At 34.5% G+C, this 230686-nt stretch carries 209 protein-coding genes, 4 tRNA genes and 1 other RNA gene (2 of these 214 only partly in view); 138 read left to right on the forward strand and 76 right to left on the reverse strand.

Annotated features, from left to right (window positions below):
- Nucleotides 1–929, reverse strand: the 5' portion of a protein-coding gene (tilS, locus tag ACMDB5_RS12750; RefSeq protein ID WP_413998641.1) for a tRNA lysidine(34) synthetase TilS. 382 nt of this gene lie to the left of the window's left edge; 929 of the gene's 1311 nt are visible here — the first part of the coding sequence; it begins with the start codon at nucleotides 927–929; the stop codon falls past the left edge of the window.
- Between the two features lie 41 nt (nucleotides 930–970).
- Complete coding sequence (pabB, locus tag ACMDB5_RS12755; RefSeq protein ID WP_413998642.1) at nucleotides 971–2257, reverse strand: aminodeoxychorismate synthase component I; 1287 nt, start codon at nucleotides 2255–2257, stop codon at nucleotides 971–973.
- A 360-nt stretch (nucleotides 2258–2617) separates the two neighbouring features.
- Here pabB and ACMDB5_RS12760 point away from each other — a divergent pair, with 360 nt between their 5' ends.
- Nucleotides 2618–2998 (forward strand): DoxX family membrane protein, encoded by a 381-nt coding sequence (locus tag ACMDB5_RS12760; protein WP_413998643.1) that lies wholly within the window; start codon nucleotides 2618–2620, stop codon nucleotides 2996–2998.
- Nucleotides 2999–3099: 101 nt separating this feature from the next.
- Here the strand turns inward: ACMDB5_RS12760 and lpdA are convergent, their stop codons facing one another.
- Together lpdA and ACMDB5_RS12770 are read right to left on the reverse strand one after the other, a co-directional pair.
- On the reverse strand, nucleotides 3100–4503 hold the full coding sequence (lpdA, locus tag ACMDB5_RS12765; protein WP_413998644.1) for a dihydrolipoyl dehydrogenase: 1404 nt from the start codon (nucleotides 4501–4503) through the stop codon (nucleotides 3100–3102).
- Between the two features lie 134 nt (nucleotides 4504–4637).
- Nucleotides 4638–5096, reverse strand: a complete 459-nt coding sequence (locus tag ACMDB5_RS12770) for an Lrp/AsnC family transcriptional regulator (RefSeq protein ID WP_413998645.1) — start codon at nucleotides 5094–5096, stop codon at nucleotides 4638–4640.
- A gap of 196 nt (nucleotides 5097–5292) precedes the next feature.
- Here ACMDB5_RS12770 and ACMDB5_RS12775 point away from each other — a divergent pair, with 196 nt between their 5' ends.
- On the forward strand, nucleotides 5293–6492 hold the full coding sequence (locus ACMDB5_RS12775; RefSeq protein ID WP_413998646.1) for an aminotransferase class I/II-fold pyridoxal phosphate-dependent enzyme: 1200 nt from the start codon (nucleotides 5293–5295) through the stop codon (nucleotides 6490–6492).
- Between the two features lie 68 nt (nucleotides 6493–6560).
- On the opposite strand, the gene ACMDB5_RS12780 is transcribed toward ACMDB5_RS12775, so the two are convergent.
- The 8 genes from ACMDB5_RS12780 to ACMDB5_RS12815 all read right to left on the reverse strand — a co-directional run bounded on the left by ACMDB5_RS12780 (nucleotide 6561) and on the right by ACMDB5_RS12815 (nucleotide 14516).
- A complete protein-coding gene (locus ACMDB5_RS12780; RefSeq protein WP_413998647.1) occupies nucleotides 6561–6989 on the reverse strand; it encodes a protease complex subunit PrcB family protein in 429 nt (142 codons plus the stop codon).
- A gap of 30 nt (nucleotides 6990–7019) precedes the next feature.
- Nucleotides 7020–8183, reverse strand: coding sequence for an N-acetyl-alpha-D-glucosaminyl L-malate synthase BshA (gene bshA / locus ACMDB5_RS12785; protein ID WP_413998648.1), 1164 nt, complete (start codon nucleotides 8181–8183; stop codon nucleotides 7020–7022).
- 156 nt (nucleotides 8184–8339) lie between these two features.
- Nucleotides 8340–8822 (reverse strand): ABC transporter ATPase, encoded by a 483-nt coding sequence (locus tag ACMDB5_RS12790; protein ID WP_413998649.1) that lies wholly within the window; start codon nucleotides 8820–8822, stop codon nucleotides 8340–8342.
- A gap of 59 nt (nucleotides 8823–8881) precedes the next feature.
- Entirely contained in the window at nucleotides 8882–9673 is a 792-nt protein-coding gene (locus ACMDB5_RS12795) for a (Fe-S)-binding protein (RefSeq protein ID WP_413998650.1), read from the reverse strand.
- 106 nt (nucleotides 9674–9779) lie between these two features.
- Complete coding sequence (locus tag ACMDB5_RS12800) at nucleotides 9780–11114, reverse strand: 4Fe-4S dicluster domain-containing protein (protein ID WP_413998651.1); 1335 nt, start codon at nucleotides 11112–11114, stop codon at nucleotides 9780–9782.
- A gap of 5 nt (nucleotides 11115–11119) precedes the next feature.
- Nucleotides 11120–12085 carry an MlaD family protein gene (locus ACMDB5_RS12805; protein ID WP_413998652.1) on the reverse strand — a complete coding sequence of 322 codons (966 nt, stop codon included), beginning with the start codon at nucleotides 12083–12085 and terminating at the stop codon, nucleotides 11120–11122.
- Nucleotides 12086–12129: 44 nt separating this feature from the next.
- Nucleotides 12130–13299: an N-acetylmuramoyl-L-alanine amidase family protein gene (locus ACMDB5_RS12810; RefSeq protein WP_413998653.1), complete on the reverse strand. Its 1170-nt coding sequence runs from the start codon at nucleotides 13297–13299 to the stop codon at nucleotides 12130–12132.
- Between the two features lie 47 nt (nucleotides 13300–13346).
- On the reverse strand, nucleotides 13347–14516 hold the full coding sequence (locus ACMDB5_RS12815) for an N-acetylmuramoyl-L-alanine amidase family protein (protein WP_413998654.1): 1170 nt from the start codon (nucleotides 14514–14516) through the stop codon (nucleotides 13347–13349).
- Nucleotides 14517–14594: 78 nt separating this feature from the next.
- Here ACMDB5_RS12815 and ACMDB5_RS12820 point away from each other — a divergent pair, with 78 nt between their 5' ends.
- Both ACMDB5_RS12820 and ACMDB5_RS12825 read left to right on the forward strand, forming a co-directional pair.
- The gene (locus ACMDB5_RS12820; RefSeq protein WP_413998655.1) at nucleotides 14595–17342 is read left to right on the forward strand and encodes a putative LPS assembly protein LptD; all 2748 of its coding nucleotides are present in this window, start codon (nucleotides 14595–14597) and stop codon (nucleotides 17340–17342) included.
- 77 nt (nucleotides 17343–17419) lie between these two features.
- Nucleotides 17420–17800 carry a RidA family protein gene (locus ACMDB5_RS12825; protein ID WP_413998656.1) on the forward strand — a complete coding sequence of 127 codons (381 nt, stop codon included), beginning with the start codon at nucleotides 17420–17422 and terminating at the stop codon, nucleotides 17798–17800.
- Here the strand turns inward: ACMDB5_RS12825 and ACMDB5_RS12830 are convergent.
- The 5 genes from ACMDB5_RS12830 to ACMDB5_RS12850 all read right to left on the reverse strand — a co-directional run bounded on the left by ACMDB5_RS12830 (nucleotide 17781) and on the right by ACMDB5_RS12850 (nucleotide 26070).
- On the reverse strand, nucleotides 17781–18155 hold the full coding sequence (locus ACMDB5_RS12830) for a methylglyoxal synthase (protein WP_413998657.1): 375 nt from the start codon (nucleotides 18153–18155) through the stop codon (nucleotides 17781–17783). The two genes, ACMDB5_RS12825 and ACMDB5_RS12830, sit on opposite strands and share 20 nt — an antisense overlap.
- A 3-nt stretch (nucleotides 18156–18158) precedes the next feature.
- A complete protein-coding gene (locus ACMDB5_RS12835; RefSeq protein WP_413998658.1) occupies nucleotides 18159–19010 on the reverse strand; it encodes a BadF/BadG/BcrA/BcrD ATPase family protein in 852 nt (283 codons plus the stop codon).
- Nucleotides 19011–19123: 113 nt separating this feature from the next.
- A complete protein-coding gene (gene gap, locus ACMDB5_RS12840) occupies nucleotides 19124–20128 on the reverse strand; it encodes a type I glyceraldehyde-3-phosphate dehydrogenase (RefSeq protein ID WP_413998659.1) in 1005 nt (334 codons plus the stop codon).
- Between the two features lie 82 nt (nucleotides 20129–20210).
- Complete coding sequence (pfkA, locus tag ACMDB5_RS12845; protein WP_230062558.1) at nucleotides 20211–21197, reverse strand: 6-phosphofructokinase; 987 nt, start codon at nucleotides 21195–21197, stop codon at nucleotides 20211–20213.
- Between the two features lie 442 nt (nucleotides 21198–21639).
- Nucleotides 21640–26070, reverse strand: a complete 4431-nt coding sequence (locus tag ACMDB5_RS12850; RefSeq protein ID WP_413998660.1) for a translocation/assembly module TamB domain-containing protein — start codon at nucleotides 26068–26070, stop codon at nucleotides 21640–21642.
- Nucleotides 26071–26282: 212 nt separating this feature from the next.
- Between ACMDB5_RS12850 and tsaD the strand changes: the two genes are divergently transcribed.
- The 7 genes from tsaD to ACMDB5_RS12885 all read left to right on the forward strand — a co-directional run bounded on the left by tsaD (nucleotide 26283) and on the right by ACMDB5_RS12885 (nucleotide 33026).
- A complete protein-coding gene (tsaD, locus tag ACMDB5_RS12855) occupies nucleotides 26283–27305 on the forward strand; it encodes a tRNA (adenosine(37)-N6)-threonylcarbamoyltransferase complex transferase subunit TsaD (protein ID WP_414000390.1) in 1023 nt (340 codons plus the stop codon).
- 3 nt (nucleotides 27306–27308) lie between these two features.
- Nucleotides 27309–28016 carry a 16S rRNA (uracil(1498)-N(3))-methyltransferase gene (locus ACMDB5_RS12860; RefSeq protein ID WP_413998661.1) on the forward strand — a complete coding sequence of 236 codons (708 nt, stop codon included), beginning with the start codon at nucleotides 27309–27311 and terminating at the stop codon, nucleotides 28014–28016.
- A 14-nt stretch (nucleotides 28017–28030) separates the two neighbouring features.
- Nucleotides 28031–28669 (forward strand): DUF4159 domain-containing protein, encoded by a 639-nt coding sequence (locus ACMDB5_RS12865; RefSeq protein ID WP_413998662.1) that lies wholly within the window; start codon nucleotides 28031–28033, stop codon nucleotides 28667–28669.
- Nucleotides 28670–29093: 424 nt separating this feature from the next.
- Nucleotides 29094–30044, forward strand: a complete 951-nt coding sequence (locus ACMDB5_RS12870; protein ID WP_413998663.1) for a zinc metalloprotease — start codon at nucleotides 29094–29096, stop codon at nucleotides 30042–30044.
- 77 nt (nucleotides 30045–30121) lie between these two features.
- On the forward strand, nucleotides 30122–31213 hold the full coding sequence (locus tag ACMDB5_RS12875) for an AI-2E family transporter (protein WP_413998664.1): 1092 nt from the start codon (nucleotides 30122–30124) through the stop codon (nucleotides 31211–31213).
- A gap of 2 nt (nucleotides 31214–31215) precedes the next feature.
- Nucleotides 31216–32397 carry a THUMP-like domain-containing protein gene (locus ACMDB5_RS12880; RefSeq protein ID WP_413998665.1) on the forward strand — a complete coding sequence of 394 codons (1182 nt, stop codon included), beginning with the start codon at nucleotides 31216–31218 and terminating at the stop codon, nucleotides 32395–32397.
- 62 nt (nucleotides 32398–32459) lie between these two features.
- On the forward strand, nucleotides 32460–33026 hold the full coding sequence (locus ACMDB5_RS12885; RefSeq protein WP_413998666.1) for a hypothetical protein: 567 nt from the start codon (nucleotides 32460–32462) through the stop codon (nucleotides 33024–33026).
- A 203-nt stretch (nucleotides 33027–33229) separates the two neighbouring features.
- On the opposite strand, the gene ACMDB5_RS12890 is transcribed toward ACMDB5_RS12885, so the two are convergent.
- Nucleotides 33230–33300 (reverse strand) — tRNA-Arg (locus tag ACMDB5_RS12890).
- 119 nt (nucleotides 33301–33419) lie between these two features.
- On the opposite strand from ACMDB5_RS12890, the gene ACMDB5_RS12895 reads away from it, so the two are divergent.
- The gene (locus tag ACMDB5_RS12895) at nucleotides 33420–34664 is read left to right on the forward strand and encodes a site-specific integrase (RefSeq protein WP_413998667.1); all 1245 of its coding nucleotides are present in this window, start codon (nucleotides 33420–33422) and stop codon (nucleotides 34662–34664) included.
- A gap of 229 nt (nucleotides 34665–34893) precedes the next feature.
- Here ACMDB5_RS12895 and ACMDB5_RS12900 read toward each other — a convergent pair whose 3' ends face one another.
- The 14 genes from ACMDB5_RS12900 to ACMDB5_RS12965 form a co-directional block, all read right to left on the reverse strand.
- On the reverse strand, nucleotides 34894–35994 hold the full coding sequence (locus ACMDB5_RS12900) for a Fic family protein (RefSeq protein WP_413998668.1): 1101 nt from the start codon (nucleotides 35992–35994) through the stop codon (nucleotides 34894–34896).
- A gap of 103 nt (nucleotides 35995–36097) precedes the next feature.
- Nucleotides 36098–38698, reverse strand: a complete 2601-nt coding sequence (locus ACMDB5_RS12905) for an AAA-like domain-containing protein (protein WP_413998669.1) — start codon at nucleotides 38696–38698, stop codon at nucleotides 36098–36100.
- Nucleotides 38698–40332, reverse strand: coding sequence for a hypothetical protein (locus ACMDB5_RS12910; RefSeq protein WP_413998670.1), 1635 nt, complete (start codon nucleotides 40330–40332; stop codon nucleotides 38698–38700). Before ACMDB5_RS12910 ends, ACMDB5_RS12905 begins: the two co-directional genes overlap by 1 nt.
- A 70-nt stretch (nucleotides 40333–40402) precedes the next feature.
- Nucleotides 40403–43276, reverse strand: a complete 2874-nt coding sequence (locus tag ACMDB5_RS12915) for a type I restriction endonuclease subunit R (RefSeq protein ID WP_413998671.1) — start codon at nucleotides 43274–43276, stop codon at nucleotides 40403–40405.
- A 2-nt stretch (nucleotides 43277–43278) separates the two neighbouring features.
- Nucleotides 43279–43851: a hypothetical protein gene (locus ACMDB5_RS12920; RefSeq protein WP_413998672.1), complete on the reverse strand. Its 573-nt coding sequence runs from the start codon at nucleotides 43849–43851 to the stop codon at nucleotides 43279–43281.
- 11 nt (nucleotides 43852–43862) lie between these two features.
- A complete protein-coding gene (locus ACMDB5_RS12925) occupies nucleotides 43863–45056 on the reverse strand; it encodes a restriction endonuclease subunit S (protein ID WP_413998673.1) in 1194 nt (397 codons plus the stop codon).
- A gap of 2 nt (nucleotides 45057–45058) precedes the next feature.
- On the reverse strand, nucleotides 45059–46621 hold the full coding sequence (locus ACMDB5_RS12930) for a type I restriction-modification system subunit M (protein ID WP_414000391.1): 1563 nt from the start codon (nucleotides 46619–46621) through the stop codon (nucleotides 45059–45061).
- A 599-nt stretch (nucleotides 46622–47220) separates the two neighbouring features.
- The gene (locus ACMDB5_RS12935; RefSeq protein WP_413998674.1) at nucleotides 47221–47418 is read right to left on the reverse strand and encodes a hypothetical protein; all 198 of its coding nucleotides are present in this window, start codon (nucleotides 47416–47418) and stop codon (nucleotides 47221–47223) included.
- A 302-nt stretch (nucleotides 47419–47720) separates the two neighbouring features.
- Nucleotides 47721–48119: a plasmid mobilization protein gene (locus tag ACMDB5_RS12940; protein WP_413998675.1), complete on the reverse strand. Its 399-nt coding sequence runs from the start codon at nucleotides 48117–48119 to the stop codon at nucleotides 47721–47723.
- Between the two features lie 227 nt (nucleotides 48120–48346).
- Nucleotides 48347–49213 carry a toprim domain-containing protein gene (locus ACMDB5_RS12945; protein ID WP_413998676.1) on the reverse strand — a complete coding sequence of 289 codons (867 nt, stop codon included), beginning with the start codon at nucleotides 49211–49213 and terminating at the stop codon, nucleotides 48347–48349.
- 292 nt (nucleotides 49214–49505) lie between these two features.
- Nucleotides 49506–51374 (reverse strand): hypothetical protein, encoded by a 1869-nt coding sequence (locus ACMDB5_RS12950; protein WP_413998677.1) that lies wholly within the window; start codon nucleotides 51372–51374, stop codon nucleotides 49506–49508.
- A 96-nt stretch (nucleotides 51375–51470) separates the two neighbouring features.
- A complete protein-coding gene (locus tag ACMDB5_RS12955) occupies nucleotides 51471–51755 on the reverse strand; it encodes a helix-turn-helix domain-containing protein (protein WP_413998678.1) in 285 nt (94 codons plus the stop codon).
- Between the two features lie 160 nt (nucleotides 51756–51915).
- On the reverse strand, nucleotides 51916–52854 hold the full coding sequence (locus ACMDB5_RS12960) for a hypothetical protein (RefSeq protein WP_413998679.1): 939 nt from the start codon (nucleotides 52852–52854) through the stop codon (nucleotides 51916–51918).
- 194 nt (nucleotides 52855–53048) lie between these two features.
- A complete protein-coding gene (locus ACMDB5_RS12965; protein ID WP_413998680.1) occupies nucleotides 53049–53387 on the reverse strand; it encodes a helix-turn-helix domain-containing protein in 339 nt (112 codons plus the stop codon).
- Between the two features lie 102 nt (nucleotides 53388–53489).
- On the opposite strand from ACMDB5_RS12965, the gene ACMDB5_RS12970 reads away from it, so the two are divergent.
- From ACMDB5_RS12970 to ACMDB5_RS13155, 38 genes are all read left to right on the forward strand, one after another.
- Nucleotides 53490–53753, forward strand: coding sequence for a hypothetical protein (locus ACMDB5_RS12970; protein ID WP_413998681.1), 264 nt, complete (start codon nucleotides 53490–53492; stop codon nucleotides 53751–53753).
- An 11-nt stretch (nucleotides 53754–53764) separates the two neighbouring features.
- Nucleotides 53765–54343, forward strand: coding sequence for a hypothetical protein (locus tag ACMDB5_RS12975; protein WP_413998682.1), 579 nt, complete (start codon nucleotides 53765–53767; stop codon nucleotides 54341–54343).
- Nucleotides 54344–54442: 99 nt separating this feature from the next.
- Nucleotides 54443–54811 carry a hypothetical protein gene (locus ACMDB5_RS12980; protein ID WP_413998683.1) on the forward strand — a complete coding sequence of 123 codons (369 nt, stop codon included), beginning with the start codon at nucleotides 54443–54445 and terminating at the stop codon, nucleotides 54809–54811.
- Between the two features lie 3 nt (nucleotides 54812–54814).
- Nucleotides 54815–57700, forward strand: coding sequence for a hypothetical protein (locus tag ACMDB5_RS12985; RefSeq protein WP_413998684.1), 2886 nt, complete (start codon nucleotides 54815–54817; stop codon nucleotides 57698–57700).
- A 26-nt stretch (nucleotides 57701–57726) separates the two neighbouring features.
- On the forward strand, nucleotides 57727–58014 hold the full coding sequence (locus tag ACMDB5_RS12990) for a DUF3127 domain-containing protein (RefSeq protein WP_413998685.1): 288 nt from the start codon (nucleotides 57727–57729) through the stop codon (nucleotides 58012–58014).
- Nucleotides 58014–58187 (forward strand): hypothetical protein, encoded by a 174-nt coding sequence (locus ACMDB5_RS12995; RefSeq protein ID WP_413998686.1) that lies wholly within the window; start codon nucleotides 58014–58016, stop codon nucleotides 58185–58187. Before ACMDB5_RS12990 ends, ACMDB5_RS12995 begins: the two co-directional genes overlap by 1 nt.
- Nucleotides 58188–58191: 4 nt before the next feature.
- On the forward strand, nucleotides 58192–58683 hold the full coding sequence (locus ACMDB5_RS13000; protein WP_413998687.1) for a hypothetical protein: 492 nt from the start codon (nucleotides 58192–58194) through the stop codon (nucleotides 58681–58683).
- Between the two features lie 157 nt (nucleotides 58684–58840).
- Complete coding sequence (locus ACMDB5_RS13005; RefSeq protein WP_413998688.1) at nucleotides 58841–59461, forward strand: hypothetical protein; 621 nt, start codon at nucleotides 58841–58843, stop codon at nucleotides 59459–59461.
- Nucleotides 59458–59724 carry a hypothetical protein gene (locus tag ACMDB5_RS13010; protein WP_413998689.1) on the forward strand — a complete coding sequence of 89 codons (267 nt, stop codon included), beginning with the start codon at nucleotides 59458–59460 and terminating at the stop codon, nucleotides 59722–59724. The genes ACMDB5_RS13005 and ACMDB5_RS13010 overlap by 4 nt, the downstream gene beginning before the upstream one ends.
- Nucleotides 59721–60497: a DNA adenine methylase gene (locus ACMDB5_RS13015; RefSeq protein ID WP_413998690.1), complete on the forward strand. Its 777-nt coding sequence runs from the start codon at nucleotides 59721–59723 to the stop codon at nucleotides 60495–60497. The genes ACMDB5_RS13010 and ACMDB5_RS13015 overlap by 4 nt, the downstream gene beginning before the upstream one ends.
- 5 nt (nucleotides 60498–60502) lie before the next feature.
- Nucleotides 60503–62113: a DNA cytosine methyltransferase gene (locus ACMDB5_RS13020; RefSeq protein WP_413998691.1), complete on the forward strand. Its 1611-nt coding sequence runs from the start codon at nucleotides 60503–60505 to the stop codon at nucleotides 62111–62113.
- 25 nt (nucleotides 62114–62138) lie between these two features.
- Nucleotides 62139–62261 (forward strand): hypothetical protein, encoded by a 123-nt coding sequence (locus ACMDB5_RS13025; protein ID WP_413998692.1) that lies wholly within the window; start codon nucleotides 62139–62141, stop codon nucleotides 62259–62261.
- A 241-nt stretch (nucleotides 62262–62502) separates the two neighbouring features.
- Nucleotides 62503–62829 carry a hypothetical protein gene (locus ACMDB5_RS13030; RefSeq protein ID WP_413998693.1) on the forward strand — a complete coding sequence of 109 codons (327 nt, stop codon included), beginning with the start codon at nucleotides 62503–62505 and terminating at the stop codon, nucleotides 62827–62829.
- Between the two features lie 772 nt (nucleotides 62830–63601).
- Nucleotides 63602–64096, forward strand: a complete 495-nt coding sequence (locus ACMDB5_RS13035; RefSeq protein WP_413998694.1) for a hypothetical protein — start codon at nucleotides 63602–63604, stop codon at nucleotides 64094–64096.
- 1 nt (nucleotide 64097) lies between these two features.
- Complete coding sequence (locus tag ACMDB5_RS13040) at nucleotides 64098–64430, forward strand: hypothetical protein (RefSeq protein WP_413998695.1); 333 nt, start codon at nucleotides 64098–64100, stop codon at nucleotides 64428–64430.
- Between the two features lies 1 nt (nucleotide 64431).
- Nucleotides 64432–66981 (forward strand): pyocin knob domain-containing S74 family peptidase, encoded by a 2550-nt coding sequence (locus tag ACMDB5_RS13045; RefSeq protein ID WP_413998696.1) that lies wholly within the window; start codon nucleotides 64432–64434, stop codon nucleotides 66979–66981.
- 64 nt (nucleotides 66982–67045) lie between these two features.
- Entirely contained in the window at nucleotides 67046–67717 is a 672-nt protein-coding gene (locus tag ACMDB5_RS13050) for a hypothetical protein (RefSeq protein WP_413998697.1), read from the forward strand.
- 26 nt (nucleotides 67718–67743) lie between these two features.
- On the forward strand, nucleotides 67744–68085 hold the full coding sequence (locus ACMDB5_RS13055; RefSeq protein ID WP_413998698.1) for a hypothetical protein: 342 nt from the start codon (nucleotides 67744–67746) through the stop codon (nucleotides 68083–68085).
- A gap of 21 nt (nucleotides 68086–68106) precedes the next feature.
- Nucleotides 68107–68667 (forward strand): hypothetical protein, encoded by a 561-nt coding sequence (locus tag ACMDB5_RS13060; RefSeq protein WP_413998699.1) that lies wholly within the window; start codon nucleotides 68107–68109, stop codon nucleotides 68665–68667.
- A 101-nt stretch (nucleotides 68668–68768) separates the two neighbouring features.
- Complete coding sequence (locus ACMDB5_RS13065) at nucleotides 68769–69329, forward strand: phage holin family protein (protein WP_413998700.1); 561 nt, start codon at nucleotides 68769–68771, stop codon at nucleotides 69327–69329.
- The gene (locus tag ACMDB5_RS13070) at nucleotides 69322–69852 is read left to right on the forward strand and encodes a hypothetical protein (protein WP_413998701.1); all 531 of its coding nucleotides are present in this window, start codon (nucleotides 69322–69324) and stop codon (nucleotides 69850–69852) included. Before ACMDB5_RS13065 ends, ACMDB5_RS13070 begins: the two co-directional genes overlap by 8 nt.
- Before the next feature lies 1 nt (nucleotide 69853).
- The gene (locus ACMDB5_RS13075) at nucleotides 69854–70441 is read left to right on the forward strand and encodes a hypothetical protein (protein ID WP_413998702.1); all 588 of its coding nucleotides are present in this window, start codon (nucleotides 69854–69856) and stop codon (nucleotides 70439–70441) included.
- Between the two features lie 23 nt (nucleotides 70442–70464).
- Nucleotides 70465–71334 carry a S49 family peptidase gene (locus ACMDB5_RS13080; RefSeq protein ID WP_413998703.1) on the forward strand — a complete coding sequence of 290 codons (870 nt, stop codon included), beginning with the start codon at nucleotides 70465–70467 and terminating at the stop codon, nucleotides 71332–71334.
- Between the two features lie 32 nt (nucleotides 71335–71366).
- Nucleotides 71367–73529, forward strand: a complete 2163-nt coding sequence (locus ACMDB5_RS13085) for a hypothetical protein (RefSeq protein ID WP_413998704.1) — start codon at nucleotides 71367–71369, stop codon at nucleotides 73527–73529.
- Nucleotides 73530–73556: 27 nt separating this feature from the next.
- Nucleotides 73557–74366: a hypothetical protein gene (locus ACMDB5_RS13090; protein WP_413998705.1), complete on the forward strand. Its 810-nt coding sequence runs from the start codon at nucleotides 73557–73559 to the stop codon at nucleotides 74364–74366.
- Between the two features lie 128 nt (nucleotides 74367–74494).
- Complete coding sequence (locus tag ACMDB5_RS13095; protein ID WP_413998706.1) at nucleotides 74495–75652, forward strand: hypothetical protein; 1158 nt, start codon at nucleotides 74495–74497, stop codon at nucleotides 75650–75652.
- A 1-nt stretch (nucleotide 75653) separates the two neighbouring features.
- A complete protein-coding gene (locus ACMDB5_RS13100; RefSeq protein WP_413998707.1) occupies nucleotides 75654–76259 on the forward strand; it encodes a hypothetical protein in 606 nt (201 codons plus the stop codon).
- A 1-nt stretch (nucleotide 76260) separates the two neighbouring features.
- Nucleotides 76261–76473, forward strand: a complete 213-nt coding sequence (locus ACMDB5_RS13105; protein WP_413998708.1) for a hypothetical protein — start codon at nucleotides 76261–76263, stop codon at nucleotides 76471–76473.
- Nucleotides 76470–76658 (forward strand): hypothetical protein, encoded by a 189-nt coding sequence (locus ACMDB5_RS13110; protein ID WP_413998709.1) that lies wholly within the window; start codon nucleotides 76470–76472, stop codon nucleotides 76656–76658. The genes ACMDB5_RS13105 and ACMDB5_RS13110 overlap by 4 nt, the downstream gene beginning before the upstream one ends.
- Nucleotides 76659–76661: 3 nt before the next feature.
- Nucleotides 76662–76814, forward strand: a complete 153-nt coding sequence (locus ACMDB5_RS13115) for a hypothetical protein (RefSeq protein ID WP_413998710.1) — start codon at nucleotides 76662–76664, stop codon at nucleotides 76812–76814.
- On the forward strand, nucleotides 76814–77014 hold the full coding sequence (locus tag ACMDB5_RS13120; RefSeq protein ID WP_413998711.1) for a hypothetical protein: 201 nt from the start codon (nucleotides 76814–76816) through the stop codon (nucleotides 77012–77014). The genes ACMDB5_RS13115 and ACMDB5_RS13120 overlap by 1 nt, the downstream gene beginning before the upstream one ends.
- A gap of 7 nt (nucleotides 77015–77021) precedes the next feature.
- Nucleotides 77022–77264, forward strand: a complete 243-nt coding sequence (locus ACMDB5_RS13125; RefSeq protein WP_413998712.1) for a hypothetical protein — start codon at nucleotides 77022–77024, stop codon at nucleotides 77262–77264.
- Complete coding sequence (locus ACMDB5_RS13130) at nucleotides 77264–77587, forward strand: hypothetical protein (protein ID WP_413998713.1); 324 nt, start codon at nucleotides 77264–77266, stop codon at nucleotides 77585–77587. Before ACMDB5_RS13125 ends, ACMDB5_RS13130 begins: the two co-directional genes overlap by 1 nt.
- On the forward strand, nucleotides 77577–78215 hold the full coding sequence (locus ACMDB5_RS13135) for a hypothetical protein (protein WP_413998714.1): 639 nt from the start codon (nucleotides 77577–77579) through the stop codon (nucleotides 78213–78215). Before ACMDB5_RS13130 ends, ACMDB5_RS13135 begins: the two co-directional genes overlap by 11 nt.
- Nucleotides 78187–79890 (forward strand): hypothetical protein, encoded by a 1704-nt coding sequence (locus tag ACMDB5_RS13140; protein ID WP_413998715.1) that lies wholly within the window; start codon nucleotides 78187–78189, stop codon nucleotides 79888–79890. The genes ACMDB5_RS13135 and ACMDB5_RS13140 overlap by 29 nt, the downstream gene beginning before the upstream one ends.
- A gap of 33 nt (nucleotides 79891–79923) precedes the next feature.
- Nucleotides 79924–80181, forward strand: a complete 258-nt coding sequence (locus ACMDB5_RS13145; RefSeq protein WP_413998716.1) for a hypothetical protein — start codon at nucleotides 79924–79926, stop codon at nucleotides 80179–80181.
- A 17-nt stretch (nucleotides 80182–80198) separates the two neighbouring features.
- Complete coding sequence (locus ACMDB5_RS13150; protein WP_413998717.1) at nucleotides 80199–80390, forward strand: hypothetical protein; 192 nt, start codon at nucleotides 80199–80201, stop codon at nucleotides 80388–80390.
- Nucleotides 80391–80479: 89 nt separating this feature from the next.
- Complete coding sequence (locus ACMDB5_RS13155; protein WP_413998718.1) at nucleotides 80480–81418, forward strand: helix-turn-helix domain-containing protein; 939 nt, start codon at nucleotides 80480–80482, stop codon at nucleotides 81416–81418.
- A gap of 87 nt (nucleotides 81419–81505) precedes the next feature.
- Here the strand turns inward: ACMDB5_RS13155 and ACMDB5_RS13160 are convergent, their stop codons facing one another.
- From ACMDB5_RS13160 to ACMDB5_RS13180, 5 genes are all read right to left on the reverse strand, one after another.
- Nucleotides 81506–81697 carry a hypothetical protein gene (locus tag ACMDB5_RS13160; protein ID WP_413998719.1) on the reverse strand — a complete coding sequence of 64 codons (192 nt, stop codon included), beginning with the start codon at nucleotides 81695–81697 and terminating at the stop codon, nucleotides 81506–81508.
- A complete protein-coding gene (locus ACMDB5_RS13165; protein ID WP_413998720.1) occupies nucleotides 81672–82103 on the reverse strand; it encodes a DUF6943 family protein in 432 nt (143 codons plus the stop codon). The genes ACMDB5_RS13160 and ACMDB5_RS13165 overlap by 26 nt, the downstream gene beginning before the upstream one ends.
- Nucleotides 82100–82552, reverse strand: a complete 453-nt coding sequence (locus ACMDB5_RS13170; RefSeq protein ID WP_413998721.1) for a JAB domain-containing protein — start codon at nucleotides 82550–82552, stop codon at nucleotides 82100–82102. The genes ACMDB5_RS13165 and ACMDB5_RS13170 overlap by 4 nt, the downstream gene beginning before the upstream one ends.
- 11 nt (nucleotides 82553–82563) lie before the next feature.
- The gene (locus ACMDB5_RS13175) at nucleotides 82564–82791 is read right to left on the reverse strand and encodes a hypothetical protein (RefSeq protein WP_413998722.1); all 228 of its coding nucleotides are present in this window, start codon (nucleotides 82789–82791) and stop codon (nucleotides 82564–82566) included.
- Nucleotides 82792–82858: 67 nt separating this feature from the next.
- The gene (locus ACMDB5_RS13180; protein WP_413998723.1) at nucleotides 82859–83275 is read right to left on the reverse strand and encodes a hypothetical protein; all 417 of its coding nucleotides are present in this window, start codon (nucleotides 83273–83275) and stop codon (nucleotides 82859–82861) included.
- 435 nt (nucleotides 83276–83710) lie between these two features.
- On the opposite strand from ACMDB5_RS13180, the gene ACMDB5_RS13185 reads away from it, so the two are divergent.
- The 16 genes from ACMDB5_RS13185 (at nucleotide 83711) to ACMDB5_RS13260 (ending at nucleotide 99522) form a co-directional block, all read left to right on the forward strand.
- Nucleotides 83711–83989: a hypothetical protein gene (locus tag ACMDB5_RS13185; protein ID WP_413998724.1), complete on the forward strand. Its 279-nt coding sequence runs from the start codon at nucleotides 83711–83713 to the stop codon at nucleotides 83987–83989.
- Nucleotides 83990–83991: 2 nt separating this feature from the next.
- Nucleotides 83992–85365: a hypothetical protein gene (locus ACMDB5_RS13190; protein WP_413998725.1), complete on the forward strand. Its 1374-nt coding sequence runs from the start codon at nucleotides 83992–83994 to the stop codon at nucleotides 85363–85365.
- 1 nt (nucleotide 85366) lies between these two features.
- Nucleotides 85367–86359, forward strand: a complete 993-nt coding sequence (locus ACMDB5_RS13195; RefSeq protein ID WP_413998726.1) for a DUF6712 family protein — start codon at nucleotides 85367–85369, stop codon at nucleotides 86357–86359.
- 16 nt (nucleotides 86360–86375) lie between these two features.
- Nucleotides 86376–86684: a hypothetical protein gene (locus ACMDB5_RS13200; RefSeq protein WP_413998727.1), complete on the forward strand. Its 309-nt coding sequence runs from the start codon at nucleotides 86376–86378 to the stop codon at nucleotides 86682–86684.
- 1 nt (nucleotide 86685) lies between these two features.
- The gene (locus ACMDB5_RS13205) at nucleotides 86686–87618 is read left to right on the forward strand and encodes a hypothetical protein (RefSeq protein WP_413998728.1); all 933 of its coding nucleotides are present in this window, start codon (nucleotides 86686–86688) and stop codon (nucleotides 87616–87618) included.
- Nucleotides 87602–88081: a hypothetical protein gene (locus tag ACMDB5_RS13210; RefSeq protein ID WP_413998729.1), complete on the forward strand. Its 480-nt coding sequence runs from the start codon at nucleotides 87602–87604 to the stop codon at nucleotides 88079–88081. Before ACMDB5_RS13205 ends, ACMDB5_RS13210 begins: the two co-directional genes overlap by 17 nt.
- 29 nt (nucleotides 88082–88110) lie before the next feature.
- On the forward strand, nucleotides 88111–88344 hold the full coding sequence (locus tag ACMDB5_RS13215; protein WP_413998730.1) for a hypothetical protein: 234 nt from the start codon (nucleotides 88111–88113) through the stop codon (nucleotides 88342–88344).
- 6 nt (nucleotides 88345–88350) lie between these two features.
- On the forward strand, nucleotides 88351–88728 hold the full coding sequence (locus ACMDB5_RS13220) for a hypothetical protein (protein ID WP_413998731.1): 378 nt from the start codon (nucleotides 88351–88353) through the stop codon (nucleotides 88726–88728).
- 120 nt (nucleotides 88729–88848) lie between these two features.
- On the forward strand, nucleotides 88849–89241 hold the full coding sequence (locus ACMDB5_RS13225; protein WP_413998732.1) for a hypothetical protein: 393 nt from the start codon (nucleotides 88849–88851) through the stop codon (nucleotides 89239–89241).
- 327 nt (nucleotides 89242–89568) lie between these two features.
- Nucleotides 89569–89865 carry a hypothetical protein gene (locus tag ACMDB5_RS13230; RefSeq protein WP_413998733.1) on the forward strand — a complete coding sequence of 99 codons (297 nt, stop codon included), beginning with the start codon at nucleotides 89569–89571 and terminating at the stop codon, nucleotides 89863–89865.
- A 70-nt stretch (nucleotides 89866–89935) separates the two neighbouring features.
- Nucleotides 89936–90301 carry a hypothetical protein gene (locus ACMDB5_RS13235; protein ID WP_413998734.1) on the forward strand — a complete coding sequence of 122 codons (366 nt, stop codon included), beginning with the start codon at nucleotides 89936–89938 and terminating at the stop codon, nucleotides 90299–90301.
- Nucleotides 90302–90303: 2 nt separating this feature from the next.
- The gene (locus tag ACMDB5_RS13240) at nucleotides 90304–90717 is read left to right on the forward strand and encodes an HIRAN domain-containing protein (protein WP_413998735.1); all 414 of its coding nucleotides are present in this window, start codon (nucleotides 90304–90306) and stop codon (nucleotides 90715–90717) included.
- Nucleotides 90718–90956: 239 nt separating this feature from the next.
- A complete protein-coding gene (locus ACMDB5_RS13245) occupies nucleotides 90957–91385 on the forward strand; it encodes a hypothetical protein (RefSeq protein ID WP_413998736.1) in 429 nt (142 codons plus the stop codon).
- Between the two features lie 101 nt (nucleotides 91386–91486).
- Entirely contained in the window at nucleotides 91487–95713 is a 4227-nt protein-coding gene (locus ACMDB5_RS13250) for a phage tail tape measure protein (RefSeq protein ID WP_413998737.1), read from the forward strand.
- A 4-nt stretch (nucleotides 95714–95717) separates the two neighbouring features.
- The gene (locus ACMDB5_RS13255) at nucleotides 95718–97721 is read left to right on the forward strand and encodes a hypothetical protein (RefSeq protein ID WP_413998738.1); all 2004 of its coding nucleotides are present in this window, start codon (nucleotides 95718–95720) and stop codon (nucleotides 97719–97721) included.
- Nucleotides 97699–99522 (forward strand): hypothetical protein, encoded by a 1824-nt coding sequence (locus ACMDB5_RS13260; protein ID WP_413998739.1) that lies wholly within the window; start codon nucleotides 97699–97701, stop codon nucleotides 99520–99522. Before ACMDB5_RS13255 ends, ACMDB5_RS13260 begins: the two co-directional genes overlap by 23 nt.
- Here the strand turns inward: ACMDB5_RS13260 and ACMDB5_RS13265 are convergent.
- From ACMDB5_RS13265 to ACMDB5_RS13280, 4 genes are all read right to left on the reverse strand, one after another.
- On the reverse strand, nucleotides 99514–100638 hold the full coding sequence (locus tag ACMDB5_RS13265) for a tyrosine-type recombinase/integrase (RefSeq protein WP_413998740.1): 1125 nt from the start codon (nucleotides 100636–100638) through the stop codon (nucleotides 99514–99516). The two genes, ACMDB5_RS13260 and ACMDB5_RS13265, sit on opposite strands and share 9 nt — an antisense overlap.
- A 163-nt stretch (nucleotides 100639–100801) precedes the next feature.
- Nucleotides 100802–100875 (reverse strand) — tRNA-Arg (locus ACMDB5_RS13270).
- Nucleotides 100876–100898: 23 nt separating this feature from the next.
- Nucleotides 100899–100973 (reverse strand) — tRNA-Pro (locus tag ACMDB5_RS13275).
- Between the two features lie 18 nt (nucleotides 100974–100991).
- Nucleotides 100992–101075: transfer RNA gene (locus ACMDB5_RS13280), tRNA-Ser, on the reverse strand.
- A 243-nt stretch (nucleotides 101076–101318) separates the two neighbouring features.
- On the opposite strand from ACMDB5_RS13280, the gene ACMDB5_RS13285 reads away from it, so the two are divergent.
- Both ACMDB5_RS13285 and ACMDB5_RS13290 read left to right on the forward strand, forming a co-directional pair.
- Nucleotides 101319–102497 carry an acetyl-CoA C-acyltransferase gene (locus ACMDB5_RS13285; RefSeq protein ID WP_413998741.1) on the forward strand — a complete coding sequence of 393 codons (1179 nt, stop codon included), beginning with the start codon at nucleotides 101319–101321 and terminating at the stop codon, nucleotides 102495–102497.
- Between the two features lie 71 nt (nucleotides 102498–102568).
- A complete protein-coding gene (locus ACMDB5_RS13290) occupies nucleotides 102569–103330 on the forward strand; it encodes an NlpC/P60 family protein (RefSeq protein ID WP_413998742.1) in 762 nt (253 codons plus the stop codon).
- A gap of 58 nt (nucleotides 103331–103388) precedes the next feature.
- Here the strand turns inward: ACMDB5_RS13290 and ACMDB5_RS13295 are convergent, their stop codons facing one another.
- A complete protein-coding gene (locus ACMDB5_RS13295) occupies nucleotides 103389–104657 on the reverse strand; it encodes a tetratricopeptide repeat protein (RefSeq protein WP_413998743.1) in 1269 nt (422 codons plus the stop codon).
- Between the two features lie 50 nt (nucleotides 104658–104707).
- The gene (gene gyrA, locus ACMDB5_RS13300) at nucleotides 104708–107353 is read right to left on the reverse strand and encodes a DNA gyrase subunit A (RefSeq protein WP_413998744.1); all 2646 of its coding nucleotides are present in this window, start codon (nucleotides 107351–107353) and stop codon (nucleotides 104708–104710) included.
- 254 nt (nucleotides 107354–107607) lie between these two features.
- Here gyrA and ACMDB5_RS13305 point away from each other — a divergent pair, with 254 nt between their 5' ends.
- The 3 genes from ACMDB5_RS13305 (at nucleotide 107608) to ACMDB5_RS13315 (ending at nucleotide 112194) form a co-directional block, all read left to right on the forward strand.
- A complete protein-coding gene (locus tag ACMDB5_RS13305; protein WP_413998745.1) occupies nucleotides 107608–110157 on the forward strand; it encodes an ATP-dependent Clp protease ATP-binding subunit in 2550 nt (849 codons plus the stop codon).
- Nucleotides 110158–110297: 140 nt separating this feature from the next.
- Nucleotides 110298–111668, forward strand: coding sequence for a 30S ribosomal protein S6--L-glutamate ligase (gene rimK / locus ACMDB5_RS13310; protein ID WP_413998746.1), 1371 nt, complete (start codon nucleotides 110298–110300; stop codon nucleotides 111666–111668).
- A 16-nt stretch (nucleotides 111669–111684) separates the two neighbouring features.
- The gene (locus ACMDB5_RS13315; RefSeq protein WP_413998747.1) at nucleotides 111685–112194 is read left to right on the forward strand and encodes a DUF421 domain-containing protein; all 510 of its coding nucleotides are present in this window, start codon (nucleotides 111685–111687) and stop codon (nucleotides 112192–112194) included.
- Nucleotides 112195–112352: 158 nt separating this feature from the next.
- Here ACMDB5_RS13315 and ACMDB5_RS13320 read toward each other — a convergent pair whose 3' ends face one another.
- Genes ACMDB5_RS13320 through hutH form a run of 3 tightly spaced genes read right to left on the reverse strand, consistent with a single transcriptional unit; the run spans nucleotide 112353 to nucleotide 115937 of the window.
- Entirely contained in the window at nucleotides 112353–113699 is a 1347-nt protein-coding gene (locus ACMDB5_RS13320) for an inorganic phosphate transporter (RefSeq protein ID WP_413998748.1), read from the reverse strand.
- 30 nt (nucleotides 113700–113729) lie between these two features.
- Complete coding sequence (locus ACMDB5_RS13325; protein WP_072937988.1) at nucleotides 113730–114374, reverse strand: DUF47 domain-containing protein; 645 nt, start codon at nucleotides 114372–114374, stop codon at nucleotides 113730–113732.
- 48 nt (nucleotides 114375–114422) lie between these two features.
- Nucleotides 114423–115937 carry a histidine ammonia-lyase gene (hutH, locus tag ACMDB5_RS13330; RefSeq protein ID WP_413998749.1) on the reverse strand — a complete coding sequence of 505 codons (1515 nt, stop codon included), beginning with the start codon at nucleotides 115935–115937 and terminating at the stop codon, nucleotides 114423–114425.
- Between the two features lie 678 nt (nucleotides 115938–116615).
- On the opposite strand from hutH, the gene thrA reads away from it, so the two are divergent.
- The 4 genes from thrA (at nucleotide 116616) to ACMDB5_RS13350 (ending at nucleotide 123329) form a co-directional block, all read left to right on the forward strand.
- On the forward strand, nucleotides 116616–119063 hold the full coding sequence (thrA, locus tag ACMDB5_RS13335) for a bifunctional aspartate kinase/homoserine dehydrogenase I (protein ID WP_413998750.1): 2448 nt from the start codon (nucleotides 116616–116618) through the stop codon (nucleotides 119061–119063).
- Between the two features lie 95 nt (nucleotides 119064–119158).
- The gene (locus tag ACMDB5_RS13340) at nucleotides 119159–120079 is read left to right on the forward strand and encodes a homoserine kinase (protein WP_413998751.1); all 921 of its coding nucleotides are present in this window, start codon (nucleotides 119159–119161) and stop codon (nucleotides 120077–120079) included.
- 53 nt (nucleotides 120080–120132) lie between these two features.
- Nucleotides 120133–121422 (forward strand): threonine synthase, encoded by a 1290-nt coding sequence (thrC, locus tag ACMDB5_RS13345; protein ID WP_413998752.1) that lies wholly within the window; start codon nucleotides 120133–120135, stop codon nucleotides 121420–121422.
- 482 nt (nucleotides 121423–121904) lie between these two features.
- On the forward strand, nucleotides 121905–123329 hold the full coding sequence (locus ACMDB5_RS13350; protein WP_413998753.1) for a hypothetical protein: 1425 nt from the start codon (nucleotides 121905–121907) through the stop codon (nucleotides 123327–123329).
- 84 nt (nucleotides 123330–123413) lie between these two features.
- Here the strand turns inward: ACMDB5_RS13350 and ACMDB5_RS13355 are convergent, their stop codons facing one another.
- From ACMDB5_RS13355 to ACMDB5_RS13365, 3 genes are all read right to left on the reverse strand, one after another.
- The gene (locus ACMDB5_RS13355) at nucleotides 123414–124322 is read right to left on the reverse strand and encodes an SH3 domain-containing protein (protein WP_413998754.1); all 909 of its coding nucleotides are present in this window, start codon (nucleotides 124320–124322) and stop codon (nucleotides 123414–123416) included.
- Nucleotides 124323–124532: 210 nt separating this feature from the next.
- Nucleotides 124533–124916 (reverse strand): DUF3037 domain-containing protein, encoded by a 384-nt coding sequence (locus ACMDB5_RS13360; protein WP_413998755.1) that lies wholly within the window; start codon nucleotides 124914–124916, stop codon nucleotides 124533–124535.
- Complete coding sequence (locus ACMDB5_RS13365; RefSeq protein ID WP_413998756.1) at nucleotides 124894–125688, reverse strand: HipA family kinase; 795 nt, start codon at nucleotides 125686–125688, stop codon at nucleotides 124894–124896. Before ACMDB5_RS13365 ends, ACMDB5_RS13360 begins: the two co-directional genes overlap by 23 nt.
- A gap of 288 nt (nucleotides 125689–125976) precedes the next feature.
- Between ACMDB5_RS13365 and ACMDB5_RS13370 the strand changes: the two genes are divergently transcribed.
- Nucleotides 125977–127329 carry a TlpA family protein disulfide reductase gene (locus ACMDB5_RS13370; protein ID WP_413998757.1) on the forward strand — a complete coding sequence of 451 codons (1353 nt, stop codon included), beginning with the start codon at nucleotides 125977–125979 and terminating at the stop codon, nucleotides 127327–127329.
- Between the two features lie 29 nt (nucleotides 127330–127358).
- Here ACMDB5_RS13370 and ACMDB5_RS13375 read toward each other — a convergent pair whose 3' ends face one another.
- Nucleotides 127359–128207 carry an NAD(P)H-hydrate dehydratase gene (locus tag ACMDB5_RS13375; RefSeq protein ID WP_413998758.1) on the reverse strand — a complete coding sequence of 283 codons (849 nt, stop codon included), beginning with the start codon at nucleotides 128205–128207 and terminating at the stop codon, nucleotides 127359–127361.
- Nucleotides 128208–128421: 214 nt separating this feature from the next.
- On the opposite strand from ACMDB5_RS13375, the gene ACMDB5_RS13380 reads away from it, so the two are divergent.
- The 5 genes from ACMDB5_RS13380 to ACMDB5_RS13400 all read left to right on the forward strand — a co-directional run bounded on the left by ACMDB5_RS13380 (nucleotide 128422) and on the right by ACMDB5_RS13400 (nucleotide 135256).
- Entirely contained in the window at nucleotides 128422–129957 is a 1536-nt protein-coding gene (locus tag ACMDB5_RS13380; protein WP_413998759.1) for a S10 family peptidase, read from the forward strand.
- A 333-nt stretch (nucleotides 129958–130290) separates the two neighbouring features.
- Nucleotides 130291–131373 (forward strand): glycine cleavage system aminomethyltransferase GcvT, encoded by a 1083-nt coding sequence (gene gcvT, locus ACMDB5_RS13385; RefSeq protein ID WP_413998760.1) that lies wholly within the window; start codon nucleotides 130291–130293, stop codon nucleotides 131371–131373.
- A gap of 93 nt (nucleotides 131374–131466) precedes the next feature.
- Nucleotides 131467–133500: a S41 family peptidase gene (locus ACMDB5_RS13390; RefSeq protein WP_413998761.1), complete on the forward strand. Its 2034-nt coding sequence runs from the start codon at nucleotides 131467–131469 to the stop codon at nucleotides 133498–133500.
- 104 nt (nucleotides 133501–133604) lie between these two features.
- On the forward strand, nucleotides 133605–134318 hold the full coding sequence (locus ACMDB5_RS13395; RefSeq protein WP_413998762.1) for a YebC/PmpR family DNA-binding transcriptional regulator: 714 nt from the start codon (nucleotides 133605–133607) through the stop codon (nucleotides 134316–134318).
- A gap of 80 nt (nucleotides 134319–134398) precedes the next feature.
- Nucleotides 134399–135256 carry an EamA family transporter gene (locus ACMDB5_RS13400; protein ID WP_413998763.1) on the forward strand — a complete coding sequence of 286 codons (858 nt, stop codon included), beginning with the start codon at nucleotides 134399–134401 and terminating at the stop codon, nucleotides 135254–135256.
- 116 nt (nucleotides 135257–135372) lie between these two features.
- Here ACMDB5_RS13400 and ACMDB5_RS13405 read toward each other — a convergent pair whose 3' ends face one another.
- Both ACMDB5_RS13405 and ACMDB5_RS13410 read right to left on the reverse strand, forming a co-directional pair.
- A complete protein-coding gene (locus ACMDB5_RS13405; RefSeq protein WP_413998764.1) occupies nucleotides 135373–136413 on the reverse strand; it encodes a PLP-dependent cysteine synthase family protein in 1041 nt (346 codons plus the stop codon).
- Between the two features lie 70 nt (nucleotides 136414–136483).
- Nucleotides 136484–138559 carry a S9 family peptidase gene (locus ACMDB5_RS13410; RefSeq protein ID WP_413998765.1) on the reverse strand — a complete coding sequence of 692 codons (2076 nt, stop codon included), beginning with the start codon at nucleotides 138557–138559 and terminating at the stop codon, nucleotides 136484–136486.
- A 126-nt stretch (nucleotides 138560–138685) separates the two neighbouring features.
- Here ACMDB5_RS13410 and ACMDB5_RS13415 point away from each other — a divergent pair, with 126 nt between their 5' ends.
- On the forward strand, nucleotides 138686–139006 hold the full coding sequence (locus ACMDB5_RS13415) for a YbaB/EbfC family nucleoid-associated protein (RefSeq protein ID WP_413998766.1): 321 nt from the start codon (nucleotides 138686–138688) through the stop codon (nucleotides 139004–139006).
- A gap of 6 nt (nucleotides 139007–139012) precedes the next feature.
- Nucleotides 139013–139441 (forward strand): DUF1003 domain-containing protein, encoded by a 429-nt coding sequence (locus tag ACMDB5_RS13420; RefSeq protein ID WP_413998767.1) that lies wholly within the window; start codon nucleotides 139013–139015, stop codon nucleotides 139439–139441.
- Between the two features lie 71 nt (nucleotides 139442–139512).
- Here ACMDB5_RS13420 and ACMDB5_RS13425 read toward each other — a convergent pair whose 3' ends face one another.
- Nucleotides 139513–140538: a threonine aldolase family protein gene (locus ACMDB5_RS13425; RefSeq protein ID WP_413998768.1), complete on the reverse strand. Its 1026-nt coding sequence runs from the start codon at nucleotides 140536–140538 to the stop codon at nucleotides 139513–139515.
- Between the two features lie 88 nt (nucleotides 140539–140626).
- Between ACMDB5_RS13425 and prfB the strand changes: the two genes are divergently transcribed.
- From prfB to ACMDB5_RS13455, 6 genes are all read left to right on the forward strand, one after another.
- Nucleotides 140627–141728 (forward strand): peptide chain release factor 2 gene (gene prfB / locus ACMDB5_RS13430; protein WP_413998769.1). Its coding sequence is split into 2 segments (ribosomal slippage): nucleotides 140627–140689 and nucleotides 140691–141728, totalling 1101 coding nucleotides; the frame shifts between segments, so codons are not numbered across the junction.
- A 353-nt stretch (nucleotides 141729–142081) separates the two neighbouring features.
- Entirely contained in the window at nucleotides 142082–143080 is a 999-nt protein-coding gene (lpxD, locus tag ACMDB5_RS13435; protein WP_413998770.1) for a UDP-3-O-(3-hydroxymyristoyl)glucosamine N-acyltransferase, read from the forward strand.
- Nucleotides 143081–143247: 167 nt separating this feature from the next.
- Complete coding sequence (locus ACMDB5_RS13440) at nucleotides 143248–144876, forward strand: acyl-CoA carboxylase subunit beta (RefSeq protein ID WP_413998771.1); 1629 nt, start codon at nucleotides 143248–143250, stop codon at nucleotides 144874–144876.
- Nucleotides 144877–145067: 191 nt separating this feature from the next.
- Nucleotides 145068–145586: an N-acetyltransferase family protein gene (locus tag ACMDB5_RS13445; protein WP_413998772.1), complete on the forward strand. Its 519-nt coding sequence runs from the start codon at nucleotides 145068–145070 to the stop codon at nucleotides 145584–145586.
- A gap of 404 nt (nucleotides 145587–145990) precedes the next feature.
- Nucleotides 145991–146614, forward strand: a complete 624-nt coding sequence (locus ACMDB5_RS13450; RefSeq protein WP_413998773.1) for a hypothetical protein — start codon at nucleotides 145991–145993, stop codon at nucleotides 146612–146614.
- Nucleotides 146615–146782: 168 nt separating this feature from the next.
- A complete protein-coding gene (locus ACMDB5_RS13455) occupies nucleotides 146783–147205 on the forward strand; it encodes a DoxX family protein (RefSeq protein WP_413998774.1) in 423 nt (140 codons plus the stop codon).
- Nucleotides 147206–147246: 41 nt separating this feature from the next.
- Here the strand turns inward: ACMDB5_RS13455 and ACMDB5_RS13460 are convergent, their stop codons facing one another.
- Both ACMDB5_RS13460 and ACMDB5_RS13465 read right to left on the reverse strand, forming a co-directional pair.
- Nucleotides 147247–148302: an AMP-binding protein gene (locus tag ACMDB5_RS13460; protein WP_413998775.1), complete on the reverse strand. Its 1056-nt coding sequence runs from the start codon at nucleotides 148300–148302 to the stop codon at nucleotides 147247–147249.
- Between the two features lie 32 nt (nucleotides 148303–148334).
- Nucleotides 148335–149255, reverse strand: a complete 921-nt coding sequence (locus ACMDB5_RS13465; RefSeq protein WP_413998776.1) for a CPBP family intramembrane glutamic endopeptidase — start codon at nucleotides 149253–149255, stop codon at nucleotides 148335–148337.
- Between the two features lie 112 nt (nucleotides 149256–149367).
- On the opposite strand from ACMDB5_RS13465, the gene arsC reads away from it, so the two are divergent.
- Complete coding sequence (gene arsC, locus ACMDB5_RS13470; protein WP_413998777.1) at nucleotides 149368–149709, forward strand: arsenate reductase (glutaredoxin); 342 nt, start codon at nucleotides 149368–149370, stop codon at nucleotides 149707–149709.
- Between the two features lie 96 nt (nucleotides 149710–149805).
- On the forward strand, nucleotides 149806–152280 hold the full coding sequence (locus tag ACMDB5_RS13475) for a TonB-dependent receptor domain-containing protein (RefSeq protein WP_413998778.1): 2475 nt from the start codon (nucleotides 149806–149808) through the stop codon (nucleotides 152278–152280).
- A 153-nt stretch (nucleotides 152281–152433) separates the two neighbouring features.
- Here the strand turns inward: ACMDB5_RS13475 and ACMDB5_RS13480 are convergent, their stop codons facing one another.
- Complete coding sequence (locus ACMDB5_RS13480; RefSeq protein WP_413998779.1) at nucleotides 152434–152598, reverse strand: hypothetical protein; 165 nt, start codon at nucleotides 152596–152598, stop codon at nucleotides 152434–152436.
- A 251-nt stretch (nucleotides 152599–152849) separates the two neighbouring features.
- Between ACMDB5_RS13480 and fumC the strand changes: the two genes are divergently transcribed.
- Nucleotides 152850–154235 carry a class II fumarate hydratase gene (gene fumC / locus ACMDB5_RS13485; RefSeq protein ID WP_413998780.1) on the forward strand — a complete coding sequence of 462 codons (1386 nt, stop codon included), beginning with the start codon at nucleotides 152850–152852 and terminating at the stop codon, nucleotides 154233–154235.
- A gap of 122 nt (nucleotides 154236–154357) precedes the next feature.
- On the opposite strand, the gene ACMDB5_RS13490 is transcribed toward fumC, so the two are convergent.
- Nucleotides 154358–155560, reverse strand: coding sequence for an NAD(P)-dependent oxidoreductase (locus ACMDB5_RS13490; protein ID WP_413998781.1), 1203 nt, complete (start codon nucleotides 155558–155560; stop codon nucleotides 154358–154360).
- A 242-nt stretch (nucleotides 155561–155802) separates the two neighbouring features.
- Between ACMDB5_RS13490 and ACMDB5_RS13495 the strand changes: the two genes are divergently transcribed.
- Together ACMDB5_RS13495 and ssrA are read left to right on the forward strand one after the other, a co-directional pair.
- The gene (locus ACMDB5_RS13495) at nucleotides 155803–157011 is read left to right on the forward strand and encodes a serine hydrolase domain-containing protein (protein ID WP_413998782.1); all 1209 of its coding nucleotides are present in this window, start codon (nucleotides 155803–155805) and stop codon (nucleotides 157009–157011) included.
- An 89-nt stretch (nucleotides 157012–157100) separates the two neighbouring features.
- Nucleotides 157101–157497, forward strand: a transfer-messenger RNA (tmRNA) gene (ssrA, locus tag ACMDB5_RS13500).
- Between the two features lie 58 nt (nucleotides 157498–157555).
- Here the strand turns inward: ssrA and ACMDB5_RS13505 are convergent.
- Complete coding sequence (locus ACMDB5_RS13505; RefSeq protein WP_413998783.1) at nucleotides 157556–159526, reverse strand: family 20 glycosylhydrolase; 1971 nt, start codon at nucleotides 159524–159526, stop codon at nucleotides 157556–157558.
- A 561-nt stretch (nucleotides 159527–160087) separates the two neighbouring features.
- Between ACMDB5_RS13505 and ACMDB5_RS13510 the strand changes: the two genes are divergently transcribed.
- From ACMDB5_RS13510 to ACMDB5_RS13545, 8 genes are all read left to right on the forward strand, one after another.
- Entirely contained in the window at nucleotides 160088–160621 is a 534-nt protein-coding gene (locus ACMDB5_RS13510) for a murein L,D-transpeptidase catalytic domain-containing protein (RefSeq protein WP_413998784.1), read from the forward strand.
- A 501-nt stretch (nucleotides 160622–161122) separates the two neighbouring features.
- Nucleotides 161123–163525 carry a phosphoenolpyruvate synthase gene (gene ppsA / locus ACMDB5_RS13515; protein ID WP_413998785.1) on the forward strand — a complete coding sequence of 801 codons (2403 nt, stop codon included), beginning with the start codon at nucleotides 161123–161125 and terminating at the stop codon, nucleotides 163523–163525.
- Between the two features lie 13 nt (nucleotides 163526–163538).
- Nucleotides 163539–165035: a trypsin-like peptidase domain-containing protein gene (locus tag ACMDB5_RS13520; RefSeq protein ID WP_413998786.1), complete on the forward strand. Its 1497-nt coding sequence runs from the start codon at nucleotides 163539–163541 to the stop codon at nucleotides 165033–165035.
- A 73-nt stretch (nucleotides 165036–165108) separates the two neighbouring features.
- Nucleotides 165109–166098, forward strand: coding sequence for a 2-hydroxyacid dehydrogenase (locus ACMDB5_RS13525; protein WP_413998787.1), 990 nt, complete (start codon nucleotides 165109–165111; stop codon nucleotides 166096–166098).
- Nucleotides 166099–166248: 150 nt separating this feature from the next.
- On the forward strand, nucleotides 166249–168825 hold the full coding sequence (locus tag ACMDB5_RS13530) for a cation-translocating P-type ATPase (RefSeq protein WP_413998788.1): 2577 nt from the start codon (nucleotides 166249–166251) through the stop codon (nucleotides 168823–168825).
- Between the two features lie 224 nt (nucleotides 168826–169049).
- The gene (locus tag ACMDB5_RS13535; protein ID WP_413998789.1) at nucleotides 169050–170153 is read left to right on the forward strand and encodes a site-2 protease family protein; all 1104 of its coding nucleotides are present in this window, start codon (nucleotides 169050–169052) and stop codon (nucleotides 170151–170153) included.
- Nucleotides 170140–171303, forward strand: a complete 1164-nt coding sequence (locus tag ACMDB5_RS13540; protein WP_413998790.1) for a phospholipase D-like domain-containing protein — start codon at nucleotides 170140–170142, stop codon at nucleotides 171301–171303. Before ACMDB5_RS13535 ends, ACMDB5_RS13540 begins: the two co-directional genes overlap by 14 nt.
- A 471-nt stretch (nucleotides 171304–171774) precedes the next feature.
- The gene (locus ACMDB5_RS13545) at nucleotides 171775–172836 is read left to right on the forward strand and encodes a reverse transcriptase family protein (protein WP_413998791.1); all 1062 of its coding nucleotides are present in this window, start codon (nucleotides 171775–171777) and stop codon (nucleotides 172834–172836) included.
- 34 nt (nucleotides 172837–172870) lie between these two features.
- On the opposite strand, the gene ACMDB5_RS13550 is transcribed toward ACMDB5_RS13545, so the two are convergent.
- From ACMDB5_RS13550 to ACMDB5_RS13560, 3 genes are read right to left on the reverse strand one after another with little or no spacing between them, the layout of a single operon-like run.
- Nucleotides 172871–174463 (reverse strand): MFS transporter, encoded by a 1593-nt coding sequence (locus tag ACMDB5_RS13550; protein WP_413998792.1) that lies wholly within the window; start codon nucleotides 174461–174463, stop codon nucleotides 172871–172873.
- A gap of 7 nt (nucleotides 174464–174470) precedes the next feature.
- Nucleotides 174471–175532: an HlyD family secretion protein gene (locus ACMDB5_RS13555; protein WP_413998793.1), complete on the reverse strand. Its 1062-nt coding sequence runs from the start codon at nucleotides 175530–175532 to the stop codon at nucleotides 174471–174473.
- Between the two features lie 2 nt (nucleotides 175533–175534).
- Complete coding sequence (locus ACMDB5_RS13560) at nucleotides 175535–176869, reverse strand: TolC family protein (RefSeq protein WP_413998794.1); 1335 nt, start codon at nucleotides 176867–176869, stop codon at nucleotides 175535–175537.
- A 104-nt stretch (nucleotides 176870–176973) separates the two neighbouring features.
- Between ACMDB5_RS13560 and ACMDB5_RS13565 the strand changes: the two genes are divergently transcribed.
- The 9 genes from ACMDB5_RS13565 (at nucleotide 176974) to ACMDB5_RS13605 (ending at nucleotide 184899) form a co-directional block, all read left to right on the forward strand.
- Nucleotides 176974–177786: a helix-turn-helix domain-containing protein gene (locus ACMDB5_RS13565; protein WP_413998795.1), complete on the forward strand. Its 813-nt coding sequence runs from the start codon at nucleotides 176974–176976 to the stop codon at nucleotides 177784–177786.
- Between the two features lie 260 nt (nucleotides 177787–178046).
- Nucleotides 178047–178481, forward strand: coding sequence for a universal stress protein (locus tag ACMDB5_RS13570; protein ID WP_413998796.1), 435 nt, complete (start codon nucleotides 178047–178049; stop codon nucleotides 178479–178481).
- Between the two features lie 237 nt (nucleotides 178482–178718).
- Nucleotides 178719–179615: a DnaJ C-terminal domain-containing protein gene (locus tag ACMDB5_RS13575; RefSeq protein WP_413998797.1), complete on the forward strand. Its 897-nt coding sequence runs from the start codon at nucleotides 178719–178721 to the stop codon at nucleotides 179613–179615.
- Nucleotides 179612–179905, forward strand: coding sequence for a chaperone modulator CbpM (locus ACMDB5_RS13580; RefSeq protein WP_413998798.1), 294 nt, complete (start codon nucleotides 179612–179614; stop codon nucleotides 179903–179905). The genes ACMDB5_RS13575 and ACMDB5_RS13580 overlap by 4 nt, the downstream gene beginning before the upstream one ends.
- 7 nt (nucleotides 179906–179912) lie before the next feature.
- Nucleotides 179913–181415 (forward strand): thymidine phosphorylase family protein, encoded by a 1503-nt coding sequence (locus ACMDB5_RS13585; RefSeq protein ID WP_413998799.1) that lies wholly within the window; start codon nucleotides 179913–179915, stop codon nucleotides 181413–181415.
- A gap of 6 nt (nucleotides 181416–181421) precedes the next feature.
- Complete coding sequence (locus tag ACMDB5_RS13590; protein ID WP_413998800.1) at nucleotides 181422–182288, forward strand: ribose-phosphate pyrophosphokinase; 867 nt, start codon at nucleotides 181422–181424, stop codon at nucleotides 182286–182288.
- Nucleotides 182289–182381: 93 nt separating this feature from the next.
- Nucleotides 182382–183164 (forward strand): MlaE family ABC transporter permease, encoded by a 783-nt coding sequence (locus ACMDB5_RS13595; protein ID WP_413998801.1) that lies wholly within the window; start codon nucleotides 182382–182384, stop codon nucleotides 183162–183164.
- Nucleotides 183161–183913, forward strand: a complete 753-nt coding sequence (locus ACMDB5_RS13600) for an ABC transporter ATP-binding protein (protein ID WP_413998802.1) — start codon at nucleotides 183161–183163, stop codon at nucleotides 183911–183913. The genes ACMDB5_RS13595 and ACMDB5_RS13600 overlap by 4 nt, the downstream gene beginning before the upstream one ends.
- Before the next feature lie 8 nt (nucleotides 183914–183921).
- Entirely contained in the window at nucleotides 183922–184899 is a 978-nt protein-coding gene (locus ACMDB5_RS13605; RefSeq protein WP_413998803.1) for an MlaD family protein, read from the forward strand.
- A 63-nt stretch (nucleotides 184900–184962) separates the two neighbouring features.
- Here the strand turns inward: ACMDB5_RS13605 and ACMDB5_RS13610 are convergent, their stop codons facing one another.
- The gene (locus ACMDB5_RS13610) at nucleotides 184963–186090 is read right to left on the reverse strand and encodes a cysteine desulfurase family protein (RefSeq protein ID WP_413998804.1); all 1128 of its coding nucleotides are present in this window, start codon (nucleotides 186088–186090) and stop codon (nucleotides 184963–184965) included.
- Nucleotides 186091–186107: 17 nt separating this feature from the next.
- A complete protein-coding gene (locus tag ACMDB5_RS13615; RefSeq protein WP_413998805.1) occupies nucleotides 186108–187028 on the reverse strand; it encodes an EamA family transporter in 921 nt (306 codons plus the stop codon).
- A gap of 204 nt (nucleotides 187029–187232) precedes the next feature.
- Here ACMDB5_RS13615 and ACMDB5_RS13620 point away from each other — a divergent pair, with 204 nt between their 5' ends.
- Nucleotides 187233–188192: a hypothetical protein gene (locus ACMDB5_RS13620; RefSeq protein WP_413998806.1), complete on the forward strand. Its 960-nt coding sequence runs from the start codon at nucleotides 187233–187235 to the stop codon at nucleotides 188190–188192.
- 489 nt (nucleotides 188193–188681) lie between these two features.
- On the opposite strand, the gene ACMDB5_RS13625 is transcribed toward ACMDB5_RS13620, so the two are convergent.
- Together ACMDB5_RS13625 and ACMDB5_RS13630 are read right to left on the reverse strand one after the other, a co-directional pair.
- The gene (locus ACMDB5_RS13625; RefSeq protein ID WP_413998807.1) at nucleotides 188682–189233 is read right to left on the reverse strand and encodes a Smr/MutS family protein; all 552 of its coding nucleotides are present in this window, start codon (nucleotides 189231–189233) and stop codon (nucleotides 188682–188684) included.
- A complete protein-coding gene (locus ACMDB5_RS13630) occupies nucleotides 189226–189384 on the reverse strand; it encodes a hypothetical protein (protein ID WP_413998808.1) in 159 nt (52 codons plus the stop codon). Before ACMDB5_RS13630 ends, ACMDB5_RS13625 begins: the two co-directional genes overlap by 8 nt.
- 127 nt (nucleotides 189385–189511) lie before the next feature.
- Between ACMDB5_RS13630 and ACMDB5_RS13635 the strand changes: the two genes are divergently transcribed.
- The 3 genes from ACMDB5_RS13635 to cysM all read left to right on the forward strand — a co-directional run bounded on the left by ACMDB5_RS13635 (nucleotide 189512) and on the right by cysM (nucleotide 192108).
- A complete protein-coding gene (locus ACMDB5_RS13635; protein WP_413998809.1) occupies nucleotides 189512–189790 on the forward strand; it encodes a DUF2752 domain-containing protein in 279 nt (92 codons plus the stop codon).
- 637 nt (nucleotides 189791–190427) lie between these two features.
- Nucleotides 190428–191219: a serine O-acetyltransferase gene (locus ACMDB5_RS13640; RefSeq protein WP_413998810.1), complete on the forward strand. Its 792-nt coding sequence runs from the start codon at nucleotides 190428–190430 to the stop codon at nucleotides 191217–191219.
- 1 nt (nucleotide 191220) lies between these two features.
- Nucleotides 191221–192108: a cysteine synthase CysM gene (gene cysM / locus ACMDB5_RS13645; RefSeq protein WP_413998811.1), complete on the forward strand. Its 888-nt coding sequence runs from the start codon at nucleotides 191221–191223 to the stop codon at nucleotides 192106–192108.
- A 59-nt stretch (nucleotides 192109–192167) separates the two neighbouring features.
- Here the strand turns inward: cysM and ACMDB5_RS13650 are convergent, their stop codons facing one another.
- Both ACMDB5_RS13650 and ACMDB5_RS13655 read right to left on the reverse strand, forming a co-directional pair.
- Nucleotides 192168–192578: an OsmC family protein gene (locus ACMDB5_RS13650; RefSeq protein ID WP_413998812.1), complete on the reverse strand. Its 411-nt coding sequence runs from the start codon at nucleotides 192576–192578 to the stop codon at nucleotides 192168–192170.
- Between the two features lie 166 nt (nucleotides 192579–192744).
- Nucleotides 192745–199785 carry an MBG domain-containing protein gene (locus ACMDB5_RS13655; RefSeq protein WP_413998813.1) on the reverse strand — a complete coding sequence of 2347 codons (7041 nt, stop codon included), beginning with the start codon at nucleotides 199783–199785 and terminating at the stop codon, nucleotides 192745–192747.
- Nucleotides 199786–200164: 379 nt separating this feature from the next.
- On the opposite strand from ACMDB5_RS13655, the gene ACMDB5_RS13660 reads away from it, so the two are divergent.
- The 4 genes from ACMDB5_RS13660 to ACMDB5_RS13675 all read left to right on the forward strand — a co-directional run bounded on the left by ACMDB5_RS13660 (nucleotide 200165) and on the right by ACMDB5_RS13675 (nucleotide 203823).
- A complete protein-coding gene (locus ACMDB5_RS13660) occupies nucleotides 200165–200860 on the forward strand; it encodes an SGNH/GDSL hydrolase family protein (protein ID WP_413998814.1) in 696 nt (231 codons plus the stop codon).
- A gap of 163 nt (nucleotides 200861–201023) precedes the next feature.
- Nucleotides 201024–202439 (forward strand): 23S rRNA (uracil(1939)-C(5))-methyltransferase RlmD, encoded by a 1416-nt coding sequence (gene rlmD, locus ACMDB5_RS13665; protein WP_413998815.1) that lies wholly within the window; start codon nucleotides 201024–201026, stop codon nucleotides 202437–202439.
- Nucleotides 202440–202475: 36 nt separating this feature from the next.
- Nucleotides 202476–202997: a DUF6452 family protein gene (locus ACMDB5_RS13670; protein ID WP_413998816.1), complete on the forward strand. Its 522-nt coding sequence runs from the start codon at nucleotides 202476–202478 to the stop codon at nucleotides 202995–202997.
- Nucleotides 202969–203823: a DUF6048 family protein gene (locus ACMDB5_RS13675; protein ID WP_413998817.1), complete on the forward strand. Its 855-nt coding sequence runs from the start codon at nucleotides 202969–202971 to the stop codon at nucleotides 203821–203823. Before ACMDB5_RS13670 ends, ACMDB5_RS13675 begins: the two co-directional genes overlap by 29 nt.
- A 98-nt stretch (nucleotides 203824–203921) precedes the next feature.
- Here the strand turns inward: ACMDB5_RS13675 and ACMDB5_RS13680 are convergent, their stop codons facing one another.
- Both ACMDB5_RS13680 and ACMDB5_RS13685 read right to left on the reverse strand, forming a co-directional pair.
- The gene (locus ACMDB5_RS13680) at nucleotides 203922–204158 is read right to left on the reverse strand and encodes a hypothetical protein (protein WP_413998818.1); all 237 of its coding nucleotides are present in this window, start codon (nucleotides 204156–204158) and stop codon (nucleotides 203922–203924) included.
- Between the two features lie 49 nt (nucleotides 204159–204207).
- Entirely contained in the window at nucleotides 204208–205383 is a 1176-nt protein-coding gene (locus ACMDB5_RS13685) for a THUMP domain-containing class I SAM-dependent RNA methyltransferase (protein ID WP_413998819.1), read from the reverse strand.
- Nucleotides 205384–205543: 160 nt separating this feature from the next.
- Here ACMDB5_RS13685 and ACMDB5_RS13690 point away from each other — a divergent pair, with 160 nt between their 5' ends.
- The 10 genes from ACMDB5_RS13690 (at nucleotide 205544) to ACMDB5_RS13735 (ending at nucleotide 213386) form a co-directional block, all read left to right on the forward strand.
- Nucleotides 205544–206308 carry a class I SAM-dependent methyltransferase gene (locus ACMDB5_RS13690; protein ID WP_413998820.1) on the forward strand — a complete coding sequence of 255 codons (765 nt, stop codon included), beginning with the start codon at nucleotides 205544–205546 and terminating at the stop codon, nucleotides 206306–206308.
- Nucleotides 206309–206385: 77 nt separating this feature from the next.
- Entirely contained in the window at nucleotides 206386–207054 is a 669-nt protein-coding gene (locus tag ACMDB5_RS13695; RefSeq protein ID WP_413998821.1) for a ZIP family metal transporter, read from the forward strand.
- A gap of 68 nt (nucleotides 207055–207122) precedes the next feature.
- Nucleotides 207123–207938 (forward strand): N-acetylmuramic acid 6-phosphate etherase, encoded by an 816-nt coding sequence (murQ, locus tag ACMDB5_RS13700; protein ID WP_413998822.1) that lies wholly within the window; start codon nucleotides 207123–207125, stop codon nucleotides 207936–207938.
- Between the two features lie 66 nt (nucleotides 207939–208004).
- Entirely contained in the window at nucleotides 208005–208226 is a 222-nt protein-coding gene (locus ACMDB5_RS13705; protein ID WP_413998823.1) for a DUF6095 family protein, read from the forward strand.
- Entirely contained in the window at nucleotides 208226–208798 is a 573-nt protein-coding gene (locus tag ACMDB5_RS13710; protein WP_413998824.1) for a pentapeptide repeat-containing protein, read from the forward strand. The genes ACMDB5_RS13705 and ACMDB5_RS13710 overlap by 1 nt, the downstream gene beginning before the upstream one ends.
- Before the next feature lie 2 nt (nucleotides 208799–208800).
- Nucleotides 208801–209382, forward strand: a complete 582-nt coding sequence (locus ACMDB5_RS13715; RefSeq protein ID WP_413998825.1) for a DUF1572 family protein — start codon at nucleotides 208801–208803, stop codon at nucleotides 209380–209382.
- A gap of 53 nt (nucleotides 209383–209435) precedes the next feature.
- Nucleotides 209436–209813 carry a DNA topoisomerase IV gene (locus ACMDB5_RS13720; protein WP_413998826.1) on the forward strand — a complete coding sequence of 126 codons (378 nt, stop codon included), beginning with the start codon at nucleotides 209436–209438 and terminating at the stop codon, nucleotides 209811–209813.
- A gap of 52 nt (nucleotides 209814–209865) precedes the next feature.
- Nucleotides 209866–210636: a TerC family protein gene (locus tag ACMDB5_RS13725; RefSeq protein ID WP_413998827.1), complete on the forward strand. Its 771-nt coding sequence runs from the start codon at nucleotides 209866–209868 to the stop codon at nucleotides 210634–210636.
- Nucleotides 210637–210807: 171 nt separating this feature from the next.
- Entirely contained in the window at nucleotides 210808–212730 is a 1923-nt protein-coding gene (locus ACMDB5_RS13730) for a DUF294 nucleotidyltransferase-like domain-containing protein (protein ID WP_413998828.1), read from the forward strand.
- Complete coding sequence (locus ACMDB5_RS13735) at nucleotides 212727–213386, forward strand: PolC-type DNA polymerase III (RefSeq protein WP_413998829.1); 660 nt, start codon at nucleotides 212727–212729, stop codon at nucleotides 213384–213386. The genes ACMDB5_RS13730 and ACMDB5_RS13735 overlap by 4 nt, the downstream gene beginning before the upstream one ends.
- Nucleotides 213387–213456: 70 nt before the next feature.
- Here ACMDB5_RS13735 and ACMDB5_RS13740 read toward each other — a convergent pair whose 3' ends face one another.
- The 4 genes from ACMDB5_RS13740 to ychF all read right to left on the reverse strand — a co-directional run bounded on the left by ACMDB5_RS13740 (nucleotide 213457) and on the right by ychF (nucleotide 219972).
- The gene (locus tag ACMDB5_RS13740; protein ID WP_413998830.1) at nucleotides 213457–216171 is read right to left on the reverse strand and encodes a DNA gyrase/topoisomerase IV subunit A; all 2715 of its coding nucleotides are present in this window, start codon (nucleotides 216169–216171) and stop codon (nucleotides 213457–213459) included.
- A 32-nt stretch (nucleotides 216172–216203) separates the two neighbouring features.
- Nucleotides 216204–218072: a DNA topoisomerase IV subunit B gene (locus ACMDB5_RS13745; RefSeq protein ID WP_413998831.1), complete on the reverse strand. Its 1869-nt coding sequence runs from the start codon at nucleotides 218070–218072 to the stop codon at nucleotides 216204–216206.
- Between the two features lie 138 nt (nucleotides 218073–218210).
- Nucleotides 218211–218738, reverse strand: a complete 528-nt coding sequence (locus tag ACMDB5_RS13750) for an NADPH-dependent FMN reductase (protein ID WP_413998832.1) — start codon at nucleotides 218736–218738, stop codon at nucleotides 218211–218213.
- A gap of 139 nt (nucleotides 218739–218877) precedes the next feature.
- Nucleotides 218878–219972: a redox-regulated ATPase YchF gene (gene ychF, locus ACMDB5_RS13755; RefSeq protein ID WP_413998833.1), complete on the reverse strand. Its 1095-nt coding sequence runs from the start codon at nucleotides 219970–219972 to the stop codon at nucleotides 218878–218880.
- 288 nt (nucleotides 219973–220260) lie between these two features.
- Between ychF and ACMDB5_RS13760 the strand changes: the two genes are divergently transcribed.
- Complete coding sequence (locus tag ACMDB5_RS13760; RefSeq protein ID WP_413998834.1) at nucleotides 220261–223005, forward strand: TonB-dependent receptor; 2745 nt, start codon at nucleotides 220261–220263, stop codon at nucleotides 223003–223005.
- A gap of 210 nt (nucleotides 223006–223215) precedes the next feature.
- Nucleotides 223216–223752, forward strand: a complete 537-nt coding sequence (locus ACMDB5_RS13765) for a hypothetical protein (protein WP_413998835.1) — start codon at nucleotides 223216–223218, stop codon at nucleotides 223750–223752.
- A gap of 75 nt (nucleotides 223753–223827) precedes the next feature.
- On the opposite strand, the gene ACMDB5_RS13770 is transcribed toward ACMDB5_RS13765, so the two are convergent.
- A complete protein-coding gene (locus ACMDB5_RS13770) occupies nucleotides 223828–224178 on the reverse strand; it encodes a 4Fe-4S dicluster domain-containing protein (RefSeq protein ID WP_413998836.1) in 351 nt (116 codons plus the stop codon).
- 138 nt (nucleotides 224179–224316) lie between these two features.
- On the opposite strand from ACMDB5_RS13770, the gene ACMDB5_RS13775 reads away from it, so the two are divergent.
- From ACMDB5_RS13775 to ACMDB5_RS13800, 6 genes are all read left to right on the forward strand, one after another.
- Nucleotides 224317–225375 carry an acyl-CoA reductase gene (locus ACMDB5_RS13775; RefSeq protein ID WP_413998837.1) on the forward strand — a complete coding sequence of 353 codons (1059 nt, stop codon included), beginning with the start codon at nucleotides 224317–224319 and terminating at the stop codon, nucleotides 225373–225375.
- Between the two features lie 93 nt (nucleotides 225376–225468).
- Nucleotides 225469–226539 (forward strand): 3-phosphoserine/phosphohydroxythreonine transaminase, encoded by a 1071-nt coding sequence (gene serC / locus ACMDB5_RS13780; RefSeq protein WP_413998838.1) that lies wholly within the window; start codon nucleotides 225469–225471, stop codon nucleotides 226537–226539.
- 124 nt (nucleotides 226540–226663) lie between these two features.
- Entirely contained in the window at nucleotides 226664–227614 is a 951-nt protein-coding gene (locus ACMDB5_RS13785) for a D-2-hydroxyacid dehydrogenase (RefSeq protein ID WP_413998839.1), read from the forward strand.
- 91 nt (nucleotides 227615–227705) lie between these two features.
- Nucleotides 227706–228269: a DUF937 domain-containing protein gene (locus ACMDB5_RS13790; RefSeq protein ID WP_413998840.1), complete on the forward strand. Its 564-nt coding sequence runs from the start codon at nucleotides 227706–227708 to the stop codon at nucleotides 228267–228269.
- Nucleotides 228270–228393: 124 nt separating this feature from the next.
- Nucleotides 228394–228828: a DUF6146 family protein gene (locus ACMDB5_RS13795; protein WP_413998841.1), complete on the forward strand. Its 435-nt coding sequence runs from the start codon at nucleotides 228394–228396 to the stop codon at nucleotides 228826–228828.
- A gap of 32 nt (nucleotides 228829–228860) precedes the next feature.
- On the forward strand, nucleotides 228861–229163 hold the full coding sequence (locus tag ACMDB5_RS13800) for a DUF6787 family protein (RefSeq protein ID WP_413998842.1): 303 nt from the start codon (nucleotides 228861–228863) through the stop codon (nucleotides 229161–229163).
- 11 nt (nucleotides 229164–229174) lie between these two features.
- Here the strand turns inward: ACMDB5_RS13800 and ACMDB5_RS13805 are convergent, their stop codons facing one another.
- Nucleotides 229175–229474: a hypothetical protein gene (locus tag ACMDB5_RS13805; RefSeq protein WP_413998843.1), complete on the reverse strand. Its 300-nt coding sequence runs from the start codon at nucleotides 229472–229474 to the stop codon at nucleotides 229175–229177.
- A gap of 9 nt (nucleotides 229475–229483) precedes the next feature.
- Nucleotides 229484–230029 carry a peptide-methionine (S)-S-oxide reductase MsrA gene (msrA, locus tag ACMDB5_RS13810; RefSeq protein ID WP_413998844.1) on the reverse strand — a complete coding sequence of 182 codons (546 nt, stop codon included), beginning with the start codon at nucleotides 230027–230029 and terminating at the stop codon, nucleotides 229484–229486.
- A gap of 222 nt (nucleotides 230030–230251) precedes the next feature.
- Here msrA and ACMDB5_RS13815 point away from each other — a divergent pair, with 222 nt between their 5' ends.
- On the forward strand, nucleotides 230252–230686 hold the 5' portion of the coding sequence (locus ACMDB5_RS13815) for an ABC transporter ATP-binding protein (protein WP_413998845.1). The gene runs 231 nt beyond the window's last position; only the first 435 of its 666 coding nucleotides appear in the window; it begins with the start codon at nucleotides 230252–230254; the stop codon falls past the right edge of the window.

A 230686-nucleotide genomic window follows, 5' to 3' on the forward strand; every position in this document is an offset into this window, starting at 1 on the left:
TTTATCGGACTGAGTATTAAAGAATCCCTGTCTTTCAACAATCGAAAATCCGCCGAAAAAACTTGCTTTCCGGATTGGCTTTCAACCAAATCGTAAACATCGTCCCAAGCCGAAAACCGAAATTCATGCAACCATTGGTACAAATACGATTTGTAATTGGGTAATCTTTTTAATTGATTTAAATCAAAATGGATTTCGTCCCCCTCTTTCTTGGCCACCTGCTGGTAAACAATAATCGAAGCGTCTTCAAGCATGGCTTGCGCATCTTGCAAATAAGACTGTGTTTTTTGAAAGGAAGTAATAAATTGCGGATTTAACTCCTTAAACAATGGAACCAAATCATGGCGAATTTTGTTTCGCAAATATTTATCGGACGCATTACTACTATCCTCTCTCCATTCAATATTGTTTCCCTTAGCATAATTAGCAATTTCCTCACGGGAAAACAGCAAAAGTGGGCGGATTATTTTGTCATTTTGTTCGGGAATTCCAACCAATCCTTCCAAACCAGTTCCTCTGCTTAGATTGATCAAAAAAGTTTCTAAGTTGTCATCTGCATGGTGAGCTGTGAGGATATAATCATAATTTTCCGTTTCCAAAAGCTCGTAAAACCAATTGTAACGCAAATCGCGTGCGGCTACTTGAGTGGAAAGTTTATAATCTTTGGCAAAAGCCACAGTATCAAATTGGGTAACAAAAAGCGGAATTTCATTTGTTGCTGCATATTCCTGAACAAAATTCTGATCTCCGAAACTCTCCAGTCCGCGAAGCTGAAAATTGCAATGAGCAAGCGCAAAATCAAAATCTAATTTCTGAAATAAATCAGTCATGACCATACTGTCTAAGCCACCGCTGGTAGCTAAAAGGAGCTTTTTATTTTCAAGAAACTGGAAATTTTGAGCGATCTGTTTTTTAAGTTTGGCTAACATCTTTCAAAAATTAAAGATTAAAATCTAATAACGAATACTAATTATTGCAAAACTTCTCGCATTGCTTTTGCCTTAAGCAAACACTCTTCATATTCCTTTTCGGGTATGGATTGCGAAGTAATGGCACTTCCAACAGAAAAAGAAACGTACTTCTTTTCTTGATTGTATAAAATACTGCGAATAACCACATTGAAATCAAAATCACCATTTGGCGTAAAATAGCCTACTGTTCCGCTGTACAAGCCGCGTTTTGTTTCTTCTAAATCTTCTATAATTTTCATTGCCGAAATTTTTGGCGCTCCAGTCATACTTCCCATAGGAAAAGTGGCTTTAATGGCATCAATGACATTGCATTGGGGATCCAATTTTGCAGTAATGGTCGAAATCATTTGGTGTACTTGCATAAACGAATAAATACCGCATAATTCAGCCACTTCAACTGATCCTTTTTGCGCTATTCGGGATAAATCATTGCGAACCAAATCAGTAATCATAATGTTTTCGGCGCGTTCTTTTGGGTCTAATGCTAATTGATCGCTCGATTTTCTATCTTCAACAGGATCCAAAAAACGCTTAGAAGTTCCTTTAATGGGTTGTGAAATAAGTATTTCTCCATCTTTTTTCAAATAGCGTTCCGGCGTAGCTGAAAGTAAAAAATGCTTATTATTTTTCAAAAAAACAGCAAACGGAGGCTCCGAAATTTCGTTTAGCTTATAAAACTTCTCGAAAGGATCAATATTTGTATTTTCTATAAAAAATTCCATACAAAAATTAGCTTCATAAATATCTCCCTGATGAATATGGGCAAGCATTTTTGAAACTTTTTCAAGATAACTTTCTTCAGAAATCCGTTGTTGGATTGTCAAACTTTTATCAGCTTTAACTTTCAACTTCGTGCTATTTCTTATTTCTTCAAAATCTTCCTCCAATTCATCATCACACATCAAAAGATATTGAATTTCGAGTTGATTTCCTTTTAACAAAAATATTTTTTTGGGTTGAAAGAAAAATAGATCCGGAAAATTCAATCCATCAAAATTATTGGATTTCAATTCTTCGACATCATTTTTTAAATCATAGGATAAATAACCAAAAAGCCAATCTTTAGTCGTTTGTTGGTATTGTTTCAAGTCCTCAAAGGCATTGTAATAATCCGTTTGTATAGCTGTAAAAGCATCTACAGCCAGAATACAATCGTAACTGGAATACTCTTGCGGATAATCATTGCTATCCAAAAAAACAACTTCCCGGAATTGTTGTGACCAAAATAAAAGTTGTTGTTTAAACAATTTTGAATCGGGAATAGACTTATAAATTGAAGTTCTCAAAAAATATGTTTTTTAAAATTCAAAATTACGATAAAAAAATTCCAGAAATATTCGATTATCAGAAAATCAGTTTGTTTATTTTGTAAATTTACATCAATATGTTGATTTTAAAAACCTTAAATAATCACATATCAGGGCTTTTAAAGTTTTCGTGAATTTGACCGCTAAAAAACTCTAGAAGTCAAAACAAATTACAGGAAAGCCTATGGATTGATTTTTACCACTCTACAAGATTGAAACTAAAATATGCAGGCATAATTTTACTGATTAAGACGAACCACAGTGGAAGTATTTTATAAAGAGAAATACAATATTCCACAATAGTAGATTTTACTCATTCAACCGCTAAACCTAAATATTATGAAAATCGCAGCAATCATTATTCGAACCATACTTGGACTTTTATTTCTCTATACTTCTATTAGCTATTTTTTTAACCTTTCTCCTGAACCAGCCTCCGAGGGAGAATTCAAAGCATTTCAAGTCGGTCTAGTAGCATCAACTTACTTAATGCCATTAGCAAAAACTGTTGAATTATTATGCGGATTGTCATTTGTTACCGGTAAATATATGACATTAGCCAATTTGGTAATTTTTCCGGTTACTATAAACATTTTATTAATTAATTATTTCTTGACACCGGACAATTTACCTATTGCTATTTTTGTTTTTGTAGGTAACATTTTTCTAATTTTCACTCATTGGAAAAACTATAGAGGCCTTTTCATTGCGGATAATTGATAAGCACACAAGCATCGAAATAGTATAAAATATATTGATACAACAAAGAAACCCGCTCATTTGAACGGGTTTCTTTGTTATAAATACGAATGTCTTATTGACTATACGTGTAATGCTCTATTGTCAGTAGCTGCTAATGCCGCTTCTTTTATCGCTTCTGCAAATGTTGGGTGTGCATGACTCATTCTTGAAATGTCTTCAGCAGATGCTTTAAATTCCATTGCAGTCACCGCTTCGGCGATCAAATCAGCAGTTCTAGCTCCAATCATATGAACTCCAAGAACTTCATCTGTTTTTGCATCGGCAAGAATTTTAACAAATCCATCTAAATCACCACTAGCTCTAGCACGACCTAATGCTTTGAAAGGGAAACTTCCTGATTTAAATTCAACTCCAGAAGCTTTTAACTGCTCTTCTGTTTGTCCTACTGCAGCCACTTCTGGCCAAGTATAAACAACACCAGGAATCAAGTTGTAATCAATATGTGGTTTTTGTCCCGCTAAGATTTCAGCAACCATAGTTCCTTCTTCTTCCGCTTTGTGCGCTAACATTGCTCCACGAACCACATCTCCAATAGCATAAATATTAGAAGCCGAAGTTTGTAAATGATCGTTTACTTCTACTTGTCCTCTGTCAGAAATTTTAACTCCCGCTTTATCTGCATTCAATCCATCCGTATATGGACGACGACCTACAGAAACCAAAGCGTAATCTCCTTCTAGAGTAATTGTTTGTCCTTTTGCATTTTCAGCCTGAACTGTAACTGCTTCTCCATTTCTTTCAACAGACTGTACCTTATGTGAAACATAAAATTTCATTCCTTGTTTCTTCAATACTTTAGTCAATTCTTTAGACAATGAACTGTCCATTCCTGGAATAATTCGGTCCATGAATTCCACTACAGATACTTGTGCGCCTAAACGCAGGTATACTTGTCCTAACTCGATACCGATAACTCCTCCACCGATGATAACAAGGTGTTTTGGAACTTCTTTTAAAGCTAAAGCTTCTGTAGAAGTAATAATTCTTTCTTTATCAATTTTGATAAATGGCAAAGAAGATGGTTTAGAACCTGTTGCAATGATGATGTTTTTACCCTCAATTGTTTCGGTTGTTCCGTCTTCTTTTGCGATAGCCACATGAGTCGCATCTACAAAAGAACCCAAACCATTAAAAACAGTTATTTTATTTTTATCCATCAAGTAGTTGATTCCACCAGAAGTTTGGTCTACAACTGCTTTTTTACGGGCAATCATTTTCTCCAAGTTTACTTTTACTTCTCCTGAAACCTCGATTCCATGATCTGCAAAATGTTTAATTTCTGCATAATGATGAGAAGATGACAATAATGCTTTAGATGGGATACATCCTACATTAAGGCAAGTTCCTCCAAGAGTTGAATATTTTTCTATAATTGCTGTTTTGAAACCTAGTTGTGCACAACGAATCGCTGATACATATCCTCCAGGGCCAGAACCAATAATGACTACGTCAAATGAACTCATAGTATATTTTTTATGTGACTATTTTTTTTGAAATACAAAATTAAGGAATTAAGTTTTGTTTAATGTTTAAAACAAGAGGTTTTTTGTCACGAGTTATTAAGAAGCCCATAAAGATTTTTTAAAAGCTTTCCTTTTCACACATCAACCACCGTAGTACTTTTTACTTCGCTAATCATAAAGGTACTGTGTGTACTACCTATATGTTGCAAGGTCGTGAGTTTAGTTACTAAAAACTCCCTGTAAGCTTCCATATCTTTTACCACGATTTTCAGAATATAATCATAATCCCCGCTTACATGATAGCATTCTAAAATTTCGTTTAATTTGACTACTTCGCTTTCAAATTTGGTGAGAAACTCTTTAGTATGCTGAATAAGTTTCAGATGACAAAAAACAACAAAGCCTTTCTCAACCTTCGATTTATTTAATAATGCTACATATTTGCCAATAATCCCTTCTCTTTCCAGTTTTTTGATACGCTCATAAACTGCGGTCACCGAAAGATTAAGATTTAAAGACAGCTCTTTAGTGGTCTTTTTACTGTCGGTTTGCAGCAATTTGAGCAATTTTTTGTCAATAGGATCTAAAGTCATCTTGTGTTTTTTTTCGTTAAAGGAATATAATTTAAATAAAAATAGAAAATAAATCTACATTATCAGATATTTTAAGATTAAAAAACCAAGTTTAAGGGGAATTATTGACAATAAAAACCACATAAACGTACTTTACATTAAAATAAATTACATCAATTTAATTCAAAAATAAAATAACTAATCAAAATAAACCAAAATGAAATTCAATCCAGCAGACAACATTCAGGACTTACAGTATTTTGGAGAATTTGGTGGTGTCAATCCATCTATTTCAGATTCTTCTACTTATACTTTCCTTTCAGCAAAAACCATGTTTGACACCTTCGAGGGTAATATGGAGGGTTGCTATTTATATTCCCGACATTCATCACCAAGTAATTTGTATTTAGACAAGGCCTTAGCTGCTATGGAAGGAACAGAAACTGCCAATGTTTCCGCTTCAGGAATGGGAGCAATTACCCCTACTCTACTGCAATTATGCGGAGCCGAGGATCACATCGTTTCCAGCCGAACAATTTACGGAGGAACTTATGCATTTCTTAAAAATTTCGCTCCAAGATTAGGCATAAAAACCACCTTTGTCGATATAACAAAACTAGAAGCTGTTGAGTCGGCTATTACCGCTAAAACCAAAGTTTTATATTGTGAAACTGTAAGCAATCCATTATTAGAAGTAGCCGATATAGCCAGTTTATCAAAAATTGCTAAAAAATACAACTTAAAATTAGTAGTTGACAATACTTTCTCTCCTTTATCAGTAACTCCAATTAAATTAGGAGCCGATGTTGTGATTCACAGTTTGACCAAATACATCAACGGAAGCAGCGATACTGTAGGCGGCGTTACTTGTGCTTCGCAAGAATTCATCAATTCCTTAAAAAATGTGAACAACGGTGCCAGCATGCTTCTTGGTCCTACCATGGACAGCATGCGTTCAGCCAGTGTCATGAAAAACCTGCGTACCTTACACTTAAGAATAAAACAACATAGCCATAATGCCGCATATCTTGCTGAACGTTTTGAGAAAGATGGTTTAAAAACTGTTTACCCTGGTTTGAAAAGTCACCCGAGTCATGAGTTATACTCTTCAATGATAAATCCGGAATATGGTTTTGGAGGAATGATGACATTAGACGTAGGAACTTTGGCGAAAGCCAATGCCTTAATGGAATTGATGCAAGCCCGAAACCTAGGCTATCTTGCAGTAAGTTTGGGTTTTTACAAAACCTTATTTAGCGCTCCCGGAACTTCTACATCAAGTGAAATTCCTTTGGAAGAGCAAGCCGAAATGGGATTAACAGATGGCTTAATTCGTTTTTCAATAGGCTTAGATAATGACATCAAAAGGACCTATGAAATGATGAAAGCTTGCATGATTGAACTTGAAATACTATAAGTATATCAGATTAATTATTGAACGACATAACAAAAAAGATCCAGCTCTATATTCTGAGCTGGATTTTTTTATTTAATAATAATTTCTTTTTTCGAATTTATTTTAACAACAGAAAACGGGTAAGAAATGCTCTGAGCAACCATCGCATCGGGATCTGGGCTAGTTTCCTTTACTGTAATTACAATATTTCTGTCCGTTTCTACTACGCTTTCAACCCCAATAGTATATCCTGATGTCATTTTCTCGCCAAGATTCAAAATAACAAAATTGGATTGTTGAATGTCCGCTGAACTAATTTTGCTTTTTAAATGAGAATCGTTTTGCAACATCATGATTTCATTTGGTTCCGTAAGAATCTCAAAAAAATGAATACTCGCTCCTCCGTCAGATTGTTGTGTCAAAACTTCATACAAAACATTTTCCTTCGAAGTTATTGTTTTACTCGCTCCGCAAGAAACCAAAACTAAAACGACTATTATTGCTGTAAATTTTTTCATATGTTGTTTTTAGATGAATTCAAAAACCGTCTATTTTGGTTTATTCAAAGACTTTCCTTTTTTCGAATATTTTTTGATTGCCTTTTGATATAAATCTACATACTCAGGCAAAATATTTTTAATATCAAATTTCTTAGCAACAGTCAAAGCGTTTTCTTTAAACTTAGAAAGAACAGCATCTTCTTTTAAAATTTTCAAAGCATTTTCGGCCATTTCGTCAATATTTCCAACATCGCTCAAAAATCCTGAAATTCCATCAAAATTCACTTCCGGCAATCCACCAGAATTGCTCGAAATTACAGGAACTCCCCAAGCCATTGCCTCTAAGGCTGCAAGCCCAAAACTTTCAGTTTCCGAAGGCAACAAAAACAAATCGGTATAACTTAAAATCTTATCAATCTCATTACTGTTTCCAAAAAAGATTACTTTGTCCAGAATACCCAATTCCTGACATAAAATTTCGGCTTTTTCTTTTTCAGGTCCATCACCAACCATCATTAATTTGGCAGGGATTTGTTGTTGGATTTTATGGAAAATTTTAATGACATCCGGAATTCGTTTTACAGCCCTAAAATTACTGATATGGGTGATGATTTTCTCATCTTCCTTAGCCATAACGGATCTACGACATGGTATATTAGGATCCAAAATATTTTTATCTAATTCAATAAAATTCGGGATTACGTGAATGTCTCTTTTTATGTTAAACAATTTATAGGTATCGTCTTTCAAACTTTGCGAAACCGAAGTCACCACATCCGATTTATTGATACTGAAACTCACCGCCGGTTTATAAAAAGGATGATTTCCTACCAAAGTGATATCGGTTCCGTGAAGCGTTGTTACCATAGGAATCTCAATTCCTTCATCTTTCAGCATTTGCTTGGCCATATAACCCGCATAAGCGTGAGGAATGGCGTAATGTACATGGAGTATTTCAATTTTATAAAGTTTCACCATATCGACCAATTTACTGGACAAAGCCAATTCATATGGTTGATAATGAAACAATGGGTATTCAGGAACGTTTACTTCATGATAATATACATTTGGACTTAAAAGTGCCAATCGCACGGGTTGGCTATAGGTAATAAAATGAATTTCGTGCCCAAGTCGGGCCAATTCAAGACCTAATTCTGTAGCGACAACGCCACTTCCTCCAAACGTAGGATAACAAACTATTGCAATTTTCATGTGCTTATTTTAGATAGACGAATTTAAGGATTCTCTGTTTATTTATAATGCTTTTTTGAAACTTATATTTTTCAAGAAAAGTACCGAATTATTTAGTTCAAAAAAAAAAGCATAAGAATATGATTTCCTATGCTTTTTATATATTAGAAAGTTTTTTTAGAAAAAACGACTGTGCCAGCTATCGATAGCCGGAACTTCCCAAGATTCATTATATTCCTGGATGTTATTGATCAAATTATTGAAAACGATTGTGTTTTCAGTAACTGCTTTGTCTTTCACCATTTTTTTAAAATCTAGCAATGGTTTATGGGCAATATGTTCCCCTAATTTGAATGTCACATTCATTTTATCCAATAAATCAACCCCATATTTTTGCTCCAGACTTTGTATGAACTCTACAGAAGAATCTATAGAACAACCCGTAGCTGCTTGAACTTCTTGATTTACGGCAATTATGATGAATCGGTTGTACTTTAACTGGAAAGAAGATTCCAAACTTGTACCGTGTGCTGCCCAACCTTCAAGAAAGGATTGCAAAGCGGTTTCGATTTCGGAAAATTCGGCATCCGAAAACTTTCTATTCGATTGATAAATCCAGATTCTGGATTCTTCGGGCAAATTTTCAAATGGAACGTACATAGTATTAAATTGTGAATTGTTAATTATAAATTTTTAAGCAAAGAAGCTATCAGAATCGCTTACAAATCTTGTGCGTTAGCAATCAATTCGGCGATATCCATTACCTTAACTTCGGCTTCTTTTTCTTTGAATTTGATTCCATCAGTCATCATGGTATTACAAAAAGGGCAACCCGCGGCAATTATTTCCGGTTTTGTTTCTAAGGCGTCTTCGGTTCTTAAAACATTGACTTCCTTGTTTCCTGGTTCAGCATCTTTAAACATCTGGGCACCACCGGCACCACAGCAAAGCCCATTGGCTTTAGAACGCTTCATCTCCACTAATTCGGCATCCAATTTAAGAATTAAATCTCTTGGTGCTTCATATACATTATTGGCTCTTCCTAAATAGCAAGGGTCGTGAAAAGTGATTCGTTTGCCTTTGAATTGTCCGCCTTCAATTGTCAGTCTTCCATCATCTAAAAGTGATTTCAAAAATTCAGTATGATGAATTACCTCATATTTCCCACCCAATTCCGGATATTCATTTTTCAAAGTATTGAAACAATGCGGACAAGCGGTAACTATTTTTTTTGCCTCATAAGCATTCAGAACTTCAATATTCATCATGGCTTGCATTTGAAACAAAAACTCATTTCCGGCTCTTTTTGCGGGATCACCAGTACAACTTTCTTCAGCACCAAGTACTGCGAAAGAAACATTAGAACGATTTAGAATTCGCACAAATGCCTTTGTTATTCTTTTTGCTCTATCATCAAAACTTCCAGCACAACCTACCCAAAACAATACTTCAGGCTGTTTTCCTTGAGCTAGCATTTCTGCCATTGTTGGCACTATTAAATTTTCTGACATCTTTTATTTTTTTGTATTTTAAAAGTATTCGATTTTACGAAATACCTAAGAAATATTTTTACTATTATCCTGAAAAATTAAATTCATTAGTTTTCTATTCCAAAAACTAATTCTCGTTTTTCCAATTCAATCGATCTTGTTGATTGTATTGCCATGGTGCACCATTGTTTTCAACATTAGTCATCATCGTATTTAAAGGCATTGGCGCTGCGCTTTGTTCCATAACCAAATAACGACGCATATCCATAATAATCGATAGCGGGCTGATATTAACAGGACATTCCTCTACGCAGGCGTTACATGAAGTACAAGCCCATAATTCTTCTGGTGTAATATAATCATTCAATAATGTCTTATTATCCGGAATAAAAACGCCTTTATTCGCGTCAATATTCTTCCCAACTTCCTCAAGCCTATCTCTGGTATCCATCATAATCTTACGAGGCGATAATTTTTTACCGGTAAGATTTGCAGGACAAGAAGAAGTACATCTTCCACATTCTGTACAAGTATAAGCATTTAAGAGCTGCACCCAATTTAAGTCCTGAACGTCGCTTGCACCAAATTTAGTTGGCACTTCTCCTTCATTTGCGGGAGCTGCAGCAAATGGATCAGCATTAGGATCCATCATCATTTTAACTTCTTTAGTAACTGCTTCTAAATTATCGAACTGACCCAAAGGGTTAAGATTGGCAAAATAGGTATTTGGGAAAGCCAATAGTATGTGCAAGTGTTTTGAGAAATACAAATAATTCATAAAAACAAAAATCCCAACAATATGCAACCACCAAAACGCTTCTGTGAATAACAACACCGATTCATTTGACATCCCATTGAATAAAGGCGCAATAAATTGGCTTACAGGAAAGGAACCCGCTTTTACAAAATGAGAAAAACCTCCCGGAACATTCTGCAAATGCAAGTCGGAAGCATTCATTAATAAAAACAAAGCCATCAAAACCATTTCAAAATAAAGGATGTAATTGGCATCGCTTTTAGGAAATCCGTTTAAATCCGGATTTATAAAACGCTTTAATCGGATTACATTTCGTCTGATCCAAAAAACAGATACAGCAACCAAAACTAATAATGCTAATATTTCAAATGAACCAATCAAGATATCATATCCCAATCCTAAAAAAGAAAATATTCGATGCGTATCAAACAAACCATCAATGATGATTTCTAATAATTCGATATTAATAATAATAAAACCTAAATAGACAATTATATGCAAGACACCAGCAACAGGTCTTTTTACCATTTTTGATTGCCCAAGAGCAATCATGGCCATATTTTTCCATCTCAAACCTGGATTGTCTTTTCTGTCAACGGCAATCCCAAGATTTATGTTTCGGTGTATTTTTTTTATATTACTAAAAAAATAACCAAATCCAATAACTAATAAAATGGCAAATAATATGTTGTCTAAATAGCTCATGAAAATTATTTTTTATCGCTTAAAATAGTATCGTTAACAGCTGCTTTATAAGGTTTGTTTTTCTTTCCAAAAAGAGAAACATTCACATATCGCGTAGGATAAAGTCTCACGTCTTGCAGTAATAACTCCAATTCTTTTGAAGTTTTAGCTAAATTAGTGTACAAAGCATCATCATTCAACATTTTCCCCATTGTACCTTTTCCGGATTCTAAACCACTCATAATACCATTAACTTTGGCTAATGTTTGGTTTAAATCTTTAACCGTTTTTCCTAAATCGGCTTTATTTAAAGAGTCCGATATTTTAGAAAAATTAGAAGATATCTTATTAAAGTTAGAAACGGCTCCTTTAATTTGACCTTTGTTGTCGTCTAAGATCGTGTTCATACTTAATGAAGCCTTGTGGAATTGCTCCATTGTTTTGCTTAACTCAGCCAAACTAATCCTTAAATCCTGTTGTGCTTTCTTATCTAATACATTGTTAAGCCCCGTTAGTAAACTATCGGCATTAACCATTATTTTTTCGAGTTTCTCTTGAATAGGAACTAATTTATCTCCTACGTTTTGAGTAAGTCCCGATTTAACACTTCCTTTTAATCGATCACCATTTACTGCGATTGACTTGTCAGCAAAATTAGGAATAATCGCAATTTGCTTTCCTCCTATAAAACCAGGCTCATAAATAGATGCAATACTGGTTTTTGAAATAGGAAAATCACTCTTAATTTGTAATTCTACCAATAACTTCCCTGTATTTTCATTTATCGTAATACTAGTTACCTTTCCTATTGCCAATCCATTTAGGGTAATAGGAGCCGATGCGGCTAGACCTTCCACTGTTTCGTATTCAACATACAATGTTTTATAACTACTAAAAAGGTCCTTTCCTTTTAAGAAACTGTATCCCCAAATAAATAATAGTATCGACGCAATTACTAAAATTGCTGTTTTAATCTCTCTTGTTAATTTCAAAATCTAAGTATTTTGGACAAATTTAATATAATAATTTGAACTTGTTATAATTTAATCGCTTCTTGAACGCTGATTTTTAATCCGTTTTTAAAGGCTATCAGATAGGCCGACGAGAAACCTTTGGATTTTGCAACCTCTAAATTCTGTTTGGCCTCTTTGTAATCTGAAGTAGAACCGTATACATATTTATAAAAACCATTATCTTCATTTAACAAGGAAACATTCGTTAATCCTTTAAAATTAGCTGGCTTTAATTCTAGCATTCTTTTTCCCGATGCAATTTGAACCTTAAAGACTACCTCCGAGTTTGCGGCATTTATTTCTTCTTTTTGTGCAATTCGTTTTTTTACAGTCGCTTCCTCTTTTTCCTCTTTCTTAGAAGTAAAAGTATCTTTAATCTTATTCGCTTGCCCATTCTTAGCAACCGGGATGTTCGATGCAGTTCCAAAATATTCTTTCTTATAACTAATAATAGCATCAGCAATAGCTTCTGCCATTTTTTCCTGACCAAATTCGGAATTCAAATAAAGACCTTCTTCTTTATTTGACAAAAAACCCAATTCAATTAATACACTTGGCATATAAGAAGCATCCAAAACCCATAAAGGTATTTGTTTAATTCCTCTAGATTTTCGATGCAATTTATTGGAGAAATTATTTTCTATTTTTGAAGCCAAACGAATACTTCTTTCCAAATATTCCTCTTGCAGCATTTTTAATCCTATCAAGGTTTCTGGCTTATTAGGATCAAAACCTTTGTAGGTTTCTTTATAATCTTTTTCTAATAAAATTACGGAGTTTTCTCTTTTGGCAATTTCAAAATTAGTGCTCGAGCGCGCTAAACCCATCACATAAGTTTCAGTACCATAAGGAACCGGATTTTTAACCGAATTGCAATGGATGGAAACAAATAAGTTTGCATTAATATCGTTTCCCGTTTTTGGTCTTTCGCTTAAACCTATAAAAACATCTTTTTTTCGGGTATAAACCACTTTTATTTGAGGATCTTTTTCGAGGTAACGCTCTACTTTTAAGGTGGTTTTAAGCGCTATTTCTTTCTCAACAAAACCGTGATAAGAATTCCCAGGGTCTTTTCCCCCATGACCTGCATCTAAAATAACGACAAATTTATTATTGGATTGAGAAAAAACATTTAAAGAAAAAATCAGCAAAGTAACTGCCAATCTCGTTTTAACCCCTGATACTATTTTCAAAATTTAGTTTTTTTATTACAAATTTAATACAAACATTTCATATTAAATTAATTTTTGATCGCTTCTTGAATACTAATTTTCTGTCCGTTTTTAAAAGCTATCAAAAAAGCCGAATTATATCCTTTTGATTTGGCTTCTTCTAACAGCCTTTTCGATTCGTTATAATCCTGAGTTTCACCGTACATATATTTATAAACTTTATCATCATACTCTAATGTAACATTCGTCAATCCGTTGAAATTTCTAGGTTGCAAATCCATTTTTCTAACACTTGCCGAAATCTGTACTTTAAAAAGAGCTTTAGAGTCATCTAGTTTCCCAATAGGCTTTTTTAATTCTATTGCATCCTGATTTACTTTCGTTTTTACCGAAGCAGAACTATCTTTAGGTGTTGTAACGGTACTTCTCTGAGAAGGTTTAACTTCTATAAAATCATCTGAATCGCTACCAAAATATTCATTTTTATAACTAACAATCGCTTCAGCAATGGCTTCCGCAATCTCATTTTGCCCTTCTTCTGAATCCAATAAATTCCCTTCGGTATAATTAGATATAAATCCTGTTTCAACCAAAACCCTTGGCATATACGCTTTATGAAGTACCATAAAAGGCGCTTGTTTTACCCCTCCGTGTCTCAATTTTTTTCCTAATCGTCCAAAACCTTCCTGAATTTTACTTGCCAAAGAGATGCTGTTATCCAAATATTCTTCTTGCATCAAAGTCATCCCAATCATTGTTTCGGGTGTGTTCGGATCAAAACCTTCATACTTGGTTTTATAGTCTTTCTCGAGTGTAATAACCGAGTTCTCCTTTTTGGCCGCCTCTAAATTTGATGCAATTTTATTCATACCCATTACATAGGTTTCGGTACCATCAGCAGCAGTATTTTTATTAGCATTACAGTGAATGGAAACAAAAATATTGGCATCGGCTCTATTAGCGATATTAGCTCTTTCGATCAAATCAATAAAAACATCCGTCTTTCTAGTGTAGATTACAGCAATACTAGGCTTGGTTTCTAATATTTTACCTACTTTTAACACAATCGCCAAAGCAATATTTTTCTCAATATGACCATTGTACACCGCACCAAAATCATGCGCTCCATGACCGGCATCTAAGGTAACTCTGAAGGTATTGGTTTGGCTATAGGAATTATAAGAGCCTATAATTATAAGAAAAATAAGCGCTAGTTTAGTTTTATTTAATAAATGCATCAAAAAATAATTTTAATTAAAAACACTATGGCTATAAATCTTTATTTGATTATTTTTGACAAAAAATAATATGTAAGTTTGACACTTCAAAAAACAAGCCATAATTTTACAAAAATAGCATTTAAACCTTTGCAGACAAACTTATTTAATATCGTTTTAATATCCTTTTTCCTTACAATCGGATGCGGTAATACCTACTCACAAGATATATCAAAAAAAAAGACATCCATTTCTGTCAAAAAACAAGCAAATCCTTCTAATTTAGATACAAAAGCTGACAGTAAAAAGATCCTAGAACAAACAAAAGAAATTGATACCGTTAAAAAAATAGATAGTATTAAGCCCAAAAAAGCATTTCTTGACGGCAAAGTAAAATACAAAGCGGAACAATATGTAAAAATTGACCAAAAGAAAAAACTGATAACTTTATACGACAAAGCCGAACTTAATTATCAAGACGTTGAATTAAAATCGGGAATAATTGTCATGGATTACGAAAAAAACGAAGTCTATGCAGGCCGAATTAAAGATTCTACAGGGAAATACACTCAGTATCCTAATTTTAAACAAGGTCAAAATGAAGTAGAACCAGATTCCATTCGATTTAATTTCAAAACAAAAAAAGCTTTAATTTGGAATTCCAGAACCGATCAGGGAGAATTTAAAGTTAAGGCCGCAATCTCAAAAAAAGAAAACGATTCTGTTTACTTTTTAAGAGGAGCCCGATTTACAACCTCTAAGGATGTAGACAATCCCGAATATTATTTCCAAACCAATAAGGTAAAATTTATTCCTGGCAAAAAAGTAATAACCGGTTTAACTAATATGGTTATCGCTAATGTTCCAACGCCAATCGCTCTGCCTTTTGCTTATTTTCCAATGAGTAAAGAAACCAGTATATCAGGTATTATTTTACCTAGTTATAACGATTCAAATGACAGAGGGTTTTCATTGCAAAACGGAGGATATTACTTTGCTTTAAATGACCATTACGATCTAACTGTATTGGGAGATTATTACACTAATGGTAGTTATGGTATGCGTTTTGAATCTTCTTATGCCAAACGATATGCTTTTCGAGGCAATGTCAATGTTAGGTTCGAAAATTTAATCAGTAGCGAAAGAGGCTATCCCGATTATTCAAAACAACGCATTTACAACATCCAATGGTCGCATTCGAGAGATGCCAAAGCAAACCCGAATTCGAGTTTCTCTGCATCTGTGAATCTTGGAAGCAGCAAATATTTTAAACAATCTATAAATCAGGTGAATATTGGTTCAAACCTTAATAACACATTAAGTTCATCGGTTTCTTATTCAAAAACATTTAATTCCGTTCCTCAAGTTAGAATGTCCTTATCGGCTACACATTCTCAAAATACACAAACGGAAATGATTGATATGACCTTGCCTACACTGCAACTTAGTGTAGATCGTATTTATCCTTTTGTTGGAAAAGATGACATTAAAAAAGGTTTTTTCAAAAACATCAATTTACAATATAATTTAAACGGAAGAAACAGTATTAGCACAACGGACTCTCTTTTTTTTAAGCCTCAAATGTTTAGAGATGCTAAAGTTGGTCTCCAACACAGTATTCCATTGAGTACCAATTTTAAGTTGTTCAAATATTTTAGCGCATCTACTTCTTTAAATTATGAAGAAATTTGGTATGCCAAAACAATTGAACGAAATTTCGATACAGACCAAAGTAAGGTAGTAGACAAAGTAGTAAATGGTTTTGATGCTTTTAGAACCTATTCTTTTTCTTCAAGTATAGGAACTACTATTTATGGTACTTTTAATTTTGGAGAAGATAAAAAAATAAAATCTATAAGACACGTCATGAGACCCTCATTATCTTATGGCTACACTCCAAGTTTTGAAAAATACTATGACACCTATGCAACTGACGCAAGCGGAAACATAAACAAACAGTATTCTCGTTTTGAAGGAGGTATTTTTGGTGCACCCGGTTTAAATCGTTCTAATAATTTAGGTTTCAGCTTAAGTAATACTTTTGAAGCTAAAGTAACCGACAAGGACAGTACTAAAACAGAGCCTAAAAAAATCATGTTACTTAATAATTTAAACCTTTCTACAAATTACAATCTAGATGCTGATGGAGTAACCTCTCTAGCTTGGTCTCCTGTAAGACTTAGTGGAGGAACCCAATTATTCCAAAATAAAATGAATATGAATTTTGGAGCAACCTTAGATCCTTATGCTATTGATAACTCCGGAACTAGAATTAATGTTTACAATATCAATAACGGTGGAAGTTTATTTAGAATGACAAGCGCCAACATGACCCTAAATTATTCTATATCCAGCAAAGAAGGCAAAGATAAAAAAGACAAAAATAGCCAAGGAGAAAGAAATGGTGGCCGAGAAGATGATCTTTTTGGAATAAATACAGTTGACAACAACTATAAAAGCCAATTTGACGAAGACGAAGATCAAGGCGAAGATAAGATTTCGGAATTTTTCAAAGCAAATCTACCATGGGATATGACCTTTGCTTATTCATTGACTTATGGAAATAACAATAGAGAGAAAAAAATAATAGGAAATTCTATTATGATTTCTGCAAATGCCGATTTAACACCCAAATGGAAAGCCGGAATTTCAACAGGTTACGACTTTGTCCAAAACGGAGTTACATTTACTCAATTGCGTTTCGAAAGAGATTTATTAAGCTGGAGAATGGATTTCAATTGGACTCCATTTGGAGACTATGCTAATTGGGGTTTCTTTATAGGAATAAAATCAGGCGTCTTGAGCGATATAAAATGGGACAAAAGAAGTAGAAATGTAGGCCGTTAAACTTTCTGCTAATTATTTGGGTTAAATAGAAACTAAAAATAGATTCACATACTATAAACTATCAATACACCATAATTATGAAAAAAATAATATTTACAGAGAAAGCTCCTGCTCCTATTGGACCATACAATCAAGCCGTACTTAAAGGCGATACACTTTATGCTTCAGGGCAAATTGCCATCATACCAGAAACAGGCGAACTTAATTTAGGCAATATAGAAGTCGAAACGAAACAAGTAATGGAAAATATGAAAGCAGTTCTCCATGCGGCAGGAATGACCTTTGAAAACGTTGTTAAAACAAGTATATTCATCATGAACATGAATGATTTTGCAAGTATTAATGCGGTCTATGGATCCTATTTTAACGAAATAACCGCTCCAGCACGTGAAACGGTTCAAGTGGCTTGTTTGCCAAAAAATGTAAATGTAGAAATTTCTATGATTGCAATCCTATAGCATCTAATAATAATTGTGCCGTTGCTTCATTAGTCGCCAGCGGCACATTATGTACATCACAAACACGAATAAGCATATTGATGTCTGCTTCATGAGGATGACTCGATAATGGATCTTTAAAAAAGAAAACCATTTTAGTTATTCCCTCTGCAACTCTACCAGCAATTTGCGCATCACCTCCTAATGGACCGGAAAGCATTCTCTTAGTCTTAAAGCCAGCTTCCTCGGCTTTTCCACCGGTAGTTCCAGTAGCAATAAGTTTTATTTTTTCTTGCTGTAAAACCGTTTTGTTTTTAATTAAGAATTTAACTAAATCTGCTTTTTTACTATCGTGCGCAATAATGGCAATTTCCATAAATTATTTGTTAGCGATATGGTAAGCAATCAAACCATCAATTGGTCTTCTCAACACATTGCCTAATTGTAATTCATATTTATCAAAAGTCTGCTGTAATTCATCTTTTAAATAGAAAGCAATAGAACCTACAAAATGTACCGGTACTTCTTTGCAATTATCAAATTGTCTGATGTAGTTTTTTACGAAAGACTTCATTCCTTTGAAAATAATTTTCTTACAGAATTCTGAATCTTTATGTTGGATTAAGAACTTTGCGAAAGTCGCCAAATAAGCGTTTGGATTAGGCTCCTTATACAATTTACTCTTAATTGAATCTGGATCTAAATCGTATTCTTTCTCAAATTGTTCAGCCAACTCTTTTGGCATCTTGTTGAAATAATATTTTCTTATCAGTTCTTTTCCAAAAACATTACCACTACAATCATCCATAGCAATATAGCCCAATGATTGTACTTTTTGGTGCAATTCTTTACCATCAAAATAGCTACAGTTAGATCCTGTTCCCAAAATACAAACAATTGCTTCTTGACCTTTAGGTGTTGTTGCATAGACAGCAGCATAAGTATCTTCTTCAACCGCTATGATTGCATTTGGAAAATAGCTTTGGAAAATTTGCGAAAGGGCAATTTTCATTCTATCAGTTCCACAACCGGCTCCATAAAAAAACAAATGGGTTGCATTATTTTTGTTTTGCAAAATATCAAAACGATCATTCAATCGCTTAATTATTTCCTCTTTTTCAAGAGTTTCAGGATTCAAACCCAATGTTTGAGTCGTAAACAATACTTTTCCCTCATCATCTATTGCAATCCAATCAGCTTTGGTTGAACCACTATCAACTATTAATCTCATTTCTTTGGTTTTTAGGTTTCGCTTTTACTATTCAAAATAAATTTATTCCGCAAAGTAAAAAAATAAAATCCCGTTAAACATTAAAGATAACGGGATTTTGTAAATATAGATAATTATTTTAAGCCTGCAATGTGTACCGATAAATCGATTAATTTACTTGAATAACCATACTCATTGTCATACCAAGATATGATTTTGAAGAAAGTAGAATTCAAACCGATACCAGCATTTGCATCGATGATAGAAGTTCTTGAATCAGAAACGAAATCTTGAGAAACAACTAAATCTTCAGTATATCCTAAAACACCTTTCATAGTAGTTTCAGAAGCTAATTTTAAAACTGACATAATCTCAGCATAAGAAGTTTCTTTTGCAACTTTCACTGTTAAGTCAACTACAGAAACATCAGTAGTAGGAACACGCATAGACATACCTGTTAATTTTCCGTCTAATTCCGGAATAACTTTACCAACTGCTTTTGCAGCACCTGTTGAAGATGGAATTATGTTGCATGAAGCAGCACGTCCGCCTCTCCAGTCTTTTCTAGATGGTCCGTCAGTAGTCATTTGAGTAGAAGTCGTTGCGTGAACTGTAGTCATCAACGCTTCAACAATTCCAAAATTGTCATTAATAACTTTAGCCAAAGGAGCCAAACAGTTAGTAGTACAAGAAGCGTTAGAAACTACAAGATCAGTAGCTAAAGCTTTATCGTGATTTACTCCCATTACAAACATTGGAGCATCAGCAGAAGGTGCAGAAATAATTACTTTTTTTGCTCCACCAGTAATGTGTGCGTTTGCTGTTTCTACAGTTGTAAAGAAACCAGTACATTCAGCAACAACATCAACATCAACTTCATTCCATTTTAAGTTTGCTGGTTCTCTTTCTGCAGTAATTCTAATATTTTTATCGTTCACAAAAAGTTTTCCGTCAATAACTTCCACTTTTCCTGCGAAACGTCCGTGAACTGAATCGTATTTTAATAAATAAGCCAAATGATCTACGTCTAATAAATCGTTGATCGCCACTACCTCTACATTATCTCTATTAAATGATTCTCTAAAAACGATTCTTCCAATTCTTCCGAAACCGTTTATTCCTAATTTTACTTTTGACATTTTGCTTTAATTTTTGTTTATTTTCCTTTTCTATTTAACTTATTTAAAGTCTAATTTCCTCACAATAAACTTCAATATATTCTTATGTTGACATGATGTCCGAAACTCTCAATAATTCTCTATCAATCTCAGATTTACCTTTTATGGCTTGCTCCAAAGGAGTAAGATTTACTTTGTCATTTTGTAAACCAACCATATAATTTGATTTTCCTTCCAATAAAGATTCGACTGCTTTTACGCCCAATCTACTTGCTAAAACTCTATCAAAACAAGAAGGCGAACCTCCGCGTTGCATGTGTCCTAAAACCGAAACTCTTACATCATATTCAGGTAAATTAGCTTCTACGTAATCTTTTAATTCAAAAACGTTTTTTCCAATTTTGTCTCCTTCGGCAATTACAACAATACTAGATGATTTACCCGAAGCTTTACTTTTTTGCAAAGATTCCAGTAATCTGTCCAATCCTAAATTTTCCTCTGGTATAAGGATTTCCTCTGCTCCTGCTCCAATACCGGCATTCAAAGCGATATGTCCGGCATCTCTTCCCATAACTTCAACAAAAAATAGTCGGTTATGTGAACTTGCCGTATCTCTGATCTTATCGATTACATCAACAACCGTATTCAATGCCGTATCATAGCCAAGAGTATGACTTGTACCGTAAATATCATTATCAATTGTTCCGGGAATTCCCATTATTGGAAAATCAAATTCAGAATTAAAAAGCAATCCTCCGGTAAATGTTCCATCTCCGCCAATAACCACTAAAGCATCAATTCCTGCTTTTAAAAGATTCTCATGCGCTTTTATTCTGCCTTCTGAAGTTTTAAAATCAAGAGAACGTGCTGATTTTAGAACAGTTCCTCCTTTATTAACAATATTATTTACGCTTCGAGGTCCCATTTCTTTGAAGTCTCCTTCAATCATACCCTGATAACCTCTATAAATTCCAATGCATTCTATATTATGATAAGCGCAAGTTCGAACAACTGATCGAATAGCAGCATTCATTCCAGGGGAATCTCCTCCGGATGTAAGAACACCTATTTTTTTTATTGTTTTTTGCATTATTTAAGTATTAAAGTGTAAAACTAGCAAACATAACACAGTTATAATGCTATGTTTTCAGTAAATTAATATCATTTCTCAAATTCAAACGTTTTCGTTGATAAGTTTATTTTAAACTAAACCTCTATGAATCTTCAGAACATATATTTTGCTAGGCAAACTAAAAATTTTCAAGGCTAAAATTTCACCCAAATTCCACAAATTAAAACGAATTAATTTGTAGAAATTTATGTAATCTGTGGTGAAAAACATTTTTAGAAACTTAAAGCTAACTACACTAAATTATATAGTTTTAACTATTTATATAGCCAATAAAAAAGCTTATTAAGCTCCAGTTTATTAATTCAAAAATTGACTTGAATCAAAACAATATTCCTTTTAGATTATTCGATTTTTCAGTACAGTCTTTAGAAACTGTTTAATGGCTAAAACCGATTCTAAATTAGTCTTCTTTTGGCATTACGGCTTCTTTATTTTTCGGTGGATTCTCTTTTTTGGGATTCTTTGGTTTCGAAAAATTAATATACTCAGGAGCTAGATTTGAATCTTGAAATTGATTCGTAATTACATCTTCTTTACCCAACTTATGCTTTTTAAATATTTTATTGATTAATTCTTTAAAAGTATCAAAATCAACTTCATAAGAAACCCCTACTCCTTGAGTATAACCAATACCTTGCCCAACATAATTGATATCATTTTCTCGGTTAAATAAACGCAGATTCATTGTTCCATCTTCATTAACTCTATATAGTACTTCTAAATCCCCAACTATAGCTGACTCATTAATTCCTCCGAATGGAACCCCAACCTTCCCATTTATTGTAATCCTTTCATTAACTTTTGAAGAAATGGTTGCTACAAACCTACCATCAGTCTCCTTGCCTATTCTTCGATCAGCAGAAATATAATTCAGCCCGACTTTAAATTTTTCGTCATCAGATTTTATTATACCACCTAATAAACTAGATGCCGTTTCAAATAAACTACCGGAAAAATCCGATTGGCTCACTCCTTCAGGACTTAAAAACCCTCCCGACGAAAGCAGATACAAAGCCTGTGTTTGCCTTACATCTTTGTCATTCAACTTATATTGAATCTCTGATTTTAACACATTACTTACTGTTGGAAACTCAATATTAAAATCGGGTTCTGGACTCGCTAAATCCCCTCGAATACCAATAACCACTTCAACGGGTACTTTTCTGTTAAAAGACGAATTCTCTAATAATACGGATGGATTTGCTATCGTTTTGTATACTGCTTTAAGATTTAATACTGCTTTCATAGGATCACCAAACCATTCGATAGAACCACCTTTTTCTACCGAAAATTTCTTATCTATTAATCCACCGTATTTAAAATTATAAGATCCTTCATAGGCCTGGAAATTCCCCCACATATTGAATCTCCCCAATGTATTTATTTTAAACAATAAAGTACCAAATCCTTTCCCTTTGAGTCCGTGCCCTGAGCTGCGGTCAAAAATCACTTCAACTTCAGCGTCAGGAGTAATATCAAGGTCAAACTCTAACTCAAGTCCTTTATATTTTGATGATTTTTCGACAATTCCCTTTTCAATATTATACTTTTCTTTGGCTGTCAAAAAATGAATAAAACTACTTTCACTTACACTCTCGGCATCGTTAATCGGTATTTTAAGTGTAGTTCCTTTTTCAGATTTAGCATCGACCTTAATAAACAAACCGTTAGTTGGTCCTTTTATAGAGGCATTACCGTCTATAAATGCTGTACCATAATAAGCAGCACCTTCTTTGTCTTTTGTATCGAGCACAAGTAATTTCTTAGAATTCACACTTAAATCTAACCTCCAATCCGAAAAAACATTATGCTCAATACTTCCTTCTAATGATCCTTTAGTATTAAATTTAGTATCTGTAAGAGTATTGTTTCTAAATAAAAATTTCTGTTCCGTCAAATCAACTACAGACCGATCATTTAACTCATAATCAACATTTAAATACGGAATTGTCATTCCTGTCTTCTCTAAGAAAAGACGTCCGTTAATTTTAGGTTTTTTAACATTTCCTCCAACAGTTGCATTCCCTGAAACAAAGCCTCTAATATTAGAAAGCACTTCTCCTCCCAAAGACCCCAAAACCCCCAGATTAAATTTATCAAATTTTAAATTTAAGTCCAGAACTGCTTCTCTATTTACTATTTCAAAATTCCCATCTGCTTTAAACGATTCTAAATTTTCGTTCTCTAAAAGAGAATTAATAGTAAACTTTTCAAAATTTTGATCGCCCTCAATACCGAATTTCAGTACCCCAAGATCCGTTTTATTAATGTTTAAATGGTCAACTGTTAGTGAGGCAGTCGGTTTATAAACCGCATTATTTTGTTTGAAGTTCACTTCTCCGTTCATATTTCCGCGAAATACGAATTTATCATCAGCAGGCGTAATTTTAAACAAATCAACATCTTTAAAACTCAATTTTAAATCCTTATTAGAGATATCTTTTATATTCCCTTTTAATGAAATTGCCTGTTTTTCATGAGACAATATTATATCATCGATCTTAAAATTTTTGAATGATTTATCAAAAACGATTTGGTTATTAGGAGTGTCATTTTCATTCAAAAACCACAGATAATCCTTAAATTTCATCTCAGATTTACTTATCCCCACAACATTAAAATTATTCTTATCAATAGTGTGGTATAAGTTCAAATTAAAATAATCTTGCCCTTTAGAACCTCCTTTAAATTCAGATCTAAAGAATAAAGTGTCCTTCATGGTTACGTTGATCAAACTAAAATCACGAATCTTATAATATTTAGTTTTAATACTATCCAACTCAACATAAGCATTGTAAAGTGGATTTTTATTATCTACAGAAACTCTTATATTATCAAAGGTATTTTTAGAAGCTATAATTTGTGGTGAGTTAAAATTAAGCTTAAACTCCTGAACGTCTGATTTGATATTTCCTTTGAGGATTGTATTAGAACCAATTGAAATTTCAGGAAAAAAAAGCTCAATAATTTTACTGTTTATAGCAAAATTAAACTTCAAAAACTGTCCCTTATTTACCTTTTCGGGTTTAAAATTTGTATAAAGACTTCCCAAAGAATTCTTTGTTAATTTAACCAATTGATTAAACTGATATTTCCCGACAATTTCACCTTCAACAATATCAGGGGAATTTATGGTAATAGTCCGAATCTTATCATTATCAAAACTGGAATTGATATTGAAATCATTAAAAGTATAGGTGTCTTTTTTATTTTGATAAGATGTTTTTTGGATATAAATATTCCCTTGAAGATCTTCAATTGTTTTTCCGCTAACCTGAGCAATAATGTCTCCTTTAAAAACAGAAACACTATCTTTTATAAAATTCAATTTATTTAAATTCGCATTTTCAACATTGATATGAAAATCGTATTTATTTTCTTTCCCGCTTAAATCCAATAAACCATCAAAATTCATTGCAAGGTTAGGATCATTCACTACAATCTTCCCTTTATAGTTTGGCGCTTTAAAATTACCGTCAACCGCTATATTATTGTAGGTATATTTGTTAAAATCAATCTTAGAAACAACTCCTTTTATAGCTGTGTTTAGGTATTTTTCAGTAAAACCTTTACCATCAACATCAACATCCAAACTTACTTTTCCAAGATCTTTTCGATCTAATAAAGTAGCAATATCAAAATCTTCCAAAACTATATTCCCAAAATAAGCCGCCTTATCGATAAAATCAATGTTTCTCATGCTCAAAACTGATTTCGCTTTACCCAAATCTGATAAAAACGAAAAATCCGAATCTAGTGAAGTTGCACTAACTTGAGAATTACCAACAATCGTAAATACGCCTAATTTTTTCAATTCAGAAGGCAATTTCTTTCCTAAAACATTTGGAAGCACAGCCACAAGATTATCATAACTAGTCGAAATTTTATCAAAATCGCCATCCATAAAAAAATACTGTCCTTTTTTTCCAAAAAGATTTTTGAATTTTATAGTACCTTCTATTTGGGATTTTTTAGAATCAACTAATTTTAAATCCGATAATTTTAAATCATTTAAGGTTCCTGTTAGCTTTGTTTTTATATCGAAATGCAAATTTTTGCCTAATTCTTTATAAAAGCCCCTAATATCATTTGAACCCAATAAAGCCGATTGTAATTTTACATCAAAGTGTACTTTATTATTAAAATCTAGAAAATCCTCAATTTTATAACTTAAAACGACATCTCCTTTCAATTTTGAATCTTTAGTCACTAAATCAAGATTTTCCAGTTTTATATTCTTTTTAGTGTAACTGAACTTTGAACTCAAGTTAACAACATAAATCCCGCGATGATCTAAAAATGACATTTTTTTGATTGTCGTAGTCACATTAGGTCCATGAAGCATAAAATCATCCAAGGAAACATTGAGTTTGGTAAAATCGACGTCCTTGGGAATTTGACGATTTTCATCCGTCAAAATAAAATGTCCATTCGATATGTAAGCTTTGTCAGCTTTTAACAAAAAACGCTTCCCGGATGATGGTTTTCCGGTTTCGAAAGCATTAATAAAAACATCAATATTCGATAGTTTTTCGTTTTTATATGTTTTCAAATTAAACAGTACCCCATTCAATCGTATATCACTAAAAATCAAATCACCATCCAATACTTTTTTAGTATCTAAAATATTGGTATTTACTATATTCGAATAAATCAAGGTATCCTTATGATGGTCCAGAATTAATACCTTTTTCAATTTTACGCCACCAAAAATAGATACACGGGCTTCATCTACAGAAATTTTTACCCCAAAATCTTTATTGATACTATCAGTAAAATATTTTGCGACTCTTGTTTGAACAGAAGGCAAAGAAAAAACAATACCGAGCACCAATAAAAAAAGGATTATCCCGATTACTGAACGAAAAGCTATTTTTTTGAAATTTTTGATACCTATTCTTGTTTTATTTTACCTTAAAATATTATTTTGCCCAAGGAAAGAGCGGCACCTTTGCTAAAAATTCTTTAATTTTGGCTGCACCGCAAATTTACATAAATTAAAATTTCGGTTTGTCAAATATAATTCAAATTTTACGCCTTTTTATGCAAAATCCAGAGGTTTTTATTCTTGCAATCGAAAGTTCTTGTGATGACACAGCAGCAGCGGTTTTACATAACGATAAAGTACTATCAAATGTTGTTGCAAATCAATTAATTCACACCCAATATGGAGGTGTAGTTCCAGAGCTTGCTTCTCGTGCGCATCAACAAAATATAGTACCGGTTATTGATGCGGCGCTTCGCAAAGCAAATATCACTAAAGAACAATTATCGGCAATCGCATTTACCCAGGGTCCGGGGCTGATGGGATCGCTTCTTGTGGGAAGTTCTTTTGCCAAGTCGATGGCTTTGGCCTTAGGAATTCCGTTGATAGCCGTCAATCATATGCATGCCCATATTTTGGCCCATTTTATAGATGAAGAAGGTTTTGAAAAACCTGATTTTCCTTTTTTAGCATTAACAATAAGTGGCGGACATACCCAAATCGTAAAAGTGAACCACTTTTTTGACATGACAATTATCGGAGAAACTACCGATGACGCAGTAGGCGAAGCCTTTGACAAAAGCGCTAAAATCCTTGGACTTCCTTATCCTGGCGGTCCTTTAGTAGATAAATATGCCCAATTGGGAAATCCAAAGGCTTTTGCATTTACAAAACCAAAAGTACCCGGATTGGATTTTAGTTTTTCGGGTTTAAAAACGGCTATTTTGTATTTCATCCAAAAGAAGAAGATAGAAAACCCTAATTTCATAGATGAAAATCTAAATGACATTTGTGCCTCAATTCAACATACGATTATTGAGATTTTAATGGATAAATTGAAATTAGCCGTAAAAGAAACAGGAATAAACCAAATCGCTATCGGCGGAGGAGTTTCGGCCAATTCCGGAATAAGAAAAACCCTAAAAGAAGCCGAACAAAAATACGACTGGAAAACATTTGTTCCAAAATTTGAATACACAACCGATAATGCTGCAATGATTGGAATTGTAGGTTATCAAAAATATTTATCACAAAATTTCGAAACTGCAGCAGTGGTTTCTAAAGCAAGAATACAATTCTAAACTATGCAATTATTTTACAACCCTAACATAAACGAAACTACAGAAAGCTTTTCTTTTGATAAAGAAGAAAGTAAACATATTATAAAAGTGCTACGCAAGAAAGATTCCGATATTTTGTTTGTCACAAACGGACAGGGCTTTTTATTCAAAACCGAAATTACTTTGGCCTCAGATAATAAATGTACGGTTCAAATTATTTCTTTCGAACAAAAAGCTCTTTCTAAATATCACCTTCATCTTGTGGTGGCGCCAACAAAAATGAATGATCGCTACGAATGGTTTCTCGAAAAAGCAACCGAAATTGGAGTCCATGAAATCACACCCATAATTTGTGATCGTTCGGAACGAAAAGTGATCAATAAAGAACGATTTGACAAAATTATTTTGTCGGCAATGAAACAATCAAATGAATTGTATCTTCCCAAATTGAATGAGGCTATTTCATTCAAGGAATTCATTAAACTTGAAAGAGAAGGTTTAAAATTGATTGCTCATTGCGAAGAAACTGATAAAAAAACATTGAAGTCAATTTTAAAACCGAATGAAAATATCACGATGCTTGTTGGCCCTGAAGGTGATTTTTCTGAAAACGAAATTGCAATGGCTCTCGAGAATAACTTTATTCCCGTTTCATTAGGAAACACAAGGTTACGAACCGAAACGGCTGCCGTAGTTGCTTGTCATAGTGTTGTATTTGTTAATGAAGACTAATACTTTTTAAAAATATGCAAAGGATATATTTGGTTTTGCTTTTAATTTCAATTGGGACTTATTCCCAAGAAATTGCCTTAGTTAAATACAGCGGAGGTGGTGATTGGTATTCCAATCCTACTTCTTTGCCTAATTTAATCAAATATTGCAATGCCAATATCAATACCAAAATAAACAGCAAATCGGCAATCGTTGAACCCAGCAGTCCTGATTTGTTCTCCTATCCATTTATACACATGACAGGACATGGAAATGTAGTTTTTAGCGATACGGATGTTAGCAATCTAAAAAAATACCTGAGTTCTGGCGGTTTCCTCCATATTGATGACAATTACGGCATGGATCAATACGTCCGAAAAGAAATTAAAAAGATATTCCCAAATAATGATTTAATCGAAATCCCTACCAATCATAGCATATTTCAAAAGCCTAATCTATTCTCAAATGGATTACCCAAAATTCATGAACACGAAGGGAAACGCCCACAAGCATTTGGCATTTTTGTAGAAAACCGACTTGTTTTACTCTACACATTTGAATGTGATCTAGGTGATGGCTGGGAAGATCCCGAAGTCCATAACGATCCTATAGCAGTGCGTGAAAAAGCGCTAAAAATGGGAGCAAATATTTTGAATTACGTGTTCAATAACTAATCCTCATTATTGCAACTTATAAACACAAATTTGAAAGTAAACCATTTTACTTTTTTCTGGTTTGTCGCACAATTTACCCAAAACTAAAAATATATTTAGAAGTAGTATTTTTTGGTCTAGAAAAAATGTATTATTCTCATTAAAAAGAATATTGCATCAACTGACAATAAAACTAATAGAAGCTAAAACCAGCTGTTAAACTCTCTATCAAACAGTCCAATCTACAAATCTTTTTTAGTGAGAATTCACTTTAAAAAGAAAATAACTCCTTTTTTATAAACACTCGAAAAGCCTGTAAAATAAGCAATCTTAATATTTTGTTAAAACTTATTAAATCAATTGTTTTGCTAAATAAATAATTTTGTTATAAAATTGCATTAATATTAACTATAATCATAATTTATAACAAAAACCCCAAATTATTATGAAAAAATTAATTTTATCAGCAGTGGCATCCATGCTGCTTTTCTCTTGTCAAAATGATAAAGCAGAATCAACTGATGTATCAACCAATGCAATTGCGCAAAGAGGTTGCGCTTCTCATGAAGTACTTGAAGCCCAAATGGCCGCCGATCCTACATTAGCCATCAGGATGAGTCAAATTGAGGCATTCACAGAAAAAGCAATCTTAAGCGGCCGTTTAGTAAATGGCAAAATCGAAATTCCAGTTGTTGTAAATGTACTGTACAAAACTGCTGCCGAAAACATCTCTGATGCACAAATTCAATCCCAAATTAATGTTTTAAATCAAGATTTCAACGCGACAAATTCTGATTTTAATGATGTACCAGCACTATTCTCAGGAGTAAAAGCAAACGTAGGTATTACATTTGTTTTAGAAACAATTAACAGAAAATCGACTACTAAAACCTCTTGGGGAACTAGAGACGCAATGAAAAAAACAAAACAAGGAGGATTAGACCCAACTTCGCCAACTACAAAATTAAACATCTGGGCTTGTACTATAGGTGGTGGAATTTTAGGTTACGCTCAATTCCCTGGCGGAAGTAGCGCAACTGACGGAGTGGTAATTGATTCAAAATATTTTGGATTATCAGGTTCCGGAAGTTACCCTTACAATCTAGGAAGAACAGCTACCCATGAAGTAGGCCATTGGATGAACTTACGCCACATTTGGGGAGATGCTAGTTGTGGAAGCGATTTAGTTTCAGACACGCCTACTCATAATACTGCTAATTATGGTGTTCCTATTTATCCTCATTACAGTACTTGTACCGGCACCCCGGTAGAAATGACAATGAACTACATGGATTATACAGATGACAGAGGAATGTACATGTTCTCTAACGGACAAAAAACAAGAATGGATGCTATATTTATTACCGGTGGAGCAAGAGCTTCATTTGGAATATAACCATTTTTAACTTTTAGATTTTAAAACTCGCTACTTGTTGGCGAGTTTTTTTATCTTTATCTCCTAAAAAAAGATAAATGATTACATCCAAAATTATAGCAAACGGAATATTAAGAGCAATAGGTGTAATTGTTTTAGCCTCCTTGTCACTTTATTTTTTATACCAAATTCAATCCGTGCTAATTTATTTAATGGTCGCTTTAATTCTTACTTTAATAGGAAACCCTATTTTAGATTTCTTTAAAAGACGATTAAAATTCAACCATGTATTTGCAACTATAACAACATTATTTATTTTTATTCTCATTATCGCTGGATTTATAATGATGTTTATTCCTTTGATTTTAGCCCAAGGCCAGAATTTATCTCTTTTGAACACGGCTGAAATTGAAAAAAACTCAATCCAATTAATAAATCAAATTTCTGTATTTCTAGAAAGTCATCATATTGATGCATCGAAAATGCTAAAAGAAGCAAACATTCCTTCGAAAATGAACTTTGATATTATTCCCAATTTTTTAAATGCGCTTCTTGGAACAATCAGCAGTTTTGGAATGGGATTAGCATCCGTATTATTTATTGTTTTTTTCTTCCTTAAAGACCGCGTATCTTTTATAGTAAGTGCTAAGAAATTAATTCCCGACAGCCACGAGGAACAAATTCTAAATTCATTAGAAAAAATAAATCATTTACTATCTCGTTATTTCATCGGATTATTGCTTCAATTGTTGTTTGTATTTATTTTCTACTTTATTGTTTTACTTATTTTTGGAATTCCAAATGCTATTGTCATCGCATTTTTATGTGCTGTCTTAAATATCATTCCGTACATTGGTCCATTAATCGCCTCCATTTTAGCAGCAATTCTAACTATGATTAGCAATTTAGGAAGCGACTTTCAAACCGAAACCTTACCTACAACTATATATGTACTAATTGGTTTTTGGATTGTACAAATCATCGATAATAACGTATCACAACCCATTATTTTCTCAAAAAGTGTCAGTTCACACCCATTGGAAATATTTCTTGTTATATTGATTGCTGGCTTCCTTTTCGGGATTCTTGGAATGATTGTAGCCGTTCCGCTTTATACAATATTAAAGGTGATGGGCAAGGAATTTTTCCCAGAAAACATACTAATCCAACTTTTAACTAAAAACCTCTAATCTTGGATTTAAACATACTAAATCCCGAAATACAAGGATTTATAAATAAGAATATTGACGCATCTATTTCGAAGTTAGCATTGCAAAAAAATCCTTTCCCAGAAGTAGATTGGATTGCTATTTTGAATCAAATTGAAGCCAAAACAAAGGCAAAAGACAAACTACCAACTTGGTTCGCTACTGAAAATATCATTTACCCCGCTAAAATTTCGGTTGAACAAACTTCTTCCGAAAAAACGGCATTGTATAAATCTACCATAGTTTCCGGTGATAGCTTAATTGATTTAACTGGCGGTTTCGGCATAGATGATTATTATTTTGCAAAAAAGATAAAAACAGTTGCCCATTGTGAGATCAACACCGAATTATCTAATTTGGTGAAACACAATTTTGAGCAATTACAAGCAAAAAACATCAGTTGTTATTTAGGCGACAGCTTAACTACCTTGACCTCGTTAAACAAAAAATGGGATTGGATATATATTGATCCATCGAGGAGAAATGATGCCAAAGGCAAGGTATTTATGCTCAAAGATTGTTTGCCAAATGTTCCGGATAATCTTGATTTCTACTTTAAAAATTCGGAGCAAATCCTGATAAAAACAGCTCCTTTATTAGATCTTTCGGCGGGTTTATCAGAAGTCAAAAATGTCAAAGCAATTCATATTGTAGCTCTAGAAAATGAAGTAAAAGAACTACTATGGGAATTACATAAAAATTATTCAGGCGAAGTAGAAATAAAAACAGTCAATGTTTTAAAGGAAAAAACAGAAAGTTTCGACTTTATCCTGAACCAACAATCTAAAACACCAAATTATAGCCTGCCTCAAAAATATTTGTACGAGCCCAATAGCGCCATAATGAAATCAGGTGGTTTTGATGAAGTTGGATTATTTTACAATCTAAACAAACTCCACAAACACTCTCATTTGTATACTTCAATAGATTTGGTATCGTTTCCGGGAAGAGCCTTTGAGATAGAAAACTGTATTCCCTATCGAAAAAACGAAATGAAAGCGTACTTAGAACAAAAGAAGGCAAATATTACAACTCGTAATTTTCCTGAGTCAGTAGAAAACATTCGTAAAAAATGGAAGATAAAAGAAGGAGGAAATGTCTATTGTTTTTTTACAACTGATACGGAAAACAATAAAATAGTTTTAATTTGCAACAAAATAAATTAAATATGAAATGAGCATAATCGTAAATTATATACAACCTTTAAAAAACCAATAAATACCTAAAAATGAAACAAATAATTACAATAGCTTTATTCTTAATAACCGCGAATCTATTAGCACAAAAACCCTGTGAATACAGTACAAATGTTAATGATTCTATTGGAACCTATAAATCAACCAAAGAATACATTGTGTCCGAGAAAAATTTTGGAGGAAATTCAAGCTATATATTTTATTCGTTAGCATTAACGGATGGTATGCCAACTTTGAGCGTACAACTTATTCAAAAAAGTAAAGATTTCATAAAAGCAAATTGCTTTGATAAAAATTCAAAATTAATTTTACAATTAAACAATGGAAAAATAGTTACGCTTTTACACGTTGATGGAGAAAATTGCGGAACAACGCTTCGTGACGACAAAGGCTTTGACAATCGAGTCAATACCGGTAATTTCATGTTTATGAAAGGGAGTCTTGAGGAATTAAAAAAATCTCCAGTATCGTTGATGCGCATTCAATATTTAACAGGAATGGAAGATTACATCCTCAAAAAGGAATTAATATCGGAATTAAATAATGAGACTTACCAACCAGAAACCTATTTTATAAATAACTTACGTTGTATTGAATAACAAAATGCTATTTGACTAAGCCACTAATTAAAAAAGCCCCGAGGATTTACGTAAATCCTCGGGGCTTTTTTAAGTTAATTTCTATTTTCATGTTCGTGAAATATTCGTAAAAATGTCGTAAAAAGTGGCGATTTGTAGCAATAAAGGTAGTAATTAAAAAGTATTAAAAACAAAAAACCCACTGAAAACAGTGGGTTTTGAAGTGAAGGCAGAAGGATTCGAACCTTCGACCGCCTGCTTAGAAGGCAGGTGCTTTATTTATTCTTTTATCTTCTTTTTGTTTACTTTGTTGATTTTTAACGAATTAGACATCGTAAATTCTTCTTATTATTGATTATTTTATACTTTTGTCAAATAAATGTTCGTCAAATGTTCGTCAAAAATAAATAAAATATGGCTTCACTAAAATTTACAATAAAGAAAACTCCAAATAAGGATGGGAAACATTCCATTATTTTGGTTTTAATCAAAAACAGGCGTAATACCTCAATGGCTACAAACTATTCCTGCGAATTTGATGCTTGGAGCTTTGAAAGCAATACGCTGAAAACAAATAAAAAAGGTCAGGAATTAAAAAGAATAACTGAAATAAATAATTTTATCAGCAAAACAAATCTTAAGATTGAAGATTACATAAGAGAGAAGCGTCGCTTGAATGTAGACTTTACAATCAAGGACATCGCAAATGAAATAAAAGCCGATGATGTGACCAAAGCACCTGCATTAGATTATTATAAATTTCATCAAGAAATCACTGATGAATTTACAAATTCTAATAAAATTGGAACTGCAAAAATTTACAAAGAAACCTTGAGCTCCCTCAAAAAATTCTATGTAAAGACTGAACTAAAATTCCAAGATTTGAATTTTGAGTTCTTAGAAAAATACGATTCTTTTTTAAGAAGCAATAAAGGAACAGATAGTGGAATAAGTATCAAAATGAGAACTATTAGAGCGGTATTTAATAATGCAATCAAAAGAGAGATCATTTCTTCCAATACCTACCCCTTTAAACATTACAAAATATCTGCCTTGAAAAAAGAAGCTAAACGAGAATATTTGACTGACGAAGAGCTACAAAAACTGATTGACGAAGATTTTAGTTCAAATAAAGATCATCAATTTGCAAAAGATATGTACCTGTTTAGTTTTTATTGTAGAGGAATGAATTTTATTGATATGTTAAAAGTGGACAATTCGAATTTATACGATGGTAGACTATCCTATATAAGAACTAAAACGGGTGCACACTTGGATTTTAAACTAAAAAATCATTCCCTTAAAATACTGGAAGTATACAATCCAAAATCAATGAACTCCTATCTCTTCCCTCTTTTAATAAATGAAAATATGACTATAAAACAGATTAAATTCCGTAGTCATAAAATACTCGGGAAAATAAATCCTGCTCTAAAAGAAATGATGGGAGTTTTAAAAATTAGCAAACACATCACTTTTTATACCGCTCGCCATACATTTGCGACATTCTTAAAATTCGAAAACATTCCTATTGATGCTATTAGTGAAATGCTTGGTCATACAGATATAAGAACTACACAGGCTTATTTAAATAAGTTACCTAATAAAAAATTAGATAAAATTATCGATGATGTATTTGAAAACTCTAAATATTTTTAGAATACATTTTACTCCAAATTAACAGCATACATATAAATGTCAAGTTTATTGCGCAATAAACTTGACATTTATATTAAATCAAATTAAACAACGAATGAGGGAAATTGTTTGGAATGCGAAGATGTAAAAGAGCGTTTTTTATGAGTCGATTTCATAAAAGTTATTCTGAAAAATATTTGAGCTCCTAACAAAGCTCAAAAATATTTTTCGGAAATAACTTTATTTTACTTTAAAAGCTCTCTTTAAGGATATAATACGTACTTCTTCCACCTGAATTAGCTCTTACCAAGATTCCTTTATTTACTAAATCGGTAATATCTCTCAGGGCGGTATCTGGTGAAGTTTTGGTAATCTTAGCCCATTTGCTTGTATTTAAGTTTCCTTCAAAATGATCCATTAACATATTAAGCATTTTTTGCTGACGTTCATTACTTATTAAGACTGTATTTTTAACCCAAAACTGATGTTTCTTTACCACTTTGTCTACAATCGTATTGGAAGATAGAATACTATTTTTTAGGCACTCTAAAAACCAAACAATCCATTCAGTAATATCTAACTCGCCTTTTTGAGTTCGCTCTAAAATGGTGTAATAGCTTTTCTTTTGTTTATTAATTTCAGTAGACATACTGTAAAAGCGTTGATTAACACCATCGGATTTTGAAAGTTGCATATCTGTAATTGCCCTAGCAATTCTTCCATTTCCATCATCAAAGGGATGTATGGTTATAAACCAAAGATGTGCTACTGCTGCTTTTAATAATGATTCTAGATTTTGTTCTTTATTGTACCAATCAATAAATTGTTCCATTTCTGATACTAACTTTTCGGGTTTTGGAGCTTCATAATGAACTATTTCTCTACCCATACCGCCTGAAACAACTTGCATAGCACCTGAACGCCAATTTGCGACTTCAATTTTGTGCATACCGCTTCTTCCTGTAGGAAATAATGCAGCGTGCCAACCAAACAAACGTTCCTCTGTCAATATTTTGTTATCATTTTGAGTAGCATCTATCATTAATTCTACAATTCCTTCTACATTTCTATCGGAATGTTCTAATCCAGAATATTCCAACCCTAGTCTTGTTGCAATGGATGAGCGAACCAGTTCAGGATTTAATATTTCTCCTTCTATTTCAGAACTCTGTAATACATCTTGAATCAAGGTTTCTAAATTGGCTTCTCCTTTCAATTCGAAACCTAATAATTCCACTTTGCCCATAAGTTTACCTTGCAAGTTACTAACTTCACTTAATAACGAAATAAATTCTTGTTCTTCCCAATGTAAATTTGGCCAACTCTTAAGTTGATGGATATAGATTGCCATTGCTTTTTTGTTTATGCGGTAAATATACGGATTATTCTCCGCGATAAATGCGGTGAATAAGTTGATTATTCACCGCATTTATTATAAAGTCTTTTGTCACAAATTAATTAATCAATATACATTTGCCAGCTTTTAAGTCAGTTTCAACTTTTTTAAATTTTACAGATAAAATTTTATTATTATCATATTTTACTTTAACAATATCATTTCTTCCTATTTTTTTTGCTATCGTTAAGGGTATATTATTTCTCATATGGAACAAAATATTTTCACAATAATTAACAATATTTTGTATCCCCACTTGCCTAATCAATGGATTTTTTAACAAGTCCTCTTCATTTGCAGTTAGTTCATTTAATATACTTGAAGCTAGCTTTTTTGAAATACTTACTTGTCCTGCATCAACTAAACATTTCATTTTCATAAAGTCGAAGAGTACTACAGAGCTTGCGCATTCGTTAGATAATTTGATTTTTAACCTTTCTCCAATATCTAATATTTCGAAAGCATGCTTAATATCACTTTTATTAAGAAGATTTTGTATTAAGGCTAGGTATTTTGCAACATCCTCAAAATCAACAATTAAAACATTGTCTTCATCTAAAACTTTAATGTATTCTAAAGAATATTTGAAATCTGAGTCAAGATTTAATGAACTTAAAAGGGCAAGTGAATTTTTGTAAATTTGTGAGCTTTTATTTTCACAAATATTATACAAGTACTCTGTTAATTTAAAAATAAAATTTAATGAATATTGAAGTTCTTGTGCTTCTCCAACTAATTTATCTACTATAGCTATTTTATCTTTATAACGAGGGCTAATTAGCTTTTCGTATTCAATTATTAATTCAAAAGCAATATTTAATCCATTATTAAAAACTTCTAACTGTATTTCACGCAAAAGCTTTTGATTAAATTGCAAATCGTTAAATTTTGATTCTTTGAAAAGTTTAAGATTGTTATTAATTATTTGATTTACAATATTGTTTAATGCTTCATTTTTTTCTATTTGCAGCCCATATGTTTTATAAATTTGAAATAAAATCTTTGGTTGATATTCTTTTGGACTTAAAACCAGAGCCTCATTTAAATAGATTACATTTTCGCTATTATCATTGTATTCATCAGTATTTCCTAAGGCAAATAATGACTGCGTTTTAATTTTTTTAAATATTTCATTATCAAGATTAAAATAATCTTCTACTTTGGAATTAGCAATTTCTAGAAAAAGTTCGTTAGCTTTTTCTATTTCAAATACATGTTCATCTTTTAATGATAAAATCAACGCTAAATTTAATTTTGCATTTAAATAAAATTCATCTTTTATACCAATGCTTAATATTTTATTAAAAGCTAATTTTGCATCATCATATTTTTGTGTTTGTTGAAAGGCATAACCTTTAAATAATTCTGTCTTAAAAAATAGATTTCCATATTTTTTAGCATCAAAATTAGTTTTAGTAAGGTTGTCTAAAGCTTGGTTAAAATCTTTCTCAAAATAGTATGACAAGCCTAAATGAAAATGACAAATATTATATTCTTCGCTCGTTTCTAAGATTTCATTATTCTTCGATAAATAATTCTTTAATGTACTTATAGCTCTTTTGTAAGAATCTTCATTATACAATTTCACGCCTTTTTCAAGCAAATCATCTTCAATAGCTTTTATTGAGTCAATCCAATTTATTGATAAAGAGTTTTTTATAATTCTATTCTTTATCTGTATATCATTTTCTGTATAATTTATAATTCCTGATAAATACAATTTTTGTTTAACATCATCAGCAATTACATCTCCTTTTCCATATTCTATTTCAATTAGTGCATCTTGAATAAAAGGATCTTTTTTCACAATCTCTCTAATGTTATCAACAGGAGGTTTATCAAATGCTGTCAAATAATATGTTTTTATGATAGAGTCGATATCCAATTCAGTAACAATTACTTCCTTTTGGTCTTCAATTATACAACATAGGTCCCAAGTTAATCGCGGGTTACCGTTAGTCCAATAAAATATACGAGTTTTTATTTTCTCATCTAAAAGACTTAATTCAGCTTTTTGCAAAAAAGAGTCAAACTCACTTCTTGAAAAATCATTTAGAAAAATTTTTTCTCCTATATTAAATGGCGAAATTTTTGGATCTTTAATTAATTCTGATGGTTCAACAACTCCAGATAATAAATAAGTTAGACGACCAAATTCACTGTAATTTGTTCGTGCAAAATAAACACTTCTTATTTGAGCAAAAATTCTATCAGAATATTCAACTTTTGTTAAAGCATCTATTTCATCAAGAATAATAATTAATTTTCCTTTAATAGATTTTAATAGCATCCTCAACTCTTTCTCATGTTGCTTATGAGGAGGTAAGTCACTATTCGATTTACGATATTCCCGAACATCTATTTCAAGTTGAGAAAAAACATCTAAGTTAGTTTCAATTGCAGTATCAATAATATTTCTAAAACATTGAATTTCATTGTCAAATAAATTTGATAAATCAATATAGATAAATCTGTCATCATCATTGCTATATTTTCTTCGGGCATTAATTAGTAGATTAGTCTTTCCCATTTGCCTTGATACCAAAACATAACCCGGTCTACCCATATCCTCCAAAATGTTTTTTACTTGTCGGTCTGCACTTCTTTCAACATAAAGATTTGAAGGTACAATTGTATATGGCTTAAGAATTTTATTCATTATACGGTAATTTCAGAAGTTGTTTGGATAATTGCATTTTCTATATTTGATGTAGTAACCTCACCAAGTATATAAAGATTTTTGAAGAACTTTTTGATCCATCGTGGTGAACCTTTAGAAAGTTTAATTAATTTTTCATTAATTAAATTATCAAGTGTCAAATCGAGTTCTTTTTGAATTAGCGTTAAGAGTAATTTCAGCTCATCATTAGTCCAATCTTCAAATTCAATAAACCTTATTAATGATCTAATTTTTTGCTGATACTCTTCAATGTTTTCTTCAGGAGAATAAATTGATGACAATACATATTTTATATTAACATTTGCATTTACAAGTGAACTCGATATAAATAAAGAAAATATTCTTTTTGTGAATACTTTAAAAGATTCGTCATTTCCTAAAGGAATTTCATCTATTAAAATAAAAATAGTTTTATCTGGAAAATGTTTTCCCAAAAGTAAATTTATTTTGCGTATTGTTTCTTGATGACTTTGATTAACATCTATTTTACAATCGGGCTCTAAAACAGAAGTAAGCTCAATGTATATTTCGTTAAAAAAGTCATCTATTCCAAACCCCACACAATTCGCAAGACTTACAGAAATACTTTGAAAACTATTCTGAATAATATTTCTAAATACAGAAATTGATTTTCCCCTACCTGATTTTCCATGAACCCAAATTGATTGAAATTTTAAGCAATTCAATATCAATTCATCTATTTTTCTTTCGATGTAATATTCTTCTTTTTCTACGTTGTAAATATCAAAAAGTACTTTGTTAACTTCGGAAGGTTTTTTACTTATGGATAATATGTCTAAGTTTTTTTCTTCGTAAGGATTTAGTCCAATACTCTTAAATGCTTCAAAACTAGAGAATACTTCTAAGCAAAGTGAAGTTGCAGAAAGCATTGCTATTTTTTGATTTTCATCTTTGTTCTTATCTTTGTTTCCATCCGCAAAATCACAAATACCTTTTACTAAAATCCATTCGGTTTGCCCATTTGCAGCTGCGTAAAGTCCAACCCCTTCCATCTCTCCTCCTTTAGCCTGTCCGTTAAAAGAAGTCAACTCATCCCGACGAGTAATACTATTTATCAGTTCTTCACCAGAAAAAACTGGCGCTATAATTTTATTAGCTTTCCTTGAATCAAGAGGATAGTCCCAACCTCTAGCATTTTTAAATTTATTTATAAGTATAGTACTGGTTGGAATTGCTTGTGCTCTTATAGTTGATTTTTCATTTGTTATTTTTTTGAAATCATATGGAATAATACTACTGGCAACCAGAACATCACCTACTTTTTGTTCTTTGTCATCAACTCCAAAAGCAATACCTATCATCAATGTTACTTTGGGTTTAGTGAATCTTATTGCTTCTCTAACTGTAATTATTGAACTTGTGGCTCCAATGGATCCCATTGTATCGCACTGTAAATGTACACAGATATACCCACCGAAAACGCCCTTATAATATGTTCTTTCCTCGTGATGTGCAAAAAGTATTTTTTCTTCACCAGAAACTGCTTTTAACTTAGAATGCAATATTTCAGTTTCAACGTCTGTTGCAGTTACAATGAGTAAAATTGTATCTTCATCATTAGTTAATTCATTTTGTTTTATTTCTTTATACATTTATTATAAATAGACTTTTAATTATTATTTTCTACATTCTATTAGTACTTCATTGGATTTTCATCCCCCCTTAAGCCACCATCCCCTTCTCAAACACCTCCACAAACTCTTTCATTTTAGCAATTATTCGATCGCCAATTACTCTCGCTTGCAAAATACTTGGTCTGTTGTCCAGGCATTGAAAAACTTCGTCTTTTATAGGTTCTCGACCGCTGTAGATGTAAGCATCAATTAAAGCTTTGAATTGGGCTTTGTCAAGATGTTCGTCTTCACATAGTTTTCCTAAGGCTAGTACTTTTTGCTCTTGCCAGAATTTTTCAAATTCCTCTTCCATGGCATCACCATCTTTGATATGTGGCATGTTTTCATCAATGAATTTCTGAATCAGTTCTCGTTTACTTCTTAGTTTGATGTCACCACCTAATAAATCGATAATGGCTTTGCGTTGGGCTTTGGCTTCGGAAGTATTAGCTCCTTTCATTTGTGCTAATAACTTCAAGATATAAGCAACACCAATTTTATCTCTATGAATCAACTCCAATTCAAAATCAATATCATCAAGGATAGAGGTTTTTTGTACTTGGCTTTCTTGCTTAACTTTTTGGTATAAATCCAAGTATTTGCCTTTGTAATTTGCAAATTCTTGTTCGTCGATTGGTAAATCGTCCCAATCAAAATCAGCGTAGGATTGTAAGACGTTCATACTTCGCAACAATTTTCTAAAAGCTTGCACAAATAAAGCTTCGTCTTCTTCGCTTTCTAAATCGTTCACACTTTGATACGTTGGTGTAATTTCCCGTAAGGCTTTTAAAGCTTCATCGAACTTTTCGGCTATTTTTTCATAGCTTGGCATTGTCACTACATCAATGGCATCTTTATTTGAAAACAAAGTAATAGCATCGTCAGTAGCTTTTTTGAGATTTCTAAAAGCCAAAATATTGCCTTGTGATTTCTGTTCTCCTAAAATTCGGTTAGTTCTTGAGTATGCCTGAATTAAGCCATGTTGCTTCAAGTTTTTATCGACATATAATGTATTTACTTTTTTGGCATCAAAACCAGTAAGCATCATATTGACTACAATCACAATATCTAAACGATCTTTCTCATCATTGAAATTTTCTTTCTCACGTTCCTTTAAACGTCTACTAATGTCTTTGAAATAGGATTCAAATAATTTAGGATCTTTGGTCGTAAAACTTCCTTTGTACATTTGGTTGTAATGTCCAATATAGGTTTCTAATTTGTCTCGACTGTGGCTTGATTTATAAATTGATTTGGGTTCAGCTGCCATATCAAAATCATTTTCTGCTGGAAGATAATCTTGTGCATCATCTGAATCTTCATTCGCACCAAAAGTAAAAATAGTTGCAATGCGCAAATTGTGTATTCCTGCTTCTTTCTTTTGTTGAAAGAAATCATAATATTTAACGGCATTTTCGATACTACTTACAGTTAAAAGTGCCGAATATTGTTTATTGAATGTCTTTTGATCGTGATAGGCTAAGATATAATCAACAATTTTTTCAATTCGTTTAGGGGAATCCAATACTTCTTGTTTGTCTATTTCTTCTACTTCAATATCAATAAAAGTATTACTCTTATTTTTATATTTCCCCACATATTCTACCCCAAAACGCAATACATTTTGATCTTTAATGGCATCGGTTATCACATATTTGTGTAAACAATTCCCAAATAAATCTTTGGTAGTTCTTTTTCCTAAATCATTTTTAGAGGCATTCTCAGCAAAAATGGGTGTTCCTGTAAAACCAATCAACTGACTTTTATCAAAAAACTTGCTAATTCGCTCGTGGGTTTCGCCAAATTGAGAGCGATGGCACTCATCAAATATAAAAACAATCTTCTTGTGCCTTAAAGCTTCAATACTTCCTTTAAAACGATCAGAAACAGCATTATTTAACTTCTGAATAGTAGTTAGAACTAATTTGGTATTATCCGTTAGTTGTTTAACCAATGATTGCGTATTATCGGTAACATCAACACTGTCTTTTTTGAACGCATTGAATTCGTTCATAGTTTGATAATCTAGATCTTTACGATCAACTACGAAAACAACTTTATATACTTCAGGCAATTCCATCAAAATCTGGCTGGCTTTGAACGAAGTCAACGTTTTCCCCGATCCTGTGGTGTGCCAAATGTAAGCGTTGTCGTTGCTGTTTTTGACTTGCTGAATAATGGTTTCGGTAGCAAAATATTGATACGGACGTAACACCATCATCACTTTGTGGGTTTCGTTGATCACGATATAATGCGCTATCATTTTGCCCAAATGATTTGGGTTTAAAAAGGAAGCTGTAAAATCTTTTAATTCGGTAATATTTTTATTATTGGCATCTGCCCAAAAGAAGGTTTGTTTGACCGATTGTAATTTATTATTGGCTAAATATTTGGTGTTTCCGCCATTGCTAATCACAAAAAGTTGTACGTATTGAAACAAACCATGATTGCTCCAAAACGAATGATTTTGATAGCGATTGATTTGGTTAAAAGCTTCTTTGATTTCGATACCCGAACGCTTGAGTTCTATTTGTACCAAAGGCAAACCATTGACCAAAAGCGTGACATCAAAACGGTTTTTGTAACTTCCTTCCAAACTAATTTGGTTGCTTACTTGGTATAAATTAACAACTGGATTTTCGCTATTAAAAAACTGAACATAAAACGAAGTGCCATCTTCTTTGGTCAATTGGAAACGATCACGTAAGCTTTTGGCTTTTTCAAATACATTGCCTTTCGCCAAATGATTCAAAACGGCATCAAACTCTTTTTTACTAAAGGTAGTTTGATTAAAAAGTTCCAATTGGCTTTTTAGATTAGCCACCAAAGCTTCTCCATCTTGAATTTTTACAGCCGCATAACCCAAACCTTGCAATTGCTTGATTAGGTTGTTTTCTAATTGTGCTTCAGATTGATGTGCCATAGTTATCTTCTTTGAAATAATGATAATTCTAATTCTGCCAAACTGTGATTAGCAAAAGATTCTTTTTTACTTATCAATTCACGAGCATTGTTGATCACTTTTACATAATGATGTTCATCGGTAAACTGTGTCCAAGCTTTTAATTCTTCTCCTTTTATGCCTAAACCTTTCAGTTCTTTATTTAGCAATTCTTGAATGATGCGATCTACTGGAAAATGCGGTGGAGATTGAATATACCCTAAAGACCACATGTATTTTAAATAGAGATTTAGCATTTTTTGAGCTATCCCAAAATTGATTTTTTCATTATTAAAAAGCTCCGAATAATTAGAACTATAATCACTTACTTTTTTAATGTTTTCAATATGCGCTGCATCACTTACAATCGTAGTTTTATAGCTATCTAAAATAGTAGTTTCAATAAAAACTCTAATTCCTTTTTTGAAAACACCTTTTTTTTGTTCAGCCAGATCTTTAGATATATAAATATTTGCTCTTTGAAAAGCACCTCCAAAAGTCAAGATCCAAATCTCATTTTGAATAAAATTGTATTGTGATTTTTCTACTATTGTCATAATACTTTATTTTAAACAAACAATTGTTGCAACAATCCTTTTTTCCAAACCTCGGTTTTTTCTATTTGTCCTTGACAATGATTGATTTTTTCATCGATTGCCGATAGAAAACTGGCGATTTTGGTTTGTTCTTGTAATGAAGGAATTAGGATTGAAATATTAGCTAAATCTGTAGAATTTATTGCGGGATAACTAGTTCCTGTACATCTATCTAAAACCTTATTAACAAAATCATTTGTGTGAATTATTTGATAGAGAAATCTCGAACTTTCTCTAGCTCTTATTTGTGCATAACCTGTAGATGCAACATATTTACCTTTTTTATCAAAATATAAATTGTTTTTTTGATAAGGACGAACCATTTGAAATAAAATATCTTCAGTTATAAGTAATCTTTGTGCTCGACTTGGAGCTTCACGTAATTGAATTGTTGTTTCTTTTAAAAGTTGACCTGCGACAACACTTTCTAAATCTATATAAATAAAAGATGATGGCAAAATATCACTTTTGGGATTTATTTTACAAACTTCCTTCAACTTTTTCTCTTCCCAATCTGGAAAATCATTTCCATTATCATCTTTAAAGCGAAGTTCTTGCGAGAAAATTTGTTGCATTATGCCTTTTTTGTATTGTTCTAAAAGGCTTTTCTTTTGTTTTAAGGCAGCAAGTTTTTTATCAACTTCGGTTAAGAAATTGGCTATTTTCGTTTGTTCGGGAAGGGATGGGAAATTCAATTTCAATAATGCTAATTGACTTGCATAAATATGTACAACAGAAATCCCTTGTGCAAGATTTGCAATATCAAGCTTTCTTTTATTGTTTAAATAAAATGATAAGAAAATTCCATCATGAATTGTTTTGATAATATTTAAATCACCACCAAGTATGATTCCTGATTTAATAACACAAGAAGCGGTAGCAATATCAATTTGAGTTTCTCCTGATGCTGGAATAATCACATCATTTGCTTCACTTACAACAGATTTATCTAAACTCACATTTGTTCTTGAAATCACATTTTCAATTACTTCTCCATATCGAGTATAAAGTTCTCCATATCTAATACATTCGTTTATTCCATCTTCGAATATTTCGCTTTTAGAAACTCCTTTACCTTTTGAGAATTTAGCAACATCTCCTAATTTCTTTTCTTCCCATTCCCCCAAAAACTCAGGAAAACGCAATTTTGGTATTAGTTTTTCCATCATTAAAAAGGAGTTGAAATATTCAATTCAACACAAAAAGAAGCAATGGTTTTATCAGTTTCATCAATTTGTTGGTCAACAGCTTGTAACTCTTTTGCAATTGCATTAATATCAATGCTTTCTTCGGCTTCAAAAGTGTCTACATAACGAGGAATATTTAGGTTGTAATCGTTCTCGGCAATAATTTCTAAAGAAGCTATTTTACTGTATTTATCTTCTTCGGTGCGATTGCTGTAAGTGGAGATAATTTTAGAAATATGCTCATCCAACAATACATTTTGGGTTTTTACTTTGTCAAAATGTTGGCTGGCATCAATAAACAAAACATCTTTCGGGTTTTGGCGTGTTTTTTTCAATACCAAAATACAAGTCGGAATCGATGTTCCGTAAAAGATATTCGCTGGCAAACCAATCACGGCATCCAAATAATTTTTGTTTTCTATTAAATATTTACGAATGTGACCTTCGGCACCGCCACGAAACAAAACACCGTGAGGCAAGACAATTGCCATGGTTCCGTTATCATCCAATTGATGCACCATGTGTTGTACAAAAGCAAAATCGGCTTTACTGCTTGGAGCTAGTTTTCCGTAAGCCGAAAAACGTTCATCGCTCATAAACAAAGGACTCGCACTCCAATTTGCCGAGAAAGGCGGATTAGCCACAATAGCTTCAAAACGCTGATCCAAATGTTGCGGGCGTTCTAAAGTATCTTCGTTCTTGATGTCAAAACGTTTGTAGTGAACATCGTGCATAATCATATTCATACGACAAAGGTTATAAGTCGTAGGATTCATTTCTTGTCCGTAAAATTCGCTTACGTCTTTGACTTCTTTAGCAACACGCAACAACAAAGAACCCGAACCACAAGTAGGATCGTAAACACTTTTTAGTTTGTCTTTTCCAACTGTTACCAATTGTGCTAAAACACTACTGACTTGCTGTGGTGTGTAAAATTCACCTGCTTTTTTTCCTGCTCCACTGGCAAATTGTCCGATAAGATATTCGTAAGCATCGCCCAAAACATCACTGTCGGTATTTTCTAAATCAAAATCAATTTCGTCCAAATGGGTTAGCACTTTTACAATCAATTCGTTTTTATCGCTTTCTGATTTTCCGAGTTTATGAGAAGTTAAATCCAAGTCCGAAAATAAGTTGCCAAAATCTTCTTCGCTTTCAGATCCCATCGTACTTTGCTCAATGTGCGTGAGTACTTTGGCTAAATCGCCTAAGATAAAATTGTTTTTTCCGCCTGCGTTTCCACGTCGCGCCAGTTCCGAAAACAATTCGGAAGGTTCTAAAAAGAAACCTAATTTATCTATGGCTAATTGTTTAACTTCTTGCATCAAAAGTACTTCTTCAGCGTGTCCTTCGATTTCCGCAAAAGTTAATCCGTCGGGTTGTAAAATTTGGTTGGCATACAAATCCATTTTGGTACTTAAGTACTTGTAGAAAATGAAACCTAATATATAATCTCTAAAATCATCAGCATCCATTTTCCCACGTAGGGTGTTTGCAATATTCCAAAGTTGTTGTTCTAATTTTTGTTTGTGTTCTGCTGCCATTAATTGTATTGAGTACGTATTATTCAAAGGTTTTAAAATAGCATTTTTCGCTATTTTTTTATAGATATTAAAGAGTCTTTCTGTAATAATCTACTTTGCTAAGATATTGAAAAAACAGCGTTATGAAATGATGAAAAGCGTAAATAAATAAGATTTTTATTTCTTTTATTGAGTTTTAGTTTCTTTTAGTGTTCTTGATGCTATTTATCTTGATGGAGTTTTGTGCATAAGAATTACATCTTCAGCACTTTGAAACTTATTTTAGACAAAATAAATTAGAATTAAATTCGGTAAATACCCCAATTCTAAAAAAACCTAAATTACTATATTAAATTATTATTTAGTTATACTGATATACAAGAACTTGGGGTAGTGTAATATCGGGATTCGTACTTGAAGATGTTACAATGTTATTAAGTTATAATGTTACTTTGTTATATTGATATAATTTAATTCAGGGTAGTGTAATATCGGAGTTTCTTATGGAGTTAAATTGATTTGCAAATACTAACATTAGTATAATATGACTACATTGTTAGCTTTTTTTATTTTTAAAATAAAGCTAATAAAAAGTAAAAATATGCATATAAATAAAGATTTTACTTTTTCGGATTTAAAATTTCAGGTTTACTATTGTTTGATTTGTTTTTTAGAATCTCTTTTAATACTTCTTCAGAAGTAAAAGTTTTAGAAGTTCCAGATACAATAGTATCAATCCGATTTTGAATTATTTTTTTATATTCAGAAAGAAAAATAGCTTGTCCGTTTGGTTTATATCCAATTATTTTTTCATCCATAATTAATTAAGCGATTTATTTTTGGTTATAAAATCTTTATTTTTTAGCGACTTAAACCTTATTTTAGACAAAATAAATTAGAATTAAATTCGGTAAATATCCCAATTCTAAAAAAACCTAAATTACCATATTAAATTGATATTTAGTTATATTGATATGCAAGAATTTGGGGTAGTGTAATATCGGGATTCATACTTGAAGATGTAACAGTGTTATTGAGTTATAATGTTACTTTTTTATATTGATATACTACAAATTAGGGTAGTGTAATATTGGAATATTGTGTACTTAATTAAATCATTTCACTTTGCCAATTCTCTATAAATTGAATTAATAATTGATTTTATATCGTTTGTTTTTTTTACATAAATATTTAATAAATTAATGAAATTCATAAAAAGAGTTTGATCTAAGCCATTAGCATTTTTAATTCTATTAGCATGTTTTGCTAACTGATTAATGTTATTTCCTCCCTTGAAAAGTTCTAAATTAAGAGTGTCTAATGAAGCGATCATTTCTATCCTATTAGAAACAACTCTTTTATCCAGAGATTTAATTAATAGGTATTCTGAAACAGTAAAATTAAATTGACTAGCAATAAATATTATTTGTTTTTTTTCTTCTTCAGTACAATAACATTTAACTGAATGGAGCTTTCTTTGTAAAGATTTTTCAAGCTTAGGTCTGCCGTTTTTTTTCATTTTTTTATAATTTGAGTTCCGAAAATTATAGTCCAATTTTTTATTGGTAAGAGGTTTTGTAGTCCTACAAAACACACCTTGCATTACGAAAATATTAAAAATTATATTTGACTAAATTCCATATGTATTTTTTATCTTCTAAGTGTTATTGATTTTTTTTAGTGTAACACTATATCAATATAACCATCTATCATTGTAGAAGTATAACATTTTAACAATATATCATTCTAAGAATTATTAATGTACCACATTGCAAATTCGTTAAGGTCTTTAAAGGCAGCATAACTTCCCCGACAGTCGGTCGCATTTTTAAATTTTTGTAAAATTAAATTAGTGTATTTTTCTCCTGTTTCGTCATTATCTAAATACAACTCAATGGTTTGATAATTTTCTAAAATGGATATATTTTTAAGTAATAGTGCAGCCGAGTTTAATATTAAATAATCTGAATCATTTTCAGTTCTATCATCGTTTAATTGAAGAAGGCTGAGAAAATCAAAAAAGCCCTCTGTTATCTTCAAAATACTACTTCCATTATTTATCAATGTTATATCTTTCTTGCCAATACAAATTTTAGCATAAGATGATCTTAATTCCCAAGAATCACTTCTGTTTTTAAAACCAATTGCGAAGTATTTTTTACCTTTAATGGCATATTCTATCTCCTTAATTTGTATTAATGCATTCGCTTTGGTTATCCCTCTAGCTGCCAAATATTGTTTTAAGGCGATATGTTCAATTGTTTTTACTTTTATTACTGCATTGTTCTTTTCTATCTTTTTTATTTCATAGGCAACTGGTATTTGCTTTTGAAAAGAAAAAGAATCAAAGCTTTGCAAGTACTTCAAAGCAACGCCTACTGTACAACTTTTCACTTTTACAACCAGATCTAAACCATTGCAGCCTCCAATTGCACTAGAAAAGCAATACCAATAACCTGCATTTTGTTTGCTTAAATGAAAAGACGCGTTCTTTTCAGTCGGTGAAAAAGGACTTTTATACCAAATGTCATTCCCCGTTTCTCTCTCTATCTCCACTCCCATCGATTTTAAAATCACTTCGATCGGAATTTGTTTTGCTTGTTCTATATTCATTTCTATTTATTTATTAAGGCTTACTGTTGAAAACACCTTCTAATTAAAACGAAAACACTTCCTACCCTTCCGACACTTCCTACTTTGTTGATTTACATAAACATATAATTTAAAAACGTCTAAAAAGCGTCGGTTTGCGTAGGAAGGTGTCGGAAACCGAAAAATGACTTCCTACTCCTTCCTACCATTTCCTACCATGTTTCCTACTACTTCTAACCATTAAACAACTAATAAACAACAACTTAAATAAATGTAGGAGGAGTAGGAAACCATTATCGCTTTAAAGGAGGTGTTATTGTTCACAAATTTGCCACTCAATGGCATTGATTATTTCATCTTGGATTTGCAATTTTGACACATCAACCTGATAACCAGAGGTATTTCTAGCATTTTTTCCTTTTTCGTATTTAATACTGCTCACTTCTTTTTGAAAGCAAGCGTCTTTTTTGATGAAATCTTGTAGTACAACTTTGCTTGGAGCAGTTTCCCTATATTGCAACATCCATTGACGTTGTATTTTGTTATAGCATGAGGTAAATTGAAATGAGAGTACATTTCCATCTAGTCGTAAATCTCTAAAAACAACTATCCTGTCGTCTTTATTACCACGCATAGAGGCTAAGAAACAGTCCCAAAATTTTGTTCCAATACTGGATGAATTCATTTTTCTAGTTTGGTTTTCAGTACATTTCTTAAAATGAGTGAGCATTTCATTGTATGTAAATGGAAAAGAAATTAAGTCCTTAAATATCTCATAAGTAGCTGCTAAAACTGACAAATTACCAATGACCCTAGTTTGTTTTACTTCGATCAAAGGAGTTATATTCTTTTTACACTCTCTGTATTTATTTTTAAAATTTTCTTCAAATGAAACTCTATATTTAAGTAAGTCACCTGTATAATGACTAATCCCTTTTTTTGTCCAATCCTTTAAAACATCATAATTTCGAGTTTCCTCAAGACTAAAGGTTGTTTGATGAAACTCTAACCACAAAAGTCTTGAAATTAAAGCTTCTTGTTCAGGGTGTTCATTTCCAGTTAATAGCGTAGAGGATAGAATAGGAACATTATCTGTACTCACATTACTCTCCAGAGTTCCATATTCATAACCTCTTCTATCCCAAAAGGCTTTTATAATACCATCTAATTTTGCGTCACCACGTTTGTATTCTGATAGATGACAAATGATATTAGTAAATTGTGCAAATTTTCTAATTTTACCTTTGAGCGTAGAAGCTCCACCTTCAAGATTTATTGCAGTTTGAGGATGACCAAAGAAACTTTGGCAACATTCAGCTAGTTGGTCTTTTCCAGTAGAAGCAGGACCATATAGTAACAGAATAGGAAAATTTCCAATTTCATTAACTACTATATCTTGAAAGATACTACTAACAGTAAACAAAATAGCCGTAATGGAGTACTCTTTATGCACTTCCATCATCATCTGTAAATACAAGTGCATAGACACGTCAGACTCAATCGCAATCATTTTTTTCTGAGACAAATAAGCAGACATATTGTTTAAATAGATTTTATTAGCCGATGGCACATAAAACGATTTACTATTATGTGTAAAAATGCCATTTTCATCTATTGTTAAGCTAGCACCATTTAAAAGATTAACTTTATTATTCCACAACCAAAATTGAAAGCCAACCTGATAGCCTAAGCTATCAATCTTATGACCATTGCCCATCTTATCAAAAAGATAGGCTTTCAGCATTTTAAAATCTAATGCATTGCCAGTAAACAAAAAGTTTCCTTGTCGTGCGATACAGTTTTCAAAACTGGCTAGGGTATTAAAAAGATCCGATGGAATGTCAAAAATCTTTTCAAGATTAAAAACATTTTTAACCTTCAACAGTTTAATAGGAAACTTTTCATCCTGAATATGCTGTAAAATCTTAATTTCAAAATTCGAAATTTCTTGAAAATAATATGACTCGTCACCGTCTTTCTCTTTCTTTCTTCGAATAAAAATTTTGTTATCAGACATGAAGATCTTATACTTTCCAATATCACTTTCAATATCCTTAAAATGGGCTGTTATATTCTTGGGTAAGTCATCATAAAAAGATAGATCATCTTTTTTTGGTGCTTTTTTCTTTGATGTACTAACGTGTACGCCGTTAGAAACGTCGTTTTCGATTATACTTTTCATTATACAATAGAGATTTATCGTATCTTTGAGAGATACAAGTGAGTTACAAATAAAATAGAGCACAATATTCATAGTCGTTAGCTATGATTATTGTGTTTATTTTTTCCAATGGTTCTCAATTGTATTTTCCTTGTTAATTGCTGGAATTTCATTACGTAATAAAAACTCCTCTAAATCAGTCTTTTGGAAGTAGTTTAATTTCCCTAATGGTGAAAAAAATCTGATCTCTTTACGTGCTGTCAGCTTGTATAAATATGAAGGTTTCATGCTTAAGAATACTGCCGCTTCTTCGTGAGATAAAATAGACTTAACTGATAGACTTAATTTTTGGATACTATTCTCTATACTGAATAGTTTTTCTTCGATTTGTAGATTGCTCATAGTTTATTTTTTATGATTATATACGCTTATTATTCAGCGTCGTAAATCAAAGGAAAGGAAAAGAAAGCTGCCTTAAAAAATGTTACATACGACTACTAAATATTACTTGTAATTACATAAAAAAACAAACTATTTCAATTTATTTAAAGGATTCCAAAAACTACTTAAACCTTGAAATATCTACATCAGTTATTTTTTCACCTTCAAAATTCTTATTGTCAAATGACTCTTCAATCCAATCTCTTACTTTTAAATTGTTTGGATGATTGACAATATTACCATCAAGTATGTCATTTAAAATTCTTAAAAATTCAGTTTTTTTACTATTAATAGGGGAGCCATATTTATCAGTAAATAAGATTTTCTTTTCTATTGTAATATTCGATAACAAATTTCGAAAATCATCATAATTACAATAAGCACCATGTGCCTCCTTAAGCCTACCAAATTTTTCTAAAATGATATCATCGGCATTATTATCAGGAATAACAGGAGAGTTCTTGCGTAGTATAGGTGTAATTGTATTTTTAGCTGTTTTATGTGAAATGTGGTTTAATTTCAAATTACTGGATTTATCTAACTTATTAAGCTCATAATTTTCAAAGATATCTTGATTATTTTCATCCACATTTGTCACGCCAACTGGCGTAATGATTTTAATATCGTTATTCGTGATCGAATTACCTTCTAATATTGCTTCATGGTCTGATTTGAAAATTTCAAGCTTTTCCGTAAATATGTTTGCTTCAATCACTGGTACCGTTTTCATCTTCAAAGTATCAACAAGAAATTTTTTGTTTTTGATAATTAATTTAGGCAGTACATAGAGCATCACCATCAGAGTAAAACCAACTAGAAAGACAAAGATTGTTATGCTAAAGTTACTTGAAGTTTTCAATTGATACATTGTATAAAAAGAAGCAACAATAAAAAGTCCCAAAAACCAAGATTTTAGAACTAATATCTTACTTTCGATTTTTACTTTAAATGATTTGTCTTTAAGAAAGATGACTAAGTATGCTAGGTACATTGATACTTCAAATGAAAAAAACAGAAGTGTAATAGCGTAAAATAAATTTAAAAATTGAGAATTTTCCATGATTCGATATTTAATAAGTCAAAAATAGGAAAAAATAAGCGGAGAATGATTTACTTCATTTGACTATGATGTTCGTCAAATGTTCGTTACAAGGCATAAAAAAAGCCCTTACATTCCTGTAAAGGCTTGAATTTCAAAGTGAAGGCAGAAGTATCACTTAACCCGCTCGTAGCGCACGGTATTGTTGAATAGTTTTATTTTGCGTGGCTTTTCCGTGCCAAAACATTTCTGATACTGGATATTTTTTGCTCAATTACTTCCAATTCATTGACGATATCCTCTTCCTTTATATTGTAATCTTCATAGGGTTCTGATACCATTGAAACATTTTCTTCTTCCTCCGAAAAAATATACTTTAAGTCAACATCTGGGAACTCTCTTACCAGGTCCGCAATAAAATCTGCATCAAATACACTTACTCCACTTAAGAACCTACTCATCATTGAAGGCGCATGCCCCAGTCTTTCAGCAGCTTCTCTCTGCGAAACCCCATTATTTTTGAAGTATAGTCTTAATTTTTCGTTGTATTTCATATTTAGAATCGTTATAAATTATTACTTAAAGTAAATTATTTGCTTTAAAAAGTTTACTTTAAGTAAACTATTTAATACTTTTGACTAACAAATAACTATTACATGACAAATATAACAAATAATACCAAAGGTAAAGATGTGCAGTTGCATATCGAAAAAGCCTATAATATCATTGATGAGTATTTGCCTTTTAATTATGTAGAAGATGTTTTAAAAAAACTGCCAAAAGGCACTTCTATTACCAAAGGCATTATTCGCAATGTAAAGAAAAAGCATACCTCAAGACTGGATGTTCTTAATGCTATGGTCGAAGTAGCATTAGACAATAAAAAACAAATGGCACGCCTAAAAAAATTAACCACTTAAATCACACCCCCATGACACAAAGACTTCCTAACCCAAGTACATTTTACCCCGGAATGGTATGTTCTGCTACTGAGTTCTTTCTTTCTGAAAATGAAGTAAAGATTATTCAGAATGCCAAAATCCTCCCTTTCTGCGAAATATCTTTTGCAACCCAACAAATTTTAAAAGAAGCGATCAACGAGGATTTAGATGCGAAACTGGCGCTTCATGATATGCATCCTTCATCAAGTATAAAACGTTTAGAGCAATTTGCTAAATGCCGTTTTGGAGGTTTAGATTTTCAAGGCGATATAAAAGACGGTCAATTGCAAGATGGTGAATACTGGCCATGTCCTAATCATGGGAATTGTCCCCATGAAGGAATACTTTGCAAACTACCTACCTACAACCAGCAGAGGCTTAGCATGCAAGATGTTCAATTATTGCAACTAACTGCCACCAACAAAACTAATGAAGTTATAGGCGATGAAATGAACCTGCCAATGGGCTCTTTACACAAAGCTAAAAAAATATTATGGATGAATCTGGGGATTCAAACCAAACAAGAAGGAGTTATGATATCCTTTTTCTTGAACCTTATTCGGTTGTAAGACCGATGTACGTTCTTACCAATCCTGTGTGTGCACTTACACACGAAAAACCACTCCTAGTGGGTGGTTTTTTTAATCGAATCAAAAAATTACAACCATATGTCAGAAGATTTAATCCACTCAAAAATTGAATTGCTCCAGGAGCAAATTGACAACCTCGAAAAATCAGGTCATTTTACAGAACAAGAAATTAATTCTCGTTCAATCCCACTAAAAGCACATTTATCTCTTCTTAAAAACGCTTCGCAGCTATACAGAACAGCTAAAGAAGCTAAAATTGCTGCCGATGCTATGATGAAGTTTTTTAAATGTTTTGATGCATTAGAATCAGAGACAATTCTAAAATATGGCATGACAAAAGAATCCTATGAGGAAGGAAAAAAAATACATGAAATGTGTTTTCAGCCTCTTTATTTAATTCCTGTAATACAACCAGAAAGATTAACCCCAAACCATCAGGAGGCCTAAATTATGAGTTACGTAAAAGACACTGACATACTTGACGCTACCAATGGCGGTCTCGAAATTATTACTTCTTATTATCCGAATGCTCTAAATGTAATCACAAAAACTGCCCGTCAGTTTAAATTGCGGGAATCTGAGAAAACAGCTTCTGCTTCTTTGAAACAATTGCAAAATGGCGTTTGGGTGGTGACTGACTTTGGCGGCGATCAGGTTCCTAGAAATGGAATTATGGTTTGCCAGGTTGAAGAAAACATTTCATACGGTGAAGCTTGTGCCTTGCTTGGTGCACGTTTCAACATCAAAGGAGCTGAATTACAGGTGTACAAACCTATTGTTGAGAAAAGACCTTTAGCCGCTGATGAAACTCCTAAATCCTATCAGTTTGTTTATAACGAAACTATTTCTAATAAAGAATTGGCTTTGTTGGGACCTCGTATAAACGAGCAACATTGTAACGATTTTAAGCTGCGTTCCTGTAAATCATTTGCCTATTGTAAGGAAAATGAAACTGTTGTCACTACGGCCACAGAGGAATTCCCTATTTTGGTTTTTGACTTTGGTACCTGGCAAAAGATATACCAGCCTAATTCTTTTGAAAAACAATTCCGTTTTCGTTATGCCGGTGATAAGCCTAAGAAACACATCTTCGGATGGGATTTGATTAAAACGCAGTTTAATGAAAACAAAAAACAGCAGGAAAACGACCAAGACGATTACTCTATAGAAGATGAATCAGATGATGCTGAAGCGCCTAAAAGAAAATACGACCCTAAACTAGACGCTGTTTTTATTATTAGCGGTGGTTCTGACGGAATCAACCTACGGTCATTCGATAAGTTCCCAATTTGGTTCAACTCTGAAAGCGAGCATTTAGACTGGAAAGAATACAAGGAATTGAAAACGATGGCTAAGGAGATTTACTATGTGGCGGATTTGGACAATACCGGAATCAAACAAGCCATTGCGATGGGTTTGAAATTCTTGGATATCAAATTGCTTTTTCTTCCTGAAAAACTAAAACAGTTCAAGGACAAGCGAGGAAATCCATGCAAAGATTTTAAAGACTATGTAGAGAAATTTTATAATTCAGAAAGAGCGAATGCTTTTATCGCTGGATTTGATAAAATTATTGCCAACGCTTTGCCAATGCAGTTCTGGACGGAAGGATGGAACAAAACCACCAAAAAAACATCTTACAACTTATCGAATACCAGGTTGTATCAGTTTTTAAATCTAATGGGTTTTGGCCGCTATGAAACACCGGATACGAAGGAAGGTTTTATTTACATCAAAAAAGAAGGTTCTATTGTTAAAAAATTAACTCCTAATGACATTGAAAACTATGTGCATTCCTTTCTGGAAGAACGCCAAATGCATCCTGATTTAAGGGATTTTATTTACAACTCGCCTAAATTGAATGAGCGTTCGTTGTCGAAATTGCCAAATATAAATATTGATTTTACGGATGCCGATAAACATTCGCAATATTTATTCTTTAGCAAAAAAATATTGAAAATCACAGCTGCTGAAATCACAGAGCACAAACAAGGCGAAGTGGAAAAATACGTTTGGGAAGATAAAATCATCGATTTTCCAATCAAAAAACAAGATCCACAATTTAAAATAAATACGGATGCGGATGGCAATTTGGATATTGAGGTTTTAAAAAAGGATAATCCCTATTTCAATTTTATTATTAATGCTTCCCGAGTTCATTGGAGAAAAGAACTGGAGGAAAGTTTTGAGAACCGACCACAAGCCGAAGCTGATGCCTATTTCAAGAAATATCATTTTGATATTGCGGGACCAAATTTATCTGAGGATGAAGTCTATGAGCAAAAACTGCATTTGATTAATAAAATTTATTGCATTGGCTACCTGCTGCACCGCTATAAAGATGAATCTAAACCGTGGTGTGTGTTCGCGATGGACAATAAAATATCCGAAACAGGAGAATCTCACGGGGGTTCCGGAAAGTCTATTGGCTTGGGTTCACTGGATCATATCTTGAAACGTAGGTTTTATATCAAAGGGCGTGATGCCAATGTTACTAAAAACGACTTTATCTATCATGGAGTAACTGAGGATACTGATTTTATTTTGATTGATGATGCCAATCAGTATTTGGATTTTGCCTTTTTCTACTCCGAGATAACCGGTTCATTAAAAGTAAATCCAAAGAACGGACAACCCTATGAAATTGCTTTCAAGGATTCGCCAAAATACCTCATTACGTCCAACTTTACTATTCGTGATGATGGGCCATCTACGGCAAGGCGATTGCTGTTTTGTTCTTTCTCTGACTATTATCACGAGAATAACAATGATGAATACAAACAGTCTCGAAATATTGCGAGCGATTTTGGAGGTCGAAATCTATTCTCCGGATTTACAGAAGCCGAGTGGAATGACTACTATAATTTTTGCGCTCAGTGTGTTCAGTTCTTTTTGTCGCATCCTCACAAGATTAGTCCGCCAATGGACAATGTGACCAAAAGAAGTTTGCGTGCCGAAATGGGAGAAGCTTTTGAAGGCTGGGCCGATGGATTCTTTGCTAATAAAGAAACAGATCCGGGAACATTGGAGGAAGGCGATTTCAAATATTTGGACAACTATTTCTCTAAAGATTTTGCTTTTGATGATTTCATCAAAACATCCAAGCAAATGAAATGGTCTGTCAACAAGTTCAAAAAAGCAATCAAAGCCTATTGTCAGTTGAATGGCTACATTTTCAACCCGAAAGACTTACACACCCAGCAAGGTAGAATCCTGCAAAAAATAGATGGAAAAACCCAAGAAGTCATTTTCATCAGAACCATAGAACAACAGGAAGTTATTATGGAAACAGACGTAAAAGAATACTCGAATGAGGATGAAATATTTGGAGAATAATTAAACACTTAAATAAATAATTAAAAATGGAAAACATTACAGTAACAGCAGAAGTAGTTCGCGTATTAGAAACCAAAGAATCCGGAGCCAATAATTACAAATCACGAAGCGTGCATATAAAAACGATAGAACAACATGCTCAGGTATTGGACATTCAATTTACCCAAGGTAACGTAAGCTTGCTGGATGGTTTGAGAATAGGCCAAAAAGTAAAAATCACGATCAACCTGAGAGGTCGCGAATGGACAAATAAGGAAGGAGTTGTTTCCGTTTTTAATACCCTACAAGGATGGAAAATAGAAAAGCTAGCGTGATGTATAGCATGAATCAGATCAGGCAGATCTTTAGCCGCTGCAAGGATTATTTTGAACTGGAAAAAGCCTGTGATGGATTATTAATGATAATAGAAGATGGCGACTTGACCGAAGATTTAACCCTATATGCGAAACATCAGGCAAATGTAAGATTCAGACAACTAAAATGCTAGACAGATGAAACTATTAGAAGTACGCACAGCATTGATACAAGCAACAAAATACGACTTGTTCACGGGAGATTTGGAAAACATGAGAGCGAAGCAATTCGTCAAAGAGAACACGACGGTATTCTATCTCGATTGGAAAACCAATCAGATATCAGGACCACGAATCATCGGAGATCATACGAACTTTAATGATTTGTACACTAGAATGGTTTTTGGTAAATGTGGCGTGATTGTTCCCATGCCCACTGTAGTGACAAACGAATTCCTGTTTGAATTAGTGCTGCGCGAAGCTTCAATAGATGATCTGAAAGACACGCCAAGACACATCAAGCTGCACCGCATTTATTATGTATATGCCGATCAGAAATTAGTAGGTCCATTTTATACCAACAAAGGCACGACGAGTTTGTACATCGAAAATATGGTTGCCAAAAAACAAATTTTTGTGCCCTACGAAAGGCAACATTTCAAGAAAAAAGAATATCAAAAAACCGCTTAAAAAATTAAGACCATGACAAAAAAAACACACAATCTGTACACGATTTCCGAAACCGAAAAGCTAATTGATAAAGAAAATCGCCGAGCCTCCAGAGTATTCTGGTTTATGATGGGATTCCTTGTTCAAACATTACTAACCATACTATTCCTTTATCCAGATGCATAATACAGCCACAAAATTTCGCCCGATATTATTTTCCACGCCTATGGTTCAGGCTATACTCGAAGGAAGAAAAACACAAACCAGGAGAATTGTTAAAGACAATTTACTTCAAACATGTACTGATGAATACAATGAATTAGAGTTCTTAATTCTTACATCGAAATGTCCTTATGAAGTTGGCGATGTACTTTGGGTTAGGGAAACATTTGCTCCTATTTCCAATCACAAACTACTTAGATATATTTATAAAGGGGGTGCTGATTGGACTAATGATCTTATAAAATGGAAACCTTCCATCTTCATGCCAAAAGAAGCCTGCAGAATCTTCCTTAAGATAAAATCCATTCGAGTGGAACGGTTGCAGGATATTAGTGAGGATGATGCCATTGCGGAAGGTATATACGCTAAACCAGGTGAAGTTAGTAAAAGGGTTTGGTATAGAAAATATGTGACAGAATCAGTAGCTAAAACAGAAGGGGCTTTCACTGAATCAGCTATAGAATGTTTTAAAACATTATGGGAATCAATAAACGGAAAAGAATCCTTAGAGAAAAACCCATTTGTTTGGGTGTACGAGTTTGAGCAAATTGAGAAACCTTTAGATTTTATAGTATGATGCAAGCACTAGAACTTTCGCAAAAAATGAAGAAATGCAGAGATACTGCCAAACGATTTTTTAAGGACGAATTTCCAGAAAAACTAAAGCCCTACACTGAAATAATAGAAGGTGTCATGAAAGGAAAGTGCATTGATGAAATCCCCGCTTTACTTGAAATAAGCAAAACCGAAACCTATCAAGGGGATGGAATGACACAAATGATGTTCATGGCTGCAACTGTAGAATTAATTGAATCAACTGATAAAAAAGAAGCGTCATGATACTTACTAGAATGGGAAATAAAAGAAGGTTAATGAAAAAAATTAGTAAATATTTTCCAGTTCATCGTATGCGGGTAGAATTATTTTTCGGTGCTGGCGGTTCCTACTTTTATCTACCAAAACCGAAATATTCAATATTAAACGATCTAGATGATGATGTCACTAATTTATATTTAATGGTGCAAAATTGTAAATCTGACTTGATTAAACAAATTGAAATATTACCGATATCGGAAAGTCTAATAAAGCACTGGAAGAAAAATCAAGAATCAGATCCGCTTAAAAAAGCAGTTCGGTTTTTATTCCTTTCTAATTTTACTTATTTAGGAAAAGGCGATACACTTCGAGTAGGATTGGATAATGCTAAAGAAAGCATCTTAAAAAACATGGATGCAACATTTGATCACTTAAGAAACAGTAAAATATTATCCAGAGATTTTAGAGAAGTGCTTCCCTGTATATCATTTTCAAAAGGATTAAATGATAAAGAATCTTGTTTCATCTATCTAGATCCGGTTTACCTGGGTACTGAATCTACCTATAGAGTTCCAAATTGGACAAAAAATGATACTGTAGATTGTCTCGAGCTAATGAAAACCTGTGGGATAAAATCAGCAATGTCAGAGTTTAACCACCCTTTTGTAATGGCTGAAGCAAAAAAAAGAGGATTGAATATTATAACTATTGGCGAGAGATCGAATATCAAAAATAGAAAGATTGAAATTCTAATTACTAATTATTCTATTGATCAAGTTTCAATGGATTTAAAATAAATAAAATGACAAACCCAACCATATACTGGATCGATCTCTTTTGCGGAGCGGGAGGAACAACCACAGGAATCCATTTAGCCGAAGCCAATGCAATCGTATTGGCTTGCGTTAATCACGATGCCAAAGCCATTGCAGCACATGAAGCGAATCATCCGGGATGTGTGCATTTTACGGAAGATATTCGGGATTTTGCAGTGGTACTTAAAATAAAGCAGCTGGTTGATGAAATTAGAACCAAAGAGCCTAATTGTATTATCAATATTTGGGCTTCTCTTGAATGTACTAATTACAGCAAAGCCAAAGGCGGTCAGCCTCGCAATGCGGACAGTCGAACACTTGCAGAACATTTATTCATGTATCTGGACGAATTGAATCCGGATTATCTCTATATCGAAAACGTGCGGGAATTCATGGCTTGGGGACCTCTTGACGTATTTGGAAAACCGGTAAGCAAAGACAAAGGAAAAGACTATTTGAAATGGGTAAACAACATCAAGAAACGAGGATTCAACTTTGATTATCGATTATTGAATGCCGCCGATTTTGGCGCATATACTTCCCGCGAACGTTATTTCGCCCAGTTTGCCAAAAAAGGAATGCCTATCAACTGGCCAGAAGCTACTCACAGCAAAAAAGTAAACAGTACTCCTGCTCTATTCGAAAAACCAAGAACGAAATGGAAAGCAGTACGTGAAGTTCTACTTTTAGATATCGAAGGAGAAAGTATTTTTGATAGGAAAAAACCTTTGGTAGATAACACTTTGGCTCGAATTTATCAGGGGCTTTTGAAATTCAGCAACGAAATTGAATTTACGTATCGAAATAATGGAGGAAGTGTTAATCCGGAAGAGAAATCTAAATCATTAGATAGACCTATGGGAACTATTCTCTCGGGTAATACCCATAACATTGTTAAAACCGTTTTTACAAAGGTCTACAATTCCGGAAACGACAAAAACCGATGCAAATCGACAGAAGAACCTATAGGGACTCTGACCACTCAAAACAGTCATGCGGTGGTTTCTTCTATCCATTTGAATACCTATTACGGCAATGGCGGTGTGCACTCGATAGAAGGCGCCTGTCCAACGCTTACGACCAAAGACAGGGTTTCGGTTATCAATAGTCATTTTATTGATCAGCAGTACGGAAATTCACTTCCTGCATCGGTTGAAGTTCCGGCTGGAACGATAACCAATAACCCAAAATTAGCATTGGTCAATGTGCAGCAGTGGTTATTGAACCCGCAGTTTTCCAGTAAAGGCAGCTCTATAGAAGATCCTTGCTTTACACTGATTGCCCGAATGGACAAAAAACCGCCTTATATCGTAAGCGCTGAGACTGGCCAAGGTCAAATTATCATATATGAGAATGACACGCCTATCATGGTCAAGATAAAAGAATTCATGGCCGAGCATGGAATCATCGACATCAAAATGCGAATGCTCCTGGTAGATGAGATGTTACGCATACAAGGTTTTCCGGAGGGCTACAAACTAGAAGGAACTCAAACTGATCAGAAGAAGTTTATAGGAAACTCAGTTGTGCCACTGGTAGCGCAAAAACTGGTCGAGGCAAATTATGTCGGAATTATAGAATGGATATTAGCTGCTTAAAATTATTAAATAGAAACCTAAACACATGGAAGACTTAAAAGAAATATTAAAAGAATTTATCGATTGGGCTAGAGATTGCGGTCATGAAGTATGGTATGTTTTTGATGATACCGAAAAAGCAATTGAGGAATTTTTAAAACAACGGTAAGAGTAATAGTAAATAATAAAACAGCTATGAAAAAGTATTTACAAAATTTATTTGGGATAAGTCAAATTATTGAGGAAAAGAAAAGACAAACAGAATTATTGAAGAAGATTCATCAAGAATGCAAACGCAATTCTGACTTAGCAGAAGCGTATAATCGTGCGTATCACATTAGGAGTTAACGTTATCTCGCTTGCTCGTCGTTGCGGAGTTCGTAACCGATAATTTTCAACTTAAAATAAATATGATGCAAAACGAAAATATGATTGAACCACAAAATCCGCAATGCGTGCAAACGAGTGTTAGCGGTTCGGGCTTTTTTGAAATCAACAAATATTATAGAAAAAAAAATAGTCGTGATATTGACTGCATATATTATTTTAAATGCGAAGAGTTAATTAATTCAACAGATGCGTTTGGAATTGAGTTAGTGATTACTCCTGGTAAAAAATTATTTCATATTCATTGTTCCGCACATTTTATTTTTTCAGAATGGGAAGAAATATCGAATGATGAATTTAAAGAAAATACTGAAAACTATATTAATCAGGTTTCGGTTAGGTTTCGATAGCCTGACCGCTAACGCCCGGCTAGGCGCTAGTGCGACCAAGGGGAGCATTGCGCTTAGCCAACGTTATAAATTTAAAACGAAACGCCAATGAAATAACCATTTCCTAGCCCAAGCGATAAAAAAAAATAATAAAACCTTTTTGAGAGACAATCGCTTACAAGCAACCAGTGAACAATAGTATCTGGTTGCTTTTTTTATGCCCAAAACTTTCCCGCCTCCTGAGAATTGGCTGTATGAATTTGAGAAGGGATTTGTACGGATAAACGCAGTATAAAGCAACTGTTGTTTTGCTTTTTTGCCCAGCCCCATACAATAGAATTATTTTTTCTGAAATCCCCCAAGTAGGTAGGCGCATTCTTACGTCATTTTACCCCTTACCCCCTATTTATTATAAGCACCTAAAAAAATGTAACTTTGTAACCATTGCCGAAATGTGCCGTAAAATATAGAGATATAGGTTACATTTTACTTTTATTAATGTAACTGTAGTTACAAAAAAAATGTAACTAATAAAGAGGTTACAAAAACACATTTCTCTTTCTTCCCTTGGTTACAAAACCGTTGTAAACCGTTAAGTCTTGTGTTTATTGAGGTTCACAAGGTATTTACTGTCTCGGTTACAGAGTTACATTTTTTTATGGGTTTTACGAGAATTTCAAAGAATAACTATTTCTTTTCTGCTGGAAATAAAATGTACTTTTAGTACATTTTTTAAGGCTAAAAATTTACTTTTAGTAAACTTTTACTTATCTTCGTGAAAACATTTTTTTTCATGGAACTACTTGATAGAGTAATTGTTAATCCAAATATATGCGGGGTAGAACTTGCTTTTAAAGGGCAAATTACTGCGGCCAACATTCCGCAATGGCAACCCTTCTATAATTCAGCAATGATAGCTACTGATTTTACCAAAACACATATTGGTTTAGGCTCCGTTTCTTTTGGCGAAGAAAGCGAAGAAAGCGCTGCAGGAACTTCCTATAAACAAAGTGTTACTATACGCTTCCCTTCTACTGACGGGAATAGATCAGAGCGTATTGCCCTGGTGCAAAAAGCCATTTTCATAAAACTAAATCTGACTAACGGAAAGGATCTTATCATAGGCCGTAACGACTTTGTACAAAATGCCCGACCAAAAATTAAAACCAAAACTAACATCAAGACCGCCGAAGTAGAATTCCAGACGGTTTCTATTTTTCCCAGTGGATATGTTTCCAGTCCGGGATTGATAGGTTCACAAGCGTTAATCCCAGTAATCTTATATTAAAATGAGCAACAATCTACCACTAGAATGGGAAGACAAAGTAAACAACCCAGAGTTAGTTGCTTTTTTAGAGCAATACGGGACTAAAGAATATTTGGCTGCAGCCGAAATTAACCAAATGCGTGATGCCGTAAACGAGTTGTTCTATAAGGTTTTGAATGCCAAAATATACGAAAACAACGAGCTTCAAATATTTAGAAAACCCGGAACACCGCCTGATCCAGCAAATAAATTACCAAACTCAGGCGATTGGTGCATTGGCTTTGTCGAGGGACAATTTATAAATGCTACTTATTTAGTAGGGAATCCATTATTACTAACATCTTATGACATCTAAAATGAAAAAAAAAATTGTCTACTTATTGCTTTTAACAGCTCTTAGCGTACAAGCGCAAACTATTCCGAGTTATAAGAATATTAAGCTTACAGGGCTTATTGAAAACACGGAAGTAACTAAAATATCAACTATAAAAGATGATAACACATTTGGTTATATTCAAAAAACTGATTTAATTGACGTAATCGAAGCCAGTACTGCGACTGCACTTCCCGTTACGGGAATAGTCGGCAAGTTGTATGTTACCAGAGACAACAATAAAATATACCGATGGAATGGTACTTTTTATCAAGAATTGGCGGTTACTGATATATCTGGGAAAGTAGATAAAGTAGCTGGTAAAGGACTATCAACAGAAGATTATACCACTGCCGAAAAAAACAAATTAGCCGGACTGTCTAATTTCGACCCTACAGCGATAAACAATACACTTGCTACCAAAGTAGATAAAGTAGCCGGAAAGCAACTCTCTACAGAAGATTATACCACGGCTGAAAAAAATAAACTTGCGGGCATTCAAGCGGGTGCAACTGCCAACTCAACTGATGCTCAATTGAGAGACAGGGCAACACATACCGGAACACAAGCAATTAGTACCGTGATGGGATTACAAGCTGCGATTGACGCTAAAATTAACCTTACTCTTATTGGTGCCAATAATGGAGTAACTCCTTTAGATCCTGGTGGGAAAGTACCTTTTGCTTATCTACCTGCCTCTTTGATGATTTACAAAGGAATGTGGAATCCCGCAACCAATACACCTACTTTATCAGATGGTACAGGCGTTGCCGGTTGGGTATATAAAGCAAATGCTAGCGGAACTATTGATTTAGGTTCTGGTAACATTGCTGTTGTCGCCAATGATTTTATCATTCATAACGGAACTAAATGGGAGTGGTCATCAGGTACAGATGATGTGGTAAGTGTTAATGGACAGCAAGGGGTTGTAAGTCTTAATACCTCTCACATTCCAGAGGTTGCAAACAAGAGATACCAGACGGATGCGCAAAGCACAAACAACAATGCCTCTTCTCCGATCCAACAGCAATTGGATGGAAAAGAACCTATTATTTCCCCAAAACAAACCGCTTTCAACAAGAGTTTCGGAACAACAACAGGAACAGTTGCAGAGGGTAATGATTCAAGGATATTAAATGGTCAAACTGCTTATAATTGGGGGAATCATGCTGATAAATATGTCTTAAATAGTAGTACTGAAAGAACTGACCCCAATACACAATTTCAAAGTAGTTCATATAGATTTGCTCCACATGCCAATAATCCAACGACTAATTATTATGCAATATCTACTTATGGAAATAATTGGAATGTAACTGGGCAATTAGCTACTGATTTTCAAGATGGTCAATCTTATACAAGAGCATATAATGAGAGTTGGACACCTTGGAGAAAGCTATTAGATAATGCGAATTTCAATTCCTACGCACCAACACTAGGAGGCACAGGAGCAACTGGAACTTGGGGGATTAATATAAGTGGGAATGCTACTAATTGGGGAGGACTATCTACTGCATTTTCAACACCTCAATATGGTAGTTTGAGTCATCTTATAGGAACCGATCCCAGTGGAGGTACAGCATGGAGATATGAACCTCTAGCTGTTCAATCATGGCTAGGCCTAGGCTCAAACGCCTACACGTCTACTGCTTACCAACCACTATTAACCAATCCAGTTACAGGAACAGGAACAACTAACTACATACCTAAATTTACAGGGTCGGGTAACATCGGAAATAGTTTTATTTCTGATAACGGGATTACTACTAATATCAATACGGGCAATCTCACCTCAATTGATTTTGATTATCAATCTTATGTAAGTGGTGGCTCCACTATCACTGGTAAATATGGTACGAATAAAAACACAGCTATTGCTTTAGGTAATAGAACCGTAAATACAGGAGCTATCGACTTTTTAACCAGTAATGGTTCAGGACTACTTACTAGAATGACTATCACAGAAACAGGTAACGTAGGAATAGGGACAAATACGCCAAGTGCTAAGTTGGATGTCAACGGAGCAGGATATTTTAATGGCTCAGTAACAGCATCAGAAGGTGTATTTAGCGGAGATATTGTGGGAAATAGTAGCCCAACATTAAAAACTATTTGGGGTGGTGCTTATAGTGGAGCAATTCAGATAAAGACTGACGGTGCAACTACAGCTAGGTATGTAAGAGTAGGTATGGTTGGTAATGATAAAAGCTGGCAGGGTGGAATGACAATCACAAATGAGGCTAACGCTCTATTTGATGGATCAGTAACAGCATCAGGCTTCTTCAATCAATCCTCAGACCGACGATTAAAATACGTTCACAAGCGTGATGGTGATGTGGCTTATTTTACTTGGAAAGATAAGCGTGATGATAAAATGCATATTGGCTATATCGCACAAGAAATTCGTAAGCACTTTCCAGACCAAGTACAAAAGAATGATGATGGCTACCTATCGGTAAGTTATATTGAAATTTTGGTTGCCAAAGTGCAAGAGTTGACAAAAAGAATCGAAGAACTAGAAAAAGCAAAATAATATGAAAAAGTTTATTCTATTACTCCTTTGGTCACTACTCTCGTTTGGGCAGGCATCAAACGAGATGGTTTCTTTCACGCAAGCTCAATCACTTGGGTTTGCTTTGAATGCTGGGCAATCTCATGTTACTTCTAATCAATGCATGACGAAAAATGAAGCGTTGGCTAAGTATAATCTTAGTGCATCGGCTATGGATAGCTATGCCAGTAATCAGCTTGTACCTAGAAGTGTGTGGGTGAATGCTTTAACGTATTATACTTATCCAATATCCTACGGTATAGGAGAGGGAAATAGTGCTACTTGTTCGGTTTATGATACGCCAGGTAATTTATATAGCAATTCAAGTGCAATAGCATTGTCGATGGTATTTTATTCAAATACCTCTCTTACGGCTACTTTTCCGGGAGGAGGGTTTGACTATTTTTACTCGGGCGCTAATCAATTGCTAACTATAAATAATTCAGGAGTGGTTACTAATATTCAAGATTGTATCACTTCTACAGGATTCCCTTTTTCATCCACTAACGATACTACAGGAACTGCTGTTTGTGGTTCATTCTTAGATTTATCTAAATACTCAACATCAACAACTTTATCAGTAGGAGTACAGTTATTCAACGATGCAGAATTAACAGAAGTTTTTGTAGGCCTCGATAGATTCAGATTTACTGAAGGTAATCGTTTCGTCAAGATAGATAACAACGGGTATATCGTTTCAATTTCAAATTGCCCTTAAATTTTAATCAACAAACACAAATAAACATGAACAAATTTTTAAACTTAATTACCGGAACACCGGATTACCCAACTTGGTTAGCGGGATTATTTTTTGCCATTATTGGACTTGCTTTTTATTACTATTCAAAAGTGAGAAAAAGAAATGCCGAATCAACAGCTACACCTTATCAATTCTCTTTTAGATTCTTCCTGAGAGACAATCTGTCTGAATTGATTTTTTCAATATTGGCCATTATGCTACTTATGCGATTTTCGGTAGAACATCTTACGCCTGAAGCTACAATTCTTTTAGCATTAGGATTTGGCTTGACGGGTCCAAAAGTAATTGATATGATTATGAAATACCAAGCTGGCGCAAGAAAGTAATATTCAAATAAAATTTAGCCTATGTCCATCGTTCCTATAGTTATTCGTGAGCATTTAGTACCTTTTTTTTTCAAAGAAAGTGAAGGTAAAGAAGTCATTTATGGAAACAAGAAAGTAAAAGCAATCTTGTATTCGCCTAACGTTTCCACCGTAGGCAGGATTATCCGTTTGCTTATGGTCAAAGCAGGATATCCTTTGAATGTGGCTAATTTCAATCTTTTCCTTACGATATCAGACAATGGAAACGGAAAGAAATACCAAGGTCAGTTTTACAAACATGAGAATGGAAGAAACTCTTATCTGATGCTTCCGCAAGATGCCACTGATGATATCAATGATCTGCTGGAAGATATGTTCCGCATGTCCTTTGTATCCTACATGAATGGTTGTGTAGAGAATAATGGCGAAGCGGTGGTTATTTCGGCTATTGACAAATTTATCGATAAATATGATTTATTGGAATTTGGTTTTTCTAATGATACGCTTCGAAGGTTGTATTATCGGGAAAAAAAAAACTGTAAAATAATATCAAGGTTCCAGACCAAGAAGTCGCCCAAGATCATGAATTATGCTACTACTTAATACCAAGCCTGTCAGAAATGACAGGCTTTTTCATGTCACAGTGTTTGTTCATGTATAACAATAAGTTTGGGGTATAAATAGCACAAAACCTATTATGCTCTATGAAAACAATAAACTACCTCCTTCAAGGCTTTGGCTATGATGATACGCATGATCTTTCTACTACATTATTCAAAATTTTCTATATAGATAAAGGAAATATTCTATTGCTTTTATCGGCTGTATTAGGAACAATAAGGCTTTTTACGGAGAATTACCTTGGATTAGATATTGCGGTTTTTATAGCATTGATATTCTTAGTCTGTGCCGAAGTATGGACTGGAACGAAAGTTTCTGTACAGAAAAAAGGCGAGCGAATCAAGAGCCGGAAGATGGGGAGAATGATCTTTAAGATTGGCGTCTTTGCGTCTATCCTGTATGTGCTGCATACTTTTTCATCCAAAATGACACCTCCTACTGTCTTAGGTCTAGAAGTTAATCCGTATGAATGGCTGTATTTCATTGTGTTTACCGGAATTGTTTTTCAATTATTGATATCGTGGTTGGAGAACTTGGGAGCATTGGGTTACTCAGAGGCCAATGGATTATTAGGTATCATTCTTAGAAAGTATAATAAATGGTTCGAATTTGACGGAACCAAAAACCCTGATAAAAATGAGTAATAGAGCGAAGAACATACGATATATCGTAGTGCATTGCCAAGCCGGACATGGAACTTTAAAAAGCATGCAGGACTTCTGGAAGAAAACCCTAGGATGGAAATCACCAGGGTATGCCACTTGGATCGATTATGATGGTACCCGCCATAAACTGGAGGATTACAATAATCCTACTAATGGAGTTGCTGGATTCAACTCTCAATGTTTGCACATGAGTTACCGTGGTGGTGTTTTGCAAACCGATGTAAAGGTGGCGAGCGATACCAGAACGCAAGCCCAAAAAAATGCTATTCTCTTAGAAATAATAGAAATGATGGACTGGTTGCGAAAAAACGGGAACGATTTGCAAAACCTAATGATCGTGGGGCATTATCATTTCTCTGACGATAAAAACAGGAATGGAGCTATAGAGTCTTGGGAGCGCATCAAAGAATGTCCTTCGTTTGATGCCTACAAGGAGTATGAGTATTTCATGCTTATGGTAAATGCATTGTATCACAAATTAAAATTCCCTAAAAACAGATAAGATGAAAAACGAAACGATTAGACATATTATGTTTTGGATTGTGGTTCTTGGCATTTCGATAGCGATGAACTCCTGTAGTTCCAGACAAAAAGAAGTGACAAAAACCGAGGAATCCAATAAAGCAGAAAGCGCCGATAGCGTAGAAGAAATCAAAAAAGAAGAATCGAATACGAAGGTCGAAACCTCAGTAAAAATAGACGATAAGACTAAAACGGTTACGACTAAGAAAACGGCTGCTCCAATAGATCCCTCAAAACCCGCCAGTGTTACTGATCCCGACGGTAAAAAAACAGATTTGCATAATGCTTCGTTGACCGAGGAAACCACAACCGAATTCAAAGACAAGAAAATCGATAAGGCGGAAAGTTCCCAAAGTTCGAGTAAAAGCGAAGCTTCGGCAAAAAAAGCTGCAGCCAAAAAAGGAGAAGCCAAAAAGGAAGCATTGAATAGTTCTCTGGATAAATCAGGATTCAATTTTTGGAGTTATTGGTGGTTGCTTTGTCTTATTGTCATTGGTGGCGTATTGGTTTACTTAAATAATCGCTTTAAGTGGTTTACACGTGTCACAGCGTTTTTTAAAAGAAAATAACACCTTCGTAAAAAATAAAAGCAATGAAAGTAAATCATTTATTAATGGACTTGGTTCGTGGGGAATGGCTTATGTCATTTGAAGGGCTGACGGCTTATGCACCAATAGCACATAAAATTTTGACAGGTCAAGAATTAGACTTTTCAGAAAATACTAAAAGCTTAGTTACTATTCTAGATTCAAATAAGAAAGCAGTTAGACCTAATCAGGATGGCGTGGTTGAAATACCTAAAGGTTCGATTGCTGTTATTGATATGGTAGGGCCTGTAATGAAGTATGGCGATTGGTGTACTTACGGTGCTGATGAAATTGTAAATGCTTTGCGTTCTGCGGATGCTAATCCTAATATCATTGGAATTGTATTTAATGTAGACGGACCAGGTGGTGCTGTTTCGGCAATAGGTCCTTTTATTGAATTTGGTAAAAACAAAACCAAGCCTGTGGTAGCGTTGATAGATCAATGTTGCTCTTTGCATTATTGGGCTGTATGTGCGGTGGCTGATTATATCATGGCTGACAATAACGTATCGGCTTCGATAGGTTCTGTTGGTGTAATGACTTCGTTTGCGGACAATCGTAAGTATTTGGAATCCTTGGGTTATGTTTTCCATGAAATTTATCCAAAGGAAAGCGAGCATAAAAACGAAGCTTTTTCATTGGCGTTGAAAGGAGATTATGATTTGATAAAAACAGAACACCTTTCGCCAATTGCGATCAAGTTTCAAGAAGCTGTTAAATCAGCCAGACCGAATTTAAAAGAAGAATTAGGTGTACTTTCCGGGAAAACATTCCCTGCTGATAAAGCAATTAAATACGGAATGATTGATTCCGTTGGTAGCCGTGACCAAGCCATAAACAGGCTTCATATTATGAGTGAATTGAAATCGCTATAAATAAATTTTTAACCCCCTAAAACAAAAACCCTATGAAATTGAAACAGATGGCTCGAACAGCACTTGCTTTTTGCGGACTGTTGAGCATTAAGGAACTCCCGATTGATGGCGAAAACAAAGCCTTGAATCTGAGTGCCGAGCAACGACAAAAGATTGTCGATGCCCTTGGCGAAAAAATGGCTGATGAAGCCATTAACGGTATTGATGCCGAGATCAAGAACATGGCTAAAAACAATCTGGACTTGAAAGCCATTCAAGATGAGATTGATGCTATGGTTGCCGAAAGTAATTTGTCGGCCGAGGAATTAGCCACATTAGCTAATGATACAGCAGACGGCGGTAATGGTACTGCAATTGCAACAGTAAAAGCAATTGGAGCCAAAAACAAAGAACAGGCTGCTATTATTGCCAAATTAATCAATGAGCCGGAAGGGGATAAACCGGAGGCTGTAATTCAACGAGGAAATCAAAACATGAGACATTCAGCAACACACTTATTTGGTGACAACAAAGCATACAATGCTTTTGATGGCGGAAGATCATGGAATGCCCGTTTGAGAGACGGTGGCATGAAAGCGACTGACTTTAATCAAAGTGGTGTAATTCCCTTGTTACAAAGTGATTTAGAACATTTTGTAGAGGAAAACAACGGCTTGCTAAGTTCATTGTTTAATGATTTCCGTGACTTACCTTCTCAATGGAGCAGAAGAACGGGTGTATTAGACAGAGTTTCTGAAGGATACATCATGCCGGATGAAATTGTTCAAGGTAGAGCCAAAGGATGGTCTCCAAAGAACAACTTCAAAATTGCTTCTGAAAAAGGGCAAGTGTATCGTAAGAAAATCGACATCACGTTCAGTGGTTACGAATTGCAAGAAATTGAAAACACTTGGATTAGATCATACAATAAAACAGATGGTTCTCATCCTTGGAAAATGTCATTTATCGGATTCCTGTTAGGGGAATTGATTAAACGTCAAATGCTTGATGATAGAATTGCGCAAATCAACGGTATTTTCGTTCAGTCTCCTGGAGGTGATAATATGCCAGGTGCAGCGGTTAATTCTCAAAATGGTTTACGTTATTTATGGTACTACTACAGAGATGTGGCTAAACAATACCGTGCTTTTGATATTGGTGCACCAACAGAGGCTAATATTGTGGATTATATCAATACCATGATTGAGTTAATTCCGGAAATCGAAAGGAAAGAGCAAGGTTTAGAAATTGAATTATCTTCTCGTTGGTTAAAGGCTTATTTGAAACGTGCGGGTGAATTATATCCTAAACAATTTAGTACAGATCAGGGAAAAATGCAATACCAATTGATGTCTCCTATTGACTATCCTAATTTTATTTTTCAAGAGTTAATTGATCAAACTAAAACGGATTTTATTGGAATTACAAAATCCAGTAACGTAGAGATATTGGATTACAATGTTTCTGAAAAAGGAAAATTTACTATCACTCATGATAAGAGAGATACTAATATTTTTGCTGATTACCGTTTGGGGATTCGTTTGAAACAAGTAGGGACAAAATTAGCTGAAGGGGATCCTAGAGGTTTTGAAATTCAAAAAGTATGGTCTAACAATATGCCAGTATTTGGTAATGAAGTTTTTGCGCCTGTATTTGATGATGAATCTGGTATTCTAAAAATTACTTTCCCTAATATTCAAGTGGATGCTTCTTGGAATACAGAGATTACCAGTATAGAAGGAGCTACCAAAGGTTCTATTGTTAGAATCAAAGGTAACAAAGGATTAGCTGCCGCTAAAAATGTGAAGAAAAACGCCAGTTTATTGTTGGGAACTGATTTTGATTTATCGACTGGAGGAACTTTGGTATTATTTGCTCAGCAAGATGGTAAATTCAAAGAATTAAGCCGAACTACTGAACCGGAAGTTGCCGCTACCACGGATATTGATTTCACAACAGGAGTAATTGATGCCAAAGGAGGAACGGTATTTAGATTCGCCGGAACTGAAACAACAGCAATCACAAACATCATCAATGGTGTAGAAGGAAAATCTATTAAGATTTACGGTACTGATGTTGCACTTGTTGATGTGACTCTAGCTGATGTGGGTAATATTAATGTAGCTTCTGCAGCCACATTAGGTACAGATGCCGATTACGTTCAGCTGACTTTTGTTGACGGTGTTTGGATCGAGACGGAACGTTTAATCGCTTAATTGAATTAAGCTTAATATTTTACAGCTATGTATTTTACACAAATAAAGAAAACGTCATCGGGAGCAGCAGCTCCCAAAGACCCTAATGTAATCGTAATTGCGACTAAGGACATTTTAGTCTGGCCGGCACGAAATGCAAAGAAAGTGCTAATGATTGGTGATTTTGTTTTAAAGGCAAACCCAAAAATGGCAGAAGTCTATATGACTGCCTCAAAAACAAAGGCACCATACGAGAGCGACGGTGATGAAGATTCTATTTCCTTAAAACATAAATTTGAAGGAGAACATCCGGGTAATGAATTAGAAATAAACGAATTCGTTGCTGACTGGTTAGGCGAACCTTGTATCGTGATTCATGGCAGCTGTCAGGACACGTTTAGAAAAGTGGTGGGAACCAAGTGTGCTCCTGTGCAATTGAAACCTGCAGGACAGGACGATAACGATGCCCGTAAACACATGCTGGTTTTTGAGCAGTTTGCAAAAACAGAGTGGTTACCTGGTCACTACTTGGGTTCTACTCCAACTGCGACTCCATTTGCTGTTGCTGCAGCTACTGCTGTTGCTGTAAATGAAACGAATGGTAAGCTATACCAATTACCAAGTTTAGCTGTTACCGCTTCGATTGCTTTCTCTGAGATAGGATTGAATCATGGTGATGTGATCACTTTGATAGGTGGTGGTGGTGCAGGTCCTGCAACATTAGCCACTGGGGTAACTGATAAGAAAGCTATTTTGAAAGATGGTACTTCTTGGGTTGCTCTTGAAGGAGCCGTGATTCATTTAGAAGTTTTTGTAAATGGCGCGTTGACTTTCTTAATTGAAAAGTCCAGAGGATAATATTTTTTGGTTAGTTAGTTTGGATGAAAAGCCACTGCAATTGCAGTGGCTTTTTTCATGTCACAGTGTTTTTGATAGGTAATTACCAATTTTACAGTCATTCAAAAACTAAACTTAAAAACAAAGTCATGAAACAAAAAGTAATTAAGTTCTTCCAGAACTTACCGGATGAAAAACACGAGCAGTTCAACCAGGCTTATGAATTGTACCGTCAATCGCCTACTAAAAATTTAGGGACAGAACGATCACTGAACGTGCAGGGATATTCTGAAAGAGGCTTGGAAAACTTATTGTACGATTTGCAAAAAATGCATGGCGTTACTGACTTGGAGAAAGTGGCTGTGCCGGTCAAAAATCAAAAGGCGAAAGTTGAAAGTGAAACTTTATTGCCAGATTATATTCTTGCATTTAGTGAAGAAGAATTAAGAGCATGGGCTCAAATTGAATGTGTAGAGAAAGGAACTGGATTAGCTGAAGTTATTGAAATGGCTCTAGCTGACGAAGAAAATACTATTGCTGCAATTTTAACAGAAGAATTGGAGAAAATAGAAGTAGAAAGTCAAAAGTTGAAAGTCGAAAGTGAAGAACTTATCGATACTAACACAGAAGGTATCCAAGCTACTACAGAACCTCTTGTTGATAATGTTGCTGTAAATACATTGCTGCAGGAAAATGAAAGCTTAGTGTCGGAAAACGAAGAATTACAGCTTGAAAAAGAGGATTTAGAGGAAGAAAACGAGGCTTTGAAGGAAGAAGTAGAGGAATTGAAATCTATGCCTAAAATAGACGCTCAATCGATTCGTGTTGAGTTTCCTTTCCTGAGTGAGCCAAACTGTCCGGATGAGTTTAAAATATTAGTTGCTGACAAGATTACGGCTTGGAATCGATACTTAGAACTGCAGGAACAAATTGCTGCAGCCGAAAGAGGTGAAGCACCAAAAGGAGATTATTTAGCGGAATTAGCCAAAGAAGCTGTCGAGGCTTTTGATGAAAATCAACGAATATACGAGGAATTGAATGCGTATGCTGAAACGGGTAAAGTTTTAGGAAAGCATCCTCTTTTCAAAAGACTGCAATTGACTCGTGAAGTGGAAACGATGACTTCGGAGGAATTGTATTTGTACAAAGGCAGTTCTGCCAAGTATTTTACCGATAACAAAAAATCTTTGGCAAAAGCCGAGAAAGCCAAAAACACAGCTAAAATCCTTGAAATCAATACACGTGTTGCGGAGCGTGAGCAGAAATTGGCTTTAGTCAATAAGAGGTTGGGCATTAATAAAAAATAGAATGCTGTTTGATTACAAAAAGCTGCTGAAAAAGGAAGATGAAATTCCTCCCGATAGTCGGAATGACAAAAAGGAGGAAGTTTTCACATCGAAGTATTTGGCCGCTCATTACCAAAAGGTGTCTTCTTTAGATAATGACCTGATGCGAGTGCCTACTCCGGAAGAGTTTTTCTTTTTGCAAAGTGATACGGCTTTTAATGCATTCACATTTATTCCTCTTGTGGCTAAACTATATCCTATCAAGGAATTGCATGCCTCTACTTATAGCATTAGCCGAAAGGTTGTTGAGGCCTTGATTGAACTGCATGACACGGGTAAAATTGAGCGCATCACGCTATTGGTTAGTGATAGTATGATAAAGCGAAATCCATTGGTAATAGATAACCTGATGGCGATGGCTTCCAGTAGGCCTAATGTAACTGTACTGTATGCATGGGTTCATGCTAAGGTTTGCCTGCTGCAAACGCATGAGCATCATTATGTGATTGAAGGTTCCGGTAACTGGAGCGAGAATGCGCATTATGAGCAGTATGTATTTGGGAATAGTAAAGGCTTGTATGATTTTAGAATGAAGTTGTTTACGGATTCGAAACTTAAAAAGTATTGATATGAAGAATACAGGAGCAATATTCGATTTAGATAAGGTTGTTTATACCGATGAAACATTTTCAGAAAATGAGATTCAATCAGTTACAGAATCATTTGAAAAAGAATTTGAAACAACATTGAGATTCGTCCCAAGAGGAAAAACAATTATAACTATTTCGTGTGAAACTAAACGAATTCCTCAGCCTAAATACTTTAAAAATATCTCAATATGAAAAAAATATTCTTAGGATTTATAAGAATCTGTGTGGCGATTGTATTGATACTATTGGCAGCTTCGGCTTTAACAGCTGTAATTTCTCTTTTGGGAACTTTTATCTGTGTATTGACACTGTTGTTTTTTATCCTAACGGCTCCGATATCATTGTATCAATTTTTGACAAAACCCAAAAAAACGTAGTTCATGAGAAAAATAGGTGCTGTCTTGATTGTTTTAGCGATGACAATTAGTCTTTTATCAAATTATTTGCCAAAAGAATTTCCTGCACAGCCTATTGTTTTGCTTGCATTTGGATATTTTTTACTGGGTATTTATGTTTTAATAAAATCGAAATAATGGAAATAATTTGGATTGCTCTTGCTTTGGGTTGGGTTTCGCTGATGTTGGGTTCTAGTGGTAGAAGTACTGGGATGCCTAGATATAGAAATCCTCCGCCTCCGAAGAGAAAAGGATCAGTTCCTAGAATGCAGAATCCTCCGCATCCGCCGAAACTTAATAAGAATCATAGGGATGAGATTTCTCGTTCCTCGAAATGACAAAACGATGAAAAAATCAATTTGCATATTAGTTGTTATTCTTCTCGCTTCCTGTAAACCAAAGCCAGAGTTTTATATAAAAGGAAAACCTTTTTATACTCGAACTCGTTGTGTAGAATCACATACCGAAACAAGTTCGGGTTACAGATATGGCATGGGATTTAATGGTAAAATGGGTTACAATTATGGTTTAACCACAGAAACTATTTGTGATAAAGAAGTCGTTGACACGCTTGAAATCAAAGAATAATGAAACATTTAGATCTTAAATTTTCGGAAGAAGAAATGACTTCAATCCATGATTTGGCGGGGTGTAATTATTCGCCTGAGAAAATTGCTCTTAATCTTGAGATAGATAAAAAGGCTTTCATGCAATTATGGTACGATAAAGAAAGTGAGGTACGCATGGCGTATGAGCGCGGGAAATTGATTTCGGAATTCAATATCAACAACAAACAAAAGGAATTGGCAGAGGCAGGAAATATTACTGCAGCGCAAATATTCCTGAAAGAAGCCGAGAAAAACGAAGTAAATAATATTAGAAACCGAATACTTTTTGGAGATGACTATTGATCAGGTAAACTTACGGGACATATATGATTTCATGGAAACGGGTAACCCTAAAAATGCTCCTGAGCATATTGTGGTTTACTTGGAACTATTGGACATGGTTCGTGGCATGTTTTTGCGAATAGACCAGTTTGGCAGCAAGGAGGCTATTGTAAAGCATTTGATGGTTTCTGAGAAATACAAACTCTCCCGTTATAAGGCAATGCAAGTATGCGATGAAGCACAGGAATATTTTTACCGTGATTCTAAAATTTCTAAGGATGCGTGGAAAAACATTTATGCAGATAAAATTGATAAGATGATCAATTTTGCCATGCTACTGGCCAAGGATGTAAATGATGCTCAAAAGGTGGTGAAAATGTGTATTGATGCGGGAGTACTCCGAGCGGTAAATGAACCCGACAAAGAGGAATTACCGGATGAAGTTTTCCAACCTCCATTTGTGGTTTATACATGGGATGCTGAAGCTCTCGAAATGCCAAAGGTAAACCGTCAGAAACTATCTGAAATGATTGATAAGTTTCCGGAATTGACCGAGAAAGAAAAAATAAGAATTAAACAGGAATCCCTGATACCAGGATTTAAATTAAAAATATTTCCAAATGAGCAGGAAGACCCACGTAAGTCTTAATGATACCGATGTACAAGGGCGTTTTGCCAGTTGGCTGAAAACGGTCATTTTCCTGATTGCTCCAAAAGATTTGCGATTAATAGCGGGTCGTGCTACTGCCAAAACTGCGGATATTATTGCGGAACGTAGCCAAATAATCATGCATGATATGCCTAAAAGCTATCAGGTATTGGTTTCTGACACTTACACGAACTGCATGAAGAATATCGTTCCTACTCTTCTGGAAGGATGGAACCGTAAAGGATGGAAAGAAGGAATTCATTATGTTACGGACAAACGCCCGCCCTCCCATTTTAAACTCCCATACAAACCGGTAGAAATCTACAAACACACGATTTCAGTTTTTAATGGTTGTTTTGTTAATCTTGGTTCACTGGATCAACCCGGAGGATTGGCGGGTGGTTCTTACCAACACATGTACGGGGATGAATCCCGATTGCTTAAATTCCAAAAATTAAAGAAACTGACTCCCGCTATTCGTGGGGAATATACTATGTTTGGGCATTCTGTTTATTATCGCGGTACTACTTTTACAACGGATATGCCTAACATTATCGATGGTGATGATGACTGGATTTTGCAGGACGAAAAAAACATGGATTTAGACCAGGTAAAACTGGCTCTTGAAGTGGGATTAGTTCTGAATGAAATAAAAAGGGAAATCCTTTCATACAAACAAGTGGGCGATTATGAAGCGATTGAAAAGCTAAAAGGCAATTTAGTTCGCTGGACGGAAAAATGGATTCGGGTCCGTAAGGATTTGACTTTCTTTTATGTGGTTTCGTCTTTTGTAAATGTCGATATCCTCACGGAAGGTTATTTCTCGGATAGTTTGAAAGCTTTGGGAATTGAAGAATTTAAAAGCGCCATTCTTTCATTGAAAATCAATTTGAAGAAAGGGGAAAAATTTTACGGAAATCTTGGAGAACATCATTTTTATGATGATGGTGTGATAACTGATTATTACGATCGTTTTTCTTTGACGGATGAAATCGAGGAAAGCAGTTTGGCCTTGCGATACATCGACCACAATGCGAAACTGGAATGCGGTGTGGATTTTGGTGATATGTGTAGTATTGTGACGGCACAGCCAAGAGGGAACTACTTGTATTGCCTAAAAGAATTTTACACGCTGGCTCCTGAAAATGAAATTCAATTGGGACAAAAGTTCCGTGAATTTTTCAAGCATCATAAAGTGAAGGTACTCGATATGTATTATGATCGCTCGGGAAACCAGAACAGTAAAACAAAACGAGACTGGGCAAATGCGGTTAAAAATGCGATTGAATGGGAAAACGGCACTTCTACGGGTTGGACTGTCAACCTGATGTCAGAAAACCAATCGACGATATACCAGGAGGAGGAGTTTAATTTTGCGAAGGCCTTGATGGGAGAAATGACCGCAGGGCTATTGAAACTTAAGATTGATAAGTTCCAGTGCAAATGCTTGAAAAGTTCCTTAGAACTCACAAAAATCAAGATAAAAACGGATGCCAAAGGTTCTAAAAGCTTACATAAGGATAAATCCTCAGAAAGTTTACCGATTCTTTTACGCCCGATGTATTCGACGAACTTCTCTGATGCGTTTAAGTATTTGATTTATCGTAGGGCTTTTGTAGACCAAGTGAATACACACAGTCAATTTACGGGTATGGACCCGAGTGTGGGGGATTAAAATTGTGTATATTTGATTATAAAATTATTATATATGACAATCTTCAAAATAAAATCAGGTAAAATTGAGGAATTATTCCTTTTTATGACTTGGTTTAAAAACAACGAATTAATTAAATTCCAATATGGTCCAATTAAAGATGATGACTTACATGTTTTGTTTTTCACTCTTGGTTTGATTAAGAAAAGTACTTTTAAAAGAAGATTGAAAGATTTTAGTACCATATACCAAAACTCAATTGTTGCAGAGGAAATAAATCAAGACCGATTTGAAATAAATGAAGCACGTTAACTTATAAGTGAATTATTATGAAAATCAAAATAACTGAGAATATAGGACCAATTGTAAATCATCCTAATGGCGATATTTCGATAACTGGAGAAATTAGGATGGAAATAGTGATGAATCCAAGAACGGCCCCTTTAAAAAGATTAGTAGCAGTTGCAAATCTTAATGGTCGTGGTTATTCTTATGATGAAGCAGATATAAAAAAACGCTAGTTTTTAACTAAAATAAAATTTTAAAGTACTGCTCCGCCCGCTAGGGCGGTTTTTTATACATTTGAAATTTACTAATCAAAACTATATAAATGGAAATTCATAAAAGAGAAGAGTATGATATTGAATTCATTCAATCATTAATAGATAATGGTATTGAAGAATCGATTAACATTGATTTTAAAGCTAGCGGTGCACTGTCAAAAGAAGAAATGAAAAAAAAGGAAATATCAAAAGATGTTTCGGCTTTTGCTAATTCAAATGGAGGAATAATAGTTTACGGTTTATCTGAAAAAAATCATAAAGCTGATAGTTTTTCTTTTATTGATGGTGATGTGTACAGTAAAGAATGGCTTGAACAGGTAATTAGTACTACCATTCAACGAAATATTGAAGGATTAAAAATATTTCCAATTAGAAATAAAGGAAATATAAAAGAAACAATATATGTTGTGCAAATCCCCGAAAGTAAAGATGCACCACATATCAATAAAGATAAAAAATTTTATAGGCGATACGATTTTCAATCGGTTGTTATGGAGGAATATGAAATTAGAAATTTATACGGACGTAAGTCAAAAGCAGATTTAGGAATATCAAATTATGGTTTTAGCTATATTGATACAGTTGATGGGTGTGAGCAATTTGAATGCTCTATTGCTATTACTAATTTTGGGGATATCGAAGAGTCTATGTATAAATTAAACACTTATTTTTATGAATATTTACCTGATAACTTTTCTATAACATGGCAACCCAGTGAAGATATTAAAAGATATAGCCATACTCATTTACAGAAAGATAGAGTGAAAATTTCAGCAAATTCAAATTCAACAATTTTTTCTGATGAAACGATCAATATCTGTAGGTTTTCTTTTCATATTAAGAAACAAAACTTAAGAGAAGCATTTGATAAAATGAAAATTGAGTTACGTTTATTTTACTCTGGAGGTGAAGATAGATTGTTATTAGATTTTAAACAAATGGAAGAATATTATGATATTAAAAAAGGTAATGTAATTGTACATTAGAAAAACGCTAGTTTTTAACAAAAAGAAAATTTTAAAGTACTGCTCCGCCCGCTAGGGCGGTTTTTTTTTGAGCATACAAAAAGCCACTTAATTAGTGGCTTTTTGTTGTTGTAATTTCTTTCTTAAATAATCTTTATCATCATCAATCATAGCAATAATAAGGTTTATCGTTTCTCTGCGTGTGGGGTCAATTTCTGTGGCTCTGCGAAGTCTCCAAGCGTTCCCCTGCTTGGTTGAAAATAAAAGTTTTTCTTTAAGTATATGTATTTTGCTTATCATGGGAGAATGTTTTTAAAAGTTCGTTTGCTATTGCTGTTTTTAGTTCAGTGTAATATTTTTTGGTGTCTTCCTGCTTTTGTATGGCCACATCAAGCAGCTGCAAGGTTTTGAGTTTTTTTAGTGTCATTTCTTCAAATTGTACGGGGTTTGCGAAAATGGGTTTTATTATTTTCTTGTATTCGTGTAAACTCAAAAAGGGAATGACAGAACCCCGTAAATAATTTTTTAAAAATTTGGAATTGTAAACCATAAAACAAATTTCGAAGGCGTTTTTATTCTCGGTGTCCAACTCCCAACTGTTGGGAATTGGATTTTTTAGTGGTCGGCCTGCGTGCAGTCCGTGAGATTGAATATAAAAAACGGTTTCTTTCTTGGGCTTGTCTGGGTTGTAGCGGTGTATTGTCATAAAATCCCCTCGTTAGCAAATGAAAAAAAGTTTTCGTCTGTGATAATCAGATGATCCATAACTTTTATATCTAAAAATTGCCCCGCTTCTTTTAGTTTTTTGGTAATGTTTATATCTGCTTCGCTGGGTTGCAGTGTTCCGCTTGGGTGGTTGTGCGCTATTATTATGCCGGTGGCTAAACATTGTAAGGCAGTTGTAAAAATCATTCGTACATCAATCACGGTTCCGGTCATTCCTCCGCTTGAAACCTTGTAGAATCCCACAACTTTACTAGAATTATTCACGCAAAGCATTACAACCTCTTCGCACCAATCGAAAGTATCAGCATTGAAAACACGTTTAAAAATTTGATAAGCGTCGTTTGCGGATGTGATTTTTATTAACTCGGATTTTTTTAAAACTTTGTCAAATGAAACAGAAATTTTAATTTCGGGTATATTGTATTTCATGGCTTTAAAAATTAAAATACATATTCCGAAAAGTCGCTTTCCGTTGGTTGGTTGTCCTGTATAAATAACTCTGCGATGGCTTGGGCTTTGTTGAATGCTTTTTTTGCCTGTGCTTTGTAATATTTGTAATCAGAATAATTAAAAAGGAAAGAATATCCTTTGGCGTGTAGTGTCTCTTTTACTTGTTCAGACAATTTAAAAGATGTATTTTTGTGGCTGTTAGATTGTATGTGCGTCATGGCTTGTATAATTTAAGTGGTTTTAAACTCCTGTACTCTTCGACCAGTACAGGAGTTTTGTTTTTAACTAGATTTCAAAGTTTAAGACCTCGTTTTCTGCTTCTGCGAGTAGAATATTTAATTCTTCCCTCATTGTCTTGGTAACCTTATCAATTACGTTTGAATTTCTAACGTCAAACTCAAAACCTGCGGAATTTTTAAGAACTATTTTCGCATTTGTTTTGTCATTTCCTGCATCAAACATTTTAAGGTCGTTGGATTTTTCCTTTAGGAGTCTAAACCTTTTTGAATGTGCTTCAAAATGTAGGATTCTTTCAATTCTTTCCTCTGCTGTTGGTGGTGTCTTAGATACAAATTTTTCAATTGTAGCCATTGCGGAATCTTTTTTCAATTCTTTGGTAGGTTCTGCCGTTTTAGGAGTTGGTAATAATTTCATGTTTTGAGGTTTCTCGATTGTCTTTACCTCTTGTTTCGCTGTGCTCATAATGTTATAATTTAGTGATTTTCAATACTTAAAGATACAAAATTGCGTATTTGTACGCAATTATTAAAAGGTAATAAAGCAATTTTTTTACTTAAAAATCAAAATAAAGAATCATTCTAAATAGGGGAATTTACCTTTTGAAAAGTTCAATAATAAGAGGTTACAAAAAAAAAAAAACCGTAAGAAATTGAAAACAAGCGAATTAACCCTAATAAAAACGGGTTAATTGCTGTTTTTGTCTTTCGAAATACCGTCCCGCTCAAAAACGCATTCCTCATTACCTCCGACTCGAAAGGTCAGAGATATGATTAAAGCCGACCCCCACCGCCCACCGTTAACGCTCCGAAGGATACCTAACCCCTTGCTATTGTTCATGTCACACCATATATAGTATGGTAATAGTATCATTGTATAACATTAACAATAGGTAATTACATGTCATCAACCATTAAGCTATACGATGCATTGAAAAGGATGAGAACATTGACCGATTTAGGGATACCGTTCAGCTTTACATTCTTGTCATACAATGGCACAACTGGTGTAAGTGATGGCTTCAAAACGATCAATAAGGCGCAGCTTAGAAAGGGGTACCGAAATGATCAAAGCGACAAAGCCGATATCCTGATAGGTTATGTAAATGGATACGATAAGAACCGATGGTTTTACCTGCCATTGCTAATGAAATTCAACGGATACACGATAAAACCATAGTTATGAATATAGAGTATGTAGGTAGAGATGCCATTGTAGATACGCCCGATGTAGCATTCACTTACCAAGTGATGGACAATCCACGTGATGCCTATCAATCTAAAAGCAATACCAATGACCTTGATTGGAGTGGTCAGTGCAGTTACATTGGTGATTATTTGGTGCATCCGTTTGGCTCTAACAATGACCTGCCTGATGTTATTAAACAAACAGTTCAGACGAACTATATCGCTCCTGGTATATTGAAAAAGAAGACCCAGCTTATTTGGGGAATGGGTCCTGTTTTGTATAAAGAAAAGATAGTTGCTACTAAAGAAGGTAATAAACGTATCAGAATACTACATGAAGACGACGATATAGATAAATGGCTGGAATCATGGGGCTATCAAACATACTTATTGAAGGCTTGTACAGACTATCAATATATTGAGGGGGTATTTTCAAAATTTGAATTCAATAAAGGCGCTCGCATTGGTAGCCCATTTATACAAAAGATCGTGCATCAGTATTGCGATAGAACACGATTGGCTACAGCTAAAAACAATAAAAAAAGGGAAGCCACGCATGCCATAACTTCGGATTATTCCTTTAATAATGTTTCGGCATTAACTGAATTCAAAGTATATCCCCTATTCGATTTTAAAAACCCAAGTGCGAATCCTAATGCAATTCTATATTCAAATATGTACAGTTTCTGTACAGATTATTATACGGTACCCGATTTGTACGGTTCTCTCGAATGGTTGAACAGATCTACCGCCGTTCCGTTAATATTTAAGGCACTGTCCAAAAATTCAATCAACCTTAAATATCATATTGTATCACCGCAGGCATTTTGGGATAAAAAACAAAAGGAAATAGAGGCTAATTGTACCAAGTTTGGGCAGCAATACAAGCCTTCAATGCTTTTAGAATATCAAAAGCAATTCCTTGAAAAAATATCAGTGGTGCTGTCAGGCGATCAAAACACCGGAAAGTATCTGCATACCACTAAAAGCTTTACCGTTGAAGGAACCAATCTTATCGAACATGGTTGGGAAATTAAAGTCATTGACCAAAACATCAAGGATTTTGTCGAAGCGCAAATCCGCATTTCAGAGCGTGCCGATCATGCATTATCAGCAGGATTGAATTTACATTCAGCATTGGGAAATGTTTCCGAAAGCGGTAAAAGTGACAGCGGTTCAGAGCAAGTTTATGCACTCAAGACCTTCCTGCAAACTGGAATCGATATTCCCGAAATGATAATAATGAAAGCGATAAACTATGCCCTAAAAGTCAATTTTCCAGACAAAGGACTAAAACTTGGCTTTTACCATGAAAAAGTAGAAAAAGAACAAGACATTGCTCCTGAAAAGCGATTAATAAACCAATAATATGAAACTGTTATTCAATACCACAACCACCGCAGGAAATACAGAACTAAAGGAGTTATTGGGTTTCATTGATACCGATTTGAAGTTTAAAAACCTTATTCCGGATATCATCACTGCAACCAATGATGTAATTGATCTTATTGGCCAAGAAGTCTATGATAAAGCCGTGGCGCTTTACGCAAATGGAACAATAGCCGAAGAAGACAAAGCCTTCATCTACTCCGTTCGTTATCCTATTGCTGTCAATGCTTATCGTTTGCATGCGCCTTCCAATGATTTGGCACATACCAACAATGGTAGAAAAATGAGGCAGGATGAGGGGGAGAAACAAGCCTTTCAATGGATGATTGACAATGATAATGCAGCTTTAGAAAAAAGATACTACCGCGCCTTGGATGACCTTATTAAATTTCTTGACCGTTCAAAAATTGATGCGGAAACGAATGAAACCTTATACACCATCTGGACAAAAAGTGAAGCTTTTAAAGTTACACACGATCTGTTCATTAGAACCGTGTCCGACTTTGACAAAGTATTCCCTATCAATTCCAGATTATTATTAATAAAATTAGCCCCGGGTATTTCGGATTGCGAGCAATATGAAATTCGACCTCGTGTAAGTGTCGAAAAAATGAATGCATTGAAAACGGCGCTAAAATTGGATACCGCTATAACCGATGCCAAAGACTTGGAGTTGATTCGTCTGATTCGCAAAGCATCGGTAGCGTATTCGTTTGCTTGGGCTATGCCTCGCTTATCCGTTCAGTTGTACCCAGAAGGTGTACTGCAGCACGTAACCAGCGATAGAGCCACGACCCGAGGAGCAAAACCAACAATAAATAATGAAACTCAAGAAGCCCGCCAAGCTTGGGAAAGGGATTTGGCAAGAGTATTGACCGAAATTGAGAAACTGCTCGAACCTGAGCCCACGATTGACGAAACAATAAACGTGATCCCTGACCAAATGTTCGGAGATAATTATATGTCCATTTAATCCAAAAACTAAATTAATGAAAAACCTTATTTTAAAATTAGTCTCTTTTCTAAATTACCTCTGGAATTTTAAAACGATACGCCGTTTCAAAAAAATCAATTCCAAACTTCATAAAACAATCGAAGACCGTGAAGTGGACAGAATTATATTGAAAGGAAATATTATAAAAATGGTTCGCAAATATTTGAGAGTTGATGCTAAATCAGAATATATCCCAAAAGACCACCGTAATAATACCGAAATCCGCGAACGTGTTTTGGCTGAATTTGGTGACCAAATGCAAAAATTAGGCATTCGTATCAATGATAAATTAGAATTAGTCTAAGATGCACACCATAGAAATCCCCGAAGCCAATATAAAACGGTACATCCCGAGCGATTTGTCCGAATGCGATGCCCAGCAATACATGGATATGTGTGAATTGATTTTCCGGTACCAAAATCAGGAGATTGATTATGATGAGTTCCTTACCCATGCAGCCTATAAACTGATGAAGATGAGACCGTCAAAAGCAGTGGATCCGGAATTGCAAACAGAGTCCGAAAAAGAAGCTCAGGAATGCAAGTTTGCCAATATCTATATGGTTTCAGAATTGATCAAGGATTTCTTTGAGGAAGATAAAAATGGAAAAAAAACTATTAAGCAGTATTATACCCATAATCCGATGCCCAAATTAAAACCTTTGCGAACCACCTTTTACGGACCTTCGGATAGTTTTATGAATATGACTTTTGGCGAATATACCGATGGCCTGCGGATGTTTCATGATTTTCACGCCACCGGTGATATGGAGATACTTAAGATGTTGACCGCTTTGTTTTATCGCCCCAAAAAGGCGTTTCATTGCATCAAAAAAAGAATGCCAAAATACGATGGAGATATTCGGGAAGCTTACAATTTCCATTCCTTGGAAGCCCGTGCCAAAGCCTTGAATTATGCCCCTATTGGCTTTGTTTATGGATTTTATCTGCTGTTTGCTAGCTTCCAAAAATACCTGATTGATGCCAAAATACTTTGGGGCGGTCAGGAAATAGATTTCTCCATTTTATTCGAAAGTGGCACAGGCGAACAGTCAAACAGCCAAGTTTCGGGCATAGGAATGGACAGCATCGCCTTTTCAATAGCCGAAAGTGGCGCCTTCGGAAACATAGAACAGGTGCGAAATACTAATTTCTGGCAAATCATGGTCAGAATGTACGACCTAAGAAGAACCGATCTCGAAAGACAAAAACAAGAAGCCAATGCTACCAATAAATAGATTACGCGAATACCAAGCCGAAGTTTGTGCTTCGCTTTTGGACGATCAAGGCAAGAAGCTATTCAACTTCAGTTCCATGATTATTGACGATAGCGAATTGTCTAAATTGCTAAAAGAACGGGTGCAGGGAGATAACACCTTCTTCATTTCGGTTCTTCCGGACTTCAAAATGAAAGGACGGGAAGACAATTCTAAATGGGAAAACATTTTGCAGTTCTTTATCCTGGATAAAACGGATTATTCTGAGCATGATCATGATTCTTTTTTGGACATTTTTGTGCAAACACAAATAAAAGCCAAGGCATTTGTAGATAAATTATTAGAAGACAAAGCCAATCACGAAGGCGTTTTCTGTGGCTTTCTTTCATGGCTTGATGAAAATTCAATCATCGTTTCTCCGGTTTGGAAAAAAGACGGTTGCAATGGTTGGACTGTTGAAATAAATTTGGATAGCCGGGTTTAATTGCGTATTTTTACGCAAAACACAACCCCATGACAAACCAAGAAATCGAAACATTATTCTTTACCGTTATCCAAGAGAAAGCCATTTACAATAAACTGGAAGGCATAAGCCGCAATACCATTTTTAATTGGATCAACAAACGTTCTACCCCAACCATTGGCGATATGCTCAATGTGTTGCATCAGTTGAATAAGATAGATATCGTTTTAAAAGATATGGTAAAACCAATGCTGAAAGAGTATGAAGCTAAATCTAAAATATAAAATCCAGTGAGTCTAATAGAATCCAGAGAAAACTTCTCAGACCAAATCCTAGAACGCAAGTTCATTCGCCGGGTATTGCAAGATACCAGCAAGGACATTGATCAGGCGCAACTTTCCTATATTTCAGGGCGTGGTTTTGAAAACAACGATTGGAACTCAAAAAGAGGTTTTAAGGTAACTGAAAACGAACTGGGTTACACCCATCTCAAGAAACACAGGTTTGTCGACATGAAAACCAGAACTAGTAAAAAAGGGAAAAACAGAAAAAAATCCCACCCTATCCACAATAAAATTATTTGGGGCCATTACAATAATGTGATCAAGGAATTGCATTTTGGATTTACTAATGCCGTAAAAGAAGAACTTCGTAATTTAGAAGAATAAACAAAGTGGCTAAAAGTGGTGATAAGTAGTTATTTTTGTCTAAATCTTGTTATTATTGACATTTTTTTATAGTACATTTGTCATGTACATTTGTACATAGCAAATTGCATATACTTAGAAATGAACAAAAAACATCACATAAACGTAGACTTTAAAAACGCTGAGGCGAAAGTAAAAGCCAATATCGTTTTAATTTCTTTCAAAGAGCAGGATAACTTTATCATTTACTCACCACACCTTGAAGTTACCGGTTACGGAAAAACAGAAGAGGAAGCTATACAGTCATTTAATCACTGTTTAGGTGTTTTTCTTGATTATACCGTGAATAAAAAAACATTACATAAAGAATTAATATCTTTGGGTTGGCAACTAAAAAAAGGTTCTATAAAAAAACCTTTAAAGGTAAACGCACCATCCATGAGTGATTTACTAAAACACAACACCGCACTAGAAGAATTGCTAAATAAGCAAGATATAAGAACCATGCAAAAAGAGGTAGCGATACCGGTATAATGCATGAATACATACAAACTTAGCAATATCCCGTTAAAAACTATGCTTTGGTTTTTAGAGCATAATGGATTAAAACAAATAAATATAGTAGGAGGTCATGCCAAATATACTCGTGCTAATCTATTAAGACCAATTATAATTCAAACTCATATTTGTCCAGTTCCTGAATTCGTTGTAGCCCAAATATTAAAACATTTAGGTTATAATAAAAAATCATTTCATCTTTACTGTCAAACTCATTATTAAATTCCTCCAGTGTGAGGGATTTTGTATTTAACATTTTCTTTACGGTTTCCCGTAAACAAGGGTTTTTTTATATCTTCATTTTTGCAATTAATTAAAAAACAAAAAAATGAATTTGAATGCCCAAAAAAAACAAACGTAATTACCGAGATCACTACTTTTCTTACCGCTGATTTATTACAAGAAGAAATCCAACAATTACCGCAGGATTTACAGGAAATATTTGATATGGTACTCGACACCTCTTATGGTAATGACATAAAAACCCGTCGTAAAATGTTGCGATTAAAAGAATTACTTACCTCATTTGCCAAAATAGTAGAACCCTTTAGCGAAACCGAAATTCAGGAATCCTGCAAAGCGTATCATAACTTAAATTAACTAAAAATAGCCCAATCCCTCCATTGCGAGGGATTTTCTTATATTTACGGCTAACTTTAAAATTTGGAACATGAAAAAAATTACTCTGTTGCTATTGTTCGTCACTGTTTTTGGGTATTCTCAAGGAAGAAGTATTTCATTAAGTAAAAAAATAAAAGAGCCTTATGTTACAATGAATGGAGATACTTTAAAAGTAGGTTCGATAATATTGTTTAAAGAAGGTACAAATCATGATGGAGGTTTTAAATACGTGCAATTGCTTAATAATTTCAATGAGCCACTACGTCAAGCGGATAGCAGAAGTGCATTTCAAAAACAAGAAATTAAGTTTTTCAAAGAGCAAAATGGCAGTTATTATTTATTCACTAAATTTTATTGTGCTAACATCGAAGCTGCATTAAATAAAGAGGAAATTCAAGTTGTAAAATCTAAATAACTATGATTTGGATATTCTTAATAATTGTTATTTTTATTCTAATATTTTTAGCATCATCAGATCAATCAAATAAAAAAAACAAGAACACTTTAACGAGAGAAGCAATAGTATTTAATCTTAAGGATTATCCAGGAGAATATGATTTTAGTGTAAGTGGTGTTCATTTAGAGCCTTACATATTTCCAGTACTCAATTATTGTATAAAATATGATGTAATAACATTGGTGCTAGAACCTTATAATCAATATGATTGTAATGCAATTAAAGTAGAAAGTAGCGGATGGCACATAGGATATGTTCCAGAATATGAAACTCATGAAATATATGAAATTATAAAAAAGGATCATATTTCTTATATTGATAATATCTCTAAAGATGGATATATTACAGTCACCGTTAAAATTAGATTTAAATAAGACTCTTTCTAAAGATGTGCAATTGCACATTTTTTTTTTTGTGCAACCATTTTATATTTGTACGTTTGCAGGGCAAAACCATAATTCCAAGGAGCAATCCTTAAAAACTTATTTTTAAGTTAACATAAGCGAACCCCTCGTTCACGTTGTAGGTGTCTAGTGATAGCCCTGATCTCATTCCTTGGAATGGTTTTGCACAACCGAAGACGAGGGGTTTCGTGTATTTAATATTTTCAGATATGCAAAACGAAAATGAAAAAAAAACAAATTCTGGCCACTTAGCCTTAAAGATATTCTATGCCAAGGGCATCAGGGTATCAATCAAGAACCGCACTTTCAAGGAAGCCATGTACCTAATTTGGCAGTCGCCCGCTTTTAGCGATTATGAACCGCTGAAAATTGTCTTTACCAGTACCGGAAAAACATTGTATGCAGACAAACAAGCTTTCCTGCATTATCTTGATGGGAATTTTAATCTTGAAGCCTTAGTCCAACACACCCAATGTGACGAACTCTACCGCAACAAAGAAGATTTTAAAGCTGATAGCTTTGATTTTATTGCCGAAAGCGGTTCGTTATGGAAATTAAAAAATAATTCACTAACTTTAATCGATGATGACAATTATGTCGAAACTGTACTTTCTTCTTTTTTTGAAATAGCCGAATAATTCGATAACCAAATACCACTCCAAGCCCCATAATTATGGGGCTTTTTCTTGTCACATCATTCCCCCTTTTTTAATGCCAATTTTACTGAAAATCAGTACTAATGGCAAAGACAATATCCGACGAGCAAATGAAATTAACCATGATTATCAATGGTAATTCCGCTCAAAAAGAACTTTTTGATTTAGAAAAAAGTACTCGAAAACTTAACGAGGAAAACAAAGCCTTGCTCCTGCAAAAAAAGCTGCTTGAAAAACAAGGAAAAAAAGATACTGATCAGTATAAATTGCTTACAGCAACCATAAAAGCCAATAGCGCAGAGGTATTGACCAACAAAAACCGTATGTCCGAACTTCAAAAAGAAATAGGGCTTACAGGCTTAACTATGGGGCAATTGCAAAGTAAAGCCACTATGTTGCGCAATACCTTAAGAAATCTTATACCTGGATCACCGGATTACCTTCGCTACGATGCTGAACTTACCCAAGTCAATAATAGACTTGCAGAACTAAGGGGACGTGCTCAAGCTTCAAGGTCTTCCATTGCTTCATTGGCCGATGGATTCAACCGCTACCAAGCCTTAGCTGTTACTTTTATCGCGGGATTAACAGGAGTGGTACTTTCCATTCAAAAAATCATCGATATCAATGGTAAATTGTCCGATGCCCAATCGGATGTGATGAAAACCACCCGAATGACTAAAGAAGAAGTTGATTCTCTTACAAAATCATTTGGTTTGCTTAAAACGAGAACACAAAGAATTGACCTTTTAGGAATTGCAGCAGTTGGAGGTGAATTGAATATTGCTAAAGGTGAAATTTTAGATTTTGTAAAAGTAATGGATAAATCAGGTGTTGCACTTGGGGATTCTTTTGAAGGCGGAGCCGAAGAAGTCGCTACAAAGCTTGGTAAAATAAAAAATCTTTATAAAGAATTGAAAGAATCGGGTGTGGAGTTGGCTTTTGAAAGCGTTGGTTCTGCCCTTAATGATTTGGGAGCCGATGGAAATGCAACCGCAGCAAACGTAGCTGAATTTGTCACTCGTGTTGGTTCTATGCCGGAAGCTTTCAAACCCAGTATTGCGGTTGCGCTTGGACTTGGTGCTGCATTCGAGGAAACAGGATTAAATGCGGAAAAATCTGCATCAAATTATAGCAAGGTTATTACAATAGCCGCTAATAATATTGAAGGATTTGCAAGGGTTATGGGTAAACCTAAAAAACAGATGGAGGATTTAATGAATACTAATCCTAACGAATTCTTTCTCCAATTTTCCAAATCCATTGCAAACTTAAAGCCAGTTCCTTTAGCGAAAGTACTGGATAGCCTAAAACTGAATGACAATGAGGTGAAACAGGTAATTTCAGCAGCAGGAGCCAATGTTGATTTATTCCGCCAAAAAATAAATTTAGCTAATCAATCGCTGAATGAGGGAACCTCTTTGACAGATGAATACAATATCAAAAACAATAACCTTGCTGCAACTTTAGAAAAAATATCTAAAAGGGTTTCAGGATGGTTCTCATCCGAAGGATTTAATAATTGGTTGTTTTCAATGGTTGAAGGATTCGGTAGATTAATTGGAGCTACTGATGATGTGAATGGCGCTGGACAAAAATGGAGAAATACGTTAGTATTTATAGCCAAAGTAATTGCTATTGTTACCGCTGCATTAATAACGAATGTTGGTTGGCAAAAATTAGTAGCAATTTGGACGACTCGAAATACCGAAGCAACTTTATTATATACTATCGCTTCAAAAGCGAGGGCTTTTGCAGATGGCGTGGGAATGATTGCATCACAAGCATTTGCCGGAGTAATGATGTTACTTAGAGGAAATGTAGTAGGCGCTACGCAAGCCTTTAGGGTTATGACAACCACTATGATGACAACGCCTTGGGGCTTTATTTTGGGTGCCATAGCCGCTATTGGAACCGCTTATGTACTGTTTAGCGATGAAGCCAAAGAAGCTGCAACCGCTCAGTCTATGATTGCTGATAATGCCCGTGAAGTGGATGCCCTTGTTCAAAAACAATCCAGTTCTTTCATGTCTCTTATGGGAGTAGTTAACGATACTACTGCATCTACCGAAGCGCGTACTGAAGCTCTTATAAGAGCCAAGCAAATTGGGGGAGAATATACCAAAGGTCTTACCCTTGAAAATGCAGCAACATTACAAGGTAAAACCATGATAGATGCCTATATAAAGAGCCTTGAGAAAAAAGCAATGCTACAAGTATTGCAAAAAAGGCAGTCTTCTATTATGGAAGATATGGATAAAAAGAAAAATTTATCATTAGAGGAAGAGGTCGCTTGGTATGATAAAATGTGGGCACAAGTGAAGAACTTGGGGAATGCAGGTTTAGCTTCGGCAGATTTAATGGTGACTGCTGCTCAAAGAAGAAAAGGATCTCTAGCTGATTTACAAAAACAGTTAGATTTTACAAATACAGAAATGAATGAATTTCTAAAAGCTAATCCTGAAATCATAAAAACGATTGATGTTAATGGTTATACTGATAGTTCTTCTATTATTCCTGACGATAAAAAAACAGGGCAATCAAGTAAAAACCCCAACTCTACTCAAGAAGAAATCAATCGTATTAAACTTGAAAATGAAGCCAAATATGCTGACTTATTTTTAAAACAACAACGTCAACTGGAAGATGACAAGATCGCAGCAATGCAGGATGGCTATGAGAAAGAAATGCTTATTGAAAAACAGCGTTACAAACGTGAGATTGACGATTTAAACCGACAAAAAGTAAATGCAGCTGAATTAGCAAAATTAGATGAAGACATTGCCAAAGCCAAAGAAGCTAAGGACATGACTAAATACAATGCGCTTCTAATTATTCGTAAAGGATGGGATAAAAAGAACCAGGATTTAGATACCCAAATAAATGCAATTGCCGAGGGCAAACTGGCAATTCATAATACCAAACTTGGAATCATCCAAGAAAAAGGAGCCAAAGAAGCTTTACAAAAAAGGAAAGAAGCATTTGATCAGGCTAAAATTATTCGTGAAACCCAATTCAATGAAGAGTTAGCCAAGCTTGGAACTAATGAAAGAGCCAAAGAAAAACTGCGCAAGAAATTCGCATTATCGGAACTGGCGGAAGAGGAAAAGTTTCTAAAAGAACTTGTAGATCAATTTAATCTGATTGTTGGCAAAGGCAACTTTGGTAAAATGGATATGTCCTTGCTTACCCCGGAGCAAGTCGAAAGTTTTACCAAAGAAGCCGCCAAAGTGGGTCTGACTCTTTCAGAATTAATTGCTAAGAAAAACGAACTTACCGGAAAAGAAGTAGGCGCAGAAGCTGCTGCATTAGGCGTTTCAAAAGGAACCACGGATATATTTGGATTTACTCCAGAAAATTGGGTACAGCTATCAGATAATTTGGCCAACGGTACATTTGGAATTAATGAAATGGTATTTGCCGTTTCTGCCTTAACCGATGCTTGGGGCAAATACAATGATTTTGTTACAGCCAATGAAAACGCCCAATTAAAAAAATTTACTGCCGATTCAGACGCTAAGAAAACCAAGCTAAAAAAGCAGTTGGACAGCGGAATGATATCGCAAAAACAATACAATCAACGAGTAGAAAAAATAGATGAAGAACTGGACAATAAAAAGGCTGAGTTAGAGTATAAGCAAGCCAAAAGGCAAAAAATGATTGCCATTTCCCAAATTATAACTTCAACGGCGATGGCCATCATTGGAATATGGGCTCAGTTTCCAAAGTTTGATTTTGGTGCAACTGCTGCAATAATGTCGGGAGTTGTAGGAGGATTGGGAGCATTGCAACTGGCAACTGTATTGGCAACACCATTACCAGCCAAAGGTCACGAAGAAGGTCTTTATCCGGAATATGTAAAACGCACACAAGACGGAAAAACCTTCAAATCAAAATACCAGGGAAAAACCCGCTCGGGATTAGTAAGCGAAACCAGTCATTTCCTTGTGGCCGAGAATGGTCCTGAAATGGTTATCGATAATAAAGCATGGAGGCAAATGGATCCAGCGGTCAAAGAAGCTTTGGTTCGCAACCTTCAAGGCATCAAAGGTTTTGAAAACGGGATGTACAATACCGAGAAAATGCGCTATGAGGTTCCTGCCACCACCACCGCCCCTGCTTCATCGGCAAATGATACTCAATTGCTGGAAATGGTTTTGGCAGTCGTTTCAGAGAATACTGCAGTAATGAAAGATTTACGCGATAAAGGTGTTATAGGCAAGTTTTTTAAGAACGACTTACAATCAGCCAAAAACATTCAGGAAAGCATCAATGATTATAACGATTTAAGAAACAAATCTAAAAAATAGAATTATGGCTTATTCACAAGTAATAATAAATTTTAACTCCATACCTAATGACGGACAAGTTCTTAATTTCTCAGAGACAAATAAAGGTCTTTCGCTGAACGAAATTTTTAAAACATCAAGACTTAGTTCCGGGCAGGTAACAATACCACAAGCCACAAAAGGCAGATATGAGATGCTTTATTCTCAAAATGCTAATATATCTGATATTGGGGTAAGGTACATGCCGTATCAGGGCATATATGAAGACGCTTTTTTAAGTTCCATTATAACAATGGATAATATTGACGGAACTTTTACTGCAATAGTAGATTCATTTTCGCCTCCATCTATGATATATATGTCATCTGGTACTCAGATTATATGGAATGAAGGTCAGTTTCAAAAAACAAGTGAATCCTATTCAGATTTTATCTCAGACAATTATAAGAATGCTTTTGATTTAGACTATAATAATAGTAGTTTTTTTACCCTAACATCTGAAAATGCAGAAGAAGGTTATGGACTAGGAAGCGTTATTATAACGGCAAATTACCCTAATGCTGTATTTGTACTAGGAACCAAAACTGCAGATGTTACTGTTACCATAAATAATGATAATACAGTACCAATAGTTACGTTCGTCCCAAATAGCTTGAATTTTGCCCATAAACAAAATGAGTCCCTGCCTAGTAAAAACATTTCTATGTCTGGTAATTTATGGAAAGTAGTTGGCAAACCTAATTTTTTATTGACGTCAGGCACTGCTGGTGTTGTCATAAACGCAGTTACTGATGGAAGCGGCAGCTATCAAATAGCGTCTGGTTCCGGGAATGCAATAGTTACAATTGCATTAACTTCATTTTACAATAAAGATTCTGCCTTTTTACCTTCTGATTTAGAAGGAACATTTGCTGTTTTGGAGAATGATATCCCTTTTGGACAGATTGCTTTTAGTGTAAGTGTTAGTCGGTTTTCTGATTTTGTCACTATACCTTATTTGTCCGCAGATAAGGCGTTCACATTAGATCCTAAATTTTTTGAAATTTCATCTGATAAGGTAAATACTTACTTCGAATTCAACGCGGTGATTAAAACCTACGATTTTTTTACTAATGCTTTAAATGAATATTTTATTCCTCAAAAAATAATTTTATTCAAAGGCAAATCAAAAATTAATATTGGTCAAATTATTCATCGTCTGATGCGAAATTTTGAAAAACCAAATGATAATTTTATACAGTATAACTTGTCAAAACTGATCGTTAACTGTACCGAAAAATCAATTATTGATGAAACTATTGTGCGCTCTGGAACATCTCCTGAAATCGCTTTTATTGCAGGACTAAGCCGCGGTTTTTCTCAATTTGGATTTTTAGATTTTAATCCAAAACCCAATCGAGTAACCGTAAATAGCTTTGCATATTTAAATATGCACGTCCCTTATGCTAATTATGAATTACGAACATTTAAAAATGGGAACTTAGTTGAATCATTAGCTATTGCAGCAACAGCAGACCATGTTTTGTGCAAAAAAATGTTTTTCAATACCTATGCTCAGGGTGATATTATTGAATATGTTTTGGATGTGGTTGGAGAAAACAATGAAATGGCACCTAAAAAAACATTTATTGTTTTTCCAGAGGGCAACTACTCTAATATGATCGTATGGGAGGATGAATTTTTAGTGCAAAAAGCAATAGAATGCACTGGAACTGTATCAATTGATGGGGAAGTGGAATTTCAATCCCGAAAAAAACATAAAGATTTTGTCGAGAAATTAGAACATTTATCCTCTTCAAAAGAGGTTAAATTATTAATCAATACAGGGTGGCTATTATTTACAGATATTGACACGGTTGAAAGTTTGATGCGTTCCAAAAGGGCATGGCTCATACAGGCTGACAATACAATATCACTTAGACCTATTGCAAAAAAACTACCTAAAAAAGATTTGGATCAGGAACTAATTTCTTTTCCACTTGAATTCACCATAAACCGAAATTACGATGAGGAAACTTATTCATTCTAGATTTGAACTGGATTTATCTCCTTTCAAAATTTCCGATACCGAAGAAAACAATTGGTTTTCAGACTCCTTTTTTACAAAATATTCCTTTCCTTTTAATATTGATTTAACAGAGGATATCGATATAGCATTTGGGTTTATTTCGCAATATAATGCGCAAAATGTAGAGACCTATTTCGATTGTAAATACATTCATAATAATAAAATAGAAGATGCTGTTTTAGAAGTAGAGTCGCATCAGGATAAATTGAGTTGTATTCTTCGATTCGGATTTGAGCAACTGCCATCATTTGACAAAATGCTCTCTGAATTATCGTTGGATAAATTTGATTTACCTGCAGGAACATCCATTTATCAACATGCCGAAACCATAATTTCCAAAACATGGCCAGAAGTAAATTATAATTTCCCTCAAATACACGTGGATAAATATGATCCCAATGATGACCTATGGAATGGTTTCGAAAGCATAATAAACAATCGTGTTGACGGTGCTTTTCTAACCAATACCGTTGATACAGTGGCAGACATTACTTATAATAGGAATGTGATTCAGCCATTACCTTATTGGATTCATATACTGCAGCGAGGTATGATTGATGGAGGTTACTTATTATCCGGTAAAATATTAATTGATCCAAGATTACAAAAGGCTTGCCTTTTTGCCGACGCAGATTATTTTAAGAAGCCTACATTCCAAGAACCAATCACGATTTTTCAACAATCTGAAGATGCGATTCCGTTTAATAATAATGTCAAATACCTTTCAAAAACTACTTTAACGGTACCTGGGAAGTATAACATTTCAGGCACCATTTTAGCGCAGGCACGTTCCTCTATAGGTGGGTATTTTACAATAAAGTATAGAAATAGTGTCCTTTTCAGTGTGAAAGCAAAAGGCACAGATTTTTGGACGGCATCTCGATTTGAAAATTATGATGTGGATGTAGATTTTGAAACGATAGTTGATTTAAATGTAAATGAGATTACTATTGAAACCTATCAGCCAAAAACCACAGATAGAATAGTCATTGATTTAAACATCAGCTGTATTAGATTACATGATGCAACCGGTGTTGCAATTCCAACTATTTCAAATGAAAATAAAGTTGATTTGACAAAAGCAGTTCCGGCAATCAACTTTGTTGATTTTATCAAAGTAGTTAAAAATTGGTTTAATTACGATTTAACCATCGTTGGTAAATTGGCGGTCATGAATCCGATTGAAGACGAAATCAATCATCATGAAGCTGAGGATTTACAATTTACAGAAGTAAAAAAGCCGTTGCGAAAATTCAGCCAGGGAACCTCTTTTTTGTTGAAATTTTCGGACATTGAAAATAAAGATTTTAAATTCCCACCCGTATTCCATTCGAGGGAATCTATCTTAAATTCAAATTACATTACAAATGATAAAACAATTCCTATTGAAATTAACGCTTTGCCCTTGCCATTATTTACTAGAAATGGTCGGCAAACCGCCTATGCAATAGAATCAAATGATTCAAAAGTTTTTTTGGTTCCTTACGACGGCCTTTATAATGGAAACAATTTAGCAAAACCAATTGACGAATATCAACTTCCTGCAGTTCATTTACAATATTGGAAAAAATGGTTTGATTTCCGTATTAATTCTCATGCTTTCGTTTGGGGTTTTAAAGCATGCAACGAGCAAATTATCAATCTAAAGGCAAAGATGAAAATCTTTGCCTATAACAAATACCATATTGTGAGGAATATCAACAAAACAGAAATAGAACCTGATCTATTTGAAGTAGAAATCGAAGCAGAAAGTTTAGAATAAATTATCAAGTAGAAAAACTTCGGCATTGGCATCAGCCTGAACTATATGCACGTAAATCATTGTTTGCTTGATGTCACTATGGCCTAGTAAAAGTTGTAGCTTTTCTACTTGACCACCCGCTCTTAGGAAGCTGGTTGCAAACGTGTGTCTGGCTACATGAAAAGTTATTTTCTTTTGTATTTTCAAAATAGCCATTATCTTTTTCAGCTCATCATTGATATGTTGATCAGCAAATTTTTTCTCGAATAATAAAGGATCGTGATTCACAATTTCACGGGCTTTCATATTCATTGCGATAGATTGGTCTTTTTTTGATTTTTTGGCAACAAATGAAACGTAGTTATCCATAAAATTACTGCGTTTCAATTTTTGAATATCCGAAATACGCAATCCAGTCATGCAGCTAAACAAGAAATACCCTAAAATCAATCTATAAGAATCACTTATATAATCACTAAAGTAATATCCGGCACAACGTTTCAATTCATGAACCGTCAAGCTTGTCCTATTTCCTTTCGTACTTCCTACCTCTATTTCGTCAATATTAATGCTGAGTTTTATTCCGGCTTTCTTGGCAAGGCCTAGAAACTTTTTAATCGCACCTACATTTCCCGCCACGGTTGTGCTCTCATTTCCTAATCCTCGCAAATATTTCCTAAACTTATCTAACCAACTCTGATCGATATCCATAAATGTAACATCGTTATCATAGATAATCAGTTTTCGAAGTACTGATTTGTACCTATTATAGGAGCCAATTTCCATTAAGACCTTCTCTTCCTCCAGCATCATGTCATAAAAAGCAGTAAAACGGATTCTAGGCATTCCGCTAAGGAACTCTTTCTTTAAATTTTCAGGAGTCAAAACCCTTTCAGCAAGTCGATAAGAGGTTTTAATGTGGGTGATCTTAGATTTGATATTGTCAAGAATCAGATTGATATCTTGATTTTCTTTAGAATTTGGAATGACTTGTTGAGTCTTTAAATTCCATTCACTTCGTTTCACTTTAACATCGATATCAATACGATGTTTTTGTTTACTTCCGGTTATGCATAAAAAAACAGAAGTTAATCCATTCTTTAAATCATATTCTCTTAAAAAAAAATTCTCTTTCATGGACACGTAGATTTTTTGCGTGTCTACGAGCGTGTCTAAAATCCTGTCAATACTTGAAATCATTAAGGCTGTAATAAATAGGTTAAAAAACAAAAAAAGCGCACTATACTTGATCTTACGACCTGTATGTGCACTTTGTTTTTTAGCTAACTATAGCCATTTGTGAAGGCAGAAGGATTCGAACCTTCGACCGCCTGCTTAGAAGGCAGGTGCTCTATCCAGCTGAGCTATGCCTCCATTGCTCATGTAAAAAATAGTAGTCGGGGTGGCAGGATTCGAACCTGCGGCCTCCTGCTCCCAAAGCAGGCGCGATAACCGAGCTACGCTACACCCCGAAGTGCAAAAAAATTAAGCGGAGGGACAGGGACTCGAACCCTGGCACCGATCACTCGATGACAGTTTAGCAAACTGCTCCATTACCACTCTGGCACCCCTCCAAAACTCTTAGAAAACGTGTTCTGTTTTGCGGTTGCAAATTTAGGATATCTTTACGTTACACACAACTATTTCGGAGCTTTTTTTCAATAATTTTTCGTTTTTTTTATAAAACACTTCAGAATCAAACATATAGACTGATATAAAAATCACCATTATTTCGGCAAAAATATAATACTTAAATCAAAATCAGATTATATCTAAAAATGATTAAATTTGCTACATAAACTAACATTATATAAATCATGAACAAAAGAGTTGTTATCGTTTCTGCCGTTAGAACACCCATAGGAAGCTTTATGGGAGGATTATCCACTGTTTCTGCCCCAAAACTTGGCGCAGTAGCAATAAAAGGTGCTTTAGATAAAATAAAATTGGATCCAAATTTAGTTGATGAAGTATATATGGGTAATGTTATTCAGGCAGGCGTAGGACAAGCTCCAGCACGTCAGGCAGCTTTATTTGCCGGTTTACCTAATTCTGTTATTTGTACTACAATAAACAAAGTTTGTGCCTCAGGAATGAAATCTGTGATGCTAGGTGCTCAAGCCATTCAATGTGGAGACGCCGAAATCGTCATTGCCGGCGGTATGGAAAACATGAGCTTGATTCCGCATTACCTGAATTTGAGAAACGGAACAAAATTTGGCCCAGCCACAATGGTTGACGGAATGCAAAAAGATGGCCTTACTGACGCTTATGACAATAATGCAATGGGCGTATGCGCTGATTTATGCGCCGCTGAATATAACTTCACCAGAGAAGACCAAGACAATTTCGCAATCCAATCCTATGAGCGTTCAGCAAAAGCATGGGAATCCGGGAAATTCAACAATGAAATAGTTCCTGTCGCTGTTCCGCAAAGAAAAGGAGATCCAATAATTGTTTCTAAAGACGAAGAGTACAGCAACGTAAAATTGGATAAAATTCCAACATTAAATGCTGTTTTTACAAAAGACGGAACGGTAACCGCTGCTAACGCATCAACAATCAACGATGGAGCTGCTGCGATGATATTAATGAGCGAAGAGAAAGCATTATCCTTAGGACTAAAACCTTTGGCTTACATAAAGAGTTATGCTGATGCTGCTCAAGAACCAAAACTATTCACTACAAGCCCTGCCAAAGCACTTCCTAAGGCCTTAGACAAAGCAGGAATGAGTATTGGTGATGTAGATTACTTTGAATTTAATGAAGCCTTTGCAGTAGTAGGATTGGCTAATTCCAAAATTCTTGATTTAAACAACGATAAAGTTAATGTTAATGGAGGCGCTGTTTCATTAGGACATCCTCTTGGCTGTTCTGGAGCAAGAATAATAGTTACCCTATTAAACGTTTTAGAACAAAATAACGGTAAAGTCGGAGCTGCTGCTATATGCAACGGTGGCGGTGGTGCATCGGCAATTGTTATCGAAAGAATTTAAATAATTATAGGCTATGAGTTATGAGTTTTGACACTTATAACTCATAACTCTTAACTCATATTTTAACATCAATGTTCGGAATTTGTAATCTGGCTATAATCCCGCTTCGGCTTGAACCTAGTGATAAAAGCGAAATCGTTTCTCAAGTTTTGTTTGGTGAGCATTTTGAAATTTTAGAACAATTAAAACAGTGGTCTCGTATTAAACTACAATATGATGGCTATGAAGGCTGGGTAGATTCTAAACAATATCAATTGATTTCTGAATCAAACTACAATCAATTAACAAACGAAATAATTGTTTTGAACTCAGATTTAATAGAATACATAACCGCACCATCCAATTTATTACTACCAATTCCGTTAGGTTCCTCTTTATCTTTCTTAAAAAACAAGGAAATTAACACCTCAGGATTTCATTTTGAAGGCACAACAGTCGAAGGCATCAAAGACAAAAAAGAACTAATAAACACCGCCTTTTCATACCTTAATTCACCATATCTTTGGGGCGGAAAAACTCCCTTTGGAATAGACTGTTCCGGTTTTACCCAAATGGTTTACAAACTCAACGGATATAAATTACTTAGAGATGCTTCGCAACAAGCCATTCAAGGCGAAGCTTTAAGTTTTATCGAAGAAAGCGAACCAGGTGACCTGGCTTTTTTCGACAATGAAGAAGGAAACATCACCCATGTTGGTATCATAATGGAAAACAATTACATTATCCATGCCAGCGGAAAAGTCAGAATCGACAGACTAGACCATTTGGGAATATACAATGCCGAAACCAATAAACACACCCACAAACTCCGGGTAATCAAAAAAATCATATAATAAAAAAGCCTGTTTGAAAATATTTTCAAACAGGCTTTTTTCAATTAACAAATGAATATTACATTTTAGCTTTTAACGCTTTATACTCTGTAGTCATTTCTAAGGCACTATACACATTCAAAAGAGTTTTAGCTACATCTTCATTTTTAGGATCTAATTCATATCCTTTTTTAAGGTAAGGAATCACACTTTTAAAAATGTTTTCTCTTTTAGCTTTCAACTCATCATAGCGCTTCATATCTTTTGTTGAAGTACCTAATTTGTTCATTTCATCAATAATAGCTTTTTCACCCTCAAGCTTCAAAGCCGCTAGGTTTATATAAGCATTGATGTAATCTGGTTTAATTTCAATTACCTTAGTGTAATATTTTTCGGCATCAGCCTTATTATTAGCATTACCACTGATTACACCTAAATTAAAAATCAAATCTGCATCATTAGGATTCTTTTCTAAAACCTCTCCAATTAACTTTTTGTAAGTCTCAAAATCTTTCGTCTCTAAATACAAATTAGCTTCTGTTAACACCAATGAATTATCTTCTGGGTTTAATTTTCTAGCCTCTGAAACAGCTTTCTTAGCCTCGTCAATCTTTCCGTTTTGAACCAAAATTAAAGCTATATTTTTATATATCTCTCCTCTTTTTGATGGAATAACCTCAGTAGTTGGTTTTTCATGAGTTCCCATTTTTACCATTCTGTCTCTCTCTTGAGCATTTGCAAAAAGATCCTCTTGACCACTAACTTTATTAAGTGCTAAATAATTTGTTCCTTTTCCTGAATAATTTAATTTTTTCAAATCATTATACAACTCTAACGCTTTATCATACTCTTTTGAATTAACAAAAGTAGAAGCAGCGTAGTACAAATTAATAGTGTCTTTTTTATCTAATAAGTAAGCATTATAAAGTTTTTTTGCACTTTCAGAATGCTTATCAACTTTTGAATCAGCAATAGCACCGTTTATCAACTTATTTTTTATATCTGTTATTGACGCCACAGCCTGAGTAGAATATTTTACTTTTCCCGACTCTTTCTCTACAGAAATCAATTCCTGATAAGCGCCAGCAGCGATACTTAAATTCTTATCGGTGTCAATATTTTTATTTGCCAATTCTAAAAAGGTATTTCCTTTTATAAAGAAAAATAGTGCTTTCTCGGCATCAGCAGCATTAGTAACTAAATATTCTGCTCCTTGCAAAATTGTTGCCGCCTCTTGAGCCTCTCCTTTTTTCAGCGCTTTTTCAGCCGCTTTAATTTGATCCTTTTGAGCAAAAGTAGCTACCGATATCAATAAAGCTGACGCTAGTATTACATATTTACTTTTCATAAATTCAATTTTTGTATTTAATAATTATTCTTGTTTTTCTCTATTATTTTTTAAGCTTCATCATCAGAGTCTTCCTCGTCAGCATCTTCTTCTATTTCTTCTTCATCAGAATCGTCCTCCTCTTCCTCGTCGGAACCTTCATCTTCTAGTACTTCCAATACTGGCTTCACTCTTTCGATAACTTCGGTTTCAATTACATTCCCATCTTCATCAACCACAACCTCTGCTACATCGTCTTTCATCACTTTTGTAACTGCCGCAATAGAGTCTTTACCTTTTAGGTTAATTAACTTAACTCCTTGAGTAGCACGCCCCATGACGCGTAAATCTTCAATAGCCATTCTAATTGTCAATCCTGATTTGTTGATAATCATCAAATCATCAGCATCTGTAACAGCATTTATAGAAATTAATTTACCCGTTTTTTCTGTGATATTCAATGTCTTAACACCTTTACCTCCACGATTTGTAATTCTATAAACATCTTCACCGTCTTCATCAACTAATTTGGTACGCTTACCATATCCATTTTCAGTTACAACTAAAATCTGAGAATCGTTAACATTATCTTTATCAACGGTAACCATACCAATAACTTCATCAGTGTCGTCTTTTAATGTAATTCCACGAACACCAGAAGCTGTTCTTCCCATCGGACGGGTTTTAGTTTCTTCAAAACGAACTAATTTACCTGATTTTACAGCCAAAATAATTTGACTCTCACCATTTGTTAATTTCGCTTCCAATAACTCATCACCTTCCTTGATAGTAATAGCAGCAACACCATTTACCCTAGGTTTAGAATATTTCTCTAAAGAAGTTTTCTTAACCTGACCTTTTTTAGTCACCATAACCAAGTTATGACTCTTAATATAATCCTGATCTTTTAAATCTTGAGTACAAATAAATGCTTTTACTTTATCATCATTCTCAATATTGATAAGGTTTTGAATCGCTCTACCTTTAGCAGTTTTACTTCCTTCCGGTATTTCATAAACACGCATCCAGAAACATTTTCCTTTTTGAGTAAAGAACATCATATACTGATGATTTGTTGCCACAAACATATGCTCTAAGAAATCTTGATCTCTCGTTCCAGCACTTTTTTGCCCAACTCCTCCTCTATTCTGAGTTTTATATTCTGTCAAATTAGTACGTTTGATATAACCCGCATGAGATATTGTAATTACCACATTCTCGTCAGCAATTAAATCCTCGATACTTACATCTCCACCTGAATATTCAATTAACGAACGACGTTCATCACCGTATTTGTCGCGAATTTCTTCTAACTCCTCTTTTATCAAAGCCGTTCTAAGATTCACATCTTCTAATAATGCTTTCAAATGAGCTATTAACTTCATTAATTCTTCATACTCTGCTCTTAACTTATCTTGCTCAAGACCGGTTAATTGACGCAAACGCATTTCAACAATGGCACGAGCCTGAATATCAGATAATTTAAATCTTTCGATTAACTTTTCTCGAGCTTCTTCGGTATTTTTTGAACCTCTAATTAATGCTATAACTTCATCAATATTATCAGAAGCAATAATTAAACCTTCTAAAATATGCGCTCTTTCTTCGGCTTTACGCAATTCGAAACGTGTTCTTCTAACCACAACATCATGACGGTGCTCTACAAAATAATGAATCATGTCTTTTAGATTCAACATTTGAGGACGCCCTTTTACCAATGCAATATTATTTACACTGAAAGAAGATTGCAGTTGCGTGTATTTATAAAGCGTATTTAAAACTACGTTTGGAGTTGCATCACGTTTCAAGATATAAACGATACGCATACCATTTCTATCCGATTCGTCACGAATATTAGCAATTCCGTCAATTTTCTTATCATTAACTAAGTCAGCAGTACGCTTGATCATATCTGCCTTATTCACTTGGTATGGAATTTCAGTAACGATAATACACTCTCTACCATCAACCTCTTCAAAACCAACTTTGGCACGCATAACAACACGTCCTCTACCTGTTTTAAATGCTTCACGGACACCTTCATATCCATAGATTACACCACCGGTAGGAAAATCCGGAGCTTTAATATGATGCATCAACTCATCGATTTCGATGTCATTGTTGTCCATAAACGCCAAAGTACCATTTACAACCTCTGTAAGGTTGTGAGGCGGCATATTAGTCGCCATACCTACGGCAATTCCTGTTGCCCCATTAATTAATAAGGTAGGAACTCTTGTCGGCATTACTTTTGGCTCGTATAAAGTATCATCAAAGTTCAATTGAAAATCAACCGTTTCTTTTTCGATATCTGCCATTATTTCTTCCGAAATCTTACGCATTCTGGCTTCCGTATAACGCATTGCTGCCGGACTATCACCGTCAACAGAACCAAAGTTACCTTGACCATCAACTAATAAATAACGTAAACTCCACTCTTGAGCCATACGAACCATGGCGTCATAAACTGAAGTATCTCCGTGTGGGTGATACTTACCTAAAACTTCCCCAACAATTCTGGCGGATTTTTTATGGGCTTTATTTGAAAAAACTCCTAAATCATACATTCCATAAAGAACTCTTCGATGTACTGGTTTCAAACCATCTCTAACATCTGGAAGCGCCCTTGATACAATTACCGACATTGAGTAATCAATGTAAGCTGATTTCATTTCATCTTCTATGTTAATAGGAATTAACTTTTCTCCTTCAGACATAAGTTGTTATATTAAAAAATTATATTAGTTTCAAAACGTGCCAATATACGCCTTTTAGAAATTCTTAAAGGCATTTTTACTTAATAATTTCAATGATTTATTAACAAATTAATATCGCTTTTTGTTTAATAAATTAAGACTGTTTTTACGTTATTCTATTCTTTTTTTTGTCTCTTAGCTGACATGATTTCACTAAGGAATGGTTTTTGTTTTTAATTCCTGAAATCACTAAATTTACATATACCAAATATATTATGGATGATAATTTTTCACCTAGAGTAAAAGACGTTATTACCTATAGCAAAGAAGAAGCTTTGCGATTGGGTCATGACTTTATAGGAACCGAGCATCTAATGCTGGGTATTCTTAGAGATGGTAATGGTAAGGCAATACAAATATTAAACAACTTGTCAGTTGATTTAGATCATTTACGCAAAAAAGTAGAAATCTTAAGCCCCGCAAGCCCTAGCATAGATACCAATATAGAAAAGAAAAACCTACACCTGACACGTCAGGCAGAGCGCGCATTGAAAACTACTTTTTTAGAGGCAAAAGTTTTTCAAAGTTCCTCAATTAGCACCGCACATTTATTGCTGTGCATTTTAAGAAATGAAAACGATCCAACAACCAAGCTACTAAATAAATTGAAAATTGATTATGATGTAGCCAAAGAACAATATTTAAATATGACTCCAAACGAAGATGATTTTTTAGAGAATTTGCCCAAAGCGAGTGACTCATATAACGACGATTTAGGACAAGATGACAGTCTAAAAGAAGGAAACTTCAACAATCCAGCCAATAAATCAAACAAGAAGTCAAAAACGCCGGTTTTAGATAATTTCGGAAGGGATTTAACCGAAATGGCCGAAGAAGGAAAATTAGACCCTGTTGTAGGACGTGAAAAAGAAATTGAACGCGTTTGTCAAATTTTGAGCCGACGCAAAAAGAACAACCCACTACTTATTGGTGAACCCGGAGTAGGTAAATCGGCTATTGCCGAAGGTCTAGCTTTACGCATCATACAAAAGAAAGTTTCCCGAATCCTATTCAACAAACGCGTCGTAACTTTAGATTTAGCCAGCCTTGTTGCCGGAACTAAATACCGAGGACAGTTTGAAGAGCGAATGAAAGCAGTGATGAATGAATTGGAAAAAAATGACGACATCATTCTTTTCATCGATGAAATTCACACCATTGTTGGCGCTGGTGGAGCTACAGGCTCATTAGACGCATCCAACATGTTCAAACCAGCTTTGGCAAGAGGAGAAATTCAATGCATCGGAGCAACAACCCTAGACGAGTACAGACAATACATCGAGAAAGATGGCGCTTTAGAAAGACGTTTTCAAAAAATAATTGTTGAACCAACTTCGGTTCAAGAAACTATTACCATTTTGAACAATATTAAAAACAAATACGAAGACCATCACAACGTTACTTATTCGCCGGAAGCAATTGAAGCCTGCGTTAAGTTAACGGATCGATATATGTCGGAAAGATTCTTGCCAGACAAGGCTATTGATGCTTTGGACGAGGCTGGTTCGCGTGTTCACATCACCAATATTGAAGTTCCAAAAAAGATACTCGATTTAGAACGTCAATTAGAAGACATTCGAGAATTGAAAAATGTGGTTGTCAAAAAACAAAAATACGAAGAGGCAGCCAAGCTTCGCGATGATGAGAAACGCATCGAAAAAGACCTTGCTATTGCTCAAGAACAATGGGAAGAAGATGCTAAAAACAACCGTATTGAAGTTACAGAAGACAATGTTGCCGATGTAGTTTCGATGATGACAGGAATACCGGTGAATCGTATTGCTCAAACCGAAAGCAATAAATTGGCCAAATTACCAGAGCTAATCGAAAGCAAGGTTATTGGACAAAAAGAAGCGGTTTTAAAAATTGCCCGTGCCATACAAAGAAATCGCGCCGGATTGAAAGACCCAAACCGACCAATAGGATCGTTTATCTTTCTTGGTCAAACAGGAGTTGGAAAAACACAATTAGCCAAAGTGCTAGCTAAAGAATTATTTGATTCTGAGGATGCATTGATCCGAATTGACATGAGCGAATACATGGAAAAATTTGCCATTTCACGTTTAGTTGGAGCGCCTCCAGGATATGTTGGCTACGAAGAAGGCGGACAATTGACCGAAAAAGTGCGCAGAAAACCGTATTGTGTTGTTTTATTAGATGAAATCGAAAAAGCACATCCAGACGTATTCAATATGCTATTGCAAGTATTGGATGATGGATTCCTAACAGATAGTCTAGGTCGAAAAATCGATTTCAAAAACACAATAATTATCATGACTTCTAATGTTGGAGCCAGACAATTAAAAGATTTTGGACAAGGCGTTGGATTTGGCACAGCTGCCAAGGTAGCTCAAGCGGGTGATAACTCTAAAAGCATTATTGAAAACGCTTTAAAGAAAACCTTTGCTCCTGAGTTTTTAAATCGAATTGACGATGTAATTGTATTCAATACATTAGAAAAACACGATATCGATTTGATTATCGAGATTGAATTGAAAAAATTATATGCCAGAATAGCTGATTTAGGATACAACCTAAGTCTTTCGGACAAAGCCAAGGCATTTATTGCCGACAAAGGATTTGACAGGCAATTTGGCGCAAGACCATTAAAAAGAGCCATTCAGAAATATGTAGAAGATGCACTTGCAGAAGAAATTATCACTTCAAAAATCACATCTGGCGACGAAATTTTCATGGATATTGAAGAAGGTGCTCAAGAATTAACCATAAAAATCAATAAAGCTATAGAACCGACTAATCAATAGATAATCAAATCCATAGCAATTCATTAAGCCCGTTACGTTTTTATAACTTAACGGGCTTATTCTTTATACAAATTCAACATATTTTTGAAAACAAATATTTACATTTGGTTTTTAAAAAATAGACTAAACAAAATCAATATATGTCTCAAAACAAAGTTATACTAGGCAGCGAAGAATGGTGTTCATTTCCTGAATTAGGGATCCCAACGATTAAAGCCCGTGTCGATTCAGGGGCCAAGACTTCTGCTTTACACGCCATAAACATAGCTCCGTTTATCAAAAACGATGCAAATTGGGTAAAATTTGACATCAACCCTATTCAGAATAACTTAAAGACAGTAATTCATTGTGAAGCTCCTTTAATAGACAAAAGAATTGTAAAAAGCTCTAGCGGTTTTAGAGAACAACGTTATGTTATACAAACCTCTTTGATGATTGGAGACTCAAATTGGCCTATCGAGATGACGCTGACCAATCGAGATTCTATGGGTTTCAGAATGCTTTTAGGTCGAGAAGCCATGAGCGGAAGGGTTCTTGTTGATCCCGAACAAAAATATCTTTTAGGTCAACCCACAAACGACAGCTTGAAAGAACTGTATAAAAACTCCGAAAAAGCGAGTTCAGGTCTTCGTATTGGTGTTTTAGCGAGTAACCCCGAATTGTACAGCAACAAACGAATTATGGAAGCTGGCGAAATGCGCGGTCATGAAATGCATTTCTTAAACATCAAAGAATGCTATATGAAACTGGATGCCAAAACACCCGAAATTCATTATAGAGGTGGAATAATTTTAAATCAATTTGACGCTATTATTCCAAGGATAAGACCAAGTATTACTTTTTATGGCTGCGCCTTGACAAGACAGTTTGAAGCATTGAAAGTTTATTGCCTGAATTCAGCATCAGCCATCACACAATCGCGCGATAAATTATTTTCCTTACAATTACTACTTAATAGCGGAATAGGAATACCAACAACCGGTTTTGCCAATTCACCTTTGGATACAAACGATTTAATAAAAATGGTTGGAGGATCACCGTTAATCGTAAAATTACTCGAAGGAACCCAAGGTAAAGGCGTTGTATTAGCCGAAACAAAAAAAGCTGCAGAAAGTGTTATCAATGCTTTTAAAAGCTTAAATGCTAATATATTAGTTCAAGAATTCATCAAAGAAGCTAACGGAAAAGACATTCGTTGTTTTGTAATAGACGGCAAAGTAGTTGCTTCTATACAACGAGAGGCCATGCCTGGAGAATTTAGAGCTAATATCCACCTTGGCGGAACAGCCTCGGTAATAAAAGCTACCAGCGAAGAAAAACGCATTGCTATAAAAGCAGCCAAAGCCATGGATTTGAAAGTAGCCGGTGTCGACATCATTCGTTCATCTAAAGGGCCTTTGTTATTAGAAGTAAATTCTTCTCCTGGATTAGAAGGAATTGAAGGCGCAACTAACAAAGATATTGCCGGTGAAATGATTAGAGCCATCGAAAAGAACTTTAAATTGAAATAATTAAATTCCAAAAGCTATGAATACTTATTTCGATATCATACTCAGAAGTATATCCGTTTATTTTTTTATGATTATCGCTTTAAGAGTTTTTGGAAAAAAAGAATTATCACAACTCAATACTGCCGATGTCATCTTAATATTATTGATTAGCAATGCCGTTCAAAACGCTATGGTAGGAAGTAACACCAGTCTCCTTGGAGGGTTGGCGGCGGCTGCAGTACTTTTTTTTATCAATTTTCTTTTAAAAAAATTAATGTACAAGTACCCTAAATTTAATAATTACATCCAAGAAAAACCAGAAATCTTAATTCATAATGGAACTTTGGACTTCAAATCCTTGAGCAAATTAAACATCACTTCTGACGAATTAAAAGAAGCGATGCGCGAACATGGTGTAGAAAATTTCGTTGATGTAAAATTAGCCATATTAGAGATTGATGGTAATATCAGCATTATTTCTGGCGAAAATAATCTCAAACAAACGCAATATAAAAGAAGACTCAGACGCAAGAAGATTATAACTTAATTTTGTTTTATCTGAATAAAATTTAGGCTCAAAACACATTCAAAAAAAGCGCTTAAAAATTCAAAAGTCTAAACTTGAATTCTAAGCCTTAACCCATTAAAAAAACCATCCAAATTTTACAACTTGGATGGTTTTTTTAATTTTAAAAACTTTATTATCTAAAAGAACAAGCTAAGAAAATAATAAATTAAAGCCGCTAAAATAGCCGAAATAGGAATTGTTAACACCCAAGCCCATAAAAGACTTACCGTAACACCCCAACGTACCGCAGAGACTCTTTTTGTTAATCCCACACCGATAATAGAACCGGTAATAGTATGTGTTGTACTTACAGGTACTCTGAAATGTTCTGTAAAATATAAGGTTAATGCTCCTGCAGTTTCTGCCGCAACACCTTCAAAAGAACTCACTTTTGTAATTTTAGAGCCCATTGTTTTTACAATTTTCCATCCTCCACTCAAAGTTCCTGCAGCAATTGCAGAATAACAAGCTAACGGAATCCATTCTGGCATTCTGAAATCACCATCTTCATTTGGAAGCACAACATCCAACCAATGCGGAAGACTTTCTTGAGCAATTCCACTAGTATGGATGTAAACAGTAACGGCTGCCGCTATAATCCCCATTACTTTTTGAGAATCATTTCCACCGTGACCTAAACTAAAGGCAGCAGAAGACAACAGCTGCATCTTTTTTAACCAAGATGCCGATTGGTGTAAGTTTAAACTACTAAATAGCAAACAAAAACTACTGATTGACAAAATAATGAAAGCAACCAAAAACCATTTTATATTGTGTGATTCAAAAACAACACTCCAAAAATGGGAATCAAAACGTGGTTTCTTAATTTGATCATAATAAATCATCTGACTTTCAACAAACCAGATCGTTAACAACATCAAAGCTGCTGTAAATATCTTAGGATAAATACTTTTCTTAGAAGCACTAAGAAGCCAGATTGAAATCAAATAAGACATTAAAGCCCCTAATAAAGGTGCCAAAACGATAAAAGCAACGATGACCATTACTCCCGAAGGAAAACCACCGTCTTTTCCGGCAGTGTACCAATTCACCGTATCGTACCAATAGGCTTTGTGTATTTCTGCACCTTCAACAATTGTATATTCAAAAAAACCATGGACTGCAATGGCATGAGCAATGGCCGCACCAGCAAAACCACCAATTAAAGTATGAGAAGAACTCGAAGGAATTCCCTGCCACCAGGTAAATAAATTCCAAATAATGGCTGCTATAACTCCGGCGAGAATAACCACCAGATTAATTTCGAGCGTATTAGCTGTTTTAGCAACAGTGTCTGCAACTCCAAAACCAAAAACCCAATAGGCTAAGAAATTAAAGAAAGCTGCCCAAACTACAGCCTGAAAAGGAGATAGGACTTTTGTGGCAACAACGGTAGCTATCGCATTGGCTGCATCATGAAAACCGTTGATGTAATCAAACACAAGAGCCAGAAAAATAATAACTATAAGTAAAGTAAATTCCATAAATGTAATTTCAGAAAGTAACTGATTAAATTAAGAATGCTTTACAGCAATTGATTCTAAAACACCTGCCACACTTTTACACTTATCTGTTGCTGTTTCTAAAACAGACAATACTTCCTTGTATTTAATTATATTTTTTGCGTCAGTTTCATTTTCAAAAATTTCAAACACTGCTTTATTGTAAACATTATCTGATTTATTCTCTAACTTGCTGATTCTCGCACAAGCTTCAGTAATATTCTTGATGTTTTTAAAGTTTTTCAATTCTTTCACCGCAGCATCAATATTCTGACAAGCTTCAAGATTTATTTCTGTCAATTTTCTAATTGATTTGGTAATCTTATCCACTTGATACAATCTCATTCTGCTTGCTGCACCTTGAAGGTTATCGGCAACATTGTCAATTGATGTAATCAAAGAGTGTATGTCTTCTCTATCAAATGGAGTGATGAAGTTTCTACTTAACTCTAAATTAGTTTGACGCGTAATATCCTCACCTCTTTGTTCTAATTTGTCTATTTTTTGAAAAAGAACTTCTCTTTCTTTTAAAGGCAAATTAACCGCTTCGTGCAAGTTTGAAGCTAATTCAATCAAGTTAGTGGAAGCTTCTTCGAAAAGCGGGAAAAACTTCTTGTCTTTTGGAACTAAAAATTGGAAAATACTATTTAATGACATTTTATTTATTTTTTGGGGACAAATTTAATTCTTTATTTTAAGATAATGTTAAGCCAATGTTAACAAATCTTCTTCGATCTGAAAACTATTTAAAAAAGAAACTGTTTTTTCGATGTCATAATGCAAAATTCTATCCTCTGTAACCAACGGAACTTCCTCACGATAAGAGCTCAAAAACATCTCAATAAAATCACTTGAATGCAATGGTCTTCTATATTGAATTGCTTGTGAAGCATTCATTAACTCAATGGCTAAAATACGTTCCAGATTATCCATTACGCGTAATGCTTTTGTCGCTCCATTAGCGCCCATACTTACATGATCTTCCTGCCCGTTACTAGAAACTATACTATCTATACTTGACGGAGTGGCCAATTGTTTGTTTTGACTGGCAATACTCGCCGCGGTATATTGCGGAATCATGAAGCCTGAATTCAACCCTGGATTATCTACTAAAAATGCAGGAAGATTGCGCAATCCTGATATCAATTGATAGGTTCTGCGCTCTGAAATACTTCCTAATTCTGCCAAGGCAATGGCCATAAAATCCAGTGCTAATGCCAAAGGCTGGCCATGGAAATTCCCCCCAGAAATGATCTCGTCACTTTCAATAAATATATTTGGATTATCGGTAACCGAATTAATTTCAGTTTTAAAAACTTTTCTTACGTAATCTATCGCGTCTTTTGAAGCACCATGAACTTGCGGCACACAACGGAAAGAATAGGGATCCTGAACATGCGTTTTTTCTTGTTCAATAATTTCACTTCCTTCTAAGAATCCTTTGATCCGATTAGCGGTTACAATTTGTCCTTTGTGAGGACGAATAAAGTGAATAAGCTCATGAAAAGGTTCAATACGACCATCAAATCCTTCCAATGAGATTGTCGCAATTAAATCGGCCAAATACGAAAACTTATTCGCCTTCATTAAAATATGAGCTCCATAAGCGCTCATAAATTGCGTTCCGTTCAATAAAGCCAAACCTTCTTTGGACTGTAATACTATAGGCTCCCAATTAAAATGCCTCAATACTTCCGAAGAATGTACTTTTTTGCCTTCAAAATAAACCTCGCCTTCACCCAACAATGGCAATGATAAATGAGCCAATGGAGCTAAATCTCCAGAAGCACCAAGCGATCCCTGTGTGTAAACAACAGGCAGAATATCATTATTATAAAAAGCGACCAAACGCTCTACTGTTTCTAATTGCACTCCAGAATGTCCATAGCTCAAAGATTGAATTTTGAGCAATAGCATTAATTTTACAATTTCATTAGGAACCTCTTCACCGGTCCCGCAAGAATGTGATTTAACTAAATTCTCTTGTAGTTTTGATAAGTTCTCATTGGATATTTTAACATTACAAAGTGATCCAAAACCAGTATTTATCCCATAAATAGGTTCAGAATGCGAAGCCATTTTTTTATCCAAAAAATCCCTGCATTTTTGAATATTTACCTTGGCTTCTTCGGATAATTCCAATAATTTGTGTTGCGAAATAATTTCTTGTACTATTTCTAAGGAAAGTACAGCCGTACTTATATAATGTATGTTATCCATTAGGTATTGAATTTAAAAAGCCAAAATTCAATAAATCAATATTAAAAAGCAACATATATTAATGATAATTTAAAATTATAGCTAAAAGGCATCAATTTAACAAATCTTACATAATTAATCCCTTAATAATATCATTTTACCATCATATAATTATGATTTGCCTCCTTATAATTTTTAGAACAGTAATTTTCAATAAACAAAATATTATTTAATAGCCAAACATCTTGTTAATCAAACCGAAAGTGGAAAAAACATCCGATTAAAATTACAAAAAAATGCCGCAAAACACTTTTATAAGCTTTCCGATTTAAACAAAAAATAATGATAGTACCAATAAAAAGCGCCTAAATTGTGAAATAATCAGTACGAAACAAATTCGACAATCCTTTTTAAAATATTCGCAAAAAAAAAACAGATACTCTCTTTACGTTTACAAAAAAAGCGTACATTTGAGAAATCATAATGGCAAGTAACAGAACAACATATCATTCTTCGATAACAACTCAAACTTGGGTTGCGGCTTCTGCTATTTCTACAATTACTACAACAACTACTACTACCCCTTAGGGGTATACATTCTACATATAAACCTATTATTTATATTTTTCTTTTTTTTAGAAAGAAAAGAATCAAACATATAAATAGCTCAACTTTTTTTTCAAAATAAAAACAAATAGAATGAAAGCATTAAAATTTGGAGGAACTTCGGTTGCCAATGCGCAAAATATAAAACTAGTCTTAAATATAGTTCTTAATCAAGCCAAACAAGACAAATTAGTTGTAGTTGTATCTGCTCTTAGTAAAGTAACCGACTTACTTCAATTAGCAGCCATAAAAGCAGCTGAAAAGGATGAAAGTTATAAGGAAATTGTTTCCGAAATCGAAAAAAAGCATCTCGACACACTAAAAGAACTGATTCCTGTAAGCGAGCAAAGCGGCTTATTAAGCCATGTTAAACGAATCATCAATCATCTCGAAACCTTATTGGACGGCTGTTTCCTTTTAGGAGAATTGTCACGTAGAACTTCGGACACTATTTTAAGTTTTGGCGAATTATTGTCTTCTTATATCATTGCAGAGGCAGTGAAACAAAATTTTAAAAACAGTAGCTATAAAGACAGTCGCGAATTGATAAAAACAAATAATAATTTCGGAAAAGCACTTGTCAATTTTGAAGTTACAAATCAACTCATCACTGATTTTTTTGCGTCTAATGAAAGTCAAGTTGTCGTGATACCCGGCTTTATTGCGTCCTCTCTAGACGGAATCACAACTACCTTAGGTCGTGGAGGCTCCGATTATACAGCCGCGATAATCGCAGCAGCATTGGATGCATCCGATTTAGAAATCTGGACCGACGTAAACGGAATGTATACCGCCAACCCAAAAATAGTAAAACAAGCACAGCCAATTGCTTCTATTTCTTATCAGGAAGCGATGGAGTTGTCGCATTTTGGCGCCAAAGTATTGTTCCCTCCTACTATTCAGCCGGTTTTGAAAAAAAACATTCCTATACATATCAAAAACACTTTTGAACCGGAAGCCAGCGGCACCTGCATTTCAAATAGCGGAATACATAATTCCAATCCAATAAAAGGAATTAGCCATATCGATAATATCACTTTGATTACGCTTGAAGGTCCCGGTATGATTGGAGTAACAGGATCATCAAAAAGACTTTTTGAGGTATTGTCTCAAGAAAACATCAATGTTATTTTTATTACCCAAGCCTCTTCTGAGCATTCCATCTGTATTGGGATTCTAAATACCGATGCCGATGTTGCCGAAAACGCCATCAACAAAGCTTTTGAAATTGAGATTTTACAAAACAAAATAGATTCTTGTATTGTAGAAAAAAACCTCTGTATTACTGCACTCGTGGGAGAAAACATGAAAAACCATCAAGGTTTGAGTGGCAAAATGTTCAGTACTTTAGGAAAAAACAATGTCAACATTCGTGCAATTGCCCAAGGCGCCTCCGAAAGAAATATATCGGTCGTGATCAATGAAAGAGACGTAAAAAAGGCTCTGAATACGCTTCACGAGCGTTTTTTTGAGGACAACACCAAACAATTGAACCTGTTTGTAATGGGAGTTGGAAACGTGGGGGAGAAATTCATAGAACAAATAAATCAGCAAAAAAAATTCCTGAAAGACAACTTAAAAATAAACCTGCGCGTTATTGCTTTGTCTAATTCGAGAAAAATGCATTTTGATGAAGACGGAATCGACTTAAAATCATGGCAATCTGTTTTAGGAAATAGCAAGGAAGCCAACAAAGAACTATTTATCGAAAAGGTAAAAGAACTCAATTTACGCAACAGTATTTTTGTAGATATTACTGCCAATGAAACTGTTTCTGAAACCTACGAACACTATTTAAGAGAAAATGTAGCCGTGGTTACTTGTAACAAAATTGCCTGTTCCTCCGCTTATGACAATTATAAAAACCTTAAAAATTTATCCCGAAAATTCAATGCACCTTTTCTTTTTGAAACCAATGTTGGCGCTGGATTACCTATTATTGATACCGTAAAAAACTTAGTGGCTTCTGGAGATAAAGTCAATAAAATACAGGCGGTTTTATCAGGAAGTCTGAACTTTATCTTTAATAATTTTGACAAAAATAATCCTTTCCACGAGGTTGTAAAAGAAGCCGGAGTACAAGGTTTTACTGAACCCGACCCTAAGATCGATTTGAGCGGAATTGACGTTGCCCGAAAAATTTTAATCTTAATTCGTGAGAGTGGCTATCAAATGGAAATAGAAGAAATTGCCAATGAATCCTTTATGCCTACTGCCTGTTTAGAAACGAATTCCAATGAAACTTTTTTTGAATCATTAATGGATCATTCAGCTCATTTTGAAGAGATTCATGCCGAAGCGCTTCGCAAAGAATCCCGACTGAAATATGTAGCCCAATTTGAAAACGGAAAAGCAAGCGTTGGTTTACAATTTATCCCAAAAGACCATCCTTTTTACAATTTGGAAGGAAAAGACAATATTGTTTTATTCTATACCGATCGCTATGTCGATCAACCTTTATTGATAAAAGGAGCCGGTGCAGGAGCAGCAGTTACAGCATCCGGAATTTTTGCCGATGTAATTAGAATTGGAAATATATAAATAAATTATATCATAAAGTCAAAAGTATATAAAGTCATAAAGTATCCATTCTTTCGACTTTCAACTTTCAACTTTAAGACTTTAAGACTACATAAATGAACGAAATAAAAATATTTTGCCCCGCCACAATCGCCAATTTATCCTGCGGATTTGATGTTCTAGGACTTTGTCTGGACAATGTAGGCGATGAAATGATTATCCGAAAATCAGCTACGAAAGGAATTCGCATCACTAAAATAGTTGGTGCCGATTTGCCACTGGAAACCGAAAAAAATGTTGCTGGCGTAGCCGGATTGGCTTTACTGGATGCCGTGGAAACCGATTTTGGCTTTGATATTGAAATACGCAAACACATCAAAGCTGGAAGCGGTATCGGGAGTAGTGCCGCCAGTGCCGCCGGAGCGGTTTTTGGAATTAATGCTCTATTAGGAAATCCTTTTGAAATAAAAGATTTGGTGCAATTTGCCATGCAAGGAGAAAAATTAGCTTGCGGAAATGCTCATGCCGACAATGTCGCTCCTGCTTTATTAGGCGGTTTTACCTTGGTAAGAAGTTACAATCCATTGGATATTATAAAAATAGAAAGCCCATCAGAATTGTACGCAACCGTAGTTCATCCACAAATTGAGTTGAAAACATCGGATGCGCGCTCTGTACTGAAACAAAATATTTCTCTAAAAAGTGCCATCGTACAATGGGGAAATGTTGGCGGATTGATTGCCGGTCTATACACCAAAGACTACGACTTAATCGGTCGCTCATTGCATGATGAGATTGTAGAACCAATTCGGAGTGTTTTGATTCCCGGTTTTGATTTAATCAAACAAGCCGCTTTAGAAAATGGGGCTTTGGGATCAGGAATATCGGGATCGGGACCTTCTATTTTTGCTTTAAGCAAAGGAAAAGATACTGCAGAAAATATCGCCAAAGCCATGAGCTCTGTCTATCAAGAAATGAATCTACCTTACGAAATTCATGTTTCAAAAGTAAATTCAAAAGGAATTAAAATTATATAAGAATTATGAATTTCTAAATCATATTTCAAATATCAAAAATCGTAAATATCAAAATGAAATATTACAGTTTAAACCATAATGCACCCAAGGTTTCTTTCGAAGAAGCCGTAATACAAGGATTAGCAACCGATAAAGGTTTGTATTTTCCGGAAACAATTAGCCCTTTAACTCCAGATTTTTTTGAAACTATCGAAAATTTGAGCAACGAAGAAATTGCCTTTGAAGCCATCAAACAATTTGTGGGCAATGAAATTCCAGAAGCTACACTTAAAAAAATCATTGCCGAAACCTTATGTTTTGATTTCCCGCTTGTCGAAGTCGAAAAAGGGATTTATTCCCTTGAATTATTTCACGGTCCTACAATGGCATTCAAAGACGTTGGAGCGCGCTTCATGTCGCGTTGTTTGGCGTATTTTAACAAGGATAAAAAAAACAATACAAACACTGTACTTGTAGCCACATCCGGAGATACAGGCGGCGCCGTTGCCAGCGGTTTCTTAGGTGTAGAAGGCGTTGAAGTGGTGATTCTTTATCCTTCGGGGAAAGTGAGCGATATCCAAGAGAAACAACTAACGACTTTAGGACAAAATATAAAAGCATTGGAAATAGATGGCGTTTTTGATGATTGTCAGGATATGGTCAAAAAAGCGTTTCTGGACGAAAATCTGAAACACAAAAACCTGACTTCGGCAAATTCTATTAATATTGCGCGTTGGCTGCCGCAAATGTTCTATTTTTTCTTTGCCTACAAAGCATTGAAAAAATACAATAAAGAATTAATTTTCTCTTGCCCGAGCGGGAATTTTGGAAATATCTGCGCCGGAATCATGGCAAAAAAATTGGGCCTACCCCTACTTCATTTTGTCGCTTCGACTAATGTGAATGATACGGTTCCTCGTTTTCTGGCAAGCGGAATTTATGATCCAAGACCATCCAAAGCAACCATTTCGAACGCAATGGATGTAGGCAATCCGAGTAATTTTATTCGTATTCAGGAAATGTATCACAATGATTTGGAACAATTCAAAAAGGATTTTTCTTCCTATTCTTTTACAGATTCCGAAACGAAAACTGCAATGAAAACCATTCATGATACAAGCGGTTACATTGCTGAACCTCATGGTGCCGTTGGCTACTTGGGATTGAAAAAAGAATTAGAAAATTATCCAAATGCAATTGGTATTTTCTTAGAAACGGCGCATCCTATCAAATTCTTAGATATAGTTGAACCTACTTTGAATGTAAAATTACCAATCCCTCAGCAAATAGAAAGTGTAATGGGCAAAGAAAAAATAAGCACTAAAATTAAAACCTATGAGGAATTGAAAACGTTTTTAGGTTAAAACTAGTTATCTGAAGCAAACAAAAAAGCGACTAAAAACGGATTTTAGTCGCTTTTTTGTTTGCCTAAATCACTCCATTTACAAAGTAAATCGCATCAAAAAAATTCAGTTTTTGAATCCAAAAATAGAAATCTAGTACCGTTTCAGGGCTAAATCCTATATATATGATTATAAATACTTTAAAAAAACAAATCAATAAATTTAACAACAAAAAAATAAATCTCTAGATCAAAAAATATAAATTGATTATCATTTATATTTTACCTACTTTTGCAAAAAAATTAAGGTGTTTATATTCAGGTCTTGTACGAATAAAAAAAAACAACTTGTCCCCACAAAAAAACAAAACAATAAGTATTAATAAGCTATTTGAATCTTTACAAAAAAGAAAATCAAAAAGGTTCTTACTGCTTCAAAAAAACTACCTGATAAAGTAGCTTCCCATATCAACATAATTTATTAAAAGAAGGAGAAAAAAATTTATGACGAATCATAGCATGAATGATGTTAGTTTTGAAATTGAATTATTGGACAAACATAAAGAGTATATCAATCAATATCAGTCAAATGATTTTTATTGGGGAGTTGGTATCGAAAATGAATGTTATTTAGAGTTTGAAAAACACCGAACGGTGGATAAAGATTTTTTGCTAACTAAAGGTCTGCATGAAAAGTATAGCGTCAATCATTTTAAAAATTACAAGGAAAACGTATTCGAAAATTCGTTACAGAAAATCTTAACGGATAAAGAATATCAGATTCCTGTATTAATGAATTCGCATTCGTTTACAAAAACTGATGTAAACAATGAACATGAAACTTTGGATTTTATAGATAAGGAACCAAATCCAGCATATTCAGGGGAAAGCATATTCGATAAATTACAAAAAAAAAATAGCTATTTCGTAGATGAACTTCAAAAAAAATTCATTTTTGATGGTGATACTATTGAATTTGTAACTCAAGATTTCTATAAAAAAGATGTTGATTCTGTAATCGCAGAGCTAGCAAACATTAAGCAAGAGTTTTCAACAAACTTGCAGCGTGGAATGGAAAAGGAAAGTATATTTTCGCAGTTTGGTAAAATAAAAATCTGTTCCGAAAACCATCCTTTTGCCATATTTGTTTCAAACAATGATAATTATTCTGTTTTTAACAACATGACTTATCATTTTAATCTAACCATTCCAACAGAGTTAAACACCGAAGGTGAAATTAAAGACAAATTAGATTTTATAAAAAAACATCAGCGAACTATACGCTTATTTCAATGGTTGAGTCCATTGTTTATGATCAAATTTGGCTCTTCTGATTATTTATCGCATCATGACGATAATGTCAATTTAACCAAAGCATCTCAACGATGCGCCATGTCTAGATACATCGGTATTGGCACTTATGATACTAATGTGATGAAAACTGGAAAAATTGTCCAGATGAATTTTGATGAGCATCCAATGCATGAAAATCCATTGTGGTGGGTGAATCGTTATTCTAAAATATCAGATTACGAAAGAATTGAAAAAATTGGACTTGACGTAAACTTCCACAAGCACAAAAATCATGGTATTGAGTTCCGAATGTTTGATTATTTTAATGAAAAACACCTACAGGAGGTTTTGAATTTCCTGGTTTTTATTATGGATCATGCCGTATTAAACGAAATCGAAAACCCGATTTGCAATTTAGAATGGAATAACTTTGTCTATGAATCTATTATAAATGGTAAAGAAACCTTTGTACCAGCAAACTTTATCGCTCTTTTAGAAAATATATTGGCCATTAAAATAGAATCGAATGATCCTATGCTAATCTACAATCAAGTATATGAGAGCTTACACGCCAAATATTACGAAAGTGGTTTTTGCAGCTCTTTGCTAATTAAAAAAAGTGCTGTAGTCGTATAAACCTAATTGTGGTTTTTAAAATATCCTATAAATAGAAAAGACTTCTTGTAGATAAACAATCTTCAAGAAGTCTTTTTTATTTATCTAATCATGATAATAAAAGATGGCTGAGGAATATCCTTTTTCTGGATCCTTATTGTTCCACCAATCCTTTCTGATTTCAGAAAAATAATTATAATTATTCATCCCCGCTTGAGACTGCAACGGATAAATAACTTTACCATCTACTCTATAGGCTTTTTCGGTTTCGGTTTCGGGAACTACCACAACAACATGTCCCGATTTATTTAATATAAATCGTTTGGCGCAGATAATCCCTACTCCGCCATTTGCATTTACTTTTTCCTGCAATTCATCAACATTATCGATTTTTTTCCATCCAAAAGCATTAGCCGATTTTTCAAACCAGTCATAAATATAATTAGAATAAAAAGGTCTTACCGTATCTTCAAAAATCACTGGTACTTCATTTCCTTTTTTAAGCTCCTCGATTGCTTTATCGGTCCATCTTAGTCTGGGAATATAAACCTTGGCAAAAAAACAAAAATCAAACGTATAAATATTACAATAAGTATCTGCTTCATCTTTCTGATACCTGAAGCTTTTTGAAACATCGAGCGTATCGATTATTTTTGCTATTGACGCTCGTTTTGACTCAGCACTTGTCAAATCCCTAAAAGGAATCGAAGGATTACCAATTGGCTTATACGTTTCTTCTTTATTATCAAGACTTCCTTTTAAACCTGGTTCAAAATTGGGCACTTCTAAATCTGAAATTTCATCAGTGCTTTCGTCAACAGGTTCTATATCTTTAGAAAAGACAAATCCTTCTTTTTCCGTATTTAAAAGCTTTACTTTCCACCAATCCGATGCTGTTTTCTCTATTAATTTAACTGTATGTCTAAAAGGTATTTTTGCTAAAATTGTAGAATTATCATTCGTCGACGGAAAATCTCTGAGATTTAATGACGAGCTTGCTACTCTATATTTCATAATAATTTAATCTATTAAAAATAATTCAACGGCAAAATACTAAAAACAGCCAACAAAGCGTCATACAAAACCAATATTTTATGACATTTTTATCAAAAAAAATGAATCCCAGAAAATCAAAAATCATAAACATATTTACATAACTACATCAATACAAACCTGTTAAACCTACTTATAAATCTTGTTTTCAAAGACTTAGCTAAACAAAAATTACAAAACTAGTTCTTCAAACAAACGTTGAGTCGTTTTTTCTAAATCATCACACAATCCCGGATGCGGTCTTGAGGTTTGAATTGCCGAACTTCTTAAAGCGGTTAACCAACGAAAACGTTCTGGCATTTCAAATTGCGCAATGGGTCCGCCATTTTTAACTCCATGACCTATTTTCTGGAACGATTCCAAATTTAATTGCAGCTGTTCCAAATCTAATTCGCTTGAAAACAATTGTATTTTTGATCCATCAATAGTATAAAGTACCTTTATAAACTTTGCTTTTTTACAAAAAAGAACAATTCCTACATTGAGGAATTCTTCGCGTTCTACCCTAGGCACAACGCGTATTACCGCATATTCATATAAGTGTTTCTCTTGCATTTTGTGCTTCATTTATAAAAATTTCGGAATAGGTCAAACGCGTTAATAAAAATTGAAGATAAACTTCACGTATAGCCTCAGGGCTTTCGTCAGTTTCCTGCCATTCTAACCATTCCAAAGGAATGAGATTCACTATAGACTGCAATTTATCTGGCGTTAAAATGGACTTGAAAAGCGTATCTGCTTCTTGCAACATCGAAGCTTGAGGCAACAACACATGGTCTTTTATAAGAGCAAATGGACTTCTGGCATGTTTTTCCCAATTAGACCAAGAATGATGAAAATAAAGACAAGCACCATGGTCTATCAGCCATAATTCCTTATGCCAAACCAACATATTCGTATTCCTAAAAGTTCGATCCACATTAGTTATAAAAGCGTCCAACCAAACTATTTGCGAAGCCAATTTTGCATCAACAACCGTTACCACTGGATCATAATTAATGGCTCCCGATAAAAAATGCAATGCCAAATTAAGTCCCTGACTCCCTTGTAATAAATCTTGAATTTCTTCGTCGGCCTCTGTTCGTCCAAAAGCTTCATCGAGATTAGCATAGACCAACTCGGGAATTTGCAATTTTAAAACTCGGGCAATTTCGCCACCTATCAATTCGGCAATTAAGGCTTTTACGCCATGACCGGCTCCCTTAAATTTAAGGACATATTTAAAATCATCATCGGCTTCTGCCAATGCCGGCAACGAACCGCCTTCTCGCAAAGGGCTAATATAACGCGTGACGTTTACAGTTCTTAGATGGGGGTTATTTTCCATAATCTAATTTTAATGGCACATTTTACGCCATTACAAACTTACAAATAACTGCGTTGGATTTTATAGCTCGTGCCGCTATTTCTGACAATTTTCCAAAGTCAAATAGGCTTTTCCAATATTCGAAATAATATCCGAAGCAATAAAAGACTGATAGCCTGTTTCAGGCAAAGCGATATCAATCTTTAAATTATGAAACTAAACATCAATATTTTATTTTTATTTCTAAAAAATAAATACTAATTTTTATAGGAATTGTTTTATATTTGAGTAACCCTAAAATAACCCGCTATGAAAAAAACTCTCTATTTATTGCTAATTTTAGTTTTAGCCTCATTCACAACTTCAAATGAGTTAATAACAATTTCGGGAAAAATTACAAATACCGAAAAAGGGATAATTAGCATTAAAGGTGAATCATTTGAGAAAGAAATCAAATTAAAAGCTGACGGGAGTTTTTCAGCAAACTTAACTATCCAATATGATGGAATTTACACCCTTGAAACTACCCAAAACAGTAATCCTATATATCTATCAAAAGGAACAAAACTAACAATTATTGCTGATGATAACGCTTTTAACCGCAGCTTAAAATATACCGGCAAAGGAAGTATCGAAAATCAATACTTGGCTGAAAAATCAAATATAACTACTCAAATTCCAGATTATGATCTTTATAAATTGGACGAAAATATTTTTTTAAAAAAACTCAAAGAAATCAAAAATTCAGTAATTACTTTATATGGCAAAACAAAATTTACTGATAATAATTTCAAAGAAAAAGAAGCCAGAAATATCCATTATTTAGAACAGAAACATTTATTTATTTACAAAGAAAATCATTCTATTTACGCTGGATTGGATGGATTTAAAGTTTCTGAAACATTCCCTAAAATTGACGAAACAATTGACCTAGATAATAATTCTGACTATTTATTTTCAAGTGAATACAAGGTAATAGTATTTTCCAAATTCTATAAAAACATAAAAGGGGACAGCACTAGTTGGTTCATTACAGCGAAGAATGCAATTCCAGAAATCAAAGCTCTCAAAAGTCAAAACATAAAAAATCGTCTAATTAAAAACTCAATAGCAGATATCAGTATGGATAATCCGAATTACGAAAAAACATACAATGAATTTTCTGCTATTGTAACAGATCCAAAATTAAAAGAAATACTCACTCAAAATTACAAAGCAACCAATGCATTAAAACCTGGTAATCCATCTCCAAAATTTGATTATGAAAATCAAAAAGGAGGAAAAACTTCTTTGGAGAGTCTAAAAGGAAAATACATTTATATAGATCTTTGGGCGACTTGGTGTGGGCCATGCATTCAGGAAATTCCATTTCTTAAAAAAGTGGAAGAACAATATAAAGACAAAAACATCGAGTTTGTAAGTATCTCGATAGATTCAAAAAAAGATCAAGAAAAATGGTCAAAATTTGTTAAAGAAAAACAATTGAGCGGGATTCAATTATTAGCAGAAAATGAATGGGATTCAACCTTCATCAAAGATTATGCTGTCCAAGGAGTCCCAACCTTTATCCTTATTGATCCAGACGGAAATATTATTAGTGCTCGTGCACCCTGGCCATCTGACACAAAACTGATTGATCTATTCAACAGTTTACAACTATAATTCCTAAAGCCCTTTTTTAAGGGCTTTTTTTATACTTCAATACTCAAAAAAGCTTTACCGATATTCGAAATAATATCCGAAGCAATAAAAGACTGATACCCTGTTTCGGGTAAAGCGATATCGGCAGTCAATCCGTGAAGATAAACGCCCAAAATCGCGGCTTGGATTGGCTCGTAAGATTGCGCCAATAAACTGCAAATCATTCCTGTCAGTACATCGCCACTTCCCGCCGTGGCTAATGCCGCATTACCTGAAGTGTTTTCATAAATCGTTTCGCCGTCAATAATATGCGTTGGTGCGCCTTTCATCACCACAATCAAGTCATATTGTTTAGAAAAAGCTTTCGTTTTCTCAAATTTTTCTTCGTCCGAATTCCACTTCCCTATCAATCTTTCCAATTCTTTGGGATGTGGCGTAATAATAGTTTTGGGGGCTAATAAAGAAAGCCAAGATTTATTTAGAGATAAAATATTTAAGGCATCGGCATCTGTAACCAAAGGTATTCTATTGGTTTTTAGAAATTCATGAAATGCATTTTGGGTTACTAATCCCTGCCCTAGACCGGGTCCAATTGCGATGGCTTGCGGTTTGATTTCGAATATTATATCCGAGATGAAATTTTCTGCAACATCCGTCAAAACCATCGCTTCCGGAATGGAGATTTGAACAATTTCATAACCGCATTTTGGAACAAAAGCAGTCACTAATCCACAGCCGGTTTTGAGACATGCTTTGGAAGCCAGCACCGCTGCCCCCATTTTCCCATAACTTCCCGCAATAATTAATGCATGCCCTTGAATGCCTTTGTGTGTATGTTTGTCAATCGGTTTGTAGCGTTTAAGGATTTCTTTTCTGTCAATATAAATCAGATTCGTCATGGAATTTTGTTTGTATAAAATTACGACATTAAATGAAAACCAACCGATCTAGTAAACAAAATCAGCCTATTTAATAAGAATATCGATTCGTTTAACTAAATCAAAATCCATCATCATTTCTTACAAATATGCGCCGGCTTTTTTGTCGTTCCTTTAAAAAACAATACTTTAGTAACCTAAAATTTAACTTTCCATAAACCAGTTAAACAATCTTATGAAAAAAACATTATTTTTATTAATCTTAGTTGGATTTATTAAGACTTCTAATGCCCAACAATCCAGTTCACAGCCAAAAGAGTCAAAAGAAGCTGTTAAAGAAAATAATTCGGCCTCTAATTTAGTTTTTAATCCAGACCAAAATGTTGTCACAGAGCATACCACTACGATAAAAGGGCAAAAAGTTCCCTACAAAGCAACCACAGGTACGATGCCGGTTTGGGACGAAGACGGGAAAGCAATTGCAGGATTATTCTATACTTATTATGAGCGCACCGATGTTAAAAATCGTGCCGCTCGTCCGCTAGTAATTTCCTTCAATGGTGGCCCTGGTTCTGCTTCAGTTTGGATGCAAATTGCGTACACAGGTCCAAGTTTAATTAATATAGATGACGAAGGCTATCCTTTGCAACCTTATGGAATTAAGGAAAATCCATATTCCATTTTGGATGTTGCCGATATTGTTTTTGTAAATCCTGTTAACACCGCCTATTCCAGAGCAACAAGCAAAGACATACCAACTACGAAATTTTTTGGCGTAAATGCCGATATTAAATACCTAGCCGACTGGATTGGCGGATTTGTAACACGTACCAACCGTTGGGCATCGCCAAAATATCTGATTGGTGAAAGCTACGGTACAACCCGCGTTTCTGGACTGGCTCTTGAATTACAAAACAGCGAATGGATGTATCTCAATGGAGTTATTTTAGTATCACCAACTGAATTAGGAATAGCTCGTGGAGTGGCATCGGATGCTGCACTAAAACTGCCCTATTTTGCAGCTACAGCCTGGTATCATAAAACACTGAGTCCTGATTTACAGAATAAAGATTTGACAGCAATGTTGCCGGAAGTAGAAGATTTTACCATCAATGAACTGCTACCTGCATTAAGCAAAGGTGGATCTTTGGATGAACAAAAAAGAAAAGAAATAGCTGCTAAAATAGCGCGTTACTCTGGACTTTCAGAAAAAGTAGTTTTGCAAAATAATTTAGATGTTCCTTTTAATTATTTTTGGAAAGAACTCTTGAGAGATCAAGGATATACTATAGGCCGATTGGATTCTCGCTATAAAGGAATTGACCGCAAAGATGCCGGTGACGGACCTGATTTTAATGCTGAACTAACTTCTTGGCTGCACTCCTTTACTCCTGCAATCAATATCTACCTTCGCAATAATCTGAATTACAAAACCGATTTTAAATACAATATGTTTGGATCTGTGCGTCCTTGGGATAATTCGAACGATAAAACCGGGGAAAATCTGCGCCAAGCTATGGCACAAAACCCCTATTTGCATGTAATGGTTCAAGCCGGATATTATGATGGTGCCTGTGACTATTTTAATTCAAAATACAATTTATGGCAAATGGATCCTAGCGGAAAGTTAAAAGACAGAATGAGTTGGAAAGGATACCGTAGCGGACATATGATGTATTTAAGAAAACAAGATTTAGAAACTGCCAATGAAGACATCAGAAACTTCATCAAGCAATCAATTCCCAAAGAGAATGAATCGGCAAAATACTAAGATTGTTTAAAATTAATACAAAATGACGAAAAAAGGCAAATCGAACCCTAAGTTTGATTTGCCTTTTTAGTTTTATTAAAATCTTAAAAAATGGTTCTTAATCGAAAGAAATATCGAAGCTTTGATAACTAAAAATCTTTTTATGTTTCTAATAAAAATCAAAAACTAATAGCAATCAAATAGTTAATAAATAAAATTAGAATCAATCAAAAACACAACAAGCAATTACTTAGAAAGTAGAATAACTAAATCGTTTGAATCTGTTTCTTTTTGACTTTGCCACTCCATAAAAAATCAATAAATTAGCCACTTGAAATTTTATACAACAATACAATGAAAAATACTGCGCTTACGCACATCCACGAAAGTTTGGGAGCTAAAATGCTTCCGTTTGCCGGATACAATATGCCAATTACTTATGAAGGAGTTAATGCTGAACACGAAACGGTGCGTAATGCCGTAGGAGTTTTTGATGTTTCTCACATGGGTGAATTCTTGCTTACGGGACCAAATGCATTGGCTTTGATTCAAAAAGTTTGTTCTAATGATGCTTCAACTTTGACAATCGGTAGAGCGCAATACTCTTGTTTGCCAAACAATGATGGCGGAATTGTAGATGATTTAATCATCTATAAAATGAAAGATGAAGAGTATTTATTAGTTGTAAATGCTTCGAATATAGACAAGGATTGGGAATGGATTTCGGCTCATAATGATGTAGGAGCTGATATGAAAAACCTTTCAGATGAGTATTCTTTATTTGCAATTCAAGGACCTAAAGCGGTTGAAGCGATGCAATCTTTATCATCTATAGATTTGGCTGCTATTCCTTACTATCACTTTGAAGTTGCTGATTTTGCTGGCTTTGACAATGTAATTATTTCGGCTACTGGATATACCGGTTCTGGAGGTTTTGAAATTTATTGTAAAAATGACCAAGCGGAAGAAATTTGGAATAAAGTTTTTGAAGCGGGAGCTGCCTTTGGAATCAAACCAATCGGACTTGCTGCAAGGGATACTTTACGTCTTGAAATGGGTTTTTGTTTGTATGGAAATGACATTAGCGACACCACTTCGCCATTGGAAGCTGGATTGGGTTGGATTACTAAATTCACAAAAGAATTTACCAATTCTGAAAACTTGAAAAAGCAAAAAGAAGCAGGCGTTAGCCGAAAAATTGTTGCTTTTGAAATGCAAGAGCGTGCGGTTCCAAGACATGATTACGAAATTGTAGATGCAACAGGAACTGTAATCGGGATTGTAACTTCGGGAACTATGTCTCCATCGATGAATAAAGGAATTGGATTAGGTTATGTAACAGTGGCAAACAGTGCCGTTGACAGCGATATCTTTATTAGAATCCGCAAAAATGATGTTCCTGCCAAAGTAGTAAAATTGCCTTTTTACAAAAAGTAATACTAAGGTTCTCTATCTAAAAATTATGTTTTTTTTAAGTCACTTTTTTCAAAAAAAGGCTTAATTTTAAACGTAATAGATGATGTAGGACTCATGAGAAAGATTACACTAATAGTAGTTTTTACAACATTTTCGCTCTTTGCTCAAAATGACGGAAAAACATGTGAAATTATTTCTAAAATAAATACGCTTATTCAAAGCGAGCATATTCATCCAAAACCGATAGACGATAGTTTATCGGTTTTTGTGTTTGATCGCTTTATCAATGAACTGGATCCTTCCCGAAATATCTTTCTTAAATCAGAATACCAAACACTCTCCGAAAAATACCGTTTCAACATTGACGATTTCATCAATGCTGAAAATTGCTCTTTTATCCCCGAAATCATATCGATATATAAAAAAGATCTTTTGAGAAACAAGTCTATTTTAGAAAAAATAGACACCATAAACATTGATTATGAACTGAAAGATACCGTTCGATTTAACAAAAAAGGATTTCCTTTTTATCTGCAGGAAAATCAAACCGAAAAAGTTTTGACAAAAAAATTAAGATATGAAATCCTCAATGATATAGCTTCAAAACATAAAAATTTAGACTCTATAAAAGCTAATTTTAAAACACTGGAATTTACTTCTAAAAGAACAATTATTGAGAATGAACTTTGCAAAATAAACAACTTATTGCAGAATGAAACGAATTACAGCGAAAACATATTCAACTACTTTTGCAATTATTTTGATCCACATACAAGCTATTTCAACGTGAATACCAAATCTAATTTTGTAGCTTCTTTATCTAAAGAGCACCTTTCTTTAGGAATGAATGTGAGTTTGAACGAAAAAAACGAGATTATTATTTATGAGTTGAACCCAAACGGTCCCGCCTTCCAAACCGGAAAAATAAAAAAAGGAGATCAAATTATTTCGATTTCAAATCTAAAGGAAACACTAGATGTTTCTTGTTCCACGCTGGATCTAATTTCGAAAATGATTCTGTCTGATACCAACAAAAAAATCAAGCTAACACTTAAAAGAAATTCCAGCAAAAATTTTGATGTATTAGTAGAAAAACAACTACTGAAAGATGAAGAAAACACCGTTTACAGCTTTATCATTGAGCATAAAAATGATAAATTTGGTTATATAAAAATCCCTAGTTTTTATACCGATTATGAAGAAAACAGCGAAAAAGGATCTGCAGAAGACGCAGCCTTAGAAGCATTAAAACTACAAAAAGACAATATCAAAGGTCTTATTATTGATATAACCGATAATGGTGGCGGTTCAATCGAAGAGGCTATAAAACTGGCAGGGATGTTTATTGATTACGGTCCTATTTCTATTATTACCGACAATAAACAAGCTCAAATGCTAATAAATGATCCCTATGAAGGAATGATTTATAATGGACCTATTGTCATACTCATAAACAATAATTCGGCTTCGGCAACTGAGTTTTTCGCCTCGATAATGCAAGACTACAATCGGGCTTTATTGATAGGAAATACAAGCTTAGGCAAAGCAACTATGCAAACCATATTGCCATTAGAAAAAAACGATAATACGAATTTTGTAAAACTGACCATTAACAAATTTTATAGGGTAACCGGCAAAAGCGATCAAGCCATAGGGATTATTCCAAATGCACATCTTCCTGAAATATTTGAAACAATCTATCCAAAAGAGATTGACAGTCCTACTGCCTTTAAAAACGACAGCATAATTACAACTCTTGATTTTAAACCTTTTATAGAGAATAATTTGATTCTTGAAATTGCAAAAAAAAGTAAGAAAAGAATCGCTTCTAACTCCTATTTTAATGAAATAAAAAGAATAAATTCGAAAATAGATGACATCATTAAAAAACCAAAATTACCAATGCCATTAACTATTGATGCTGTTTTTAAAGAAAAAACAGATTTAAATTGCCTATGGGAAGACGTTAATGCTTTTGATTCAAAAACGAACGGATTAAACATACACAATTCAAATCTAAATCAATATCTTTTGACAATTCATCCATTGGAAAAAACAAACAATCTATACCAACTAAAAATACTTGAAAAAAATCATTATTTGAATGAGGCAATCGCTATTTTGAATGATTTTAGGGCACTTAAATAAAATTCGGGATTGATTATTGAACTCTTTTCACAAAAAGTAGATAATTTGATTTTGGTAAAAAAACTAATAACCGTATTTTTGCAATTCAAAATAACAAATTAGAAATGGGAAGAGCATTTGAATTCAGAAAAGGTAGAAAAATGAAACGTTGGTCAGCAATGGCTAAAGCATTTACCAGAATTGGAAAAGATATCGTAATGGCTGTTAAGGAAGGTGGACCTAATCCGGAGGCCAACTCTAGATTGAGAGCCGTTATCCAAAATGCAAAGGCTGCCAACATGCCTAAAGATAACGTAGAACGTGCCATTAAAAAAGCAACAGATAAAGACACTGCCAATTACAAGGAAGTACTTTTTGAAGGTTATGCACCGCATGGAATTGCGCTTTTAATTGAAACAGCTACTGACAACAATAATAGAACTGTTGCCAATGTTAGAAGTTACTTTAACAAATGCAATGGAACGATGGGAACGCAAGGTTCTGTTGAATTTATGTTTGACCATACCTGTAATTTCCGAATTCCGGCAAACGGACTTGATCCCGAAGAATTAGAATTAGAATTAATCGATTTTGGTGCCGAAGAGGTTTTTGAAGATGAAGATGGAATCTTAATCTATGCTCCTTTTAATAGTTTTGGAACCATCCAAAAAGAATTGGAAAGCAGAGGAATCGAAATACTTTCTTCTGGATTTGAAAGAATTCCGCAAATCACTAAAAAACTATCGGAAGCTGAAATGGCTGATGTAGAAAAATTGATTGAAAAAATGGAAGAAGATGATGATGTGATGAACGTTTACCATACAATGGAAGAAGCTTAACATTTCTTATTATAAAAACAAAAAAACTCCAGTTATACTGGAGTTTTTTATTAGATATTCTTAAACTAAAAAAGACAATAATGTTATTTCTCATCCTAAGTATTTTATGTAGCGTAACTGTAGGAATCATTTTTAAAATTTCACGCAACTACACGGTAAATAATACGCAAATTATAACATGGAATTATATTTTCGCACTACTGCTCTGTTATGTATCATTTAATCCTGATTTAGAGGCTATAGACAACACAGCGCCTTGGAATATCTATATTTCTCTTGGTTTTTTACTTCCTGCTGTATTCCTTTTTCTGGCGTTATCAATAAAACAGATGGGAATTGTAAAAACTGATGCTGCCCAGCGGCTTTCATTGTTTATTCCCATATTAGCGGCTTGGTTACTATTTGGCGAAGAATTTAACAAGCTTAAAGTCATCGCATTTTTTATAGCCTTGGCTGGCTTATTACTTATTCTGTCTAAACGGGAAGAAAACACCAACAACAAGTGGATTTATCCCGCCTTAGTATTGGTCGGTTTTGGAATTATAGACGTATTATTCAAACAAATTTCCCTATATACTAAGCTGCCTTATACTAGCTCTCTATTTGTCATATTTTGCATTGCAATGACACTAATGACAATGGTTATTGTATATGAAGTGGTTTTCAAAAAAACGAAATTAAGCACCACTAATTTCATTTTTGGTGCCTTAGTAGGTGTTTTGAACTTTGGTAATATTCTTTTCTATCTAAAAGCGCATAAAGCTTTTTCGGATAATCCATCAACCGTTTTTGCAGCAATGAACATGGGAGTAATTATTCTAGGTAGTTTAGCGGGAATCTTTTTATTTAAAGAAAGATTAAGCAAAAGAAATTATTTAGGTCTATTTTTGGCTTTAATAGCAATTGTATTAATTGTACTATCACAAATCTACAGCTGATATAATTGGATAAATTTAAGCTAAATAATTCCTCTTTGATCAGAATAACAAAAGTTATAAAAACAAAAAACTCCAGATTGCTCTGGAGTTTTTTTTATAGTTAAAAATAGAAAACTCTATTTTATAAGTTCAATTTTTTGTGCTTCTTCTTCATTAACACTGTCAAAGAACCCTTGTTCATTCATCCAGTCATCACTAAACACCTTACTCATATAACGAGAACCATGATCAGGGAATATAGCAATTACATTACTGTTTTTGTCAAATTCACCTTCTTCGGCATATTGTCTTATCGCTTGCATTACGGCTCCTGAGGTGTAACCTACAAACAATCCTTCTTTTCTTGTAATCTCTCTTGCTGTGTGTGCACTTTCCTCATCAGTTACTTTCATGAACTTATCGATCACGTCAAAATCTGTAGCTGATGGAATCAAGTTTTTACCAAGACCTTCTATTCTGTAAGGATAAATTTCGCTGTTGTCGAACTCTCTTGTTTCATGGTATTTTTTCAATACAGAACCAAAAGCATCAACACCAAGTACTTTAATATTAGGATTTTGCTCTTTTAGGAATTTTGCCGTCCCAGAAATTGTTCCTCCAGTACCACTACAAGCAACAAGATGGGTGATTTTACCGTTGGTTTGCTTCCAAATTTCCGGTCCTGTTGATTTATAATGAGCGTCAACATTCAATTCATTGAAATATTGATTGATATAAACGGATCCTTTGGTTTCTTCGTGCAATCTTTTGGCAACATTATAATATGAGCGTTCGTCATCGGCAGAGACATGGGCTGGGCAAACATAAACTTTAGCGCCTAAACTGCGAAGCATGTCAATTTTATCTTTCGAAGATTTTGAACTAACTGCTAAAATACAGTTATATCCTTTTATAATACTTACCATTGCTAGACTAAAACCGGTGTTTCCTGAAGTAGTTTCTATAATGGTATCTCCTGGAGATAATATTCCTTTTTTTTCTGCCTGCTCAATAATATATAGTGCAATTCTGTCTTTTGAGGAATGTCCCGGATTAAAAGCTTCTACTTTGGCATAGAAATTACCTTCTAATTTTTCGGTGACTTTGTTTAGCTTAATAAGGGGCGTATTACCTATTAATTCTAAAACATTATTGTAAGCGTTTATTTCTTCTTTCATAAAAAAATAGTTAATCTAGGTCAATTTTATTTGACTTTGATACGTTGCAAATTTAACACAAAAAAACCAATTACTTATTAATTTTCTCTAAATCTAACAAAAAACTGAACTCTTTTGACAGTTCTTTTAGAGCCTCAAACCTTCCGGAAGCCCCACCATGACCAGCATCCATATTAGTATCAAGATATAAAATATTTGCATCTTTTTTTATTTTTCTTAGCTTGGCAACCCATTTTGCTGGCTCCCAATACTGAACTTGTGAATCATGAAGTCCTGTAGACACGTACATATTAGGGTAATTTTGTTCTTTCACATTGTCATACGGAGAATAAGATCTCATGTAGTCGTAATATTTTTTCACATTTGGATTCCCCCATTCGTCATATTCGCCCGTGGTCAATGGAATCGTATCGTCTAACATTGTAGTCATCACATCTACAAAAGGAACTTGTGCAATAACGCCTTTATACAATTCTGGCGCCGAATTTACAATAACTCCCATCAATAAACCACCGGCTGAACCGCCTTCGGCATACAAATGTTCTGGAGATGTATACTTTTGATCGATAACATATTTAGAACAATCGATAAAATCAGTAAAGGTGTTCTTCTTTTTCAACAATTTCCCATCTTCATACCATTTTCTGCCTAAATCTTCTCCTCCGCGGATATGCGCTATCGCATAAATAAAACCTCTGTCGAGTAAAGAAAGTCTTGTTGAAGAAAAATAAGCATCCATAGAATGCCCATAAGATCCATAAGCATACAATAACAAAGGATTCTTAGCATCTTTTTTCAATCCTTTTCTATAAACCATAGAAATAGGTACTTTTGTTCCATCAGTGGCAGTAGCCCAAACACGCTCTTCGATATAATTGTTTTTATCAAACTTACCGCCAAGTACTTCTTGCTCTTTCTTGATTTCTTTTGCTTTGGTTTTCATGTTAAAATCAATTACCGAAGCAGGCGTAGCCATTGATTGATAACCGTAGCGCAAAACATCAGTATCAAAATCAACATTGGTTGTCGTATAAGCGGTATAGGTTTCGCTTTCAAAAGGCAAATAGTATTCGTCTTTACCGTTCCAAGGCATAATACGAATTTTATTCAAGCCGTTGCTTCTTTCTGAAACAACCAAAAAGTCTTTAAAAATATCAATATCTTCTAGTAAAACGTCTTCTCTATGCGCAATAACATCTTGCCAATTTTCTTTTGAAGTTGCCGTTTCCGGTGTTTTCATCAATTTAAAATTGGTCGCCTTATCTTTATTAGTCACAATGTAAAAGTTATCTCCAAAAAAAGAAATACTATATTCTAAACCTCTTACTCTTTTTTGAAAAAGAGTAAATTTCCCTTCAGGATTATCGGCTAATAAAGTTCTAAACTCAGTTGTTAAAGTACTTGAAGAACTGATGAAAATATATTTTTTTGATTTGTCTTTACCAACACCAACATTATAGGTATCGTCTTTTTCAAAGTAAACCAGTTCGTCTTTTGAAGTTTCATCACCTAATTTATGCTTAAAAACCTTATCAGAGCGCAAGGTTTTTTCATCTTGTCTGGTATAAAATATAGTCTTATTATCATTAGCCCAAGTTGTATTTCCTGTTGCATTTTCAATTTTATCGGCTAGAATTTCTCCGGTAGCAAGATTTTTGAAATGCAGCGTATAAATTCGTCTTCCTACTAAATCCAAAGCATAAGTAGCATATTGATTATCAACACTAATACTTAATCCACTCAATTTAAAATATTTATGATCTTTGGCAAGCTCATTACAATCAAACATGATTTCTTCTTTGGCCGAAAGACTTTCTTTTTTTCTGGAATAAATTGGATAATCTTTTCCTTTTTCAAAACGGGTAATGTAATAATAGCCATTATAAAGATAAGGGACAGATTCGTCATCTTCCTTAATCCTAGATTTCATTTCTTCAAATAAATCTTTTTGAAAATCTTTAGTATGAGCCGTCATCTTTTGATAATACTCATTTTCTTTATTCAGATAATCAATTACTTCGGGATTTTCTCTATCATTCAACCAAAAATAATCATCGATTCTTACATCTCCGAACTTTTCTAACTTAGTAGGTATAATTTTAGCAACTGGCGGCTGTATCTTTTCTGTCATTTGTTGTGCTTTCATATTTGTAAAAGAAGTTACAAAAATAGCACAAAGACAGCTTAAAACGATTCGATTTTTCATCTAATAAATTGATTATTGTATCAAATATAGTAATTTCGTATTTAAATAATTTAAAAAAATAGCAAAATGGATTTAATGGGAATGATGGGAAAATTAAAAGAAACCCAAAATAAAATCGAGGAAACGAAAAAACGTTTGGATACTGTCTTAGTTGACGAGCAAAGCACTGACGGTTTATTAAAAGTAACCATAACTGCCAACAGAAAAATTAAGGCGATCACAATTGCAGATGAATTATTAGAAGACAAAGAGCAATTGGAAGATTATATCATTTTAGTATTAAACAAAGCCATCGAAAAAGCCACTAAAGTAAATGAAGCGGAACTTGATGCTGTTGCTAAAATGGATATGCCAATGATCCCTGGTATGGATAATTTATTCAAATAAATCAATATGGCAACTCATAAAACTTGGCACCAGAGACATACTGAAGCATTAAGCTTTGGTAGCCGCTTGGCAGATTCAGTGGCTAAAGGTATGGGTTCTTGGAAATTTATTATTCTCCAAACTGTTTTGGTATTGCTCTGGATGGGATTAAACCTTGTTGGTTTTATATACCATTGGGACGCCTATCCTTTTATCTTGCTCAATCTTGTTTTCTCGACCCAAGCAGCTTATGCCGCTCCAATCATCATGATGTCACAAAACAGACAAAGTGAAAGAGATCGAATTCAAGCTCAGGCTGATTACCAAACCAACATTGAGGCCAAAAGAGAAATTGAAGCATTGACATTGGTCCTGAACCGACTTGAGGTAGAAAAATTGGACCGAATTATTGAGATGCTGGACAAAATGGATAAAAATGCCGCTGAGTCAAAATAAAGTTAAACTCTTTTTATAAAAAAATTAAAAACCCAATCAAAACATCAAATTTTGATTGGGTTTTTTAATAGCTATAGAGTTAATTTTGCTAAAGTTTCCAGCACATACGTATGCATAACTTCTCTGTAATCAAGATGCGTTACAATCCTAAGTTTACCATGTCCCATAGAACTTATTGAAATATTTTTTTGTTTTAACTTTTCAATCAACAACTGATCGCTGCAATGAGGGGCTAATGAAAAAATCAAAATATTGGTTTCAACCGGCTCAACAGTAGCTACCCAACTTACTTTACTAAGTACTTCAGCCAATTCTTTTGCTCTACGATGATCCTCTGCCAAACGCCCTAAATTATGGTCTAGAGCATAAATTCCGGCAGCTGCAAGATAACCCACTTGTCGCATTCCTCCTCCTAATATTTTTCGAACTCTTAAAGCACGATGAATCGTCGCCTTATCCCCTAACAACATGGAGCCTATAGGAGCTCCAAGACCTTTTGAAAAACAAACCGAAATAGTATCGAATATTTTCCCAAAAGACTTCGGATTTTGCTTTTTGGCAACCAAGGCATTCCAAATTCGGGCGCCATCCATGTGAAACTTTAGATTATTAGCAACACATACTTCTTTTATTTTTTGCAAATCTTCCAATTCATAGCAAGCACCGCCACCTTTATTGGTTGTATTTTCAACACATACCAAACTTGTCAACGGACTGTGATAAAATTCGGGATCGTTAATAGCTCCAGCAACTTGTTCCGCAGTAATCATTCCACGGTTTCCGTCAAGCAAACAACAAGAAACGCCGCTATTAAAAGAAACACCTCCACCTTCATAATGATAAACGTGTGCATATTTATCAGCAATCAATTGTTCCCCGGGTTGAGTGTGTAATTTTATGGCCGCCTGATTCGCCATAGTCCCTGATGGAAAAAATAGTCCCGCTTCCATTCCAAACATCTCAGCAACTCTTGCTTCAAGTTCAATAACTGTAGGATCTTGTTTGTATACATCGTCGCCCACTTGGGCATTAAACATATACTGCAACATTTCATATGTTGGTTTGGTAATCGTATCGCTAACTAAATTTATCTCCATCTATTTATTTTTATTTTAATCCAAACAAGTCCAACTTGCTCCTAAGCGAAAAATTTTCTTATTTTTGCGTCACAAAATTACATAATTTATGACAACTACCGAACAAATAAAAGGTATTGTAGAGCGCCTTGGTGCGTTGAGGAGGTATCTTTGACGTTGATGCCAAACTAATTGAGATTTCTAACGAAGAAGAAAAAACTTTTGCTCCTGACTTTTGGAATAACGCCAAAGAAGCCGAATTAATTGTAAAAAATCTTAGAAACAAGAAAAAATGGATCGAAGATTACAATAAGGCAGTCGAAATGACTGACGAATTGCAATTGGCTTATGAGTTTTACCGAGAGGGAGAACTCACAGCAGAAGAACTGGACGAACAATATACACTTACCGAAAATCATATTGAAGCCATCGAGTTCAAAAATATGCTTTCGGACGAAGGAGACACCCTAAGTGCTGTTTTACAAATAACAGCCGGCGCTGGTGGAACCGAAAGTTGTGATTGGGCTTCTATGTTGATGCGTATGTACATGATGTGGGGCGAAAAATATGGATTCAAAATAAAAGAACTAAACTTTCAAGCAGGTGATGTTGCCGGAATAAAAACCGTAACATTGGAATTTGAAGGTGATTATTCCTTTGGTTATTTAAAAGGCGAAAACGGCGTACATCGATTGGTGCGTATTTCTCCATTTGACAGTAATGCCAAACGACATACCTCTTTTGCTTCGGTTTATGTGTATCCGCTTGTAGATGATAGTATCGAAATTGACATTAATCCCGCCGATATTGAAATTACAACTTCAAGATCTAGCGGTGCTGGTGGGCAAAATGTGAACAAGGTGGAAACCAAAGTACAGTTGTTTCATAAACCTACCGGAATTCAAATTCAATGTTCGGAAACGCGTTCACAACAAGACAACAGGCAACGTGCCATGCAAATGTTACGCTCTCAATTATACGAAATTGAGTTAAAAAAGAAACAAGCACAACGCGCCGATATTGAAGCCGGAAAAATGAAAATAGAATGGGGTTCCCAAATTAGGAATTACGTTATGCAACCTTACAAACTGGTAAAAGATGTCCGTACAGGTTACGAAACCAGCAATGTTGATGGAGTAATGAATGGCGAAATTGATGAATTCTTAAAAGCTTATCTAATGATGATGGGACAAAAAGAAGAAGACGAATAAATTATTTTATTAAACAATTACAATCCTATTAGTAAGCAAAAATGCTAACTAATAGGATTTTTTATTGCTATTAATCAGAAAATTCAGAATAAGCTATGGTTAATGTTTATTTCTGCAAAAGAGATCAAAAACAGCTTTCTCAAATTAAAAAGCAAGATATTTCTGTAAAAATAGAACAGGAATCACTATTCTGATCCAAAATATTCCTTTAACAATTACCAATCTTATATATCTATTTTAAAAAATTATAACGATATCATTTTATTGTTGTTAAAGAATCTGCAAATATTAGGAATTACAAGCCTAAATCATTTTATTTGAAAAATATTAATCCAAAATCTAACATACACTTAATGAAATCCTATTCAGTCCAAGAAATTAATGAAGTCCTTAAAGGAACCATTTTAGGTAATACCCTGCAATCTATAACAGCACCAGAACAATTGGAAGTTGCTATGGAAACTGAAATTTCATTCATAGGTAATAAAAAATACGAGAGACTTTGGTCAAGCTCTAAAGCTTGTGTAGCTGTTGTAAACGAAGACATTTCGATTGAACCCGGAGACAACAGAGCTTTTATAAAAGTAAAAAATGCAGATTTAGCAATGTCACAAGTACTAAATCTTTTTGCACATCCTATGCCTGAATTCTATATCGACATTCACCCAACGGCAGTTATAGATAAATCGGCAATTATTGGAGTTGGTTCAAAAATTGGTGCAGGAACATACGTTGGTCCTAAAGTTAAAATTGGAGAAAACACAACTATTTATCCTAATGTGACTATTCTTGATGAATGTACCATAGGTAAAAATACGGTAATTTGGTCCGGAACCGTGGTTAGAGAGCGTTGCCATATCGGTACTGATTGTATTATTCATCCCAATGCAACTATTGGAGCCGATGGATTTGGCTTTCGCCCTTGCCCAGAAAGAGGATTAGTCAAAATACCGCAAATTGGAAATGTGATTATTGGTAATGGAGTTGAAATAGGCGCAAATTCCTGTGTAGATAGAGGGAAATTTAGCTCTACAATTATTGGTGATGGTTGCAAAATAGATAATTTAGTACAAATAGGACACAATAGCAAACTAGGCCGTTTTTGCATCATGGCAGGAAGTAGCGGACTAGCTGGTTCAGTAACTCTAGGAAATGGTGTGATTATTGGCGGAAGCGCTTCTATTAAAGACCATGCAACATTAGGCGATGGTGCAATTGTAGGAGCAGGTTCCGGAGTTACCTGTGACGTAGCCGCCGGTAAAACTGTGTTGGGATACCCAGCCGTAGAAGCTCGAGACGCATTAAAACAATGGGCCATCTTAAAAAGATTGGTCAACGATTCAAAAAAATAAGCATTTATTTTACAAACGATACTAACAAAAAAGAAAACAGAAATAAACTCCCTGTTTTCTTTTTTTGCATTTATGTCAATTTTCGATTCTAAATCAGTCAATTTATTGAATTATTTCAACGGATTTCGTACTTTAGCAATCTATTTTCTTACAAACATTACATTATCATGGATTTAAACTTCAACAAAAACGAAGACCACAATAAACTTCTATTATCCCAATTAAAGAAAAATTTTACTAAAGTGAAATTGGGAGGTGGCGAGAAAAGAATTGAAAAATTGCATGCCGAAGGTAAAATGACCGCACGCGAACGAATCGATTACTTACTTGACGCTAACGCTGAATGTATTGAAATTGGAGCATTTGTAGGAGAAGGAATGTATGCCGAACACGGTGGCTGTCCTTCGGGAGGCGTTGTTGTAAAAATAGGATACATCAAAGGAAAACAATGTATCGTTGTTGCTAACGATGCCACTGTAAAAGCTGGCGCTTGGTTCCCAATTACCGCTAAGAAAAACCTGAGAGCTCAAGAAATTGCGATGGAAAATCGCTTACCAATAATCTATTTGGTAGACAGTGCCGGTGTTTATTTGCCACTACAAGATGAAATTTTCCCTGACAAAGAACATTTTGGTCGCATCTTTAGAAATAATGCCCAAATGAGCAGTATGGGAATCACCCAAATTTCGGCTATCATGGGAAGTTGCGTTGCAGGTGGAGCCTATTTGCCTATTATGAGTGACGAAGCCATCATTGTTGACAAAACAGGAAGCATTTTCCTGGCTGGAAGCTATTTAGTAAAAGCCGCCATTGGCGAAACTATCGATAATGAAACATTGGGCGGAGCCACAACGCATTGCGAAATTTCGGGAGTTACAGATTATAAGGCTAAAGACGACAAAGATGCCTTAGACAAAATAAAAAATATAGTTGATAAAATTGGTGATTTCGACAAAGCCGGCTACAGCCGAGTGAAGCCTGAAAAACCAGCTTTAGACGAAAAAGACATCTATGGTATCTTGCCAAAGGCTCGTAATGAGCAGTACAATATGATGGAAATTATCAATCGCCTTGTTGACAATTCAGAATTTGAAGCTTATAAAGATGGCTATGGCCAAACAATAATCACCGGTTATGCACGAATCGACGGCTGGGCTGTTGGAATTGTTGCCAATCAAAGAAAGGTGGTAAAAACCAAAAAAGGCGAAATGCAATTTGGAGGCGTAATCTATTCCGATAGCGCTGACAAAGCCACCCGTTTTATTGCCAATTGTAATCAGAAAAAAATCCCTTTGGTATTTATCCAAGACGTTACCGGTTTTATGGTGGGGTCTAAATCAGAACAAGGCGGAATTATAAAAGATGGAGCCAAAATGGTAAATGCCGTAAGTAATTCGGTCGTACCAAAATTCACGGTTATTGTAGGAAATTCTTATGGAGCAGGAAATTATGCCATGTGTGGCAAGGCTTACGACCCTAGATTAATATTCGCTTGGCCAAGCGCAGAACTAGCAGTTATGGGAGGAACACAAGCCGCAAAAGTTTTGGCTCAAATTGAAGCTTCTTCGCTTAAAGCAAAAGGAGAACAAGTTGACGAAGCCAAAGAAGCCGAATTATTTGCCAAAATTAAGGCACGCTATGACGAACAAGTTTCGCCTTATTATGCAGCTTCCCGATTATGGACAGATGCAATAATTGATCCTCTAGACACCAGAACTTGGATTTCAATGGGAATAGAAGCCGCCGACCACTCTCCTATCGAAAAGAAATTTAATCTTGGAGTGATTCAGGTTTAATAATTTATTTACCGTCACACATTATTTCAATCTCGGTTTTCATTAGCTGTAACCCTAATTTTTATTTACAATTAATGAAAACCGAGATTGTAAATACCTTTCTAATTAGAATTGTAAAAACATATCTCCCGCTTGTAACTGCAAACAGGAGACAGTAAAAACAATCAATTCTAAAAAACACTATCTCATCAATGAATTATAAGTTTAGAAAAGCTACAACTTCAGAAATTCCACAAATTTGGGACATTTTAAAACTGGCAATTGCGCGCCGAAAAGAAGAAGGAAGCGATCAATGGCAAGATGGCTATCCCAATCCGGAAGTGATACTAAATGACATTGAAAAAAATGCAGGATTTGTTTTAACCCAAGGCGATACCATCATAGGCTATAGTGCCGTAATTATTAATGACGAGCCAGCTTATGCCAAAATAGAAGGAGAATGGCTAACGAATGCTGATTTTGTAGTAATTCATCGAATAGCCATTTCAGAAAATTATCTAGGAAAAGGTTTGTCTAAAAAACTATTAGCATTCATCGAAGATTTTGCTCTTAATAATAACATTTACAGCATCAAAGCAGATACTAATTTTGACAATATTGCAATGCTGAAGATTTTCGAAAAACAAGGTTATACTCTTTGTGGCGAGGTATATTTTAGAGGGAGCGCAAGAAAAGCTTTCGAGAAAGTATTAATAGAAACTAAAAATTAATATACGTTTAAACTCCAAACTGCTACTCGTTTGCAAGAGATAACAACTCAAAATAGAAAATAAAGTGGGTAATTCGGTAAAAACACAAAGCTGTCATTTCTAATAAATATTCAAAAAAAAATACTGCTGTTCCTTGTATTTGCTCAATCTTTCTTTATAAACATAAATCGGGTTTCTATCTAAATAATAATCGCAATCCATTTCTTATTTCTCTTAAAAACACACTTCCCAAAAACCAAGTTTAACACTCATTAACAGACAGTTAACTATGTTTTTTCATACCTTTATTACTCGCTACTAAGGATTGAAAAATGCAAAATAAAACTGTATTTTTCAATTATGACCTCTTTTTATACAGGAAAATTAACAAATTATTATTTGGATAATTTAATACCTAAAATAAAATGAAAACTACATCTAATATATCTATGATTATCATGCTGTTAGTTTTTCAATTATGTATTGCACAACAAACAGATGAGAATAAAATTAGTATAGAGAAGAACAAATCAATCTTAATGGAAGCCGGAGTTAATGTATCATTGCCTGTCCATATTCAAATGTATAGAACACATCGATATGCAATTGGGGTTAATTTTAGAGCCTTTAAAAAAATATCTCCAAAAACCGAGATTGGTATTAAGGTAGACTACGATTATCGTTTTGCTAGAAACCTCCCCGACACTTCTAATTCAGTTAAAGAAAGAGCTTCGCATCGAAACTTTAGTATCATTGCCATTAAACCAAATGTACAATTCAATTTTAAACACGATTGGTTTTTGGGAGCAGAAACAGGAGTTGGATATGCAATTTCGGACGAAAATAATTCCATAGGACTTGGTTTTGTTTCTGAATATAATGGTAATGCCCAATTTGGATCCTGCTCTGGATTATACATCGGTAAATATTTACCGATCTGTCATGGACATAAAAATTTAGGAATCACTTTGAATTTAACCAATTTTCTTCGCAAGGGTCATGCTGAAAATACTCTTGGTTTAAAGTTTAATTACGCTTTCAATAAATAAACGTTTGATTAAATTTTTTTTTTTGTTTACTTATTATAAAAAACTTAATTGTTATTTGACAAGATTAAGACAATAATTTTCCTGTATTATAGAAAACATATTTAACAAAACAATCTTATTTAACTAAAAATCATTAACTTAGTGTAAGAATTTCAAAACCAAACCGATATGAATACCGTAAAAGATTTAAATAAATGGGCTAATGCGCACACTTATTTCACTTTAGATTTAGTACGAATTGCACTTGGTGTATTTTTGTTTGTCAAGGGAGTTAACTTTATTACAAACATTCAATATTTATCAGATTTGATATCTCCAATTGACAAAATTGGAGGCGGAATGTTTCTGGTTCACTACATCGCTCCGGCTCATATGATCGGAGGAATTATGATTGCATTTGGATTACTAACAAGATGGGCTATTATTGCACAATTACCCATATTAATTGGCGCTATTATTATTAATTTCATGGGCGAAATGCATTCTCAAAATTTACTATTAGCAATATTTATTCTAGCTATTTGTGCGTTTTTCTTATTTTATGGAAGTGGAAAACATTCGGCAGATTATTATTTTAAAATGCAAAAATAATCTCATAAAAAAAAGGCTGTCTTTCTAGACAGCCTTTTTTTTTATTCTCTAGAAACACTTTCTAGAATTTCTTTTCTTTTTATTTTTCCATTTTGAGTTTCACTAAATATTGAAATATAAAATACTTCTTTGGGTTTTTCATATTTATCTAGATTTTTAAAAAGGCTTTTGTCCAAATCTTGCTGCTCTCCTTCTATTACCAAAACTAATTTTTCGCCTAAAACGGCATCTGGAACTCCTCCTACAAAAAAGCGGGTCTGAATCTCGGCAGACAATTTTTCTTCAATTTGTTCCGGTATCAACTTAACGCCGCCACTATTGATCACATTGTCAATTCGTCCTAAAAAAACAAATTGACTCTCACTAAGTATTTCTACCAAATCATTGGTAACGATGGACTCATTTGATATTTTTAAAGCATCAATTACCAAGCAGTTTTTATCATTTTGAGAGATTCGAACATTTGGTAAAATAGAAAAAGCTTTATCACCTACTTTTTTGGCAGCTATATGCGTGATTGTTTCTGTCATACCATAAGTTTCATAGACATCAGTATTGACATTTAGGAGACTTTTTTCGAGAGATTTACTCATTTTGGCACCTCCAACAATCATTTTTTTAACGTTTTTCAATTCAGCAAGTGAATTCTCGACCTGCAAAGGAACCATCGCTACAAAATCATATTTAGTCAAATTATTAGATAACGGATAAGAATTTGGAGATACAAGATCAAGGTTCAAACCTAAAATAATGCTTCGCACCAACATCATTTTACCCGCTATATATTTAACAGGTAAACAACACAAAGCTTTGTCACCAGGATTCAATTCGAAAAAATCCCCAGTAGCCAAGGCCGAATTGATCATTGCTTGCTTACTTATTCTAATAATTTTAGGAGTTCCGGTAGTTCCTGATGTTTGTAAGTTTATATAGGGCTTATTATCAAACCAGTCTAGCAAAAATTCTCCTGTTACTTTTTCAAACTCATCTCCCTCTTTAATCAAACAATATGCAGCTTCACATAATTCTTCTTTGTCCAGATGAGACCCATTCAGCTTAAAAAAATTATGTACACTATTATGAGTCACTTTTTTCATATTGTTGGGATTCTTTTTAGTTTATTGTTAGGCTACTGTACATCAATTTTTCCAGTTAATTTTTCTTTCCAGTTGGTCCATTGGTATTTTCTACTAAAGATATACAAAAGTAATGGGTAAATTAAAACTACCGGCATAATTACATCTAAACCTGCTTTAGGCTCAGAAATATCCTTAAAAATAGAATGGGTTTGAAATGCTGACCAATCCGAAGTAACTAACAAAGCACCGATCAGATTATTGGCAGCATGAAAGCCTAAAGCAAGCTCCATTCCTTCATCCATCATAGTAATTATTCCAAGAAAAAAACCTGTTCCAATATAATACACAAAAATAATATTTCCCATCTTGGAAACTTCGGGATTCGAAAAATGCAAGGCTCCAAAAAAAACAGAAGTCAATACTAATGGAACCCATTTATTTTTAGCCAGATTAGCAAAGCCTTGCATCAAATAGCCTCTAAAAACATATTCTTCAGTACTAGTTTGAATTGGAATTAAAAACAATCCGATTACAACTAATATCGCAAAAGGCACCGGTTTAAAATTGATCACAAAGCTATCAGGACTAAAGATATAAAAAAACAAAGTGGAAATAATCGTGAAACCAGCCCAAATAGAAAAGGAAAAAAACACCCTATTCCAATCTATTTTTTTTCTTGATGTCGTAACCGAAAGTATCGTTTGATTGTGCAAATAACGAATTACAAAGAAAATCCCCAATAAAGTAAACACAAAGGATATGAGAATTAGAAACAGAGACAAATTGGGCTCAAAAAAACGCATCAATTGATCATTATCTGAAGGATAGGGTTTCCCGTTTAAAATTGTTTCATAAAAAACCGCTAACAATAAAGGAATCTGGCCTGCAATTGAAGCCACAAAAATTAACCCCAACCCCATTAAATACTTCCAAAACTCATTCTCTGAATTTACACCTTGCTCTATAAACATCTGTTAATATTTAATTTATAATTCTGTAATTCGACTATCAAAGTCTATTTTTGTTTCTTCTAAAATTACTTTTAAAAATTCAATTTTCTATAACTTCTAAAAAATAATACAAATGATACAAATATACCATAATCCGCGTTGTGGAAAATCAAGAAATTGCTTAGCCTTCATGACACAATCCGGATTAGAATATGAAGTAATTAATTATTTGGAAAATCCTCCAAGCTTTGACGAATTAGTAGCTATCCTTAAAAAACTAGGTATTAAACCGTTGGAATTAGTTCGTAAAAAAGAAAAAATATGGATAGAAAACTTTAAAAACAAAGAACTTACTGATTCTGAAATCATTCAAGCAATGGTTTCAAACCCAATTCTTATAGAAAGACCTATCGTGATAAAAGAAGACAAAGCAATCATTGGTAGAGACTTAGACAAACTAAACACTTTCATTTAAACCACAGAGAAATGATTTAACATAATATTATGATTTGCTCTTTAAACCAAAGTCGAATTTAACAATCTTATCGTCATAATTTTAATTTAACCCAAAATGAAACAGCAGTTAAAATACTTTTTTTCAATTAGCCTCTTTTTTGTATTTCTGATTAGTTTTGCCCAGCAAAATGCACCATCAAAAGATAGAATAAAAATTACTGGAGTCGTTATTGAAAAAGTAAGTAAACAACCTCTCGAATATGCAACGGTAACCCTTATAAATTCAAAAAATCCAAAAGCGATTGCAGGCGCTATCACAAATGCAAAGGGAGAATTTGCAATAGATGTGATTCCTGGAGTTTATGATATAAAATTTGAATTTATTTCTTTCAAAGTTAATGAGATCAAACAAAAAAATCTTCAAACAAGTACCAACCTTGGCAAAATAGCCTTGGATGAAGATGCTGCACAATTAAACGAAGTAGTTATTCGTGCTGAGAAATCTACAGTTGAAATTAGATTAGACAAAAAAGTTTACAACGTAGGTCAGGATATGCTTGTAAAAGGTGGAACGGTAAGTGATGTTTTAGAAAATGTTCCTTCGGTTTCGGTTGATGTTGAAGGAAACGTAAGTTTAAGAGGTAGCGACAATGTTCGTATTTTTATTGATGGTCGTCCTTCAAACGCTTTAAATATGGCCGAAGCTTTGCGCCAGATTCCTGCTGATGCAATTGATAAAGTAGAAGTAATTACAAATCCATCTGCTCGTTATGATGCTGAAGGTGGAGCCGGAATTTTGAATATTATCCTAAAAAAAGGAAAGAATCAAGGTTTTAACGGAACATTTATAGCTTCGACAGGGATTCCTGAAAACTATGGTTTAAGTGCAAACTTAAATTACAAAACAGAGAATTTGAACTACTTTACTTCTACCGGTTACAATTACAGAATAAATGAAGGTGGTGGAAAAACTAATTCCAAATATTTTAACCCTGATGGTTCTGTTAACAAATACATTTACGAAGACCGTAGTACTGACAGAACTAGAAAAGGAATCAGCACAAAATCTGGTGTTGAATGGGCAATAAACCCAACTACATTTTGGACCAACTCTATTAGTTACAGAGAAAATAGAGGAAGTGACGAAAGCTTAGTGAACTATAATAATTTTGATAACAATCTAAATTTCACTTCATTAAATTACCGTTTGAATAATGGAAAAGATAACGGAAAAGACATTGAATTTTCTTCTAACTTCATCAAAAACTTCAATGATAAAGGGCACAAATTAACAGTTGACGGTTCATTTTCTAAAAGCGACAATAATGATAATTCAATTATCAATGGTGTCAATGTCACTTTCCCTAATGAATCTTCTTATAGTACCACACTTAATGATGAGGAGCAAAAACAGTTTCAATTTCAAGCTGATTATGTTTTACCTATTGGAAAGGACAGTCAATTTGAAGCAGGATACAAAGGGAATTTCAACAATTTGAACAAAGATTATAATATTTTCTCCTCTGAAAATGGAAATGCTGTTGGAGATTACCTATCAAATGTATTAGAATATAAAGAAAAAATCAATTCGTTTTATACCCAATATGGTTTCAAAGTAAGCAAATTTTCTTATTTATTTGGTTTGCGTTGGGAAGACACCAATATCGATGTTAACTTATTAGAGACTAATGAACTTAACAATAAAAAATACAGTAATTTTTTCCCAAGTGCTTTTGTTAATTACGAAATTTCGGATGAAAGTAGTGTATCTTTAAGTTACAGCAAGCGTTTATCTAGACCTAGAGGTCGTTTTTTAGATCCTACTCCTAACATTTCAAGTAACATTAATATTTTTAAAGGTAACCCAGATTTGGATCCTTCATTAACTGATAAATTTGACTTAGGATTTATCAAACGTTGGGATAAAGTAACATTCAATACTTCGATGTATTTTGAAAACACTACTGATGTATTTTCATTTGTACGTTTTGAAAGTGGCGAATTTGTAGGCGATACTCCTGTAATTCTTAGTACACCTATCAACATAGGAAAGGAACAGAAATTTGGATTTGAATTTACTTTAAATTACAGCCCAATTAAGAAATGGAAAATAAACAGTAGTTTCAATCTTTACAATACCAATACAACAGGAGAATTTGTTTACACGAATTCACAAAACGAAGTCGTTACTCAAAATCTTGACAATAAAGCTTTCTCATGGTTTGCTCGAATCAACTCTCGTTTGACATTACCTTATAAAATTGAGTGGCAAGCAAACGGAATGTACTTTGGCCCTAGTAACACCGCTCAAGGTAGAAGTTTAGGCATGTACGGTATCAACACTGCGTTTAGTAAAGATATCTTGAAAGACAAGGCTACAATCGCTTTTAACGTAAGTGATATTTTCAACACAAGAAAAATGAAATCAGAAACCAATTTGCCAAGTGTAAGTTCATACGGTGAAATGCAATGGAGAAAAAGACAATTTAATTTGTCATTCACTTACAGAATAAACAAAAAGAAAACCGATAGAGATAAGAATGCCCCTAAAAATAATGAAGAAAATGATGGCGGTGGATTTCCAGGATAAACAAAAAGGACTCGTGAAAACGAGTCCTTTTTTTATAGAATCATAGTTATATTTTTTACACTTAGCTATTAGTAAAAATAGAGCAAGGAAATATTATTAGAACAAAAAAAAAGGACTCGCAAAAACGGGTCCTTTTTTTATTAAACGATCAGATTAAACCGATTGTTCTTTCTTTGCTTTTCTTTCTTTATATATTTCCCATAAAGCTCCTCCAATCCAATATTGAACGAAACCTACTAAGAAAAACATTAACCAAAATCCTATAGTAAGAATGGTTAAGAAAAGTAAAAAGCCTAAATACTGTGAAAATTCAAACATGTTTTCCGGAATTTTTGAATGTAGCCACAAATGTAGGTTTAATATCTTTTCTTAGCAATAAAAAACCAAATCAATTTTCATAAAATAGTATTTATACGTAAATTTAGATACAATTTGAGGAGCTTTTCCATGCTCCCGATGCCTCGGGACGTTTTAATCTTTTTGTCTTTAAGAAAAAACAAAAAAGATTCCACTATTATCGGGGCTAGGAATCCAATATTCTAATAACCGTATTTCTAAAAAACATGAAAATGAAATTCAGAATAGAAAAAGACACCATGGGTGAAGTGCAAGTTCCTGCCGAAAAATACTGGGGAGCACAAACGGAGCGTTCCAGAAACAATTTCAAAATAGGACCATCGGCTTCGATGCCAAAAGAAATCATCGAAGGTTTTGCTTATCTAAAGAAAGCTGCCGCTTATACCAACTGTGATTTAGGTGTTTTACCCATCGAAAAGCGTGACGCTATTGCAGCCGTTTGTGACGAGATTTTAGAAGGAAAATTGGATGATCAGTTCCCTTTGGTCATTTGGCAAACCGGTTCAGGAACCCAAAGCAACATGAATGTAAACGAAGTAATTGCAAATAGAGCTCAGGTACTAAAAGGTTTTTCTATTGGCGAGGGGGAACAATTTATAAAAGCCAATGATGATGTCAACAAATCACAATCCTCTAATGACACTTTCCCAACAGCAATGCATATTGCAGCATACAAAGCGGTCGTAGAAATTACGATTCCAGGAATTGAGAAATTAAGAGATAAACTTCAGGCAAAAGCAGTTGAATTTAAAAATGTCGTAAAAATTGGTCGGACACATCTTATGGATGCCACTCCCCTAACTTTAGGCCAAGAACTCTCTGGTTATGTTGCCCAACTAAACCACGGTTTAAAAGCGGTAAAAAATACTCTGACACATTTATCCGAAATTGCATTAGGCGGAACAGCTGTCGGAACCGGATTGAATACTCCCAAAGGATATGACAAAAAAGTAGCAGCATATATAGCTGAATTCACCGGAAATCCATTTGTAACCGCCGAGAATAAATTTGAAGCTTTGGCGGCTCACGACGCAATCGTAGAATCTCATGGAGCCTTAAAACAATTGGCAGTTTCGTTAAACAAAATTGCTAATGATATTCGTATGCTGGCTTCAGGGCCACGTTCGGGAATTGGTGAAATCATTATTCCTGAAAACGAACCCGGTTCCTCTATTATGCCTGGTAAAGTAAATCCAACCCAATGTGAAGCCTTAACCATGGTTTGTGCCCAGGTTATCGGTAATGATGTGGCTATAGCTGTTGGCGGAATGCAGGGTCATTATGAGTTAAATGTTTTCAAACCTCTAATGGCGGCCAACTTTTTGCAATCAGCACGATTGTTAGGCGATGCCTGTCTTTCTTTTGACGAACACTGCGCCCAAGGCATTGAACCAAACTACAAACGTATCAAAGAATTAGTTGACAATTCATTAATGCTTGTTACCGCTTTGAATACCAAAATTGGCTATTATAAATCGGCAGAAATTGCCCAAACAGCCCACAAAAACGGAACAACTCTAAAAGAAGAAGCGGTCCGTTTGGGATATGTAACCCCAGAAGATTTTGATGCTTGGGTAAAACCCGAGGATATGATTTAAAATAGCTATGGGTTATGAGTTATAAATTGAAAACCCTGCAATGTTTTAGATTTGCAGGGTTTTCAATTTATTCTTTATCATTATTTTAAAGATGCTTACTGTTTGACATTAACAATTTATAACTATTTCCCATCAACATAGTCTTGCAAATAAGCAAATCTTGGTGTAAGCTTTCCTTTTTCGGTCATCTTGGCTCTTTCTAGAATACCATCTTTATCGCCATTAAAAAAGGCAGGGATTACATGTTCCATAAACATCGCACCAAAACCTTCACTAGCATCTTTAGGGAGTTCACAAGGCAAATTATCAACGGCCATCACAACTATGGCAGCGGGATGAAAAACATCGACTTCTTTATCTTCAGAAGGTAAATAACCATACAAGGGTTCAGCAATCGTTGAAGATCTCAAAGTACTGGCTATAGGACCATTAATATCACAGGAAACATCTCCAATAACTTTGATTTTGCAATCGTTAGCATTTAGCATTTCTCTAGAAATAATAACAGGTGCATCATTAGCATAAAAATGCCCAGTAATGACTATATCCGAAACTTTTGTGAATCTTTCAAAATCAGAAATATATTCTTTTGGATTTTGATAAAAATCATTAAAATCCAAAACCTTTCCATCAATTCGCTTGTTGTAATCCAAAACATCGATTTGAACATAAACAGCCTGTGTATAATTTTTGGTTAAATAATTATCTACCGAAACCTGCTTAATTTTTATAGCATCAAGAACTTCTTTTACACCACTTCCTACTTTTCCAGTACCTGTTACCACAAATTTAATTGGAGGAAAAACAATTCGCCTTAAATAGGAAATCAATTCTGCTTTTCCTGAAAGTGTTTCCGCTTTTGGCAATTTAAATAATTCAAATTTTATTCCAAAAGCACGAATACTATTGTAAGCACCTACAATTCCAGCATAGCGACCAAAACCTATTAACCTTCGATTTTCGGCATCAATAATGGTTTCATGATCGTAAAAATTTATGTTTTTTTCGAGAATTGCCTGCAATAACTCTCTATTATAGGGCTGCTTTTTTATCGTATGCGAAAAAAAGAAATAAGACTTATCAGCAATTAAGTTTTCAATTGGAACTTCTTTTACTCCAAATAAAACATCACAATCACTTAAGTCCTCAGAAACTTCAATCCCTAAATTACTATATTGCTCGTCAGTAAAAACCCGTATATCAGAGGATTCTACTTTTACACTAGCTTCATTATAAAGCTCTTTTAATCTTAATAATTCTTCAGGTGAAAAAACGACTCTTCTGTCTGGTGGATTTTTTCTTTCTTTTATTATTCCGAATTTCATATTCTCCAACACTATTAATTAATATAACTTTAAAACGCTTTATTGTTACAAATATAACATTTTAAACCAAATTTCCCTTTTTTTTATAACTAACATTCCTACATTAAATTATTAGAAGCTGATGCCCATAATACTATGGGAATTTTAAAAAAACTTTAATAAAAAACTAACATAAGGTTTTCAAAAAAACAATCCAGAAAAGAGATTGATTCTATATATTTGCCCTTCTAGTACCACAAACAATGAATTTTATAAAAAAAGCAAATATACTACAAATACTTGTCCTTACATTGGTATTGACTTCCTGTGCTCAAGAGAAAAAGAAAGTAGAATTAAGCGATGACAAGCTCCCAAAAAGTACATTACCTATAATGAAGCCTTTAGCTAATGAACTTCCCAAATTAAAGCCCGAATACATCAACTCTAAAAAAAGATCAATTGAATCATTCTACAATAAAACTTGGCCTAACAACAGTTTAAACGGAAGTATTCTTGTGGCCAAAAACGGTCAGATTATTTATGAGAAGTATGAAGGATATGCCAATTTCAGAACTAAAAAACTCATCACAGCTACTACTCCACTTCACTTAGCCTCGGTTAGTAAAGTAATTACTGCTTCGGCAATTTTAAAATTAATAAATGCAAAAAGAATTGATTTAGATCAAAAGGTAAATACTATTCTTAAGGAATTTCCTTATCCGGATGTTACCATAAAAATGCTTTTAAATCATAGAAGCGGCATGCGCAATTATGCCTATTTTGCTGATAAAAAAGAAATTTGGGACAGACACAATATCCTAACAAATCAAGATATTCTAACCTTAATGGCTACTAAAGACATTGGATTAGAATCTAAAACAGATACTCGTTTCAATTATTGCAATACTAATTATGCCATGTTGGCATTAATAATTGAAAAAGTAACAAAGCTCAGTTATAAAAAGGCAATGGAGGAAATGATTTTCAAGCCTCTTGGAATGAAAGACAGCTTTGTTTTTGATTATGAAAAAGACAAAGACAGCATCGTTCCTTCTTACAAAGGAAATAAAGTTGAAATTGGCAAAGATTTTCTAGATGCTATTTATGGAGACAAAAATATCTATTCTACACCTCGCGATTTATTAAAATTTGACGAGGCCAGAAATGCTCCTGATTTCTTAAATCCGAAATTACTGGAACAAGTCTATACGGGATACAGTAACGAGCATAAAGGAATAAAAAACTATGGTCTGGGTATTCGCATGATTAATTGGGAAACAGGTCAGAATTTCTATTTTCACAATGGTTGGTGGCATGGTAACACTTCTTCTTATATCACTTTAAGAAAGGAAAATGTAACTATTATTGCCCTATCTAATAAATTTACTACAAAAACATATCAAATTAGAAAATTATCTCCATTATTTGGAGACTATCCATTCCGTTTAGACAAAAATGAAAAAGAGGAATAATTTTTGCTATAGAGTTTAGAGTTCTCGTATAATTTTACAAGTTTTAGTTGTACATTTGCCAACTCAAATTCATTTTTGAATTTTAAAAAGGGGTCGACTGGTTTTGACAGCAAGTCGAATTGAGAAGTAAGCACGCCGAGCATTGAGACCTTGCTCGTAAATATAAGATCTTACAATTTTACACGGCGAAAATAACTACGCTTTAGCTGCATAATCCGAATTATAGTACGATTACGCCACGTTCCTACAAGGTAGGAAAGCTGGATTCTCCTTGAAAGCCTTGGTTTGTGGCGGTCAGTACAGGGGAACCGTAAAAATAAACCTAGATTTCCATATGCTTCGGGTGGATTTCGAAATTAAGAAGATAAGTAGTGTGTGGCTGTTTCTGGCCTAGCGCACTATCGAAAATCCAATCAGGAAATAAGCGTGTAGAAAGCCTTTTAGTTGCTTGTTTGGACCCGAGTTCGATTCTCGGCGACTCCACAATTTTTTTTAAATTAAAAAGCCTATAAATCATATGATTTATAGGCTTTTTAATTATTATTTATTCAATTTTAATTTCTTTAATGACCGGCCAACAGCTATGTTGTTTAGTAGCCTCAATACGAATTGCTCGAATGGTTTTCCCACCCAAAGCCGCTATAGCCATTCCATCATCATTAAAAGCTGCTATTTTTTGAAAGGTTTCTCCATCTTCCGAAACTAGTAAATCGGCATATTGAATATAATCTTTTGAATCACCCGTAATCACAGAAATCTTTGTTGCTTTTACCGGTTCACCCAATTTAATTTGGTACCAATCACCAACACCAATACTTCTACTTCCCCAATAAAAAGAATTTGATTTACCATCAAATATATATTCGAGATGGTAATTGCCATGATTCGGAAGATTGGTTGTCAGCCAAGCATGTCTAACCAAAGCGGGTTTTTCTTTTTTGGGTTTAAACTCGGTTTCATTAATGGCATCGTCAAAATAATAGTTAATCCCCAAGGCTTTCATTTGGTCATAATTTTGATCCAATCGCTTTAGATAAGAATCCCAATTTCTACTTTCTTTAGGAGACCAAAGGACTTCGGCCAAAGCCGTAATTCTTGGATACAACATCTCCTCTACCCTATCTTGAGTACTTACGCGCTCTGTCCATAAACAAGCCTGTCCTCCTAAAACTAAGTTATTCTTATTCAGCGCTTCCATTTCGGATGAAATTGGATCCCATTCATATACTTTTCGGGTTGCATTTCCAGCATAACCCCAATCGTAATAACAGCCATGTTGTGGCGCCATTATTACAGGAACATTACGTTTTAAAGCTTCTACCGCTTGATTGAATCCATAATCGCGCCAAGCCATAATAATATCATCCGTTGAAGCGGCGTGTCGCTCGTTAATTTCATCCCAGCCCACCATCGTTTTGCCATATTTCTTGGCAACATTCGACATTTTTTTGGTGAAATAATCCTGTAATTCTCCCCATTCCTTTAAATTCTCTTTCTGATGTAGTTTTTGGCATTTTTCGCATTTTTTCCAAATATCAGTTGGTACCTCGTCACCACCCAAATGTATTTTTTGGGAAGGAAAAATAGAAGCAATTTCTTGAATCACCTTTTCCGAAAAAGTATATACCTCAGGATTTCCAAGGCAAAACATATTTATATTTCCTCTTTTTCGGTCTTTCAACGGCATTTCTTCCGGATACACTTCAAATTCACCTCCTGTACAGGACAAATCCGGATAAGCGGCAAGAATACCAGTAGCATGACCTGGAATTTCAATTTCTGGGATTACCTCAATATTGTGTAGTCCCGCAAAAGCAACAACTTCCTTCAAATCCTCTTGGGTATAAAACTTATTAGACAAGTCCGGATAATCCTTATAATAGGTGCCGGCAGTGGTGAGTTTCGGATACGCTTTAATCTCTACTCTCCAAGCATTATTATCTGTAAGGTGTAAATGCAATTTGTTAAGTTTAAAAAAGGCCATTTGCGTAATGGTTTCTTTTAATTCATTAACTGTCCAAAAATGCCTGCTACAGTCTATCATCAATCCACGATAATTAAATCGGGGCTCATCTTCAATTTTCAGTTGCATTACTCTATTATTTTCAGCATGTAACACCAGCTGTTTCCATGTTTGCAAAGCATTAAAAGCACCTCCATAATCTGAAGCTTCTATCTGAACTCCCTTCTCATTTATAAGTAATTTGTAAGATTCAAGATTTCGATTTTGAACTTTTTTTACACGGATTGCAATAGTTTTCGCTTTTTCGACGATCTTAATGGCAGCTAGATTATTTTTTTGATTAAACTCAACAAACAGTTCCCCTAAACCACTCCAATCCGAAAGTATTTCTAACTCATTAAGTGTTTTTATATTAAGTCCTTTTTTAGAGGTTTCTATTAATTTTGGTTGTGGAATAATTGCCAATTCCATTTTAGTTGAAATTGCTGATTTTTGCCCCTTACAACTCAATACAATACCTAAGAGCAGGCTAACTATTATTGCTTTTTTCATAAAATGGAATCTAATTTAAGGATAGAAACGACCCTTTTGCTATTTAAAAAATTATTAATCTGTACTACAATCCATTCATTTGTTCAAATAAATTGACCGAATCCAATAATGCCAAATATATCTCATTTTTTTATAAAAAAATATGCTGTTATTCTCTTTTATTTATTATTATTCGTTCATATTCTCTAAATATACAAATCACATCCTGCTCTTTTTTCATCTCCCTTAAAAATTCATGTCTGAATAAATTTAAGACAAAACTGACTTTATACTTTAAAATTACAATCAAAAATAAATATCTAAAAAAACACATATCAATCTATACAACAAGTACTTGCATAATTGAATTTTATTTTATAACATTTGCATTTTAAAAATATACCGCCTCAAATTATGGATTAATAAAAGAAATATAGCATCTTAATTAATCCTAAAAGCAAAAAACAAATCGTCTATATAACAACTAAATTAATGAGAAGAATAATTTTTATATTAGTCTCAATAGGACTACTATTTATAAGTTTAAAAATTTTTTCCAAAGGTTTTGAAAACAACTCTCCAATGCATTTTGAATCTGATAATTCATCAGCTGAAAAACTTTTGAAACACGTGAATCTCATAAAGAAATTAGTTCGTAATAATCCTAATTACAATACTGAAATCGCCTTTTTTATTGACATGAAAATTATGTCCGGAAAAAACAGATTTTTCATTTATGACTTAAAAAATGACAGTATAATTGACCAAGGTTTGGTTGCTCATGGTTTAGGTTCAAAAATAAAAGACGATGGCAAACAAAAATTCAGCAATGAAAATAACTCCTTATGTACCGCATTAGGAAAATACTCTATCGGGAAAAGTTACAACGGGAAATTTGGCAAAGCATATAAAATGCATGGATTAGACAACACAAATAACAATGCTTTTTTAAGAAACATTGTACTTCACAAATATAGCTATGTACCTTATGAAGAACAGGAAAACCAAATATGTCACAGTTTTGGATGTCCGATGGTTAATGAAAAATTTTATAAAAGAATTGAAAAGCTAATTGACAATTCTAAAAAGAATATCGTTTTAGATATTTATTATTAGAATTTGAATGTCTTTATTAAAGCTAAAAACATTCCGAAATTTCAGCTAATACATTGATACTTATCTTAAAAGTATCAATCAATTCTATTGAATCAACAATCAAAGTAAGATCATAATAGCTAATGATTAATTCCCCAACTTTTGTACCATCCGTATCAAATATTTCTAATCTATTTTACTATAAAAAAGTTTGAAAAAGGGAAATTAAAAAAAACAAAAAATAACCACAAATCACTGTTAAACAAGTATTTAAAATAAAAATTAATTCAAAATAACAGTCTCTTTTCTGCAATCAAAAAAATAAATTGATTAAATTTACTGTAACAGTTTCAAGGAGCTAAAACCCACTATTATCCACCTTGTTACTGTCGAGAATCAGATAAATCCCCAAATTGCCTGTGTGCTTTTCTGCAAAGCTATTGTTTAGCCTATTGAACCACACCGATGTTCCTAATTTTTTATATACCGAATAATCAAGTATCTAAAATCAATTAAAAAGGCATGGCAAATTTTAAACAAATTCTCTTTTTTGATCAAATTGGCATCACTGACATTGATAAAGTGGGTGGCAAAAATGCATCATTGGGTGAAATGTACAATCAGCTCAATCCTATTGGAATTAACATCCCGAATGGTTTTGCATTGACCGCCGATGCTTATCGATTATTTCGAAAAGAAAACAATATCGAAAAGAAACTAAACGATCTATTGCTTTCCCTTGATTTGAAAACCTATGCTAACCTTTCAGAAATTGGCAAAAAAGCCCGAAAAATAATTTTATCGGCCAACTTGCCTGCAGTAATAGAAAATGAAATTCGTTTAGCCTATCAATTCCTAAGTAACCAAAATAGTATCGAAAATCTTGACGTAGCAGTACGAAGCAGTGCAACTGCCGAAGATTTACCAACGGCCAGTTTTGCCGGCAGAATGGAGTCTTTTTTAAATATTAACGGCGAAAATCAATTACTCGATGCCGTACTTCGCTGTTATGCTTCCCTATTTACGGATCGCGCCATAAAATACCGCCATGATATGGGTTTTGCAAAGATAGACATTGCCATTTCGGTAGGAATTCAACAAATGGTACGCAGTGACAAAGGGGCTTCTGGCGTGGCATTTACCATAGACCCCGATACCGGATTTCAAAATACAATTATCGTTAACAGCTGTTGGGGACTTGGAGAAAATATTGTTCAAGGTACTGTAACCCCTGATGAATGGATGGTTTTCAAACCTACTTTGCACAATGAAAATTGGAATCCTATTCTAAAAAAACAATGTGGCAGAAAAGAGTTTACGATGATTTATGCTGAAAAATCTACCTCAGCTAAGAATACAATAATTAACACAACAACTTTAACAGAAAAACAAAAGCAATTTTCATTAAATGATTCCGAAGTAATACTACTATCCCAATGGTGCGATACTATCGAAAAACATTATAAAAAACCTATGGATATTGAATGGGCAAAAGATGGATTAAACAACAAACTTTACATTGTCCAAGCACGCCCTGAAACCATTCATGGTAAACTTCGGAAACAAGTTCGAGAAATTTACAAGCTCAAAGAAAAAGGAACAATAATAGCAAAAGGAATAGCATTAGGGGACAAAATTGCTTCCGGAAAAGCCAGAATATTACACAGTCCGCAAGAAGGAGATCAATTATTGGAAGGAGAAATCCTTGTTACCGATTTGACTAATCCAGATTGGGACCCGATTATGAAAAAATCGGCAGCAATTATTACCAACAAAGGCGGACGCACGAGTCATGCCGCCATTGTGGCTCGCGAACTCGGAACCGTTGCCGTAGTAGGAAGTGGCGATGCTACGAAACATATAAAAAACGGACAGCAAATAACCGTTTCCTGTGCAGAAGGAAAAGAAGGTCATATTTATGATAGCCTATTAGAATGGGAAATAACGGAGCAGGATTTCAGTCAACTGCCGATGCCCAAAACAGATCCTATGCTTATTATTGCCGACCCAGAAAGAGCCTTTGAATTGAGTCAATATCCCAATCAAGGCGTGGGATTAATGCGAATGGAATTTGCAGTTTCCAACACAATAAAAATACATCCGCTTGCTTTATGCGAACCCGAGAAAGTAACTGATAAAGCTGTTATCGCTGAAATAAAAGAAATGATTGGTGATTATACCGACAGCAAAAAATATTTTATTGATAAACTGGCAGAAGCCGTTTGCATTGTTGCCGCCGCATTTTACCCAAAAGATGTTATTGTTCGAATGAGCGATTTTAAAAGCAATGAATACGCCAACCTCATCGGTGGGAAGTATTTTGAACCCCATGAAGAAAATCCTATGATTGGTTTTCGAGGTACCTCTCGTTATTACAGTGATTTTTATCGAAAAGGATTTGCCTTGGAATGTGAGGCCATGAAAAAAGTACGAAATCAGATGGGATTCCTCAACGTAAAACTGATGATCCCTTTTTGCAGAACAATAGAAGAAGGCAAAAAAGTTATTTCGGAAATGGCAAAAAACGGATTAGTACAAGGTCAAAATGAATTAGAGATCTATGTTATGATAGAGATTCCCTCTAACGTACTGTTAGCTGACGAATTTGCTCAACTTTTTGATGGGTTTTCAATCGGATCTAATGATTTAACGCAGCTTACTCTTGGCCTTGATAGAGATTCTGAATTGGTAAGCTATTTATTTAGTGAACAGAATCCAGCGGTAAAGAATTTAATTAGACAAACTATTCAAGCCGCAAAACGCAACAATATAAAAGTAGGCCTTTGCGGTCAGGCGCCTAGCGACATGCCCGAATTTGCACAATTTTTAGTGGAAGAAGGTATCGATAGCATCTCTTTTAATCCCGATGCATTAATCAAAGGGATAGAAAATATTTTGGAAGCAGAAAAAATAAATGTTCAATAAAATAATTCCAGCCATGAGATCATTTAATAAAATAAATTTAATGTTTTTATTTCTTGTTCTTTTATTATTTCAAGGATGCCAATCACAGGAAAAGAAAAACGAAAAAGACATAGAGGAGATCCAAAAAAGTACGGCTTCTAATCTTGCCACAATTTCTCCAACCGCTATTGTTGATTTCAAATTTGCTGCAAAAATAGCCACGCCTGGAGTTGTAAATATCAAGAGCACTTTTAAAACGCGAGTACCGCAACAATACGATAATAGCAATCAAGATGATATCCCCGATCCTTTTAAAGATTTTTTTAAAGACAATCCTTTTTTTAGAGGGTTCAAATTCCAAAATCCAAAATCACCTCAAGGCGACTCTGAACCCATAATTGGTAGTGCATCTGGGGTAATACTTACTGCTGACGGATACATTGTTACTAATAATCATGTGATAAATGGTGCCGATGAAATTAACATTACATTATTTGACGGGAGATCCTACCCTGCCAAGATTATAGGTACTGATCCCTTAACTGATCTATCACTTCTAAAAATTGACGAAAAAAACCTGTCTTTTATTCAATTTGGTGATAGTGATACAATAGAAGTTGGCGACTGGGTGCTAGCCGTGGGCAATCCTTTCAATCTGGCATCAACCGTTACCGCCGGAATTGTAAGTGCCAAAGCTCGGAATATTAACATTCTAAAAGAACAAGGCGCCATAGAATCATTCATACAAACAGATGCGGCCGTAAATCCCGGAAATAGTGGTGGCGCACTGGTGACCTTAGAAGGAAAACTAATCGGAATCAATACTGCCATAGCCACACCTACCGGAGTATATGCCGGTTATGCCTTTGCTATTCCTGTAGATATCGTAAAAAAAGTTACTAATGATCTCTTGAATTATGGAGCTGTTCAAAGAGGCGCTTTAGGGATAAGCATCCATGATCTAAACAGTACACTCGCTAAGGAAATAAAAATTAATCGCGCCAATGGAATTTATGTAGACAGCGTAATGGTAAACGGAGCCGCCAAAGAAGCGGGTATTAAAGCCAAAGATGTAATCATAAGCATCGATAACATAGAAACAGTTAGTACTTCAAAATTTCAGGAAATTGTTTCTCGAAAACGTCCCGGAGACAAAGTAAAAATAAGAATCATCAGAAACGGTAATGACGAAAAAGAATTGACAGCAACTCTCCAAAAATATATAGTAAGCGCTCCAGTTCTAAATACAAACCTACTAAAAGAGTTAGGTGTTGAACTTGTTGAAATTAACAAAGAAGATCAAAAAAAATACAATATTAACAAAGGATTAAAAGTAACCAAACTATATGACGGAAAATTGAAGAATTTAACCGACATACAAGTGGGATTTGTAATAATATCAGTAAACAGAAGACCGGTAAGCACCGTAAAATCATTTCTAGAAGCTATCGATGATCAAAAAGGAGGTATAATGATCGAAGGAAAATATGCAGGGAATCCTACTATCTATTATTATGCATTTGGAATCTAACAGTAAATCAATCTAAAAAACGGAATAACTTACATAAGATGGCTTTCTATTTTAAAAATAAAAAAGCAAGACAATGAAAACATTAATATACAGCACATCTGGTTTTGATAAACCTTTCCTGGAAAAAGCAACTCATGGTAAACTGGAATTAGTATATACCAAGCAAGTATTAAAGGAAGAAACGGTGAATCTTGCCAATGGCTTTGAAGCAATTTCACTTTTTACATCAGATAATGCAACGGCATCGGTGTTAGAAAAATTATACAGCTACGGCATTAAGTACATTGCTTTACGTTCTGTGGGCTACGATAATATCGATTTGAGAAAGGCAAGATCTTTAGGAATTAAAGTAGCAAATGTACCAGCTTATTCTCCCTATTCAGTTGCCGAACATGCCGTTACTTTACTTATGGCATTAAATCGGAAATTAATTTTGGGACAAAAGTTGATACTGATGGAAGATTATCGTTTGGATAATTTAATTGGTTTTGATTTACATGGAAAAACAGTTGGAATTATTGGAACAGGAAAAATAGGTTCGGCTTTTGCAAAAATAATCCATGGATTTGGCTGCAAACTAATGGCTTATGATCCTATAGAAAACAAAGAACTAATACAACAAACTAATATTAGTTATAAATCTTTAGAAGAGGTATGTCTAAATTCGGATGTAATTTCAATTCATTGCCCATTAAATTCCGAAACAAAATATATGTTCAACAGAAGTCTTTTTAAACTAATGAAAAAAGGAGTCTTTCTTATAAATACTGCTCGCGGAATGATTATAAACACCGAAGATTTAATAGAGGCATTAAATAGCGGCACTATTGCCGCAGCCGGTTTGGATGTTTATGAAAAAGAAAAATCGATTTTTTTTCTAAATCACATTAACAAAAAAATTGAGGATAATTTGTTTACTATTCTCCGCTCCCAACCGAATGTCTTAATTACCGGACATCAAGGTTTTTTGACCAATGAAGCTTTACAGGCAATTGCCGTTACCACTATTGCTAATTTAAATGAGTGGGCATACAATGGTATTTCTGAAAACGAACTGAACTAACAATCCCTTTTCTTAATCTGTATCTAGATTTGAACCTTTTCAGTTTATTTTAATCTTGAAAAATTGAGTCTCTATTACTTTTTAATTAAGATTAATGCCTTTAAAACTCTAAAAAAAAACAGACCGAATCATTCATTAAAATAGATTCAGATGAACTGGCACTTACTTCCTCTTTCTGAAGTTTCCCGATTGTTGGGAACAACTCCTACCGGGATTGATCAAACTATTGCTTCGCAACGACTAGCACAATATGGCAAAAATCATATTGAGGAGACTAAAAAAAAATCTATTTTTCGAATGTTACTGGATCAATTATCCAGCTTTATGATTCTCATTCTTGTTATAGTTGCTATTATATCAGGTTTTATAGGAGATCTAACAGATACCATAATTATACTTATCATAATTATAATCAATGCAATTGTAGGATTTATTCAAGAATACCGAGCAGAAAAAGCAATGGAGGCCTTGAAAACTATAATTCCAAACAAGACAAGAATTATCCGCTCAGGGAAAACGATCGAAATTCTTACTGTTGATCTGGTTCCAGGCGATTTAGTTTTACTAGAAGCTGGAAATAGAATTCCTGCCGATGTTCGTTTTATTGAAACATATCAGATAAAAGTTGATGAATCAACACTTACGGGTGAATCACAGACGATAGAAAAAATCTCGGAAGCATTACTGCCAAATGAAAATTATTCCCTTGGTGACTGCATTAATTTAGGATTCAAAGGCACTTCGGTAACTAATGGTCGTGGTACTGCTTTTGTGACCACAACCGGCATGAACACAGAACTCGGTCGTATTGCCGAAATGATCCAGAAAGAAGAATCATTGACTCCGCTGGAAATTAGATTAGCCGTTTTTGGAAAACGATTATCAATCATTATTCTTCTGATTTGTGCCCTGCTTTTCCTGATAGGCTGGTTGCGCGGAGAGAATGCTATAATGATGCTGTTAACATCCATTTCTCTAGCAGTAGCTGCTATTCCCGAAGCATTACCGGCACTAGTTACCATTACTCTTGCCTTTGGCGCCAAGCGATTGGTAAAAAATAATGCACTTATCCGTAAGCTTTCGGCAGTTGAAACACTCGGTTCCGTCACCTATATCTGCTCGGATAAAACAGGAACGCTTACACAAAATAAAATGACCGTACAGGAAATCTATATTACTCCAAACATTGCAACCAAATCTCTTCTTTTTCAAAATAATAGCTTGCTCAATGCCTTGGCTCTTAACAATGATGTTTCCCAAAGAAAAGAGGGAAAGTGGTTTGGTGATTCCACCGAAATAGCTTTGATGCAATATGCATTTGACAGGAATATCAAAAAAATCGAATTAGAGAAAAAATTTCCCCGAGTGGCCGAATTCCCATTTGACTCTTTAAGAAAATGCATGACCACTTTGCATCAAACCGAGAAAGGAATCATCGTTATTACCAAAGGCGCCGTAGATATGCTAATGAACAAGCTTGCTGAGAATCAAAAAGCATTAATTTCTGATTTTGAGCAAAAAGCGAACGAAATGGCAAATAAAGGATATCGGGTTCTTGGCTATGCCATAAAAGAAATAGAAACTTTGCCCGAACCTTTCAACATAGATGATATAGAATCCTCATTGACATTTATAGGTATTGCAGGGATGATTGATCCGCCTCGCGATGAAGCAAAATTAGCGGTTACCGCCTGCAAACAAGCCGGAATTATTCCTGTAATGATTACCGGAGACCATAAACTCACCGCTAAAGCCATTGCGATACAACTGGGAATAATAACATCCGAAGAAGACTTAATATTAAGTGGATCCAAACTTGCCGCATTAAAAGAAAATGAGTTTGAGAATATAGTAGAAAAGGTTCGTGTTTATGCCCGTGTTAATCCAGAGCAAAAATTAAAAATCATCAAAGCACTCCAAGCCAAAGGACAATTTGTTGCCATGACAGGTGATGGAGTAAACGATGCACCTGCTCTTAAAAGTGCCAATATTGGTATCGCTATGGGAATTAATGGCACAGAGGTTTCTAAAGAAGCAGCCGATATGATTTTGCTTGATGATAATTTTGCTACAATTGTCATTGCCGTTAAGCATGGACGAATGATATTTGAAAATATTTTAAAATTTATCAAATACATAATGACCGGTAATTTTGGGGAAATTTGCGCCCTTTTTATTGCTCCTTTTTTCGATTTACCCTTTCCATTATTAGCTATACACATCTTATGGATCAATCTGGTAACCGATGGTTTACCGGGATTGGCCCTTGCTTATGAACCCGCAGAACCAAATATTATGAAACATCCTCCTAAGGATCCTAAACAAAATATTTTTTCCGGAAGGATGGCCTTTCACATTTTATGGGTTGGATTTTTAATGGGCATGATAACCCTAGGAATACAAGCATGGGCTATAGAATCCAATATCAAACATTGGCAGACAATTGCTTTTACAGTTCTCTGTTTTAGTCAAATGGGACATGTAATGGCGATTCGTTCTGAACGGGAATCCTTTTTTAAAATAGGTCTATTCTCAAATATGCCTCTTTTGGGCGCATTAGTTCTTACCATTTTACTTCAATTAATGATTATTTACACTCCTTTTTTTAATATGGTTTTCAAAACACAAGCCCTTACAATTTATGAATTAATACTTACTTTTCTAGTATCAAGCATTGTTTTTTGGGCGGTGGAAATAGAGAAATGGATTATTAGACAGAATAAATAACAGAACACAAAATACTTATCTTTAATAAGTTAAATCCTAAAAAGGCTAAAAAACAGAGTTATTTCTTAATCTCAAATATATCCAATTCTTCAAAAAAATATCGTAAATTAGTATTGAGTTATGCCCACCTCTTTTTTGAAAAAATCCTACAACTTACTGTTTTTTTAATCTTTTGTGCTTTTTTAAAACTTACTATAGACTAATAGTATTAAAATTTCAAAAAAATGAAAGGAACATTCAAACTCGGAAAAGTGGCAGGAATTGGTTTGTTTATTCATTGGACATTTTCATTACTCATTGTATTTATTATTTTTATTAATTACCAATCGGGTTATAATACAATTCAGATTATATGGTCAGTGGTGTTCATTCTGAGTATATTTATCACTGTTGTCTTACATGAATTAGGACATGCCTTAGCGGCAAAGAACTTCGGAATTGCAACCAAAGACATTACCTTGTTACCCATTGGCGGATTGGCCCGATTAGAGAGAATCCCTGAAAAACCTTCAGAGGAATTGATAGTTGCCTTTGCTGGACCAATGGTAAATCTGGCTTTAGCAATACTAACTGGTTTTTTCATTACGATGCCTGAAAATCCCGAATTATTGACTGCACAATTATCAGGGGGAATTAATGCACATAATTTTTTTCTCAATTTCTTCATCGTAAATATTGCGCTGACAGTTTTTAATTTGATTCCAGCTTTCCCTATGGATGGTGGTCGAGTCCTCAGAGCATTATTAGCTTTCAAATTTAAAAGGCATATAGCAACTAAAATTGCGGCACGCGTTGGACAACTTTTGGCAATAGGATTCATTGTTTTAGGATTCTTTTCTAACCCATTTTTAATTTTTATAGGATTATTTGTCATAATGGGCGCACAGATGGAAACCGAATACACCGAATCAAAATACATCCTAAAAGGCTATAAAGTAAGGGATGTACTGATGAAACAGTACTTCGCCATTGATGCTAATGAACCCATAAAAACTGCTGTTGCCTTATTGCTTGACGGTCAATCCAAGATATTTTTGATAACAGAAAACAATGAACCGGTTGGAACATTAAACCGAGATCAAATGATAATGGCACTTTCTCAAAATGGAGAAAATTCGCCTATACATTCTGCTATGAACAAAAACCTAATCTTTCTTGATGTAGAAACACTTTTGGAAGACATCTTTGAATTGGTTTACAGCAACAAATCCAATTTAATGCTCGTTATGGAAAACAACCAACTTATAGGCACTTTAGATACCGAGAATCTTTTAGAATTTTTATTGATAAAAGAGATTAAACCAAAAAAAACGTATGCCAACCAGTAATTATATCACTGAAGCCGTAGGAAGTATGGAATTGGTCTATAGCGGAACGGATTATTTTTCCCGTTTGGAAGAAATTATTCAAAACTCAAAATACGAAATTCACATCCAATTCTATATTTTTAAAAATGATTCCGCAGGAAAAAGAATCCTCGAAGAGTTAAAAAAAGCGACAGACCGTCATGTAAAAATATATATGTTATTAGATGGCTTTGGCTCGTTCTCCTTTCCTAAAAAAGAAATCAATGAATTAACTCAAATGGGAATTCATTTTCGTTTTTTTTCTCCTTTCTTTTCTGCAAACTCATTATATATCGGCCGAAGATTGCATCACAAACTGGTTGTTTCTGATGCCCGAGTGACCTTAATTGGAGGAATAAACATTTCCAATGAATATCTCGGAACAGCCACCACAGCACCTTGGCTGGATTATTCCATACAAATTAATGATTCAAATATTAGTAAAATGCTCCAATTGCTTTGCAGGGATTTGTTCTTTAAAAAAAGACATTTGTTCCGAAAAAAAATAAAATCCGTTTTTCTTACACAAGAAGATACCACAGTGAGTATTATTCAAAACGATTGGTTGAAAAGAAGAAATGAAATTTATAAAGCTTATATCAATAGTTTTAGCAATGCGCAGAAAGAAATCATTATTGTAGGAAGCTATTTTTTTCCCGGAAGAAGATTAAGTAATTCGTTGAAAAAAGCGGCTAAAAATAAAGTCAAGATAAAATTAATATTATCCGGAATATCTGACATTCCGCTTTCCAGAAGAGCTAGTTGTCATATTTATTCCTCACTTCTTGATAAAAATATTGAATTATACGAATGGAATAAAACCATATTGCACGGAAAAGCTGCCGTAGTTGATGGCTGCTGGACCACTATTGGTTCTTTCAATCTGAATAATTTAAGTTCTTACGGAAGTCTAGAAATGAATGCAGAAGTCAAATCGATTGCTTTTTCAAATAGCTACTTGCTACACCTCAACGAGATAATAACTCAATGTGAAAAAATAACTCCCGAATCCCTTAAAAAAAGAAACAATATTTCCTCTTATTTTATGAATTGGCTTTCGTATTGGGCAGCAAGATTCATACTAAATACGGTCACTTATTTCCCTTACAAGCGGTTCAAAAAATTTTACTGAAAAATAAATTAGTAAGATTAAAAAACATTTAAAACAACTGTAATTTATTACTTTTTATTTTGTAAATTTATGAGACAAATATATATTTCAACTAATTGATTTTAAACTAATTAAAACAAAAAAGTCAACTATTATTTAAAACCGTAATTTGTACAACTAAGGTGGAAACGACTATAAAAAGAAAGAAAAAAAAAGAAGATTGGATCCAAAAGGATTTGAAAAGTAAGATTCCGAAACTGGATAAGAAAACGGTATACATCCCTTTTCAAAATGAATTGCCTTTTTAATTCTTTTTTAAAGATAATGTTAGCTCAGCTAACCTCGGAGCAGTGAGTCACTGTTCTGTAATTGAATGCTTTTTCAAGCACTGGGTTTAAAAGATCCTCCGCAGAGCTCCGAACCTTTTAAACCCGTATTCCTAATTGGAGTGAGTGACAAAAAAGTCCTCACTCCATTAACGATTTTAAACCTATGGATTTTGTACAGTACAAAGAAAGTTTTACAAAGGAAGCGCTAAAAATAGGCTACTCCCAACAAAATATCCAAAGTTGTCTGGATTATGCCCAAGCTTTATTCTCTCATAATGTTCCTGTTATTTATAATGCCTCGCATCTTGCAGTTTTGGTGGGCTACAAAAAAGAATACCTCAAAAAAGCGGCTCTTCACACTAAATATTTCTACCGCGATTTTGAGATCACAAAAAAAAACGGCAAGAAAAGACCCATATCTGAACCGCTACCCAGTTTAATGGAAATACAACATTGGATCCTAAAAGAGATCCTTTATAAACTCCCCGTGAGTCCTTTTGCCAAAGCGTACAAACCCAATGTTAGCATTATTGAAAACTTAAAATTCCATAAAAATCAACCCAAAGTATTTACGTTGGATTTGGAAAACTTTTTCCCATCGATAAAAATAGAAAGCATCGAAAAAATATTTACTGAATTGGGTTATTGCCAAAACGTTTCTAATTTACTTGCCAAGTTATCTACCCGTGACAATACTTTGCCACAAGGCGCGCCTACGAGTCCTTATCTTTCTAACCTCATCTTTAAAGATGCCGATCTTACAATCTCAGACTATTGCAAACAACACAAAATAAGATATACTCGTTATGCTGACGATTTGAGTTTTTCAGGAGATTTTGACGAAAAAGAATTACTAAATAAAGTGATTGAAACCATTGAGAAATTAGGTTTCAAAATCAATACAGCCAAAACAAAGCTGATGAAACCTGACAGCAGGCAAACCGTAACGGGAATTGTAGTCAATGAAAAACCTCAGGTTGTATTCCATAAACGCAATGCATTGAGACAAGCCATGTATTACATCAAAAAATTCGGTATAGACGAGCATCGGGAATACAAAGAAATCAATCAAGCCCACTTTTTGGAACATCTACTGGGCAAAATAAATTTCGTTTTACAAATCAACCCAAAAGATTCCGAATTTATAGATTACAAGTCTTTCCTCATTGATTTGAAAAAGAAACAGGAGTCTAAAAATAATAAAACAAAATTTCTGTTGATGTAAAACTGTTTTCTCTAATCAATAGCTATCATTTTGCTTAAATAGGGATCAATCTAGCACCAATTCTTCTAAAATGATAATGCAAATGAGGGATTAATGCAATTCCCAGCATTATAAAAAATATAAGAACTCCCATATAATAATAGTAATCTCTCGCAAACAATATATTTGTGTGATTAGCAACCGCTTTACCTAATAACTTTTTAGCCATAACTTTGGCTTTTATAGGCGAAGCACCTTTGGCAAGAGCCGCATTTTCATATAATTGCAAACGTTTAGCCGATTCTGAATTTAAAGTGTTAACTGTATTTCCTAATTCGTTATAATGCACACTTCCTTGCCTCAAACTCATAAATGAAACCAGTGCAAAACTGACTGTAAAAGCAAAAAAACGATAAGAAACACCACTTAATGAGGCCGAAAAACTTTTGGATTCCGGTACAGCTGTTATCATAAACAAAACTATAGAGAGCATCAAAATACCATTCCCCATTCCTTGAAAAAAAAGTGGTCCTAAAAGACTTTTTTCATTGGCTTGGGTGCCAAAAATATAAAACATTTGTATATGGTACAGTAGTAAAAAAGCAAATCCGGCAAGCCAAATTAATCTCATATTGCGTTTCCTTAAAAGAAAACGAGCCGTTATCCCTATTCCGACAACAATTCCTAGAGCATTAAAAGCCATCATATAGGCATAATGATAAGGATCTAAACTCATTTCATTAAAAAGGAAAGTATTTGCCACACTAATATCTCCTTTACAAATATAATACAGTACTATAAGCAGACCTCCCCTTCTAAAATTTCGGTATTTATATACTGTTAGATCAATAAACGGTCGCTTATTGTTTCGTTGCATTAAAATAAAAGTAATAAGCAACAAAATAATTGCTCCTGAGCAAACCCAAATACGAATACTATCGAACCAATAATAATATTGCCCATACAAAATAACATAGGCAATTAATAACAGTAAAGCCCCATAAACCAAGAAGCTTTTCCAATCTAAATTAAACAAAGGAAACCTTTTTGTATGCAAACGTAAATTTGTTTTGAGACAAATAAACATTAATACAACTCCCGGAATTTGAACATAAATAATTGCTAAATACAATACATTAAAATCGTAATTCTGAAAAATAAAAGCATCTAACAAATACGAAAAAGCATTAGAAATAAGCAAGGTTCCGTAAAAAACGGCGTAGCCTAATACTCTTGATCTCTCTGAATGAAATTGTGAGAATATTAAACTCAGCGTAACCCCTATTAATGCAACTGTAACCGCCCCGCCTAAAAAACGCAAAACAAAGAAAAGCATTGCATTTTGGGTCATATACAATATAAAGTTAATCGCTGTAAACAATAGTATACTCATTAGAAAATAAGTTTTGGAAGCAAAATAGCTAAAAAATCTTTTTTCTAATGGGAAAAAACTGGCAATACCCACATAGTATAAAACTATTGAGAATTGAATATCAGTAGGATCCAAACCATAATAACTGGCAGCACTATTTATTCCGCCAATATAGCCTGCTAACATAGAAACGGCAGGAAGAATTACCAAAAAGATAATTATTCTAATAAACCATTTGGGAACCCAACTTTTAAATATGGTCGATGATTGATCCATACAACTATTATAATTTAGGAATCAATACCTCAGCATTCATACCAGCTTTAAGGTTTTTAATTTTTTCTGACGCATCTGTCAAAAGTATTCTAACGGGGAATCTTTGTACTATCTTGACAAAATTTCCGGTGGCATTATCAGGAGGTAAAAGTGAGAATCGAGATCCCGTTGCCGGAGCAAGAGATTGTATCTTGCCATGAAAAATTTCTTTAGAATAGGCGTCTACTTTAATTTCTACTTCCTGGCCTTCTTTCATATTTGCAATTTGGGTTTCTTTAAAATTAGCTACAATCCATTTCCCTTGATCCTGATCTACTATAAAACCTAAGGTTTGTCCTTTTTGAATCAATTGTCCTACTTGTAGGGTTTTATCGCCCATAATTCCATCAGCGGGAGCGGTAATAACGGCATAAGTCAAATTGAGTTTAATATTATCTACTATAGCCTCTCTTTGTTGTACAGTAGCTCTGGCTACCGCCAATTGAGAATCGACATCGTTTATTTTTCCTTTTGCAGTTTTATACGTATTTTGAATAGCTTTATAATCTGCTTTTGCGATTTCAAAACTGGTTTTTATAGCTTCAAAATGTTGTTGTGTAACCGCCTCTTCAGCAAGAAGTTTTTTATACCTATTAAATTCCTGTTCTTGTTGCCATAATTTTGCTTTGGATGCGGCTATACTAGCCTCACTTACCGAAGCGCTGCTAGTTGTGGTTACAGTATTACTTTCTAACACCAGCAATGTTGCTTTAGCGGCACTCAACGCAGCTTGGGCTTCTTGCAATTGCATCAGAGTTTCGTTTTTATCAATTACCATCAAAGTATCGCCTTTATGCACTCTTTGATGATCTCTAAATTTAATTTCTTGCACAAATCCTGTAGTACGACTCAAAATTGGGTTGATATATTCCTCAACCTGAGCATCATTGGTTTCTTCGTATCGATACATTCTTATAAGTGCATAAACTCCATACACCAACAATACAATTAATACTAAAAAAGCGATACTATAAGTTATTTTGACAGTAATTCTATCAATGCGTTCATGTTTTTCGGTTACTGTAGCCATAATTATAGATCTCCTGTATTTTTTAAAAGTTGGTAATAATGTAATTGTTGCGCGGTTTTAGCTGAAATAAGTTCGAATTGAGCCTGTAATAATTGGGTATCAGCATCAAGCAAATCCGTTATTAAAGTCAATTGATTAAAATAAGTTTGATTTAGAATACGGTAGTTCTCCGTAGCTTGTTTAATATTTAAATGGAGTTCTTCTATTTTTTCCTGATCCTCCACATAATGCTTATATGCTTTGTTTATAGCCTTACGCAAATTATCTTGAACATTTTCCTGAGCTATTTTTTGTTCTTCATATAGAATTTTAGCTTCTTCTTCCTTGTGAACATCATGGTAAATGGAAGAAATAGAATAGGAAAGCTTTACTCCTACAACTCCTAATAAGTAAGGTGAGTTTTCATATGGATATAATTTTATCTGCGGATAGGAATAATTATAATCTCCAAATAAACCTATTCTTGGCAATTTATCCGCTTTTAAAGCAGTCATATTTAACTTGCTGAGTTCCACTTTTTGCTTTGCAATTTTCTGCAAAGGTGAATTATCTATCGCGCTATCAATATAATCAGAATAACTCATTATTTTTTGATCTTCCTGAAAGCCAATAGGATCAATAGGTTTCAACTTTTGCTCATCTGAATCTCCCATGAAGATATTTAATTCTTGCATGGCCAGTTGCGCATTATTTCGAATCTCAGTGAGGGCTGTTTTTTGTTTCGATAATTGTAATTGTGCACGCAGTAAATCACTTTTCAAAACGACTCCTCCAGTATGCAGTTTCTGAATTAACTTTAATCGTTCTTCATTCTGATAAATATTCTGTTTTACTAATTTTTCAAATTCTAAAAAAAGCTGTAATTTTAAATAAGTTTGGGCAACCTGATAATGAACAGACAAGCTAGTCTCTTCTTCCATATATTTAGACAGCTGTTGCTTTACAGTCTCTTTTTTGATATTTGTTTTAAGTTTATGACCATTATAGATTTCAAAATAAGCATCAATTGTTGCTCCATAAATGGAATGGTCTTCTAGTGGAATATAATCCGGATGATGTATAATACCATTGTTATAGATGGGAATATTTGCTAATTTTCCGTAATTGGCATTAAAACCTATTTCAGGAAGTTGTTTGCTTTTGGCGTTTTTCACGGCCTCAGCTCCTGATTCAGTATGCAATTGGTTCATTTTAATCTCCTTGCTGTTTACGGCAGCTTTTTCCCAAACTTTTTCCAAAGAAATAGGAATACTATCCTGAATAGTAACCTGAGCTTTGACTGATACAATAGCAAACAAGAATAAAGGCAATACTATTTTATACGGACTGGAATGCATATTTATTAATTAAATTAAAATGCAAAATTGCGGCATATTTTCAAGTCTTATTTTGTCAATTAAGCCATTTATTTGTTAATTTGAGCCAAATTAAAAATCAGCTTATGCCAACCCAAAAAGCGCTTTCTTTTTTAGAAAAAGTAAACAAATATCCTAAGGCTACTTATATATATCACTCCAAGATTGAGGAGCGCCTTTTGATGCACAGTCATAACAAACATCAGCTAACCTATGTAGAAGGAGGAGCAGTTTATCTAAAAACAAAAGACAATTCCTATTTCCTACCGGCGCGCCATTTTGTTTGGATTCCTGCAGGAATGGAACATTTTATTGAATTGAAATCATCAATAAGCATGATACGAAATATATACATTCCGCCTCCCATTTTAAATAGTAATGATTTTTTTGCAACAATGGGAATTTACCCTGCACCAAATTTAATTTTGGAAATGATTTTATTTACTGAGCACTGGAGTGGGAATATTTTTGAAAAAGAGAAAAACAAGTACCAATATATTAGAACATTAGGCAATGTAATTGCCGAAATGAGTAAAAATCCATTGCCGGTGGTACTTCCCACAACTACAAACGAAAGATTGAGACCCATCTTAGAACACATTCATCTTCAGGTAGATCAGCCCTTATTGCTGAAAAATATAGCTAAACTCTTTGGTTTTAGCAGTCGTAGTCTTTCGCGTTTATTTAGAACTGATTTAGACATTTCATTCCTGCAATATGTAAAACTCGCCCGAATTATCCACAGCATGGAGAAACTGCTGCAAACTCAAATGTCAATTAGTGAAATTGCTTATGCATCCGGTTATAACAGCCCGGCAACTTTTAGCAATACTTTTTATAATTTGGTAAAAGTAAGACCTGTAGATTTTAGAAAAGCAAATCGTGAAATTTCTGGATAAACCCTATTTATACAACTATATTAAAAGTCATTTTATATTTCGGAAACGGTTTAAAAAACAGTAAACCCAAAAAAAAATTTACATAAACAACTAACAATCAATACAAAAAAATCATTTTTATTGCAATTTATCACCTGAAAATTGATTAAATTTGATAGTGTAACAAAACCAATCAATTTCAATATTTTGAATAGTAAATTGGTAATTGGGTCTATGTTTTTAAAGCATTATAAAAACACCAGAATTAATGCAAAAACGACATGAATGATATAAAAAAGGTTTTAATCGCAATTGATAATGAACCAACTTCAGAAAAAGTTGCTTTATATGGTTTTCAGTTAGGATTTCGGTTAAACTGCGAAATTGCATTAATAAGTGTTGTTGACACAACAATGCTTGTAACCGAAAGCACCCTTACTCCGATGGAATTTGTGCAAATCATAAAAAACGACTGCAAAAAAAACCAACAGCTGTTGATTGACAATGTTTTTAAAGATTACAAAGTTTGGTCTTTTATTAAAAAAGGAAAGCCATATGAAGTCATTTTAGATGTTGCCAAAGAATGGGATGCAGATGTAATAGTTATAGGCACACATGGAAGAACTGGCATATTACGTCTACTTTTAGGTAGCGTTGCGGAAAATGTATTAAGGCATTCTGAAAAACCGGTATTTATCATTCCAACTAAGTCATGATTAAAAAGCGACATTCCTGTTAGAAACAATCCGCAGATCAATTTTAAAAACTGTTAGACAGGTTGATTATTTTAATTTTAGACTTTAGGCTAATTTATTTACCGAACAAATGAAGATTGCTATAAATTTTATGATTGTAAGCAATTATAAAAAAATAAAAATAGTAGTTAAGCCTAATTGCAAGCCATAGCTTCGTTTTTCGAAATTTCATATTCAAAAATTAGATACAAATATAAAATGGCATTTATAGACTACTACAAAATATTAGAAGTGGATAAAAAAGCAACGGAGGCCGAGATAAAAAAAGCATACCGAAAACTGGCCAGAAAATACCATCCCGACTTAAATCCTAACAATAAGGAAGCTGAAAAAAGATTCAAAGAAATCAATGAAGCCAATGAAGTGTTGAGCCATGCCGAAAATCGTAAAAAATACGATGAGTATGGAGAGAATTGGCAGCATGCCGAGCAATTTGAAAAATCAAAAAGACAACAACAGCAAAGCGGTAGTCAGTACGGGGATTTTGGCGGTTTTAGCGGTGGCGGAGACTATTCTGATTTTTTTGAATCCATGTTTGGAGGACGAGCCTCAAGCGGTGGCGGGCGCCGGAGTACCCAATACAAGGGACAGGATTTCAATGCTGAATTACATCTTGACTTAAAAGAGGTCTATGCTACGCACAAACGCACCCTAACCATCAACGGGAAAAACATTAGACTCACCATTCCCGCAGGAGTAGAAAATGGGCAAATCATAAAAATAACCGGACTTGGTGGCGAAGGAGCCGGAGGCGGTCCAAAAGGCGATTTATACATTACTTTCTCGATAGAAAACCACACTAATTTTAAACGCGATAAAAACAACCTATACACAAGTGCTGATTTAGATTTGTTTACCGCAGTTTTAGGTGGCGACATTACCGTAGATACTTTTGACGGAAAAGTAAAACTGAAAGTCCCGCCAGGAACTCAAAACGGTACAAAAGTAAAACTGAAAGATAAAGGCTTCCCTGTTTATAAAAAAGAAGGAGAATTTGGCGATTTATACATCAGCTACCAAATTCAGATTCCCAAAAATCTTACTGAAAAAGAAAAAGAATTATTCATAGAACTTTCTAAGCTAAGAACAACATGAGTACAAAAAACTTTATTGCCCTAAACACCCTATCAACTCATTATAAAATGGAGTTGTCTTTTTTTGATAACCTAAACGAAATTGGATTAATAGAGATTCAAACCTTCGATCAAACACAATATGTACATCAAGATTCTATTTACGAAATTGAAAAAATAATTCGGATGCATCAGGAATTAGACGTCAATATTGAAGGTATTGATGTTGTATTTAATTTGCTTCAAAAAATTGATACTTTAAAAACCGAATTGCTTTTGGTTAGAAACCGATTGCGTTTGTACGAAAATTAAAAACAGAATGATTAATACTTTTAACACTCTAAAACTTGTTCAGCTTGGTATTGACACACAAAAAGAATTTGTTGTGTTTATGCGCAAAGACTGCCATATTTGCAAGTCAGAAGGTTTTGAAGCACATAATAGAGTATTAGTGACCGTCAAAGGAAAATCAATCATTGCTACTTTATATATTATCACTGACGGAATTTTAAAAAAAGGGAAAGCCGGATTATCAAATAGTGCGTGGAGCCAATTAAATGCCATTGAAGAAGATGAAATCAGTTTCGCACATGTTCAGCCTGTCGCTTCAATGGGATGCGTTCGATCTAAAATGTATGGCAAGAAATTAAATAAAATAGCGTTTCAAAACATTATTAATGACATTGTAAAAGGACAATATTCTAATATTGAGATTGCCTCTTTTATAACTTCTTGTGCCGGTGACAATCTCAATATTCAAGAAATTATTGGGCTTACGGAAGCAATGGTTAATTCAGGACAAAAACTATCTTGGATTAACAAAATTGTTGTAGACAAGCATTGTGTAGGCGGACTTCCTGGAAACCGAACCACACCTATAGTTGTATCCATCATTGCTCAGGCCGGACTCACAATTCCTAAAACTTCTTCCCGCGCCATAACGTCCCCGGCTGGAACCGCTGATACTTTAGAAACCATGACTACGGTAAATCTAGACCTCAAAAAAATTAAAAAAGTGGTAGAAAAAGAAAACGGCTGTTTTGTATGGGGCGGCTCTATAAAACTGAGTCCTGCCGATGACATTTTAATTCGGGTAGAAAGAGCTCTCGACATCGACGGTGAGGGACAAATGATTGCATCGGTATTATCAAAAAAATCAGCCGCCGGATCCACCCATGTACTTATTGACATTCCTATTGGGAAAACCGCAAAAGTAAGAACCGAAGAAGATGCAGAGAAACTAAAATATTATTTTACCGTTGTGGGAAAAGCACTTGGACTTGAAGTAAAAGTACTTCTCACAGATGGTTCACAACCTATCGGCAGAGGCATTGGTCCCGCATTAGAAGCCATGGATGTGTTAAGTGTATTGCGAAACGAAAACGAAGCGCCACAAGATTTAAGAAACAAATCCCTTCTTATTGCTGGTAGTATCATAGATTTAGCAAACAACCAAAAAAATGGAAATGGATTTATATCCGCCGAGCGAATACTCTCCTCAGGAAAAGCTTATGAAAAATTCATCGCTATTTGCAAGGCTCAGGGCGGGTTTAGAGAACCCGAATTGGCAGCATTTAAAATGGATATACATGCCGAAAAACCCGGTATTATAACCGAAATTGACAATCGTAGACTCGCAAAAATAGCTAAGCTTGCTGGGGCTCCACATGATCCTAAAGCAGGTGTATTACTCCATACTCCCTTAAAAACAAGAGTAGATAAAGGAGATCTTTTATTTTGTATTTATGCAGAAACGGAAGGCGAATTGAATTATGCCATAGAATACCTAAAAACGGAACAGGACATTATTTTAATCCAATAAAATACGATGAAGAAGCTATTTTTTGCTTTGCCTGGAAATGAAAAGCTCATGGATTTACTTCTCCAAAAACAAGATGGCGAAAAAGGGAAAGTTGAAATCCATCAATTTCCAGACGGAGAAACCTATGTCCGAATATTATCTGATGTTAAGGATAAAGAAGTTATCTTGGTATGCACCTTACACGAACCCGATTCTAAATTATTAGCAGTCTATTTTTTGGCAAAAACTGCAAAAGAATTAGGTGCCAAAAGCATTTCTCTTGTTGCCCCTTACCTAGCCTATATGCGTCAGGACAAAGTTTTTAATCCCGGAGAAGCGCTAAGCTCTACCTATTTTGCCAGACTTATTTCAAGCTTTATCGATACTCTAATCACAATTGATCCGCACTTGCATCGAAGAAGTAGCTTATCCGAAATTTATACGATTCCTACAAGATTGGGACATGCTGCTGACCACATCTCTACATGGATTAAAAATAATATCGATCGTCCCTTATTGATTGGTCCAGACAGCGAAAGCGAGCAATGGGTTTCAGAAATCGCAAAAAATGCCGAGGCGCCTTATGTCGTTTTAACAAAAATACGCCATGATGATGTTAATGTAACAGTTTCTGTCCCTCACGTCGATAAGTATAAAGAATACACTCCTATCCTCATAGATGATATCATTTCAACAGGACATACGATGATTGAAACCATCAAACATCTGAAAATTGTCGGGATGAAACCACCTATTTGTATTGGCATTCATGCCGTATTTGCCGGAAATTCTTTTGAGGAAATAAAAAATTCCGGTGCCAAAGAGATAATTAGTTGCAACACCATTCCTCACGAAAGCAATCGCATTGATATTAGTGATTTATTAATTGTATAATCAAAATTCAAAATCTCAAAATAACTGATAATAAGCATAATAACCGTATATTTGAGTAGGCTTTTCTTGCTGAAAATTAATTCATGATACCAAATGAATACCAATTTTAAAATAATAGAAATATTCAAATCTTTCTTACTTGAAATTGGTGAACTCTCTTTCTTTGCCGGTCGTTTTTTTAGAGAGGCATTTAGACCTCCGATGGAATTTAAAGAATTCCTGCGCCAATGCTACAATATGGGAAATCGTTCTTTGCTTCTTGTTACGGTAACGGGTTTTATTATTGGTTTGGTTTTTACCTTACAATCGCGTCCTACACTCTTAGAATTTGGAGCAGTTTCTTGGATGCCTTCTATGGTAAGCATTTCAATTATTAGAGAAATAGGTCCTATTATTACCGCTCTGATTTGTGCCGGACGTATTGGCTCGGGAATTGGTGCAGAATTAGGTTCTATGCGAGTAACGGAACAAATTGATGCTATGGAAGTATCTGGTACAAATCCATTCAAATATTTAGTTGTAACTCGAATTTTAGCCACCACTTTGATGCTTCCCTTATTGGTTTTCTTTGGAGATGCTGTTTCTCTTTTTGGTTCTTATCTGGTAGAAAATATCAAAGGAAATGTCTCATTTTTGCTGTATTTCAATAAGGTTTTTAATGCATTAGAATTTGGTGATTTATTTCCCGCAACCATTAAAACATTCTTTTTTGGGTTTGCCATAGGATTAGTGGGCTGTTTTAAAGGATATTATTGCAAAAAAGGTACTGCAGGTGTTGGTTTGGCTGCTAACTCGGCCGTTGTATTTACTTCTATGTTGCTTTTTATTATTGATTTTATTGCTGTTTTTATAACTGATATTTTTTATAATTTATGAAAACCGAATTACAAAATAAAGAACCAATTATAATAATCAAAGACTTGAAAAAGAGCTATGGTGATAATCATGTTTTAAATGGTTTCAACATGGTTTTGAATGAAGGCGAGAATCTGGTTATCATGGGCAAATCCGGCTCAGGTAAATCAGTAATGATTAAATGTCTGGTAGGCCTTGAACAACCCGATAGTGGCTCGATAGAACTTATGGGCAAAAATATAAGCGAACTACATCGATCCGAATTAGATGAACTTCGAACAGAAATTGGCTTTCTCTTTCAGGGAAGTGCACTTTATGATTCTATGACCGTTCGAGAAAATTTAGAATTCCCTTTGCGACGCCACACTAAAAAATTTGGAGTTCTAAAAGACACCACTCCTATGGTTATGGAAGCACTTGAAAACGTAGGTTTGGCGCGTACTATAAATTTAATGCCCGAAGAACTTTCGGGTGGAATGAAGCGCAGGATTGCCCTTGCCAGAACCTTAATTCTTCAGCCTAAAATTATTCTTTATGACGAGCCTACAACAGGGCTAGATCCCATAACCGCAAAGGAAATACTAATCTTGATGAAAACTATCCAGCAAAAATACAATACTTCATCACTTATCATTACCCATGATGTGGACTGTGCCAGAGTGATTTCGAACAGAATGATTTTACTCGTTGATGGTATTAATTATGCCGAAGGTACTTTTGAAGAGCTATCCATTTCAACAGATCCTAAGGTACAGGCTTTCTTTAAATAAGTATAGACATGGAAAAAACGACAACACAAAAAATAAAACTGGGACTCTTTGTTATTATTGGTCTGATCATTTTTATTTTAACAACATATCTCATTGGCGATAAGCAAAAGATGTTTGGAAAAACCAATCATTTAGAAACCGTTTTCACTAACGTAAATGGCTTACAAATAGGCAACAATGTACGTTATTCAGGGGTAAACGTAGGGACAGTTCGTGCCATAGAAATGGTTAATGACACCAGTATTAAAGTAGATATGATTATCGATAAAAACATATTTAAACACATCCGAAAAGATGCCGTAGCCACCATTGGCTCTGATGGATTGGTGGGAAGTATGATTATAAACATTATCCCCGGAAAAGGACTTAAACCAACTGTTGAACCAGGGGATAAAATTCCTTCTTTTGACCGTATTCGAACGGATGATATTTTAAATACGCTTAGTAAAACCAATAAAAATGCTGCAACTCTTACCGAAAATTTACTTAAAATAACTGCCGATATCAATCAAAAAAAAGGAGCCGTTGGCCTATTAATTAGTGATATTGAAATGGCAAAAGATCTGAAAGAGACCTTGCATTATTTAAAAATTTCAGGAATGGAAACCTCGAAATCAGTGACAAATTTAAACAAACTCATCATTTCTTTGGACAGTAAAAATAATGTGATTGGCATCTTGAAAGATACCGCTGTAGCAAATAAAATCAAGAACATTGTTGTTAATCTAGATAAATCAAGCACCGAAATAGATAAGGTCGTTACAAACCTAAACAAAACTGTTTTAAACATTAAAGAAGGAAAAGGAGCTATCAATTACCTTGCAAACGACCCGAATTTAGTGCAAAACATAGACTCTACGATGACTAATATAAATCAAGCCAGCAAACGTTTAAACCAAAACCTGGAAGCTTTAAAACACAATTTCCTTCTTAGAGGTTATTTCAAAAAACAGGAAAAAGCAAAATTGAAAGAACAGAAAAAATAAACTGTTCCTTAATATTCGACCAATATAAAATGAAAAAATCCGCTTCAAAGCGGATTTTTTCATTTATTTAATACTCTTTAAACCGTCAATCAGCAAATCAATATCTTCTTTTGTGTTGTAATGGCTAAAGGAAATTCTCAGACTTGGTTTTTTCAAATCCTCATCAGAGAGCATCTCGGCCAAAACATGCGAAGCTTTAATACTTCCGCTTTGACAGGCACTGCCTCTTGAAACGGCAATCCCTTTCATGTCTAAATGAAATAGAATCATCGCCGTTTTATCGTCTGAAAAAGGCAATAAAACGTTCAATATATTGTAAAATCCGTTAGGGTTTCCATTGATAGAAAAGCCGGGGAATTCAATTTCAAGCCTTTCGATCAAATAGCTTTTTAAATCCGAAATATGATTTCTCTCCGTTTCTAAATTAGTATAGCAAAGTTCTAATGCTTTTGCCATTCCCGCAATTTGGTGTACCGCTTCGGTTCCGGCTCTCAGTCCTTTTTCCTGTTCGCCACCATAAAACAAAGGCTGTAAACCCGAATTTTTTCGAACAAAAGCAAAACCAACTCCTTTCGGAGCATGAAATTTATGTGCGCTGGCAACAATGAAATCAACCGGAACTGTTTGCAAATCGATTGTTGTTTTTCCAATTGACTGAACCGTATCCGAATGAAATAAGGCATTATATTGCTTGCATATTAGTCCAATTCTATCTAGATCTAAAAGTGTCCCAATTTCGTTATTTACATGCATCAGGCTTACCAAAGTCTTTTTTTCCTGGGAAAGCAATTCGGATAAATTGGTAATATCAATTTCGCCATTCGGTCTAATTGCTACAAAATCAACCTGAATTCCGTACTCTTTTTGCAATGCCAAGACAGTGTACAAAACAGCATGATGCTCAATTTTACTAGTAATTATGCGTTGTACCTTTAAATCTTTGACTGCTGACCGCAAAATCCAATTATTAGCTTCGGTACCGCAAGAGCTAAAAATAATTTCCTGAGCCGAAGTATTCAGTTGCTTGGCAATTGATTTCCTGGAAAGTTCCAAAATACTTTTGGCATTGCGACCAAAACTATGTGTTGACGATGGATTTCCATAATCTTCAGCCATCACCTTAGTTATTTCCTGGATAACTTCCGCGCGGATTGCTGTGGTGGAGGCATTATCGAGATATACTTTTTTCATTGCTGCTAATTAGAAAATTATTTATGTGAATTGTTTATTGCTGTTGTGCTTTTGTTTTTTCTAGAAAAAAGTATTTTTTCATTAAAAACTACAATCGAAATCAAAATTAAGAAATAAGAAAATACCTGTAGCAAAGTCACTTCCTCTTTGTAATAAAGTATGGCTAATAAAAATCCGATGATTGGATTAATATAAATCATAATTCCTACTGCTCCTGAATTGATTCCTTTGAGCGCAAATAAATTTAAGAACAAAGGAATAATCGTAAAAAACACGACTATAAAAAACAGACAGCTATAAAACAAAGGTTCAGTGGGAACTGGACCGCTATATTCTGGGTAAAACGGAAGCAAAATAACTGCCGTAAAAACCAATTGTATCGTTAGAGCCAAAAACTTGTCCAATTCGCTGTTTTTTCTTTGGCTTACCAAATACAAAGCATAAGTTGCTGCTGTAATGAGGCTATAAAAAATATCTTCAAAATGATTCAACGATAATAAAACGCAGCTGACTGCACTTATCATTACAGCAACCCATTGCCATTTACTAAGCTTTTCTTTAAGCATAAAAAAAGCAAAAACAGTCGTCAGAATCGGACAGATCAAATAAGCCAAAGAAGCTGCTTTAACGCTGATATTATTCATCGCATAAATAAATACAAACCAGTTTGAAGAAAGAAACACCCCACCTCCTAAAGTCAACAGAACAACATTTTTTCGCTGTTTTGGACTCATGTTTTTAAAATGATTCCAATTTGATCGTATTACATTTCTTCGAAAAACAAGATTAATAAAAACCATTGCTGTGACACTAAAAAAAACACGGTAAAATAAAATATCCAAAGAAGGATAACTATGTAAGGGTTTTAATGCTAAACTAAAAAATCCCCAGATAAAAAAAGCTAAGAGCGCTGCAGAATAATATTTATTAAGTCTCATTTTGGTATTTAATTGGCACAAAGGTAATGATTTCTACCGGCTTTGAATTATTACAAAGATTGCTTTGCAACAAAATTCGATCAATACTATTGATTGTTCTTATGTGAAATCGAAGTATTAATCATCCCTTAAATTCTATGTTTTTGGACAGGAATGCATTTGAAACAAATTAAAAATTCTATTTTTGTTTCAAATATTATAAAAATGAAAAAAGTTGTAAGCCTAATGTTTTTTGCATTGTTATTGAACAGCTGTGACGACGGTGATTTAATTCAAGAAGATATTAGTTTTGAAGATGCTAGCACGCAAAGTTGCAGCACAAATAACATTATCTACAAACTAAAAGAAAAAGAAGCATTACTTCTTGAAATCCCAAAAAGTTTCTTTATAAATGAACCTTCTTTGGCCAATACACCAATTTCGATAGACATCAACAACAGCAATCGTGTCGTTTATCGTTTTTATAATGGAGCAGTTGCAGTTGATAACATTTGTGAAACTATACCTCCGGCCACTCCAATTGTAACTGACCAATGGAATGCCACTGCCGGAAAAATACAAATATTCACTACCGCAATCAAAACTGTTAATAGCACCGATAATAGCTCAAAAATTACGGGGTACAATCACAACATTGTTTTCAAAAACATCACTTTTGCCAAAAATAATGGGACTCAGGTATACGAAACTTTTCCTTTTGGCAATTATGTTACACCTGCTACACCTTTACCACTACTCTTTGACAAGACAGTGGAAAAATGCAGCGCATCTAACTTAATTTATAATTATACCACTAGCGAAGCTTTAACATTGGATATAGATCCTGAATTAATTGTTAACGCTGTAACGGCTCCAAATACTCCAAGAAAAGGAATCATTGGCGCTAGCAAAAATGTTCTTATTTATCGCCTATTTTCTGGTCTTCTTACCGCCGATTATTTTTGTAATACCACAACACCTGCAACTCCAACAATAAGCCAACAATGGAATGCCGTAGCTGGTGTAACTGATGCAAGCGGGATCATAGAAGTTACTACAACCACAAATGGACCGAATAATTTTAAGCATACAATTGTACTTAAAAATGTAACTTTGAAGAAAGGAAATAACGATTTTTCATTAGGTGACAACTATCTTTATGGCGACTTATTAATGTCAAATTAAGCCGCTATTTTCTTTAAAAAAACCCATAAAAAAGTCCCGTTTTGTAACCCAAAACGGGACTTTTTTATGGCACAATTTCAAGGCTATTATTTGCTGTTTTACCTGATAAAAACTTCGGTTGTAGGTAAGTCCTATTTTTGATAATTGGCATCCTGAAAAACAATATTACCATATTGTTTTAACAAAAAATAAAGCACGGATTTTAAGATTCCTTCACCAACTTCGTGGATACAAAAATCTTCGAAATGCGATTGCGAATGACAAATTCGATATGCAATTTGTCCGTTTCACATTGCAAATTTCGAATGCCAAAATTAGATATATCTTGATTATTGAGAAGCAATTTTTGAAGCTATAAATAGTACTTCAGGCAATAAATTTCATTTTTACATTTGCGTTATTTGACAACAATTTCTTGTGAAAAAAGCATAAAAAAAGGCCCCATTTGCAATTACAAACGGGACCTTTTTTGACACAATTTAAAGCCTACTATTTGCTGTTTTGCTTGATATAAACTTCGGTTGCGCCTAAACCATATTTTTGATAATTGGCATCCTGAAAAGCAATATTATCATATCGGCCTAACAAAAAATCAAGCTCCGCTTTTAAGATTCCTTCGCCAACTCCGTGGATAAAAACAATCTTCGGGATGCGGTTGCGGATAGCAAATTCGATATGCCTTTTTGCCGTTTCCGATTGCAAAGTTAGAATATCATAATTTGACATTCCGTTCTTATTAGGAACCAATTTTTCAATATGCAAATCGAACTCCGGAGCCGAAACTTCATTTTTTTCTTTGCGTTCTTTAACAAAACTCCTTGGTTTTGGAATCTCTTTTTCCTTTGCAACTTTATCTATATCAATTCTTTTAATGGAATCCATTAAGTTACTGGAATTGTTTATTTTAAGTAACTCATTGACAAAAAATGTCATCATGAATCCGTCCTCTGTTTCTATCGTTACCTCCTTATCTTTTGTCGATACTACCACTCCGTTGATTGCTTCATCAAGCACAGTAACCTTGTCTCCTTTACTAAACATCTTTCTCTTCTTTTTCTTGATTTTTACTTGGCGTTTTAGCACTTAATCGCATCATCCCAAACATAAAAACGACTATCGCTACCACCGTTACATATACATTTTTCTCTGTACTTACCTGCTCAAAAAAAGCAACAAGTATTGCTAGAACCATTATTAGAATTACAATTTTTTTCATTTCAATTTATATCAGATTCCAAAAGTAACAAATTTAAAACTGCCCTCCTTTTTTATTAAAAAGGTTTCCAGTATTTTTGTAAATTGTAAAAAAAATAAATCCATTGAATTTAGAAAAATACATGCTTCCTTGTTTGAGCAAAACACTCTTTGGAATGGAGTGTTTAGGATGCGGTTTTCAGAGAGCTTTACTGCTACTTTTGAAAGGCGAATTCATTGCTTCATTTCAGATGTATCCCGCCATTTATACTTCACTATTATTCTTGGGTTTTATTAGTTTTCATTTTTTTTACAAGCGTCTTTTCTCCCAAAAAATAATTTTTATGATGGGTATGCTAAATGTTATTTTCATGATTGCAGGCTACATTTACAAACACTACTAATTCTCTTTTTTGGATTTAGAAAAAAGGAATTCTAAATTAGAAATTATATTAAAAACTGCATCCTTCCTTTTCGATTAGCACCTCATTTTTACGCCCTATTTTACACTCAAATTCCTAATGAAATATTCAAAATTTAAAGCTTCAATTTTAGAGCAATTTTTATAATTTTTTACTCGCCTTTGGCGGTCTTTTATTCCTTGGCTTTTTGGTGTAAAAATCAGGAAAATCCTTTTTCAAAAAAGTCAGGATAACAGCAAGAATTGTTTTAACAAAATCGTACCGATAAATGGAAATTCATTTTTAGAAAGATCACTTATAAAAGTTGAAATTGTTTTCATATAATTTGATTTTGCCACGCTAATTTACTGATTTATTATTTTTTTAATTTAAATACAGCATACATCCTAAATCGCCTGATTCCCAGTGAGACAATTGTGGTTGTTGCCACATAATTCAAAATTCTTCAATATATTTGTTTCACATTTAATTAGAAAAATAATAATCATGCTCAAATACACAAACAACAACCCATTCTTTCCTAAATCGACAACTTCCTTACATAGTTGTTGCTGTTGTTGTCAGCATTAAGCATTCTTTTACATCTAAAATTTTCTACTAATAATTCAAAATCATAATCATGACAAAAGATCTGATTATCAAAAATATCGACTCTTTAAAGAGTCATTCCTCGATCAATTACGGAATCAAAACAAAAACAGAAGCTTTTACCGAAAAACTGTTTTATACTTTATTTGATTCGAATGCACCTTTAAGCGAAAGCATCGATGAACTCAAACAGCTATTCAAAGAAATTTCTGTTATCGCTTGCAAAAAACCGCAAGACAGCTGTGATTCCATTTGGAATCAATATCTTGAAAAACTACCTACTGTCCTTAAAAACCTGAATCAGGATGCCTTGTACATTTTAGAAAACGATCCTGCTTCTAACAGTATTGAAGAAGTATATCTTGCCTATCCCGGATTTTACGCCATAGCAATCTACAGGTTAAGCCATGAATTGTATCTGTTGGATTTATTATTATTTTCAAGACTAATGAGCGAATACGCCCATAGAATCACAGGAACAGACATCCATGCAGGCGCAACAATTGCTTCGCCTTTCTTTATAGACCATGCAACAGGAATTGTAATCGGGGAAACCACAGTTATCGAAGAAAACGTGAAAATCTACCAAGGAGTGACCTTAGGAGCATTAAGCGTTAGTAAAGACATGAAAAACACCAAAAGGCATCCCACTGTTGAAAAAAACACTTGTATTTATGCCAGTGCCACGATTTTAGGAGGAGAAACCACAATTGGCAAAAACAGTATCATTGGGGGAAATACATGGATCACCAAATCAATTCCCGCCAAATCAATTGTTACCAATACCACAATCACTGAAGTAAAAATAAAAGAGCTAAAATAATATGGAGCCACAAAAATTATTAAACCTAATTGGAAATACTCCTTTGATGGAAACGGTCAATTTGATTAAAAATAAAAATGTAAAACTTTTATTGAAGCTTGAAGGAAACAATCCCGGAGGCAGCGTAAAAGATCGTGCCGCTTATAATATGATTTCTTCAGCTTTAGAAAGAGGAGATGTCAAAAAAGGGGACAAACTAATTGAAGCCACCAGTGGAAATACCGGAATTGCCTTGGCTATGATTGCCCAATTATTAAATATCGAAATAGAATTAGTTTTGCCCGAAGACTCTACCAAAGAGCGCACCCAAACTATGCGTGCTTATGGAGCTACCGTTATTTTGACTCCAGCAAAAGAAGGGATTCTGGGTTCTAGAGATTATGCCGACAGAAAAGTAGCCGAAGGTGGTTATGTAATGCTGAATCAATTTGCCAATGAGGATAACTGGAAAGCACATTACAAAACCACGGCACCTGAAATCTGGAACGACACCCAGGGAACAATAACCCATTTTATATCAGCAATGGGAACTACCGGAACCATTATGGGCAATTCAACCTATTTGAAAGAAAAAAATAAAAACATCCAAATAATTGGAGCACAACCAAGCGACGGATCTCAAATTCCTGGAATAAGAAAATGGCCCCAAGAATACTTGCCTAAAATTTTTGATGCCTCAAAAGTGGATCGCATAATAGAAGTAAGCGAAAAAGAAGCAAGAATCATGACCAAACGATTGGCTCTAGAGGAAGGTGTTTTTGCTGGAATGAGCTCCGGTGGTTCTGTAGCTGTTGCTCTAAAAATTGCAGAAGAATTAGAATCAGGTGTAATTGTAGCTATTATTTGTGATCGAGGGGATCGTTATTTGTCTTCGGATTTATTTGATTAACGAATAAAAAAGCTCGTTTTATAGCTAAAACGAGCTTTTTATTAGCCAAATATTTTTTTTTAGACTAAAGTCGCCATTGAAGTAATTTCCGCCTTCAATAATTTAGAAACAGGACAATTCTTTTCGGCTTTAGTTACTAATTCCTGAAAAACGGCATCTGAAATTCCCTTTATTTTGGCATTCACCGTTAAATGAGATTCTATAATAGTTCCCTCTACTAAATTAATTACACATTTAGTTTCGATATTTTCAATTTCAAAGCCTGCTTCAGTAACATAAGCAGATAGTTGCATGGTAAAACAACCAGAATGTGCTGCTGCGACCAATTCCTCGGGATTTGTCCCAATTCCTTCTTCAAAACGAGAATGAAAGGAATATTGGGTGTTTTCCAAAACTTTACTTTGAGTAGTAAGCTTCCCTCCTCCTTCTTTAAGAGAACCTTTCCAAACTGCGGTGGCATTTCTTTTCATATGTAGCTATTTTTTAGTTCGCTCTAATTTAGTTCTTTTTTTTCAATTGTGTCTTTCTTTGTAATTATCAGTCCTTGAAACTTAAAAGTTTTTTCAGATAACACGAAAGTAAAAACCAGCCCTTGAAAACGAGCTGGTTTTGGAGTAAACTGAATTAAAAATAACCTTACTTTTTAATCAAATTAATTGTTTTTTGATTCATGCCCTGTCTAATTAGTACTAGATATTCTCCAGAAGACAATTCTTCGCCAAAAAGAATTTTATTGCCATCCTTTTTTTCAAAGCGTTTAACCATTCTTGCCATCATGTCATATACTAGAACTTCTATCTTTTCCTTGCTATCACCTTCAACCTCCAAAGTGAATTGATGACTAGTCGGATTCGGGTAAGCTTTTACATCAAAAACAGAGGAATCAATTTCTATATTTTTCTTGTCTTTAGAAACCATTTTTACCAGGGTTTGTGGCGCAACACAGTTTGTTGTACAAGTGCCTAAGAAGTCACCATGAGCCAAATGTGCTTCAACTGCTGACTCATCAACACATAATTCCTGACATGGGTTTTTACTGTTTCCTGTTCTATGACAAAGCTTAATTTTTGCATTACCACTTTTGCCTGCAAAACAACGTACATCTTCTCCATGAATGAATATTTTTTCTGTTGTTATACTGCATCCTTTTGCATCAGTAATGGTTGCTGTAAATCCTGCATCATCCATAAGACCAACAGTTATCGAATAAGAACCATTTACAACTGTTGCTGTAGTTGATGGATAACTACTTATAGGTAATGAACCCGAATTAGGCAATACAACATTAGAACTAGTTATTGTTCCCGGAGCACTTATCTGGTCAGCAATCCATGATTCATCGCCGTTATTAGTCATATAATTACTTATTAAAGGACGATCCATAGTAATTGAAATTGTATATGGTCCCACACCACCTGATGGTGTTACCGTAACTTTTGATGTTTGATCTCCAGATAGTCCAAAATAATGATTTGGATTTGTTCTCGTGAATGTTGCAGTTAAACCGCTTATCGTAAAGTTTGCTCCCACATAAGTCTCAATATAGTTATTACCATAAGTATATGTGCCTTTACTTATAGCATAAACCCCTCCACTAGCCTCACCCGTAACTCTCAAGAGTGAACCAGTAGCTACATCCCCAGAAACGATTGCTCCTGAAGTAACCTGAGCTGTTAAAATTGGATCAGAGTATGGTGTTGGGCTTTTAAAGCACTTGAATTTAGCATCGGCTGTGATAGTAATTGGTCTTGGTGTAATCGTTAAGTCGGTACCAGTGTATGTAATGTTATAATTGGCATATACATCAATCAAACCTTTCTTTATAGTAAGAGTACCTCTATTGATTAAATACAAGCCTACATTCTCACCCGGAACTCTAATCAACGATCCTGTAAAAGCATCATTACTAGCCAATGATCCATTTGTAATAGCATAAGTTAATGCCGGATCAGTATTGCCATAAACTTTGTTTTGTTGAAAAATATGAATCACCAAAGGTCTTAATCCGATACTAAGATTTGCTCCTACATAGGTTTCTTCATAATTACTTCCAAAAGTATAGCTGTCTTTATTGATAGCATAAGTCCCTACATTCTCTCCTGTTACCCTGCTCAGTGAACCCGAGGCTACATCTCCGTTTTGAATTACCCCTGTGGTTACCTGAGCGGTCAAACTTGGATCGGTATCCCCATAGATTTTTGATTTAACATCGGCTGTAATGGTAAGGGCTCTTTTGCCTATAATCAATATTGAATTGGCCGGTGTGACCGTATAGTTTGGATTTAATCCTAAACTCACTTCAATTGGATAACTACCCACATCGGAGTATTTCAAGGCGGCTGTAGTTAAATTATAATCTAATACATCACCGTTTACCGCGCCGCTAACCGCTGCATCCAACACTGGATTATCATCGCCATAGATTTTTGACTTCGCATTGGCTATTATCGTAGCCTCTTTTTTGGTTATCGAAAGTAAAGCATTTGTTGGGGTTATGCTATAATTAGGATTAGATCCTAAAGCAACACTGATTGCATAGTCACCAACTCCCGAAGTCACATCGGCAGAGGTTGTCACTGTATAATCTAAGACATCCCCATTCTCTGTCCCTGAAACTACTGCATCTAATAATGGATTCGCAGCTCCATAGGTTTTTGACTTCGCATTGGCTATTATTGTAGCCTCTTTTTTGGTGATCGAAAGTAAAGCATTGGTTGGGGTTATGCTATAATTAGGATTAGATCCTAAAGCAACGCTGATTGCATAGTCACCAATTCCCGAAGTCACATCGGCAGAGGTTGTCACTGTATAATCTAAGACATCCCCATTCTCTGTCCCTGAAACTACTGCATCTAATAATGGATTCGCAGCTCCATAGATTTTTGACTTCGCATTGGCTATTATTGTAGCCTCTTTTTTGGTTATCGAAAGTAAAGCATTGGTTGGGGTTATGCTATAATTAGGATTAGATCCTAAAGCAACACTGATTGCATAGTCACCAACTCCCGAAGTCACATCGGCAGAGGTTGTCACTGTATAATCTAAGACATCCCCATTCTCTGTCCCTGAAACTATTGCATCCAATAATGGATTCGCAGCTCCATAGGTTTTTGACTTCGCATTGGCTATTATTGTAGCCTCTTTTTTGGTGATCGAAAGTAAAGCATTGGTTGGGGTTATGCTATAATTAGGATTAGATCCTAAAGCAACGCTGATTGCATAGTCACCAATTCCCGAAGTCACATCGGCAGAGGTTGTCACTTTATAATCTAAGACATCCCCATTCTCTGTCCCTGAAACTACTGCATCTAATAATGGATTCGCAGCTCCATAGATTTTTGACTTCGCGTTAGCTATTATCGTAGCCTCTTTTTTGGTTATCGAAAGTAAAGCATTTGTTGGGGTTATGCTATAATTAGGATTAGATCCTAAAGCAACACTGATTGCATAGTCACCAATTCCCGAAGTCACATCGGCAGAGGTTGTCAAAGTATAATCTAAGACATCGCCATTCTCTGTCCCTGAAACTACTGCATCCAATAATGGATTCGCAGCTCCATAGGTTTTTGACTTCGCATTGGCTATTATTGTAGCCTCTTTTTTGGTGATCGAAAGTAAAGCATTGGTTGGGGTTATGCTATAATTAGGATTAGATCCTAAAGCAACACTGATTGCATAGTCACCAACTCCCGAAGTCACATCGGCAGAGGTTGTCAAAGTATAATCTAAGACATCGCCATTCTCTGTCCCTGAAACTACTGCATCTAATAATGGATTCGCAGCTCCATAGATTTTTGACTTCGCGTTAGCTATTATCGTAGCCTCTTTTTGGGTGATCGAAAGTAAAGCATTTGTTGGGGTTATACTATAATTAGGATTAGATCCTAAAGAAACACTGATTGCATAGTCACCAACTCCCGAAGTCACATCGGCAGAGGTTGTCACTGTATAATTTAAAACATCCCCATTCTCTGTCCCTGAAACTACTGCATCCAATAATGGATTCGCAGCCCCATAGATTTTTGACTTCGCATTAGCTATTATTGTAGCCTCTTTTTGGGTGATCGAAAGTAAAGCATTGGTTGGGGTTATACTATAATTAGGATTAGATCCTAAAGAAACACTGATTGCATAGTCACCAACTCCCGAAGTCACATCGGCAGAGGTTGTCAAAGTATAATCTAAGACATCGCCATTCTCTGTCCCTGAAACTACTGCATCCAATAATGGATTCGCAGCTCCATAGGTTTTTGACTTCGCATTAGCTATTATCGTAGCCTCTTTTTTGGTTATCGAAAGTAAAGCATTGGTTGGGGTTATACTATAGTTAGGATTAGATCCTAAAGCAACACTGATTGCATAGTCACCAACTCCCGAAGTCACATCGGCAGAGGTTGTCAAAGTATAATCTAAGACATCGCCATTCTCTGTCCCTGAAACTACTGCATCTAATAATGGATTCGCAGCTCCATAGATTTTTGACTTCGCGTTAGCTATTATCGTAGCCTCTTTTTTGGTTATCGAAAGTAAAGCATTTGTTGGGGTTATACTATAATTAGGATTAGATCCTAAAGCAACACTGATTACATAGTCACCAACTCCCGAAGTCACATCGGCAGAGGTTGTCACAGTATAATCTAAGACATCCCCATTCTCCGTTCCTGAAACTACTGCATCCAATAATGGATTCGCAGCTCCATAGGTTTTTGACTTCGCATTGGCTATTATTGTAGCCTCTTTTTGGGTGATCGAAAGTAAAGCATTTGTTGGGGTTATACTATAATTAGGATTAGATCCTAAAGAAACACTGATTGCATAGTCACCAACTCCCGAAGTCACATCGGCAGAGGTTGTCACTGTATAATTTAAAACATCCCCATTCTCTGTCCCTGAAACTACTGCATCCAATAATGGATTCGCAGCCCCATAGATTTTTGACTTCGCATTAGCTATTATTGTAGCCTCTTTTTGGGTGATCGAAAGTAAAGCATTGGTTGGGGTTATACTATAATTAGGATTAGATCCTAAAGAAACACTGATTGCATAGTCACCAACTCCCGAAGTCACATCGGCAGAGGTTGTCAAAGTATAATCTAAGACATCGCCATTCTCTGTCCCTGAAACTACTGCATCCAATAATGGATTCGCAGCTCCATAGGTTTTTGACTTCGCATTAGCTATTATCGTAGCCTCTTTTTTGGTTATCGAAAGTAAAGCATTGGTTGGGGTTATACTATAGTTAGGATTAGATCCTAAAGCAACACTGATTGCATAGTCACCAACTCCCGAAGTCACATCGGCAGAGGTTGTCACTGTATAATCTAAGACATCCCCATTCTCTGTCCCTGAAACTACTGCATCCAATAATGGATTCGCAGATCCATAGATTTTTGACTTCGCATTGGCTATCACTATAGCCGCTTTGACGGTTACCGAAAAAGTATTTACTCCTCCTAAATTCAATGCATAGTTAATGCCAGCGCTCAATGTACCTAATGTATAAGCATAAGTTCCCACATTAGCACCTGCAACTCTTCCCAGTTCTCCGCTGAAAGAATCTCCGCTTTCAAGTGTGGGATTGTTGGTGTAAGTAAACACAGGGTCACTCTGCCCATATACTTTTGTTTGTCCAGTAGTTGGTGTAACCGTGATGGCTTTCGCATTCACGTTCAGTGCTGCATTACCATCACTTGTGGCCGTTGGCGAGCAAGCACCGTTTATAACACAGCGATATTTATTAGTACTCATGGCTACGGTTGGTTTACTCAGTATTAAAGTAGCTGTTGTAGAACCAGAGTAAACTCCACCATCAATAATATTATTAAAGGAACCCGAACCTACTTTCTCCTGCCATTGATAGGTTAACGCAGTACCTGTTGCTGTTACGGAAAAACTTGCCGACGCCCCATAAGTTACTGTTTGACTAATTGATTGTAAACTAATGACAGCAGGCTGATTTACCGTTACCACCGCACTTCCTGTCAAAGATGTTGCTGTGCAATTAGCTCCGCTGGCGGCCGTTAAAGTGTATGTCTTGTCAGTTGCTGGTGATACACTAATAACTTTTGGGCTACTTGTGATACCGCTTACCGTAACCGGTGCAGTCCCATCAGTATAAGTGATACTCCAAGGTGGAGTTCCCGTCAAGGCGACAGATAAATTGGTCGAATTACCGGAACATATAGTGCCATCACCGCTGATAACCGCAGTTGGCAAGGATAATACATTTACAGTCTTATTTGCTGGTTTTGAACAACCATTCACATCAGTATAAGTATAACTAATCGTGGGAGATCCCGCAGCGATACCTGTGACTAAACCACTTGTGCTTACAATCGCTAAAGAATTGTCACTGCTGCTCCACACGCCACCCGGGGTAGCATTCGACAATGAAAGGGTAGCCCCAACACAAACATTGGTAGTCCCCCCAGGCAGAATAGATGCTACCGTTGGCGAAGGATTCACTACATAAGTAAGAACATTGGAAATAGAAGAACAGGCTACTAAATTCAAAGTAGATGTTGCAACTCTTCTGAAAAAAGTCGTTACCGTAAATGGATCAGGATTATACTGACTCGATGTTGCTGATGTAATTACTGTCCAACTCGCCCCTTCGTCAGTACTTTTTTCCCATGTATAACTTACTGACCCTGAACCAGTGGCATCTACCGAACCTGTGATTCCCGGATTCAATGTGTCACAACCAGACCCAGGCTGGGTGGCTCCCTTGGCAATTGTTCCCGGATTTATTGCATTTAAACTAGCCGTCACATCTAATCTTGAGGCACTTTCGCAACCGGATACCGTTTGCGAGGCATAATAGTGTGTGCCGTTAACCAAAACTGTTGTACTTGCCACTAAATTTCCTCCTGTTGCTGCATCATACCATTTTATTGCAGTTCCGGTAGCTGATAAATTGGCAACCGTGGGGTTAGTTCCCGAACAGAAACTTTGTGCAGTCGCTCCATTTGGTGCTGCGGGTGTTGTACAAGTTGAAACATAAATCCCTATAAACGTTTTAGCAGAACTATTAGGCATTAAGTATTGTAGGCTTGGACCACTTAAAATCGTACCAGCGGCATCAATTGTTGTGCTAGTGTAAGTAACTCCGGAAATAATAACATCCGGAAATATAAAGTCTATATATTTGTTATTATCCTGAACAAATGTTGCGGGAATACTTGGTGGCGTAAAGGTTGCTGTCTCTGTATAAGCTCCTATCGGAAGAGTATTATTAGAAGTCCCTAATCTGTAAGAGACTTTTAAAGAAGTGCCCGCAGGCAATCCTGTTACTGCAACTGTAATATTTGCATCATCAAACTCTGTCAAAGCAATAAGTCCAGAACTAAGTCCTGTAGCTGTTAGCACAAAATGAACCCCTAGATGGTTATCTTTAATTAAAAACTGATTATTATAAATATTCCCGTTAGAATCTGCAACAGCAATTAAATCATGCGGATTAACACAAGTTGCCGGCTTAGGGGTTTCATCAAAATGAAAACTAACGGTTTCTCCAGGTTGCCAACCGCTACCAGTAATAATTACATACTCACCAGGAGCGTAATCAAGCTTATCCGTGGTGACCGTTGCCTGTCCAAAAGTCACACTGGTAAAAAACAAATTAGTAATTAAAAAAAGAATCGTTAAAAACCGAGAGTTGAGTAGAAGTTTTCTCATAATTATTGAATTAGAATAATAAAATAACGAATACGATATGCCTAACTATAAAAAAGTAAAATCAATAAGATTTGGGGTTCTATTTTTTTGATTTATTGTAATCAAATTCCTTTTTTTAGAAAAAACAGAAACTCTTTTAAAAAACAAAAAAAATGAATAATAACTTAAATTTCATACACTTACGAACCTAAATTATATAATAAATAACACATTAATATCATTTTAAATATATTTTCGATGAAAGTGTTAAAAAAAACCACAAACTACACAACGCGCTGTTTTTAAATAAATTAAAACCAATCAAAAACAAATTTTAAAAGTTAATAGCGCCCTTTTTCATTTATATATGATATAAAAAACACCAAAATCGATTTTAACTATGACTGAAAAAATTGGTAGATTTGTTTATAAATCAATCGCGTTTATAATAATTTCGACAACAATATCTACCATGAATCAAGACTGGCCTTATTTAAATAAATACCGACAAGAAAACGCAGAACTTCCCATTGCCGAATCTGGCGAAAACAGAATTGTCTTTATGGGAGATTCCATTACCGAATTTTGGAGCACTGTTCAACCGGATTTCTTTTTAGAAAAACCGTATATAAACAGAGGAATCAGCGGACAAACCACGCCTCAAATGTTGGTGCGATTTAGAGCCGATGTCATCGATCTGAAACCAAGTCTAGTTGTCATTCTCGCCGGTGGCAATGACATTGCAGGAAACACCGGCCCTTCAACGCTACAAATGATTCAAAACAATATTTTTTCGATGGTTGAACTGGCTCAGGCGCACCAAATCAAGGTTATCCTTTGTTCTGTTTTACCTGCCAATCATTTTCATTGGAAGCCAAAAGAAAAACCTGCGGATAATATTGTTGCTTTGAACGAAATCCTTAGCCAATATGCCGAAGTAAATAACATACAATATCTCGATTATTATCCAGCGATGGTCAATGAGCACAAAGGCCTGAAAGTAGATTATACCGATGATGGAGTACATCCCAACAAAGCCGGCTATCAGCTAATGGCGCCTCTTCTTGAAAAAACAATTGCATTGGCATTGAAATAATTTAATCTGAAGCTCCTTTATTACAATCCTAAAATTCAAATTAAACCTAACTATTATTAAAAAAAAGAGCAATAATAAGTTTAGACTCAAATAAAAACAGCTGTTTTTAAAAATATTTCCAAATTTGAATTTATAAAACCAACCAAAGGCTTATTTTTGCGCCATGGCAAAGAAAAATACAGACAAAGTTGTCTTTCATCAAATAAAAGTCCTTGATGCAGGAGCAAAAGGCGTTTCGGTAGCAAAGGCTCCCGATGGTAAAGTAGTATTTATCCCGAATGTAGTTCCGGGTGACGTGGTTGACGTGCAAACTTTTAAGAAGCGCAAGGCTTATTACGAAGGAAAAGCAATTCATTTTCACGAATATTCAGAGCATCGTGTAGAACCTATTTGCGAGCACTTTGGTGTTTGCGGTGGCTGTAAATGGCAGAATATGAAGTACAGCCAACAGCTGTATTACAAGCAAAATGAGGTACTGAATCACTTACAACGCATCGGAAAAGTGGAACTTCCAGAATTTGAACCAATATTAGGTTCAGAGAAAAAGTTTTTCTACAGAAACAAAATGGAATTTTCGTTTTCTAACAGCCGTTGGTTGACCGAAAAAGAAATTGACAGCACCGAAGATTTAGGAAATAGAAACGCCCTTGGTTTTCATATCCCAAAAATGTGGGATAAAATCCTAGACATTAACAAATGTCATTTGCAGGAAGATCCTTCGAATGCGATTAGAAACGAAGTGAGAGCTTTTGCTAATGAGCATGGCCTGACTTTTTTCAACCCGAGAGCACACGAAGGTTTGTTGCGTACTTTGATGTTGCGTACGGCTTCAACAGGAGAAATCATGGTTTTGATTCAGTTTTTTGAAAACGACAAAGCCAACAGAGAATTGCTTTTGGATCATCTTTACGAGAAATTCCCGCAAATCACTTCGTTGCAATATGTAATAAACAGTAAAGCAAACGATACACTTTACGATACAGATATTAAACTATATAAAGGTAGAGATTACATCTTAGAAGAAATGGAAGGTTTGAAATTTAGCATTAATGCCAAATCTTTCTACCAAACCAATTCGGATCAAGCCTATGAATTGTACAAAATAACGAGAGATTTTGCTGGATTGACAGGAAACGAAATCGTTTATGATTTATATACCGGAACAGGAACCATTGCTCAGTTTGTTTCTAAAAAAGCAAAAAAAGTAATTGGTGTCGAGAGCGTTCCAGAAGCCATCAAAGACGCAAAACTAAACGCTGAACGCAATGAAATTACAAATTGTGAGTTCTTTGTTGGGGATATGAAAGTGGTTTTTAATGACGAATTTATCGCTCAACACGGTCATCCTGATGTAATTATCACCGATCCACCAAGAGACGGAATGCACAAAGACGTTATTGAACAAATCATGAAAATTGCTCCCGAAAAAGTCGTTTATGTAAGCTGTAACTCGGCTACCCAAGCCCGTGATTTGGCCTTGATGGACGAGAAATACAAAGTGACTCGCGTGCGTCCTGTGGATATGTTTCCGCAAACACATCATGTTGAAAATGTTGTACTTTTGGAAAGAAGAAATTAGTTGGCAGTAATGCCAAACTGAACACTGACACTTTATATGAAAAAAATAATAGTACTATTGTTTGTTACGCTATTCTCTTTCTCCAGTTGTGAGAAAGACGATATTTGCGATGCCAATACAATTACCACGCCCCGATTAGTAATTTCGTTTTATGATATCAACAATTCCTCTATCCCGAAAAATGTGACTGATCTAAAGATAATCGGCGAAGGAATGACTAATGGCGTAGTTTTTAAAGGCAGTGATTTAATAAATGGTAGCACCGTTTCTATTCCACTAAAAACGGATGCTGATATAACAAGCTTTCGTTTTATATTGAATTATAACAACCCTAATACGGCTTTTATAAACGAAGACATCATTCAGTTTAACTATACAAGAGAAAACTTTTTTGTATCTCGTGCCTGCGGTTTCAAAACAAATTTCACCTTGGATCCACTTATCCCATTTGTACATTCAGACGCTACTGTGCCTGACCTAAAATGGATGCAATATGTTACAGTTAAAAATAGTATTATAGCAAACGAAAATGAAACACACCTTGAAGTATTTTTTTAGTATCTGTCTTGTTTTGTCTTTGTTGTTTGCAAATGCACAAAACCCAAAAGGCGAACCGACAAAGGAAACCGCTCCTGTAAAAAAGGCTGCTGACAGTAGCAAAACTGAAGGTGTAATTCCTGATAACGGAAATTTAAAAACGACGAAACTTCCTGCCGAGAAAAAGAAAGATAGCGTTGCGGCTCCAATAAAGACAAATCGGTACGGACTGCGTGTAGGTGTAGATTTATTTAAATTGACCCGAGCCCTATATGACAAAGACTATAAAGGAATTGAATTTGTAGGGGATTATCGTTTGACAAAAAAATATTATTTGGCAGCCGAACTCGGAAATGAAAATAAAACCACTGATGACGACCGCTTGAATTTTACCACCAAAGGGTCTTATCTAAAAGCAGGTTTTGATTACAATGCTTATGAAAACTGGCTGGATATGGAGAATATTATCTCTATAGGAATGCGTTATGGTTTTAGTACTTTTAACCAAGAATTAAACAGTTACAAGATTTACAATTCTAATCCTTATTTTGGCCAAGTTCCTGCGATTGTTTCTGGAGAAAAATTCAACGGATTATCTGCGCATTGGATTGAAGTAGTTGGTGGAGTAAAAGCAAAAATATTTGATAATGTATTTATGGGGTTTAGCGTTCGCTTAAACACCTTAATTTCAAACAAAAAACCGGATAATTTTGACAATCTGTATATCCCGGGTTTTAATAGAACTTATAACGGCAGTTTTGGAGTTGGATTTAATTATACTGTTACTTATTTTGTTCCTATTTACAAGAAAAAAGTTATTCCTAAAGAAATTTCCAATAAAAAATAAATTCCGCTTTTTTTAAGGATTATAACTAATAAACCGCAGATTCATTGATTTTAAAGATCATGAATCTGCGGTTCTTTTTTGGAATAACTTTATAAGTGTTAGCCTATTTCTTTAAAACCTTTTAAAAAAATCCATTTCATAAATAATTTCTCGCCGTCTTTGGTTTTTACGGCATGAAATTTTGGAGATAAAAGCGTTCCTACTACAAATGCTGTCATAGGAATCCATAAACCGGTTAAATTTGTAAAATGTTCTGCTAAATAGCGAACTGAAATAAATAATATTGCAAAACAACCCAATTGGTATAAAAATGCACGTACTTGTAATCTTGTCATCTTAATAAATTATAAATTATGAGTTTTGTTTATTTAGGCTAAAAACAGACTATTGATCAGTCCCTTCAGAAACCTGAAATTTGGTTCTTTTACTTCCTTCATACATTTCGTATTTTACCAAACGAGCTTCCAAACTAGCGTTGAAAAGTTTGATTTTTCGAGAAGGCTTCAATCCCACAAATTTTAATGCTTCTAGGTTTGCAGTTATAAACCAAGCATTGGTACCCGGATAATTCTTCTTCAAGGTATCACCGATACTTTTGTAGAATTCTTCCATGTGAATATCCAATCGCTCATCATAAGGAGGATTAAATACCATGTGTAATTTTCCTTGGGTAGTTTTCTCGGTATCGAAGAAGTTTTTCTCTTCAATAGTGATATACTCATCAAGATTAGCATTCTTGATATTGTCTTTGGCTTTACTCACCGCCGATGGCGCTTTATCATAACCTTTTATCGTATAATGAAACTCTCTTACTCTTTTTAGTAAGCTATCCACAATTTGGTCAAACAAGTTGTTGTCCCAATCGTGCCATTTTTCAAAAGCAAATTCTTTACGGTTGATGTTTGCCGGAATATTACAGGCAATCATCGCGGCTTCTGCCAAGAAAGTTCCAGAACCACACATTGGATCTAAGAAATCTCCTTGTCCGTCCCAACCCGAAAGCAATAAAACTCCCGCTGCCAAAACTTCATTAATCGGCGCAATATTCGTTGCAGTTCTGTACCCGCGTTGGTGCAAAGAATTCCCCGAAGTATCCAGCGCAACCGAAACCTGATCTTTGTCAATATGAATGTTGATCCTTAAATCAGGATGCACTTTATCAATGCTTGGACGTTGTCCCGTTCTTTCTCTAAATTGATCCACAATGGCATCTTTACATTTTTGAGAAACAAATTCAGAATGATTAAAATTAGTAGAGTGTACGGTAGCGTCAATCACAAAAGTTTGATTTGCATTGATGTATCTGGACCAGTTTACTCCTGAAATCCCTTTATACAAAGCCTGCTCATTATTAGCTCTAAAAGAATAAATAGGTTTCAAAATTTTCAAAGCCGTGCGCAAAGACAGATTGGCTTTGTACATAAATCCTTTATCTCCTTTAAAACTTACCATTCTTACACCTTGCTCAACGTCTTGTGCGCCCAACATTTGTAATTCCTTTGCTAATATTTCTTCAAAACCAAAAAAGGTTTTGGCAACCATCTTAAAATTATTTTCCATTTGTGTATCAATTAAAACAGACCTTTTTCTGTTTAATATTCTCTGGGCGAAAGAAATTAGGCAATTCTCGTCGAGAATCACTGTCTATCTACCCCGATTCGTTATTTTTCAGCAAAAATACACTAAATTTGCGGGACTTGAATTAATTGAAAAAGAATAAATGTCTGAAGAACAAAAACCAACGCATATAAATCAACAACAACCAACAGATTCTTGGTTCAGTTCTTGGTTCGATACTCCTTATTATCACATCCTTTACAAAGACCGAGATTACAAGGAAGCTCAACTTTTTATGGATAATTTGACACATTATCTCAATTTGCCCGAAAAGGCCAAAGTACTTGATTTAGCGTGCGGAAAAGGCCGTCACGCCATCTACTTAAACCAATTGGGTTTTGATGTTATTGGTGCTGATTTATCCGAAAACAGCATTGCCGAAGCCAATAAAAACTCTAATGACACTTTGCATTTTAAAGTGCACGATATGCGTGAACCTTTTGAAGAAAAGTACGATGCTATTTTCAATTTGTTTACCAGTTTTGGTTATTTCGAAAATGACGAAGACAATCTTAAAACACTAAAAGCCATTAAAGAAAGCCTATCCGAATACGGATTTGCCGTTATTGACTTTATGAATGTAAATCAGGTTTTAGACACCCTTGTTCCTGACGAAGTAAAAACCGTTGATGGAATCGATTTTCACCTTAAACGCTATTTAAAAGAAGGACATATTTATAAAGAAATTGACTTTGAAGACCAAGGTCGAAAATTTCATTTCACCGAAAAAGTACAAGCTTTAACATTAGAAAATTTTGAAGCTTTGATGGAAGAAGCTGGAATTTATCTTTTGGATATTTTTGGGGATTATAAATTGAGAAAATTCCATAAAACAGAAAGCGAACGATTAATCATGATTTTCAAATAGTTGAATCAAATAATCGGTTATTTTGTTAATCTATTAAACATGTAACTTTTCAATAAATAAACAGTTAAACAAAAAACATGAATTACCTTTTACCCTTACTTTCTGTATTGCTTGGTTATATTGTTGCTTTGCTTATAAAACCACAAAACAAAACCAACCTAAAATTATTATTAGCCTTTAGTGGTTCTTTCTTACTTTCCTTGACAGTAATGCATTTATTACCGGAAGTCTACGAAAATCACAATCATGATATTGGTATCTTTATTATGCTGGGAATTTTATTCCAAATCTTATTAGAATTTTTTTCCAAAGGTGCAGAACATGGGCACGTACACGGACATCCAAACATGACTCACATTCCGTGGTTATTGTTTATCAGTCTTTGCATCCATGCTTTCTTAGAAGGATTCCCGGTAGGACATCATCATGATTTAGCCGTGGGTATTGCCATTCATCATTTACCTATTGCCATTATATTGACCACGTTTTTTATTAATTCGCATCTGAACAAAAAAGCAATTTTTGCCTTTATGGTCACTTTTGCATTAATGACTCCACTAGGAACATTCACATCTGATTATTTACCAGTTTTAAACGCCTACCATACCCAAATAACAGCCGTGGTAATTGGAATATTATTTCATATCTCCTCGACCATAATTTTTGAAAGTAGCGAAGGACATAAATTCAATATTGCCAAAGTTTCCATGATTATTTTAGGAATTATTCTGGCGTATTTTGTTTAAAATACTTTAAACAAAACACACAAATTCAGCATAAAAGTTGCCCATACAAAATTTGATTATTAAAAAAAATGACATTTACTAAAACTACCGAACAATCCTCAAAATACGAACATTTAGAAAAAATGTCCGTGCAGGAATTGCTTGCCAATATCAATCAGGAAGACAAAACGGTTCCTAATGCCGTTGAGAAAGCCTTACCTCAAATTGAAACTTTAGTAGCACAAATTGTCCCTAAAATGAAATTAGGCGGAAGACTTTTCTACATTGGTGCCGGAACATCGGGGCGTTTGGGGATTTTGGACGCTTCAGAATGCCCGCCTACATTTGGCGTTCCTTTTGATTTAGTCATCGGAATCATTGCCGGCGGTGATACAGCTATTCGCAAAGCCGTAGAAAATGCAGAGGACAACACCACACAGGCTTGGAAAGATTTACAAGCATATGCTATTAATGAGAACGATGTTGTGGTTGGGATTGCAGCCTCAGGAACTACACCTTATGTTATTGGTGGTTTAGAAGAATGCAATAAAAACAACATTATTACAGGAAGTATTTCTTGCAATGCAGAGAGTCCGCTTTCGCAAACGGCACAATTTCCCGTTGAAGTTATTGTGGGACCCGAATTTGTAACCGGAAGTTCTAGAATGAAAGCCGGAACAGCGCAAAAATTAGTACTCAATATGATTACTACCGCCACAATGATCCAACTCGGAAAAGTAAAAGGCAACAAAATGGTCGATATGCAACTCAGCAACAATAAACTGGTAGATCGTGGTATAAAGATGATTATGGGAGAAATCCCTGTTACTTATGAAGAAGCCGGAGAATTATTGAAAAAACACGGAAGTGTGAGAAAAGCGGTCGATTTTTACAATAATAAATAATACAATTTTAGTTTAGTATGCTTTGTAAAAACTTGCATACTTTATAGCTAAATAAAAAACTAAAAAATGGCAACAAATAGAGAAGTGTTATCCAAAGGAATTAGATATTTAGCTTGGGCTTTGCCTTTGTTATTTGTTGGTCCATCCGTAATTCATAATGCATTCATCAACAAACAGAATGCGTGGCATTATCTTGTTTTAGGAGTTGGGATTTTCGCTTGCTTTGGCGGGGTGTATCTACTTTTTATGGGACTAAAAACAATTACAAAAGCTATATTTAACGACTAATGGAGGATCTGATTCACATTCAAAAAACATTTGAAAAAGTTATTTTTATCAATAAAAAAGTCAGTAATCGAGAATTTGAAGATTGTGTTTTCAAGAATTGCGATTTTTCCAACAGTGATTTCTCGAACAATACTTTCATGGACTGTGAGTTTATTGATTGTAATCTCTCCTTGACGGAGCTTGGTGGAACAAGCCTCAAAACAGTTAATTTTACCAATTGTAAACTACTGGGAATTCAGTTCAATAATTGTGCTGATTTTATGTTTGCGGTAAGCTTTAAAGAATGTATTTTGGATTATTCTTCTTTTGCCAACAAGAAAATTCCCAAGACAAAATTCAACAACTGTTCTCTTAAAGAAGCAAGTTTTATAGGTAGTAATCTTTCTAATTCGGTTTTTGAAAATTGCAATTTAGACAATGCTATTTTTAATGATACCCAATTGAAAGAAGTAAATTTCGTAACGGCTTATAACTATATAATCGATCCCGAACTCAATCCGATGAAAAAAGCTAAATTCTCAGCTCAAGGAATTCCGGGACTTTTAGATAAATACGATATTAAAATTCAGTAATTATGGAAATCAATGACCAATATCTCGAAAGCGTAAAAAAGCAAATGCACTATTACAAAACGATAGGCGAAAAAGCAATTGAGCAATTAGAGCCAGAGCAGCTTTTTATTGCCACAAATGAAGATTCTAATAGTATTGCGGCAATTGTAAAACATATGTCTGGAAACATGTTGTCTCGTTGGACTGATTTCCTAACTACCGATGGTGAAAAAGAGTGGAGAAAACGGGATGCCGAATTTGAAACCAATATCACATCCAAAGAAGAAGTATTAGCCTCGTGGAACAAAGGTTGGGATTGCTTTTTTCAAGCAATTGAATCCCTAAAACCGGAGCAGCTTTTACAAATTATTTATATCCGAAATGAAGGACAAACAGCATTGGATGCAATAAACAGACAATTAGCGCATTATCCTTATCATATTGGACAAATCGTATTTTATGCCAAACAATTAAAAAATAGCGGTTGGGAAAGCCTTTCGATTCCTAAAAATAAATCCAACAGCTATAATGCTGATAAATTTGCACAAGAAAAAGAAATCAAACACTTTACTGATGCTGAATTAAAAAGGTTAAATCACAAATAAAAACTCTTTTCCAGAACAATAGAAAAAGTCCAAAGTAAAAACAAAATTTAGAAATGAAAAAACTACTCTTAATTCCCCTACTCCTTTTAATGTTCTCTTGCTACAATGTAGAACGCAATTGTAAAGATTTTAAAACCGGTAAATTTCGTTTTGATTATGAAGTTGACGGTGTTAAAAAAACAACGCTTTTTGAGCGTAATGACAGCATAGAAATAGAAACTTATGAAGGAAAAACAGATACCGCTTCCATAAGATGGATTAACGATTGCGAATATGTCTTGACAAAATTGCATCCAAAAAATAGAAACGAAGCACAATCAATTGCCATGAAAATTTTGACAACATCAGGAAATACTTATACCTTTGAATTTGGAATGGTTGGTAACAACTCCCAAAAGCAAAAGGGAACTGTAACAAAACTTGAAGAGTAAATACTAATCATTCAAAAAAACAGAAAATTAAAAACTTATAACTAAAAAAAAAATGGAAGTATTCTTAAATCCTGATGCTTGGATTGCCTTATTAACGTTGACATTCCTAGAAATCATTCTAGGTATAGACAACATCATTTTCATCTCAATTGTTACGGGGAAATTACCCGAAGAAAAACGAAAAAAAGCGACTCAAATTGGTTTATTTCTAGCAATGTTTATGCGTATTGCTTTGCTTTTTGGAATTACTATTCTAATTGCAATGAAAGAACCTTTTTTCAGCGTTAACTGGCGTTGGTTTAGTGCCGATTTTACTGGTCAAGCAATCATTTTACTACTGGGAGGTATCTTTTTAATTTATAAAAGTACCAAAGAGATTCATGAAAAAGTAGATCATAAAGGAGAAGAAGAGAAAGATTTAAAAACTGCGGCGACAAAATCTTTTGGAAATGTAATTTTTCAGATCTTACTAATCGACCTTATTTTCTCTGTTGACAGTATTCTAACAGCTGTTGGAATGACCAATGGTGTTGAAGGTGCTTTGTATATTATGGTAACTGCCGTTATAATTTCGGTTGGTGTGATGATGCTTTTTGCTGTTCCAGTAGGAAATTTTGTAAATGTGAATCCATCTATTCAAATTTTAGGCTTAGCCTTCTTAATCCTTATTGGGTTTATGTTGATTACCGAGAGTATGCACTTGTCAAATGCAGCTTTGGTTGGCGAACATGTTGGTGCCGTTCCTAAAGCTTACCTCTATTTTGCCATTGCTTTTTCGCTGGCAGTAGAGTTCTTGAACATGAAAATGAGAAAGAAAAAGTAAAAAAATATTCTATAAAAAAGCTCCTAATTGGAGCTTTTTTTATGCAAAAAAATACAAGCTGTAAATAAGTAACTCAATAGTGCAGATTAAAACAGATTATAATACCATTTCGTTAAAATTTTTCTTTTTAAACTACACTTTTATATAGTAACTTAGGCTCAAACAAGTACTATGAAAAATACAATCTCACATAGAGTCGCCGACTTTTTAAAAAACTTCCCTCCCTTTAATTTTTTAAATCAAAAGGATATCGAAATTCTTTCTGAGCATATATCAATAATCTACAAAGAAAAAAACTCGGTTATATTTGCCGAAAATGAAGAGGTACACGATTGCTTTTATGTAGTTCATAAAGGCGCGGTAGAGCTCAAAAAAACACTCGAAAATGACATTTTAGACATGTGTGATGAGGGAGACATTTTTGGTTTAAGACCACTCCTTGCCAATGAAAATTATAAAATGGATGCTACCGCGCATGAAGAAACCATACTTTATGCCATACCCATACATATTTTTAAACCTTATGCGCTAGAAAATCCAGCGGTAGGTAATTTTCTAATCGAAAGTTTCGCCTCTACAACTAGAAATCCATTTTCAAAAAACCACAGAGGGAAATTATACGGAGAAACAGCGGAGACCAATTCAAACACTGATCAAAAAATACTCGATTTACAACCGGTAAAATATTCGAAGAAAATAATTAGTTGCACCCCAGCAACAACAGCAAAAGAAGTTGCTGAAATAATGACTAAAAAAAATGTAGGAGCAATAATTGTTGTCCAAGACAATATGCTTCCTATTGGGATTATAACCGACAAAGATTTAAGGAATAAAATTGTGACGGGAAAATATCCAATCACCACTACTGCCGATTTAATAATGACCAAGCCGGTAATTACTTATCCTAAAAAAATGACCATTACCCAAGCTCAAATGGCCATGATGAAAAGCAACATAAGTCATTTATGCCTGACAAAAGACGGCACAGCAAACACTAAAGCTGTGGGAATTTTATCTAAACATGATGTCATGCTTGCGTTGGGAAATAATCCTGCGGTATTGATTAAAGCGATAAAAAGAGCTAAAAAAATCAAAAACATCAAACTCATTCGTTCCCGAATAATGCAATTATTACAGGGCTATTTAGACCAAAACATTCCGATAACCTTAACTTCTAAGATAATAACGGAACTAAACGACGCCTGTATAGAGCGCGTTATAGAAATTTCGCTTACAAAAATGAAGCAGCCACCTGCTGTCAAATTTGCTTGGTTAGCATTAGGAAGCCAAGGAAGAAGAGAACAATTACTGCAGACAGACCAAGACAATGCCTTAGTCTACGAAGATGTTCCCGAGGACTTAGCCCCAGAAACCAATAGTTATTTTCTAGAACTGGCGGCTTATATAAACAAAGGTCTTTTCCAAATTGGTTATGACTATTGTCCCGCCGAAATGATGGCTTCAAATCCTGAATGGTGTTTGAGTCTTAATCAATGGAAAAAACAAGTTTATCACTGGATTAGCAATCCAGGAAAAAAAGAAGTACTAAGATCCTTTATCTTTTTTGATTACAGTCTCTCCTATGGAAATCCCGAAATCGTAAATGAACTGTCCGAATATATTTTTGAAGAAGTAAAAGCAAATCCATCTTTTTATATACACTTGGTCAGCGGTGCATTACAAAATCCTTCTCCTACTGGTTTCTTTAGGCAATTTTTAGTGGAACAAAACGGAATATACAAAGATTATTTCGACATAAAAAAACGGGCTTTATTACCTCTGGCTGATGCAGCAAGGGTTTTGATTCTATCCCACAGCGTGAAATCAATCAGTAATACGCCGGAGCGATTTGAAAAATTAGCAGAACTAGAACCCAACAATAAAGAGCTGTACTTATCCTGCTCTTATTCCTATAAGGCTTTATTGAAATTTAGAACGAAACAAGGTCTTTTACACAAAGATTCGGGACAGTTTATTGCTTTAGATGCCTTGTCTAAATTAGAAAAAATAAAACTGAAGAGGACTTTTAAAACAATTAAAGACCTTCAGGAAATAATCTCAATCCGATTTAATCCAGCCAAGATAATAGTATGATTCATTTTATAAAAAAATTTAACTTTTATTTCTTTCGCTTTTTGGGATTATCAAATCAGACCGTAGATGAAAAATTAGCGACTAGCATTGATTCAACCCGTTTTGTTGTATTAGATACCGAAACCACGGGTTTTGATTACGACACAGACCGAATTCTATGTATTGGAGCCATCGTTTTGCAAAATGGAGTGATTCCAATCCAAGAAAGTATTGAAATCTACATTTATCAAGAACATTATAATTCTTCAAGCGCACAAATACATGGGATACTAAAAAGTGAAGTGAGCAACACTAAAACAGAATTGGAGTCCTTACAAGAATTTTTAGATTTTTTGGGAGATGCTATCATAATTGCACATCACGCTCTATTTGATATCACAATGATCAACAAAGCATTAGAAAGAAATGGTTTACCCATACTAAAAAACAAAACTTTAGATACGGGAATATTGTACAAAAAAACCTTAATAAAATCGAATTTATTAAACCACAAGGACCATTATACATTAGATGAACTCGCCGATAAATTTGACATTTCCCTACAAGATAGGCATACCGCTATGGGAGATGCTTATATAACTGCTATAGCCTTTTTAAAAATCCTGAAAAAATTGAGGGACAAAAAAGAAATTACGTTGGAACAACTCTTTAAATAGTTGTTTAAAAACCATTTTTGAACAACAAACCAATAAAAAAGCTTCCGCATGGCGGAAGCTTTTTTTTATCTTAAAACAAGATTACTTGTCCATCATCATCTAATTGCACATCAACACCATCTTGGCTTGTTATTATGCGCTCTGGAACTACTTCTTCAGGCTCTTCATATGGCAAAGGTTCTAACATATTTACCTGTTTCAACTTATCTGTCGTCAATTGATTACCAAGAGCTTTAAATCCTTTTATGGCAATAAAATCTTCAATATCAACAGATATACTTTCCTTTTGAACACCTTTAACTTTTGGAAAAATCAATTCGGCCACAGGACGGTAATCAGTAGATACAATTTCCAATTGTGAGTTTGCATGTTCCGTTATAAAGCTTTCTTCTTTGTTTTCAGTTTCCACCAAGAAACGTTTTACATAATAACGTTCTTTTTCCCCATCATAATAAATGGCTGAAATTGGTTTTTTAGGAATCCATTTTTCCAGAACCACCATATCAGCATCAAAATGAGTCGACAATTCTGGCGTAATCACTTTTAGTTTTCCAGATTGATGGATAATTAAAATTTTATCACTTGGCCTGAATTCACCTAATAACTCTCCTCTTCCATCTACATTTAATCGTTGAACGGTATCGTCATACCAGACTTTTCTTGGCAATAAAGTCGAAATTCCTTTCTCTTTTATTTCAATTTTCTTGATCGGATATTTAGAAACCAAATTCCCTTTTGAGGCACGACCTTTAATGGCTAAAGCAGCAAAGTCAGTATCGAATTTTAATTTTTTAATACTTCCTATTTGACGCAATATAATTGTTATTACTTCCGCTTCCCCGTTTGGATTGCAGGTAAAATAAAGGATTTGAGATCCTTTCGAGCCATTGGTCAAATCATACAATTTATCTCTTGTCACACCCGAAACATTGAACCTTTTTATATAAGAAGGCCCCGATTTTCCATCGCGATAAATCACGTTATAAATAGTGCGTTTGTCACTTTTGTCAAAAATAGCAATGTGAATAATATCTTTCCCTACAAAAGTTTTGGCATCTACCTTAGTCACCATCATACTTCCGTCACGAAGAAAAACAATAACGTCATCAATATCTGAACAATCCGTAACATACTCGTCTTTTTTCAAACTCGTACCCACAAATCCCTCTTCTCTATTTACATACAATTTGGTATTTCTTAAAACCACCTTTGTAGCTTCGATATCATCAAAAATGCGAAGCTCCGTTTGGCGCTCTCTTCCTTTTCCGTATTTCTCTTTTAACTTCGTAAAGTAAGCTATCGCAAAATCAATCAAATTCGCTAAATGATGCTCAACTTCTTTCATTTCGCCTTCTAGCCTAGCGATAAGATCATCCGCTTTATCAGAATCAAAACGGGTAATACGAATCATCGGAATCTGAGTCAATCTTTGTAAATCATCATCGTTGATTTCTCTGACGAATGCTTTTTTGAAAGGCTCAAATCTATCGTACATGTATTTGTACAATCCTTCCCTATCACCATACAATTTGAAATCAATGTACATTTCCTCACGAATGAAGATTTTTTCTAAAGTAGAAAAATGCCATTTATTTTTTAATTCTTCTAATTGAATTTCTAATTCCTGACGAAGCAAATCAACGGTTCTGTTAGTCGAAATTTTCAGCATCGCAGAAACTCCAATAAATAACGGTTTGTTGTCTTCAATCACACAGCCCAAGGGCGCCACAGAGGTTTCGCAAGCCGTAAAAGCAAACAAAGCATCAATAGTTTTATCTGGTGAAACACCAGGAAAAAGGTGGATTAAAATCTCAACATCTGCCGCTGTATTGTCTTCGATTTTCTTGATTTTGATTTTCCCTTTATCATTGGCTTTCAAAATACTGTCAATCAAAGTCGTTGTATTTGTCGAAAAAGGAATTTGGGTAATCACCAAGGTATTCTTGTCCAATTGGGCAATTTTGGCACGCACACGCACACGACCGCCACGCAATCCATCGTTATAATTTGACACATCGGCAATACCTTGTGTCATAAAATCTGGATATAAAGTAAACGGTTTTCCTTTAAGAATCTTGATCGAAGCATCGATTAATTCGTTAAAGTTGTGTGGTAACACTTTTGTAGAAAGTCCAACGGCAATACCCTCGGCACCTTGCGCCAAAAGCAATGGAAATTTTACCGGAAGATTGTTTGGCTCCGCACGACGACCGTCGTAAGAAACGCCCCAATCGGTAATTTTTGGAGAATATAAAACCTCAAGAGCAAATTTTGATAAACGTGCTTCAATATAACGCGAAGCCGCAGCACCATCACCTGTTAGGATATTACCCCAGTTCCCTTGACAATCAATCAATAATTCTTTCTGCCCAATTTGCACCATCGCATCACCAATACTTTGATCTCCGTGAGGATGATACTGCATGGTGTGACCAACAACATTGGCGACTTTATTGTAACGACCGTCATCCAATTCTTTTAAAGAGTGCATAATTCGACGTTGCACAGGTTTAAAACCATCCTCAATGGCAGGAACAGCACGTTCTAAGATTACGTACGAAGCATAATCCAAGAACCAGTCTTTGTACATTCCGGTTACTTTTGTAATGGTATCTTGGCTGTCCTCGTCTTGATTTTCGTAAAAATGATGTCCTTCAAAATTTTTAGCATCTACTTCAATAATTTCCTCAGAGTCATTATCTTCCTGATTTTCATCAATAGGATTCTCTTCAGAATTATTTTCTTCGTTGTTTGGAATGATGTTATCGTCTTCTTCGTCTTTCATATATTTTGTTCAGTATAACTACTAAAATTCTTCTAAGCTTCCTCTATCGTATCCAACTCCACCTTCAAATTCTTGATGATAAATTCTTGTCGGTCAGGAGTGTTTTTCCCCATATAAAATGACAATAATTGCTCAATCGAAGTGTTTTTATCCATCATAATAGGATCAAGACGAATGCTATCACCAATAAAGTTTTTGAACTCGTCTGGCGAAATCTCTCCCAAACCTTTAAATCGGGTGATTTCCGGTTTTGGTTTTAATTTTTCGATTGCATCTTTTCTTTCTTCATCAGAATAACAATAGATGGTTTCTTTTTTATTTCTAACCCTGAAAAGCGGTGTTTGCAAAATGTATAAATGACCTTCTTTTATTAATTCTGGAAAAAACTGCAGGAAGAAAGTAATCAACAACAATCGAATGTGCATACCATCGACATCGGCATCGGTTGCGATTACAATGTTATTGTATCTCAGTTTTTCTAGTCCGTCTTCAATATCCAGCGCCGCTTGTAGTAAATTAAATTCTTCGTTTTCATACACAATTTTCTTGCTCATTCCATAAGAATTCAGAGGCTTACCACGTAAACTAAAAACAGCCTGTGTATTTACATCACGAGATTTAGTAATAGATCCAGAAGCCGAATCTCCCTCGGTAATAAAAAGCGTACTTTCTAAATTTCTTGGGTTTTTTGTATCGGGAAGATGCGCACGGCAATCTCTTAATTTTTTATTGTGAAGATTGGCTTTTTTAGCACGGTCTGTTGCCAATTTTCTGATCCCTGATAATTCCTTACGTTCGCGTTCTGCCTGCAAAATTTTACGCAATAAGGCTTCTGCTGTCGGCGGGTTTTTATGTAAATAATTATCTAATTGGGTTTTGATAAAATCGTTTACAAAAGTACGAACAGAAACTGCCGGCGTTCCGTCATCAGAACCCATATCCATCGAACCCAACTTAGTTTTGGTCTGGGATTCAAAAACCGGCTCCATTACCTTGATGCTAATCGCACTCACAATCGATTTACGGACATCGGATGCTTCGAAGCTTTTGTTGTAAAACTCACGAATGGTTTTTACAATAGCTTCCCTGTAAGCCGCTAAGTGCGTTCCTCCCTGCGTGGTATTCTGACCGTTTACAAAAGAGTGATATTCCTCACTGTATTGTGTTTTACTATGCGTAAGAGCGATCTCAATATCCGTATCTTTCAAGTGAATGATTGGATATTCTAAATCTTCTTCGCTGATTGTTTCTTCTAATAAGTCTCTAAGACCATTTTCAGAAATGTATTTTTCTCCATTGAAAATAATCGTCAAACCATTGTTTAAATAACAATAGTTTTTGACCATTTTGATCACATATTCTAAACGGAATTTGTAGTTTTTAAAAATCGTCTCATCAGGCGTAAAAGTAACTTTTGTTCCTTTTCGTTTTGTAGTATCAACTACATCTTCTTCAAGGACTAGATTTCCTGCTGAAAATTCCGCCGCTTTTTGTTTTTCGTCGCGAACAGATTCAACACGAAAAAAACTAGACAAAGCATTTACCGCTTTTGTTCCGACACCATTCAAACCAACTGATTTCTGGAAAGCTTTAGAATCGTACTTTCCTCCGGTATTCATTTTCGAAACTACATCTACCACTTTTCCTAACGGAATTCCACGTCCGTAATCACGAACCGAAACTGTTTTGTCTTTAATAGTTACCTCAATATTTTTTCCCGAGCCCATTACAAACTCATCGATACAGTTATCTAAAACCTCTTTTAAAAGAATATAAATACCATCATCCGGGGAAGATCCGTCGCCTAGTTTCCCAATGTACATACCAGGACGCATACGAATATGTTCTTTCCAGTCGAGTGACCGAATATTATCTTCGGTATATTGATTTTGATTTGACATTTTAAATTTTGTGGATTTGGTGCTAATATAGGATATCTCGATATATTTTAAAAGGAGAAGCCTTCAAAGTTATCAAAAATCATACTGAAACTATATTTGAGATTGAGAACCGAAGATTCAGAACTACCAACGCTAATTTTACAGCACAATACTTTTTACAATTTCTTTCAATTCTTGATCTAATTCCTCATTAGAAATTTTTCCGTTTTCGACATCAAAATTAGCATCGAAACTAGGTAAGGAAAATGTTGCTTTTATATTTCCTCCATAAAAAGGAAAAGCATTTGTCGCTATCCCCAATACACTCGCACCTCCTCTTGTCCCTGGAGATGTTGCCATAAGAAGCATGGGTTTATTCTGGAAAACTTTAGCCGAAATTCGAGAACACCAATCAAATAAGTTCTTGAAAGCAGCAGAATAATTCTTATTATTCTCGGCCATAGAAATCACCAACATATCAGCACTTTCAATTTTATCCAAAAAAGCCTGTGCCAAAGGATGATGCCCGATTTCTTTTTCTATATCCACACTAAATAAAGGCATTTGAAAGTCATTTAAATCCAATACCTCAACCTCAGCATTTTCGAACAAATGAGCCGCATAAGTCGCTAATTTTTTATTAATGGAATTTTTACTGGGACTCGCACCAAAAGCTACTATATTCATGTTGATATATTTGTTTTTAAAAGTACAGAAAAAATTACCAAAAATAAAATTCGGAATCTCAAGCTGAATTAGGCACAAAAAAAAATCTGCTAGATTACTCTAGCAGATTTTTTTATTTCGTCAAAATCAAAATTTCAACTTATACGTTAAATCTAAAGTGCATTACATCACCGTCTTTTACGATATATTCTTTTCCTTCTACTTTGAATTTTCCTGCTTCTTTACATTTAGCCTCAGATCCGTAATGAACGAAATCCTCGTACGAAATAACCTCAGCACGAATGAATCCTTTCTCAAAATCAGTATGAATTACTCCTGCAGCTTGTGGCGCAGTAGATCCAATATTGATTGTCCAAGCACGAACTTCTTTTACACCAGCGGTAAAATACGTTTGTTGTTTCAATAATTTATAAGCAGCACGAATCAGAACAGATGCTCCTGGCTCAGTTAATCCCATATCTTCAAGGAAAACCTGACGCTCCTCATAACTTTCTAATTCGGTAATATCAGCCTCAGCTCCTACTGAAAGGATAATTACCTCAGCCTCTTCGTCTTTTACTAATTCACGAACCTGGTCTACATATTTGTTTCCGTTAACGGCTGAATTTTCATCCACATTACAAACGTATAAAACTGGTTTTGCCGTAATCAATTGAAAAGATTCCATTAAAACTTCTTCATCAGGACCTTGAGGTGTAATAGTACGAGCGGATTTAGCTTGCAACAATGCTTCTCTGATTCTGTCTAAAAGTGCTTTTTCAGTTTGCGCTTCCTTATTACCCGTTTTAGCTGCACGATTTACTTTTTCCAAACGTTTTTCAACCGTTTCTAAATCTTTTAATTGCAACTCGATATCGATAGTTTCTTTATCACGAATTGGATTTACATTACCGTCAACATGAACAATATTATCGTTATCAAAACAACGCAATACATGTATAATAGCATTACATTCTCTAATATTTCCCAAAAACTGGTTTCCAAGACCTTCTCCTTTACTAGCTCCTTTTACTAAACCAGCAATATCAACAATATCAACGGTTGCCATCTGAACACGTTCAGGCTTAACCAATTCCTCTAATTTTTCAATTCTCGGATCTGGAACGTTTACAACACCTATATTAGGCTCAATAGTACAAAAAGGGAAATTAGCACTTTGTGCTTTCGCATTTGACAAACAATTAAATAATGTTGATTTTCCAACATTTGGCAATCCTACAATTCCTGCTTTCATATGTAGCTAATATTTATTTTTTTAATGAACACGCCATTGCCTTTCTTCATTATTTCCATAATAGAACCATGACAATTACACAATATTTATAAATAGCATTTAATACTAAGACCTTTGTATAAATATTTTTTGCAAATATAACATTTAATATATCCTAGATTTTAGAAATCTTCACATTAATACTTCTTTGATTATTTGTGTTAAAAAAATATACATATCTTAACTTTTTGTTAAAAAAATTATATATTGCATTTGATTAACCATCCGAAAAACCAAACTTCTTTAATTATGAAAAAAATTACTTTATTGTTTCTATTCCTGAATGCAAGTTTACTTTTTGCCCAAAAAGAAATCTCGGGAGTAATAAAAGACAACACCGGAACGGTATTACCTGGTGTTAACATTGTCGAAAAAGGGACTTCAAATGGCGTTTCTTCAGATACAAATGGTGTCTATAAAATAATTGTCAAAGAAGGGGCAACTTTAGTTTTTAGCTATATGGGGTTTCAAAGTATAGAAAAATTAGCTATAAACACGAAAATTGATGTGGTACTCTCGCAAGAAGGCGGACAGGAATTGAATGAAATTCAAATAGTAGGCTCGAGAAATACCAAAAGAACAGTGGTAAACTCAGCGGTTCCTATTGATGTCATTTCGATGAAAGATGTGACTACACAAAGCGGAAAAATTGAGATCAACCAATTATTACAATATATAGCTCCTTCATTTAACGCCAACAAACAATCCGGATCTGACGGCTCAGATCACGTAGATCCAGCCTCATTAAGAGGAATGGGGCCTGACCAAACTTTGGTTTTGATTAATGGAAAAAGAAGACACCAATCGTCTTTAATTAATTTGTTTGGGACACGTGGTCGAGGAAACACAGGAACCGATTTGAATGCTATTCCGGCTGCATCGATCAAAAGAATTGAAGTACTTAGAGATGGTGCTGCTGCTCAATACGGCTCTGATGCAATTGCAGGTGTTATCAATATTGTACTTAATGATAATGTTGACGAACTAACTGGATCTGTAACATATGGTGTTTTTAATACCAATGCAAGAGGCACTTTTCCTGAAGGAACAGCCAACACAGATGGTTATCGATTAGACCAAAACGGCAACGGGAATTCATTTGGAAAAAACCAATCTTTTGATGGTGGCTCTGTAAAAGTAGCCGCCAACTATGGAGTTGCCATTGGCGATCAAGGTGGTTTTGCTAACTTCACCACTGAATATTTAAGCAAAAACAAAACCCTTCGTCCTGGTTTTGATTTTAGAAAAGGCTTTGGTGAAGCTTCAATTCAAAGCTTTAATTTATTTGGAAATTTAGCCATTCCAGTATCTGACAGAACCGAATTTTATGCATTTGGAGGCAGAAACTTCAGAGATACTGATGCTTATGCCTTTACAAGAAACGACGGACCACGTGTTGTTGAAGAAATTTATCCGGGTGGTTATACGCCAAGAATTACTTCAAATATTATTGACAATTCGTTTGCTGCAGGATTTAGATCTAAAACGGCCAGTGGATGGAAAATTGATTTCAGTAATACATTCGGTAAAAATTTATTTCATTATTATGTAAAAGGAACTATCAATGCTTCTTTACTTGAAGCTTCTCCAACTGAATTTGATGCAGGAGGACACAGTTTGACTCAAAACACAACAAATTTTGATCTTTCTAAAAATTATGAGTCTGTAATGAAGGGATTAAACCTTGCTTTTGGAGCAGAATTCAGAACAGAAAAATTCGATATTTTTGCGGGTGATGAAGGTTCTTATAGTACATATGATACCAATGGAAGAGTAATTATTGATCCAACTACTCAAAGTCCACCTTTAACAGACAACCCTGATTACGATCCTTCATTACCTACTTCAGTCGACAATCCTTTATTAGTTCCTAGACCTGGAAGCTCACAAGGTTTTCCTGGATACAGTCCTAAAAATGTAGTAGACAAAACCCGTACCAACCTATCTTTATACACCGATGCTGAACTAGATATAACAGACGCTTTTTTATTAAGCGGAGCTGCTCGTTTTGAAAACTACAGTGATTTTGGAAGCACTTTAAACGGAAAATTAGCCACCAGAATAAAAGCGGGCGAACATATTAATTTTAGAGGATCTATAAGTACTGGATTCCGCGCTCCTTCATTAGCTCAAATATATTACAACTTGCGTTTTACCAATGTAAGTGCTGCTGGAATAACTGAGGTTTTATTATCTCCAAACAACAGTCCGGTAACCAAAGCTTTTGGCATCGATCAATTAAATGAGGAAAAAGCGGTTAATGCTTCGTTAGGTTTCACTGCTAGTTATGGTGATTTTACTGCCACCGTTGACGGATATCTTATTAATGTAAAAGATAGAATTGTGCTAACTGGTTATTTTGATGCACAAGCATTAAACATTGGAGTTGATAAGGCGCAGTTTTTCGTAAATGGCGTTGATACCAAAACCAAAGGACTTGATGTTGTTTTAGCTTGGAAAAAGAACATTGGGGAAAGCAAACTAAGCGCTACCATAGTTGGAAACATCAATGATATGAAAATCGATAAAGTAAAAAATGGAGATTTGGATGAAAAAACATTCTTTGGAGAACGAGACAAAGCCTTTTTATTAGCTTCTGCACCTCCTAGCAAATTTGGTTTAAACCTAAACTATGCTAAAAAATGGTTCGATGCAGGACTAGCTTTCACTCGCTTCAGCAAAGTTGAACTATTAGATTATCAAATGGATGAAGATCCAGAAGATTACCGAATTTCTCCTACTGAAACCGATGCACAAGTATTTACTAATCAAAAGAAAGCTGCCACAGATACTTATGGAGCCAAAATTACAACCGATTTAACCTTAGGTTTTAAGCTTTCAAAATCAACAAAAATAAGCATTGGAGCTAATAACTTACTAAATATCTATCCAGACCAACAAGATGATTGGGTAGAAGCAGGTGGATATTGGGATGCCGTTCAAATGGGATTCAGTGGAGCTTATTACTACGCTAGATTAGGATTTAATTTTTAGCGGCATTTATTCTTACAAAACCAATATAATTCATAGAAAGAGCTGTTTTAAAGACAGCTCTTTTTTTATTTCCAAATTTTTAATTATTTTTATAATATCTAAACAGACCTTCTTTACACAAATAATGTAATTTTTTATTTACAGAAATCATACAACAAACCCATCATTAATTCCGTTATTTATTAAATACAAATCATTAAACTAAAAATTATGAAAACTATAATTCTAGGAATAACCGCTTTTCTATTTTCATTAAACAGTCAAGCGCAAAACAAAAATGTAAAATCAGAAGTAAAAACTACTGTAACTACTGTGAAAGATTCTAAGGGCGTAAAAAAATCAATAAAAACGCAGGAAGTAAAAGAAGTTCAAAACATTGAATTAAAAGATGCCGATTCTAATGTACTAAATAAAGATGTCAAAGAAACACCTGTTCAAGTAACCGCTACTACTGCAATTACCGCAGATGGCGTAACCAAAATAATAGATGTAGACAGATCAGCCTATTACGAGCTAAACGGTCAGAAATACCAAGTAGCAATTGATAAAAATGGCTATAATATGTTCTCTCCCGATGGAAAAGAAGCCGCTGTTTTGAGAAAAACATCAAATAACAATTATATTTATAAAGCAAAAAACAATACTTCTTTTGGCTATTTTGACACCAATGGAAATCTTGTTTTAGAAACATACGACGACATGACTGATAAAGTAATAATAACAACTTATATGATTATCAAACAGTAAAAAAGATAAATCGATAAAACAAAAAATCCGGAGTAATTACTCCGGATTTTTTGTTTTATATAATGAAAATTATATTTATTCGTTGTGCAAAAATGCTTGTCTATTCAACAAAGTCTCTTCGCTTTCTACATGATTATCATCCGGTATACAGCAATCTACTGGACAAACCGCAGCACATTGAGGCTCATCGTGAAAACCTTTACATTCTGTACATTTACCTGGAACAATATAATAAATTTCATCCGAAATAGGAGTTTGAGCATCTTCTGCATCAACTTCAGTTCCATCAGGCAAGATTACTTTTCCTTTTAGGTTTGTACCATCTTTATATCTCCAGTCGTCTGCACCTTCGTATATTGCAGTATTTGGGCATTCTGGCTCACAAGCGCCACAATTGATACATTCGTCGGTTATTATGATTGCCATTTTTTTCTATTAATTAGGAGTTAAAAGTTATGAGTTAGAAATTAAAACCGTATAACAATTTTTTCTCCTTTGACTTATAACTTAATATAGCTTATTTTTGTGCAAAATTACAATCAAAACTTTTCATAAGCAAACATTATGACATTAGAAACAAAAAAAAGTGTTTTTGTTGAATTAGGAAAATTCTTAAGTCAATTTTCTGAAAACAACACCCAAAAAAAACCAGAGGTTTTACAAAACGATTTATTTTTTGACGATTGTATCCAATTAATAAAATTATCGCAATCCCATAATGGATGGTACACACCGGAGCAAGTATATTTTTCATTACAGTCTTGGGCTACAGCGTTAACCGAAGAAAATCTAAATCAATGGCTCGCAGCTTATGATTTAGAGGATGTAAAAACAAAGAACATCGCTTTAATACTTGCAGGTAATATTCCCTTGGTAGGTTTTCATGATTTCCTGTCTGTTTTGATTACAGGACATAATGTTATGGTAAAAACATCATCAAATGACCAGCATTTATTGCCCTTTTTAGCCAAATATATTATAGCCGTTGATCCCGAATTTGCCAACAAAATAACTTTTGTCGAAGGAAAATTAGAAAATTTTGATGCGGTTATAGCAACCGGAAGCAATAATACCGCGCGCTATTTTGAATATTATTTTAAAGACAAACCTTCTATAATTAGAAAAAGTAGAAATTCGGTTGCTGTTTTAAACGGAAAAGAAACCAAAGAACAACTTGTAGCATTGGGCGAAGATATTTTCAGATATTTTGGTTTAGGATGCCGCAATGTATCTAAACTTTTTGTACCAAAAGGATATTCTTTCAATGCTTTTTTTGAAGCGATTTTTGAACACCAAGACGTTATACATTACGAAAAATACGCTAATAATTACGATTACAATAAAGCTGTTTTCTTGATGAGTAATTTTAAATTATTAGACAATGGCTTTTTAACCTTAAAAGAAGATAAAAGTCATGCCTCCCCTATTTCGAGCGTGTTTTATGAGTTTTATGACAATATAGAAGAAATTCAAACCCGATTACAAATTGAAAATGAGCAAATTCAATGCATAGTGAGTAACAATCTGATCGAAAATAGTATTGAATTTGGACAAACACAAAAACCTAAATTATGGGATTATGCAGATAACATCGATACGATATCGTTTTTGTTAACAACATAACCGAATAGCTTTTAATTATTTCTTTTTATTTAATGCTTTTTTAAGTCCTATTTCCCGAAATTTGTATTCTAATTTTTGGACTCTAACTACACCATGAAAAAACACAACTACAGCGCAGGACCTTGTATTTTACCACAAGAAGTATTTGAAAAATCGGCACAAGCTATTTTAAATTTCAATGATTCAGGATTATCTCTTTTGGAGATTTCGCACCGAAGCGAAGACTTCGTTGCCGTTATAGAAGAAGCCAGAGCACTGGTAATCGAATTATTGGGTCTTGAAGGCAAAGGCTACAAAGCCTTGTTTCTTTCTGGTGGTGCCAGCTTAGAATTTTTGATGATTCCTTACAACCTGATGAAAGAAAATGGGAAAGCCGCTTATCTAGATACTGGAACCTGGGCCGCTGGAGCTATAAAAGAAGCCAAAATCTTTGGAGAAACAGTGGTTGTGGCTTCTTCAAAAGAAGAAAATTACAATCACATCCCAAAAGGATATACTATACCCGCTGATGCCGATTATTTTCATTGCACCAGTAACAATACTATTTTTGGTACTCAAATGAAGAAATTCCCTTCGCTGGATATACCATTGGTTTGCGATATGAGTTCTGATATTTTTTCAAGAACATTGGATTTTTCTAAATTTGACGTTATCTACGCAGGTGCTCAAAAAAATATGGGACCTGCCGGTACAACTTTAGTCGTTGTAAAGGAAGAAATCCTTGGAAAAACAGGCAGAACAATCCCTAGCATGCTCGATTATGAAAAACACATAAAAGCAGAAAGCATGTACAATACACCGCCAGTTTTCCCTATTTACGGGTCTTTATTGACTTTGCAATGGTTAAAAAAACTTGGTGGAATTGCAGCAATCGAAAAAATTAACAATGCCAAAGCGGCTTTGCTTTACGCAGAAATTGACCGAAACCCATTATTCAAAGGAGCTGCAGTTATCGAAGATCGCTCTAATATGAATGCTACCTTTTTGTTGAATGACAAGAGCCATACCGCTATTTTTGACGCTATGTGGACCGAAGCAGGAATATCGGGCTTATCAGGACACCGCTCCGTAGGTGGCTACAGAGCTTCTATGTACAACGCACTTCCTCTAGAAAGTGTTCAGGTGCTGGTAGACGTAATGAAAGCATTGGAGAAAAAAGTTTAATTGGTTATTCGGCAATTTGACTATTCGAACAAACAGCAAATCCATATAATTGAAATCAATAAATTTTATGTTATTTTTTAATCTAAACGATTAAATAAATCATCAAAAAACAAATAAAGTAAAAATGAAAATATTAGCCAATGACGGTATTTCTAAAAGCGGAATACTTGCATTAGAAAAAAGTGGATTTGAAGTAATAACGACAAAAGTAGCACAAGAACAAGTCGCTAATTTTGTAAACAATAATGACATAAGCGTACTTTTGGTGCGAAGTGCTACCAAAGTCCGTCAAGACATTATTGATGCTTGTCCAAATTTAAAAATCATTGGTCGCGGTGGTGCAGGAATGGATAATATTGATGAAGACTATGCCAAAAGCAAAGGAATTCACGTAATCAATACACCAGCAGCCTCGTCAGAATCTGTTGCTGAATTAGTTTTTGCTCATTTATTTTCAGGCATTCGTTTCTTGCATGATTCGAACAGAAATATGCCTTTGGAAGGAGACAGCAACTTCAATGGTTTGAAAAAAGCTTATGCTAATGGAATTGAATTAAGAGGAAAAACACTCGGCATCATAGGAATAGGCCGTACTGGTCAAGCTACCGCAAAAATGGCATTGGGCTTAGGAATGAAGCTTATTGCTACCGATACATCAATCGAAAAAGTGGACATAAAAGTAGCTTTTTTTGATGGTCAATCAATCACAACGACAATTGTTACTCAGCCATTGGAATCTTTACTTAAAGAAGCCGATTTTATCAGCTTGCATGTTCCCGCACAAAAAAGCTATATCATAGGCGAAAAAGAATTTGCTTTAATGAAAGATGACGTAGGAATCATAAACTGCGCTCGTGGTGGTCTAATAGATGAAGTTGCTTTAGTAAAAGCATTAGACGACGAAAAAGTATTATTTGCTGGATTGGATGTTTTTGAAACCGAACCAACTCCAGAAATACCAATTTTAATGAATCCTAAAATCTCTCTGACCCCACATATCGGAGCTGCAACTATAGAAGCACAAGACAGAATTGGCATTGAGCTGGCGCAGCAGATTATTGCTTTATTGAAATAATCTTCTGCATAAACAGTAAAAGGGATTTGTTAACTTCGTTTAACGAATCCCTTTTTTCATTAAATTTGATTTCTAATCTAAATAAAATCAAATGTTTGAACAATTAACTCAATTAGTACAGCAGTTTGGAAAAGAAGCAGTCGTAAAGAACGAGGCTATTCCAAATGATCAAAATGAGGCGGTAATAAACGAAGCAAGCGATTCGATTATTTCTGGTTTACAAAAAATTGTTTCTGAAGGTAAGCTAGATCAACTTGCCGGATTATTTCAGAACAATAATACTCAGGACAACTCAAATCCCGTTGTACAGCAACTTACTGAACAACTCACCGGTAATCTTGGTCAAAAATTTGGTTTAAGCAACGAAGCAGCTTCTGGAGTAGCCACTAACATGATTCCTCAGGTTCTAGGTTCTTTGGTTAACAAAGCAAAAGACCCAAATGATTCGAGTTTTCAAGTTTCTGATTTGGTAAATGCTATTTCTGGTGGCAGTGGTCAAAACTCAGGAATTATGGATGCTATTTCAAAATATGGCGGACAATTTGGTTTAGATCAAAATGCCGACGGAAAAGTAGATATGGGAGACGCAATGGACCTTGTTACGAAAAAAAGTGGGGGATTTGGCGGCTTATTAGGCAAGCTTTTCGGAAAATAATATACTATTGAACATTTATATAAAGTCATTTTCCATTTAACGGAAAATGACTTTTTTAGTTCTGAAAACGAATAACCGACGGTTTATTTTCGTAACTTTATAATCCACATTATTCTTAAATATCATGAAAAATAGTTTTTATATTATAGCAATTATTTTTTGTGCTCTTATCGGTTGTACTGCTTCAAAATCAGGTAGCATTGCTAAAGAGAAACCAACAGGCTCAAAAAATGATACCGTCAGAATTGCTAATAATGAACTAGAATACGAAGTCATTATCATTGATCCGGGCTTTAGCTCTTGGCTTGCCTCTAGAGCACTTCCTAGAAATTACTATTCCCAATCCTATTTAGAAAACAAAAACCAATTATGGGTCAGTGAATGGAATAGTCGCGTTTCACAACCTTTTAGATACAACCCCAACCTGTATGAAATGACCATTGATTATAATCCGAACATCGATTATGGCTATGAAGTAAATTATTTAATTTACAATTACATGGTCTATTTTCAAAATACCTATAAACAAAAACTATTTGGTTACGTCCCCATAAGATAATGTTACTATATTTGTATTCATTATAAATAAAAATGAAGAATTTAAAAAAACGTTGGGGAATTGAATCCAATTTTCAGCTCACAGTAATATTTATTGTTTTTGCAATTACCGGTTCTACTTCTGCCTGGTTGTCAAAACCTTTTTGTTTTTGGTTAGGAATTACAAATGAAGACTTAGGTTTTTGGTTTACCCCCGTTCGATTGCTACTAATTTTCCCAATATATCAAGTCCTTTTAGTATTATTTGGATTTCTTTCTGGACAATTTGCTTTCTTTTGGGCATTCGAAAAAAAGATGCTAAAACAAATGGGAATGGGTTTTCTGTTCAAAGAATAAAAAATCCTTAATTATTGAGCGCTTTTATTTTTTATTAAATAACTATAAATCCAAGTTAATGTAAATGTTGGAATGATATCTGTAAAAGGAATAAGTTCTTCCAAAAATTCGATCGTTCCTGCTATTTTACCTGTATTTCCTTTATACATTCTAGTCATCAAGTAAGCAGCTATTGGAGCCCAAACTACATCTGAAAATTCACCCAAAATTGGCACACTAAAAGACAGCATCCCAATAAGATCAAACAAAATACCCAAAAACAATTTCCTTTTTACGGCACTTTTGCTTTCAACTTGAAATTCATTTATCATCTATAAATATTATTTGAGCCTATCTTTATAGAACTTTTTCAGTTTTTCTATTTTAGGCGTTATCACATAACTGCAATATCCTTGTTCTTGATGTTGATTGTAATAATTTTGATGGTAATCTTCGGCTGGATAAAATATTGATGCAGGTGAAATCTTGGTTACAATAGGCTTACCAAATGTATTTTCTTTAGTCAAAAGCCCAATATAGCCTTCCGAAATTCCTTTCTGTTCCTCATTATGATAAAAAATTTCACTTCGATATTGCGTACCCACATCATTTCCCTGACGGTTTAATGTTGTGGGATCATGCGTTGCAAAAAATATTTCTAATAATTCACCGAAAGAAACTTCATTTGGATTAAAAGTAATCTGAATCGCTTCGGCATGACCTGTGTCTCCATTACATATATCCTTATAGGTAGGATTCGCCGTTTTCCCGCCAATATAGCCCGAGACAACGCTCCTTATCCCTTTTAATTTTAAAAAAACGGCTTCTGTACACCAAAAACAGCCTCCAGCAAATGTGGCTATCTCTTTTTCTTCTTGTATATCCATTTTTATTGTTTTAAGTTTTTGAAAAAATAATATCTTCTTTTTGAAAGGTTTAAAAAAAATGATTTTCAAAATAATATTAAACCTTCAGGTAAACAATCTTCCAAATTTACTCTATTAAATAGATTCCGCTGTTTTTTGTTAACTAAAATTTATAATTTGCCTTTTGAAAATTATTCAAAATAATCATCAAATTCTTTGTTTCTTTGCGCAAACAATTCCAAAATGATACAAGCCAAAAATTTACATAAATACTACGACCAACTTCATGTATTGAAAGGAGTAGATTTACATATAAAAAAGGGAGAAATTGTTTCTATCGTTGGGGCTTCCGGAGCAGGAAAAACAACTCTTTTGCAAATCCTTGGAACCTTAGACAAACCTACAGTTGAAAATGGAATCGAATTGCGAATCAATGACGAAGACATTTTGACAATGAATGATAAAACCTTGTCTAAATTCAGGAATTTGAATTTGGGTTTTATTTTCCAATTCCACCAATTATTACCCGAGTTCACTGCTTTAGAGAATGTTTGCATTCCGGCTTTCATAGCCAATAAATCTAAAAAGGAAACCGAATTAGAAGCTAAAAAACTACTGACTTATCTTGGTCTTTCCCATAGAATGGATCACAAACCCAATGCGCTTTCCGGCGGAGAA

Source organism: Flavobacterium sp. W1B (assembly GCF_047344965.1).
Classification (GTDB): Bacteria; Bacteroidota; Bacteroidia; order Flavobacteriales; family Flavobacteriaceae; genus Flavobacterium.

Coding starts and splice junctions, on each gene's coding strand:
- gap (WP_413998659.1), bottom strand. CDS start 20,128: ATGTCAAAAGTAAAATTAGGAATAAACGGTTTCGGAAGAATTGGAAGA.
- murQ (WP_413998822.1), top strand. CDS start 207,123: ATGACATTTACTAAAACTACCGAACAATCCTCAAAATACGAACATTTA.
- ACMDB5_RS13325 (WP_072937988.1), bottom strand. CDS start 114,374: ATGTCATTAAATAGTATTTTCCAATTTTTAGTTCCAAAAGACAAGAAG.
- ACMDB5_RS13395 (WP_413998762.1), top strand. CDS start 133,605: ATGGGAAGAGCATTTGAATTCAGAAAAGGTAGAAAAATGAAACGTTGG.
- ACMDB5_RS13795 (WP_413998841.1), top strand. CDS start 228,394: ATGAAAAATAGTTTTTATATTATAGCAATTATTTTTTGTGCTCTTATC.
- ACMDB5_RS13600 (WP_413998802.1), top strand. CDS start 183,161: ATGAAAACCGAATTACAAAATAAAGAACCAATTATAATAATCAAAGAC.
- ACMDB5_RS13420 (WP_413998767.1), top strand. CDS start 139,013: ATGGCAACTCATAAAACTTGGCACCAGAGACATACTGAAGCATTAAGC.
- cysM (WP_413998811.1), top strand. CDS start 191,221: ATGGAGCCACAAAAATTATTAAACCTAATTGGAAATACTCCTTTGATG.
- ACMDB5_RS13035 (WP_413998694.1), top strand. CDS start 63,602: ATGGAACTACTTGATAGAGTAATTGTTAATCCAAATATATGCGGGGTA.
- ACMDB5_RS12780 (WP_413998647.1), bottom strand. CDS start 6,989: ATGAAAAAATTTACAGCAATAATAGTCGTTTTAGTTTTGGTTTCTTGC.
- ACMDB5_RS13060 (WP_413998699.1), top strand. CDS start 68,107: ATGTCCATCGTTCCTATAGTTATTCGTGAGCATTTAGTACCTTTTTTT.
- ACMDB5_RS13080 (WP_413998703.1), top strand. CDS start 70,465: ATGAAAGTAAATCATTTATTAATGGACTTGGTTCGTGGGGAATGGCTT.
- ACMDB5_RS12825 (WP_413998656.1), top strand. CDS start 17,420: ATGAAAAAAATAATATTTACAGAGAAAGCTCCTGCTCCTATTGGACCA.
- ACMDB5_RS13315 (WP_413998747.1), top strand. CDS start 111,685: ATGAATACTTATTTCGATATCATACTCAGAAGTATATCCGTTTATTTT.
- ACMDB5_RS13125 (WP_413998712.1), top strand. CDS start 77,022: ATGAAAAAATCAATTTGCATATTAGTTGTTATTCTTCTCGCTTCCTGT.
- ACMDB5_RS13140 (WP_413998715.1), top strand. CDS start 78,187: ATGAGCAGGAAGACCCACGTAAGTCTTAATGATACCGATGTACAAGGG.
- ACMDB5_RS12815 (WP_413998654.1), bottom strand. CDS start 14,516: ATGCATTTATTAAATAAAACTAAACTAGCGCTTATTTTTCTTATAATT.
- thrA (WP_413998750.1), top strand. CDS start 116,616: ATGAAAGCATTAAAATTTGGAGGAACTTCGGTTGCCAATGCGCAAAAT.
- ACMDB5_RS12990 (WP_413998685.1), top strand. CDS start 57,727: ATGGAAAACATTACAGTAACAGCAGAAGTAGTTCGCGTATTAGAAACC.
- ACMDB5_RS13360 (WP_413998755.1), bottom strand. CDS start 124,916: ATGCAAGAGAAACACTTATATGAATATGCGGTAATACGCGTTGTGCCT.
- ACMDB5_RS13525 (WP_413998787.1), top strand. CDS start 165,109: ATGAAAACATTAATATACAGCACATCTGGTTTTGATAAACCTTTCCTG.
- ACMDB5_RS13120 (WP_413998711.1), top strand. CDS start 76,814: ATGGAAATAATTTGGATTGCTCTTGCTTTGGGTTGGGTTTCGCTGATG.
- ACMDB5_RS13210 (WP_413998729.1), top strand. CDS start 87,602: ATGCTACCAATAAATAGATTACGCGAATACCAAGCCGAAGTTTGTGCT.
- ACMDB5_RS12945 (WP_413998676.1), bottom strand. CDS start 49,213: ATGAATATAGAACAAGCAAAACAAATTCCGATCGAAGTGATTTTAAAA.
- ACMDB5_RS13475 (WP_413998778.1), top strand. CDS start 149,806: ATGAAACAGCAGTTAAAATACTTTTTTTCAATTAGCCTCTTTTTTGTA.
- ACMDB5_RS12860 (WP_413998661.1), top strand. CDS start 27,309: ATGCAATTATTTTACAACCCTAACATAAACGAAACTACAGAAAGCTTT.
- ACMDB5_RS13155 (WP_413998718.1), top strand. CDS start 80,480: ATGGAAATTCATAAAAGAGAAGAGTATGATATTGAATTCATTCAATCA.
- ACMDB5_RS13130 (WP_413998713.1), top strand. CDS start 77,264: ATGAAACATTTAGATCTTAAATTTTCGGAAGAAGAAATGACTTCAATC.
- ACMDB5_RS13720 (WP_413998826.1), top strand. CDS start 209,436: ATGAAAAAACTACTCTTAATTCCCCTACTCCTTTTAATGTTCTCTTGC.
- ACMDB5_RS13150 (WP_413998717.1), top strand. CDS start 80,199: ATGAAAATCAAAATAACTGAGAATATAGGACCAATTGTAAATCATCCT.
- rimK (WP_413998746.1), top strand. CDS start 110,298: ATGTCTCAAAACAAAGTTATACTAGGCAGCGAAGAATGGTGTTCATTT.
- ACMDB5_RS13225 (WP_413998732.1), top strand. CDS start 88,849: ATGAACAAAAAACATCACATAAACGTAGACTTTAAAAACGCTGAGGCG.
- ACMDB5_RS13290 (WP_413998742.1), top strand. CDS start 102,569: ATGTTCGGAATTTGTAATCTGGCTATAATCCCGCTTCGGCTTGAACCT.
- ACMDB5_RS13620 (WP_413998806.1), top strand. CDS start 187,233: ATGAAAAAAGTTGTAAGCCTAATGTTTTTTGCATTGTTATTGAACAGC.
- ACMDB5_RS13545 (WP_413998791.1), top strand. CDS start 171,775: ATGGATTTTGTACAGTACAAAGAAAGTTTTACAAAGGAAGCGCTAAAA.
- ACMDB5_RS13660 (WP_413998814.1), top strand. CDS start 200,165: ATGACTGAAAAAATTGGTAGATTTGTTTATAAATCAATCGCGTTTATA.
- ACMDB5_RS13380 (WP_413998759.1), top strand. CDS start 128,422: ATGAAAAAAACATTATTTTTATTAATCTTAGTTGGATTTATTAAGACT.
- ACMDB5_RS13440 (WP_413998771.1), top strand. CDS start 143,248: ATGGATTTAAACTTCAACAAAAACGAAGACCACAATAAACTTCTATTA.
- ACMDB5_RS13725 (WP_413998827.1), top strand. CDS start 209,866: ATGGAAGTATTCTTAAATCCTGATGCTTGGATTGCCTTATTAACGTTG.
- ACMDB5_RS13320 (WP_413998748.1), bottom strand. CDS start 113,699: ATGGAATTTACTTTACTTATAGTTATTATTTTTCTGGCTCTTGTGTTT.
- ACMDB5_RS13285 (WP_413998741.1), top strand. CDS start 101,319: ATGAACAAAAGAGTTGTTATCGTTTCTGCCGTTAGAACACCCATAGGA.
- ACMDB5_RS13250 (WP_413998737.1), top strand. CDS start 91,487: ATGGCAAAGACAATATCCGACGAGCAAATGAAATTAACCATGATTATC.
- ACMDB5_RS13415 (WP_413998766.1), top strand. CDS start 138,686: ATGGATTTAATGGGAATGATGGGAAAATTAAAAGAAACCCAAAATAAA.
- ACMDB5_RS13010 (WP_413998689.1), top strand. CDS start 59,458: ATGATGCAAGCACTAGAACTTTCGCAAAAAATGAAGAAATGCAGAGAT.
- ACMDB5_RS13565 (WP_413998795.1), top strand. CDS start 176,974: ATGCCAACCCAAAAAGCGCTTTCTTTTTTAGAAAAAGTAAACAAATAT.
- ACMDB5_RS13135 (WP_413998714.1), top strand. CDS start 77,577: ATGACTATTGATCAGGTAAACTTACGGGACATATATGATTTCATGGAA.
- ACMDB5_RS12895 (WP_413998667.1), top strand. CDS start 33,420: ATGGCTTCACTAAAATTTACAATAAAGAAAACTCCAAATAAGGATGGG.
- ACMDB5_RS13740 (WP_413998830.1), bottom strand. CDS start 216,171: ATGAAAGACGAAGAAGACGATAACATCATTCCAAACAACGAAGAAAAT.
- ACMDB5_RS13655 (WP_413998813.1), bottom strand. CDS start 199,785: ATGAGAAAACTTCTACTCAACTCTCGGTTTTTAACGATTCTTTTTTTA.
- ppsA (WP_413998785.1), top strand. CDS start 161,123: ATGGCAAATTTTAAACAAATTCTCTTTTTTGATCAAATTGGCATCACT.
- ACMDB5_RS12970 (WP_413998681.1), top strand. CDS start 53,490: ATGACAAATATAACAAATAATACCAAAGGTAAAGATGTGCAGTTGCAT.
- msrA (WP_413998844.1), bottom strand. CDS start 230,029: ATGGATATACAAGAAGAAAAAGAGATAGCCACATTTGCTGGAGGCTGT.
- ACMDB5_RS13505 (WP_413998783.1), bottom strand. CDS start 159,526: ATGAAAAAAGCAATAATAGTTAGCCTGCTCTTAGGTATTGTATTGAGT.
- ACMDB5_RS13550 (WP_413998792.1), bottom strand. CDS start 174,463: ATGGATCAATCATCGACCATATTTAAAAGTTGGGTTCCCAAATGGTTT.
- ACMDB5_RS13370 (WP_413998757.1), top strand. CDS start 125,977: ATGAAAAAAACTCTCTATTTATTGCTAATTTTAGTTTTAGCCTCATTC.
- ACMDB5_RS13200 (WP_413998727.1), top strand. CDS start 86,376: ATGAAAAACCTTATTTTAAAATTAGTCTCTTTTCTAAATTACCTCTGG.
- ACMDB5_RS13465 (WP_413998776.1), bottom strand. CDS start 149,255: ATGTTTATAGAGCAAGGTGTAAATTCAGAGAATGAGTTTTGGAAGTAT.
- ACMDB5_RS13020 (WP_413998691.1), top strand. CDS start 60,503: ATGACAAACCCAACCATATACTGGATCGATCTCTTTTGCGGAGCGGGA.
- ACMDB5_RS13055 (WP_413998698.1), top strand. CDS start 67,744: ATGAACAAATTTTTAAACTTAATTACCGGAACACCGGATTACCCAACT.
- ACMDB5_RS13735 (WP_413998829.1), top strand. CDS start 212,727: ATGATTCATTTTATAAAAAAATTTAACTTTTATTTCTTTCGCTTTTTG.
- thrC (WP_413998752.1), top strand. CDS start 120,133: ATGAAATATTACAGTTTAAACCATAATGCACCCAAGGTTTCTTTCGAA.
- ACMDB5_RS13560 (WP_413998794.1), bottom strand. CDS start 176,869: ATGCATTCCAGTCCGTATAAAATAGTATTGCCTTTATTCTTGTTTGCT.
- ACMDB5_RS13400 (WP_413998763.1), top strand. CDS start 134,399: ATGTTATTTCTCATCCTAAGTATTTTATGTAGCGTAACTGTAGGAATC.
- ACMDB5_RS13670 (WP_413998816.1), top strand. CDS start 202,476: ATGAAAAAAATAATAGTACTATTGTTTGTTACGCTATTCTCTTTCTCC.
- ACMDB5_RS13170 (WP_413998721.1), bottom strand. CDS start 82,552: ATGAAATACAATATACCCGAAATTAAAATTTCTGTTTCATTTGACAAA.
- ACMDB5_RS13390 (WP_413998761.1), top strand. CDS start 131,467: ATGAGAAAGATTACACTAATAGTAGTTTTTACAACATTTTCGCTCTTT.
- ACMDB5_RS13640 (WP_413998810.1), top strand. CDS start 190,428: ATGACAAAAGATCTGATTATCAAAAATATCGACTCTTTAAAGAGTCAT.
- gyrA (WP_413998744.1), bottom strand. CDS start 107,353: ATGTCTGAAGGAGAAAAGTTAATTCCTATTAACATAGAAGATGAAATG.
- ACMDB5_RS13215 (WP_413998730.1), top strand. CDS start 88,111: ATGACAAACCAAGAAATCGAAACATTATTCTTTACCGTTATCCAAGAG.
- ACMDB5_RS13750 (WP_413998832.1), bottom strand. CDS start 218,738: ATGAATATAGTAGCTTTTGGTGCGAGTCCCAGTAAAAATTCCATTAAT.
- ACMDB5_RS13350 (WP_413998753.1), top strand. CDS start 121,905: ATGACGAATCATAGCATGAATGATGTTAGTTTTGAAATTGAATTATTG.
- ACMDB5_RS13495 (WP_413998782.1), top strand. CDS start 155,803: ATGAATTTTATAAAAAAAGCAAATATACTACAAATACTTGTCCTTACA.
- ACMDB5_RS13520 (WP_413998786.1), top strand. CDS start 163,539: ATGAGATCATTTAATAAAATAAATTTAATGTTTTTATTTCTTGTTCTT.
- ACMDB5_RS12830 (WP_413998657.1), bottom strand. CDS start 18,155: ATGGAAATTGCCATTATTGCGCACGATAGTAAAAAAGCAGATTTAGTT.
- ACMDB5_RS13445 (WP_413998772.1), top strand. CDS start 145,068: ATGAATTATAAGTTTAGAAAAGCTACAACTTCAGAAATTCCACAAATT.
- ACMDB5_RS13745 (WP_413998831.1), bottom strand. CDS start 218,072: ATGTCAAATCAAAATCAATATACCGAAGATAATATTCGGTCACTCGAC.
- ACMDB5_RS13535 (WP_413998789.1), top strand. CDS start 169,050: ATGAAAGGAACATTCAAACTCGGAAAAGTGGCAGGAATTGGTTTGTTT.
- ACMDB5_RS13175 (WP_413998722.1), bottom strand. CDS start 82,791: ATGACGCACATACAATCTAACAGCCACAAAAATACATCTTTTAAATTG.
- ACMDB5_RS13375 (WP_413998758.1), bottom strand. CDS start 128,207: ATGACGAATCTGATTTATATTGACAGAAAAGAAATCCTTAAACGCTAC.
- ACMDB5_RS12885 (WP_413998666.1), top strand. CDS start 32,460: ATGAAACAAATAATTACAATAGCTTTATTCTTAATAACCGCGAATCTA.
- ACMDB5_RS13595 (WP_413998801.1), top strand. CDS start 182,382: ATGAATACCAATTTTAAAATAATAGAAATATTCAAATCTTTCTTACTT.
- lpxD (WP_413998770.1), top strand. CDS start 142,082: ATGAAATCCTATTCAGTCCAAGAAATTAATGAAGTCCTTAAAGGAACC.
- lpdA (WP_413998644.1), bottom strand. CDS start 4,503: ATGAGTTCATTTGACGTAGTCATTATTGGTTCTGGCCCTGGAGGATAT.
- ACMDB5_RS12835 (WP_413998658.1), bottom strand. CDS start 19,010: ATGAGATTAATAGTTGATAGTGGTTCAACCAAAGCTGATTGGATTGCA.
- ACMDB5_RS13585 (WP_413998799.1), top strand. CDS start 179,913: ATGATTAATACTTTTAACACTCTAAAACTTGTTCAGCTTGGTATTGAC.
- ACMDB5_RS12870 (WP_413998663.1), top strand. CDS start 29,094: ATGAAAAAATTAATTTTATCAGCAGTGGCATCCATGCTGCTTTTCTCT.
- ACMDB5_RS13355 (WP_413998754.1), bottom strand. CDS start 124,322: ATGAAATATAGAGTAGCAAGCTCGTCATTAAATCTCAGAGATTTTCCG.
- ACMDB5_RS13190 (WP_413998725.1), top strand. CDS start 83,992: ATGAATATAGAGTATGTAGGTAGAGATGCCATTGTAGATACGCCCGAT.
- ACMDB5_RS13730 (WP_413998828.1), top strand. CDS start 210,808: ATGAAAAATACAATCTCACATAGAGTCGCCGACTTTTTAAAAAACTTC.
- fumC (WP_413998780.1), top strand. CDS start 152,850: ATGAAATTCAGAATAGAAAAAGACACCATGGGTGAAGTGCAAGTTCCT.
- ACMDB5_RS13695 (WP_413998821.1), top strand. CDS start 206,386: ATGAATTACCTTTTACCCTTACTTTCTGTATTGCTTGGTTATATTGTT.
- arsC (WP_413998777.1), top strand. CDS start 149,368: ATGATACAAATATACCATAATCCGCGTTGTGGAAAATCAAGAAATTGC.
- ACMDB5_RS13070 (WP_413998701.1), top strand. CDS start 69,322: ATGAGTAATAGAGCGAAGAACATACGATATATCGTAGTGCATTGCCAA.
- ACMDB5_RS13305 (WP_413998745.1), top strand. CDS start 107,608: ATGGATGATAATTTTTCACCTAGAGTAAAAGACGTTATTACCTATAGC.
- ACMDB5_RS13540 (WP_413998790.1), top strand. CDS start 170,140: ATGCCAACCAGTAATTATATCACTGAAGCCGTAGGAAGTATGGAATTG.
- ACMDB5_RS12935 (WP_413998674.1), bottom strand. CDS start 47,418: ATGGATGAAAAAATAATTGGATATAAACCAAACGGACAAGCTATTTTT.
- ACMDB5_RS12995 (WP_413998686.1), top strand. CDS start 58,014: ATGTATAGCATGAATCAGATCAGGCAGATCTTTAGCCGCTGCAAGGAT.
- ACMDB5_RS13770 (WP_413998836.1), bottom strand. CDS start 224,178: ATGGCAATCATAATAACCGACGAATGTATCAATTGTGGCGCTTGTGAG.
- ACMDB5_RS13460 (WP_413998775.1), bottom strand. CDS start 148,302: ATGAAAAAAGTGACTCATAATAGTGTACATAATTTTTTTAAGCTGAAT.
- ACMDB5_RS13555 (WP_413998793.1), bottom strand. CDS start 175,532: ATGGCTACAGTAACCGAAAAACATGAACGCATTGATAGAATTACTGTC.
- pfkA (WP_230062558.1), bottom strand. CDS start 21,197: ATGCAAAAAACAATAAAAAAAATAGGTGTTCTTACATCCGGAGGAGAT.
- ACMDB5_RS13100 (WP_413998707.1), top strand. CDS start 75,654: ATGCTGTTTGATTACAAAAAGCTGCTGAAAAAGGAAGATGAAATTCCT.
- ACMDB5_RS13760 (WP_413998834.1), top strand. CDS start 220,261: ATGAAAAAAATTACTTTATTGTTTCTATTCCTGAATGCAAGTTTACTT.
- ACMDB5_RS13785 (WP_413998839.1), top strand. CDS start 226,664: ATGAAAATATTAGCCAATGACGGTATTTCTAAAAGCGGAATACTTGCA.
- ACMDB5_RS12915 (WP_413998671.1), bottom strand. CDS start 43,276: ATGGCACATCAATCTGAAGCACAATTAGAAAACAACCTAATCAAGCAA.
- ACMDB5_RS13045 (WP_413998696.1), top strand. CDS start 64,432: ATGAAAAAAAAAATTGTCTACTTATTGCTTTTAACAGCTCTTAGCGTA.
- ACMDB5_RS13615 (WP_413998805.1), bottom strand. CDS start 187,028: ATGAGACTTAATAAATATTATTCTGCAGCGCTCTTAGCTTTTTTTATC.
- ACMDB5_RS13625 (WP_413998807.1), bottom strand. CDS start 189,233: ATGTTTAGTAAAGGAGACAAGGTTACTGTGCTTGATGAAGCAATCAAC.
- ACMDB5_RS13410 (WP_413998765.1), bottom strand. CDS start 138,559: ATGAAAGCACAACAAATGACAGAAAAGATACAGCCGCCAGTTGCTAAA.
- ACMDB5_RS13205 (WP_413998728.1), top strand. CDS start 86,686: ATGCACACCATAGAAATCCCCGAAGCCAATATAAAACGGTACATCCCG.
- tsaD (WP_414000390.1), top strand. CDS start 26,283: ATGCAAAATCCAGAGGTTTTTATTCTTGCAATCGAAAGTTCTTGTGAT.
- ACMDB5_RS13675 (WP_413998817.1), top strand. CDS start 202,969: ATGAAACACACCTTGAAGTATTTTTTTAGTATCTGTCTTGTTTTGTCT.
- ACMDB5_RS13650 (WP_413998812.1), bottom strand. CDS start 192,578: ATGAAAAGAAATGCCACCGCAGTTTGGAAAGGTTCTCTTAAAGAAGGA.
- ACMDB5_RS13195 (WP_413998726.1), top strand. CDS start 85,367: ATGAAACTGTTATTCAATACCACAACCACCGCAGGAAATACAGAACTA.
- ACMDB5_RS13255 (WP_413998738.1), top strand. CDS start 95,718: ATGGCTTATTCACAAGTAATAATAAATTTTAACTCCATACCTAATGAC.
- ACMDB5_RS13715 (WP_413998825.1), top strand. CDS start 208,801: ATGGAAATCAATGACCAATATCTCGAAAGCGTAAAAAAGCAAATGCAC.
- hutH (WP_413998749.1), bottom strand. CDS start 115,937: ATGGATAACATACATTATATAAGTACGGCTGTACTTTCCTTAGAAATA.
- ACMDB5_RS13030 (WP_413998693.1), top strand. CDS start 62,503: ATGATGCAAAACGAAAATATGATTGAACCACAAAATCCGCAATGCGTG.
- ACMDB5_RS13240 (WP_413998735.1), top strand. CDS start 90,304: ATGATTTGGATATTCTTAATAATTGTTATTTTTATTCTAATATTTTTA.
- ACMDB5_RS12760 (WP_413998643.1), top strand. CDS start 2,618: ATGAAAATCGCAGCAATCATTATTCGAACCATACTTGGACTTTTATTT.
- ACMDB5_RS12920 (WP_413998672.1), bottom strand. CDS start 43,851: ATGACAATAGTAGAAAAATCACAATACAATTTTATTCAAAATGAGATT.
- rlmD (WP_413998815.1), top strand. CDS start 201,024: ATGGCAAAGAAAAATACAGACAAAGTTGTCTTTCATCAAATAAAAGTC.
- ACMDB5_RS13000 (WP_413998687.1), top strand. CDS start 58,192: ATGAAACTATTAGAAGTACGCACAGCATTGATACAAGCAACAAAATAC.
- ACMDB5_RS13510 (WP_413998784.1), top strand. CDS start 160,088: ATGCATTTTGAATCTGATAATTCATCAGCTGAAAAACTTTTGAAACAC.
- ACMDB5_RS13765 (WP_413998835.1), top strand. CDS start 223,216: ATGAAAACTATAATTCTAGGAATAACCGCTTTTCTATTTTCATTAAAC.
- ACMDB5_RS13085 (WP_413998704.1), top strand. CDS start 71,367: ATGAAATTGAAACAGATGGCTCGAACAGCACTTGCTTTTTGCGGACTG.
- ACMDB5_RS13015 (WP_413998690.1), top strand. CDS start 59,721: ATGATACTTACTAGAATGGGAAATAAAAGAAGGTTAATGAAAAAAATT.
- ACMDB5_RS13260 (WP_413998739.1), top strand. CDS start 97,699: ATGAGGAAACTTATTCATTCTAGATTTGAACTGGATTTATCTCCTTTC.
- ACMDB5_RS13005 (WP_413998688.1), top strand. CDS start 58,841: ATGCATAATACAGCCACAAAATTTCGCCCGATATTATTTTCCACGCCT.
- ACMDB5_RS13025 (WP_413998692.1), top strand. CDS start 62,139: ATGGAAGACTTAAAAGAAATATTAAAAGAATTTATCGATTGGGCTAGA.
- ACMDB5_RS13680 (WP_413998818.1), bottom strand. CDS start 204,158: ATGACAAGATTACAAGTACGTGCATTTTTATACCAATTGGGTTGTTTT.
- ACMDB5_RS13265 (WP_413998740.1), bottom strand. CDS start 100,638: ATGAAAGAGAATTTTTTTTTAAGAGAATATGATTTAAAGAATGGATTA.
- ACMDB5_RS13180 (WP_413998723.1), bottom strand. CDS start 83,275: ATGAGCACAGCGAAACAAGAGGTAAAGACAATCGAGAAACCTCAAAAC.
- ACMDB5_RS13530 (WP_413998788.1), top strand. CDS start 166,249: ATGAACTGGCACTTACTTCCTCTTTCTGAAGTTTCCCGATTGTTGGGA.
- ychF (WP_413998833.1), bottom strand. CDS start 219,972: ATGAAAGCAGGAATTGTAGGATTGCCAAATGTTGGAAAATCAACATTA.
- ACMDB5_RS13245 (WP_413998736.1), top strand. CDS start 90,957: ATGCAAAACGAAAATGAAAAAAAAACAAATTCTGGCCACTTAGCCTTA.
- ACMDB5_RS13095 (WP_413998706.1), top strand. CDS start 74,495: ATGAAACAAAAAGTAATTAAGTTCTTCCAGAACTTACCGGATGAAAAA.
- ACMDB5_RS12910 (WP_413998670.1), bottom strand. CDS start 40,332: ATGTATAAAGAAATAAAACAAAATGAATTAACTAATGATGAAGATACA.
- ACMDB5_RS13800 (WP_413998842.1), top strand. CDS start 228,861: ATGAAGAATTTAAAAAAACGTTGGGGAATTGAATCCAATTTTCAGCTC.
- ACMDB5_RS12960 (WP_413998679.1), bottom strand. CDS start 52,854: ATGGAAAATTCTCAATTTTTAAATTTATTTTACGCTATTACACTTCTG.
- ACMDB5_RS13160 (WP_413998719.1), bottom strand. CDS start 81,697: ATGATAAGCAAAATACATATACTTAAAGAAAAACTTTTATTTTCAACC.
- ACMDB5_RS12770 (WP_413998645.1), bottom strand. CDS start 5,096: ATGACTTTAGATCCTATTGACAAAAAATTGCTCAAATTGCTGCAAACC.
- serC (WP_413998838.1), top strand. CDS start 225,469: ATGAAAAAACACAACTACAGCGCAGGACCTTGTATTTTACCACAAGAA.
- ACMDB5_RS12905 (WP_413998669.1), bottom strand. CDS start 38,698: ATGAATAAAATTCTTAAGCCATATACAATTGTACCTTCAAATCTTTAT.
- ACMDB5_RS12800 (WP_413998651.1), bottom strand. CDS start 11,114: ATGAGCTATTTAGACAACATATTATTTGCCATTTTATTAGTTATTGGA.
- ACMDB5_RS12955 (WP_413998678.1), bottom strand. CDS start 51,755: ATGAGCAATCTACAAATCGAAGAAAAACTATTCAGTATAGAGAATAGT.
- ACMDB5_RS13295 (WP_413998743.1), bottom strand. CDS start 104,657: ATGAAAAGTAAATATGTAATACTAGCGTCAGCTTTATTGATATCGGTA.
- ACMDB5_RS13575 (WP_413998797.1), top strand. CDS start 178,719: ATGGCATTTATAGACTACTACAAAATATTAGAAGTGGATAAAAAAGCA.
- ACMDB5_RS13075 (WP_413998702.1), top strand. CDS start 69,854: ATGAAAAACGAAACGATTAGACATATTATGTTTTGGATTGTGGTTCTT.
- ACMDB5_RS13790 (WP_413998840.1), top strand. CDS start 227,706: ATGTTTGAACAATTAACTCAATTAGTACAGCAGTTTGGAAAAGAAGCA.
- ACMDB5_RS13235 (WP_413998734.1), top strand. CDS start 89,936: ATGAAAAAAATTACTCTGTTGCTATTGTTCGTCACTGTTTTTGGGTAT.
- ACMDB5_RS13110 (WP_413998709.1), top strand. CDS start 76,470: ATGAAAAAAATATTCTTAGGATTTATAAGAATCTGTGTGGCGATTGTA.
- ACMDB5_RS12900 (WP_413998668.1), bottom strand. CDS start 35,994: ATGGCAATCTATATCCATCAACTTAAGAGTTGGCCAAATTTACATTGG.
- ACMDB5_RS12965 (WP_413998680.1), bottom strand. CDS start 53,387: ATGAAATACAACGAAAAATTAAGACTATACTTCAAAAATAATGGGGTT.
- ACMDB5_RS13115 (WP_413998710.1), top strand. CDS start 76,662: ATGAGAAAAATAGGTGCTGTCTTGATTGTTTTAGCGATGACAATTAGT.
- ACMDB5_RS13450 (WP_413998773.1), top strand. CDS start 145,991: ATGAAAACTACATCTAATATATCTATGATTATCATGCTGTTAGTTTTT.
- ACMDB5_RS13425 (WP_413998768.1), bottom strand. CDS start 140,538: ATGGAGATAAATTTAGTTAGCGATACGATTACCAAACCAACATATGAA.
- ACMDB5_RS13165 (WP_413998720.1), bottom strand. CDS start 82,103: ATGACAATACACCGCTACAACCCAGACAAGCCCAAGAAAGAAACCGTT.
- ACMDB5_RS12980 (WP_413998683.1), top strand. CDS start 54,443: ATGTCAGAAGATTTAATCCACTCAAAAATTGAATTGCTCCAGGAGCAA.
- ACMDB5_RS13105 (WP_413998708.1), top strand. CDS start 76,261: ATGAAGAATACAGGAGCAATATTCGATTTAGATAAGGTTGTTTATACC.
- ACMDB5_RS13805 (WP_413998843.1), bottom strand. CDS start 229,474: ATGATAAATGAATTTCAAGTTGAAAGCAAAAGTGCCGTAAAAAGGAAA.
- ACMDB5_RS12875 (WP_413998664.1), top strand. CDS start 30,122: ATGATTACATCCAAAATTATAGCAAACGGAATATTAAGAGCAATAGGT.
- ACMDB5_RS12795 (WP_413998650.1), bottom strand. CDS start 9,673: ATGTCAGAAAATTTAATAGTGCCAACAATGGCAGAAATGCTAGCTCAA.
- ACMDB5_RS13490 (WP_413998781.1), bottom strand. CDS start 155,560: ATGAAATTCGGAATAATAAAAGAAAGAAAAAATCCACCAGACAGAAGA.
- ACMDB5_RS13685 (WP_413998819.1), bottom strand. CDS start 205,383: ATGGAAAATAATTTTAAGATGGTTGCCAAAACCTTTTTTGGTTTTGAA.
- ACMDB5_RS12925 (WP_413998673.1), bottom strand. CDS start 45,056: ATGGAAAAACTAATACCAAAATTGCGTTTTCCTGAGTTTTTGGGGGAA.
- ACMDB5_RS13705 (WP_413998823.1), top strand. CDS start 208,005: ATGGCAACAAATAGAGAAGTGTTATCCAAAGGAATTAGATATTTAGCT.
- ACMDB5_RS13570 (WP_413998796.1), top strand. CDS start 178,047: ATGAATGATATAAAAAAGGTTTTAATCGCAATTGATAATGAACCAACT.
- ACMDB5_RS13365 (WP_413998756.1), bottom strand. CDS start 125,688: ATGGAAAATAACCCCCATCTAAGAACTGTAAACGTCACGCGTTATATT.
- ACMDB5_RS12975 (WP_413998682.1), top strand. CDS start 53,765: ATGACACAAAGACTTCCTAACCCAAGTACATTTTACCCCGGAATGGTA.
- ACMDB5_RS13590 (WP_413998800.1), top strand. CDS start 181,422: ATGAAGAAGCTATTTTTTGCTTTGCCTGGAAATGAAAAGCTCATGGAT.
- ACMDB5_RS12950 (WP_413998677.1), bottom strand. CDS start 51,374: ATGAAAAGTATAATCGAAAACGACGTTTCTAACGGCGTACACGTTAGT.
- ACMDB5_RS13455 (WP_413998774.1), top strand. CDS start 146,783: ATGAATACCGTAAAAGATTTAAATAAATGGGCTAATGCGCACACTTAT.
- ACMDB5_RS13690 (WP_413998820.1), top strand. CDS start 205,544: ATGTCTGAAGAACAAAAACCAACGCATATAAATCAACAACAACCAACA.
- gcvT (WP_413998760.1), top strand. CDS start 130,291: ATGAAAAATACTGCGCTTACGCACATCCACGAAAGTTTGGGAGCTAAA.
- ACMDB5_RS12985 (WP_413998684.1), top strand. CDS start 54,815: ATGAGTTACGTAAAAGACACTGACATACTTGACGCTACCAATGGCGGT.
- ACMDB5_RS13405 (WP_413998764.1), bottom strand. CDS start 136,413: ATGAAAGAAGAAATAAACGCTTACAATAATGTTTTAGAATTAATAGGT.
- ACMDB5_RS13480 (WP_413998779.1), bottom strand. CDS start 152,598: ATGTTTGAATTTTCACAGTATTTAGGCTTTTTACTTTTCTTAACCATT.
- ACMDB5_RS13610 (WP_413998804.1), bottom strand. CDS start 186,090: ATGAAAAAAGTATATCTCGATAATGCCTCCACCACAGCAATCCGCGCG.
- ACMDB5_RS12930 (WP_414000391.1), bottom strand. CDS start 46,621: ATGGCAGCAGAACACAAACAAAAATTAGAACAACAACTTTGGAATATT.
- ACMDB5_RS13775 (WP_413998837.1), top strand. CDS start 224,317: ATGACATTAGAAACAAAAAAAAGTGTTTTTGTTGAATTAGGAAAATTC.
- ACMDB5_RS12940 (WP_413998675.1), bottom strand. CDS start 48,119: ATGAAAAAAAACGGCAGACCTAAGCTTGAAAAATCTTTACAAAGAAAG.
- ACMDB5_RS13605 (WP_413998803.1), top strand. CDS start 183,922: ATGGAAAAAACGACAACACAAAAAATAAAACTGGGACTCTTTGTTATT.
- ACMDB5_RS13580 (WP_413998798.1), top strand. CDS start 179,612: ATGAGTACAAAAAACTTTATTGCCCTAAACACCCTATCAACTCATTAT.
- ACMDB5_RS13090 (WP_413998705.1), top strand. CDS start 73,557: ATGTATTTTACACAAATAAAGAAAACGTCATCGGGAGCAGCAGCTCCC.
- ACMDB5_RS13630 (WP_413998808.1), bottom strand. CDS start 189,384: ATGGTTCTAGCAATACTTGTTGCTTTTTTTGAGCAGGTAAGTACAGAG.
- ACMDB5_RS13710 (WP_413998824.1), top strand. CDS start 208,226: ATGGAGGATCTGATTCACATTCAAAAAACATTTGAAAAAGTTATTTTT.
- ACMDB5_RS13340 (WP_413998751.1), top strand. CDS start 119,159: ATGAACGAAATAAAAATATTTTGCCCCGCCACAATCGCCAATTTATCC.
- ACMDB5_RS13145 (WP_413998716.1), top strand. CDS start 79,924: ATGACAATCTTCAAAATAAAATCAGGTAAAATTGAGGAATTATTCCTT.
- ACMDB5_RS12865 (WP_413998662.1), top strand. CDS start 28,031: ATGCAAAGGATATATTTGGTTTTGCTTTTAATTTCAATTGGGACTTAT.
- ACMDB5_RS13065 (WP_413998700.1), top strand. CDS start 68,769: ATGAAAACAATAAACTACCTCCTTCAAGGCTTTGGCTATGATGATACG.
- bshA (WP_413998648.1), bottom strand. CDS start 8,183: ATGAAAATTGCAATAGTTTGTTATCCTACGTTTGGAGGAAGTGGCGTT.
- ACMDB5_RS12790 (WP_413998649.1), bottom strand. CDS start 8,822: ATGTACGTTCCATTTGAAAATTTGCCCGAAGAATCCAGAATCTGGATT.
- ACMDB5_RS13050 (WP_413998697.1), top strand. CDS start 67,046: ATGGTTTCTTTCACGCAAGCTCAATCACTTGGGTTTGCTTTGAATGCT.
- ACMDB5_RS12775 (WP_413998646.1), top strand. CDS start 5,293: ATGAAATTCAATCCAGCAGACAACATTCAGGACTTACAGTATTTTGGA.
- ACMDB5_RS13040 (WP_413998695.1), top strand. CDS start 64,098: ATGAGCAACAATCTACCACTAGAATGGGAAGACAAAGTAAACAACCCA.
- ACMDB5_RS13185 (WP_413998724.1), top strand. CDS start 83,711: ATGTCATCAACCATTAAGCTATACGATGCATTGAAAAGGATGAGAACA.